This window comes from Barnesiella sp. An22 (assembly GCF_963931395.1).
Taxonomy (GTDB): domain Bacteria; phylum Bacteroidota; class Bacteroidia; order Bacteroidales; family Barnesiellaceae; genus Barnesiella; species Barnesiella merdigallinarum.
This window is the reverse complement of record NZ_OZ007014.1, coordinates 2,352,501-2,583,186: the sequence shown is the minus strand read 5'-3', so window position 1 is coordinate 2,583,186 and position 230,686 is coordinate 2,352,501. Positions and strand designations below refer to the sequence as shown.

The 230,686-nt window shown below is 53.0% G+C and carries 179 protein-coding genes, 6 tRNA genes, 2 rRNA genes, 1 other RNA gene and 1 pseudogene (2 of these 189 only partly in view); 105 read left to right on the top strand and 84 right to left on the bottom strand.

Annotated elements, in window-relative coordinates; all coding sequences use genetic code 11:
* The 4 genes in view from ABGT88_RS10715 to ABGT88_RS10700 are tightly spaced (at most 16 nt apart) and all read right to left on the bottom strand, a layout consistent with a single transcriptional unit that may run on beyond the window.
* Window positions 1-111, bottom strand: the start of a protein-coding gene (locus tag ABGT88_RS10715; RefSeq protein WP_298663755.1) for a hypothetical protein. Its footprint begins 621 nt before the window's first position; only the first 111 of its 732 coding nucleotides appear in the window; its start codon is at window positions 109-111; its stop codon lies beyond the left edge, outside the window.
* On the bottom strand, window positions 104-2,212 hold the full coding sequence (locus ABGT88_RS10710) for a PCMD domain-containing protein (protein ID WP_346702050.1): 2,109 nt from the start codon (window positions 2,210-2,212) through the stop codon (window positions 104-106). The genes ABGT88_RS10715 and ABGT88_RS10710 overlap by 8 nt, the downstream gene beginning before the upstream one ends.
* Before the next feature lies 1 nt (window position 2,213).
* Window positions 2,214-3,482 carry a DUF4493 domain-containing protein gene (locus ABGT88_RS10705; protein ID WP_346702049.1) on the bottom strand — a complete coding sequence of 423 codons (1,269 nt, stop codon included), beginning with the start codon at window positions 3,480-3,482 and terminating at the stop codon, window positions 2,214-2,216.
* 16 nt (window positions 3,483-3,498) lie between these two features.
* Window positions 3,499-6,096: a DUF4493 domain-containing protein gene (locus ABGT88_RS10700; protein ID WP_346702047.1), complete on the bottom strand. Its 2,598-nt coding sequence runs from the start codon at window positions 6,094-6,096 to the stop codon at window positions 3,499-3,501.
* Window positions 6,097-6,504: 408 nt separating this feature from the next.
* On the opposite strand from ABGT88_RS10700, the gene ABGT88_RS10695 reads away from it, so the two are divergent.
* The 3 genes from ABGT88_RS10695 (at window position 6,505) to ABGT88_RS10685 (ending at window position 9,478) form a co-directional block, all read left to right on the top strand.
* The gene (locus tag ABGT88_RS10695) at window positions 6,505-7,827 is read left to right on the top strand and encodes a UDP-glucose/GDP-mannose dehydrogenase family protein (protein WP_087408597.1); all 1,323 of its coding nucleotides are present in this window, start codon (window positions 6,505-6,507) and stop codon (window positions 7,825-7,827) included.
* Between the two features lie 377 nt (window positions 7,828-8,204).
* A complete protein-coding gene (locus ABGT88_RS10690) occupies window positions 8,205-8,825 on the top strand; it encodes a DUF4923 family protein (RefSeq protein ID WP_087408596.1) in 621 nt (206 codons plus the stop codon).
* 155 nt (window positions 8,826-8,980) lie between these two features.
* Window positions 8,981-9,478, top strand: a complete 498-nt coding sequence (locus ABGT88_RS10685; protein WP_298663560.1) for an outer membrane beta-barrel protein — start codon at window positions 8,981-8,983, stop codon at window positions 9,476-9,478.
* Window positions 9,479-9,732: 254 nt separating this feature from the next.
* Here the strand turns inward: ABGT88_RS10685 and ABGT88_RS10680 are convergent, their stop codons facing one another.
* The 4 genes from ABGT88_RS10680 to ABGT88_RS10665 all read right to left on the bottom strand — a co-directional run bounded on the left by ABGT88_RS10680 (window position 9,733) and on the right by ABGT88_RS10665 (window position 15,402).
* Entirely contained in the window at window positions 9,733-12,357 is a 2,625-nt protein-coding gene (locus tag ABGT88_RS10680; RefSeq protein WP_346702044.1) for a valine--tRNA ligase, read from the bottom strand.
* A 136-nt stretch (window positions 12,358-12,493) separates the two neighbouring features.
* Window positions 12,494-13,678 (bottom strand): MalY/PatB family protein, encoded by a 1,185-nt coding sequence (locus tag ABGT88_RS10675; protein WP_087408593.1) that lies wholly within the window; start codon window positions 13,676-13,678, stop codon window positions 12,494-12,496.
* Window positions 13,679-13,725: 47 nt separating this feature from the next.
* Window positions 13,726-15,003 carry an OprO/OprP family phosphate-selective porin gene (locus ABGT88_RS10670; protein ID WP_258327345.1) on the bottom strand — a complete coding sequence of 426 codons (1,278 nt, stop codon included), beginning with the start codon at window positions 15,001-15,003 and terminating at the stop codon, window positions 13,726-13,728.
* 309 nt (window positions 15,004-15,312) lie between these two features.
* Window positions 15,313-15,402 (bottom strand) — tRNA-Ser (locus tag ABGT88_RS10665).
* A gap of 158 nt (window positions 15,403-15,560) precedes the next feature.
* On the opposite strand from ABGT88_RS10665, the gene mltG reads away from it, so the two are divergent.
* Window positions 15,561-16,607 (top strand): endolytic transglycosylase MltG, encoded by a 1,047-nt coding sequence (gene mltG, locus ABGT88_RS10660; protein ID WP_346702041.1) that lies wholly within the window; start codon window positions 15,561-15,563, stop codon window positions 16,605-16,607.
* Window positions 16,608-16,948: 341 nt separating this feature from the next.
* On the opposite strand, the gene ABGT88_RS10655 is transcribed toward mltG, so the two are convergent.
* From ABGT88_RS10655 to ABGT88_RS10645, 3 genes are all read right to left on the bottom strand, one after another.
* The gene (locus ABGT88_RS10655; protein ID WP_321584308.1) at window positions 16,949-17,107 is read right to left on the bottom strand and encodes a hypothetical protein; all 159 of its coding nucleotides are present in this window, start codon (window positions 17,105-17,107) and stop codon (window positions 16,949-16,951) included.
* Between the two features lie 63 nt (window positions 17,108-17,170).
* On the bottom strand, window positions 17,171-18,754 hold the full coding sequence (dnaB, locus tag ABGT88_RS10650) for a replicative DNA helicase (protein WP_346702038.1): 1,584 nt from the start codon (window positions 18,752-18,754) through the stop codon (window positions 17,171-17,173).
* A gap of 190 nt (window positions 18,755-18,944) precedes the next feature.
* A complete protein-coding gene (locus ABGT88_RS10645; protein ID WP_346702037.1) occupies window positions 18,945-20,246 on the bottom strand; it encodes a histidine phosphatase family protein in 1,302 nt (433 codons plus the stop codon).
* Window positions 20,247-20,538: 292 nt separating this feature from the next.
* Between ABGT88_RS10645 and ABGT88_RS10640 the strand changes: the two genes are divergently transcribed.
* From ABGT88_RS10640 to dnaJ, 9 genes are all read left to right on the top strand, one after another.
* On the top strand, window positions 20,539-21,006 hold the full coding sequence (locus ABGT88_RS10640; protein ID WP_346702035.1) for a hypothetical protein: 468 nt from the start codon (window positions 20,539-20,541) through the stop codon (window positions 21,004-21,006).
* Window positions 21,007-21,268: 262 nt separating this feature from the next.
* Entirely contained in the window at window positions 21,269-22,168 is a 900-nt protein-coding gene (locus tag ABGT88_RS10635) for a DUF4279 domain-containing protein (RefSeq protein ID WP_346702033.1), read from the top strand.
* 116 nt (window positions 22,169-22,284) lie between these two features.
* Window positions 22,285-23,184 (top strand): DUF4279 domain-containing protein, encoded by a 900-nt coding sequence (locus tag ABGT88_RS10630; protein ID WP_346702031.1) that lies wholly within the window; start codon window positions 22,285-22,287, stop codon window positions 23,182-23,184.
* Between the two features lie 138 nt (window positions 23,185-23,322).
* Window positions 23,323-24,141 (top strand): 4-(cytidine 5'-diphospho)-2-C-methyl-D-erythritol kinase, encoded by an 819-nt coding sequence (ispE, locus tag ABGT88_RS10625; RefSeq protein ID WP_258327351.1) that lies wholly within the window; start codon window positions 23,323-23,325, stop codon window positions 24,139-24,141.
* Between the two features lie 31 nt (window positions 24,142-24,172).
* Window positions 24,173-24,739: a Crp/Fnr family transcriptional regulator gene (locus ABGT88_RS10620; protein WP_206422484.1), complete on the top strand. Its 567-nt coding sequence runs from the start codon at window positions 24,173-24,175 to the stop codon at window positions 24,737-24,739.
* Between the two features lie 122 nt (window positions 24,740-24,861).
* Window positions 24,862-26,016 (top strand): acyltransferase, encoded by a 1,155-nt coding sequence (locus tag ABGT88_RS10615; RefSeq protein ID WP_258327352.1) that lies wholly within the window; start codon window positions 24,862-24,864, stop codon window positions 26,014-26,016.
* An 83-nt stretch (window positions 26,017-26,099) separates the two neighbouring features.
* Window positions 26,100-28,670: a beta-N-acetylglucosaminidase domain-containing protein gene (locus ABGT88_RS10610; protein ID WP_346702029.1), complete on the top strand. Its 2,571-nt coding sequence runs from the start codon at window positions 26,100-26,102 to the stop codon at window positions 28,668-28,670.
* 222 nt (window positions 28,671-28,892) lie between these two features.
* On the top strand, window positions 28,893-29,504 hold the full coding sequence (locus ABGT88_RS10605) for a nucleotide exchange factor GrpE (RefSeq protein WP_087408582.1): 612 nt from the start codon (window positions 28,893-28,895) through the stop codon (window positions 29,502-29,504).
* Between the two features lie 22 nt (window positions 29,505-29,526).
* Window positions 29,527-30,684 carry a molecular chaperone DnaJ gene (gene dnaJ, locus ABGT88_RS10600; protein ID WP_346702026.1) on the top strand — a complete coding sequence of 386 codons (1,158 nt, stop codon included), beginning with the start codon at window positions 29,527-29,529 and terminating at the stop codon, window positions 30,682-30,684.
* Window positions 30,685-30,784: 100 nt separating this feature from the next.
* On the opposite strand, the gene ABGT88_RS10595 is transcribed toward dnaJ, so the two are convergent.
* Window positions 30,785-33,478 (bottom strand): glycoside hydrolase family 2 TIM barrel-domain containing protein, encoded by a 2,694-nt coding sequence (locus ABGT88_RS10595; protein ID WP_346702024.1) that lies wholly within the window; start codon window positions 33,476-33,478, stop codon window positions 30,785-30,787.
* 225 nt (window positions 33,479-33,703) lie between these two features.
* Between ABGT88_RS10595 and ung the strand changes: the two genes are divergently transcribed.
* Window positions 33,704-34,366, top strand: coding sequence for a uracil-DNA glycosylase (gene ung / locus ABGT88_RS10590; RefSeq protein WP_346702022.1), 663 nt, complete (start codon window positions 33,704-33,706; stop codon window positions 34,364-34,366).
* A gap of 65 nt (window positions 34,367-34,431) precedes the next feature.
* Here the strand turns inward: ung and ABGT88_RS10585 are convergent, their stop codons facing one another.
* The 10 genes from ABGT88_RS10585 to ABGT88_RS10540 all read right to left on the bottom strand — a co-directional run bounded on the left by ABGT88_RS10585 (window position 34,432) and on the right by ABGT88_RS10540 (window position 49,487).
* Window positions 34,432-35,607 carry a LamG-like jellyroll fold domain-containing protein gene (locus ABGT88_RS10585; RefSeq protein ID WP_346702020.1) on the bottom strand — a complete coding sequence of 392 codons (1,176 nt, stop codon included), beginning with the start codon at window positions 35,605-35,607 and terminating at the stop codon, window positions 34,432-34,434.
* Window positions 35,608-35,633: 26 nt separating this feature from the next.
* Window positions 35,634-37,142 carry a DUF4091 domain-containing protein gene (locus tag ABGT88_RS10580; protein WP_087408578.1) on the bottom strand — a complete coding sequence of 503 codons (1,509 nt, stop codon included), beginning with the start codon at window positions 37,140-37,142 and terminating at the stop codon, window positions 35,634-35,636.
* 14 nt (window positions 37,143-37,156) lie between these two features.
* Window positions 37,157-38,701, bottom strand: a complete 1,545-nt coding sequence (locus ABGT88_RS10575; RefSeq protein WP_346702018.1) for a glycoside hydrolase domain-containing protein — start codon at window positions 38,699-38,701, stop codon at window positions 37,157-37,159.
* Between the two features lie 7 nt (window positions 38,702-38,708).
* Entirely contained in the window at window positions 38,709-40,076 is a 1,368-nt protein-coding gene (locus tag ABGT88_RS10570; protein WP_346702016.1) for a glycoside hydrolase family 27 protein, read from the bottom strand.
* A 75-nt stretch (window positions 40,077-40,151) separates the two neighbouring features.
* On the bottom strand, window positions 40,152-41,249 hold the full coding sequence (locus tag ABGT88_RS10565; RefSeq protein ID WP_346702014.1) for an FISUMP domain-containing protein: 1,098 nt from the start codon (window positions 41,247-41,249) through the stop codon (window positions 40,152-40,154).
* Window positions 41,250-41,275: 26 nt separating this feature from the next.
* A complete protein-coding gene (locus ABGT88_RS10560) occupies window positions 41,276-42,784 on the bottom strand; it encodes a hypothetical protein (RefSeq protein ID WP_346702012.1) in 1,509 nt (502 codons plus the stop codon).
* A gap of 2 nt (window positions 42,785-42,786) precedes the next feature.
* On the bottom strand, window positions 42,787-44,316 hold the full coding sequence (locus tag ABGT88_RS10555) for a RagB/SusD family nutrient uptake outer membrane protein (protein ID WP_087408574.1): 1,530 nt from the start codon (window positions 44,314-44,316) through the stop codon (window positions 42,787-42,789).
* A gap of 13 nt (window positions 44,317-44,329) precedes the next feature.
* Window positions 44,330-47,620 (bottom strand): TonB-dependent receptor, encoded by a 3,291-nt coding sequence (locus ABGT88_RS10550; protein WP_346702010.1) that lies wholly within the window; start codon window positions 47,618-47,620, stop codon window positions 44,330-44,332.
* A gap of 166 nt (window positions 47,621-47,786) precedes the next feature.
* Window positions 47,787-48,806, bottom strand: a complete 1,020-nt coding sequence (locus ABGT88_RS10545) for a FecR family protein (RefSeq protein WP_087408572.1) — start codon at window positions 48,804-48,806, stop codon at window positions 47,787-47,789.
* Between the two features lie 114 nt (window positions 48,807-48,920).
* Window positions 48,921-49,487: an RNA polymerase sigma-70 factor gene (locus ABGT88_RS10540; RefSeq protein ID WP_346702007.1), complete on the bottom strand. Its 567-nt coding sequence runs from the start codon at window positions 49,485-49,487 to the stop codon at window positions 48,921-48,923.
* A gap of 487 nt (window positions 49,488-49,974) precedes the next feature.
* Between ABGT88_RS10540 and ABGT88_RS10535 the strand changes: the two genes are divergently transcribed.
* On the top strand, window positions 49,975-52,080 hold the full coding sequence (locus tag ABGT88_RS10535) for a TonB-dependent receptor (RefSeq protein WP_346702005.1): 2,106 nt from the start codon (window positions 49,975-49,977) through the stop codon (window positions 52,078-52,080).
* Here ABGT88_RS10535 and lpxK read toward each other — a convergent pair whose 3' ends face one another.
* The 3 genes from lpxK to ABGT88_RS10520 form a co-directional block, all read right to left on the bottom strand.
* Window positions 52,081-53,199 (bottom strand): tetraacyldisaccharide 4'-kinase, encoded by a 1,119-nt coding sequence (gene lpxK / locus ABGT88_RS10530; RefSeq protein ID WP_346702003.1) that lies wholly within the window; start codon window positions 53,197-53,199, stop codon window positions 52,081-52,083.
* Entirely contained in the window at window positions 53,196-54,941 is a 1,746-nt protein-coding gene (sppA, locus tag ABGT88_RS10525) for a signal peptide peptidase SppA (protein ID WP_346702001.1), read from the bottom strand. The genes lpxK and sppA overlap by 4 nt, the downstream gene beginning before the upstream one ends.
* A 281-nt stretch (window positions 54,942-55,222) precedes the next feature.
* Window positions 55,223-58,105: a PD-(D/E)XK nuclease family protein gene (locus tag ABGT88_RS10520; RefSeq protein WP_346701999.1), complete on the bottom strand. Its 2,883-nt coding sequence runs from the start codon at window positions 58,103-58,105 to the stop codon at window positions 55,223-55,225.
* Between the two features lie 189 nt (window positions 58,106-58,294).
* Here ABGT88_RS10520 and ABGT88_RS10515 point away from each other — a divergent pair, with 189 nt between their 5' ends.
* Window positions 58,295-60,274 carry an ABC-F family ATP-binding cassette domain-containing protein gene (locus tag ABGT88_RS10515; RefSeq protein ID WP_346701997.1) on the top strand — a complete coding sequence of 660 codons (1,980 nt, stop codon included), beginning with the start codon at window positions 58,295-58,297 and terminating at the stop codon, window positions 60,272-60,274.
* A gap of 23 nt (window positions 60,275-60,297) precedes the next feature.
* Window positions 60,298-62,328 carry a M13 family metallopeptidase gene (locus tag ABGT88_RS10510; RefSeq protein WP_346701995.1) on the top strand — a complete coding sequence of 677 codons (2,031 nt, stop codon included), beginning with the start codon at window positions 60,298-60,300 and terminating at the stop codon, window positions 62,326-62,328.
* A 71-nt stretch (window positions 62,329-62,399) separates the two neighbouring features.
* Here the strand turns inward: ABGT88_RS10510 and bla are convergent, their stop codons facing one another.
* Window positions 62,400-63,317, bottom strand: coding sequence for a class A beta-lactamase (gene bla / locus ABGT88_RS10505; RefSeq protein ID WP_346701993.1), 918 nt, complete (start codon window positions 63,315-63,317; stop codon window positions 62,400-62,402).
* A 612-nt stretch (window positions 63,318-63,929) separates the two neighbouring features.
* Here bla and ABGT88_RS10500 point away from each other — a divergent pair.
* From ABGT88_RS10500 to ABGT88_RS10475, 6 genes are all read left to right on the top strand, one after another.
* Complete coding sequence (locus ABGT88_RS10500; RefSeq protein ID WP_346701991.1) at window positions 63,930-67,070, top strand: SusC/RagA family TonB-linked outer membrane protein; 3,141 nt, start codon at window positions 63,930-63,932, stop codon at window positions 67,068-67,070.
* A gap of 26 nt (window positions 67,071-67,096) precedes the next feature.
* Window positions 67,097-68,854, top strand: a complete 1,758-nt coding sequence (locus ABGT88_RS10495) for a SusD/RagB family nutrient-binding outer membrane lipoprotein (protein ID WP_346701989.1) — start codon at window positions 67,097-67,099, stop codon at window positions 68,852-68,854.
* Window positions 68,855-68,874: 20 nt separating this feature from the next.
* The gene (locus ABGT88_RS10490; protein ID WP_346701987.1) at window positions 68,875-70,800 is read left to right on the top strand and encodes an Ig-like domain-containing protein; all 1,926 of its coding nucleotides are present in this window, start codon (window positions 68,875-68,877) and stop codon (window positions 70,798-70,800) included.
* 123 nt (window positions 70,801-70,923) lie between these two features.
* Window positions 70,924-74,685, top strand: a complete 3,762-nt coding sequence (locus ABGT88_RS10485; protein ID WP_300131104.1) for an endo-beta-N-acetylglucosaminidase — start codon at window positions 70,924-70,926, stop codon at window positions 74,683-74,685.
* A 215-nt stretch (window positions 74,686-74,900) separates the two neighbouring features.
* Complete coding sequence (locus ABGT88_RS10480; protein WP_346701985.1) at window positions 74,901-75,845, top strand: tRNA-dihydrouridine synthase family protein; 945 nt, start codon at window positions 74,901-74,903, stop codon at window positions 75,843-75,845.
* Window positions 75,846-76,041: 196 nt separating this feature from the next.
* The gene (locus ABGT88_RS10475) at window positions 76,042-76,278 is read left to right on the top strand and encodes a DUF2007 domain-containing protein (protein WP_087408559.1); all 237 of its coding nucleotides are present in this window, start codon (window positions 76,042-76,044) and stop codon (window positions 76,276-76,278) included.
* Window positions 76,279-76,323: 45 nt separating this feature from the next.
* Here ABGT88_RS10475 and ABGT88_RS10470 read toward each other — a convergent pair whose 3' ends face one another.
* The 7 genes from ABGT88_RS10470 to ABGT88_RS10440 form a co-directional block, all read right to left on the bottom strand.
* Complete coding sequence (locus ABGT88_RS10470) at window positions 76,324-77,862, bottom strand: Na+/H+ antiporter NhaC family protein (RefSeq protein ID WP_346702870.1); 1,539 nt, start codon at window positions 77,860-77,862, stop codon at window positions 76,324-76,326.
* 166 nt (window positions 77,863-78,028) lie between these two features.
* Complete coding sequence (locus ABGT88_RS10465) at window positions 78,029-78,937, bottom strand: hypothetical protein (RefSeq protein WP_346701982.1); 909 nt, start codon at window positions 78,935-78,937, stop codon at window positions 78,029-78,031.
* 15 nt (window positions 78,938-78,952) lie between these two features.
* On the bottom strand, window positions 78,953-79,405 hold the full coding sequence (locus ABGT88_RS10460; RefSeq protein ID WP_346701980.1) for a DUF6108 family protein: 453 nt from the start codon (window positions 79,403-79,405) through the stop codon (window positions 78,953-78,955).
* Between the two features lie 11 nt (window positions 79,406-79,416).
* The gene (locus tag ABGT88_RS10455; protein ID WP_087408556.1) at window positions 79,417-79,881 is read right to left on the bottom strand and encodes a hypothetical protein; all 465 of its coding nucleotides are present in this window, start codon (window positions 79,879-79,881) and stop codon (window positions 79,417-79,419) included.
* Complete coding sequence (locus ABGT88_RS10450) at window positions 79,871-80,380, bottom strand: sigma-70 family RNA polymerase sigma factor (RefSeq protein ID WP_346701978.1); 510 nt, start codon at window positions 80,378-80,380, stop codon at window positions 79,871-79,873. Before ABGT88_RS10450 ends, ABGT88_RS10455 begins: the two co-directional genes overlap by 11 nt.
* Before the next feature lie 174 nt (window positions 80,381-80,554).
* Window positions 80,555-81,898, bottom strand: coding sequence for an outer membrane beta-barrel protein (locus ABGT88_RS10445; RefSeq protein WP_300131112.1), 1,344 nt, complete (start codon window positions 81,896-81,898; stop codon window positions 80,555-80,557).
* Window positions 81,885-82,442 (bottom strand): sigma-70 family RNA polymerase sigma factor, encoded by a 558-nt coding sequence (locus ABGT88_RS10440; protein ID WP_346701976.1) that lies wholly within the window; start codon window positions 82,440-82,442, stop codon window positions 81,885-81,887. The genes ABGT88_RS10445 and ABGT88_RS10440 overlap by 14 nt, the downstream gene beginning before the upstream one ends.
* 158 nt (window positions 82,443-82,600) lie before the next feature.
* Here ABGT88_RS10440 and ABGT88_RS10435 point away from each other — a divergent pair, with 158 nt between their 5' ends.
* Window positions 82,601-83,359, top strand: a complete 759-nt coding sequence (locus tag ABGT88_RS10435) for a NigD-like protein (RefSeq protein ID WP_258327373.1) — start codon at window positions 82,601-82,603, stop codon at window positions 83,357-83,359.
* 129 nt (window positions 83,360-83,488) lie between these two features.
* Here the strand turns inward: ABGT88_RS10435 and pncB are convergent, their stop codons facing one another.
* The 8 genes from pncB to ABGT88_RS10395 form a co-directional block, all read right to left on the bottom strand.
* On the bottom strand, window positions 83,489-84,691 hold the full coding sequence (pncB, locus tag ABGT88_RS10430) for a nicotinate phosphoribosyltransferase (RefSeq protein ID WP_258327374.1): 1,203 nt from the start codon (window positions 84,689-84,691) through the stop codon (window positions 83,489-83,491).
* A 269-nt stretch (window positions 84,692-84,960) separates the two neighbouring features.
* Window positions 84,961-85,137 (bottom strand): type II toxin-antitoxin system YoeB family toxin, encoded by a 177-nt coding sequence (locus ABGT88_RS10425; RefSeq protein WP_346701973.1) that lies wholly within the window; start codon window positions 85,135-85,137, stop codon window positions 84,961-84,963.
* Window positions 85,134-85,427, bottom strand: a complete 294-nt coding sequence (locus ABGT88_RS10420; protein ID WP_346701971.1) for a hypothetical protein — start codon at window positions 85,425-85,427, stop codon at window positions 85,134-85,136. The genes ABGT88_RS10425 and ABGT88_RS10420 overlap by 4 nt, the downstream gene beginning before the upstream one ends.
* Window positions 85,428-85,535: 108 nt before the next feature.
* Window positions 85,536-85,606: transfer RNA gene (locus ABGT88_RS10415), tRNA-Gln, on the bottom strand.
* Window positions 85,607-85,705: 99 nt separating this feature from the next.
* Window positions 85,706-86,434 carry a 1-acyl-sn-glycerol-3-phosphate acyltransferase gene (locus ABGT88_RS10410; RefSeq protein ID WP_087408548.1) on the bottom strand — a complete coding sequence of 243 codons (729 nt, stop codon included), beginning with the start codon at window positions 86,432-86,434 and terminating at the stop codon, window positions 85,706-85,708.
* A 183-nt stretch (window positions 86,435-86,617) separates the two neighbouring features.
* A complete protein-coding gene (locus ABGT88_RS10405; protein ID WP_087408547.1) occupies window positions 86,618-87,328 on the bottom strand; it encodes a response regulator transcription factor in 711 nt (236 codons plus the stop codon).
* Between the two features lie 2 nt (window positions 87,329-87,330).
* A complete protein-coding gene (locus tag ABGT88_RS10400; RefSeq protein WP_087408546.1) occupies window positions 87,331-88,872 on the bottom strand; it encodes a sensor histidine kinase KdpD in 1,542 nt (513 codons plus the stop codon).
* A gap of 234 nt (window positions 88,873-89,106) precedes the next feature.
* Window positions 89,107-91,266 (bottom strand): translation factor GTPase family protein, encoded by a 2,160-nt coding sequence (locus ABGT88_RS10395; protein WP_087408545.1) that lies wholly within the window; start codon window positions 91,264-91,266, stop codon window positions 89,107-89,109.
* A 151-nt stretch (window positions 91,267-91,417) separates the two neighbouring features.
* On the opposite strand from ABGT88_RS10395, the gene hemW reads away from it, so the two are divergent.
* Window positions 91,418-92,548 carry a radical SAM family heme chaperone HemW gene (gene hemW, locus ABGT88_RS10390; protein WP_346701967.1) on the top strand — a complete coding sequence of 377 codons (1,131 nt, stop codon included), beginning with the start codon at window positions 91,418-91,420 and terminating at the stop codon, window positions 92,546-92,548.
* 24 nt (window positions 92,549-92,572) lie between these two features.
* Here hemW and ABGT88_RS10385 read toward each other — a convergent pair whose 3' ends face one another.
* Together ABGT88_RS10385 and rlmH are read right to left on the bottom strand one after the other, a co-directional pair.
* Complete coding sequence (locus tag ABGT88_RS10385) at window positions 92,573-93,244, bottom strand: DUF2490 domain-containing protein (protein WP_346701965.1); 672 nt, start codon at window positions 93,242-93,244, stop codon at window positions 92,573-92,575.
* A 2-nt stretch (window positions 93,245-93,246) separates the two neighbouring features.
* On the bottom strand, window positions 93,247-93,720 hold the full coding sequence (gene rlmH / locus ABGT88_RS10380; RefSeq protein ID WP_087408543.1) for a 23S rRNA (pseudouridine(1915)-N(3))-methyltransferase RlmH: 474 nt from the start codon (window positions 93,718-93,720) through the stop codon (window positions 93,247-93,249).
* 116 nt (window positions 93,721-93,836) lie between these two features.
* Between rlmH and nadC the strand changes: the two genes are divergently transcribed.
* The 4 genes from nadC to ABGT88_RS10360 all read left to right on the top strand — a co-directional run bounded on the left by nadC (window position 93,837) and on the right by ABGT88_RS10360 (window position 97,060).
* The gene (gene nadC / locus ABGT88_RS10375; protein WP_087408542.1) at window positions 93,837-94,685 is read left to right on the top strand and encodes a carboxylating nicotinate-nucleotide diphosphorylase; all 849 of its coding nucleotides are present in this window, start codon (window positions 93,837-93,839) and stop codon (window positions 94,683-94,685) included.
* Between the two features lie 296 nt (window positions 94,686-94,981).
* A complete protein-coding gene (locus ABGT88_RS10370; protein WP_087408541.1) occupies window positions 94,982-95,290 on the top strand; it encodes a TM2 domain-containing protein in 309 nt (102 codons plus the stop codon).
* A 145-nt stretch (window positions 95,291-95,435) separates the two neighbouring features.
* Window positions 95,436-96,254: a DUF6591 domain-containing protein gene (locus ABGT88_RS10365; RefSeq protein ID WP_346701962.1), complete on the top strand. Its 819-nt coding sequence runs from the start codon at window positions 95,436-95,438 to the stop codon at window positions 96,252-96,254.
* A gap of 551 nt (window positions 96,255-96,805) precedes the next feature.
* The gene (locus ABGT88_RS10360; RefSeq protein WP_143240927.1) at window positions 96,806-97,060 is read left to right on the top strand and encodes a hypothetical protein; all 255 of its coding nucleotides are present in this window, start codon (window positions 96,806-96,808) and stop codon (window positions 97,058-97,060) included.
* Between the two features lie 174 nt (window positions 97,061-97,234).
* Here the strand turns inward: ABGT88_RS10360 and ABGT88_RS10355 are convergent, their stop codons facing one another.
* From ABGT88_RS10355 to ABGT88_RS10345, 3 genes are all read right to left on the bottom strand, one after another.
* Window positions 97,235-98,563, bottom strand: a complete 1,329-nt coding sequence (locus ABGT88_RS10355; RefSeq protein WP_346701960.1) for a protein kinase domain-containing protein — start codon at window positions 98,561-98,563, stop codon at window positions 97,235-97,237.
* Between the two features lie 134 nt (window positions 98,564-98,697).
* Window positions 98,698-99,276, bottom strand: a complete 579-nt coding sequence (locus tag ABGT88_RS10350; RefSeq protein WP_346701958.1) for a hypothetical protein — start codon at window positions 99,274-99,276, stop codon at window positions 98,698-98,700.
* A gap of 384 nt (window positions 99,277-99,660) precedes the next feature.
* On the bottom strand, window positions 99,661-100,128 hold the full coding sequence (locus ABGT88_RS10345; RefSeq protein ID WP_258327380.1) for a hypothetical protein: 468 nt from the start codon (window positions 100,126-100,128) through the stop codon (window positions 99,661-99,663).
* A gap of 418 nt (window positions 100,129-100,546) precedes the next feature.
* On the opposite strand from ABGT88_RS10345, the gene ABGT88_RS10340 reads away from it, so the two are divergent.
* Complete coding sequence (locus ABGT88_RS10340; protein ID WP_087408535.1) at window positions 100,547-101,911, top strand: MATE family efflux transporter; 1,365 nt, start codon at window positions 100,547-100,549, stop codon at window positions 101,909-101,911.
* Between the two features lie 12 nt (window positions 101,912-101,923).
* Complete coding sequence (locus tag ABGT88_RS10335; protein WP_346701955.1) at window positions 101,924-102,367, top strand: methylglyoxal synthase; 444 nt, start codon at window positions 101,924-101,926, stop codon at window positions 102,365-102,367.
* Between the two features lie 135 nt (window positions 102,368-102,502).
* On the opposite strand, the pseudogene ABGT88_RS10330 reads toward ABGT88_RS10335, so the two are convergent.
* A pseudogene (locus ABGT88_RS10330) lies at window positions 102,503-102,640 on the bottom strand (IS982 family transposase); the annotation flags it as partial.
* A gap of 85 nt (window positions 102,641-102,725) precedes the next feature.
* On the opposite strand from ABGT88_RS10330, the gene ABGT88_RS10325 reads away from it, so the two are divergent.
* Window positions 102,726-103,541, top strand: a complete 816-nt coding sequence (locus ABGT88_RS10325; protein ID WP_346701953.1) for a hypothetical protein — start codon at window positions 102,726-102,728, stop codon at window positions 103,539-103,541.
* Window positions 103,542-103,729: 188 nt separating this feature from the next.
* Here ABGT88_RS10325 and ABGT88_RS10320 read toward each other — a convergent pair whose 3' ends face one another.
* A complete protein-coding gene (locus ABGT88_RS10320) occupies window positions 103,730-105,619 on the bottom strand; it encodes an ABC-F family ATP-binding cassette domain-containing protein (protein ID WP_346701951.1) in 1,890 nt (629 codons plus the stop codon).
* Between the two features lie 179 nt (window positions 105,620-105,798).
* On the opposite strand from ABGT88_RS10320, the gene ABGT88_RS10315 reads away from it, so the two are divergent.
* The 6 genes from ABGT88_RS10315 to ABGT88_RS10290 all read left to right on the top strand — a co-directional run bounded on the left by ABGT88_RS10315 (window position 105,799) and on the right by ABGT88_RS10290 (window position 115,076).
* Window positions 105,799-106,062: a hypothetical protein gene (locus tag ABGT88_RS10315; protein WP_346701949.1), complete on the top strand. Its 264-nt coding sequence runs from the start codon at window positions 105,799-105,801 to the stop codon at window positions 106,060-106,062.
* Window positions 106,063-106,536: 474 nt separating this feature from the next.
* Window positions 106,537-109,296, top strand: a complete 2,760-nt coding sequence (locus ABGT88_RS10310; RefSeq protein ID WP_346701947.1) for a carbohydrate binding domain-containing protein — start codon at window positions 106,537-106,539, stop codon at window positions 109,294-109,296.
* Between the two features lie 10 nt (window positions 109,297-109,306).
* Entirely contained in the window at window positions 109,307-112,117 is a 2,811-nt protein-coding gene (locus ABGT88_RS10305; protein WP_346701945.1) for a M6 family metalloprotease domain-containing protein, read from the top strand.
* Complete coding sequence (locus tag ABGT88_RS10300) at window positions 112,114-114,156, top strand: fibronectin type III domain-containing protein (RefSeq protein WP_346701943.1); 2,043 nt, start codon at window positions 112,114-112,116, stop codon at window positions 114,154-114,156. Before ABGT88_RS10305 ends, ABGT88_RS10300 begins: the two co-directional genes overlap by 4 nt.
* 259 nt (window positions 114,157-114,415) lie before the next feature.
* Entirely contained in the window at window positions 114,416-114,886 is a 471-nt protein-coding gene (locus ABGT88_RS10295) for a hypothetical protein (protein WP_087408531.1), read from the top strand.
* The gene (locus ABGT88_RS10290; protein WP_087408530.1) at window positions 114,876-115,076 is read left to right on the top strand and encodes a helix-turn-helix transcriptional regulator; all 201 of its coding nucleotides are present in this window, start codon (window positions 114,876-114,878) and stop codon (window positions 115,074-115,076) included. The genes ABGT88_RS10295 and ABGT88_RS10290 overlap by 11 nt, the downstream gene beginning before the upstream one ends.
* 134 nt (window positions 115,077-115,210) lie before the next feature.
* On the opposite strand, the gene bioB is transcribed toward ABGT88_RS10290, so the two are convergent.
* On the bottom strand, window positions 115,211-116,170 hold the full coding sequence (bioB, locus tag ABGT88_RS10285) for a biotin synthase BioB (protein WP_346701940.1): 960 nt from the start codon (window positions 116,168-116,170) through the stop codon (window positions 115,211-115,213).
* 326 nt (window positions 116,171-116,496) lie between these two features.
* On the opposite strand from bioB, the gene ABGT88_RS10280 reads away from it, so the two are divergent.
* The 4 genes from ABGT88_RS10280 (at window position 116,497) to ABGT88_RS10265 (ending at window position 118,339) form a co-directional block, all read left to right on the top strand.
* Window positions 116,497-116,570: transfer RNA gene (locus ABGT88_RS10280), tRNA-Thr, on the top strand.
* Between the two features lie 68 nt (window positions 116,571-116,638).
* Complete coding sequence (locus ABGT88_RS10275) at window positions 116,639-117,547, top strand: AEC family transporter (protein WP_087408527.1); 909 nt, start codon at window positions 116,639-116,641, stop codon at window positions 117,545-117,547.
* Between the two features lie 57 nt (window positions 117,548-117,604).
* Window positions 117,605-118,063, top strand: coding sequence for a TspO/MBR family protein (locus ABGT88_RS10270; protein ID WP_258327386.1), 459 nt, complete (start codon window positions 117,605-117,607; stop codon window positions 118,061-118,063).
* A gap of 12 nt (window positions 118,064-118,075) precedes the next feature.
* Window positions 118,076-118,339 (top strand): GNAT family N-acetyltransferase, encoded by a 264-nt coding sequence (locus ABGT88_RS10265; protein WP_087409214.1) that lies wholly within the window; start codon window positions 118,076-118,078, stop codon window positions 118,337-118,339.
* 9 nt (window positions 118,340-118,348) lie between these two features.
* Here ABGT88_RS10265 and ABGT88_RS10260 read toward each other — a convergent pair whose 3' ends face one another.
* Both ABGT88_RS10260 and ABGT88_RS10255 read right to left on the bottom strand, forming a co-directional pair.
* A complete protein-coding gene (locus tag ABGT88_RS10260) occupies window positions 118,349-121,048 on the bottom strand; it encodes an AAA family ATPase (RefSeq protein ID WP_346701937.1) in 2,700 nt (899 codons plus the stop codon).
* A 78-nt stretch (window positions 121,049-121,126) separates the two neighbouring features.
* Window positions 121,127-122,338, bottom strand: a complete 1,212-nt coding sequence (locus tag ABGT88_RS10255; protein ID WP_258327389.1) for an ROK family transcriptional regulator — start codon at window positions 122,336-122,338, stop codon at window positions 121,127-121,129.
* Window positions 122,339-122,557: 219 nt separating this feature from the next.
* Between ABGT88_RS10255 and ABGT88_RS10250 the strand changes: the two genes are divergently transcribed.
* The 8 genes from ABGT88_RS10250 (at window position 122,558) to ABGT88_RS10215 (ending at window position 129,573) form a co-directional block, all read left to right on the top strand.
* Entirely contained in the window at window positions 122,558-123,724 is a 1,167-nt protein-coding gene (locus tag ABGT88_RS10250) for a cyclically-permuted mutarotase family protein (RefSeq protein WP_346701935.1), read from the top strand.
* 94 nt (window positions 123,725-123,818) lie between these two features.
* Window positions 123,819-124,736, top strand: a complete 918-nt coding sequence (locus ABGT88_RS10245; RefSeq protein ID WP_087409210.1) for a dihydrodipicolinate synthase family protein — start codon at window positions 123,819-123,821, stop codon at window positions 124,734-124,736.
* A gap of 15 nt (window positions 124,737-124,751) precedes the next feature.
* Window positions 124,752-125,933, top strand: a complete 1,182-nt coding sequence (locus tag ABGT88_RS10240; RefSeq protein WP_346701933.1) for an AGE family epimerase/isomerase — start codon at window positions 124,752-124,754, stop codon at window positions 125,931-125,933.
* An 86-nt stretch (window positions 125,934-126,019) separates the two neighbouring features.
* Window positions 126,020-127,258 carry an MFS transporter gene (locus ABGT88_RS10235; RefSeq protein ID WP_087409208.1) on the top strand — a complete coding sequence of 413 codons (1,239 nt, stop codon included), beginning with the start codon at window positions 126,020-126,022 and terminating at the stop codon, window positions 127,256-127,258.
* Window positions 127,259-127,298: 40 nt separating this feature from the next.
* Complete coding sequence (locus tag ABGT88_RS10230; RefSeq protein WP_087409207.1) at window positions 127,299-127,751, top strand: YhcH/YjgK/YiaL family protein; 453 nt, start codon at window positions 127,299-127,301, stop codon at window positions 127,749-127,751.
* 28 nt (window positions 127,752-127,779) lie between these two features.
* On the top strand, window positions 127,780-128,397 hold the full coding sequence (locus ABGT88_RS10225; RefSeq protein WP_300131569.1) for a class I SAM-dependent methyltransferase: 618 nt from the start codon (window positions 127,780-127,782) through the stop codon (window positions 128,395-128,397).
* Between the two features lie 51 nt (window positions 128,398-128,448).
* Window positions 128,449-129,009 (top strand): GNAT family N-acetyltransferase, encoded by a 561-nt coding sequence (locus ABGT88_RS10220; RefSeq protein WP_346701930.1) that lies wholly within the window; start codon window positions 128,449-128,451, stop codon window positions 129,007-129,009.
* Between the two features lie 12 nt (window positions 129,010-129,021).
* Window positions 129,022-129,573: a helix-hairpin-helix domain-containing protein gene (locus tag ABGT88_RS10215; RefSeq protein WP_346701928.1), complete on the top strand. Its 552-nt coding sequence runs from the start codon at window positions 129,022-129,024 to the stop codon at window positions 129,571-129,573.
* Between the two features lie 91 nt (window positions 129,574-129,664).
* On the opposite strand, the gene ABGT88_RS10210 is transcribed toward ABGT88_RS10215, so the two are convergent.
* Together ABGT88_RS10210 and ABGT88_RS10205 are read right to left on the bottom strand one after the other, a co-directional pair.
* Window positions 129,665-130,360, bottom strand: coding sequence for a hypothetical protein (locus ABGT88_RS10210; RefSeq protein ID WP_346701926.1), 696 nt, complete (start codon window positions 130,358-130,360; stop codon window positions 129,665-129,667).
* Between the two features lie 18 nt (window positions 130,361-130,378).
* Window positions 130,379-131,776: an endonuclease gene (locus tag ABGT88_RS10205; RefSeq protein WP_346701924.1), complete on the bottom strand. Its 1,398-nt coding sequence runs from the start codon at window positions 131,774-131,776 to the stop codon at window positions 130,379-130,381.
* 210 nt (window positions 131,777-131,986) lie between these two features.
* Here ABGT88_RS10205 and ABGT88_RS10200 point away from each other — a divergent pair, with 210 nt between their 5' ends.
* From ABGT88_RS10200 to ABGT88_RS10160, 9 genes are all read left to right on the top strand, one after another.
* Complete coding sequence (locus ABGT88_RS10200; RefSeq protein ID WP_298663834.1) at window positions 131,987-132,538, top strand: DUF4199 domain-containing protein; 552 nt, start codon at window positions 131,987-131,989, stop codon at window positions 132,536-132,538.
* Between the two features lie 4 nt (window positions 132,539-132,542).
* Window positions 132,543-133,496 carry a glycosyltransferase family 2 protein gene (locus ABGT88_RS10195; protein WP_298663832.1) on the top strand — a complete coding sequence of 318 codons (954 nt, stop codon included), beginning with the start codon at window positions 132,543-132,545 and terminating at the stop codon, window positions 133,494-133,496.
* A gap of 30 nt (window positions 133,497-133,526) precedes the next feature.
* Window positions 133,527-134,060: a nitroreductase family protein gene (locus ABGT88_RS10190; protein ID WP_346701921.1), complete on the top strand. Its 534-nt coding sequence runs from the start codon at window positions 133,527-133,529 to the stop codon at window positions 134,058-134,060.
* Window positions 134,045-134,578: a DUF6452 family protein gene (locus tag ABGT88_RS10185; protein WP_087409200.1), complete on the top strand. Its 534-nt coding sequence runs from the start codon at window positions 134,045-134,047 to the stop codon at window positions 134,576-134,578. Before ABGT88_RS10190 ends, ABGT88_RS10185 begins: the two co-directional genes overlap by 16 nt.
* Window positions 134,568-135,362 (top strand): DUF6048 family protein, encoded by a 795-nt coding sequence (locus tag ABGT88_RS10180; RefSeq protein WP_298663830.1) that lies wholly within the window; start codon window positions 134,568-134,570, stop codon window positions 135,360-135,362. Before ABGT88_RS10185 ends, ABGT88_RS10180 begins: the two co-directional genes overlap by 11 nt.
* A gap of 13 nt (window positions 135,363-135,375) precedes the next feature.
* Window positions 135,376-136,623, top strand: a complete 1,248-nt coding sequence (locus ABGT88_RS10175) for a mechanosensitive ion channel family protein (RefSeq protein WP_087409198.1) — start codon at window positions 135,376-135,378, stop codon at window positions 136,621-136,623.
* Window positions 136,624-137,027: 404 nt separating this feature from the next.
* A complete protein-coding gene (locus ABGT88_RS10170; protein ID WP_346701918.1) occupies window positions 137,028-137,327 on the top strand; it encodes a hypothetical protein in 300 nt (99 codons plus the stop codon).
* A gap of 35 nt (window positions 137,328-137,362) precedes the next feature.
* The gene (locus ABGT88_RS10165; protein ID WP_346701916.1) at window positions 137,363-138,667 is read left to right on the top strand and encodes a toll/interleukin-1 receptor domain-containing protein; all 1,305 of its coding nucleotides are present in this window, start codon (window positions 137,363-137,365) and stop codon (window positions 138,665-138,667) included.
* A 95-nt stretch (window positions 138,668-138,762) separates the two neighbouring features.
* Complete coding sequence (locus ABGT88_RS10160; RefSeq protein WP_346701914.1) at window positions 138,763-139,173, top strand: secondary thiamine-phosphate synthase enzyme YjbQ; 411 nt, start codon at window positions 138,763-138,765, stop codon at window positions 139,171-139,173.
* Window positions 139,174-139,286: 113 nt separating this feature from the next.
* Here ABGT88_RS10160 and ABGT88_RS10155 read toward each other — a convergent pair whose 3' ends face one another.
* The 6 genes from ABGT88_RS10155 to ABGT88_RS10130 all read right to left on the bottom strand — a co-directional run bounded on the left by ABGT88_RS10155 (window position 139,287) and on the right by ABGT88_RS10130 (window position 148,585).
* Window positions 139,287-139,838, bottom strand: a complete 552-nt coding sequence (locus tag ABGT88_RS10155; RefSeq protein ID WP_087409194.1) for an IS1096 element passenger TnpR family protein — start codon at window positions 139,836-139,838, stop codon at window positions 139,287-139,289.
* Between the two features lie 216 nt (window positions 139,839-140,054).
* The gene (locus ABGT88_RS10150) at window positions 140,055-140,738 is read right to left on the bottom strand and encodes an outer membrane beta-barrel protein (RefSeq protein WP_289541280.1); all 684 of its coding nucleotides are present in this window, start codon (window positions 140,736-140,738) and stop codon (window positions 140,055-140,057) included.
* A gap of 399 nt (window positions 140,739-141,137) precedes the next feature.
* Window positions 141,138-141,914, bottom strand: a complete 777-nt coding sequence (lpxA, locus tag ABGT88_RS10145) for an acyl-ACP--UDP-N-acetylglucosamine O-acyltransferase (protein ID WP_087409192.1) — start codon at window positions 141,912-141,914, stop codon at window positions 141,138-141,140.
* An 18-nt stretch (window positions 141,915-141,932) separates the two neighbouring features.
* A complete protein-coding gene (locus tag ABGT88_RS10140) occupies window positions 141,933-143,315 on the bottom strand; it encodes a bifunctional UDP-3-O-[3-hydroxymyristoyl] N-acetylglucosamine deacetylase/3-hydroxyacyl-ACP dehydratase (RefSeq protein ID WP_087409191.1) in 1,383 nt (460 codons plus the stop codon).
* Window positions 143,316-143,327: 12 nt separating this feature from the next.
* Entirely contained in the window at window positions 143,328-144,374 is a 1,047-nt protein-coding gene (gene lpxD, locus ABGT88_RS10135; RefSeq protein ID WP_346701911.1) for a UDP-3-O-(3-hydroxymyristoyl)glucosamine N-acyltransferase, read from the bottom strand.
* 236 nt (window positions 144,375-144,610) lie between these two features.
* A complete protein-coding gene (locus ABGT88_RS10130) occupies window positions 144,611-148,585 on the bottom strand; it encodes a DUF4062 domain-containing protein (protein WP_346701909.1) in 3,975 nt (1,324 codons plus the stop codon).
* 298 nt (window positions 148,586-148,883) lie between these two features.
* On the opposite strand from ABGT88_RS10130, the gene ABGT88_RS10125 reads away from it, so the two are divergent.
* Entirely contained in the window at window positions 148,884-150,071 is a 1,188-nt protein-coding gene (locus tag ABGT88_RS10125) for a serine palmitoyltransferase (RefSeq protein ID WP_087409188.1), read from the top strand.
* Window positions 150,072-150,245: 174 nt separating this feature from the next.
* Here the strand turns inward: ABGT88_RS10125 and ABGT88_RS10120 are convergent, their stop codons facing one another.
* The 4 genes from ABGT88_RS10120 to rd all read right to left on the bottom strand — a co-directional run bounded on the left by ABGT88_RS10120 (window position 150,246) and on the right by rd (window position 153,149).
* The gene (locus ABGT88_RS10120) at window positions 150,246-150,686 is read right to left on the bottom strand and encodes a PepSY-like domain-containing protein (RefSeq protein WP_087409221.1); all 441 of its coding nucleotides are present in this window, start codon (window positions 150,684-150,686) and stop codon (window positions 150,246-150,248) included.
* 117 nt (window positions 150,687-150,803) lie between these two features.
* Window positions 150,804-152,081, bottom strand: a complete 1,278-nt coding sequence (locus ABGT88_RS10115) for a HAMP domain-containing sensor histidine kinase (RefSeq protein ID WP_346701906.1) — start codon at window positions 152,079-152,081, stop codon at window positions 150,804-150,806.
* Between the two features lie 15 nt (window positions 152,082-152,096).
* Window positions 152,097-152,780, bottom strand: a complete 684-nt coding sequence (locus tag ABGT88_RS10110) for a response regulator transcription factor (protein ID WP_346701904.1) — start codon at window positions 152,778-152,780, stop codon at window positions 152,097-152,099.
* 204 nt (window positions 152,781-152,984) lie between these two features.
* Window positions 152,985-153,149, bottom strand: coding sequence for a rubredoxin (rd, locus tag ABGT88_RS10105; RefSeq protein WP_087409185.1), 165 nt, complete (start codon window positions 153,147-153,149; stop codon window positions 152,985-152,987).
* A 537-nt stretch (window positions 153,150-153,686) separates the two neighbouring features.
* On the opposite strand from rd, the gene metF reads away from it, so the two are divergent.
* The 4 genes from metF (at window position 153,687) to ABGT88_RS10085 (ending at window position 157,477) form a co-directional block, all read left to right on the top strand.
* Window positions 153,687-154,643 carry a methylenetetrahydrofolate reductase [NAD(P)H] gene (gene metF / locus ABGT88_RS10100; protein WP_258327404.1) on the top strand — a complete coding sequence of 319 codons (957 nt, stop codon included), beginning with the start codon at window positions 153,687-153,689 and terminating at the stop codon, window positions 154,641-154,643.
* 25 nt (window positions 154,644-154,668) lie between these two features.
* Window positions 154,669-155,790 (top strand): DNA polymerase III subunit, encoded by a 1,122-nt coding sequence (locus tag ABGT88_RS10095; RefSeq protein WP_087409183.1) that lies wholly within the window; start codon window positions 154,669-154,671, stop codon window positions 155,788-155,790.
* Between the two features lie 110 nt (window positions 155,791-155,900).
* Window positions 155,901-156,299, top strand: a transfer-messenger RNA (tmRNA) gene (gene ssrA, locus ABGT88_RS10090).
* Window positions 156,300-156,412: 113 nt separating this feature from the next.
* The gene (locus tag ABGT88_RS10085) at window positions 156,413-157,477 is read left to right on the top strand and encodes a hypothetical protein (protein WP_346701901.1); all 1,065 of its coding nucleotides are present in this window, start codon (window positions 156,413-156,415) and stop codon (window positions 157,475-157,477) included.
* Window positions 157,478-157,828: 351 nt separating this feature from the next.
* On the opposite strand, the gene ABGT88_RS10080 is transcribed toward ABGT88_RS10085, so the two are convergent.
* From ABGT88_RS10080 to ABGT88_RS10050, 7 genes are all read right to left on the bottom strand, one after another.
* Entirely contained in the window at window positions 157,829-161,254 is a 3,426-nt protein-coding gene (locus ABGT88_RS10080) for a LamG-like jellyroll fold domain-containing protein (protein WP_346701899.1), read from the bottom strand.
* Between the two features lie 375 nt (window positions 161,255-161,629).
* Window positions 161,630-162,202, bottom strand: a complete 573-nt coding sequence (locus tag ABGT88_RS10075) for a 30S ribosomal protein S16 (RefSeq protein WP_087409180.1) — start codon at window positions 162,200-162,202, stop codon at window positions 161,630-161,632.
* Between the two features lie 135 nt (window positions 162,203-162,337).
* Window positions 162,338-162,706, bottom strand: coding sequence for an arsenate reductase family protein (locus tag ABGT88_RS10070; protein ID WP_346701897.1), 369 nt, complete (start codon window positions 162,704-162,706; stop codon window positions 162,338-162,340).
* Window positions 162,707-162,736: 30 nt separating this feature from the next.
* Window positions 162,737-163,621, bottom strand: a complete 885-nt coding sequence (locus tag ABGT88_RS10065; RefSeq protein WP_241147849.1) for an AraC family transcriptional regulator — start codon at window positions 163,619-163,621, stop codon at window positions 162,737-162,739.
* Between the two features lie 56 nt (window positions 163,622-163,677).
* Window positions 163,678-165,354 carry an MFS transporter gene (locus ABGT88_RS10060; protein ID WP_346701895.1) on the bottom strand — a complete coding sequence of 559 codons (1,677 nt, stop codon included), beginning with the start codon at window positions 165,352-165,354 and terminating at the stop codon, window positions 163,678-163,680.
* Between the two features lie 43 nt (window positions 165,355-165,397).
* A complete protein-coding gene (locus ABGT88_RS10055) occupies window positions 165,398-166,495 on the bottom strand; it encodes an HlyD family secretion protein (protein WP_087409177.1) in 1,098 nt (365 codons plus the stop codon).
* 68 nt (window positions 166,496-166,563) lie between these two features.
* Window positions 166,564-167,886 (bottom strand): TolC family protein, encoded by a 1,323-nt coding sequence (locus ABGT88_RS10050; protein WP_258327945.1) that lies wholly within the window; start codon window positions 167,884-167,886, stop codon window positions 166,564-166,566.
* A 463-nt stretch (window positions 167,887-168,349) separates the two neighbouring features.
* On the opposite strand from ABGT88_RS10050, the gene ABGT88_RS10045 reads away from it, so the two are divergent.
* The 20 genes from ABGT88_RS10045 to ABGT88_RS09950 all read left to right on the top strand — a co-directional run bounded on the left by ABGT88_RS10045 (window position 168,350) and on the right by ABGT88_RS09950 (window position 191,472).
* Window positions 168,350-170,806, top strand: coding sequence for an ATP-binding protein (locus tag ABGT88_RS10045; RefSeq protein WP_346701892.1), 2,457 nt, complete (start codon window positions 168,350-168,352; stop codon window positions 170,804-170,806).
* A complete protein-coding gene (locus ABGT88_RS10040) occupies window positions 170,803-172,128 on the top strand; it encodes a sigma-54 dependent transcriptional regulator (RefSeq protein ID WP_346701890.1) in 1,326 nt (441 codons plus the stop codon). Before ABGT88_RS10045 ends, ABGT88_RS10040 begins: the two co-directional genes overlap by 4 nt.
* Before the next feature lie 289 nt (window positions 172,129-172,417).
* Complete coding sequence (locus tag ABGT88_RS10035) at window positions 172,418-173,050, top strand: hypothetical protein (protein WP_346701888.1); 633 nt, start codon at window positions 172,418-172,420, stop codon at window positions 173,048-173,050.
* 351 nt (window positions 173,051-173,401) lie between these two features.
* Window positions 173,402-173,923, top strand: a complete 522-nt coding sequence (locus tag ABGT88_RS10030) for a UpxY family transcription antiterminator (protein ID WP_346701886.1) — start codon at window positions 173,402-173,404, stop codon at window positions 173,921-173,923.
* Between the two features lie 30 nt (window positions 173,924-173,953).
* The gene (locus ABGT88_RS10025) at window positions 173,954-175,318 is read left to right on the top strand and encodes an MATE family efflux transporter (protein WP_346701884.1); all 1,365 of its coding nucleotides are present in this window, start codon (window positions 173,954-173,956) and stop codon (window positions 175,316-175,318) included.
* On the top strand, window positions 175,311-176,573 hold the full coding sequence (locus tag ABGT88_RS10020) for a glycosyltransferase (protein WP_346701882.1): 1,263 nt from the start codon (window positions 175,311-175,313) through the stop codon (window positions 176,571-176,573). The genes ABGT88_RS10025 and ABGT88_RS10020 overlap by 8 nt, the downstream gene beginning before the upstream one ends.
* Window positions 176,570-177,658, top strand: coding sequence for an EpsG family protein (locus ABGT88_RS10015; protein WP_300131653.1), 1,089 nt, complete (start codon window positions 176,570-176,572; stop codon window positions 177,656-177,658). The genes ABGT88_RS10020 and ABGT88_RS10015 overlap by 4 nt, the downstream gene beginning before the upstream one ends.
* 37 nt (window positions 177,659-177,695) lie before the next feature.
* The gene (locus tag ABGT88_RS10010; RefSeq protein ID WP_346701880.1) at window positions 177,696-178,931 is read left to right on the top strand and encodes a glycosyltransferase; all 1,236 of its coding nucleotides are present in this window, start codon (window positions 177,696-177,698) and stop codon (window positions 178,929-178,931) included.
* Window positions 178,932-178,948: 17 nt separating this feature from the next.
* Window positions 178,949-179,974 carry a polysaccharide biosynthesis protein gene (locus ABGT88_RS10005; RefSeq protein ID WP_346701878.1) on the top strand — a complete coding sequence of 342 codons (1,026 nt, stop codon included), beginning with the start codon at window positions 178,949-178,951 and terminating at the stop codon, window positions 179,972-179,974.
* 8 nt (window positions 179,975-179,982) lie between these two features.
* The gene (locus tag ABGT88_RS10000) at window positions 179,983-181,128 is read left to right on the top strand and encodes an NAD-dependent epimerase/dehydratase family protein (protein WP_346701876.1); all 1,146 of its coding nucleotides are present in this window, start codon (window positions 179,983-179,985) and stop codon (window positions 181,126-181,128) included.
* A gap of 19 nt (window positions 181,129-181,147) precedes the next feature.
* Window positions 181,148-182,281: a non-hydrolyzing UDP-N-acetylglucosamine 2-epimerase gene (gene wecB / locus ABGT88_RS09995; RefSeq protein WP_346701874.1), complete on the top strand. Its 1,134-nt coding sequence runs from the start codon at window positions 181,148-181,150 to the stop codon at window positions 182,279-182,281.
* Between the two features lie 13 nt (window positions 182,282-182,294).
* Window positions 182,295-183,509: a glycosyltransferase family 4 protein gene (locus ABGT88_RS09990; RefSeq protein WP_158096871.1), complete on the top strand. Its 1,215-nt coding sequence runs from the start codon at window positions 182,295-182,297 to the stop codon at window positions 183,507-183,509.
* Window positions 183,506-183,898 carry a WbuC family cupin fold metalloprotein gene (locus ABGT88_RS09985; protein ID WP_346701872.1) on the top strand — a complete coding sequence of 131 codons (393 nt, stop codon included), beginning with the start codon at window positions 183,506-183,508 and terminating at the stop codon, window positions 183,896-183,898. Before ABGT88_RS09990 ends, ABGT88_RS09985 begins: the two co-directional genes overlap by 4 nt.
* A 193-nt stretch (window positions 183,899-184,091) precedes the next feature.
* Entirely contained in the window at window positions 184,092-186,173 is a 2,082-nt protein-coding gene (locus ABGT88_RS09980; protein WP_346701870.1) for an ATP-binding protein, read from the top strand.
* A gap of 62 nt (window positions 186,174-186,235) precedes the next feature.
* Complete coding sequence (locus ABGT88_RS09975) at window positions 186,236-187,195, top strand: WYL domain-containing protein (RefSeq protein ID WP_346701868.1); 960 nt, start codon at window positions 186,236-186,238, stop codon at window positions 187,193-187,195.
* 103 nt (window positions 187,196-187,298) lie between these two features.
* Window positions 187,299-187,520 (top strand): DUF6140 family protein, encoded by a 222-nt coding sequence (locus ABGT88_RS09970; RefSeq protein WP_258327955.1) that lies wholly within the window; start codon window positions 187,299-187,301, stop codon window positions 187,518-187,520.
* Between the two features lie 596 nt (window positions 187,521-188,116).
* On the top strand, window positions 188,117-188,341 hold the full coding sequence (locus ABGT88_RS09965) for a helix-turn-helix domain-containing protein (RefSeq protein WP_346701866.1): 225 nt from the start codon (window positions 188,117-188,119) through the stop codon (window positions 188,339-188,341).
* 1 nt (window position 188,342) lies between these two features.
* Window positions 188,343-189,071 carry a hypothetical protein gene (locus tag ABGT88_RS09960; protein ID WP_346701864.1) on the top strand — a complete coding sequence of 243 codons (729 nt, stop codon included), beginning with the start codon at window positions 188,343-188,345 and terminating at the stop codon, window positions 189,069-189,071.
* Window positions 189,065-189,670 (top strand): hypothetical protein, encoded by a 606-nt coding sequence (locus ABGT88_RS09955; RefSeq protein ID WP_346701862.1) that lies wholly within the window; start codon window positions 189,065-189,067, stop codon window positions 189,668-189,670. Before ABGT88_RS09960 ends, ABGT88_RS09955 begins: the two co-directional genes overlap by 7 nt.
* 272 nt (window positions 189,671-189,942) lie before the next feature.
* Window positions 189,943-191,472, top strand: coding sequence for a mobilization protein (locus tag ABGT88_RS09950; protein ID WP_346701860.1), 1,530 nt, complete (start codon window positions 189,943-189,945; stop codon window positions 191,470-191,472).
* 109 nt (window positions 191,473-191,581) lie between these two features.
* Here the strand turns inward: ABGT88_RS09950 and ABGT88_RS09945 are convergent, their stop codons facing one another.
* From ABGT88_RS09945 to ABGT88_RS09885, 13 genes are all read right to left on the bottom strand, one after another.
* Window positions 191,582-192,223, bottom strand: coding sequence for a dual OB domain-containing protein (locus tag ABGT88_RS09945; RefSeq protein WP_346701858.1), 642 nt, complete (start codon window positions 192,221-192,223; stop codon window positions 191,582-191,584).
* A complete protein-coding gene (locus ABGT88_RS09940; protein ID WP_346701856.1) occupies window positions 192,223-192,687 on the bottom strand; it encodes a DUF488 domain-containing protein in 465 nt (154 codons plus the stop codon). The genes ABGT88_RS09945 and ABGT88_RS09940 overlap by 1 nt, the downstream gene beginning before the upstream one ends.
* Window positions 192,680-193,459: a DUF488 domain-containing protein gene (locus ABGT88_RS09935; RefSeq protein WP_346701854.1), complete on the bottom strand. Its 780-nt coding sequence runs from the start codon at window positions 193,457-193,459 to the stop codon at window positions 192,680-192,682. The genes ABGT88_RS09940 and ABGT88_RS09935 overlap by 8 nt, the downstream gene beginning before the upstream one ends.
* The gene (locus tag ABGT88_RS09930) at window positions 193,452-194,858 is read right to left on the bottom strand and encodes an HAD-IIIC family phosphatase (protein WP_346701852.1); all 1,407 of its coding nucleotides are present in this window, start codon (window positions 194,856-194,858) and stop codon (window positions 193,452-193,454) included. Before ABGT88_RS09930 ends, ABGT88_RS09935 begins: the two co-directional genes overlap by 8 nt.
* Before the next feature lie 596 nt (window positions 194,859-195,454).
* Complete coding sequence (locus ABGT88_RS09925) at window positions 195,455-196,630, bottom strand: site-specific integrase (RefSeq protein WP_346701850.1); 1,176 nt, start codon at window positions 196,628-196,630, stop codon at window positions 195,455-195,457.
* A gap of 217 nt (window positions 196,631-196,847) precedes the next feature.
* Window positions 196,848-196,920, bottom strand: a tRNA-Lys gene (locus tag ABGT88_RS09920).
* Window positions 196,921-197,051: 131 nt separating this feature from the next.
* On the bottom strand, window positions 197,052-197,744 hold the full coding sequence (locus ABGT88_RS09915; protein WP_298663074.1) for an LrgB family protein: 693 nt from the start codon (window positions 197,742-197,744) through the stop codon (window positions 197,052-197,054).
* Window positions 197,741-198,106 carry a CidA/LrgA family protein gene (locus ABGT88_RS09910; RefSeq protein WP_346701848.1) on the bottom strand — a complete coding sequence of 122 codons (366 nt, stop codon included), beginning with the start codon at window positions 198,104-198,106 and terminating at the stop codon, window positions 197,741-197,743. Before ABGT88_RS09910 ends, ABGT88_RS09915 begins: the two co-directional genes overlap by 4 nt.
* Window positions 198,107-198,163: 57 nt before the next feature.
* Window positions 198,164-200,071, bottom strand: a complete 1,908-nt coding sequence (locus ABGT88_RS09905; RefSeq protein WP_346701846.1) for an ATP-dependent DNA helicase RecQ — start codon at window positions 200,069-200,071, stop codon at window positions 198,164-198,166.
* Window positions 200,072-200,266: 195 nt separating this feature from the next.
* Window positions 200,267-201,988 carry a single-stranded-DNA-specific exonuclease RecJ gene (gene recJ / locus ABGT88_RS09900; protein WP_087409154.1) on the bottom strand — a complete coding sequence of 574 codons (1,722 nt, stop codon included), beginning with the start codon at window positions 201,986-201,988 and terminating at the stop codon, window positions 200,267-200,269.
* A 268-nt stretch (window positions 201,989-202,256) separates the two neighbouring features.
* Entirely contained in the window at window positions 202,257-202,769 is a 513-nt protein-coding gene (locus ABGT88_RS09895) for an N-acetyltransferase family protein (RefSeq protein ID WP_346701844.1), read from the bottom strand.
* A gap of 143 nt (window positions 202,770-202,912) precedes the next feature.
* Window positions 202,913-203,833, bottom strand: coding sequence for a mechanosensitive ion channel family protein (locus ABGT88_RS09890; protein WP_087409152.1), 921 nt, complete (start codon window positions 203,831-203,833; stop codon window positions 202,913-202,915).
* A 36-nt stretch (window positions 203,834-203,869) separates the two neighbouring features.
* A complete protein-coding gene (locus ABGT88_RS09885) occupies window positions 203,870-205,057 on the bottom strand; it encodes a clostripain-related cysteine peptidase (protein ID WP_346701842.1) in 1,188 nt (395 codons plus the stop codon).
* A gap of 116 nt (window positions 205,058-205,173) precedes the next feature.
* Here ABGT88_RS09885 and ABGT88_RS09880 point away from each other — a divergent pair, with 116 nt between their 5' ends.
* The 14 genes from ABGT88_RS09880 (at window position 205,174) to ABGT88_RS09815 (ending at window position 220,636) form a co-directional block, all read left to right on the top strand.
* Window positions 205,174-205,995 (top strand): lipopolysaccharide assembly protein LapB, encoded by an 822-nt coding sequence (locus ABGT88_RS09880; RefSeq protein ID WP_087409150.1) that lies wholly within the window; start codon window positions 205,174-205,176, stop codon window positions 205,993-205,995.
* 113 nt (window positions 205,996-206,108) lie between these two features.
* Window positions 206,109-207,092, top strand: coding sequence for a hypothetical protein (locus tag ABGT88_RS09875; protein ID WP_346701840.1), 984 nt, complete (start codon window positions 206,109-206,111; stop codon window positions 207,090-207,092).
* 64 nt (window positions 207,093-207,156) lie between these two features.
* Entirely contained in the window at window positions 207,157-207,915 is a 759-nt protein-coding gene (locus ABGT88_RS09870) for an RNA methyltransferase (RefSeq protein ID WP_346701838.1), read from the top strand.
* A gap of 3 nt (window positions 207,916-207,918) precedes the next feature.
* The gene (radA, locus tag ABGT88_RS09865) at window positions 207,919-209,292 is read left to right on the top strand and encodes a DNA repair protein RadA (RefSeq protein ID WP_087409147.1); all 1,374 of its coding nucleotides are present in this window, start codon (window positions 207,919-207,921) and stop codon (window positions 209,290-209,292) included.
* A 15-nt stretch (window positions 209,293-209,307) separates the two neighbouring features.
* Window positions 209,308-210,879, top strand: coding sequence for an FAD-dependent protein (locus ABGT88_RS09860; RefSeq protein WP_346701836.1), 1,572 nt, complete (start codon window positions 209,308-209,310; stop codon window positions 210,877-210,879).
* Window positions 210,880-210,924: 45 nt separating this feature from the next.
* Window positions 210,925-211,635, top strand: a complete 711-nt coding sequence (locus tag ABGT88_RS09855) for an MBL fold metallo-hydrolase (RefSeq protein WP_087409145.1) — start codon at window positions 210,925-210,927, stop codon at window positions 211,633-211,635.
* 36 nt (window positions 211,636-211,671) lie between these two features.
* The gene (locus tag ABGT88_RS09850) at window positions 211,672-212,052 is read left to right on the top strand and encodes a VOC family protein (protein ID WP_346701833.1); all 381 of its coding nucleotides are present in this window, start codon (window positions 211,672-211,674) and stop codon (window positions 212,050-212,052) included.
* Between the two features lie 219 nt (window positions 212,053-212,271).
* Window positions 212,272-213,708, top strand: a complete 1,437-nt coding sequence (locus ABGT88_RS09845) for a carbon starvation CstA family protein (protein ID WP_346701831.1) — start codon at window positions 212,272-212,274, stop codon at window positions 213,706-213,708.
* A 1-nt stretch (window position 213,709) separates the two neighbouring features.
* Window positions 213,710-214,552: a histidinol-phosphatase gene (locus ABGT88_RS09840; protein WP_298663084.1), complete on the top strand. Its 843-nt coding sequence runs from the start codon at window positions 213,710-213,712 to the stop codon at window positions 214,550-214,552.
* A gap of 114 nt (window positions 214,553-214,666) precedes the next feature.
* Window positions 214,667-218,101 carry an isoleucine--tRNA ligase gene (ileS, locus tag ABGT88_RS09835; protein ID WP_346701829.1) on the top strand — a complete coding sequence of 1,145 codons (3,435 nt, stop codon included), beginning with the start codon at window positions 214,667-214,669 and terminating at the stop codon, window positions 218,099-218,101.
* 100 nt (window positions 218,102-218,201) lie between these two features.
* Complete coding sequence (locus ABGT88_RS09830) at window positions 218,202-218,585, top strand: TraR/DksA C4-type zinc finger protein (protein ID WP_025277464.1); 384 nt, start codon at window positions 218,202-218,204, stop codon at window positions 218,583-218,585.
* Between the two features lie 168 nt (window positions 218,586-218,753).
* Window positions 218,754-219,383: a lipoprotein signal peptidase gene (locus ABGT88_RS09825; RefSeq protein ID WP_289542780.1), complete on the top strand. Its 630-nt coding sequence runs from the start codon at window positions 218,754-218,756 to the stop codon at window positions 219,381-219,383.
* A gap of 4 nt (window positions 219,384-219,387) precedes the next feature.
* Entirely contained in the window at window positions 219,388-220,236 is an 849-nt protein-coding gene (locus ABGT88_RS09820; RefSeq protein WP_087409139.1) for a DUF4296 domain-containing protein, read from the top strand.
* Window positions 220,237-220,252: 16 nt separating this feature from the next.
* Window positions 220,253-220,636, top strand: a complete 384-nt coding sequence (locus tag ABGT88_RS09815; RefSeq protein ID WP_346701826.1) for a hypothetical protein — start codon at window positions 220,253-220,255, stop codon at window positions 220,634-220,636.
* 227 nt (window positions 220,637-220,863) lie between these two features.
* On the opposite strand, the gene gdhA is transcribed toward ABGT88_RS09815, so the two are convergent.
* Complete coding sequence (gdhA, locus tag ABGT88_RS09810) at window positions 220,864-222,198, bottom strand: NADP-specific glutamate dehydrogenase (protein WP_258327969.1); 1,335 nt, start codon at window positions 222,196-222,198, stop codon at window positions 220,864-220,866.
* A 178-nt stretch (window positions 222,199-222,376) separates the two neighbouring features.
* On the opposite strand from gdhA, the gene ABGT88_RS09805 reads away from it, so the two are divergent.
* The 7 genes from ABGT88_RS09805 to ABGT88_RS09775 all read left to right on the top strand — a co-directional run.
* Window positions 222,377-225,361 (top strand): PEP/pyruvate-binding domain-containing protein, encoded by a 2,985-nt coding sequence (locus ABGT88_RS09805; protein ID WP_346701824.1) that lies wholly within the window; start codon window positions 222,377-222,379, stop codon window positions 225,359-225,361.
* 3 nt (window positions 225,362-225,364) lie between these two features.
* Window positions 225,365-227,239 (top strand): hypothetical protein, encoded by a 1,875-nt coding sequence (locus tag ABGT88_RS09800; protein ID WP_346701822.1) that lies wholly within the window; start codon window positions 225,365-225,367, stop codon window positions 227,237-227,239.
* A gap of 15 nt (window positions 227,240-227,254) precedes the next feature.
* Entirely contained in the window at window positions 227,255-227,740 is a 486-nt protein-coding gene (locus ABGT88_RS09795) for a pyridoxamine 5'-phosphate oxidase family protein (RefSeq protein ID WP_346701820.1), read from the top strand.
* 365 nt (window positions 227,741-228,105) lie between these two features.
* Window positions 228,106-229,637: ribosomal RNA gene (locus ABGT88_RS09790) — 16S ribosomal RNA — on the top strand.
* A gap of 119 nt (window positions 229,638-229,756) precedes the next feature.
* Window positions 229,757-229,830 (top strand) — tRNA-Ile (locus tag ABGT88_RS09785).
* A 67-nt stretch (window positions 229,831-229,897) separates the two neighbouring features.
* Window positions 229,898-229,971, top strand: a tRNA-Ala gene (locus tag ABGT88_RS09780).
* A 98-nt stretch (window positions 229,972-230,069) separates the two neighbouring features.
* Window positions 230,070-230,686 (top strand): 23S ribosomal RNA (locus ABGT88_RS09775); it runs 2,250 nt beyond the window's last position.
* The 16S and 23S rRNA genes sit together here with 2 tRNA genes alongside, the layout of an rRNA operon.

Here is a 230,686-nt window from a genome sequence, read left to right as displayed (position 1 = left end):
TCCCTTGGGTATGAAGGTGTTCAGCACGATGCCCCGGTCGAATTCCTCGGCCCGCGAGAGGCCGGGAATCAACAGGAACAGCGCGAGTATGGGATAGATAAGTTTATTCATAAATCAATTCTAAGTCGTCGATCCACATGGTGCTGCCGGTACTTCCGGTGAAGTAGTCGCCATATTTGCTGGCCGAGGCCACGAGCACGATATAGCTGGGTATACGGTCGAGCGAACGGTAGTCGAGCGGTATTTCAAATTCGAGCAGGCCGCCGTCGGTTCCTTGGGTCTCGCCGGTGAGGTCCCATTCGCCGTAGGCGATAATCTTCTCGTCGTTTTTATTGAATAGGTTCTTGTCTTTGGTGGTGATGCGCACCGGGGCATCCCAGTCGCCGACTGCGATATAGATGTTGCCGATGTCGGTCGAGCCTTTGGGCAAATCGTTGGTCTCGGAGTAGTCGACGCTTCCCGGGGTGTACTTGATATGGCCTTTCAGCTTGGCCGGACGTGAGGTAAAGGGGCGCCCGAAATCGAGGATGCCGTTGGTTCCGTCGGTTCCCACATATTGCCCGGCAAAGAGATTGCCGGCTGCAAATTTGCCTATGCCCAGGAAACTTACAAATTGCGATTTCAGTTTCACCGAATATTTACCGCTGTTTTTGTAGGTCTCGTCGGGAGTGGTTACATTTACATTCAGGGTAGCCGACCCGTGGTTTCCGCTGTCCCAGAACATCTCTTCATTGGGCCCGTATAATACCATGACCTTCGAGAGGGTTTGCCAGTTCTCGAAACTGCTGTTGGGCAGGGGAGTAGCCGCTTCGGTGGTAAAGGTGGCAGTCTTGACCGATGCTTGTGCCCCGGCGACAGCCTGGTATTCATAGGTCGTACCCGGTGTAAGGCCGGTTACCTCGGCCGACAGGGCCGAGCCCGAACGGTTGGCGGCCACCGATGTCCAGTCGTTGGTCCCTGTCCGGCGGTACTGGAAGGTGAGCGGCTCGGCAGTCTCTTTCACCACGTTGCCTCGCAGGGTAGCCCGGCATGCCCAAATGTCGGCCCGTTCGGGGTCGACGGTCACGACAACGGCGTCCGACACGATAATCGACAGAGTGGCGGTATTGTCCTTGCCGGCAGCATCGAGGGCCTTGATGGTGAAGGTATATTCGTCGCTCGGGAGTGACTTGACGAAACTCTCCGAGAGGGTAATCTTGGCGTTGGAGAGGTCCTTCTCCTCCTGATAGGTGTGCTTGCACGAGATGCCCCGCGATTCGAATTCGGTAGCCGGCGAGCCGTCGGCTGCCAGGAAATCGACCGAGTCGGTGGGGAATCCCAAAGCGGTGAGTTTGTCGCACGAAAACCATACCCGTTGCAGCCGGGTAGCGGCATTGACCCATACGGCTGTTTGGCTGCCGCCGTTGGTCTCGTAGTAGAGCGTCTCGGTCAGGTCGAACTTGTCGCCGACAATTTGCGGCCGCTGTGTGATGACCACGTTGTGGGTCGAGTCGACCGTCGACTCGTTTACCTTCACGTCGAGGAAAGTACCGCCCGTAGCTGCACTCTCGGCGTTGTAGCTGAAGGAGAAGGCATATTTGGTGGCCGGCAGCACATCTTCGACCACACCCGACAGGGTGTAGCTGCTGCCGTCGGTCTTCTTGCCTTCGAAGCTCCAGGCCAGGTCACGCTCCTTGCCGTTGAAGAGGTAGTAGCCTACCGAGTCGGCGGTAGCTTCGGTAAAGTAGAGTTCGCCGTTGATGGTAAATATCTTGACCTTGCAGTCGGTCACCACCTCGTTCAGGCCCGGGTCGAAAGCTACGGTAGCCAAGGTGTTGGCCACGGTGCAGGTGACGCTGGCCGTGGTGGTCTCGCCGCTTCGCACGTCGAAGTCGGTCGAGCCCGTGTAGTAGGGGGTGTTGAATGCCGCAGGCACCGAGTCGCCGGCCAGTACGAACACATGGTATTGACCGCTGGCGAGGTTGAGGGTTTCGGGGATAGGTGTCGTGGCATCGTAGTAGCGGACGAGTCCTTTGCTGCTGTAAATGCGCGTTTGCATGGAGTTGTAGATGCCTGCGTCGACCGACCGCGTGACAACGGCCACGTCGTCCGAGACACGCACGCTCAGTCGCACCGAGCCTTCGCCCAGTGCCATATCCTCCTCTTTACAGGCGGTAAAGAGGAGCAGGAAGAGGAGCGTACCAGCCAAATATCTCTTTATATTGTATCTCATATCATTCGGTTACAAGGATTAACGATTCGGTTGTGGTGCCTTGTGCATCGGTCGCCTTGATGATGAAGTTGTGTGTACCGGCACCCAGCAGACCGAGCAGCGGCATGAAGTCGCTGATGTCGAAGGTTACTTTCGCTTGGTTCAGCACATTGCCTTCGGTGGGGAATCCCAGTCCTTCGATGGGCTCTTTCAGGTTGCCCGGGTTCACCAGGTCGAGGTGCGCCGAGAGGCCCATGCCCGAGAGCTCCTCGGGAGTAAGTGTGGGCGAATCGATGTCGACGGTGAGTCCCGTGAGACCGGCCGGGTCGCTGCTGGTGATGTCGACCACCACTTTCAACCCTTCGGTGATAGTGACAGGGGTACCCAGTTGTATGGTTTCACTCGTAATTTGGGGAGCCTCGCCCGGTGTGGGTTCGGGGTCAGGATCGGGGTCGGTGCCCGGGTCTACGGGATTGGGGTCGGGGATAATCTCCTCTTCGATGGTCACGTTGCCCTCGTGGTCAATGGTCTCGCACGAGGCGTCGAGGGTCACCGAGGGAGTTACGCCGCCCGTCTCGCTGCCCGGTTCGGGTCGCTTGATGTCGTAGTGAATCTTGCGCCAGTCGCCGGCCTTGACGTTGTCGACCTGGATGCGGTTTACCTCTTCATACCCGTCGATGGTGCCGGTGAAGGTGGCGATGAGCAGGTTGCTCTCACCGTCGGAGCGGAAGTATCCGGCGCGGGTTTCGGTCTGCGAGAAGTCGAGCGAGCCGGAGCCGATGTCGACCGTCACCTTGCAGTCGTCGCCCATGAACGATTTCAGGTCTTCGGAGTAGGTTACCGTCACCTTGATGTTTTGCAGCGTGCACACTACCGTGTCGAGTTGGGTCACCCGGTTCTCTTCGATGGTGAAGGCCTTGTCGGCATAGTAGTAGGGGTGTTCCCATTCGGCCGGCTGCACGCGGTGCGAGAATACGGCCACGTTGTAGTCGCCCACGTTGAGGGTGACAATCTCGGGCATCTCGTTATATTTCCATTCGAGGGTGTCGGTTCCCTGCGAGGGGTATATTTGCACGGTGAAGTCGCCCGTATCGACGGCCCGGCTCACCGGTGCTTTTTCTATCACTTGTGTGTCGTTGTTGGGTATGGCTCCGAAGGTCGAGAGGTCGAGTGTCCCGGTTTTTCTCGACGGGGTTTCTATACCCAGGTCGTAGGTGAATTTCTCCCGGTCGCACGAGGAGGCGGCCACGGCCAGAACTACGGCCAGAGAGATGCCTAATATATTTCTCATAGGGTTATGCTTTATCTTATTCATAGGTGAAAGTTAAGTTGTCGATGGTAAGGGTTGCACCTCGCGAGGCCGATTCGTACTGGCCGTTCGAGACCGAAGTCTTTATGGCCGCACCCTCTTCGCTCTGGTTGTAAGAGGCGTGGTTCGACGAGGTAATCATGATGCGCAGCGTGGTAGCCTTCTGATTGGTTACCGAATAGGTGACGGGCACCGAGAACTCGGTGTAGTCGGCAGCGGCCGAGAGACGAGCCGTGCCGGTGGCAATCACCTTCTGCCCGTTGAGCAGGGTCACGGTCACTACGCCCGTTTCGGTGGGGTCGTTGCCGTCGTTGGCATATTTGTACCACCCTTTCAAGGCCGAGGGGCGCGAGGCGAAGCTCACCCCTTCGGTGTAGGTTTCGCTGCCACCCGAGTAGGAGTAGCTGCCCAGGAACAGCTTGCCGGCCGAGCGGTTGGCTATGTTGGGCACGTTGGTGTTGTAGTAGGTGGTATTGAAGGCACCGCCCGATGTGGCGGGGGTGGTACCGTTGGCATCCCAGGCTACGTTGCGTACCACCATGGCGTTGCTCCCGCTCTGGGCCGTGAGGTCGCGATAGAGGTCGGGCGTTACGGTGCTCGGAGCAAAGCTGCGGTAGGCGTCCCACGTGAGGGTGGTGTTGTAGGTCGAGGGGATGACAAACCACGAGTTCTGGTTGGCGGCCGAGAGGTTGCAGGTCTTGGCGTTGACGCTGGCCCAGCCCGTAGGCTCCTGTATGGTGAAGCTGCAGGTATTCTGGTAGTTAACGGGCCATACCGAGTATTTGCCGCCCTGGTTCATATCGGTTACCGAGATGGTTTGGGCTATCTCTTCGAAGTCGCCGTTGGGCACGGCGGCTGCCGACTCGGTGCGCAGGGTGAGGTCGCCGCTGTAATTGACGTTGTCCTGGCCGCTGTTGCACGAACCTCGCAACTGGTAGCGGGTGTCGGGGTTGAGGCCGGTGATGACGCGGCGGCCCTGGCTCAAGGTCGAGGCGACGGTTTCCCACTGGCCGGTACTGTTGGCAAAGAGCACGGCATAGCGGTCTACGGCCTCTTGATACTGCGAATCTTCGGCAGTGAGTTTGACGGTGGCGCGGCGGGCCCAGATGTCATACTCCTCGGCGGTGATGGTGAAGGCCGGGGTCTTGACCGGTATCGAGATGGTCGAGGTCTTGGCTCCGTTGGCATACGAGCCCTCGACTACGACGGGCTTGTCGGTAGCTTCGATCGAAATCTTTATCTGGTAGAGGCTGCCTTCGCTCGAGACCACGGTCGAGTTGCTGTTTACCTTCGCACCTTCGGCGTTGAGGTAGCTGAATTTCACCTGGTCGATGTAGGCTCCATCGAACTCGACGGGAATCGTAACCGATTTGCTGCCCACGAATACCGGTTCGGGGGTCTGCAAGGCAAAGGTGATGGGTATGCTCTTGACCGACAAGGTGATGGGCGATTCGCTCACCTTGCCATACATGTCTTTGGCCGAGAGGGTGAAGGTGTGCATATCGCTCCCGTCGAGGGTGTGCAGGTGGGCAAAAAGTTCGGCAAAGTCGATGAATCCCATCTTGCTGCCCATCTCGGTAAAGCCTTTCAACTTCAGTCCCAGACGGGAGAGCAGGGCGCGGTTTTCGCTGCTCAGGTTCACCAGGTCTATTTCGCGGGGCCACCCTTCGCTTTCGAGGCAGGCCGACGAGGTGGTGAGTGTGCAGGCGGAGAGGCCGGCCTTGGCTGTGAGCGAGATATTTGCCTGCCGGTTGTCGGGGTAGCTGTTCTCTTTCACTTCGAGGGGCGTGCCCGGCTCGAATCCGGCCGGGAGGAACGAGGGGGCCGGGGCTACCATCACCTCGTCGGAGATGTCGATGGCGATAGGCTGTGTCTCGGTTGTTTCGTCAAAGCTGATGCTGAGTTGAGCTTCGCCCGCGGCATTGTCGGCAATATCGAGTTTGATGCGGTAGTGCTGACGCGGTTGCGCATTCTCGATGGCGGCCGGTTCGAAGGTCGACTCGATGCCGTTTTGTTTCTTCAGATAGGTCTGTATGGTTATCTTGCCGGGTTTCACATAGGCGGCACGGGTCTCCTCTTTCTCAAATTTTATATAGTCACCCTCGGCCGCATGTATGGTGGTGGCATAGTCGGCAAAGTATTTCTTGAAGGCATCGGAGTATTCGACCGTCACCTTCACGTTGGCCAGGGTGCAGAGTATCTCGACCGGCGTATTCTCGCGATAGCGTACGGCTACGTCGGACTGCCCCAGGTAGTAGGGCTTGTCGAACCCCTCCTCCTCGAGGTTGCCGTAGTAGGCGCTCATGGTGTAGGTGCCTACGGGAATTTTTTCGGCCGGGTCGAAGTCGGCCAGACTGTCCCAGGCGCGGGAAAAACTGCCGTCGGCAGATACCAACTTTAAGGCAAATTCACTGACATCGGGATTGGTGGTTTCGGTAATTTCGGTGGTCGAGCGAGTGACAGGTACTACTTGGTAATCGGCTGAAACTTTTACGTTTATGGAACCGTATCCCGAATCGACCTGATTCTCCTCGTTTGCGCAAGATACTAACAATAGCACGGTTGCGCCACATAAGAAAAGATTCTTTACATTCATGTTTCTCTTTTTTAATTTCCGTCTATTCGCAGATGGATTAAGTGCGTGGGGAATCCCCAGGAATCGCCCTCATACACTTTGAGTATAAGTCGAAAATCGGCTCAAAGATAGTAAAAATTTTGTAGATAGAACAGCCGAACCGAGGTTTTTGTTAGCTTTCGTGGTGTAAATAGGAGAAGTAATGACCTTGAAATGAATGCTTTTTGTGTGTCTCTTGGCTCGAGTGGAGTGCGTTTTGGAGCTCTTTTCTCGACGAAATCGACAGAAAAGAGCGCATAGCTCGAAAAATGTCACTATCTTTACCCCACGAAGATAGGGCGGGGATTGTTCAAAGGCTGAAAACCGAGGGTTTACGCCTCTTTCTGCTCTCGTCTTTTCGTATTTTTTACGGTACAAAAAAAGATATATATGAAAATAGCGGTAGTAGGTACAGGCTATGTAGGCCTCGTTACCGGAACATGTTTTGCCGAAATCGGTGTCGATGTGGTGTGTGTAGACATCGACGCCGAGAAGATAGCCCGCATCGAGCGGGGCGATATTCCCATTTATGAACCTGGACTCGACGAGATGGTTCTCCGCAATATGAAGGCGGGGCGGTTGCGCTTTACCACCGATTTGTCGACTTGTCTCGACGGGGTAGAGATTCTCTTCAGTGCTGTGGGCACGCCGCCCGACGAAGACGGTTCGGCCGACTTGCACTATGTGCTCGACGTGGCCCACACCGTGGGTCGCTACATGAACGACTATCTGGTGGTGGTTACCAAGAGCACCGTGCCGGTGGGTACGGCCCGCAAGGTGAAGGCGGCCATCCAGAGCGAGCTCGACAAGCGGGGCGTGTCGATTGAGTTCGATGTGGCTTCGAACCCCGAGTTCCTCAAGGAGGGGAGTGCCATTGCCGACTTCATGCGCCCCGACCGTGTAGTCGTAGGCGTGGAGAGCAAACGGGCCGAAGCTTTGATGCAGAAGCTCTACAAGCCGTTTATGATTAACAAATACCGCATTATCATCACCGATATACCTTCGGCCGAGATGATTAAGTATGCTGCCAATGCCATGCTGGCAACCCGTATCAGCTTCATGAACGAAATTGCCTTGTTGTGCGATGAAGTGGGTGCCGATGTGGTTGCGGTGCGCAAAGGCATCGGTGCCGACGACCGCATAGGCAGCCGTTTCCTCTATGCCGGGTGTGGCTACGGGGGCTCGTGTTTCCCCAAGGATGTGAAGGCTCTCATCAGGACCGCCGAAGAGAATGGCTGCCACATGCAGATACTGGAGGCCGTGGAGCGGGTGAACGAGTCGCAGAAGGAGCTGCTCTACCATCGGTTGCACGACTACTTCGGGGGCGATCTGGCGGGCCGCAAGTTTGCCGTGTGGGGGCTCTCGTTCAAACCCGAGACCGACGACATGCGCGAGGCTCCGGCCCTGATTCTGATCGATAGGTTGTGTGCCGCCGGGGCCAGCGTGCGGGTGTACGACCCGGTAGCCATGCCCGAGTGCCGTCGTCGCATAGGCGACCGGGTAGAGTATGCCGAAAATATTTACGGGGCGGTAGCCGACGTCGACGCCTTGCTTATCGTTACCGAGTGGAAAGAGTTCCGCATGCCCGACTGGACTGCCGTGCTTCGTGCCATGAAGTCGCCCGTCATATTCGACGGTCGTAATATTTACGACCCGGCCGAGATGAAGGAGTTGGGTTTTGTCTATCGCAGCATAGGCCGCCCCTTGCATTGAGTTTTTTGTCGATAGCAGAAGTGTAAAAAAAGGTAAGGCAGACATGCGTCCTATCCCGGGACGGATGTCTGCCTTTTTGGTAGTGAAAGGGGCTGGAGCGATATTCGTCCACTCGCAATGGCTGCTCCTCCTTTTACCGTTACGTTGTGGAGAACCTCCCTCCCGGGCGCCCTTTCTGTCTATAATAACATCGTTTGCCGATTTTGGTTCAAAGCCGATGCTTTTTTATAGAGAAAAAGAGACGAGGAGACTATCTGCTCACACCCTTTCGCCTCGAGAAGGTGTAGGGCATACGGTTCATATTTCCCGATAAAATTGTATATTTGCAGAAGTAATACCATATAAAAGAAACAAATAACAGAAAATAGGATTGGATTATGAAAAGATGGATTTTGGCCCTGTGCGGACTATGTTTATTCGGGAGCAGTGCCCACGCGCAATTTTCGCTGGGCGATTTGTTAAATTCGTCGACGGTCAACAAAGTGGTAGGAGCACTGACCGACAAAGATGCTACACTCACGGTAGCCGATTTGGCCGGTACGTGGCGTTATTCGGCTCCGGCCTGCAAGTTTGAGAGCGACGATCTGTTGAAGTCGGCCGGAGGCGAGGTAGTAGCTTCGAGCCTGAAAGACAAACTGGCTACCTATTACGAGAAGGCCGGCATTACCTCGTCGCGCGTCTCCTTCTCGTTTGCCGATACGACTATGGTGATGAACTACGGCAGTGCCAAACTGAACGGCTATATCGTGAAGGATGAGCCGAGCGGCAAGTTTGTGGTGACCTTTACGCTGGTAGGCGGGCATATCCCGGTGATGGTAATGGATGCCGATATTACCAAGAGCGGCAATACGATGGAGATACTTTTCAATGTCGACAAACTGGTCGATGTGCTGGTTTCGATTGCCTCGAAGACACAGAGCTCTACACTGCAGACCATCAGTAACCTGTTGTCGGAATACGATGGCGTGTTGATGGGATTTGAACTGACAAAGCAGTAGCGCATCCGGCATATCGGTCGGCAGGAACCGTTATCGATTTGACTCTGCGGTTTATCTATTTTAACAGCTCTGTGAAAAAAGAGAGGTTAAAAATAGGATTGTTGGAAACAAATTCTTATATTTGTTCTTACAATTTAAACTAAAAAACACGTAAAATGAAAAAATTAGTTTTAACCTTAGCGCTTGTGTTTGGCATGTTGACAGCCAATGCACAATTTTTTGTGGGTGGTCAATTTGGTTTGACTTACGACGGTGATACCGAAAACACGACATTCCGTATTGCCCCCGAGTTTGGCTATGCGTTTAACGATGCGTGGACCGTTGCCGGATCTATCGGCTATACACACATGGACAACTACAATTCGTTTTACATTGCTCCTTATGCTCGTTGGACCTTCTTCAACCAAGGTATCATAGGGCTGTTGGTCGATGGTGGATTTGGTATCTCTACCGGGAAACACAAAGGTTTCGATTCGGAGACTGGTTTTGAAATCGGTTTTAAACCGGGCTTGGCCTTCAACCTGACCGAGAACTTCTCGTTGGTAGCTCACTATGGCTTCCTGGGTTATCGCGACAAATACAACGGCAACAGCGTTTCGGGTCTGTCGCTGAGCGGCAACGACTTGAGTTTCAGTCTCTACTATAAATTCTGATATTCTATTTCGTGAATCATATGGAGTGCCCGGTTGTGCCGGGCACTTTTTTTGTGTCTGCCGGTCTGGAAACTTCCCTCGGTCTCTGGGTTGCGGAGTAGTGGCCGGGGCAGGCCGAGCCGGTCTTGTTTGGATAAGGAGTATCTCATTAGATTACGGATCTCTATCATCGAGGAATATAAAAAGAAGAGTGTGGTTCCCGATGGAGAGGAACCACACTCTTCTGTATGGTGTGCGACCGATTACGGTCCCGGTTATTTCTTGAGGGCGGCGATGCTCTCTTCGAGCGATTTTATCTTCTCTTCGGCGTCGGCTTTTTTCTTGCGTTCCAGAGCTACGACAGCCTCGGGGGCGTTTTGTACGAAACGTTCGTTGTTGAGTTTGCCCATGACGGTTTTGAGGAATCCTTGGGCGTGTTGCAACTCGCCTTCGAGTTTCTTCAGCTCGGCCTCTACGTCGATGTTGTTGCCCAGCGGTATGGCATACTCGGTGGCGTGTACGCGGAACGAAGCGGCGGCGGGGTCTTTCTCGTCGATGGCTTCGATGGCCTCGAGGTTGGTCATCTTGGTGAGTATGCAATCGTTGGCGTGGTCGTGGGCTCCGATGATTTGCAGCGTGAGGGGCTCTTTGTTGGCGATACCCTTTTGCAGACGTATGGTGCGCACACCGGCCACAATCTGCTTGGTGGTTTCGAAGCGGTCGATGATGGTGTCGTCGACGGGGTGAGCCTCGGGCATGCGGGCATACATGATGCTCTCGCCCTCTTTACGCTCGTAGAGGTGTTGCCACAACTCTTCGGTAATGAAGGGCATGAAGGGGTGCAGCATGCGCAGCAGGGCATCGAAGTAGGTGAGCGTGGCGTCGTAGGTGGCGCGGTCGATAGGCTGCTGGTAGCCGGGTTTGATCATCTCGAGGTACCACGACGAGAACTCGTCCCAGAAGAGGCGGTATACAGCCATGAGGGCCTCGGAGAGGCGGTATTTGCCGAAGAGGTCTTTTACCTCGGCCAGCGTGCGGCTGAGCTGGGCGTCGAACCACTTGACGGCGATTTGTGCCGTTTGCGGCTGCTCCAGACTCTCGTCGACGTTCCATCCTTTCACCAGACGGAAGGCGTTCCAGATTTTGTTGTTGAAGTTACGGCCTTGCTCGCACAGGGCATCGTCGTAGAGAATGTCGTTACCTGCAGGTGCGGCCAGCATGAGGCCCATGCGCACACCGTCGGCGCCGTAGGTCTTTATCAGTTCGAGGGCGTCGGGCGAGTTGCCGAGCGACTTCGACATCTTCCGGCCTATCTTGTCGCGCACGATACCCGTGAAGTATACGTTCTTGAACGGTTTTTCGCCGGTGTATTCGTAGCCGGCCATAATCATGCGGGCTACCCAGAAGAAGATGATGTCGGGGCCCGTAACCAGGTCGCTCGTGGGATAGTAGTAGTTTATCTCTTCGTTGCCGGGGTTGTTGATACCGTCGAAGAGCGAGATGGGCCACAGCCACGACGAGAACCAGGTGTCGAGGCAATCCTCGTCCTGACGCAGGTCGCTCAGTTGCAGCGAATCGTCGCCGCTCTTTTCGCGGGCCAGTTTCAAGGCCTCTTCGGGAGTCTCGGCTACGACAAATCCGCCCTGGGGCAGGTAGTAGGCCGGGATGCGGTGTCCCCACCACAACTGGCGCGAGATACACCAGTCTTTGATATTTTCCATCCAGTGGCGGTAGGTGTTCTTGAACTTGTCGGGGTGGAACTTGATGTCGTCGTTCATCACGGCTTTGAGGGCCGGCTCGGCGAGTTTGTTCATCTTGACGAACCACTGCATCGAGAGTTTCGGCTCAATGACTACGTTGGTACGCTCCGAGAAACCTACCTTGTTGTTATAGTCCTCGACCTTTTCGAGCAGCCCGGCAGCCTGCAGGTCTTTGGCAATCTGCTTGCGCACGTCGAAGCGGTCCATGCCGATATAGAGGCCGCCGGCCTCGCTGATGGTACCGTTGTCGTTGAAGATGTCGATGGTGGGGAGGTTGTATTTCTCGCCCAGCATATAGTCGTTTACGTCGTGAGCCGGAGTCACTTTCAGACAGCCGGTACCGAACTCGATGTCTACGTAGTCGTCCATGATGATGGGCACGGCCCGGTTGACCAGCGGCACGATTACCTTCTTGCCTTTGAGGTAGGTGTAGCGGGGGTCGTTGGGGTTTACGCACACGGCCGTATCGCCCAGAATGGTTTCGGGACGGGTGGTGGCCACGACAATATATTTGTCCTCACCCTCGATGTAGTAGCGCAGGTAGTAGAGTTTGCTGTGCTCCTCCTTGTAGATAACCTCTTCGTCGGAGAGGGCGGTGAGGGCCTTGGGGTCCCAGTTGACCATGCGCACGCCGCGGTAGATGAGCCCCTTGTTGTAGAGGTCGACAAATACCTTCAGCACGCTCTTGGAGCGAACCTCGTCCATGGTGAAGGCGGTGCGGTCCCAGTCGCACGAGGCACCCAGCTTCTGCAGCTGCTTGAGGATGATGCCGCCGTGCTCCTCTTTCCACTCCCAGGCATATTTGAGGAACTCCTCGCGGGTGAGGTCGCTCTTCTTGATACCCTGGGCGGCGAGTTTGTTCACCACTTTGGCTTCGGTGGCAATCGAGGCGTGGTCGGTGCCGGGTACCCAGCAGGCGTTCTTGCCCTCCATGCGGGCCCGGCGTACGAGAATGTCTTGTATCGTGTTGTTCAACATGTGCCCCATGTGCAGAATACCGGTGACGTTGGGGGGCGGGATGACTACGGTGTAGGGTTCGCGACCATCGGGCTTCGACTTGAAGAGCCCGTTTTTCAACCAGTAAGCATACCATTTCTCCTCTACGTCGGCGGGATTGTACTTTGTGGCAAGTTCGTTCATAAAGCGATTCTTTCAGATTTTCTTATTATTGTGGTGAGGTACAGAGGTATCGGTCTCTTGTACCAATTGGGTGCAAAAGTATAAAATATTTTCCGAAAACGATACTTCTTTGGCGGCAAAGTGGCCCGTAACCTCTCTATCGGTCGAGATGGTTCACGGCCTCCTCCAGTTGCTCGAGTGCTTTTTGCAGTACGGCCCGCGGTGTACCCACGTTGAGCCGCATGTGGCCTTTGCCTTCGGGACCGAACATCTCGCCGTCGTTGAGGGCGAGCCGAGCCTTGTCGACGAAGAGGTCGATGAGGGCGTCGTGGTCGAGCCCCAGCCGGGTGCAGTCGAGCCAGACGATAAACGAGGCCTGCGGTCTGATGGCCTTGATCTGGGGGATATGTTGCTGGAGGAACTCCTCGACAAAGAGGATGTTCTGCTCGACATAGGCGAGCATCTGCTCGCGCCAGTCGCGGCAGTGGTTATAGGCGGCTTCGGTGGCGATGGTGGCCATGAAGGTGGGTTCGTTCAGCTCGTTGGCCGTGAGCCAGTCGAAGAACCGCTTGCGGATGGTCTCGTTGGGCACGATGGCATAGGAACTCACCAGCCCGGCGATGTTGAAGGTCTTGGAGGGGGCGCCGAACGAGATGCTGTTCTGGGCGGCCGTCTCCGATACCGAGGCGAAGGGGTGATGCTTGGAGCCGAAGATGGGCATGTCGGCATGGATTTCGTCGGCAATGATGAGGATATGGTGGCGGGCACAGATGTCGGCCACACGTTGCAGCGTGGCGAGCGGCCACACCACACCGCCCGGGTTGTGGGGATTGCAGAGTATCAGTATCTTGCACTGCGGGTCGATAATCGACTCGAGGTGGTCGAAGTCCATCTCGTAGTGGGTGCCGTTCCACTTGAGGGGGTTGTGCACCACTTGCCGGCCGTTGCCCTCGGGCACGGCCATAAAGGGAGTATAGACGGGAGTCTGTATGATGATTTTGTCGCCGGGGTTGCTGAATACGTTCACGGCCAGGCCGATGCCTTTGACAATGCCGGGAATGTAGGTAATCCACTCGCGTTTCACCTCCCAGCCGTGCAGGTATTTGAGCCAGTCGATAATCGACTGCCAGTAGCTGGCTGGAGCTTCGGCATAGCCGTAGACAGGGTGTTGCAGACGTCGCACGAGGGCTTCGGTAATCGGGGGAGCTACGGCGAAGTCCATGTCGGCAATCCACAGGGGAATGAGGTCTTCGCGACCGTATCGTTCGCCCAGCACATCGGTCTTCATTGCGCCGGTGTGGTGGCGGTCGATAATTGTGTCAAAATCGTACTGAATGGCCATGATCTATATTGTTTAGGTATTAGGTTTCGTCGAATGGACAGAGCGGGTCAGAATCCCAGCTCTACCTGGAACCGCAACTGCCAGCGGCTGTAATCCGAGGCGGTGAACTCGTCCTTGTAGTTGTAGGAGAGGTCGGCCTGTACTTTGAGCCGGTGGTCGATGAGGTATTTGGTTACGCCCAGGGTCGACTGGTTGTAACAGCGGTAATTGGTGTAGGGCTGTACCTCTTTGTCGGGCTTGATGGTCGAGTTGCGCAGAGCTATTTCCCAGTTGGAGGGGAACAGGTAGCTGGCCTGCACGTTGAGACCCATGCCGGTGAGGATATATTGCTCGACGGTTTCGCCCGATTTGATGAGGGGCGATGAGGTGCATGTGCGTCCCATGAAATCGGTATAGAAGGCAAAGCCTCGGTATTTGAAGATGAAATCGACGAAATAGGACGAGAGGTTGCGTGCCTGGTCGAAGCGGAGCAGGTCGCCGTTGGAACCTTGGGCTCGCAAGGCCCGGTCGTTGTAGCTGTATGCTCCGGCCAGGAGTATCTTGGGCGTCTGCTCGCGTTCATAGTCGCCCTCCATGGCATCGCCTTTGCCGGTAAAGCGGCCCAGGGGGAAGAACTCTATGCGGCCCGTATAGGCGAGTCCGCTGCCCTTGTTGTTGCCCCAGTTGCGCCCTTCGCCCGTAGTAATCGAGGCTTTGGCTGCCAAATCGAATGAGCCGAACAGGTGCTGGTTGTACTCGCCGAAGACACCGAAATCACGGTCGAGGTTGAACTCGGAGTTGACAATCGATCGGTCTACAAACTGCAGGGCGCTCGACGAGTTGACGCGTGCCCGGTTGGCCCGGATTTTGGTCTGTCCGAAACCGATGTTCCATGTCGCATTGGGCACATAGTAAATCATGGCGTCGCGCACGATGTTGCTGTTGCCGTTGGGCAGGGTTTTCGTGTCGTATGGCGAGAATCCCAGTTGTACGAGATAAGTGAGCTTGGGAGTATAGATATATCCGTCGAATCGCAGACGCAACCGTTTCACGCGCGCGTCGAGTTCCTGAGCTTCGAATTTTTCGTTGAAATCGACGTCGACCATGTTTTGCATTCGTATCCGCATGGTGAGCTTGTAGCTTTTGTTTTTGGGCTGGAACGAGATACCGTTGCCGACCTCGATGTCGGGCATGTGCATGCGTATCAGTCTCAGCTCGTCGGAGTAGTCGGTATCGGGGAGAGTGATATTGAGCGAGTCGTTTTTGAAAGCCGGAGTTTTGGCGGCCGCCGACCACGAAAGAAGCATGAAAACCAATACCGATAAAAAGAATTTTCGATGAGTCATAATGTTTTGAATTTTTTTCATGAGTAAATTTTCATGCAGCAAAAATGAGGTCTAATTTTGAATTTAAATTGAAATGTTACAAAATTTTGTTCGGGATAGAGTGGCGCATAAATTCACCCCGATTCCTGTTGTGGGGTCTCTCGGGGAGTTCGTTTTGTGCAAGACTCTATACTCCTTTGTCTCCTGTCTTTTATTCGGGTCAAAAATACAACCAAAGCGGCAATATTCCAAAGTTGCGGGGCTAATTTTGCGGGATGGAAGAAAGAAAAAAGCCTGCTTCGCTTCGACGATGCAGGCTTTTTGAAGCGTTGGCGGAAGGAGGGGGATTCGAACCCCCGGTACCCATTCGAGTACGTCAGTTTAGCAAACTGGTGGTTTCAGCCACTCACCCATCCTTCCAGAGATGGTGCCGTTGTTGAACGGCGTTTTTCCAAACGCAGCGCAAAGATAAGGCGAATATTTGAATCTGCAAATTTTTTTGGCCTATTTTATTTCGCGAATATTCGCTATTTTTGTCGTCCCGATATAAAATGTTCATGTAGTATTACCGATTGTTTATGACAAATGTAAAGAAAAAGAGAAGGATAGGAATATTGCTTGGGTCATTGGCGGCTGTGGTGTTTGTGGTGGCATGTGTTGCCTTGTGGGTGGCCAAAGGTTATCTTTACGACCCTGTCGTGAGTAACCGTTCGATGGTGTATGTGCACCGGCAGTGGAGTGCGGCACAGCTCGACAGTGCCCTGTATGCCGCCTTGGGCGACGACCGGGCGGTGGCTCGGGTGGGGCGTATGCTTTCGCTGTGCGGCTTCGATGCGGCCGAGCGCGAAGGGGCCTATGCCGTAGAGCCCGGCATGAGTGCCTGGCGGGTGGCTCTGAAGCTGTCGCGGGGCAGTCAGACACCGGTGCGGGTGACCTTCAACAATGTGCGTACCCTCGACCAGCTGACCGGGAAGATTGCCGACCAGCTCTGTTTCTCGAAAGAGGAGCTGTCGGCTCTGTTGCAAAGCGACAGCGTGTGTGCCGAGCTGGGGTTCACGCAGGCTACGCTGCCGGCCCTCTTCCTGCCCGACACCTATGAGTTTTACTGGACCGTCTCTCCCGAAGATTTCTTGAAGAAGATGGCGCGGGAGTATCGACGCTACTGGAACGGCGAGCGCGAGAAGCAGGCCGAGGCCTGGGGCTTGACCCCCGTCGAGGTGGCTACGCTGGCCTCGATTGTCGAGGAAGAGACCAACAAACCCGACGAGATGGGTACGGTGACCGGTCTCTATATGAACCGTCTGCACAAGAATATGCCGTTGCAGGCCGACCCCACGGTGAAGTTTGCCTGCGGCGACTTTGCCTTGCGGCGTATCCTCAAGAAGCATCTGGCCATCGACTCGCCCTACAATACCTATCGGGTGACGGGGCTGCCGCCGGGTCCCATACGCATCGCCTCGAAGCAGGCTATCGACGCCGTGCTGAACCACCGGCCCAACGACTATCTGTATATGTGTGCCCGGGAGGATTTTTCGGGGTATCACAATTTTGCCACGACGCTGGCCGAGCACCAGCGCAACGCCGTGCGCTATCAGCGCGAGTTGAACCGGCGGGGCATACGCTGACCGCCGGGTTGCTTCTGGGTACGTATGGATTGGAATCGGCAAGGATTTAAAATAGCAAAGCCTCGTCTCACGACGGGGCTTTACTACTTGAAATATATCAAAAACAAGAAAGAGGATAATGTTTATACAGGATAAACAAAGGATAATATAATACCAATGAAACACACAAAAAACAAGAATATTATCGTATAAATCAAACTCTTTTGAATCGGGCTCCCGGCCTGTCTCCGGCGGGGCGACGCTTCGCTTCCCGAGTGGGAGGGGCTCTGTGGGGGCCGTTTTCGATAATAAAACAACGCTGGGGGGAGAAAGGTTTCGGCGGTTGTCGATTTTAACGTGCGTTAACTATCGGCAATCTGTTCGGTATGAGGTACGATGGCTGCTTCGGGCTCATCGTCTATCCAGATAGCCAGGGTGAGCCAGAACAATAGCAGGACAATGGCCAGGGCTACGCCGATGGCCATCCAGATTTTTTGTCGTTTTTGTCGTTTGTTTTCCATACGTCGATGTTACTTCGATTGTTTTGGTAGAGTAACATCGTCGAGGAAATAAAGTTCGGACCCTTAGAAGGGTAATTTTTCGTCTTTCCCGGGATTCAGAAAGTCGGTGTTCCCCGGCAGGGGTGCGCTACCGGGCAGCGGGTCGCCGGGCAGACCGCCTGCCATCTGTCCGACAGGTGCGGCGTTGAATTTCGAGGTGACCGGCGCGCTGAGGTCGGAGAGGCGGGTATCCTCGTCGTAGTTCTGGAAGCGGGCCAGGTAGGAGATGAACTTGAGGTTGACGATGTCGGTGGCACCGTTACGGTGCTTGGCGATGATGAACTCGGCCAAACCCTCGATGTTGTTGCCGTTGCCGTCTTCCTTGGAGCGGGTGTAGTATTCGGGACGGTGGATGAAGCAGACCATATCGGCATCTTGCTCGATGGCTCCCGACTCACGCAGGTCGGAGAGCTGCGGCCGCTTGGCTTCCTTGCTGTCCTTGTCGTTGCCACGCGACTCGACGCTACGGTTCAGCTGCGACAGGGCGATGATGGGTATCTGCAACTCCTTGGCCAGCTGCTTGAGCGACCGCGATATGGTACTCACCTCCTGCTCACGGCTGCCGAACGACATGCCACTGGCGTTCATCAGCTGCAGGTAGTCGATGATGATGATTTTGATGCCGTGCTCGCGTACCAGCCGGCGGGCTTTGGTTCGCAGTTCGAATACCGACAGACTGGGGGTCTCGTCGATGTAGATGGGGGCATTTTGCAGAATCTCGATGCGCGACATGAGGCGCTCCCATTCAAAGGGGCTCAACTGTCCGCTCTTGATTTTGTCGCCCGGAATATCGCAGGTGTTGATGATAAGACGGTTCACCAGCTGGATGTTCGACATCTCGAGCGAGAAGATGGCCACCGGGGTGTTGTAGTTGACCGCCATGTTCTTGGCCATGGAGAGGACGAAGGCGGTCTTACCCATGGCGGGGCGGGCGGCGATGATAATCAGGTCGGAGTTCTGCCACCCCGAGGTGATTTTGTCGATGTCGTGGAATCCGGTTTGCAGACCGCTTAAACCGTCGGTACGGTTGGCTGCCACCTGTATCTGTTTGATGGCTTCGCTCACGACGGGGGCAATTTGCACCACATCCTTTTTCAGGTTGCGTTGCGAAATCTCGAAGAGTTTCCCCTCGGCCTCTTGCATGAGGTCGTCGACGTCGTTGGTCTCGTCGAATGCCTTGTTCAGGATTTCGCTCGAAAACTCGATCAGCTCGCGGGCCAGGTATTTCTGGGCCACGATGCGGGCGTGATACTCGATGTGTGCCGCCGAGGCCACCCGGCCGGTCAGCTCCGAGATGCGCAGGGCACCGCCTACCTCGTCGAGTTTGCCGTCGAGGCGCAATTGCTCGGTGACGGTGAGCATGTCGATAGGGCGTTGCTGGGCACCCAGTTTGGCAATGGCGCTGTAAATGGTCTGGTTGTTGGGGTCGTAGAAGCACTCGGGTTTCAGGATGTCGCACACGGTGGTGTAGGCATCCTTCTCGAGCATGAGGGCTCCCAACACGGCCTCTTCGAGCTCGGTGTCCTGGGGTTGTATCTTGCCCTGTTCCGAGACTTTCGGGGCATAGGTTTTCTTCTGACGGGGGGTATAGTTTCTTCGAGTTTCCATATATCGCTTTCTTTCGAGATGCAAAGGTATATAATCTTTGTGTGCCGAGGTACAGGGCGAGCCAAATCTTATGAAGAAGTTTTCAACAAGAGGGAGTGACAGGCTTGGGCCTGAAGGGGACGATTCGTCTCGCATTCAGGCCCAAGTAGGTATATCGGCAGTGAAATAGTGAGGTTGCAGGTCTCGGCTTTTAGGGCAGGGCGGGGGCTACGTTGGGGAAGCTCTCCATCCGGTCGGCACAGTAGGCTTTGAACGCCTCCCAGTCGTAGTAGGGAGCGTGGCCCGAAGCGATGGGCAACTTCACCTCCTGCTCGTTGAAGAGTACCTTGACCAGCACCCGGCCGGCCGGGTTGCGGTAGAGAATCCACTGGATGTTGGTGGCCATGGGGTTGTATTTGAAATCCTGCCAGCAGTCGGCCACCTTCTCGGGGTCAGACTCGGCCACGGCGGCATTCTCGATGCCGAGCAGAGCCAGCAGCGGGATGGTGTTTTCGCCGTGGGCAAATCGCAGGTTGGCCTCGATGCCGTTGCCGTCGACAGCCGCCTGCGAGGTGGCCAGCATGTCGGCCAGCAGAGGTTTGGCTATGGCCACGGGCAGTCCTTGGCCGTCGGGGTAGTTGGCCTTGCGCAGGTATTGCGAGAGGTTGTTCACACTCCACAGGTCGTACTTCTCATCCTCGGTAAACCAGGGGAAGAGGTCGATGCCGTAGTCGGTATTGGGCAGAATCATGGCCAGGGCATAGAGGTGCGTCATAAAGGTGACGGGGTTGGGAATCAGCTCTTCCCACCCTTTTTTGAAGGTCTGGTCGATGAGCCGGGTGGGGGTGTGCCGCGTTTGATACTCCTTGAGTACCGATTTCCACGACCCTTTGGCCAGGTATTGCTTGTAGTCCTTGCTGTTGAAAGGTCGCAGGGTGTTGTCGTAGCCGTTGCTGGGGTCCATGGAGAAATCGGCCTCCGGGGTGTAGCCCCGCATCTCGGCCACGAAGGCCGCCATGCTGGCCATGGAGCGGGGTACGGTAGTCGATTGGGCGATGAGGTTCACACGGCCGTCTTGCGGGGTAAATGCCGGGCGGAAGCGGTTGTACATGCGGCGGGCCATATCACGGTGTTGTTGGGCCCCGAGGGGAGTGAGGTCGCCCCAGCGGTGATTCATGCGCTGGTATATCGAGTCGATTTGACTTTTCAGCAGTTTGCCCTGCGAGGTGAGCATGCCGAGCGAGTCGGCCCGGTTCATGAGTTTGTAAAGGTTGGGCACCAGTGTTTTCGAGTCGTGTGTGCGGGAACCGTGCCGGGCTATGTGGTCGACATGGAAGGGGACGAACCCTTCGGGAGCCGGCGTGTCGGTGGTGTCGTTGCAGTAGTAGGGGGTACCCGTACTGCCGAAGAACTGCGGGTTGCGATGCAGGAAATCGCGGGTCGAGGTTTGCCCGTATGCGAATGACGATAGGGCGAGCAGGAGAGCGCCTGCCGTGAGAATTCTTTTGTTCATCTAAGCACTTTTTGAGTTATGCGGGTAAATTTAGAATAAATTCTGCAGATACTAAAATTTTTATTCATTTTTAGAATGTGGAAACGGTTCCATTTCCTTTTCGGTTTCAGGCCAAAATGTATTTTTTTGTCTCTTTTCCTGAGAAAAACTTCAGTTTGATTGTCTTGTAAGAGTATTTTTTGCTTCTTTGCATTTATAGCTGCATTGGTGACTTTAATCCATGTCCCGTAAAAATCCGATATACGAAGAAGCTATAAAAGTGGAAAATAGTTATATTAAAAATTTATAGTTTATGACAAGGAAAAAGATTGAAATCGGGGATATTTTTGAAGTCCCTACGGCAATAGGAAATGCATATATCCAATACATGGCCGAAGTGAATCAAGTGACATTGATACGCTTGCTTCCGGGGGTATATCATGAACCTGTCGATTTGGAAAAATTAGTCCAGCAGAAAGAACGATATATCTGTTTCGTTCCGTTGGGAATAGCTTTACGAAGAAAATACATTCGCAAAGTTGGTTTTTCCGAAGTCAAAAAGTTCAAAGTCCCTAAATATTTCAAAGAAGTAGAAAAAGTTTGCGGAGAGTTCAAAGGGTGGGAAATTACCAATATTCAAAATAATGAATGGAGATTAGTAAAAAAACTGACAAAAAAGCAAAAAAAATATCCGCCCAGCGGAATCTGGGGTATAGAATTTTTAATAGACCGTATTGAAAAAAACTGGAACCCGGAAACTTGGGAAGACGAAGGTGTATAAATATATACGTTTACAGGCGATTAACTTTAATGAAGTAATCGCCTTTCATTTCTTTGAGAATATTTTGTTTTTTTATAAATATTCCCTTTCTTTGAGAAAAGAAACACCCCAACTTGCGTACCATGAAATTCTATCGAAATACCCTGCTGATATTTTATGCTTTCATTGCACAATCAATGCCGTTTGAAGACGATAAGTAGTCCTGCCTTCAAATATAAATGATATAATTATTATGGGCTTATTAAAAAATAGAATAATTAAAATGGGATGCGATTTTTGGATCGATACCGAAGAAGATGCTCCCTCGGTCGTAACCCGTATGACCGGTGTACAACCCTCGTGGGCCACAACAAAAGGCGAAATATTCAGAACAAGACCCCACAATGCAATACCCGGTAAGGTAATACCCGGAAAGTTCTTTAAACAAAACCTGTGGGAATTATCCGGTACTGCCTATTTTGAAAAAGACGACCATCTGATACCTTTCAAATCGATCGATATGCTCGAAATGATCGAGAAACAGAAAAGTTCTTTCCAAAAGATTTTTAGGAACTACAAATACAAATGCCTCCTTCATTTCTGCTATACCAACCGGCATAAACTTCAATTCCGCATTCCGCCTGAACTGTGGAAGCGTATCGCTCCGTACGGATTGTTGGTCGACTTCGACCTGTACCTGCTCAGTAAAAGCAAGAAAAATAACATTAACCGAATCAAGACCGGAACCGAGATGGGCTGCACGCTCTATATCGAGACCGGGAAGAATGACCCGGGTATCGTTACCGAGATGACCGGAGTATCTCCCACCCGTATCAAACGGAAAGGATACCCCGACATACCCTACACCGAGCTCGGCACTCACCCGGTCTTCGATGAGAAAAACGTCTGGTTTTACGATACGTTCGACAACCGAAAAGCATCGAAATATTTCGATCTGGTATATCAATCCACCGAAATATTGGACTTGGTAGAAAGCCGTTTAGAGTCGTTCCGAAAAGTTTTCCGCCGTTTCAAAAACAGCGGATTGATACTCCATTGCAGTATGGGACATTATAACTTCCAGTTCAGAATACGGCCCGACATGTGGCAAAGAATCGCCAAGCTGAATATCCCGGTAGATTTTTATCTATACTACATAAGTACACCTTATTTCGACGACTGAACCATTATCAATCGAGAGTGAATAGACCATTTTCATATCGAAACAAACATTCCCATAACTCATAGAATAAAGGAAGATTAAAAGTAATGATTACATTCGACGATAAAATAATAGAAATGGGATGCGATTTTTGGATCGATACCGAAGAAGATGCTCCCTCGGTCGTAACCCGTATGACCGGTATACAACCCTCGTGGGCTACAACAAAAGGCGAAATATTCAGAACAAGACCCCACAATACAATACCCAGTAAGGAAATACCCGGGAAGTTCTTTAAACAAAACCTGTGGGAATTATCCGGTACTACCTATTTTGAAAAAGACGACCATCTGATACCTTTCAAATCGATCGATATGCTCGAAATGATAGAGAAACAGAAAAGCTCTTTCCAAAAGATTTTTAGAAACTACAAATACAAATGCCTCCTTCATTTCTGTTATGTCAACCGGCATAAACTTCAATTCCGCATTCCACCGGAACTGTGGAAGCGTATCGCACCGTACGGATTGTTGGTCGACTTCGACCTGTACCTGTTCAGTAAAAGCAAGAAAAATAACATTAACCGAATCAAGACCGGAACCGAGATGGGCTGCACACTCTATATCGAGACCGGGAAGAATGACCCGGGCATCGTTACCGAGATGACCGGAGTATCCCCCACCCGTATCAAGCGGAAAGGATACCCCGACATACCCTACACCGAGCTCGGCACTCACCCGGTCTTCGATGAGAAAAACGTCTGGTTTTACGATACGTTCGACAACCGAAAAGCATCGAAATATTTCGATCTGGTATATCAATCCACCGAAATATTGGACTTGGTAGAAAGCCGTTTAGAGTCGTTCCGAAAAGTTTTCCGCCGTTTCAAAAACAGCGGATTGATACTCCATTGCAGTATGGGACATTATAACTTCCAGTTCAGAATACGGCCCGACATGTGGCAAAGAATCGCCAAGCTGAATATCCCGGTAGATTTTTATCTATACTACATAAGTACACCTTATTTCGACGACTAAACCATTGGACTCATGAGAACACAGAAGATTGAAATCGGGGATATACAAATGCCTTCTTCATTTCTTTTTTAGGAGAAGGTTGGCTATGTGGGGGAGAATGGTTAATTTCGCCGAGAAACTCGAAAAACAGACAAAACCATGATACGGTTTCCCAATGCAAAAATCAACCTGGGGCTGCGAATCGTTTCGCGTCGCCCCGACGGGTATCACAATCTCGAAACGGTGTTTTATCCCATACAGCTGCAGGATGCGCTGGAGTTGGTGCCGACGTCCGACCCGGCTACGAGCCTTACGCTGTCGGGGATAGTCATCGACGGCGACAGCCGCGACAATCTGGTGATGAAGGCGTGGCGGCGGTTGAGCGAGCGATTCGACCTGCCGCCGGTGTCGATACACCTGCACAAGGCGATACCCTTCGGGGCCGGACTGGGCGGTGGGTCGGCCGATGCTGCCTTTCTGCTGGCGATGGCGTGCGACTATTTCCACCTGCCGCTGAGCGACGAGGAGCTCGACCGCGAGGCGGCCGCTTTGGGTGCCGACTGTCCTTTCTTCCTGCACAACAAGCCGTTGCTGGCCAAGGGGATAGGCGACGAGTTCGAACCGGTAGCTCTCTCGCTGAAGGGGTACCGTCTGGTACTGGTGAAGCCGGCCGTGGCGGTGCCTACGGCGGTGGCCTATTCGCTGGTGACTCCTGCCGAGCCCGATGAACCGGTGAGCGTGACCATTGCGCGGCCGGTGGCCGAGTGGCGCGACCGGCTGGTCAACGATTTCGAGAAGAGTGTCTTTGCCCGCTTCCCCGAGGTGGGGGCTATCAAGGAGAGCCTCTACGAGGCCGGTGCGGTCTACGCCTCGATGTCGGGGTCGGGGTCGTCGGTCTTCGGACTGTTCGACCGGGAGGTCGACCTGGCCGATTGCTATCGCAACTGCTTCGTATGGAGCGGTATGTGCGAGGTGTAGAGCCTTGATGGGAGAGGAGAACAAGTCTATGATGGATGTAGTGATTGAAACGATAAATGCGTTGTATCCGCTCTCGCCCGAGACGGTGCAGGCCTTGAAGGAGAGCGTGACCGAGTGCCGCTTCCCCCGGCGGTATCAGTTGGTGCGGGCCGGCATCTACTGCAAGTATGCCTACTTTATCGAGCAGGGCATGACGCGCTCGTTCTGGCTGGTCAACGGCGAGGAGATAACCACCTCGTTTTCGTGCGAGGGGGGCATCGTTTTCAGCATGGACGAACTCTATTACGACAAGGTGAGCGAGGAGTATGTCGAGACCCTCGAGGAGGTGGTGGCCTATCGCATTGCGCTATCGCGGCTGCGCGAACTGTTTGAGACCAATCTCGAGCTGGCCAACTGGGGGCGCATCATTCACCAGAACGAATACCGGCGGTTGCACCGTTCGCACAAGGAGCGACTCACCCTCTCGGCCCGCGAGCGGTACGAGGCGTTTCAGCAACAGTTTCCGCAGGTGTGCCAACGGGCCCAACTGGGTTACATCGCCTCGTATCTGGGCATCACGCTCTCGACACTCAGCCGGTTGCGCCGGGCCAAAAAATAGTGGGGGAGTCCCGGCCGTTTTTGATGTAGGTCAAATTTCAAGTGCGGCAACTGCTGTAATTTTGCAGTCGTAGCACGCTGCTACGAAAAACAGAAATTCATCCAGTAGAAAAATTCATCATCATGCAAAACATCTCTTCTGCCGCCTTCTCCGATACCAAACCCCATTACGAACTGCTCGACGGGTTGCGGGGCGTGGCGGCCCTCCTGGTCGTGTGGTACCACGTGTTCGAAGGCTATGCCTTTGCCGGGGGAACCCTTATCGAAGGTATCAATCACGGATACCTGGCTGTCGACTTCTTTTTTATCCTGTCGGGATTCGTCATCGGGTATGCCTACGACGACCGTTGGGGCCGGAGCCTGACGCTGAAAAACTTTTTCAAACGCCGGCTTATCCGCCTGCACCCCATGGTGGTGATGGGGGCGGTGCTGGGAGCCATCACCTTTTGCCTGCAGGGGCGGGTGCAGTGGGACGGTACCCATGTGGCCACCTCGATGGTGATGCTGGCCCTGCTATGTGCCATGTTTTTCATCCCGGCCGTCCCCGGTGCCGGTTACGAGGTGCGGGGCAATGGCGAGATGTTCCCGTTGAACGGCCCCAGCTGGTCGCTCTTCTTCGAATATATCGGTAACCTGCTCTATGCGCTGGTGCTTCACCGGCTCTCGACCCGGGTCCTGACCGGCGTCGTGGTGGTGCTGGGGCTGGCGTTGGCCGGCTTTGCCACCTTCGACGTGTCGGGTTACGGCAACATCGGGGTAGGGTGGACGCTCGACACGGTCAACTTCGTGGGCGGTCTGTTGCGCATGCTCTTCCCCTTCTCGATGGGGCTGCTGCTCTCGCGTCGCTTCAAACCGGTGCGGGTGCGGGGTGCCTTTTGGATTTGCTCACTCGTCTTGCTGGTGCTGTTTCATGTGCCCTATCTGCCCGGGACCGAAAGCTTCAGCCTGAACGGACTGTTCGAGACCGTTTGCATCGTCGCCGTATTCCCGGTATTGATTGTTCTGGGGGCTTCGGGGGCTACTACCGATGCCTTTTCGACCCGGGTGTGCAAGTTTCTGGGCGACATCTCCTATCCGCTCTATATCACCCACTATGCCTTCATGTATCTGTTTTATGCCTGGCTCATCGAGAAGGGTTACTTCACCTTTGGCGAAACTTGGCAGGTGGCCCTGTGCGTGTATGTGTGGAATGTGGCGGTGGCCTACCTTTGCCTGAAACTCTATGACGAACCGGTGCGTCGTTGGTTGAGTCGGAAATTTTTGAAGAAAGGCAAATAATTGCTATTTTTGAACCCGGAAGAGGGGAGCGGTCTCGTGCTGGTGCCGTCTTGACCAATGGAAAACAACAGAAACCAAAAAATATGATGAAGTGTAGCAAAGTATTGACCGCATGGGCTGTCGCGATGTTGGCCTGCGGTAGTGTGTGGGCTCAGGAGGCCGAATTCGATTTGTCGAGTCAGCGTTCCGAGTCGCAAGATGTGTTGGCCGTTCCGGGCAAGAAGCTCGATCACGGCGGTATTGTGGTGAACCCTACGCCGCAGCAGATGACCCTCGACCGGGCGCATGTGCTGGATTTGTCGAAGGGGGTGAACCTCAAGGACCGTCAGGGCCGTTTCTCGGCCGATGTGCCGTTCCTGACCCAGAACAAGAAGGGGGTGAAACTCACCGTCGACTATGGCGAGAAACAGGCCGAACGTAAAGGCGTGAAAGCCATATCGGGAGCCTACTGGCTGTGTGTGAATCAGAAGGGTATCGATATTGTGGGTTACGACGAACGGGGTGCCTTCTACGGCTTGCAGACGTTGCGGCAGTTGCTCGAGAGTCCGGCGGCAGCCGACGGCCGTTTGCCCTATGTCGAGGTTAACGATTACCCCGATTTGAAATATCGTGGTGTGGTCGAGGGCTTTTACGGCACTCCCTGGTCGCACGAGGTACGCATGTCGCTCATCGACTTCTACGGCAAGTTCAAGATGAACAGCTACCTCTACGGTCCCAAAGACGACCCCTATCACAGCTGCCCCAACTGGCGGTTGCCCTATCCCGAGAAGGAGGCCGAGCAGATTAAGGAGCTCATCGAGGCCTGCCGCCGCAACCGGGTCGATTTCGTGTGGGCCATTCACCCGGGGCAGGATATTAAATGGAACGAGGAGGATTATCAGAATCTGGTGAATAAGTTTAACTGGATGTACGACCTGGGCGTGCGTGCCTTTGCCCTCTTCTTCGACGACATATCGGGCGAGGGTACCAACCCCGTGAAACAGACCGAACTGCTCAACCGCCTGACGGCCGACTTTGTCAAGGCCAAGGGCGACGTGGCTTACCTCACGGTTTGTCCTACCGACTACTCCAAGCTGTGGGCCAACCCCACACCGCAGGGACCTCTGGCCATTTATGGCAACACGCTCGACCCCTCGGTCGAGGTATTCTGGACCGGCGACGTGGTGTGCAGCGACCTCACGCCCGAGACGATGGCGTGGGTCAACAGCCGCATCAAACGGCCGGCTTACTTCTGGTGGAACTATCCCGTGAACGACTATGTGCGTCACGTCATTCTGCAAGGCCCGGTTTACGGGCTCGATACCACCTTGACGTCCGACGACCTCTGCGGTATCGCCAGCAATCCCATGGAGCATGGCGAGGCTTCGAAGCTGGCCCTTTACGGCGTGGCCGATTATACCTGGAACGTGGCCGACTACAACCCCATCGACAACTGGGAGCGGGGTTTGGGCGAACTGATGCCCGAGGCTCGCGAGGCATACCGCACTTTTGCCATTCACTCGTGCGATACCGAGAACGGCTATCGCCGCGACGAGTCGTGGGAGACCCGTACCTTCCGCCTGGCCGATTGGGACGACGCTGCGGCCGATGCCCTCTGGCAGGAGTTCGACCGGGTAGAGAAAGCCCCCGCTACCATAGAGCGCAACTGTGCCAACCGGGGCTTGGTCAAAGAGTTGACCCCCTGGCTCGTCGAGTTTGAAAAGCTGGGTGCGCGCGGCAAACGGACCATCGAGCTGGCCCGCCTCTATCTCACGGATGGCGACCATGCCGTCTTCTGGAACCTCTATGTGCAAAACCTGATGAGTAGCGACGACCGCGCCGCCTACGAGGCTCACAAGAGCGGAACCATGAAGTTGCAACCCTTCTACGAAAATACCATGGACGATATGGCCCACGGTTTCCTGGCTCGCGTGTGGGGCGAGACGCCCATCTATTACAAGGGCATCGGTACCTTCAGCACAATCAAGACTCCGCAGGCGAAACTGATGCTGGACCACGACACGGCAACCTATTACACGTCGGGTATCGCTCAGAAGGCCGGCGACTGGATGGGCCTCGACCTGGGCAAGATTGAGCCGGTGACCGAACTCTCGATTCGTCAGGGCCGCAATTCGGTCGACGATGTCGACTACTTCGACCACGCCGTGGTAGAATATTCGGCCGACGGAAAGACGTGGACGCCCCTCACCGGCGAGTTGAAGCAGCAGTATGTCATCGACTGGCAGGGCGAGCCGGTACAGGCCCGATACATTCGTTTGAAACGGCTCGAGTCGGCCCGCACCAACTATGCCTCGATACGTTCGTTCGAGGTGAATCCGCCTCGTCTCGAGCGGTTGGGCTTTGACCTGAAGGCCGACGACATGCAGCAGGCTCTCTACCTGTTCGACGGCCAGCTGGGCACGAGCTATCGCAACGAGGGTACCATCACCTTCGGGGTGAAACCCGGTGTGGAGGCTTATGCTCTGTTGATGAACAGCCGGAAGGATGGCAAGCCGCTGGCCGTAACGGTGAAGCAGTTGGCCGCCGACGGTTCTACACTGGCCGAGGTGACGGCAACCGAACCCTTCTGTCAAGTGGTTTTGCAGCCCGGTGTTGCGTCCGTACAGCTCACGGGCGATGCCGAGATATTCGAAATCGTACCGACCCGGAAATAGGCCGACGACACGCTGTCGCAGATATACGAGGGGCGGCCCGGTGGGGCTGCCCCTTGGTGTTTTATCGGGCACGAGCGTGAGGCTGACAGTCGGGTAGGCCGGGCGTGACAAAAATACAGTCGCTATCGGTTTGGCAGTGTTTTTGATACTATATAAATGCTTGTTGAAGATAATTCTTCGAGGAGGCAGAATATGAATCGTAAAAAAAGAAAAACTAAAAATATGGCTGAAGAGAAAGACCGCGAAAAATCGCAAGTAATTGAGGACGAGGTTCCTGAAAAGAACAAAGAGGAGGCTTGTGAGCAACAGCCCCAGGATGCGGAGAAGGGCGAAACCGAAGCCGCTGCCGAAGAGGGCGAGGTAGATGAGGCTGCCAAATTGTCAGCCGAGCTGGACACGTTGAAAGCGACCATCGAAAAGATGCAGAAAGATTATCTGCTGTTGATGGCCGAGTTTGATAATTTCCGTAAACGGACCTTGCGCGAGAAAGCCGATTTGATTAAGAATGGCGGCGAGAACTGCATGAAGGCTATCCTGCCCGTAATCGACGACTTCGAACGTGGATTGGCCGCTGTGGAAAACAGTAACGATCTGGAAGCCGTGAAAGAGGGTATGAATTTGATATACAACAAATTCAAAACCTATCTCGAACAAAACGGCGTGAAAGAGATTCCCACTCAAGGTGCCGATTTCGATACCGAGTATCACGAGGCCGTGACTACATTCCCGGCTCCCGACCCTGCCCAGAAAGGCAAGGTAATCGATACCGTGCAGAAAGGCTATACGCTTAACGACAAGGTAATTCGTTTTGCCAAGGTAGTAGTGGGTGAATAACGATTTGGAGGGATAGAGAGCAATGGAAAAAAGAGATTATTATGAAGTGCTGGGAGTCGCCAAAAGTGCGACGCCCGAAGAGATAAAGAAGGCATATCGTAAGAAAGCTATTCAATATCACCCCGACAAGAACCCCGGTAACAAGGAGGCCGAAGAGAAATTCAAGGAGGCCGCCGAAGCCTACGAGGTGTTGAGCGATCCCGACAAGCGGGCTCGTTACGACCAGTTCGGGCATCAGGGTGTGGGCGGTGCTGCCGGTGGTGGATTCAGTGGCGGCGGTATGTCCATGGAGGATATATTCTCGCACTTCGGCGATATATTCGGCGGAGGTTTCGGCGGATTCGAAGGCTTTGGCGGCGGCAGCAGTTCACGTGGCGGCCGTCGGCATGTGAACAAAGGGTCGGACCTGCGTGTGAAGGTAAAACTCACCCTCAAGGAGATTGCCACCGGTGTCGAGAAGAAAATCAAGGTGCCCAAATATGTAAGCTGTACCTACTGTAAGGGAACGGGTGCCGAGAACGGAACCGCCTATACCACGTGTACGAAATGTAACGGTTCGGGTGTAGTGACTCGGGTTCAGCAGACTTTCCTCGGGGCCATGCAGTCGACGACGACCTGTCCCGATTGCGGTGGCGAGGGACGCATCATCACCAAGAAGTGTCCCCACTGCGTCGGCGAAGGCATCGTGCGAGAGGAGGAGGTCATCACCCTCAACATCCCCGCCGGTGTTTCCGAAGGCATGCAGCTCTCGATGGCCGGCAAGGGTAACGCTGCCCGTCATGGCGGTGTGAACGGCGACCTGCTTATCCTCATTGAAGAGGAGCCGCACCCCGATTTGGTTCGTGACGAGAACGACCTGATATACAACCTGCTGCTCGACCTGCCTACGGCTGTGCTGGGTGGTTCGGTCGATGTACCTACGCTCGACGGCAAAGCCCGTATCAAGGTAGAGCCGGGTACGCAACCGGGCAAGATATTCCGCTTGCGGGGCAAAGGTCTGCCCTCGGTCAACCGTTACGGCGTGGGCGATTTGATAGTGAACGTATCGGTCTACATCCCTGAGAACCTGAATGCGGCCGAGAAGAAACAATTCGAAGAGATGAAAAACTCGTCCAACATGCAACCTACGCTCACGACCAAGCAGCGTATATTCAGCAAGTTGCGCCACATGTTTGAATAATACACATAGGATATGATAAACGAACCGCGCGATACGTCGTCGAGATGTGCCGCGCGGTTTTTTTTGTGCCATGGAGAGACTTGTCTATGCAGGGCGATGGCTATTCAAAGTCGCTTTGCTGTTGTTCCACCTCTTTCAGTTTCAGTCGGTTGAGCTCTTGTTGCAACTCTTCGATGCGCCTTTCGCAGTCGGTCGAGGTCGATTGTCGGGCCTGACGGGTATCGCCCGACTGGTTTTGTAGCTGTTTCAGCTCCTCGCTGTCGGCAATTATCGGGAGAGCGGGGCGGTGGGAGACAAGGGTCAGTTCGGCCGATACGGGGGTATGTTTGCCCGACCACACGACCGAAGCCCGCACTTTGATTTCGCCCGGCGTCGTCGTAGCTCTTACCAGTACGGGAGCCGTACCCCACAAGACCGGTCGGGGATTGGTGAAGGTCTCTTCGTTGGCTACCAGTTCGCCGGGGCCCTCGATTTCGAATTTTATCTCGTAGTTGTTCAACCGCTTGATGTTGCCGTTGTCATCGGCTACGGCGGCTACCACGGTCAGCAGGTCCGAGCCGTCGGCCGTCAGCTCTACCCGTTCGTCATCGGCCCAGAGCAGCAGACGTGAGGGGCGGCGGCTTGGCATTACCTTGTGGGTGGCCACCACTTTGCCGTCCATCACTCCTTCGGCCAGCAGATACGAGTCGGCATGTTTTCCGTTTCGCGCCAGCTCCTTGTCCTGCATCACGTCGAATGCCACTTTGAATGTAATCACGGGCGAGGGCATCCCCTCGTGATTCTGGGGTTTGTGGTAAATCCGGGTATTGCCGTTGCCGCCATAGGTGAGCCGCACCTCGTCGCAGTTGCTGTAGACCGTTACATCTTCGGGCGAGAAGGGTGTCATGGCATTGGCAATATAGACCATGGGACCCGTCTCGGCCGGCAGGTCGGGGTTGATTTTGGCCGGGCGCTGGGCACAGAACATGTAGTACGACAGTTTGGGTTGTCTGAAGGCATCCATGATGCCCCCGTAGAAGGGGTCGGGATGGTAGCCCCGCTGGTGGTCGAACGAGTGCCACAGGCAGCCCCCCACATGTTGTCGGGGATTGCGGTAGAGCACGTCGTAGCAGGTATACTGATAGTCGGTTTTGGCATAGCCTTGAGCCTGTTTGAGCATGGGAGCCTCGCCCCAGGCCCGGTTGACTCGGCTGGGCGAGTTGTGCGAGTTCCAGTCGTCGACGTTGTCGCCCCATTCGCGTGTGAAATAGCTGATTTTGGGGTCCAGCGTATCGGTGTTGAAGGCCCCGCCCTTGCCGTTCAGCGGGTGAGTGAAGTGTACGGGGAAATATTGATGGCCGAGAGCCGTCACGTCGCATCCGGCATAACAGTAGGGATAGGGATACTCTTCGTGCAGGATGTTCACGACATTCAGGGCAAAGTCGTCGGGGTACCAGGTTTCGTTGAGGATAGGTTCCCACAGCCATACCGACGGGTGGTTGCGGTCACGCCGCACCATGTTGCGAACGTCGCTGTACACGCGTTGTGCAAAGACCGGCTCCTGATTCCAGAATTGCCATCCCGGCGTGTTGACAATCACGAAGAGCCCCAGCTCGTCGCAGGCATCCATAAAGGCGGGGTCTTGCGGATAGTGGGCGTTGCGGATGACCCGCAGGCCGGCATCGCGCAGCTTCTTGGCGTCGCGCCAGTGCAGGCTGTTGGAGAGGGCGTTGCCGATGACGGCAAAATCCTGGTGGCGGTTGGCGCCGATTAAGGGTTCGGGGTAGGGCTTGCCGTTCAGCCAGAAGCCATCCTCTCCCTTGAACTCGATACTGCGGATACCTATGCGGCGATAGTAGCCGTCGACAGTCTTGCCGTTGGTATCCTGTACATACACGTGCAGTTTGTAGAGGTGGGGCGAGTCGGGCGACCACAGGCGGGGCTGCAGAACTTGACTTTGGCCCGATACCCGGTGGGCTTTCCCTGCGGCCAACGACAGCTTTTTCTCAAGGTTGAAGATGAGTTTGTCGTCGTGGTCATACAACTGCCATACGACCCTCCCGCGGAATATCCGGTTCGACGCGTTGCGTATGTGCGTATCGATATGGACCACGGCCGATTGCTCCGATACCCGATCGTACGAGACAAACAGTCCGCCCGAAGCCTTCTCGTCTTCGTAGTTGGGGTCGGTGATGAATACGGGGTTGTGCACGACGAGCCAGCAATCGCGGTAGATGCCGCCGAAGTAGGCAAAGTCGAGCATCGCCTGTTCTTTGCCGGGAGGATAGGCGGGGTCGTCGCTATTGTCGGCCCACACGGCAATCACGTTGTCTTGACCATATTTCAGATAAGGTGTAATATCGACGATGACCGGCAGGTATCCGCCGTAGTGACTTTGCAGCAGCACGCCGTTGAGCCACACTTTCGATTTGCCCATGATAGCCTCGAAGTGGAGAAACTGCCGTCTCCCTCTCCAGGCCTCGTCGGGAGTAAAGTGCTTGCGATACCACACCTCGCCCTGATAGTTGATGCAGCCGCTGGCCTCGGTAGGCAGATATTCCATTCCATCGGGGAGCGAGACCAGTCGCCAGGAGCGGTCGTCGAAGTCGTTGCGTTCGGCACCTTCGACCGGCCCTTTGTAAAATCGCCAGGCCGGGTTCATGTTGTAGACCTCGCGTCCCGTTTCGGGCAGCGCAAAGAACCCGGCCGTAGAGAACAGCGGTTGGTAGCTTTCGTTACTCCAGGAGGGTAGAATCGAGAAGAGTGCGGCGGCACAAAGCAGCAGAAGTGCAGGGCGTTTTACATGGTGTTTCATGGTCGTGACAAATGAACGGGAGAGCCAGAATACTCGGCGGAGGGTCGGAACATGCCGGCCTTCCCGGTTGAAAATCCAAAAATACACAGAAAGATTGTGACATGAAACGGTTGGGCTGTTATTCTCGGGTAAGGAACAAATTTTTTGCCTGTACCAGAATAGGACAGAAGTTCGGTTTCTGTTTTCTCCCCGATTTGTTATCTTTGCTGTTACATAGTTGAAGCCATGAAAGTAAAGATAGAGGAGAGTTGGCGACGTCGATTGCAAGAAGAATTTGACAAACCCTATTTCGAGCAGTTGGTCGCCTTTGTGCGGAGCGAGTATGCTCGGGTGCAGGTATTGCCGCCGGGGCATCAGATTTTTCAGGTATTCAATGCCTGCCCTTTCGAGTCCGTGAAAGTCGTTATTCTGGGGCAAGATCCCTATCCCAATCCCGGGCAATATTACGGAGTTTGTTTTTCGGTTCCCGAAGGTGTGGCGATTCCCGGTTCGCTCTGCAATATCTTCCGGGAAATCGAGAGCGACATAGGCAACCCCATGCCGGTATCGGGCAATCTGGACCGCTGGGTACGGCAGGGCGTATTCCCGATGAACTCGGTACTCACGGTGCGGGCACACGAAACCGGTTCGCACCGAAACCGGGGGTGGGAGACTTTTACCGATGCCGTAATCCGCAAATTGAGCGACGAACGGGAGCATCTGGTCTTTATGCTGTGGGGCAGCTATGCTCGGGCCAAGGCTTCGCTTATCGATACTAGCAAGCACCTGGTGCTCGAGGCGGCACACCCTTCACCCCGTTCGGCCGACCATGGCTTTTTCGGTTGTAGGCACTTCAGTCGTGCCAATGCCTATTTGCAGAGCCAGGGTATCGCCCCTATCGACTGGTAGTTTTTTTGTAACAAAGGCGGAAACAACAGATCGATGTTCCCGCCTTTTCTATGAAAAGAGTTGATTTAGAGAGTTACTTTATAAGATTTGTTCACTCCTTCTATTTGTACGATGTATATGCCGTGGGCGAAGCCGCTTGTTTCGATAACAGCCGATTGGTCGCCGGCAGTAGTCTGGACGCACAGAATGCCTTGGCTGGAGTAGAGAGCTACTCGAGTACCGTTCGGTATGCCCGTGATATGAAGAGATTTACTTTGCCGGATGATGGAAACCGACGAAGCGATTTGCTCGATTGAAGATACAGGCGACAGGTCTACAGCGAGAGGTTCGGAAAAGTCGGTCTCCATGAAGGAGTGAGCTTTTACACGTGCGGTATAGACCTTTTGGTCGAGGTTCGTAAAACTGGCTCTCGGCTCAGTGAGGTTTGTACGGCTCTCGACGGTCTGGTCGCCGTCGAGCAATTCTACACTCCAGGTATTACCTTCGGTCCCGTCCCATAAGAGGTCGAACGAGTGGTCGGCTTTATTTTCTATCCGTAAGTTGGCAGGAGTTGCGGCAACCGTTTCCCAACTGTAATCGGTATCTATGGTTCCCATGCACCAGGCCTGGTTGCCTTCGGGGTCGGCCAGGTTGACCGTATGGTCTCCACTGCCTTCGGCAAAATTGAAGTTTTTAATTAGTCCTTCGGTCGAAGGGTCTATCTGTTTTTGATAGTTGTCTTTGATTTCATCTGGTGTGCGGGCTACGCTCCACAGTCTGAAATCGGCCATCTTGCAGATGCAGGGATTTCCCCAAGGGGCACGACCCAAGTATAGCGGATAGCCGTCGGCGGCTGTGTCGTAACCGGCGATATTGCTTTGTGAGCCGACAACCTCGCCGTTGACATAAACAATGATTTGACTGCCGTCGGCCACGCAGGCTATATGGGTCCAATTCCCTTTCCACGAAGTAGGGTCGATCCATAGCGACTCGCCGTCGAGCTGGAATTTGAACCATCCGTCAAATCCCAATACAAAACCTTTGTCGTTGTGCATGTTACTGGCAAAGAACCCCGTATTGTCGTCGATATAAAGCCAGGTTTCTATGGTTATTTGATTGGACCCGATAGTGGTCTCCAGCGCATTGAGGCCGGCTGCCGAAGTCTTTAACGAAATAGATCCGACGTCGGCATGAGCAGACAGAATGGTAAGGATACAGGCTGTCGCAAGTGTCGCAACTTTTGGTAATGTGTTTGTTTTCATAGATGTAAAATTTAATATTAGACAAGTTATTGGCAGAGAATTTCCAATACGGATTCTCGGAATTTTTCTATCTCGTGGCTGTTTTGCGTGAATTCATTCGGATTGCTGTAGATGGACTGAACGAGCGTTTCGCTTTTGGCGCGTCCGATTTTCTTCTCGAGAAGAGCCAGATATTCGTAATCCTCCATACTGTCTCTCCAACGCTCCATGCGAATCGATACGACAGGATGCTCGCAATGGAAATACCGGCCGGGATAGATGAGAATGCCGTCGCCCTCGGGCAGGTCTTTGCGGAAGGCTAGGGTATCGGTTTCGGCATAGGCATTGACTGCCCAGTAGAGAAATCCGGTCGTACGCTCTTTCCAACTGCGCCACAGCACGGCCCGGTGTTGGTATCCCGTCATCGAGAGCAGCAGGTTGGGCTGGTTTTCGCCAGGCCCCATGCACACATAGGTCCACCACTCTTCGTTTTCCTTGAGCAGAGAGCGGCACGTATCGGCATTGGCTTCGTTCCCTTGCAATGCCCAGGCACTCATGGCAAATATCTGGGTGTCGCCTTGCCACAAGTCGAAGACCGAAAAAAGTTTATCTTTATAGGGCCCGTCTTTCGGGCCGCAATAGAAGGTGGTGAGCACTTTGGCTTCAGGCTTGAGCGAGTGTATCTCCCGGGCATATTGGCCGATGAGCCGGTATTCGTTCATGTATGCCGGTTCGTCCCACAGGTAGAAATATGCCCGGTCGAGCAAGTGGTGCTTTTCGAGCGATTGCAGCATGCCGTCCAGTTCGTCGTGCGAGAGCGAGTGATAGGGAATGGCAAAACGGTTAAAACGGGGATCGGCAAGAAATGCCAGAGTGCGGGAATCGTCCCATTTCCAGGGCGACGACGAAGCCTCGTGTCGCATGCTGTTGGCCAACCAGGTCGAGAAATAGGGATTCATGCGGTAGTCCAGACACAGTTCAGCCCATTCCAGCTTGTTTTTTAAAGTCTGTTCTTCGGATGTCGAGTCGATGAGGTTTTTCTCGATAATACCGAATGTAGCCGGGATCGATGGGGTAGTGGGCAGAGTGACATCGTATACATGCAGGTCGAGCTTTATTTTCTGTTGTTTTCCATTCCCGGCAATAATCAGTTGCTCATTGTATTTCCCGGGTACCGTTTTATCGGTCGTGCGGTAGGTAATCCACAGTTTGGCAATGGTATCGGTCAGTAGTATTTTGTCATCTTCGACCGGTACCAGCGCATCGTCGAATCCGTATACGGGAGTAATCTGTCGGCATGAGTATTGAATACCGTTGTCTTTGGTTGTCCGGTGTATGGTATAAGTCTCACCGATTTGGCCCTTGAAAACGAGTTGAATGTGTTCGGCTTCGTTTCGGGCAAGCATGAGAGCGGCTGAATTGTGGGGCTGGAGTTCGTGAAAGTCGGATGCTTTGTCGACCGAAGGTACCAGATAGCATTCGATTGATTGCTGACATGACCCCAATAAGAGGATACCGCCTGTCAGAAGCAGGTGTTTGAGAAAGGTAGATTGCATAGTAGTGTCTTGTTTTATTCGGAGATGCCTTCAATTAAATTTTTTCGCAGGGCCAAAGCATATTTGCTTTGACTGGTGTAGTTGGTCGGACCTTTGTATACGTTGTTCAAAAGCGAGAGTGTGGCTTCGCGTCCCACTTTCTTCTCGTACATCATCAGCATGTCGTACTCTTCGGCACCGTCGCGCCACCGTTCCAGCCTGATCGAGGTGCATAGCTTGTCCGAGTCGAACGATTCGCCCGGGTAGATGAGTACGCCGTCTCCTTCTGGCAAATCGGAACGAGGCCGTAGCGGATAGACACTGGCAAAACCGTTGACAACCCAGTACAGGAATCCCGAAGTTTGTTCCTTGTAGCAACGCCACATGGTGGCCCGGTTTTCAATGGCGGTGGAGTTGGACGCAAGACCGGGGGTGATTGACATGCACACATAGCTCCACCACTCCTGGTCCGGGCGTAGTTTGTCTTTGCACCGGTCGGCCCAGGTTTCGCTGCCCTGCAAGGCCCATACACTGGTGCAGAAGAGCGAGGTGGCTCCGTTCAGCAGGTCGAACGTGGCCAACAAATCGTCTTTATACTCTCCATCGGTCGGGCCGCAATAGAAGGTGGTGAGCACTTTGGCTTCGGGGGCATATTGGTGAATGCGGTCGGCCATGCTCCTGATCTCTTCATACTCGGCTGTTTTGGTCGGCTCGTCCCATAGATAGAAGTAGGCTTTTTCGAGGAGCCCGTTTTCGCGAGCCTTGTTTAGCATGGCTTGTAATTCTTCGTCCGAAAGGCCATGAGAGGGGAGAGCAATGCGGTTGAACCGTTTGTCGGCCAGGTAGCTCCACGTACGGTCGTCGTTCCAGTCGTAGGGCGATGAGAAGCACTCGGTCTTCATCGTACCGCTCAGCCAGGTGGAGAAGTAGGGCGAAATTCGATATTCGAGCAACAGGTCCGAAGCCTCTTTTCTCTTCTCGATTTTTCCCTCTTCAGACAACCCCGAGAAAATAAAGTTCTGGGGGTTAATGCCAAATACCGAAGCGATAGAGGGGGTCTCGGGCAGCGAAGCATCGACTACATTGAGCGATATGGCCACGGCATACTCCTGGCGGCCCTCTTTGAAACGAATGACCTCTTTGTATCGTTTGGTCTCGGCATTGGGCTTTATCTTGAACGTAAGCCAGGCCCGCACGATTTTACCTTCGGGTTCTATCTCGTTGTCGCAGGGGACCAGCACATCGTATTTCCCGTTGAAGGAGGCAACTTTGCGGCACTGAAATTCGATAGCATCGGCATCGCCGCTACGCTCTATGGTCAGGCTCTTTTTGGAGTCGGTTTGTATGACGAGCTGTACACTCTCGTATTCGTTGCGCACCACATCCATGTCGTATCGGTTTTCGGGGGTTGTGGTGGTGTAGTTTTCCATGTTGTCGAGGCTGTTGAACAGCCACGTATTGGTTGCGATTGCCGGTATATCGTCGCCCGAGTTGCCCGGTGTTTCCGGTTCTTTGTCTTTGCAGGCGGTCGATAGAAGGGTAATCAGGAGGATAATATACAGTAAATGTGATGATTTCATAAATATTCTATTTGGTCAGTTTCATAAGTTTTACGCCATGAGCCGGGATATTGAACGTAACGGCATTGTTATGTATCTCTACCGGTATGTTTTTCCACAGGTCGGTGATGTGTCCGTCGCCTATGTAGTTGATGGCCTGTAGCGGGAAAGTGTAGTCTTCTATCGCCGTATCGGTTGTGTTGAATACCGCTATGTAATGGGCCGTTTCATCTTCGCTTTGAGCATACCAGGCGATTATCCCGTCAGTCTCGAACAATTCACGGTTCCCCTTTGAGCGTTGGTTGATGTCGATTACTTCCTGGTTGGTGATAAGGCTCAGCGTGAAGTCGTCGATTTCGGGCAGGTTGCATCCCACCATCAGAGGAGAGCGGAACATGGCCCACAAGGTAAACATGGTGTATTGCTCGTCGGGTGTGAAGTGGCTCATGCGTGGAGCACCTCGCATGGCTCGTTGGGCCATCGGACCGACAGGGAGCATGTCGGCATCGGGCCAGTGACCTTTGACAATATACTTTTGCCACTTGCGGCAGAGGGGGAATTGGGCTTTCAATGCTTCCCAGTTGTCCCAGAAATCCTCGGATATGCGCCAGAGTTGTGCCACGCTTTGCAGATGCCTTACGTTTTCGACAGGAGCCGGACCGGGAGAGAGACTCAGGACAATCGGGCGTTTTACCTTTCGGGCAGCTTGGGCAATGGCATCTATTTCGTCGCAAGCATAGACGGGCGACAGCAGATCGTCGGCTTTGACATAATCGACGCCCCACGATTCATAGAGTTCGAAAATCGAGTTGTAATACTCCTGAGCTCCGGGTTTGCTCATGTCTATCCCGTAGAAACCGAAATACCATTTGCACTGCGAGTCGATGTTGGCGATGTCGCGGGCCTTGTACGAAGTCCCTTTGATGGGCGTGTTGGCCTCGACTGCCTGAATGGGGATACCCCGCATGATGTGGATACCCAGTTTCAGCCCTTTGCCGTGCAGATAGTCGGCTATGGGTTTCAACCCTTCGCCGTTTCGGGATGAGGGGAATTTCTCGGGATCGACGATGAGCCGTCCGAATGAATCGATAAGCTGGTGTGGAGCCTTCGATTCGTAATCTTCCAGAGTCAGCATGCCGGGGGCATACCAACCGGCATCAATTACGATATATTCCCAGCCGAGTGGCTTCAAGTGTTCGGCCATGAAGTCGGCGTTGGCTTTGACCTCATTTTCGGTGACCGAGGTCCCGAAACAGATCCAACTGTTCCATCCCATCGGCGGCCGTTCGGCCAGTATGGGCGAGGTCTCGGGCTGTTTGGTCTGTGGGGTGTCGGTACAGCCCGTACCCAGTAGAGGTATAAATAGGCATGTGATAGCCAAAGTTTTGATGTTCATGATATTGTTTTCGAGGTTAATGGTAAAGAGTGCCTGTTATTGCCGGAGACCCCGGCAATAACAGGGATAAAAAGTTTAGTCGAGGACACAGCGTACGCAGTATCCACGAGTACGGTCGTAGGGGTAGAGGGCTGCCCCCGAGTCGTTGCTTGTGAAGCCGTAGGTCACGCCTTGATTGGGGAAGTTGGCGGGATCGGGATTCCACGGATAAACATCACCCTCTTTGGGGGCAGTAGCTGTCCAGTAGTAAGATGTGGCGAAAGCCTCGATAATATCGTTCTCGGGAATGCTCCAGATGTAGCCGGTCCCGGCCAGATTGAATCCGATGGAATTGAGTCCAACATCGCCGGCATTGGGATCCCAATAGTTTTTCTCTTTGAGTATGGTTCCCGGCATGGTGGGGTCGCCACAAGCGTTGATGAGGAAATCCCATTCGGCTTTGGTCGGGATGTGCCAACCTTCGGGAGCCAGGCCTTGAATCTTTTCGCCCTCTTCGGCACCACGAGTCCCGCGCATGGTAGCTGTCCACGTGTAGTATCCGCCGAAGATTCTGGTCCACGATTCGTCTTCACCTTCTTGCGGAGTGTAGAACTTCACGTCGTTCTCGGTGAGGGGGGTACCATCGGAGTAGGTGGTAGCCCGCAGGTTGTCGGCCAACCATACGGCATAGTCTTCGGTGAGGGGATCGTAAACGCGGCAAACCCGGTATTCCTGGTTGTCGCGTGGGTCGATAAACGGTTTGTAGAAGCGGAAGAGTTTCATGCTACGCACTTCGCTGCGCGACAAGGCGCCGTTGTTGTTGCTTTCGATCGCCCAATACAATTCGCCCCGTTTATATTCACCTACACCCAGTTCGGCCAGCAGGTCGTCAAGATCCTGATGGGTGAGGGTATATTCCATTTCGGTTCCCACTTCGATGCGTTTGAGTTCGTTCATCTCTTCGTCGAGGCTGAAAATGAGCGAATACGAAGCACCGGCTTGGTCACCTTCCCATTCGAAGTCGAGTTTCTTGGTAGGGTTCTCATACAGGAGGTCAAACTCTTCCAAGTCGTCGGGTGCATAAAGCACGATGTTGCTTTCTTGGTTTTTACCTCCGCCTTCGTCGTCTTTTTCCGAGCAAGAGGTGCCTGCTACGAGCAGGATGGATGCCAGATAAAAAAGTGTCTTTTTCATTGTGTTGTGTTTTTAGGGTTGATGAATTATTGGGTTACATGTAAGGTGCCTATCTTCAACCAGCCGTTTGTGAACGAACCGTTTTTTACGGCCAGGTTGAGACCCGGTTTTTTCTCTTGGGTGTCGTCGGTGATGGCCACGGCCAAAATGTATTTGCCGGCGGGCAGGGACACGATTTCGCTTGTCCTGTAGGTTTTGTCTTTTCCCTTGATCCAGGCCGAAGGCTCGGCGTTGTCGTCGGTAATCATCTGTTCGATTTCCTGGCTCTCGGAATCGAGCAGGGCAAACGAGACTTTGTACTTATAGTTCCAGCGACGATTGTTGTTGGGACATACTCCCACACCGCTGTTTCGCCAGGTATGTTTTATCGTCAGCGATTGTCCGCTCTGGACCGACGGAGGAAACTCTATCTGTACCGGAGTGAGGCGATAGCCGCCGTAGCTGATAAAATCTTTTACCAACTCCTTGGCATGAGTTACCCAGCCGCGGGTTTCGGTGGCTTCTCGCAAATCGAGGGTATTGGCATGGCCGCGGATAGCGTCTTTGTAGGCCTGAGCATAAAAATCGGCCCAGGACTTGAATTTGTCGGCGTACAGAGGGTCGGTGCTCCAAGGCTGATAGCTGTTTGAATTGCCTCCCCAGTAACAACCTTCGGCGATGAAGGCTTTTTGCGGGAATAGCGAATTGATGATTTCGACCTCGGTATCTTGGAACCAGTAGCTGCCGATTCCGTCGCGGCGGGTCAGGAAGTCGTGCTTGTCGATAGCCAGTTGTTTTTCATAGGCAAAGCCTATTTCGGTACCGAAGTTGACCACGAGCAGTACGTTCTTGAAATTCTCGGCATACAGGTCGGTAATCCATTGATACACGCTGTACTTGTTGCTGTTGTTGAGATATTGCACATGATGGCCTTCGCCCCACCAGCCCAGGTTGTAGGCGTCGATGAAGTCTACTCGTGCGGGGTCGTCGAACTCCTGGGCAAAGGCCCGGATAAAGTTACCGAACTTCTCCTGGAATACAGGGTCATCGGCATAGGGGGTCCAGTTGTTGTTCTCGTCGGCCGGATCCCACAACCGATGCACCGCATACCCCTGAGCTCCTGCTTCTCTTACAAAGTCGGGGGTACCGTTGTAGATATTGTCTTGCCCGTCGACATAGACTCGGAAGGCCAGTTTCAGCCCCCGGTCGAGAGCCCCTTGAATGAGGGCCTTGAAATTTTCGTCGTGCTCCCAGGCATATTTTCCCTCTTCGGGTTCGAGTTCCGACCATCGGGAGCGCCAGTAAAAAATCGAGGCATACTTTTCGGCGGCTGCATCTTGTTGCGACCAGTAGGTTTTGGCGTTGGATACGTAGTCGTTGGCATCGTCGTAGAGAGTCCAACCCGAGGCCGGATTCCGTATGAGCGAGGTCAAATCGGGGTCGAAAGAGACCGTTTGGTCTCCCGACTGTATTCCATCGTTGTCTTTGTCGGTGCATGCGACAAAAAGAGCGAGGGCGACGGGCAGTATCCAAGTGAGGTTTTTGTAGTGTGACATAGTTAGAAACCTTCGTTGTTTTTAAGATTAGGATTTTCGTAGATAACCGATTGAGGTATCGCATACAGAATGTGTTTGGGTTCGGCCATGAGTTTGCCGCGGGCGTGAGCGTTGGAAATGAGTTCGCCATGGCGAATCAGATCGGGACGACGCATGCCTTCCCAGCAGAACTCCCAACCCCTCTCTTTCAAGAGATGGCTGCGGAACGCATCTCTGTCGGTAATGTCGTTTATCTCTTTTTCGTATTTGCTCCCTTCGTAGTTGTCGAATGCCCGGCTCCTGATTTGGTGTACCAGGTCTTTGGCCTCCTGCGTGGGGCCGTGAAGCTCGTTCAAGGCTTCGGCCCGGGCCAGAATCACCTCGGCGTAGCGGTTTATTACATATTCGCTGGCATCCCATTGTCCGGTCGTATTGGGGTTTTCTTGATACTTCATGGGGATGGCTCCCGGTTTGCCGGTGTATTCGGTACGGCGGTCGACCATCTTTTTGCCGTTCCAGTAGGTTGCCAGTAGGGCATTACGGCGTTTGTCGTTGGGGTCGTAGGTGTCGTAGAAATCCCAAGGTACGAGGAATCCGCCCCATTTGGTCAGAGAGATGCCGTTCCGCGATACATAATCGGCGGGCAGGGCATGAGCCAGGAAGCAGTTGCCCAATCCGCCTTGCGGGAAATTGGGAATCGGGAAAATGACCTCTTTGTTTTGTTGGTTCGACGGCGACCATATCGACATGTAGTCTTTCTGCAACATGTATTCGCCGTCGTTGATTATTACGTTGGTAATCGAGTCGACCCGGCTCCACCACATCATGGCCTTGCCTTCGTTGTTGCGGTAATGACGCTCTTGACCGGCTTCGTGCATGTACAGTTTCAGCATGTACATTTGGGCAATGCCTTTGGTCATGCGGCCGTAGTCGCTGGCACTCAGTTCACTGGCGGTCTGCAGGTTCTCTTCGGCGGTCTTCAGTTCGGTATCGATGAAGTTGACATACCACTCGACCGAGGGTCGCTCGGGCATATAGTCCTGTGCCCTTTCGGGATCGAGCGCAATATCGGGGTCGGTAATCAGGGGAACGGTGCCGTACAAATCGTAGAGGTCGTATGCCCACATGGCCCGGAGGCAACGTACTTCGGCCATGTAACGGCGTTTTACCGGTGCCGAAATCGAGATGGGGCGCATGCGTTCGAGCAGGGCGGTTGCTTTGGTGACAGCCGGAACCATGCCTAAGTAGAATGCACTGAGGTCGGTCGTCTCGGCAGTCCACAGAAAGTCGAGCTGTTTGTCCCAAACCCAGTTGCAGTCGCACTCGTCAGTACATCCTACTTGCATGGTCAGTAGAGATCCCCAAGCGCAGTTATAGCGATCCCAACCGCCACCGCGCAGTTCGTGGTAGATGCCTGTGACAGCAGCTTTTACATCGCTTTCGGTTGTCATTACGTTATCGGCGCTGAGTTGGTCGAAAGTTTCGTTCTCCAGTGAGCACGAACAAGTTGCTATGAGCAGCAACGATGAGAAAAATATATTCCTGGTTTTCATGATTCAAATAGTATTAAAAGGTTATGTCAACACCAAAAGAGTAGGTTCGTTGGTTGGGATACCCGGCTTTGAAATCGGTTTCGGGGTCGTTGCCCGAATAAGGTGTGATGACAAAGGGGTTGGATATGTCGGCAAAGATTCGTGCGCGGGAGAATACCTTGTGTATCCATTTCGAGGGGAGGGTGTATCCCAGCGTGATGTTCTTGCAGCGGATAAACCAGGCATCTTCCCACAGGTAATCCGAGGGTTGAGGATATTGGCTTACGAATCCCGAAGGGTATTTGCTGTGCGGGTTTTCGCTCGACCAGCGTTCCGAAATCTCTTTCATCATGTTTTGCCCGTTCAGGATGAAGCGGATATTGGGAATCGAGAATTTTCCGCGGGTGGCGTTGTTGACGATACGGTCGAACATGCCATAGAAGAAAATATTCAAGTCGAAACCCTTGTATTCGAAGGTATTGCCGAATCCAATCGAGAAGCCCGGGTCGTAGGTGCCCAGCAGCACGATGTCGGCTTCGTCGATAATACCGTCGGGCCCTCCGGTGTATTGTACGTTACCGTTTGCATCGGGAATCAGATTTCCGAACTCGTCGCGCAGATAACCGTTCACATCTTTGATCTTGTACTCGCCGGGCAGGAGGTTCGGCATGGAGGCAGGGGCGGCCTCGTCGATACCCAGCACACCGTCGGAGAGGTAGCCATAATGAGCCCGTATGGGGTCGTCGGCTTTTTGCCAGGGACTCAGTTCGTCTTCGGGATTTCGTTCTTTCCACCTATCGACATAGCGCGTGAAGTTAAACTCGGTATCCCATTTGAACTCGCCGGTGAAGTTGCGGCTCTTCAACGAAATTTCTATACCGGTACTTTGCGTCTTGCCGATATTGGCGGCTACGGTCGATACCTCCATAAACGATTTCAGGGTACGGTATCCCAAAAGGTCTTTTACCTCTTTCTTGAAGAACTCGAAAGTTCCGCTCAACCGTTGGTCGAAGAAGCCGAAATCCAAACCGAGGTTAAACTCGGTTGTCGTTTCCCATTTCAAGTCGGGATTGGCTATTTGCGACTTGGCCGTACCTGTGCTTACCGAGTTGCCGAAGACATATTGTTGCCAGGCTGCCGTATAGTATTCAAAGGCATTGTTGCCTATTTCGCTGTTACCGGTTTGCCCTAAGCTCAATCGCAATTTCAGGTCCGAGAGGAAGGTGACATCTTTCAGGAAATCTTCCTGCTTGATACGCCAGGCAACTGCCCCCGATGGGAATATACCATATCGGTTATTGGCACCGAAACGATTCGAACCGTCGACACGGGCCGTGAGGGTGAACAGGTATTTGTCGAACAAGTTGTAGTTGATACGTCCGAAGTAGGAGATGAACATGGTCTTCGACTTGTTGGAGGCAACCGTGGGACGAGCTGCTTCGCCCGAGGCCAGGGAGTTGTATTTGAATATGTCGGTGAAGAATTGCGAGTTGGCTGCCGAGAATCCTTCGTTGGTAAAGTCCTGATAAGAGTAGCCGGCCAGGATATTGAATTTGTGAGCCTTGGCTATCGAGAAATCGTAGTTGACCGTGGCTTCGAGCAATCGGTCGAATTGTTGAGCCATACTTTTGCTGGCTTTGCCTCCCTCTTGTTTCCCATACAGGGTAGTCGTGGGGATATAGGAGTTGCGCACACCGGTTTGGTCGTCGAATCCGATATTGACTTTGGCCACCAGCCCTTTGATGATTTCGGCCTGGAGATAGGCATTTACCAGTAAGCGTTTGGTTTGAGTGTAGTCGTCGATTTCGAGCATGGAGACGGGGTTGGGTACGGTTGTCATGCGCTCGCTTTGGGCATAGCTCCCGTCTTTGTTGTATACCGGAGTCGTGGGGTCGTACGACATGGCCGAGTTGATGAGGCCCGAGTTTTCGAAATCTTCGGTCCCCAGAGGTACGTTGGTCGATTTGATGTAACTCTGTGTGGCGTTGACACCGTATTTGAAGATTTTGTTGATTTGGTGTTCTACATTCAGACGGCCGGTATAGCGGGTGAAATCGCTGTTGCGTACCACACCGTTTTGGTCGAAGAAGTTGAACGAAGCCATGTATCTCAGGTTGGAGGTTCCGCCCGATACCGAGAGGTTGTGCTGATGGATCATTCCTTCGCGGGTGATGAGGTCGTACCAGTCGGTACCCTCACCGGCGTTGCGAATGGCAGAGTCGGTATAGGGATAGACAATGGGGTCTGTGATGGTCGAAGGGTCGGTATTCCCATAGGGATATATGCGGTTGTTGTAGAGCCATTGCTCTTTGGCAAACTTGTTGGCCTCGGTCATAAATTCCTGGGCATTCATCATTTCGGTCTTGTTGGCAATTTGCTGAACGCCGTAATTGGCACTGTAATTGACTACCGGTTTACCTTCTCGCCCTTTCTTGGTCGTGATGATAATGACACCGTTGGCAGCTCGTGCTCCATAGATAGCCGTCGAAGAGGCATCTTTCAGAATTTCGATAGACTCGATGTCGTTGGGGTTGATCGAGTTCAGCGGGTTACGCGAACCGAAGTCGGTATATCGGTTATCGGCCGCCGGTTCCACCTGAGAGCCGCCGATGGGAAATCCGTCGATAATGTACAGCGGCTCGTTGCCGGCACCGGTAGAGGCTTCGCCACGTATCCGCAGAGTTACGCCGCCTCCCGGTTGGGCGCTGTTTTGGACCGAAGTGATACCGGCGGCTCTACCCGAGAGCATGTGCGAAATCGAAGTGTTTGCCGACATGGGCAGGTCTTCGGTTTTTACGGTAGAGACAGCGCCGGTCAGGTCGCTCTTTTTCATACTGCCGTATCCGATGACTACTACCTCGTCGAGGTCGTTTATCTTTTCTTGCAGCGTGGCGTTGAGAATATCGCTTTTCCCGACTTTCAGTTCTTGCGTGTCGTAGCCGATATACGAGAATTGCAAAATCGATTTGTCGGGTACGCTCAACGAGTAGTATCCGTCGATATTGGTCATGGTACCTTTCTCGTTGGAACCTTTGGCGATAATGCTTACGCCGATAAGCGGTTCGCCCTGACGGTCGGTTACCCGTCCCGATATTTTCCGATTCTCGGTAGCGGTTTGCGATGCTTTCGTATCTCTATCCGATCCTTTGATGATTCGGACCATTTTGCCGTCGATTTCAAAAGATACGGGTTGTCCTTGAAATATGGTACTTAATACTTTTTCGATAGGTTGATTTTGGAGATTGGCATTTACTTTTTTCTGCAAGTTCACATCGTTTGTCTTGACCGAAAACGAGTAGCCTTCTTGATTGCGAAGAATTTCCAAAGCTCTTTCAACCGTTATGTTCGGGAAGTTGACCGAGATGTTTTGTCCATATCCTGTAAAGACAAAGCACAATAAAAACAGCATAATACATTTTTTACATTTCTTGGATATACCGATGAAATGCGGACTTTTGTGTTTTTCCATGGTAAGTGTGTTAGTTTGTTTGTCAATAAATTTCTATGATTTTACCATCGCGCTTGATTGTCAGGTAGCCGTCCAGGTTCATGGCTTGCAAAATATCGTCGAGTGTCTCGTTGTTGACGAAGGCCATGTGATAAGGAATGTTTTTGAGTGAGTCGTTCTTGATGACAATGTTGACGTTGAAGTTGCGTTCGAGTTGTTTCGCAATATCTGCCAAGGTCTCGTTCTTGAAATAGTATTTTCCGTCTTTCCACGACGAGTAGTCCGACAGGATAAAACGGCTCTTTTCCAGTTCGTGAGTCGTGCGGTTGTATTGTATCTGTTCGCCGGGAACCATGTTGCAGCGGTTTTCTCCGTCGGTTTTCCTAGGATAATAGAAAGCTACCGAACCGTCGAGCAATGTTATGTCTATGCGATTGTCGTTGCTGTATGATTTCAGGTTGAACTGGGTACCGAGTACCTCGATACTGCTTTCGTGTGACTTGATGATAAAGGGCTTTTCTTTGTTCCTGGCTACGGTGAAATGCCCCTCTCCGGTGAAAAATATCTGGCGGGTGTTCCCTATGAATTCTTCGGGATAGATAATCGTACTACCTGCATTTAGCCATACGGTGGTCTTGTCGGGGAGGGTAATCCGCTTGATGTCTCCGTAGGGAGTACTTTTTTCTATCCATACCATATTGGCCTCTTTCTGACTTTGGTAGAAGAGGTACCCCGAAACGAGGATGAGCGGCAGTATGAGAATGGCGGCAATACGTTGAACCCGGAAGAGCAATCGACTGGCCCAACTTTCCGATTCGTTCTCTTCCGGTTCGTTGTCGAGGAGCAGTTGCTCTTTGAACCGGATAAATGCCTGTTCGGTTTCCTCGGGCGATATCGTTGTAGTCTCCTCCAGCTCTTCCCATAAGGAGAATAACAGCTCTCGGGCTTCTTGGCTTTTGCCGTGAGCCAGGAACCATTGTTCTATTTTATGGCCCACTTCGGGGGTGCATCGGTTGAAGAAGTAGCCGGACAGTTCTTGTTGGGTAGGAATAGAGTTTTCCATGGGTTTGATTTTATATGGTTAATACGGATAAGCATAGATGTACACGTAATGGCCGGGTATATTTTTCTTAAAAAATACCGGAAACCGACTCTCGGAATAATTGATTGCGTGTGTTTATTGAATGAAAAACAGGAACAACCAGAAGAGAAAATCACCTAAATTTTTCTTGATGGTAGCCAATGCCAGACCGATGTGTTTTTCGACGGTTCGTTTCGACAGTCCCAGGGCCTGGGCAATCTCTTCGTTGCTGAGAAATTGTTCTCGGCTCATTTTGAAGATAGTCCTGCGCTGGGGAGGCATCTCTTCCAATGTACGGTTGACGATAGCCTTGATTTCCTTGATATTGTACTCCGAGTCTATTTCGTACTGCAGATTGGGAATATTCGATAGTATGTTTTGTCGGTATCCGAGCAAGTAGTGTTTCTCTCGAAAGAAGTCATATACTTCGTTGTGGACTATGGTGAAGATATAGCTGCTCAGAGAGTATGTCGATTTCAGCTTTTCCCGGTTAGTCCACACTTTCAGAAATACGTTTTGGGCTATCTCCTCGGCTTCGTATGGGTTTTTGATCATGCCCAAGGCGAAACTTTTGACCCGGGGATAGAAGGCTTTGAACAAAATCTCGAAGGCTTTGATTTTCCCAGCTCGAATCTCTTCTATTTGTAGATTGGTAATTTGCATGGAGTAATACTGTCGAGGAACTGCTTGTTTTTTCGACATCAAATTACGGTAAAAAATGATAGAAAAACAATACTTACGAAATGAAAAGATGAGGCTTCGGCAATCTGTAGAGGATTGTAAGTCTTCCCCGGCAAGTTTCGGGAGAAGTATTTCCTTTTGATAGTGTTGGGACTATCTCTTGCGGGCTATATCGGGGACGGATATAGTCTTTTTTATCACTTTTGAATGGCTCGATGGAATATTCTTGGGCGATATTGTTTTTGCAAAGGGAGTTTCGTTCGTCTGCATTCCATTCGAAAAGGTTGGATAGGGCTATAGTGGCTGGCTGTTTCATGGCATTGTCTTTTGTTTAATACGGACAAGAATGCCGTATTACGTAATCGTGACATGCGATTTTTTCTATTCTGAACAAAATCGGAGAGCCGGTTGTATATAGCCTGTGGCTCTCTGTATTTGGATCGAGGGCTTTGGAAAGGAATTGAAAAGTATGTGGCAACGGTATCTATTGTTGGGTTGTAGTCTGTGTGTCGTGGTGTGTGCCTGGTGTGCACAGACCTATTCGGTAAAGGGTCGAGTGGTTTCGCGCGAAACGGGTGAGGGGGTACCCTTCGTGAGTGTGGGTATCTGGAACTCCTCGCGGGGGACGACGACCGACTCGGTGGGCGGCTATCGCATCGGCAATCTGCCGCCGGGGGCTTATCGGGTGCAGGTGTCGTCGGTGGGGTACAAGACCTATGTGTCGCCCGAGTTCCGTATTACTTCGTATGACTATACGCTCGACATTGGGCTGGAGGAGTCGCAGGGGGCTTCGGGCGGACCGGTGGGGATTATCGATGCCGACCTCATTCGCGAGGTCAATTTCTATACGGGGGCTTTCCCGGTGAACCGGGGTAATGCGCTGAGCTCGGTCTTCGACTTCAAGTTGCTCGACGGTACGCCCGACCGTTATACCTTCAAGGGTACGGTGGGGGCGTCGGAGCTGGCGGTGGGCTCGAAGGGGCACATCGGCAGCCGCACTACCTATGTGGTGTCGGTGCGGCAATCTTATCTGCAACTGCTCTTCTCGTTGCTCGACATGCCGTTTTTGCCCCGGTATACCGATGCGCAGTTCAAGATAAAGACCCGTTTCTCGCAGGCGCACGAGCTCACCGTGCTGGGGCTGGGGGCCATTGACGACATGAAGCTGAATACCGAGACCGACCCGGCCGACGAGTCGAAACAGTACCTGCTCAACTACCTGCCGACCATCAAGCAGAACACTTATACGCTGGGGGCAGTCTACAAGCACTATGCGGGAAACCACACTCAGACGGTGGTGTTGAGCCGCAGCTACATGAGCAACAGCAACGTGAAGTATCGCGACAACGACGAGTCGACCGACGAGAACCTGACCTTGCGCCTGAAGTCGGTCGAGACCGAGAACCACCTGCGGCTCGAGAATCGCTCGTTGCTGGGCCCGTTCGACGTGACGGCCGGTCTCAACGCCGACTATGCCGTCTATACCAACCGCACTTTTCAGCGGGCTTTTGCCGAGGTGCCTCGCGAGATTCGCTACTCGACCGACCTGGGGTTGTTCCGCTGGGGGCTTTTTGCCACGGCGGGCTACAAGTCGGCCAACGAGCGGTTCACGGCTTCGCTCGGCTTTCGTCTCGATGCCTGCGACTACTCGTCGTCGATGTCCAATCCTCTTAACCAGTTTTCGCCCCGGCTGGCTCTCTCCTACAATGTGGCGGGTAACATTTACCTGAACGGCAGCATAGGGCGCTACTATCAGTTGCCGGCCTATACGACCATGGGCTATCAGGAGGACGATGTGCTGGTGAACCGCTTGCGGCTCACCTACATCCGTTCCGACCAGGCGGTCGTGGGACTGGAGTATTATATCAACCGGTGGGCCCGCCTTACGGTCGAGGGCTTTTACAAGAAGTATACCCACTCGCCGCTTTCGCTCACCGACAGCATCCCGCTGGCCTGCAAGGGTACCGACTACGGTGTTTCGGGCAACGAGGCGGCCGCCTCGACCGCTCGGGGGCGGGCCTATGGCGTGGAGGTGATGCTTCGCTGGTTGGGGCTGGGACGCTTCACGGCCCTGGCTTCGTACACCTGGTACCGCAGCCAGTTTCAGAATCCCGCTACGGGGCGTTACCTGCCCTCGGCCTGGGACTACCGGCACCTCTTCACGCTATCGGGTACCTATAAACTGCCCAAGAACTGGGATATTGGCATGAAGGTGAGGCTGATGGGCGGAGCTCCCTATACACCTTACGACGAATATGTCTCGTCGCTCATCCCGGCCTGGGATGCCACGGCCCGGCCCTATTACGATTACAGCCGCTACAATACGGGGCGGCTCAAGACCTTCTACGAGGTAGACCTGCGGGTAGACAAGTCGTTCTATTTCAAAGGGGTGATGCTGGGATTCTATATCGATTTGCAGAATGTACTCAACTTCAAGTACGACAATCAGCCGCTCCTGATCAGTACGGGCGAAACCTATGTCGACGACAACGGCACGGAGCGTTACCGCACGAAGTATATCGCCCAGCAGAGCGGAACCATATTGCCTACCTTGGGCATTACGGTGGAGTTCTGACTATTTGCGGGGACGCTTGATGCGGCGGTTTTTGTAGATGGTATCGGTTATCTTCTCGTCGAACGAGATGCCGGCATACTGCATGAACCGTACCCGGATGGGCAGGTAGTAGAGGGCCTGTTTCACGGAGTCGTCGAGAGCGGCCGAGCGTAATCGGGCGGCATCCTTTTCGGTTGTAACGATGTATTTTTTCGTTCCTTTCATCGACTCGAACCGTTGGGCTATATGAGCCAGGTCGCTGCTCGAGAAGTCGTGGTGGTCGGGGTATTGCAGCTCCTCTTGCGGGGCATGGTATCGAGCCAGATATTGCAGCATGGGCCGCGGGTTGGCTATGCCGGTGAGGACCATCAGTCCGGCCGTAGCGGGCAGATCTTTCAGAGTCAGTTCGCGAGCCGGGGCCTTCTCGGGGAATACCGCCTGCAACTTGCCGTAGTCGAGTGTGGTGAAGTAGAGGTGCTGATAGGGGAAGAGGTGCAGCCACCGCGAGATGATGTTGTATTCGATGGGCTTCATGTCGGCGGGGCATTTGGTCACAATCACGATGTCGGCCCGCGAAAGTTCGTGGCGCGACTCGCGCAGCCGACCGGCCGGCAACAGTTTGTCGAGGTGTAGGGCCCGGTTGTAGTCGGTGAGCACAATCGAGGCCAGCGGCGATACATAGCGGTGCTGGAAAGCATCGTCGAGCAGAATCACGTCGAGGTCGGGTTGCAGCTCTTTCAGTCGCTTGATACCGCGTCGGCGATTGGCATCGACGGCTACCGCGATGCCGGGGAATTTCCGTTTTATCTGGTAAGGCTCGTCGCCTATTTCGCGGGCGGTCGACGAGGCGTCGGCCAGTACGAAGCCCCGGCTCTTGCGTTTGTAGCCCCGGCTGAGTACGGCCACCCGGTATTTGGGTTGCAGCAATTCGATTAAATACTCGATATGGGGAGTCTTGCCGGTGCCACCCACCGCCAGATTCCCCACGGATATGACAGGAATGTCGAACTCTTCGACCGGGAGAATACCCCAGTCGAAGAGTTTGTTCCTGAGACCGACCCCGAAGCCGTACAACCAGCTGAGCGGGATGAGCCAACGATTTATTTTAATCGATTTGCCATACATGAGAATCGGTATCAATAGAGTTCAATATCTTCCATACGATACTGTATGGGGTCGATATTCTTGCATTGTTCCAGAGCTTGTATATACTTGTAGTTTTCACCCAGGTACGAGGCGGCTATGCGCGTCCGCACGTTGGAGTTGAGTTCCGAGAGCAACTGCTCCATGGCCGTCTTTTGAGCCGGGTAGGCGTTGGTCTTGTATTTGTCGAGGTTGGCCTTTTGGGCAGCCCAGGCAATGGCTGCATCGAGGTCGCCCAACTCGTCGACCAATCCTATCTTGAGGGCCGTCTGTCCGTCCCAAACCCGACCTTCGGCAATCTTCTTGATGGCCTCGAGATTCATGCCGCGGCCCTCGGCACAACGCGAGGTGAAGAGTTCGTAGCCTCGTTCGATGTAGCGTTGCATCTGGTTGCGCTCGTCGGGGGTCATGGCACGGTTGAAGGCACCGAAGTTGCCGTAGCGGTTGGTCTGCACACCGTCGAAGGTGACACCCAGTTTACCGGTAACCAGTCCGCCGAAGTTGGGAATCATGCCGTAGATGCCAATCGAGCCGGTGAGGGTCGTGGGGTTGGCAAAGATGCGGTCGGCGTTGCACGAGATGTAGTATCCGCCCGAGGCAGCCAGGTCGCCCATCGATACGACAACCGGTTTGCCGGCAGCCTTGATCTCTTCGATGGCGGCCCATATCTGTTCCGATCCGTAGGCGCTACCGCCCGGCGAGTTCACCCGCAGTACCACGGCCTTTATGTTTTCGTCCTTTTGTATCTTGGTGAGCTCCTCTACCAGTTCATCCGAGTGGATGCCGGTAGTCGGGTCGAGGTCGATACCGCCCTCGGCATAAACGATGGCGATTTCGTCTTTGGCCTTGTTCTTTTTCTGTTTGATTGTGGCTACCTCGTTGGCCGAAGCAAAGATGAGGTCGTCGTCGGCATCTATCCCCACTTTGTTCTTGAGGAAGCTGTCCATCTGGGGGCGATACATGAGGGTGTCGACCAGTCCTTTGGCCACCAGCGTTTTGGCGTCGACCGTAATCAGCAGCGTGTCGGCCAGGTTGTTCAGTTGCTCGACGGTGAGGTTGCGGTCTTTCGACAGGTTCTCGAGCAGGTGGTTCCAGATGGGGGTCATGTAGGCCATGGTCTGCTCGCGGTTGGCGTCGCTCATCTGGGTGTTGATGTAGGGTTCTACGGCCGATTTGTAGGTACCTACTTTCAATACCTGCATCTCAATGCCCAGTTTGTCGTAGAGACCTTTCAGGAACATCACCTGGCTGGCCAGACCTCTGAAGTCGATGGCTCCCACGGGGTTCAGCATCACGCTGTCGGCAGCGGCGCTCAACAGGTATTCGCGTTGCGAGTAGGTGTCGGCATAGGCATAGACAAACTTGCCGCTCTCTTTGAAGTCGACCAGTGCACGGTGTATGCGGTCGAGGGTAGCGATGCCTACGTTCAAGCCGCCGGCATCGATGTAGATACCGTCGATATTCTTGTTCTCCTTGGCCGTTTCGATGGCTTTGAGTATGTTGTCGAGACCGTTGCTCTTCTGTTGGTTGCCCAGCAAAAGACCCATGATGTCTTCCTGGCTGCGTTCGGTCACGCTCCCCAGGTCGAGCTTCAGGATGGTATGCGGTTGGGGAGTATATGTCGTTTCGGTCGTAGCCACCATACCGGTGAGTGCTGCAATCGAAAGGAACATCAGCAAGATGCCTGCAATCAATACGCCCAGCACACAGGCGAAGGTTGTAGTGAAAAATTTTTTCATTGTCTTATCGCTTTGTTTAATGTTTTTGTTTCATTCGATTTGACAAAGATAAACTCTTTTTCGGAAGAAAAAGCTCATGAGTCGTTTATCTTCGTCGTTTATTCTATGCAAACATAGATATAAAAATTGAATTTGCAAAGAAAATCAATAAAAAATTATCGTTTTTCGATAAAAATAAATTCTCTTTTTACTCTTCCGGTTGGGTAAAGAATTATTTTTCGGTTCTGTAATGCTTATATATTAGTTTGATAATCAATGTTATGAGCCTGCTTCCTTCCGGCTTATCGCTTGCACAGCAACTTGAAGTCGCAATATTGGCAGTGCGACTCTTCGGTCGTCTGGGTGAAGGGGCGGTCGAGGTCGAAGATTTCGTCGAGGCAGGCCGTGAGGCACCGGTCGAACTCCTCTTCTACGCGAGCGAAGTCGGTGAACAGATCCTTCTCGTAGCGGATGTTCCATTCGAATTTGTCGAACAGGTTGCGTATGATGTAGATGGCCGGGTAGATGGGCGAGGCCGGCCGATAGTTCATCTTGTACAGTTTGCAGTAGAGCAGCACCTGCAGGATGGCTTTACGGCGTTCGGTGGCCGAGCTGTCGAAGAGCTCTTCGACCGATTTGAAGTCGAGCCGCTCCTTGCCGGTCTTGTAGTCGACGATGCGGATGCGGCCGTTGCACTCGTCCACCCGGTCGATGAACCCCTTCAGTTGCACGGCGCGTTGGCCGCTGATGGGAGCTTCGCCCGTGATGCGCAACTCGGAAGCCCGGTAGACAAACGGGGTGAGCGAGCGGTCCTTCTCGAGGGTCTTGTCGATGAGCTTGAGAATGATTTCGCCCGTGAGGTAGTCGTATCCGGTGAGCGGCCGGGGGTGTTGCGGTGTTTTGTAGTAGTCGCGGGCAAAGCACTCCTCGAGGTAGTGGGTGAGCAGCGGCTTGTCTTTGCGGATGGCGTCGATGTGGTCGGCCGTGACGGTCACCTGCTCGCGGTCGCCCTCGATGCGTTCGTAGATGCGTTGCATCATGCCGTGGTAGATGCTGCCGAAGGTACCGCTGTCGACACTCTCGGCCACCTCGTCGGGACGTTCGAGTCCCTCGATATATTGCAGGTAGAACTGCAAGGGGCAGTTCAGGTAGCGGTTGATGGCACTGGCCGAGAGGGCACTGTCGCCGCCCGATAGGAAGGCCGCCAGCTTGCGGTCGATGCCGTAGCGGTGCTTGTCGACCGTGATGGTCGTGGGTGAGAAGGTGGCGATGTCGCAGTTGATCTGAATCTCCTGGATGGGCAGGCGATAGTGGTATTTCAGCTGATAGACATAGCGGCTCACCTCGCCGCTCTTGAGGCCGTCGGTACGGCTGTCGTAGAGCAGGAATACCCGTTTGGCCCGGCTTATCATGCGGTAGAAGTAGTAGGCATAGATGCTGTCCTGATGCTCGGTGGTTGCCATGCCGAATCCCCGCCGCAGGTTATAGGGGATGAAAGAGGGGGCCACCTTCTTTACGGGGAAGATGCCTTCGTTCATCGACAGGATGATGAGGTTCTCGAAGTCGAGAGCTCGTGTCTCGAGCACACCCATCACCTGCAATCCCGAGAGCGGTTCGCCCCGGAAGGGAATCGAAATCGAGGCCGCCATCTTGCCCAGCAGGCGGAAGAAGGTGTCGACCCCCATGGCGATACGTTGCTCGGTCATCACGTCGCGCAACCGCTTGATGGTGATGTAGTAGTGATACATGAACTCCCGCTCCACGGCCGAAAATCCTACGGGCGAGTTCTCCTCGTCGGTCGCCTCGGCCGGTTCGTCGGCAGCGGTATCCTGTTGCAGATATTCGAGCAGGCGGGTCAGGTAGTCGGCTGCCTCGTCGGCCGTAGCCGGGATGCGGAACAGCAGCTCGACCAACGGGTGACGGCCCAGCTCGTCGGGCGAAACGAAAGCCCGGTTGTTGCCGTTGATGAAGGCGGTGATGCGTTGCCCTTCGTCGCCCAGACGGGCGGCGATGAAGCGGTGCCCCAGCAGTTGCTTCACGTCGATGTGGTAGAAACGCGGTTCGCCCTTCGAGAAGCGCACGTGCCGCTGCATCTGGAATATCGAATCCATGAGAGCCGCCACGGTCGTGTGTTGCAACGTGTATCCCATGGTGATGTTGACCGTCGAGATTTCGGGCGGTATGGAGTAGAGCATGGGTAGCAGCAACTCCTCGTCGGGGAGGACGATGGCCGTGTCGATGGCCCGCTCGGGCGACAGCTGCTTTTCGTCGATGAGCCGTTGCAGAATGTCGGTCGCCTGCTTGGCTTGCCCCACGGCCGACGGCACCGAGATGAGCTCGATGCGGGGCACCTGCTCGATGCGCTCGTCGAGGTCGATTTTCGAGGGGAATCGCCGTTTGTTGTCGTTGAGGAAGAAGGCCGCCTTGTTGTACGGGTCGTGCAGGGTAGGGGCATAGTAGTCCCAATAGAAATCGCCCAGCCCCGTGTCGCGCAGATACTCCATGAATACCCGTTCGGCCTCGGTGATGGCGTTGAATCCCACGAAAACCACCTGCGTATAGGGCAGGTCGAGCGTCTCCTTGCGGCGGCAACGCTCGGCCACGTCGCGGAAAATCATCCCCTCGTAGGCCTTGTTCTGGCTGGCCAGGTCGTCTCGCAGTCGGGTGTAGAGGTCGAAAAGAATCTGCCACAACTGGATGAACTGCTGCTTGTTCTCGCTTTCGGTCGAGGGGAAGAAGAGGTGCCCCCAGAAGCGTTTGATGATGGCAATCTGTTCGTCGGTGAGGTAAAACTCGTCGATTTCTTTCAGGTCGTGGATGTTGGTATAGAGCTGTCGGGCATCGACCATGTACTTGTCCACGTCGTCGAAGTCGCCCAGCAGCATGTCGCCCCAAAAGACAAAGTTGTCGAAGGTCTCGTCGCTCTGCCGCAGCTCGATGTACCGTTTGTAGAGCATCACCAGCAGGCTGATGCGGTCGATGGTCGTGTAGGGCGAGAGCTCGGCCATGAGGTCGTTGATGGTCGTTACCCGGGGCGAGAATAGCGGTTTGCCTGCCACCTCGGCCAGATACTTCTGGAAGAAGATGCCGCTCCGCCGGTTGGGAAAGACGAAGGCCAGTTGCGAAATGTCGTGCCCGTAACGCTCGTAGAAGGCTTGGGCTATGCGGTATAGAAAAGGAGTCATAAGGGAAAGTGCGATTTACGCTTACAAGTTTACGGCTTTTTATCCAGATTCCGAAATCTGGGCGGGAAAATGAGATTGATTTCGGCATTTTCATCGTATCCGATGGATGGTGATGTTAAAGGATTAACAAAAAAACTCAAGTAAGCTGGGCTTTTTTGCTTATATTTGCCGACCGATAAAACGAGAAATATGATATCGATAGAAGGACTTTCGGTTGCATTTGGTGGAAATACGCTGTTCGACAACATTACTTATGTCATCAACAAGAGGGACCGCATTGCTCTGGTTGGGAAGAACGGGGCGGGCAAATCGACTATGCTGAAAATCATAGCCGGGTTGCAGGCGCCTACCTCGGGCAGCGTGAATATGCCGAAGGACCTCACCATAGGTTATCTGCCCCAGCAGATGAACCTGACCGATACCCGCACGGTGATGCAGGAGGCCGAGCAGGCTTTCTCGCACATCTTTGAGCTGCAGGCGCGCATCGAGCGCATGAACAACGAGCTGGCCGAGCGTACCGACTACGAGTCGGCCGACTATCAGGAGCTCATCGAGCGGGTCTCCAATGCCAACGAGCAACTCTCGCTCATCGGGGCTTCCAACTATCAGGCCGAGATTGAGAAGACTTTGATCGGTCTGGGCTTTACCCGCGACGATTTCAATCGCGACACGTCGGAGTTCAGCGGCGGCTGGCGCATGCGTATCGAGCTGGCCAAACTGCTGTTGCAGCGTCCCGACGTGCTGCTGCTCGACGAGCCCACCAACCACCTCGACATCGAGTCGATACAGTGGCTCGAGAACTTTCTGGCCACGCGGGCCAATGCCGTGGTGCTGGTCTCGCACGACCGCGCCTTTATCGACAACGTGACGACCCGTACCATCGAGATTTCGATGGGCCGCATCTACGACTATCAGGTCAACTACTCGCACTATGTGGTGCTGCGGCAAGAGCGTCTGGAGCAACAGCGGCGGGCCTATGAAAACCAGCAGAAACAGATACAGGATACCGAGGCCTTCATCGAGCGGTTCCGCTACAAGGCCACTAAGTCGGTGCAGGTGCAGTCGCGCATCAAGCAACTGGCCAAGCTCGAGCGGGTCGAGGTCGACGAGGTGGATACCTCGCACCTGAACCTGAAGTTCCCGCCGGCTCCCCGGTCGGGCGACTATCCCGTCATTGCCGAGGGGGTGGGCAAGAGTTATGGCGACCACCTGGTATTTGCCGACGCTACCTTTACCATCAAGCGGGGCGAGAAGGTGGCCTTTGTGGGAAAGAACGGCGAGGGTAAGTCGACCATGGTCAAGTGTATCATGGGCGAGATTTCCCACACCGGTACCCTCAAGATAGGGCACAATGTGAAGATCGGCTACTTTGCCCAGAACCAGGCGAGCCTGCTCGACGAGTCGCTCACCGTGTTCGAGACGATAGACCGCGTGGCGGTGGGCGATATCCGCACCAAGATACGCGACATCCTGGGTGCCTTCATGTTTGGCGGCGAAGCGTCTGACAAGAAGGTGAAGGTGCTCTCGGGTGGCGAGCGCACGCGGTTGGCCATGATACGGCTGTTGCTCGAGCCTGTCAATCTGCTCATCCTCGACGAGCCTACCAACCACCTCGACATGCGCACCAAGGATGTACTGAAACAGGCCATCCGCGACTTCAACGGTACGGTCATCGTCGTGTCGCACGACCGCGAGTTTCTCGACGGGCTGGTGTCGAAGGTTTACGAGTTCGGTGGCGGACGGGTGCGCGAGCATCTGGGCGGCATCTACGACTTCCTCGAGAGCCGCAAGCTCGAATCGCTGCGGGAGCTCGAGCAGCGCAACCCGGCTACGGCGGTGACCGATAAGAAGGTAGCTTCGCCGAAGGCCGAGTCCGCACCTGCCATTTCGGCCGCCCCCGAAGGGTCGAAACTCTCGTATGAGGAGCAAAAGGAATTGGCACGGCGTTTGCGGAAAGCAGAGAAGGAGGTGGCCGACACCGAAAAGCGGGTGGCCGACCTCGAGGCGCAGATTGCTTCGCTCGAGGAGAAACTCTCTACTCCCGAAGGGGCTGCCGATACCTCGCTCTACGAGCAGCACGGGCAGTTGAAAAAGCAGCTCGACGATGCCATGTGGCAGTGGTCCGAGGCTTCGGAGACGCTGGAGCATTTGCAGAAACAGGGTAAATGAAACACATAAATATATATTGTAAAATGAAAAGAGTAATGATTTTATCGTTTGCAGCAGCTTTGATAGCCACAGGCTGTACAAACAAATCGGTCACCAAGACTCCGGGTATCGACCTGACCAACCTCGATACGACGGTGGCTTGCGGCGACGATTTCTATGAGTATGCGTGCGGCGGATGGATGCAGAAAAATCCGTTGAAACCCGAGTATGCCCGCTATGGCTCTTTCGACCAACTGCGGGAGAACAACCAGGAGCAAATCCGTCTGCTCTTCGATGAGTTGGGCAAACAGAAAGCCGAGCCGGGCAGCGTAGCCCAGAAGATTGGCGACCTCTACAACATGGGGCTCGACAGCGTGCGCCTGAACCAAGAGGGGGCCGCTCCTATTGCCGACGAGCTCAAACGCATCCAGTCGCTTTCGGGCAAAGAGGCCGTGAGTGCCATGATCGGTGAGATGCACCGTACCATGTCGGCTCCGTTCTTCGCCATCTATGTCGATGCCGATGCCAAGAACAGTTCGATGAATATCGCCGGTTGGTACCAGGCCGGTATGAACATGGGCGACCGCGACTACTACGTATCCGACGACGAGAACAGCCGCAAGATTCGCGACAGTTACACCAACTATATCAAGACCCTCTTCACCCTTTCGGGTTATACGCAAGAGGCTGCCGAGCAGGCTGCCGCTACGGTGCTGAAGGTAGAGACGGCTATTGCCAAGGCCGCTTTCACGCGTGAAGAGCTGCGCGACCCGCAAGCCGGTTACAACGTGATGACGGTTGCCGACCTGAAGAAACAGTACGACGGTCTCGACTGGGATGTTTACTTCAAGACCGTAGGTCTCGACAGCATCCAGAAAATCAACATCGGCCAGCCCCGTACGCTCAAGGCCGTGAACGAACTGCTCAAGACGCTGAGCGAGCAGGAGATGCGCGACTATCTGGCCTTCAACTGCATCGACGGTGCCGCTCCCTACCTGAGCGACGATTTCGTAAACGCCCGCTTCGACTTCTATTCCAAGACGCTGTCGGGTAAAGAGCAGATCGAACCCCGCTGGAAACGGGCTCTCAACGTGCCCAACAGCCTGCTCTCCGAAGCCGTCGGCGAAATGTATGTAGCCAAATACTTCCCCCCCGAAGCCAAAGAGCGCATGGTACAGCTCGTAGCCAACTTGCAGACGGCTCTGGGCCAGCACATCGACAGCCTCGAATGGATGAGCGATGTCACCAAAGCCAAGGCTCACGAGAAACTGAATACCTTCTACGTAAAAATCGGTTACCCCGACAAATGGCGCGATTACAGCGGCCTGACCATCGACCCGAAAGAGAGCTACTACGCCAACGTGCGTCGTGCTGCCGAGTTTGAAACGCTCTACTCGCTCAAAGACGAGGGCAAACCTGTCGACAAGACCAAGTGGTACATGAGCCCGCAAACGGTGAATGCCTACTACAACCCCACCTCGAACGAGATTTGCTTCCCCGCCGGTATTCTGCAACCGCCCTTCTTTAACTTCGATGCCGACGATGCCGTGAACTACGGTGCTATCGGTGTGGTTATCGGTCACGAGATGACTCACGGATTCGACGACCAGGGCCGTCAATACGACAAGGATGGTAACCTGAACGACTGGTGGACGCCCGAAGATGCCGAGCAGTTCAACCAACGGGCCGAGATTCTGGCCAAACAGTACGACAATATCATCGTGCTCGATACGGTTCATGCCAACGGTCACTTCACGCTGGGCGAGAATATCGCCGACCACGGTGGTCTGCGTGTAGCCTACACGGCATTCCGCAATTCGCTCAACGGGGTAGAGCCTGCCTTGATCGATGGCTTCACTGCCGACCAACGCTTCTACCTGTCGTATGCCAACCTGTGGGCCGGCAACATTCGCGATGCCGAGATTCTGCGTCTGACCAAAATCGACCCCCACTCGCTGGGCCGCTGGCGTGTAAACGCTGCCCTGCGTAATATCGATACCTTCTTCAAGGCATTCAATATCAAAGAGGGCGATCCCATGTATCTGGCTCCTGCCGATCGGGTAATCATCTGGTAATCATCCGAGATTGAGATATGGCAAAGGGCCTGCCGATTGTCGGCAGGCCCTTTGTGTTTTGTGATGGGGCTTTATCGGGAGAGTTGATTCGCGGTGGCGGTGTCGTAGACGATGCGGGCAATTCGGGCAATGAGGGCGGCGTTGGTGGTTTCGCTTTCGCGGGAGTCCTTCACCAAGACGACCAGAAAACAGAGGCGGCCGTCGGGCAGGCAGAAGAAGCTGGCGTCGTTGTCGGCAATCGTCAGGCCATTGGGCAACTGTCCCGAGCTGCCGGTCTTGTGCCCCAGAACAATCTCCGGGGGAAGGCCTGCCCTGATTTTATTGAGCCCTGTCGAGGTCTCGACGAGGGTCGTGCGCATGAAGCGGGTATGCTCCTCGTTCAGCAACGAGCCGTCGAGAATCTTTTGCAGCAGTTGTACCACCGACGAGGGGTGGGCCCAGTTGCGATAGCAGGCGGGTATATCGGCGTGCATCGAGGCCTCGGTCTCGGCGAGGTCGTACCCTGTGATGCCCGCCCGGTCGATGCAATGCTTTATCGCCCCGATGCCGCCGGCATAGTCGATGAGGATGTCGCAGGCATTGTTGTCGCTCAAGGCTAGGGCATAGTGCAACAGGTCGGCATACGAGATGCGAAAGTTGCCCGAGGGATAGAGTCCGAGCAGCGGGCTGTAGGTGTCGCGGTGCATTTGAGTAGAGTCGACGGTCAAAGCTTCGTCGAGCCGGGTCCCCTCGGTCTCCATGCGTTGCAGGGCAGCCACGGCCACATGCAGTTTGAATACACTCATGAGCGGGTAGCGCACCGTGTCGTTGAGGGCAAAGTCGTCTCCGTCGATTGAGCAGGCTACACCCACCGTCGCCTTTTTGTCTTGCAAGAGCGTTTCTATTTGTTGCCGGGCAGCCGTAGCCGCCTCGGGCGAGAAGGTTCGGGCCGATACTCCGGCACTCCAGAGGGCTGCTGTTGTGATGAGAATTACAGTTTTTTTGAACATGAAGCGGTATCGATTATTGAGAGGCATAAAGATAGGTCAAACTCGCCTGTCACTGGGGGTGGGTTAGCCATATTTAACAAAAGCAGGCGATGGAATTTTTAATACCACAGCGGCGGTTGAGGCCGAACTTTTTGCCTGTCGTCGGGCAAACGGGTGTCGCGGGAGGAAGAGCGGGGGTGTCTGTATTATGGGAGTTCTGTCTTTTTTGAAGATGAAAAGCAAATTTTTTTTTAGATATTTTCAATAGTATAAATTATATGAATATCAGTAAATTATTCTTGCTTTTACTACCTGTAAAATTGATGAATATTAAAAGTACGGAAGGAAATTAAACAAATAACACTAGGGAAAAGAGTCTGTTTAGGGTTGATAATATAGTGTAGTATGTGAAAAACTATACTGGAAATAACCTTTTGCATAATGATACTATGGAAAAGCAAATACCATGAACAAAGAAACCCAGAAAAGAAGAAAATAGTGGAATATAGAATCAATTAAGTATTTAAATCTAAAAAACATGAAAAAAATCACAAGTGTAAATTTGGGCTTTTGGTGCTCTTCTTGTCTCTTTTTTTCCCGGTTGTTGCCAGTGTGATGACCCAGGGGGCAGGAGTGGCAACAGCGAAGACAACTCAGTCGGGCAAGCATCAGATCAAGGGTGTAGTCTCCGATGAGTCGGGCGAACCTTTAATAGGCGTGAGCGTATTGGTGAGAGGAACGTCAACAGGTGCCTCTACGAATATCGACGGTGTCTATACAATCGAGGTCCCGAACGACAACGCTGTTCTCGATTTTAGTTATGTGGGTTATCAGAAAACATCACTCTCGTTGGCGGGAGCTTCTTCGTACAATGTAGTTATGAAGGAGGAGAATCGCGTATTGGACGAGGTGGTTGTAACCGCCATGGGTATATCGAGAGAGTCCAAGACCCTGACGTATGCCACTCAAACGATCAAAAGCGAAGAGGTGACTCGTATCAAGGAGACGAACTTCATCAATTCACTCAAAGGTAAGAGTGCCGGTCTGACTATCGTTCCTAATAATACCGGTGCGGGTGGTGGTGCTTCTAAGATTGTACTGCGTGGTTCCACCTCGATTCTGGGTACCAACCAGCCGTTGATTGTGATCGACGGTGTGCCTATGCAAGACGGTATGGGTACGCAGGCTACCGACAACATGATTCTGGGTGGTAACCGCAGCGGCGACGACCTGCTGTCGACCATCAACCCCGAGGATGTGGAGAGCATGACCATTCTGAAAGGCCCGAATGCTGCCGCCCTTTACGGTAGTGCCGCCAACAACGGTGTAATCGTGATTACCACCAAGTCGGGTGCTGCGGGTGCCGTGAAGATAAATATCTCGAGTTCCACTTCGGTCGAGACCATCGCCATGTATCCCAAGGTACAACAGATCTATGGTATCAGCGACAACAATCAATGGTCGGCTTGGGGCCCGAAAATCGGAACCCGTTCGGCCGATGAAATCGCCTCGGCTCCCTATCTGATGAATACGGCTCGCAGTGCCGTGAAGGACTTCTTCAACATGGGTCTGACGACCAATAACGGTTTGACGTTGAGTGGTGGTACCGAAAACTTCCGTACTTACTTCTCGTACAACAATACCTATCAAACCGGTCTGCTCCCCGGAAACAAGTTCAGCCGTCACAATGTGATGTTCAAGGAGACTTTCTCCCTGTTCGACAAGCGAATCAACATCAATACCAGCTTGAACTGGATTCACCAGAAAACCGATAACGGCCCGGTTGTAGGTAAGGCGTTGAGTGCCCTCTATGCTCTGTATCGTACGCCGGCCGACATCGATATGCGCTATTTCAAACACAATTACCAACACACGGGTACGGCCGCCGATGATATCGTGAGCAATCCCCAGACCGGTAACCCCAAACTGGCCGGACAGCCGGTGCAAACCTGGTACTGGTACGACCAGTATCTGAATAACCCCTATTGGGTGACCAACATGAATAACGATGTGGCTAAACGGGATCGTTTGCTGGCCAATGTCACTTTGGATGCCAAGATTTGGCAAAACATTAAATATCAGACCCGTTTCAGTGTCGACTATGTGATAAACAACAACTTGAACGAAGAGTATGCCGGTATGTTCCGAACCGCATTTGACTATGTGGGCGGTAAATATTACTCCAGCAATTCTCGCTCGAGCGATATCTATAACGATCACATGCTTACCTGGAACGACCGTTTCGCCGATAAGATCGACATCAATGCTGCCGTGGGTACCAGCTTTACCCGTCATTATAATCGGAATACGAACATTACTACCGCTATCGATACGTGCGGTATCCCCAATGCCTTCGTTCCTCAGAACAGCAAGCACAGCCGTCCCAACAACCCCAACGGTAGTGCCACTTCGGCCTACGACAGCTGGAACAACAACGATTGGAGTACGGCCGTTTTCGCTACGGCATCTCTCGGTTTGTTCGACAAGGTTTACCTCGATGGTAGCTATCGTTTGGAGTGGGCCCAGTCGTTCCAGCAATTTACGCAAGGCAGCGGTTACAAATCGTTCGACTACTATTCGGCCGGTGTCAACGTGCTTCTCGACAAGTTCTTGCCTCGCCGAGACTGGCTCAACCAGTTGAAATGGCGTGGCAGCTGGTCGGTTGTGGGTAACCCCATTCCCAATACCCTGTTTGCCCGTCAGTCTATTGACTTCGGTACGGGAACCGTAGGTACTCGTCCGCCGTTGTTCGACAATCCTCTGCCCGAAACGACCACTTCGTTCGAGACGGGTTTCGATGTATGGATGTTTGAAAACAAATTCAATTTCGACCTGACCTATTACAACTCTACACTTCGCAATCAGTTCCTGTATGTGACTACGGCCAATGGCGAGTCCAAGCCTGTCAATACGGGTGTGATTCGCAACTACGGTTTGGAATTCCAGGCCGCTTACCGGTGGAACATCAACCGCGACTGGCGTTGGGAAACCGGATTCAACATCGCTTGGAACGATAACCGCATCCTGGAAACTTACAAAACGGAAACGGGTGCTCCCTATGAAGTACAGATGGGCCCCAATGCCTTCAAGATTAAATATGTAGAAGGCGGCCGTTATGGCGATATTTATGTAAACTCTTTCGCTCGTGACGAAAACGGTTATATCAAGGTCAACGACGAAGGCGACTATGCCAATGCCGTTCCCGTGATGACCTCGGGCAAATATGAAACCTATGTAGGTAACATGACTTCGCCCATCAACTTCGGTTGGAACAACACCTTCACCTGGAAGAACCTGAGCCTCTATTTCTTGCTCGAGGGACGTATCGGAGGTAAGGTGATGTCGCTGACCGAGGCCGATTACGACTTGTACGGCCTCTCCGAGCGTTCGGCGCAAGATCGTCTGAATGGCGAGCGCGTGATGCAAAACGGCAAGGAGTATGTCCTCAAGGAGTTGCCCGACGGTTCGGGTCGCAAAGTGTCGGTAGAGAACTACTACATGACTATCGGTGCATTCCCCATGGAAGACCACGTTTACGATGCAACCAGCGTGCGCATGCGCGATATCTCGTTGAGCTACGACATGCCTAACCTCTTCGGCAAGCGACAAGGCATGACGGTGCAATTCTCGGTAAAGAACGCCTTCTTTATCTATAAGAATTCGCCCGTCGATCCCGACATATCGGTATCGGCTGCCAACGGTTACTCGGGTATCGACTGCTACACGTTGCCTACGACGCGCAGTTTCGCTTTGACTTTGAAGTTTGATTTATAATGAATTTGGGTTTAAATAATATCAAGATGAGAAAAACAATATATGCAATCGGATTCTTCGTGTTTGAATCCGTATTTTCAGTCGGTCTTTTCACTTCTTGCGGCGACCGCTTTCAGGAGGAGTATCCCTGGATGATCGGACGTCAGGAAGACATGGACAACACTAATGAAGAGGGTGCGGGTGCCACCGATATTACCGTGCTCGAACAAGAGCTTCGTGGAGCCATCCCCTATATGATCAGCTACACCAAGGGCGGTAGCTGGCAACCTCATGCCTATCAATACCAACGGTCCAACAATATCGACAACTACGCCGGATATTGGACGACGACCAAAGGTACCTTCGCCTTCGGTGGCGCTCTGCCTACGCTTTACACCTATCCCAACGACTATCTGGGTGGCCCGATGGATAACTCGATTTTTACACAGTCGTACAATGCCATTCACCATGCCACCGAGTTGGGCAAACCCGAATGGCGTGCCGTTGCCCTGATTATTCAAGCCTATCAAGGTCATGAAATCGTCGATTTCTATGGTGCCGCACCGTTTAACGATTGGCGTAACCTGCAACGTAATCCGCCGTTGACCTATGAAAAAGGTGAGGATATTTACGCACAAATCTTCAACGACCTCGACGAGGCTATCCGTATTTTGAAGGAGCGTCAGCCCTCGCGTGATGAGATTGCCAAGATCGAAGACTTGACCATCAGAACCCTGTCTAATGGCGACTGGCGCATGTGGGTGAAGTTTGCCAACAGCATCAAGATGCGTATGGCCATGAACATCGTGAAATACGATGCCGGTACGGCACAGCAGAAATTTGAACAGGCTGTAACCGACGATATCGGAGTCCTCAGCGAGACCGATGCCCGTGACATCGCCTACTATCAAGAGCAAAATGCCTGTTCGTGGTATGTACTTGGCAACTCGTGGAACGATATTCGCCTGGGAGCCTCGTTGGAGAACATTCTCAAACGCTGCAATCACCCCTTGCTTACCCGCTGGTTCGATACCAACGCCTATACGATTAAAGACAAGTCGTCGGGTATTGCCGCTCCCATCGATGTGTATGGAGTTCGTGCCGGCATCAACATGCGTAACAACAATACCACCGGTAAGGACAAGGGCGGTTACGGTCCTTTTGCCACTCTTACGGGTGAGTTCCAATATATGCACCAGCCCTTCTTCAAACGTACTGAGAGCCTGTTCCTGATGGCCGAGGGCGCTCTGAGAGGTTGGAATACGAGAGGCCGTACGGCTCAGGAACTTTACGAAGCCGGTATACGCCTTTGCTTCCAGGAAAACGGCATCACCGACGAGTCGGTAATCACCCAGTATCTGGAGCAAACCGAAGTGAACGATGTGGATTACGTCGATCCCTATAATGGAGAGAACAATATCGCCGGTCGTGTGAACGTGTGCGTAAAGTGGAACGAAAGCGATGACAATGAGGTGAAACTCGAAAAAATCATTACGCAAAAATATATCGCCAACTTCCCCATGAGTGCCGAGGCGTGGACGACCTTCCGCCGTACGGGTTATCCCCGTCTGTTCCCGGTCAAGGTGAACAACTTGAAAGACCAGAATGTCGATACCGAGTTGCAGTTGCGTCGTATCCCTATTGTAGAAACTACGAACAATACGTTGGAAATCGCTTCGCTCGTACAGGCTCTTGGTCAGCCTAACTGGGGTGGTTCACGTGTCTTCTGGGATATTGCTAACGAAACTCGTGGCGATCAGAGTCCCGATAACGAATATTTATTGGTAGTACCGCACAACTTTTAATCTATAAATCTTTAGGAACAATGAAACGATATAGCATTATATTATTTTTGGCTCTCTTCTTTGGCGTTACCATTTTCTCTGCCTGTGAAGAGGAGGCCACGCTCGATGGTGCGACCGAGGTGTATATCACCCTCAATCCCACGGACATCTCTTTGCGGGTAGGCGATACGGTGAAGATTTCGGCCAAGGTTACCAATGTGAGCGGAAAAATCATCAATACCCCCATCGCTTGGTCGCTTGCCGACGAGACTGTAGCCAAGCTGTTGGGCGATAGCGCTATTGTAGCCGTTAATGGTGGACAGGAGAGAGAGACGACTCTGAAAGCTACGTTGGAAAATGGCAAGTATGCCATTACCTCGGTTACCGTCTTGCGCAACCTGCCCGAAGGGGTGACTTGTGTCGCCAACGACAGCACTATGCCCGAGATGACCACTAAACAAAGTTACAACATGCTGCACGACTCGGTTATGTTTGCCGTTTCGCCCAAGACCTTGCTGTATGATTATGAGCCCCAGGTTACACTCGAGGGTGTTACGGCTTATGACCCCATGACTACCATCAATTACGAGAAAGGTATTGTAACGGTTCACTTCGTTTCGCCTCGTGAGTCGGGTGAGGGAAAAGTAACCGTCACGCTGGGTGACGCCTCGACGGCGAAGTCGGGCTCTTGTACAATTACGATAGCTCCTCAAATATTCGCCACATTCTACGGCGAAGCCTATGCCAATATGCCTTACCTGGAGACTCGTCCCGGTAAGGAAATCCTGCCGATGTATTTTGCCTATACCTACGAGAAGGAGATGGATATAAATACGTCTGACACGATTCGCATTGCCATGAACGTGCAGTCGGGTTTGAAGGAAGACATCGAGAATGCCTACAGTGCCTACCGTTGGGAAATCGCTTCGGGCAGCTCGGTTGTGATTACCAGCAAGACCAACGAATATGTGGAAAACGAAGGTTTCGATGCCGTGCTTTCGGTGCGTGCCGGTGTAGAAGAGGGTGATACCGAGATTCATTGCATAACTCCCGATACGGTATTCGTTGCCACCTTCCGGGTGAAAGATTTCAAGACCCGTTATCCGGTCGACGAAATTACCGTCGACAAAGATCCCATCTCCATGCCTGTGGGGGGTACCGTGCTGTTGACAACGGGTGTAATACCGGCTACTTCTTATGCCTATCATAAACCGGTGGTCAAGGCTGCCGATCCTACCAAAGTTTCCGTAGGGGCATACGATGGCAATATGATTACCTTGCGAGGCCTTGCCCTGGGTGAAACCGAACTGATTCTTACCTCCAACGGTAAAGAAAAACGAGTTCCGGTAACCGTTACCGAGGGCATCCACTCGGTACTGTGGGTTTCGGGTAATGCCCGTACTATCTTTGCCGGCCAATCGGTACAATGGGCTATCGACGCGAAGACTCTCTCGGGTGGCGACAACCCCTATGATGTCACGTGGAAATCGACGAATCCCGAAGTAGTTAAGGCCGAACAGACCGGCAGCGATAACAAGCATGGTACGATTACGGGTCTTGCCGTTGGTTCGTCCGATGTGACGGCCGAGGTTGCCGGAGTAACGTCTGATGTCGCTACGGTACAGGTGATTGCATTGCCGGTAGATCTGAATCTGACGGCTGCCGATATCGATCAACAGAACTCGGCTATCTATGACGAATCGGGTAATCTGGTAGTGCTTGTAGCTCCTACATCGGGATACAGCCTGATTACGCTGACCCTTCCTTATAATGGAGGAAGCTACGATGGTCAATACTCGCTTGCCGGTGCTACCCTTAACATCGATGGCGCTGAAGTTGAAGTGACGTCGGGTAGTTTGACTGTTGCCACGTCGGCCGGACAGACGACCGTATCCTACAACCTTTCGGGTAATGTAGGCGGTAAGGTGTTCTCGATCGAGGTCGTTGATATACCGGTATTGCTCTAAGTAAAAAAGGTTTGGGAGGGAAGGGAGTATGAACTTATACTCTCCTCCTTCTCAAATCGCTTGATAGTAAGGAAAAAGAAAACTGAGATTACATAATTCATTATTAACCTAAAAACAATTTCCATGAAAAGAAATCTATTTTTGTTTTCCGGAATCTTGGCTCTTTCGCTCACGGCCAATGCACAAGAGTTGAAAGAGGAGTACATGACATGGCCCAATAGCCAAGGTCTTGGAGAGTATGCTTCCCAATGGACTCCGGGAGAATACCTGTTTGAAGATGAAAACTTTTACATCTCGCGTGTGAAACCCAAAGCTCGTTTCCGCAATGCCAACACGCAGATTAACGAAACATTGACCGAAGAGACCGACAAGAACCTGGTGTTCTGGGTTCCCATAGGTACCGCTTCGGGAGGTAACCCGAATGCACGGCCTAACGGCAAGTTCGATTCCGAAGTATTCAGTATGTGGTCGTATGTTACCCACTATGGCAACTGGACCGCTCCGCAAGGCTGGGTGCCCGGTGGTTTTGCCGATGCCGCCCATAAAAACGGTGTAGGAGTATCGGGTGTGGCCTCTATTCCCTGGGGCAGTTTGTCTTCCGATTGGGCTACCGCTTTGGATAACATGTCCAAGAATGCGACCATTCGTGAGAAGGTAGCCAAATTCCTTCACTATCACGGTGTAGATGGTCTCGGTTATAACTCGGAGTTCAACACTTCGAATACGACGATGCTGTCTAATGTGCGCGCTCTGAACGAAGAGGTACACAAATATTTGACCGAACAAGGAAACCCCGTAGCCGAGAACTTCTGGTATGATGGTACGAACGATAATGGTCAGATCAATTTTGACCAGGGTCTCGGTTCTCACAACAACGAAACCTTTGGCGATGGAGAGCACATCCGTACGTCACTGTTCTTGAACTACAACTGGTGGGGAACTCCGTTGAGCACGTTCAATACGGGTACGATCAATAGCCAGGCTCCCGGCCGTAGCTTGCTCGACTTGTATGCCGGTTTCAACATGCAAGGTGGTGACCCCTCGACTTGGACGTTGCTCGAGGACTACAATGTCTCTATCGGTTTGTGGGGAGCTCACGATTTCAACATGTTGTGGGCCGACCGTGCCAACTATGGCAGTACCGATATGTCGAAACAGTTGGGTTATCAAAATGTAATCGAGCAGTTCTTCTCGAACGGCCGTCGTAACCCGATTGACAAGATTGCGGTATTCGATCGTGGCAGCCACCACCCCAACGAAGGCTGGTTCGGTATGTCGGCCTTTATGACCGCTCGCAGCTCGCTCAGCTGGGATTTGGCCACCGAGCCGTTCATCACCTATTTCAATCTGGGTAACGGTCAGTTCTTCAACTGGATGGGCGAACGTCAGAACGACAACGAGTGGTACAACATTGGTGTACAAGACTATCTGCCTACCTGGCGTTTCTGGTTTGCTTCCGAGTTCTTGGGCAAAACGGCCGACAAGGTGGTTGCCAATGGTCTGGATGCCAAGTTTACCTTCGACGATGCTTATGTAGGCGGTTCGTGTCTGCGCATCTTCGGTTCGGCAGCCGATGAATATCTGCACCTCTTCAAGACGGCTTTCACGCTGGCTTCGGGCGATAAGATTACGGTTCGTTACAAATTGATCCGTGGTCAGGCCGACATCAATCTGGCTCTCTCTGCCGTTGGTGACGAGACCACAATTCTGCGTGAGTCTGGTTTCAAGGTATTGACGGTTGCCGATAGCGAGGCCGACGACGAAATGTGGGTAGAGAAGACCTTTACAATCAGTGGTACTTTGGCTTCGCTGGCCAACCGGAATATTGCCATGGTTGCTCTCCACTTTGAGAACGCCGAGAATCTGGAACTCTACTTGGGCGAATTCTCGATTACGCGTAACGAGATGACTACTCCTGCCGCTCCTGTCATCAAGATAGCCAAAGTGCTGGCTTCTCACTACAAGGGCGTAGATGCCAAGGTCATCTTCGAAATGAACAATACCAAGCCTCTGGGCGAGCCGGTTTACAACCTCGATGTAAACGCTTCGATGTTCAAGCTCTATGCTCAACAAGAGAATGAAGAGCCTATCTTTATGGGTATCACTACGTCGTGGGCCGGTATGTACTATTCGATTCCTACCAACTTGCAGGGTTCTGACCGCATCCGTCTGGGTGTTGCTGCCGTTTCGGTCGACATGAAGAGCGATTCCGAAATCTCCTGGAGCGAGTATATGGATATGGGTGAGTACACGACGACCGACGACATTCAAATCGACAAGACGACAATCAAACCGAACGAGAGCTTCGAAATCTCTTACGTCGATCCTCGTCACGATCCTGCCGACTGGAAACTGCTCAACAGCGACGGCGAGACTGTAAAACAAGCTACCAATACGACGGTATTCTCGGTAGAAGACGGTATCTCTGAGATTGGTGGTTATGACCTGCAGGTAACTTGCAACGGTCAAACATCTACTTTCGGCTACTATGTACAGATTACGAGCGAGTCCGTAGGTGCTCTGCCCGAAATCTATACGCTGACGGTTGACGGCGAAGAGACTTCGGCCGCCGAAGTGAAGGTAGACCTCGACCAAACGCTCACACTGGGTTATACCGGTAGAAAAGCCGATGGTGCCTCGTCGCGCGGTATCGAAATCAACGACAGCTGGATTGGCGGTAACCTGAATGAAGCAGGTATCGTAGGTGGTAAATCCTTCTCGGTATCGGCTTGGGTTCGCTTTACTACGTTGCCCGAGTCTTCTGCCTTCTTCAGCATCGAGAACCGTGCGGGTGGATGGCCTGTAAACAACTGGGGCTGGATGTGGTCTAACATTACCAGCGAAGGCCGGGTTACCGCCTATACGGTTCGTGGCGACGGTAATGCTTCTCCGGTTGCCGTGAACTATACCTTCCCCAATACGATTGTATCGCCCAATGCTTGGAACCATGTAGTTCTTACCTTCGAGTATAACGATCAAGGTCAATTCCGCTCGCTCTTCTACCTGAATGGTGTTCTGCAAGAGTCTACCTGGACCTACGGTTCTTCTGCAAGTGGAAAAACCGAGGATTGGGTTCCCAAGGCAAGTTACGATGTTTCGGCTTCCGACTGGTTCTGCTTCGCCGGTGGTCGTGGTGAACAACCGGTTACCAACAACGGTATCGTTGACGACCTGTTGATTTGGGACGGTGGCATGACTCAAGAAGAGGTGAATCAAGTGAAAGCCGGTCTCGATGCTTCTGACCTGCCCGACAAGGTAATCGCTTACTGGGATTTTGAAACCGATGCCAACGACCAGAATTATTTCTTGTCGAAAGGTTCGAAAGAGGGTGCAAAAGCCTGCTCGTTCAAACTGGTAGCTTCGACGGCTCAAGGTTCGGGTGTGCAAACTCCGCAAAGACCGCTCTACATCTCGGGTTGTCCGTTTATTGCCGGTACTGCTTTCCAGGTAGAAACTCTCCCGACGTGGACTGCCAAACGTGGCGAGCTCTCCGAATCGACCGGTACCGATACCGAAGGTTCTACGAAGCTGACTTACAGCAAGAGCGGTGATTATACCGTTACCTTGACGCTTGAGAATACGCTCGGCTCAGACACGAAGTCCTATCCGGTATTCCTGGTTGATCAGAAAGATGCCGTAGAAGATGGCGTAGCCGATGAGATGCGCACCTATACGGTTGAAGATCTCCTCTTTGTAGAGTTTGCCGAAGCCGGTGCTTATCAAGTAGGCGTATACAATGTTTCGGGTATGCTTGTGGCTCAGGAAGAGGCTACGGTAGCTGCCGGCCAGCACATGAGCATTACGCTCGGGGCCAAGGGCGTTTACGTGGTTAAGGTGATGAAAGAGGGTAAAGTGGTTCGCACGGTTAAGGTGCTGAATCGCTAAGCCGATAATGCCTTTTCCCCGACGGGTGTCCTGGCTTCGGAGCCGGGTTGCCGCGGGATAAGGCCATAAAGTCCAAGCGGGGGCTGTGTCGTCGTAGACGATGCAGCCCTCTCTTTTTGTATCCGGGTGCATGGGGCGGGAGATGTGAGCGGGCCGCTCGATAAGTGTGCCGTATAATTTTGATTTCTATTCGGCTTGTACTACTTTTGTCCATCATGTCATTGCCCGTCTGTTTTGCCCCGTTGCAAGGGTATACCGATGCGGTGTACCGTTGTGCCCACGCCTCGCTTTTCGGTGGGGTGGCTGCCTTTTACACGCCGTTTGTCCGCATCGAGAAAGATGATTTTCGCCGGAAGGATTTGCGCGATATTGCTCCCGAAAATAACCGGGGTATGACGGTGGTGCCGCAGTTGATAGCCTCGCAGCCCGACGAGTTGTGCCGGTTGGTCGACGGTATAGCGGCCTGCGGGTATCGGCGTATTGACCTCAATCTGGGGTGCCCGTTTCCCATCCTGGCGAAGCGGCACAAAGGGTCGGGCATCTTGCCTTTCCCCGACGAGGTGGAGCGGCTGTTGCGCCCGCTCGAGGGGTATGGCGGGATAGATTTCTCGGTGAAGATGCGGCTGGGGTGGGAGAGCCCCGACGAGTCGTTGCGCCTGTTGCCGCTGCTCGAGAGCTCGCCGGTGCGACAGATTACGCTCCACGCCCGGGTGGGGCGGCAGCAGTATAAGGGCGAGCCCGACCTCGACGGCTTTGCCCGGTTCTACGAGGCGTGTCACCTTCCGCTGGTCTATAATGGCGACTTGACTACGGTCGAGGCGATGAGGAGCATCGAGCAGCGCTTCCCCCGGCTCTCTGGCCTGATGGTGGGGCGGGGATTGCTGGCTCGTCCCTGGTTGGCCGAGGCCTATGCCGGCGACGGAGCGATGCCGCCCGATGGTTACGCCCGGGTGGCCCGGCTGCACGACCAGGTGTTCACCCGCTATGCCGGGGTGTTGCAGGGGGTGCATCAGTTGCTCGCCCGCATGGCTACGTTTTGGGAGTATCTGTTGCCCGACGTGGACCGGCGGTTGAAGAAGCGGGTGTTGAAGGCGCGGTCGGTCGAGGAGTATACCGGGGCGGTGCAGAATCTGTGGCACTCGTTGGAAGAAAACCGGTAGGCGGGTAGGGATTTTTGTGCGGAGGGGCGTTATATCTTCAAAATCATCAGGCAGGTGTCGAGGCGTTGTTCCGGCGAAATTCCCGGCTTTTATTTGCTTTTGCGTTTTTCTTTCACTATCTTAGCCAAAAAGGAAGCCGTTTGGGCTTGTCGCTTTGTATGCCGCCTATTTGTAACACTACCTAAAACGCTCCATTATGGAAAAAGAGATTGTGTTGTATCGTACGTTCGACTCGTCGGTCGAAGCGAATATCGTGAAAGATGTGTTGGAGACAAACGGTGTGCCCTGTTTCCTGTCGAACGAGATTTTCTCGAGTGTGCTGCCGCTGACCAATTCGTCGGTGGGGGCCATCCGGCTCAATGTCTTTGCCGAAGATGTGGACAAGGCCGACATGATTTTGAGCAGCACGACACTCCCCGAGAGTAAAGAGTAACTGTTTTTTCCCGAATTCTTTCTGCTTGTTTTGGACGCCGCGTGCTTACCCCACGAGCACATGGCCGGCATCGGGTGCACCCTTGACCGTTTCGCTCGCTTTGGGGGCGAATTGGGCCGCAATACCCTGTTTTATCTTGAAGCCGGTGATTGCTACGAGTATCGACATGAGGGGGCTCAGCAGGTTGAAGAAACAGTAGGGCAGGTAGGTGAGCGTGCCTACACCCAGCACGGTAGCTTGGGTCATGCCGCACGAGTTCCAGGGGATGAGCACCGAGGTGACCGTCACCGAGTCTTCCACCGTGCGGCTGAGCAGCCGGCTCTCCAGCCCGCGGTTGTGATACAGATCCTTGAACAGATTGCCCGTGAGGATAATCGACAGATACTGGTCGGCCGTGCAGGCGTTGAAGAAGAGGCCGGCCCCAACGGTCGAGCATACGGCGCTCTTGGGCTTGTGTACGAACCGCACGAAGAGGTTGGTGATGCTGCTTATCATGTGGCTGGCCGACATCACTCCCCCGAAGCACATGGCGCAGATGATGAGCCAGATGGTGTCCATCATGCCCCGCATGCCCCGGGTAGCCACTAGCGCGTCGATTTCGGGGTGGCCCGTCGAGAGGGCGGTGCTGCCGAAGACCGACGTCATCAGGGCCTTGAAGCCGGTGGCGAAGTCGAGGGTATCGCTCTGGGCGATTTGCAGCAGAACGTGGGGCTGGAAAATGAGTATGCAGATACCGGCCACAACCGACGAGATGAAGAGGGTGATGATGGTCGGCAGCTTGACGGCAATCAGGATTCCGGTGATGAGAGGCACCAGCAACAGCCAGGGCGAGAGGTTGAACTTCTGGGCCAGTGTGTCGGCAAAGAGGGCACTCTGGGCGCTGTCGGTGTGGCTCATCGTCAGTCCGGCCACCGTGAAGATAACGAGGGTAATGACTATCGACGGCACGGTGGTAACCAGCATGTAGCGTATGTGGGTGAAGAGTTTGGTTCCCGTGGTCGACGAGGCGAGCACGGTGGTGTCGGAGAGCGGCGAAATCTTGTCGCCGAAGTAGGCCCCCGAGATGATGGCGCCGGCAATCCATCCGGTGTCGAATCCCATGGCCTTGCCTATGCCCAGCAGAGCCACACCTATGGTGGCGATGGTGGTCCAGGAGCTGCCCGTGATGACCGAGACTATGGCGCAGATGATGCAGCACGAAGCCAGGAAGAAGCGCGGCGAGAGGATGTGCAGGCCGTAGGAGATGAGCGTAGGCACCACGCCGCTGAGCATCCAGGTGCCCGAGATGGCCCCGATGAGCAGCAGGATGATGATGGCCGGGGTCACCTTCTTGATGTTTTTGGCCATGCCCTCCTCGAGTACGCTCCATTTGTAGTTATACAGTCCCATGGCCAGGGCCACGCATACGGCCGAGGCGACGAGCAGCGACACTTGGCTGCCGCCCATCAGGGCATCGCTCCCGAAGATGGGGATGACCATGGCCAGCAGGGCCACCAGTACGACCAGCGGGATGATAGCGATGAGGGGCGCAGGTATTTTGGTTTTCTCGTTCATGTCGGTTTTATTCTGATTTCGTTTGCAAATGTAATAATAATGCAAATATTAGCGGCTGTTTTTCGGGAATATTTGAATATATACACGTATTTTTATCGTATTATATAATAAATATACATTTATATGTAGAAAAAAGACCGAACAGAAACTGACGGTTTCTATCCGGTCGGGGTCGTATGAGTATGAATGTCGTGTATCAGAAGTGGAGCATCACGCCGGCTGAGAAGCTGCGCATCTGAGGACCACGGCTCTGCTGCAAGACGTTGAAGGGCGAGAGCTTCACGTAGAAGCCGAAGGTACCGTATCCGCCCTGGGCCATGATGTCGAGGTTGATGGGGTTGGGCTTGATGCCCTTTTCGAAGAGTTGTATCTTCTGGCCGTCGGCGGTGGTATATTTGGTTTTGGTGCTGCTGTAAGTCTTGATGCCGATGACGGGGCCCAGCGAGAAGAAGATGGGGCCGTGCAGGAATTTGTGGGTTTGCCACTCGAAGAGCAGAGGCACGGTGAGGTCGACGGTCTTCAATCGCGAGAAGTCGAGGTCGGCACCCTCGGGGCAGGGCACGACGCTTATTTTCCCCTCCTGTTTGACGAAGTAGCGGTTTTCGTTCATGACGTAGTTGCGCCAGTCGATACCCAAGCCGGTGACGAATCCCCAGTTGTTGCCGCTGATGGGAGTATAGACGGTGATGAAGTTCCAGAAAATTTCGAACGAACCCGAGAAGTCGAGCGAGATGCCGTTGGGGTTGTTGAGGAAACGCATGCCGTTACCCATGCCGTTGCAGAAGCCGAAGCCTACGCCCGACCAGTGCGGGTCGAAGCGCTTGCATTTCTTCGCCTTGTTGCCTGTGATGAGGTCGGAGAAGGGGAACGCTACCGACTCGGAGAGTTCCCACGAGGTTTGCCGTTTGCCGTCGGCGTAGCGCGACTCGTAGAATTTCTGGTAGGGTGTATCCCCTTCGAAAACCTTGACCGATACGATGTCGGCCGAGTCTTTGATTTGAATCTCTTTTTGGTTGAAGTAGACGGTGGTGTCGCGTTCGATGTCGACCGCCACGACAGGCAGGGCGAGCAGGAGCGCAGGCAAGAGCGTAAGAATAGGTTTCATATCGATATTGTTTTTTTATTGTTTCTTGTTGATAAAGAGTTTGATGAGCCGGTCGAGCTGCGTGTGGCCCTCGAGGTAGATGAGGGTGGCATCGTCGGGCGACAGCTTGCGGAAGAGGATAAACCGGTTCTCTCCGCCCGGTGAGGCCGGGGGCAGTTGGTAGTAGCCGGCTATGGTGTTGTTGCCCGATTTCACCGTTTCGCTGTTGTTGGCCTTGGAGCTGTCGGTTCGCACGGCCGCTTCGAAGAGGGCCACGTCGTCGGGGCGGTCGGTAATGGCGATGCTGCGGAAGAGCGAGAGGTGGTACTCCTTCAGTTTATCCCCCTTGATGAGGACGACGACCGCCTGCTTGTCGTGGTTGTACTGCCCCGCGAAGAGGGGGGCGATGGCCAGACTTTCCTGAGCCTGTGCGACCGATGTGCCGACGAGCAGCAGACAAGTGATGAGTATTTTGTATAACCGTTTCATAACGAGCATGTTTAAGGTATAGATTCGAGGGGTGAGAAGATGGCGTCGAGCTGACTTTCTACGGCGACATCGGTCGAGGCAAACTGCGATACCGATTGCTGCATCTGCGAGATTACCGCTTCGGGGTCGGTCTGTTTTTCGCCATAGACATAGGCTACACAGGTATCGCGTGGTGCCGTGGTGTAGTAGACGATTCCGCCTCCCAGCATCAGGGCTATGCAGGCGGCAGCCGCCCAGACCCGCAGCGCGTGGTGCCGGGTGGCATGCACGCGGGGAGCCGTCTGACGCCGGCCCATCTGGGTGTAGGCGAGTACGGCCCGGGTGTCGTCGTAGCGGTCGTCGGCCTCTCCCGAGAAGAGGAACTTTCGCAACTCCTCCTCTTCGTGCAGCGAGGTTTCGCCGGCGTAGTATCGCTCGATGAGCTGCTCCCAGTCGTGAGGGGTGCGGGTGCTGTGTGTCGATGATTTACCGGTCATGGTCGTATTGTTTTTTATATTGTTCGCGTATGGTCTTGCGGGCTCTCGACAGATTCATGCGTACGGCTGTCGGCTGCATCTGCAGCTCTTGGGCAATCTCTTCGATTTCGAGTCCGCGGAAGTCGCGCATCTCGAGTATGGTCCGCTGGTTCTCGGTCAGGGTACTGTCGATGAGTTGCCGTACCGCCTTGAACCGCTCGGATACGGCGTCGCTCTCGGCAGTCGTTTCGTCGTCGCAGCTATCGCACTGGTCGGGGTCGTACTCGGTGAAACGGGACTTTTGCCGGGCCCGGTCGATGCAGAGGTTGCGGGTGGTGGTGACCGTCAGGGCCGAGGCTTCCCGTTCGTCCCGAATCTTGCCCCGCAGGGGCCACAGGCGGCAAAAGGCATCCTGTATGGCATCGGAGGCGTCGTCTTCGTCTTGAAGAATGCGGCGCGACATCGACAGCAGATTGTCTCGCAAACGCGTGAAAGCCGATAGCAGCGGTTCCTGTTTCATTGTCGGGGTTTGAACGACTTGGGTTTCTCTTTTTGTTTTCTGTAAATGTAACGAACGGCAATCGGCTTTGTAACAGAAAAAGCGGAAAAATTTTTATCGGTCGGGCGATGACAGGGCACAACGGGGTCGGGCGCTATGACGCCGGATAGAGGTTCGCCGTTGACGAACAGTTGGTTAGAAGTCGAATCGTAAACCGGCTTGCAGATTGAGGTTGAAGGGCTTTTCCTTGCGGATGGTCGAGACCTGCGACCCGTCGTCGAAGTAGTAGGCCACGCCCGGTTCGGCGTAGAGGTTGACGTGAGGCGCCAGCTTGAGGGTGATGCCGACGGCTGCCGATACCGACCATTGCAGCGGGTCAATGCTCAGCCGCTCGTCCTGATTGAGCGACGGGCGGTCGTTGGCTTCGTAGTGCGACGACAGGCTGCCATAGATGCACTTCTCGGCCATGCCGCCCCCGATGACATAGAGGTTGAAATAGCGCTTGCGCAGAAAATTCCATTGCAGCTTCAGGGGGATACCCAGGTAGTGCAACTGCTGTTTCTGGGTGTAGTAGGCGGCATCGCCGGCCATGAGGTCGGAGGCGAGGTAGGTATATACCAGTCCCGTTTCGAGAGCGAGAGCCGGGTTGAGCGACTTTTGCACCGTGACGCCTACCGAGATGGGGAAGTGGTGCTTCACGTCGGTGGTAGGTTGGGCGTTGATATTTTGCAGCATGATTTGCTGGTAGGGTGATGCCGATGCCTCCTTGCCGTTGGGCGTCACGCCCGTTTCGGGCGAAGGAAGGCTGGCCATCTCGGCCGTAGCGTAGGGGGCCAGGTTACCGAATCCGCTGCGGTTGTCGGCGGCGGTAATAAGGCTGTTGCCCAGCGAGAGCCCCACGGTCCAGCTTCCGCTTGTGCGGGTCTGTGTGCGGGCCGGGCGGTAGGCTGCCTGTTCGCTCTCGCCCGAGCGGGGGTAGAGCGAGTAGCCTTTGCGCGTACGCGGCGATGGTGTTGCCGGTTGTGCCGGTTGTTCATGGGCTTCTGCCTCGTAGCCCGGTTGGCCGGTTGTGGAGGTGGTGTCGGGTATGACCCGTTGTAATTCGGCTATCGGTTCGCTCTCCGCTGTCGGCAGGGAAGCGGCGGGAGTGACAGGCCGACGGGCTGCCCGAGCCGTGTGGCCGTTTGCCGGCGATTGGGCTTGGGTATAGAGCGGTGTTGCCGGGTTGGAGGCAGAGGGCTCGTTGGAGAGGGCGGGGGTGGGTTGGCCCGTTGTTGGACGGTCGGCTTGAGCCGTTTGCAGCGGAGTCTCGTGGGCGGGTATTCCCGGCGAGAGATATTGCAGCCCGACGAAGCATCCTATCAGAATGGCTGCACAGGCCGCGGCAGCCCACAGCACGGCCCGCCGGCCCACGCGCACCCGGGGGGCCAGCTCTTCGCTCAGCCCCTCCCACACCTCGGGCGGGGGCGTGACCGAATAGTGGTCGAGCTGTTTTTGCCAGCTCTTTCGCCAGTCGTTACTGTTTTTATTCGTCTCCATGTTGTGCCAAATATCTTTTTATTCGACTCATCAATAAGGTGCGTGCCCGGTATAGCTGCGACGAGGAGCTTTTCTCGTTGATATGCAGCAGGCGGGCAATCTCCTTGTGCGACTTGTTCTCGAACGTGTAGAGGTTGAATACCGTGCGGTACCCCTCGGGCAGCTCGGCAATGAAGCGGAGCAAGACCTCGGGGGCGATTTGTTGCACCAGGCCGTCGTCGGTCGAGTCGGGATCGGCCACCTCGGGAGCCTCGTCGAGGTCGACATCGAAATGCTGCGCCTGTTTCCGCGCCTCTTCCAGCGCCGTGTTTACCATGATGCGGCTCAACCACGCTTTCAAAGAACCCTCGCCCCGGTAGTCGAACTTGTCGAGCGAGGTGAACGCCTTGAGGAATCCGTCGTGAAGCAGGTCTTTGGCCGTCTCGCGGTTGCCGGCGTATCGGATACAGAGGGCAAACAACTCGCCGGCATACCGTCGGTAGAGTTCGGCTTGCGCCGAGGGCTCCTTCTGCTTGCAACGCGCTACCAGCTCTGCTTCGTTCATGGGGTGAATCCTGTTATTGAATAAATGCAACGATGTAAAAATACTGCATGGCAGGCGATAGAAAAATTGTTTTTCACTTTTTAACAGTAGCCAGTGCAGTATTTGGAGGTCGTGCCCGTTTATCCCATAAAAGCGAATAAAATTAAATACAAGAAGATATGAAAATGAAACACATGCTGTGGACCGGATTGCTGGGTGTAATCCTGTCGTGCGGGTTGACCTCCTGCGGCGATGACGAAGATGGTTATTACGTGCCCTATTCCTATGCCGTGGGCGATATGGTGGTCGAGGAGGGACACTCGCCCTATATCCTGCTCGATGATAAAAAGACCATGTTCCCCTCGAACGGCGACCGGTTGCCGAGTTACCTGACCAAGAACGGCAAGCGGGTGATTGTCAACTTCACCTTTCTCGACGGGCAGCGCGAGGGGTACGACTACTACATTGTGGTTAACGACATCGACTCGGTATTGGTGAAGAATGTGATACCTATTACTCCCGAAACGACCGACAGCATAGGCAACGACCCGATGAACATATTGAGCATGTGGACGAGCGAAAAGTACCTGACGGTACAGTTCGAAACGCGCGGTCTCGGTAGGGAGAAGCACATGATCAATCTGGTGCGCGACTATTCCGAAGCCGCCGCGCTCGACGAGGAGGGCTACCTGCACCTCAACTTGCGGCACAACCGCATGGACGATCCCGACCTGGACCATTTCCTGTGGGGGGTAGCTTCGTTCCGCATGGACGATATAAAGCGTGAGTTCCCCGACATAAAGGGGTTGAAAATCGAGGTCCGCACGCTGCATGACGGTACCCGCGACTACACCTGCGACTTCGACTATACCGTAGGTTCCGGCTCTACAACCACCGGGACCAGCGAGCGAAGTCTGACCGCCACCTCGGTACGATAGACAGAGAGTAAGTAAGAAGATAGTGTGGCACGAGGGGTTGTGACGGAACGCAAGTTCACGTACACAACCCCTCGTTGTATCTATTCTGCGCTATCTGGGATAACAGGGGGGAATCCGATTCTCCCCAAATTATTTCATATGCAGCGCCTCCATGAACCGGGCAATCACCTCGGCATTACCCGTGTGCTTGCCGTCGTCTTCGCTTATCTTGCAGGTGTCGTTGTAGAACGACCACGATTCGGTGATTTTGGCCGCAATGAGCTTGATGACGATGTTCATCGGTTTTATGCCGTCGAAGTCATTGGTAAAGTGGGTGCCTATCCCGAACGAGGGTTGGCAGTAGTCCCGGGCATACTGTTGTATCTCGATGGCCTGCTGGGTATTCAGGGCGTTGCTGAAGATGATTTGCTTGCTCTTGGGGTCGATGCCCAGCGAGCGGTATTTCTCCACAATCTTCATCAGCTGCTCGTAGTTGTCGCCGCTGTCGATGCGCAGTCCTTTGAAGAGGTTGGCAAAGTCTTCCGAGAAGTTCATGCTGAATATGTTCCACCCGAAGCTGTCGTAGAGGAAGGTACCCAACGCACCGCGGAAGGTGTTGCGCCAGTAGTCCATGGCCATGTGGTTGGCCATCTGCGGGCCGAACATGCCCCCTATGGCACAGATAAATTCGTGAGCCATGGTGCCCACCGGCAGCAGGTCGTGCTTCATGGCCAGGTATACGTTGCTGGTGCCGACAAACCGGCCGGGCCATTGCTGGCTGTGATCGCACGCTTTCAAGGCACGCACCACGGTATCTTCGCTCTCGAACGAGGCCCGGCGGCGGGTACCGAAGTCGCTGAATACGCACCCGGCCTCCAATAGCCGTTTGCCTTTTTCGCTGGTTTTCGTGTAGTACGCGTCGTAGTCGAAGTGTTGGTTCTGGCCGGTCATGGCGTAGTAGAGTTCCGAGATGATGGCCAGCAGTTTCACCTCCAGCAGAATGGTGTTGGCCCAACTGCCTTCGATGTCGACATGCAGGTGCCCCTCCTCGTCCTGACGCACCTTCACCCACTCGTGGTTGTAGCGGAAGCCCTTCAGGTAGGTGTAGAACCAGGTGGGGATATAGCGGCACTGCCGTTTCATAAACTCGATTTCTTCGTCGGTGATGATGACCGAGTCGAGCATCTCTATCTGTTCGCTCAGAGCCTGGGCAAATCCGGCCGGATAGACGGTATTGTCGCGGTCGGTAAAGGTATATTTCACCTGTGCTCGCGGGAAGTTGTCGATTACGGCACAGCACATGGTAAACTTATACAGGTCATCGTCGGTAAAGTGGGTGATGATTTGTCGCATGACGAAAAGATTTTAGCGTTGTATTCAACCAATGTCTGTTACAAATATAGTGAAAGATGAGAGCAGAGGCAAATGGAAAACGCAGTTTTCAACATTTGACCATGCGGAGCCGCCTCCTGTATTCTGTAAATATAGTGAAAGGCGAGGAACGAATAAGATAGGAAACCTTATTTTTCTCCGTAATGCCCTTTAAGCGAAACCACAAATACGGTAACGATGTCGTCGTCGATTCGATAAATGAGTCGGGAACCTTTGTCGATGCGTCTGCTCTAAAACCCTTGCAGGTTACCTTTCAGAGCCTCGTCCTGCCCGGTACCGGTTGTGGGGTGCTGTTGCAACTCTTCGAAGAGGGAGACTATTTTCTGGAGTGTTTTCTTTTGCCCCGATTTTTTCCACGCAAGCAAATGTTGTTCGGCTTCGGGAGTAAGTATCAATCGGTAATTCATAACTCTAGGAGTTTCTTTATCTCCTCTGTCGTGCAGGTTCTACCTTTGCCGGCTTTCATTTCGTTTATTCCTCGCTGTACCGATTCCATGTTTTCGGGGTTGTCGAACCACGTGTCGCCCGAGGGTGATGGGTTTTCGCTCACCTCTATGTTTATGCTGTTGGCTTTTGAAATGAGCAGTTGTTCGATATAGGCTTTCAAACTCTTCCCTTGAGCTACGGCCATTATCGACAATTTTTTCAATGTATCCACGGGGAGGTCTATGTTTTTTCTCTTTAATGTAGTCTCCATGTCTTTTCTCCTTTCTGTATGTAGCAAAGATATATAATATATATCATATATACAATATATCGTAGTGTATACAAAAAAACCACCTTCGAGAAAGAAGGTGGTTTTTTGTTGTCCGGGAAGGATTCGAACCCTCACAGGCGGAACCAGAATCCGAAGTGCTACCATTACACCACCGGACAAGCTTTGTTTTTGTTTTGCGACTGCAAAGTTGCAATTTTATTTTTATATGGCCATCATTAGAGGCACAAATTTTCTCGTGTTTAATATTTTTTTACACTTCATCCTCTCAACGGGAGAGCCGATTCGATTACCTGATACGACTCTTTCATCAGCCGGTCGAGGTCATGTCCTTGATTCTTATCGGGATAGATGGGCGGATGTATGGTGAGGATGATTTTTCCCGGTTTGAAGTTGTAGGTGGTGCGGGGCATCACGGCGAAGGCTCCGTCGATGGTGAGGGGTACCACGGGGAGCGAAAACTCTACGGCCAGCTGGAAGGCTCCGCGTTTGAAGGGACGCATGGCACCGGTCCAGGTGCGGGCTCCCTCGGGGAATACGACGAGCGACATGCCGCCCTGCAGGGTGGCTTCGGCCTGTTGCAGGGTCTCTTTCACACCGCTGGGGGTGGAGTTGTCGACAAAGATATGGCCGGCGGCGGCGCAGGCGCTCCCCACGAAGGGGATGTGGCGCAGGCTCTTTTTCATCATCCACTTGAAATTGTGGTTGAGGTAGCCGTAGATGAGAAATATGTCGTAGGCTCCCTGGTGGTTGGCCACGAATACATAGGAGGTATTTTTGTCGATGTTTTCGCGCCCGCGTACTTCGATACGTACCAGCGAGAAGATGCAGAAGAGCCGCGACCAGATGTGGGCGGGGTAGTAGCCCCAGACGTTGCCTTTGCCCAGGCGGCACCCGATGAGGGTGATGATGGCGGTGAGCAGGGTGAGTACGAGCAGGATAGGCATGGCGATGAGCCACTGGTATAGGAATGTAAGGATACGTAACATGGACTGTTTTTTTTTCGTTTGATGTGGTTTGGTTGCAAAGATAGTGTACCCCCGAGGTAGAAACAAATTTTAAGACGATGAATTGATGGCCGGGGTGTGTCGTGTCGGCTCCGGACCAGGCTGTCGGACATAAGAAAAGGCGGCTTTGCGGGCCGCCTTTTCAGGAGTTTGTGCAGACGAGGTTTATTTCGTTTTGGCTTCTACATCGGGGGCAATGAGTTTGTAGCCCTTGCCGTGGATGTTGATGATTTCGATCGACGGGTCGTCTTTGAGGTGTTTACGCAGTTTGGTGATGTAAACATCCATGCTTCGTGCGTTGAAGTAGTTGTCGTCGATCCAGATGGTCTTGAGGGCGAAGTTCCGCTCGAGAATCTCGTTGACGTGAGCGCACAGGAGGCTGAGCAGCTCCGACTCCTTGGTGGTGAGTTTGGTGCTTTTGTCGTCGATGGCGAGAACCTGTTTCTGGGTATCGAAGGTGAAGCGTCCGATCTTGTACATGGTCACCTCTTTGCCCTTCTTGCCCTTTACGCGGCGCAGGATGGCTTCGATACGGAACACGAGCTCTTCCATGCTGAAGGGCTTGGTGATATAGTCGTCGGCACCGATTTTGAAACCTTCGAGGATGTCTTCTTTAAGCGACTTGGCAGTCAAGAATATGATGGGGACTTCGCTGTTTACGGTACGAATCTCTTGGGCCAGTGTGAATCCGTCTTTTTTAGGCATCATCACGTCGAGCACGCACAGGTCATATTTGCCTTTGAGGAATGCCTTGTATCCGCTTTCACCGTCGGAGAAGAGGTCGGCGGCATAGCCTTTGGCTTGCAGATACTCTCTTAACAGCATGCCCAGATTCTCATCATCTTCGCAGAGTAGAATACGCAATCTTTCTTCCATAATCATTTGTTTTTTATTAGTGGTAGTGTAATTATAAATGTCGAACCTTGGTTAATCTCGCTCTCTACGCGGATGTCGCCCTTGAGGTCGGTGATGATTTTGTGGACGTAGGCGAGGCCCAGTCCGAAACCTTTCACGTCGTGGCGGTTGCCGGTAGATACGCGATAGAACTTGTCGAATATCTTTTTCAGGTCTTCCCGTTTGATGCCTATACCGTTGTCGCGAATCGAAATCTCGACCTTGTCGCCGATGGTGCGGGTGCGGATGAAGAGCGAGAGGGGCTCCTCTTCGCGGCGGTATTTCACGGCGTTGTCGAGCAGGTTGAAGATGACGTTGGTAAAGTGCATCTCATCGACCGATACGATGGCATCTTCGGCTTCGAGGTCGGCGTCGATTACGCCGCCATACTTCTCGACCTTCAGTTTGAAGGTGCTCATTACGCTGGTCACGATGTCGTTCACGTCGACGTTGTGCAGTTTCATCAGCGTCTTCTGCCGGTCAAACATCGACATCTGCAGCACCTTCTCGACCTGGAAGCGCAGCCGCTTGGTCTCGTCGTTGATGACGCCCGAGATGTGCTGGAACAGGGCCGGGCTCTTGGCCACCGAGGGGTCGTTGAGCATCTGGGCCGCCAGCGATATGGTCGAGATAGGGGTCTTGAACTCGTGGGTCATGTTGTTGATAAAGTCGTTTTTCATCTCGGTGAGCTTCTTCTGGCGGAAGGCTACGATGATGGTAAACAGGAAGGTTACCAACAGGATGAAGGTGAAGGCAAACGAGGGTATCATGAACTTGACCGAGCTCGATATGTAGTTCCGCTTGGTGGGGAAGTAGACCTTCAGGTAGTTGATACGGGCCGGCGGATCGTTGGGGAAGATGGCCTGGGTGAAGAGGTTCCCTTCGATCTTGGGATCGTACTGGTTGGAACTGTAAAGAATCTTTTCGTTCTTGTTGTAGATGGCAAACTGGAACGGCAGGTTGAGCCCGTTGTTCTCAAACTCCGATTTCAGGTAGGTCTCGAGTTTCTTGATGTCGATACGCTCCATCACGGGCCGCGTGCTGGCCTTGCTGAGCATGTTGAGTATCACCTCGTTGAGCAGCCCCTTCTGGTAGAGGTATTGTCCCTTGCGGGCCTCTTGCATGTTGCGGTAGGTGCTGATGAGGGTGTTGTGGTCCTTGGGCTGCGGAGCTGCCGGGGTGATGATGGTGCTCGTCTGCTCGCGGAAAGAGAAGCTCGCCACCGAACCGTCGGGCGACACGATGGAGAACTGATGGTGCGTAGTGATGTCTTGCTGGTCGTTTCTCTGTTCGTAAGAGGAGAGCATTTTCTTTTCCTCTTCTTCCAGGTACTCGTCCAGATAGCGTTGCGTTTCGTCCAGTTCGAGGCTTGTCGATACCGCATACAGGCTCCGTTTAACGGCTTCGGTAAATTGCTCGTTCCTCATTTTTATCATGTTCTCCATATACATGATTTGTATATAGAGCAACCCGATAAACGTGAGTGCCATAATGATGGCCAGTAGCCAGATTGTTGACTTTTTCATTGCGTTTGCCTCTTTGTTTTTTCCGGTTGAACGGGTGCGGTGCTTGTGTTTTTTACATCATTTGCACAAATTTATTACATAAACACCGAATCCGCTATTTTTGTTTTATTTTATGAAAACCTATAAAAGCTTATTGTTTAACACTTTCCCGCAAATTTAACAAATAAGTGTTTATATGCAAAAAAGCCACTGGGAAAAACCAGTGGCTTTTTAATTATTTAACAAAACGGGGCTTTATTCGTCGGTTTGTTCAGCTTCGTAGGCCTTGAGCAGCTTCTCTTGAACGTCGGAAGGAACGAGTTCGTACGAGGCGAATTTCATCGAGAACGACGAGCGGCCGCCGGTAATCGAGCTGAGTGCGGTCGAGTAGGACGACATCTCTTTCAAGGGTACCTTGGCGGTAATCTTTTCGAAACCCTTTTCGCTGGCCATACCCATGATGATGGCGCGGCGCCCTTGCAGGTCGCTCATCACATCGCCCATGACATCCGACGGGGTGAGCACCTCTACGTCGTAAACGGGCTCGAGAATCTTGGGCCCGGCGTTGCGGAAGGCTTCGCTGAAGGCGTTGCGGCCGGCCAGGCGGAAGGAGATTTCGTTCGAGTCTACCGGGTGCATCTTACCGTCGTAGATACATACACGCACGTCGCGGGCATACGAGCCGGTGAGGGGGCCTTGCTCCATGCGGTCCATCAATCCCTTGACGATGGCCGGGATAAAGCGGGCATCGATGGCACCACCCACGATACAGTTGCAAACCACCAGCTTGCCGCCCCACTCGAGGTCGATGGTCTGGGTGTCGCGCACGTTCATGCGGTACTCCTGGTTGTTGAACTTGTAGGTGTCGGGTGCCGGCATGCCTTCGTAGTAGGGCTCGACGATGAGGTGAACCTCGCCGAACTGTCCGGCACCACCCGACTGTTTCTTGTGGCGGTAGTCGGCACGGGCAGCCTTGGTAATGGTTTCGCGATAGGGGATGCGCGGCTCGATGAATTCGACAGCGAGTTTGTCGTTGTTTTCGATACGCCATTTGAGGGTGCGCAGGTGGAATTCGCCCTGTCCCGAGACGATGGTCTGTTTCAGCTCTTTCGATTGCTCGATTTGCCAGGTGGGGTCCTCTTCGTGCATGCGGGTGAGGATTTCGCTCAGCTTCTCGGCATCGGCCTCGTTGACCGGCTTGATGGCCCGCTGGTATTTGGGAGCCGGGTATTTGATGAAGTCGAAGTGATATTCACAGCCTTTGGCATTGAGGGTGTTGCCCGTGCGCACGTCTTTGAGCTTGACCGAAGCGCCGATGTCGCCTGCCTGGAGTTCTTCGACCGGGGTGCGTATCTGGCCGCACACGCAGAAGAGCTGGGCCAACCGCTCGCGGCCGTCGCCACGATCTACGTTCACGAGGTCGTCGCCCTGATGTACCGTACCCGACATGACTTTGAAGTAGGAGACCTCGCCGATGTGGGGCTCGACTGTTGTCTTGAAGCAGAAGAGGCTCGTGGGGCCGTTGGCGTCGGGGGCTACCTCTTCGCCTGCAGTGTTCACGGGTTTGGGCATCTCCGATACGAAGGGAACCACGTTGCCGAGGAACTCCATCATACGACGCACACCCATGTCGCGCAGGGCGCTCACGCAGAATACGGGGTAGATGCTGCGCGTTACCAATCCCTTGCGGATACCTTCGCGCATCTCGTCTTCGGTCAAGGAGCCTTGCTCGAAGAATTTCTCCATCAGGGTCTCGTCGTTTTCGGCAGCGGCTTCGACCAGTTTTTGATTCAGTTCCCGAGCTTTTTCCATTTCGCTTTCGGGAATGTCCGATATGGTGGGCTTGCCGCCTTCGGGCGACCAGCTATACATTTTCATAAGCAGTACGTCGATCATGGCGTTGAACGACGGTCCGCAACTGAGCGGGTATTGCACTTGAACGATTCGGTTGCCGAATGTCTCGCGCATCTGGTGGATTACGTTTTCGTAATCGGCCTTTTCGCCGTCGAGTTGGTTCATGGCGAAAAGAATGGGTTTATTCAGGCTTTCGGCTGTACGGAAGATGTTTTGAGTTCCTACCTCGACACCGTATTGCGAGTCGATGACGATGACTCCCGTATCCGTTACATTGAGGGCGGTGATGGCGCTACCCACGAAGTCGTCGGCTCCCGGGCAGTCGATCACGTTTAGTTTCTTTCCTAAAAATTCGGCATAAAAAACTGTGGAAAATACCGAGTATCCATACTCTTTTTCCACAGGGAAATAGTCCGATACGGTGTTCTTACCTTCGACGGTCCCGCGGCGTTTTATTACACCACACTCGTAGAGCATAGCTTCTGCGAGGGTGGTCTTACCCGAGCCTTTACTTCCCAAGAGGGAGATGTTTTTGATTTCGTGAGATTGGTAAACTTTCATGATATTAAAGTTTTTTGATAAAACAAGAACGCTTGTAGCGCGTTTGAAACAAAGCGTTCGCAAATTAGAAATTATATTCCGAAAAAGCAACGGTGCAAACTATGTTACAAAACATTGTTTGTGAATCGAAGTTTTGTACTTTTGCACCTTGATGGCTGGTATCTATATACATATTCCGTTTTGTACGAGTCGCTGTGTCTATTGCGACTTCTTTTCGTCGACCGACTCGTCGTGGCGCGGGCGCTATGTCGAGGCGGTGTGCCGCGAACTGCAGTTGCGTCGCGACGAGCTGGGGGGAGAGCCGGTGTCGACCGTCTATCTGGGCGGGGGGACACCCTCGACGCTCACGGTGGCCGAGCGGGCCCGACTGTTCGACGCCCTCTCGACGGTGGTCGACTGGGGGGCGTGCAGCGAGGTGACCCTCGAGGCGAATCCCGATGATGTGACTCCCGAGTTTGTCGCGTCGCTGGCCGATACGCCGGTCAACCGCTTGAGTATGGGTGTGCAGAGTTTCTCCGATGCCGACCTGGCCTTCCTGCGCCGGCGCCATACGGCCCGGGGGGCTGTCGAGGCGGTGGAGCTTTGCCAGGCGACCGGCTACGACAACCTCAGCATCGACCTCATCTATGGACTGCCGGGCCAGACCCTCGAGGGATGGCAGGCCAATCTGCAACAGGCGGTATCGCTGGGCGTGCCGCATATCTCGGCTTACAGTCTTATTTATGAGGTGGGCACGGCCCTGTGGCGCATGCGCGAGCGGGGCGAGGTGAAGGAGTGTGACGAGGAGTTGTCGCTGCGGATGTTCGACGAACTGATAGACCGGCTGGCCGCTGCCGGATATGAGCACTACGAGATTTCCAATTTTGCCCGCGACCGGCGGTATGCCCGGCACAATACCTCGTACTGGACCGGGGTGCCCTACCTGGGGCTTGGTGCGGCGGCTCACAGCTACGACGGTCGGGTGCGGCGCATCAATCCCGCTTCGTTGCGCAGGTATGTCGAGGCTGTCGAGTCGGGGCGAACGGCCTGCGACGAGGAGCGCGAGAGCCGCGACAGCCTCTACAACGAGCGTATCCTTACCTCGCTGCGCACCTGCTGGGGTCTCGATTTGGAACGGTTGCGGGCCGACTTCGGCGAGGAGCGTCTGCAATATTGTCTCGAGCAGGCACAGCCGCACTTGCGGGGCGGACGGCTCGCTATCGACAACGGTGTGATGCGTATTACCCGCCAGGGTATCTTCACCTCCGACGATGTGATGAGCGACCTCTTCTGGGTCGATTAAGGGGTGATGTCTCTTCCTCTCTGCTTACAGCTTCAGCTTATAGCCAAATGAAATAAAGGTGTTGAGTTGCTGGGGAGCCGTGCTGATGAGGTGCTCCTCACGCACCTTGCACTCGATGGCGTTTTTGCTGTCGATGCGGTATTCGACTCCGGCGTCGTACCATACCCGGTCGAACTCACCGGCGTGGCTGCCGTTGAGCATGAGGAATATGTCGGCGTGGAAGAAGGGGGTCCAGCGACTGTCGGGGATGGCGTAGCTGAAGAGCAACTTGTTCCGCCACTTGTTCACCGGTTTGCTGGTGCCCACCGTGTAGGTCGACTCAAATCGCGAGCTGAGCGACATGGACCACCGGTTCACCGGGTAGGAGAAGGTAGCCCCCAGGTGGTACCGGTTGCGGTTCTTGTAGGTGCCCGGGGGAGTCTGCTGGTTCATGTAATAGTAGAGCACGTTCAATTTCAAATACTTGGGTATGGCGGTATACGATACCGTGAAGATGGGCATGTAGCGCTCGTAGTATTTGCCCAGAGTCCATACGTTTTGCTGCAGTTGCAGGTTCACCCGGCCGAACTGTTTCGACACGGTGAAGTTCCACAACGAGCCCACCTGACTGCTGTATTCCCGGGCATGGGCCTCCGGGGCGGTGCAGGCCAGCAACAGGGCTGCGGTGAGGATTGATTGGTAGAAAAACCGTTTCATGCTTATTCGTGATGATAAGGTTCGTTGTTGAGAATAGTCATGGCCCGGTAGAGTTGTTCGGTGAAGATGAGGCGAATCATCTGGTGCGAATAGGTCATCTTCGAGAGCGAAATCTTTTCGTGAGCCGTCTGGTAGATGCGGTCGGAAAATCCGTAGGGGCCCCCCACGACGAAGACCAGCCGTCTGGCCACGTTGGCCATCTTCTTTTCGAGATAGGCGGCAAACTGCATCGAGGTGAACTCCTTGCCGTGCTCGTCGAGCAGCACGATGTAGTCGCCGGGCTGCAGCGCCTTCAGGATGAGGTCGGCCTCCCGTTCCTTTTGCTGGTCGGTGCTGAGGCTTTTGGTGTTGCGCAGTTCGGGGATGACAATCGTCTCGAACGGCACATAGTGCGCGAGCCGTTTGCTGTACTCCTCGATGCCAGCGACAAAGTACGGTTCCACCGTTTTTCCTACGACCAGTAGCGATATTTTCATGCTGTTTTGTAAATTTTCTGCAAAATTACTATAAACAAAGAGTAAAATCAAACTTGTTTTGCTCTTTCCCTTGTGTTATCTTTGCGGTTGTTTAAAAAATATAAAAAGAGAAAGATATGAAAACTACCGAGCAGTTGGTCGACGAGTTGATCGACCTGGCATTTGCCGAGGATATAGGCGACGGTGACCACACGACCTTGTGTTGTATACCCGCAACGGCCATGGGAAAATCGAAATTGCTGATTAAGGAGCCCGGCGTATTGGCCGGTGTAGAGGTAGCCCGCGAGATATTCCACCGCTTCGACCCCGAGTTGAAGATGACCGTCTATATCGAAGACGGTGCCGAGGTAAAACCCGGCGATGTGGCTTTTGTAGTCGAGGGGCGCATCCAGTCGCTGTTGCAGACCGAGCGCCTCATGCTCAACGTGATGCAGCGCATGAGTGGTATCGCCACCATGACCCGCCGCTATGTGAAGCGGCTCGAGGGACTGCACACCCGCATACTCGACACCCGCAAGACTACCCCGGGCATGCGCATGCTCGAGAAGGCTGCCGTGAAGATAGGCGGCGGGGTGAACCACCGCATCGGACTCTTCGACATGATTCTGTTGAAAGACAATCACGTCGACTTTGCCGGCGGTATCGAGAATGCCATCACCCGCTGTCACCACTATCTGAAAGAGAAAGGCAAAGACCTGAAAATCGAAATCGAGGTGCGCAATCTCGACGAGTTGCGCGAAGTGATGCGCGTGGGCGGCGTCGACCGCATCATGCTCGACAACTTCTCGCCCGAGCTCACTCGCGAGGCGGTGAAAATTGTCGGCGGCAAATATGAAACCGAGTCGTCGGGCGGTATCACCTACGACACCATCCGCGACTATGCCGAGTGTGGCGTCGACTTCATCTCGGTGGGTGCGCTCACCCACTCGGTGAAAGGGCTCGACATGAGCTTCAAGGCTTGTTAAGCAAATAATCGTTTTATCAATAGGCAGCGCCCTGAAAGTTACAATACTTTCAGGGCGCTTTTGTTTTCTGCCTTGTGCCGCGCGGTAGGGGATGCGTGGCTCTGCACCCGGGGGGAGGTCCTGCATGTTCCCGGGATAGGACTATGTATTTAGGTATATTTATTATTGAAAATGAGGTAGATATGATTCGTAGCCCTAAAAGTAGGCCCAAAAAGGGCTATGGTATTTTAAGGGTGAATATGGATATTTGCAGAAAAATCAACATTTATTAGTATTCACCTTAAATATTAAAAACTATGTATTGTCAAAAATGTGGAGCTAACCTTGAAGAAGGTTCGGTAGCTTGCCCCAAATGTGGAACACCTACAGGAATCAATAGCGATGTAAAGTCGGGAGCCAGTGAGAAGAGCCGTTTGGTTGCTTTCCTCTTCTGTTTCTTTTTAGGTAGTCTGGGTGCACACCGTTTCTATGTAGGGAAAACGGGAACGGCCATAGCGATGTTGTTCACGCTCGGTGGATTGGGCATTTGGACCTTCATCGACTGGATTATGATCTTGGCCGGTAAGTTCACCGACAAAGAGGGGCGTACCTTGCTGAATTGGTAAGACGAACAGAAATCTGCTTGAACCGTGAGATGTTTGATGGCGTGTCACGGGTAATTTATCCCCAATCTGTAATATAAAGGCAGTAAAGACAAAATCTAAATAACTATCTGTATTAAACAAAATTATCAAATTAAACAAAACTATTATGAAAAAGACTCTTTTTGTATTTGGACTTGCCGCTATTGTGGCTATGATGGCATCTTGTTCGGAATCTGATGGTTCCAAAATTAAACCCACAGATACTAAATTCCTTTCGGGAACCGTGTCAAAATGTTTGGTCGTAGCAGATAAACCTGCCGAGCTGAGCATCGTAGAAGATGAAGATAGTACTAAGAGTATCTATCTCAAGGTTACCTTGCAGATGGTAAGAAGTGGCCTTAAGAATGTAGATCCCAATGATATTGACTTTGAGGATGTTTATAATGGAGCTGAGATTAATCTTGTAGATAAAAATGGGAACGAACTTTTCGACTTGGAAGTAAGAGACGAAGATGAACTTAAACTGAAAAACCTCCTTACAGGAGATGAGGGGAGTACAGCCGATATAATTTTTGAATGTTCATATAACGAAGCTAAGAAGGCTAAAGTCTTTGAAAAAGTTACTCAGTTTACTCCTTATGAAGCTGCCAATATAGTTATAGAAAACGAAGATGGCGAGTATATTGAATGGGATGGCAGTTCTGACTTTTCCAGCGATGCAGCAGTTTCCAGCGATAGCGGTTCAGAAGATTGGGATTCCCTGCTGGATTCGTATGAAGAGTATGTCGATATGTACATCTCGTTACTGAAAAAGGCTAGTGCCGGCGATTTGAGTGCCGTGTCGGAGTATACGAGTTATATGAGCAAGGCTCAGGAGGTCAGCCAGAAAATGGCGGATGCTACGAGCAAATTGTCTCCTGCTCAGTTAAGCCGATTCAATGAGATTAACCAAAAGATGCTTCAGGCGGTACAGGAGATGAACTAACCTTTTTTCATCGCATCTCGAGGAGTGAGCCCCGGCAGACAATTCCGTGGATGCCGGGTGTTCACGCCTCGGCGGGCGATGGGGTGCCGGAGAGTTATGCAGATTGATATACACACATTAAATATTCGGTTATGAAAAAAATTTTGTTTTTGCTGGTGGGGCTGTTAACTTCGGTAAGCCTGTTTGCATACGACGATTTTGATATTATTGAAGGGACAACTCCTATCAGTTTGCCCATAGAAGCTCTTATCGTTAACAACCAACCGATACTCTGCGATAGAATGACTTGGGAAATCGATGATTTTGGCGAGTTGGGTAAGACGGTGCGGCTGATACCTACTTTCTCGGGGGAGACCTTGCAATATTTGAAATCACAGGATATGCTCCAGTCTTTTAATTTTTTTGTCTCGGGGAAAATCTTTTTGCTTCATATGAAGGAGATGGATATATATGCTATTTGTCGGGGAAGTGTGGAAAAGCCCATTATATGTGCCGTGTTGGCTACGAAGGACGGTAAAACCAGATGTTCCATTTACAAAACAGCGGAGTCTATGGTTTTCAACGACTTCTATAAGGGTATGCCGAAATCGGCCGTGGAAGAGTATGCCTCCAAAATCGGTACGAGCCGGTTCGTCTTTATGGGTAATAAAGGTGGACTCAAATGCTACTCCTTGAAGTTCCTGGACATGAAGAAAGAGTATAACATCTTTGGCGATTACCACTATGAGGTCAATAACAACAAAGATTATTGCTACTTCTATTTCGATGCCAATAACAAGCTGGTGAAGTGGATACAATTCATGTAATAGCGCGTTGATTGTCACATTGCTGAAGAGATGAAAATTTACAGGTGTTAATGTTTTGTTTTTTGTATATTTTACTGCTACTCACAGGGGATTGTTGTATAATTTAATATCAACGTCGTGAAAAGAGGAACGGGCTCCGATTGTAAAGTCGGGGCTCGTTTTGTTTGCGAGTGGTCAGAACCCCAGCTTCTTGCCCAATTGGACCATTACGCGTACGAGCGAGTCGTGCTGTGTGGGTGGGAGGGTGTTGACGGAGGGCAGCGAGTAGCACAGCGAGTCGAGGGTGCTATGTTGGCGGGTGTATACCGCAAATGCCACGTCGGTCTCTTCCGATACCGTGCCGTCGGGGTGTGGCGGATATTTCTGCACAATCGATTTCAGGTAGGGCATCGTGAATCTGTAATAGGGACCGGCGTACATGATAGCCATTTCCTTGTATTTCTGTTTTTTTATCTGGGCAATTGCCGGTTCGTAATAGGGGGCGAATTCTTTTTCGAAACGCTTGCGGAGCACTTCCCGGCGTTGCAGCTTTTGGGCGAGTCGGGCCTGCTCGGTCTCCTGGGTATAGGAGGCTACTTTTTCGACAATCTGCTTTTCGGTTTGGATAGAGTCCTGCAGGGTCTGTGCCTTGATTTTATTGGCCGTTTTCTGATATACCGAGTCGATGCCTTGGGTAATGCGTTGCTCGATTTGCATCGTTTCGTTGTGCCGATGGATAAGGGATGCCGTGACCGATGCGGCCACGATGAGCACGGCGGCGACCGATGCAATGATGAGCGGCTGGCGGTCCCGGCGTTTGATCAGGGCACGCAGGGCCTGTATGTTCCGGGGCCGTTCCGACGGGTCTGTCTGGCTGCACCGGCGGGCTATATGCACATATTTGCGGCCTCCGAAAATCAGGTTTATCAGGCGGCCGAGCGTGAAGATGTCGGAGGTCGTCCCGGCCGACCCGGTGCCGTTGAGAATCTCGGGGGCGGTGTATCCGTCGGAGCCGCCGATGTAGCCTTTGTAGGCGCTGTCGGCGCTGGCCGAGAACCCGAAATCGATGATGCGGGCCGCCTTGTTGCCGTTGACAATGATGTTGTCGGGCTTCAGGTCGTTGTGTATGATGCCGCGGTGGTGCAGGTAGTCCATCCCATCGAGAATGTCGTTGAGCACCGACTTGCGCTCATCCAGAGTGGGATTGGTCGCCACAAATTCGTCGAGCGTCAGGCCGTCGATATATTCCATGACAATGGCCGGCCCCACGGGGGTGCTGGGGTTGAACTCCAGGGTGTTGACAATGCAGGGGTGATTCAGGTTACAGGACAGCTCGTATTCCCGGCGAAGAATCTCGAGCAGCATCGAATCGTCGGCAATCGGTGTCTTGAGGATAATATACTTGGTCCCTTTCTGCGCCTTGTAGATGCGGAACATGCGCCCTTCGCTGATTGTCCCCAGAATGGTGATGGACGTATCGGACGGCGCCGTTTCCAGGTATGTGGGCTTGGAATATATCCTCATGATTCGCTATTTGTAGTTCGGGGAGTAAATATAGCGATTATAATGAGAGTCTGAAAAAAATATGGTAATAGAAATTGGCGGACAGGCAATAATCGGTGAGCGGTGCGATGCCGTTACCGGGTGGTAAACCCGGATTACAGTTTCTCGAGAATGGTCAGCCCGTTGTCGAGGCCCATGGCATATCGCTGGCACAGTTCGCCCCCATGTACCAGATTGTCGACAAAGAGCGGATAGTGTTTCATCAGTATGCTGCACTCGAAGCTGTCGCCGTTTTGCAAGGTAGAGTTTTTGCAGTCGATGGCCTTGAAGGTGCGACCGCCCTGAAATTCGATGATGCACACGCGGTCGGGCAGCCACCCGATGCGTAGCCGGTCGCCCGGGGCGAGTTCCTCGACCCGGATGGAGTGATGGCTTTGCAGAATGTCCGATTCGGTTTTGGAGTCCTGTTTCAGATGGCTGCAGAATGCCTCCCAGTGGTTGAACCCGATGTAACGGCATAGCACGTCGAGCGTGCGGGTATAGGTGGTGCTATACCCTTTGATGCACCCCCAGAGGCGGCGCAGGGTGTTGTCGGCCAGATGTTCGTTGGTGACACGTTCAATCTCTGCACCGAAAAGGGTAAAGTCGGATCGGCTCTCTATCTTGTGACCGAAACGCTTTTCTGCAGCTATCTTCAGGGCTGCTATTTGGGGTAAATCTGTTTGTACTGCCATATCAATAGCGAAGATAGATAATAATCTTTACAGAAACCAAACAGATGCAAACAAAGAACCAAAAAGGACCGCGAATTTGCAAAGTTTCTCAAAATGTGGTGGCTGCAGCCGTTTTATTGGGGTGGATGTTTATTGTCTTGGTTATCTGGGTTATCCGTTTGGTCGTATGGCCGGATGGGAGTGGATATTCCCCTTTTTATTGGCCGGTGTGGGTCCTTCTATGTCCGGCTTCGATAGCCGGCCAAAAACGAGAGACTGATTTTGAATTGAGCCGGGGAGGAAGTAATATAAGGAGCGGCAGGGCCCATATACACTTCGAGGCCGCACTCGTTTGCCGGGTACAGCCTCGAAATGAGATTTATTTGTCTTTGTTTTACAGGATTCCTAATTGTTGAGCACCAGGCGGAATACCATATCCTCGGGGCGCTGTTGGGCAAAGTCGCTGTATTGCACATAGAAGGCCACGCTGCCCGGCATGTAGTCGTAGGTATAGGTCTCGGTCCAGAGCATCTCCTGGCCGCTCTGGGCGTCGGTGCTGCCCCGGTGTATGGTGTAGGGCAGGGGGGTGATGACCTCGTCGTTGGTGCCCGGCGATTGTACCAGGTAGCCCAGCACGTAGCCGTTGAGGTAGAGGTCGTCGGTGATGTCGGCATTTTGGAACACATACATGTAGTAGGTGTTGAGCCCGTCTTCGGTGGTGACGAGTTCCCAGTCTTGCGACTTCACGGTGTAGGTGTAGTATTTCCAGTACATGCCTTCGCCCGGTACTCCCTGCGGACCTTGCGGACCCATGGGACCCTCGCAGGAGAACAGAGCTAAACTTATGATAACCAATAATAAAAGCTTTTTCATTGTTTTCTGAATTAACGGTTTGGATAACAGATTGGAACGGAGGCTCTTGCGGGTTGTCGCCGCGTGCCGTACGTGACCGAGACTCCCTGTTCCTTTCGCAAATATAACAAGGAGTTGCAAAAAACAGTTCTGTTTTCGGAGAATTTAATTTTTTTAATGAACCGCGATGGTGCGTGGGGTGTATGCGAGAGGGATAATGTCGTAGACGAGTGTGTCATGTGCGGTTTGCGAACAACTGTTGCACTCTGTGTGTTTTATTAAAAATACCGATTTGTTATAAAATACTTATGTTCATGCCAAGGGTGCCGAATAATTTGTACCTTTGTCGCGGAGAGACAAAGATAGAACGGGGCCTGCAACAGGGCTTTGCTCATCGGGTTCTGTTTTTGTTGGCATAATTGCGAAATTAGGAAAAACTATGACAGATCGTACTTCCCCATTGATTCTCGGTTCCGAGCCTATCGGTAAACTGTTGGTACAGTATTCGGTGCCGGCTATTATCGCGATGACTGTTACATCGCTCTACAACATCATCGACAGTATCTTTATCGGCCATGGAGTAGGGGCGTTGGCTATCGCCGGTCTGGCCATTACTTTCCCGTTGATGAACCTGGTGGTTGCCTTCTGTACGCTGGTGGGTATAGGCGGTGCCACCATCAGCTCCATCTTCCTGGGGCAGGGCGACCAGGTGCGGGCTACCGAGGTAGTGCACAATGTGTTGTTCATGTGCATTGTCAATGCCATCTGCTTCGGTGGGTTGACCTTCCTGTTTCTCGATCCCATTCTGCTCTTCTTCGGTGCCAGTCACGACACGTTGCCCTACGCCCGCGACTTCATGCAGGTGATTCTGCTGGGTACCCCCATTACCTATGTCTTTATCGGTCTCAACAACGTGATGCGGGCCACGGGTTATCCCCGCAAGGCCATGCTCTCGTCGCTGCTTACGGTGGGGTGCAACGTGATATTGGCCCCTATCTTCATCTTCTCGCTGGGTTGGGGCATCCGGGGGGCTGCACTGGCCACGGTAGCTTCGCAAACGGTAGCCATGGTGTGGGTGCTGGTGCACTTTTCCAATAAAAACAGTTTCGTTCACTTCGACCGCCGTTATGCCCGGCTGAAGGCCCGGGTGGTAGGCAAGATTTTCTCGATAGGCATGTCGCCCTTCCTGATGAACGTGTGTGCCTGCGTGGTGGTGATCTTCATCAACAACGCGTTGCAGCGTACGGGCGGCGACCTGGCCATCGGTGCCTACGGTATCGTGAACCGCACGCTCATGCTCTTTGTGATGATTGTGATGGGTATTACTCAGGGCATGCAGCCTATCGTGGGTTACAACTTCGGTGCCAAGCAGTACGACCGGGTGCGCAAGGTGTTGCGCTACGGCATCACGGCTGGAGTGTCGGTAATGACCGTGGGCTTTATCTTGAGCGAGTTGTTTCCCCATGCCATCGTGGCCCTCTTTACTACGAGCGAAGAGTTGGTAGACTTGTCGGTGGTGGGGTTGCGCATCTGTTGTGCCATGTTCCCCTTTGTGGGTTGTCAAATTGTGATTTCCAACTTCTTCCAGTCGATAGGGCGGGCGCCGGTGTCGATATTCCTCTCCCTGTCGCGGCAGTTGCTTTTCCTGCTGCCGTTGCTGCTGATATTGCCCGATTACTGGTCGACCAACGGGGTGTGGTGGAGCATGCCCATATCCGATTTCATTGCATTCGTGATAGCCGTCGTGGTGCTGATGATACACCAGCGGTCTATCCACAGAAAATATCAAAGTGTTCAATCTTAAAAGTAAGGAGCTATGAAAAAGAGATTAACCATTGCGCTGGTTGCGCATGATAACCGTAAAGCCGATATGGTGGAATGGGTGAAACACAATGCCGAGTTGCTGTCACATCATCATCTGGTGTGTACGGGTACGACTGGTCGGCTGGTTAAGGAGGCTTTTGAGGAGTTGAATATCCCCGCCGATGTTACCTGCATGAACTCGGGCCCGTTGGGTGGCGATGCCGAGATTGCCGCACTGGTGGTACGCCATCAGGTCGACTTGGCCATCTTCCTTATCGACGATCTCAACCCGCAACCGCACGAGGCCGATATACAGATGCTGTTGCGTCAGTGTCGGGTGCACAATGTGCCTATTGCCTGCAACCGGTACAGCGCCGATTTGATGATTACGAGTACCCTGTGGGATGACGAATCCTATGAGCCCAGTGAGCCGAAATATATCTATTTCAAACGTTGATGTTTGCCCCGTCGCTCCCCGGGGAGAGGCGGACGTGTAGTTTACGCGAGCGCGGTCTGTACCGGTGGTGTACGGGCCGCGCTCGTGGCGTTGTAGAATGCGGGGCGTGCTGAATTAACGTGAGTTCGAAATAATTTAGAAGAGTACCAACTGTCCGTCATCAACAAAATCGATCTCCACCGATGGCTTTTTAGGGAAGAAACAGTAAGCAGCGATAGCCGAGAGAATGTTGACAATGAAGTTGTTGAAAGAGCGGAGCCTGGAATGTTCTATCATTTTATATAGAGCGAAATTATTATGAATTATACAATTGTTAATCATAATATGTTATCTTTGCTACAAACCAAAAGAACCTGTCATGAAGCTGGATAGAATAAAGCAAGCACCACCAACCCGCACTTGGATAATCGTACAATATATATCTGTCATTATAGTATCGGCAGCAATTATCTTGTTGTGGGTTGACAAATTAGTAGGAATTCTGATTGTTGCATTTGCTTTCCTGCTTGTCATACCGGCATTTGTTGTCTCTGTTATATCCGTTTTCAAATCATTGAGGTTCAATACCAGGCACAAAAGAATATTCCTGGCATGGCATGTCGCCAACATTCTGGCAATACTGCTATGGATTTTTAACCCCAACGACCGATGCGATGCCCATATAATGGAAAGGCACTATGTCAAATACCATGCACAAATGGAAGACCTCTATCACAAAATCCGTCAACAACTGGAACCGGGACGCAGCATCTATATCGAATTTGAGAAAGGAAAAGTATCTGCTTTCAGTGTATTTACTGATGACAAACAGGGCTGCAACAACTGGGACCCGAGCGAAGAAAAGATTGATTCTTTACTCATGATATCGGGTCTTGACAGAACGGATCTGAATGATATAAAGAACACCTTGGATGACATTCATAGCATTTCAATAGCAGTTTCAACATCTTCTGACGAGCCTTACGAAATCGGCTTCCGGCGCATCCTTCTGGATAAATACGATTTCATTATCTATCCCTATGCCCTGTCACAAGAAGAGCAGGAACGTGTAGAGTCTGACCCGGGTAACATTCGGTACTCTCCGCGCGTTGTATTTAGATACAACACAGGCGCTATCGGCAATTGGAACTTTCCGGGTAAGGAAGAATATTTGCAGTCAAGAAAAATCAGGTAAGTTGAAAAGCAATCTTTGAAAGTCATTAAAAGAGTAAAATGGATAAGTCTCAATAGTGGGAGCAATCTCATTTGCTTTGCAAATTGTTTTGACCATAACACTTATATTATCAAGATAATATATATTAGGCAGGACTTTCTTTAATAATAAGATAAATATATTAATTCTGATTTCGAACTCACGTTGAATTATCCCTCGATTTCGCTCAGTTCGAGCCAGCGCAGGGTCTTCTCGTCGAGCAGGTCGTTGACCTCGGGCAGCCGTTTCGATTTTTCGGTCAGCTCGTCTACCCCGAGGGTACCGCTGCAGAGGGCGGTCTCGATGCTCTTCTTCTCTTCCTCGAGTGCGGCAATCTCTGTTTCGAGTTGCTCGAGCTCCTTCTTCTCCTTGAACGAGAGGCGCCGGCGGCTGTTCTCGGCAGAGGTCCGTTTTTCGGGGGCCGCCTTTTTGCTCTCCTGGCGGGTGCGTTCGGCCTGTTCGTTGCGGGCCTTCTGCTCCTGAGCCTCGCGCCATTCGCGATAGTCGGTATAGTTGCCGGGAAAATCCTTTAGTACGCCATTTCCCCGGAATACCAGCAGGTGGTCGACCACCTTGTCCATGAAATAGCGGTCGTGCGAGACGACAATCACACACCCCTTGAAGTTGCGCAGATAGTCTTCGAGCACGTTGAGGGTGACGATGTCGAGGTCGTTGGTGGGCTCGTCGAGCACCAGAAAGTTGGGGTTGCTGATGAGTACCGTGCAGAGGTAGAGTCGCCGCCGCTCGCCGCCGCTCAGTTTGTAGATGTAGTTGTGCTGGGTCTCGGGGGTGAAGAGGAAGTGTTGCAGGAACTGCGAGGCCGAGAGCTTGCGGCCGTCGCCCAGTGAAATCTCCTCGGCGATGTCGCGCACGGCGTCGATGACCTTCATCTGGTCGTTGAACTGCATGCCCTCCTGGCTGTAATAGCCGAACTTGACCGTCTCGCCGATGTCGAACCGGCCCCGGTCGGGCTGTACCTGGCCTATAAGCATCTTGATAAAGGTCGACTTGCCCGTACCGTTATTGCCCACGATACCCATCTTTTCGTAACGGGTGAAGGTGTAGTCGAAGTCCTCGATAATCTTCAGGTCGCCGAAGCTCTTGGTGATACCCTTGGCCTCGAAAATCTTGGAGCCGATATACGACGATTTCACTTCGAGCCGCACCTGACCGGCTGCCTTCTCGCGTCGCGCTTTCTCCTGCAACTCGGCAAAGGCGTCGATGCGGTATTTGGCTTTGGTGCCCCGGGCCTGAGGCTGGCGGCGAATCCATTCCAGCTCGGTGCGCATGAGGTTGCGTGCCCGGTCTATCTCGGCATTGTGTATCTCGATGCGCTCCTCGCGCTTTTCGAGGTAGTAGCTGTAATTGCCCTTGTAGCTGTACAGGGTGTGGTCGTCGATTTCGACAATCTGGTTGCACACCCGGTCGAGGAAGTAGCGGTCGTGGGTGACCATGAGCAGTGTGGTGTTGGAGCGTCGCAGAAACTCCTCGAGCCACTCGGTCATATCGATGTCGAGGTGGTTGGTAGGCTCGTCGAGAATCAGCAGGTCGGGTTCGGTAATAAGCACGTTGGCCAGCGCCAGGCGCTTCAACTGTCCGCCCGAAAGTTCCCGTATCGGTTGGTCGAAGTGGGTAATCTTGAGTTGCGAGAGTATCTGTTTGGCCCGTTGTTCATAGTCCCAGGCCTTGGCATGCTCCATGCGGTCGAGCAGCTCTTGCAGCCGGTCGGGGTCGTTGGCCTGCAGGGCCCGTTCGTAGTCGGCGATGAGGCGCACCGTTTCGTTATCGGATTGGAAGCAGGCTTCGATGACTGTCAGCTCGGGAGCGTACGAGGGCGACTGTTCCAGATAGCCTACCCGCAATCCGTTGCGGCAGGTGATTTGCCCGTTGTCGTAATCCTCCTTCCCGGCCAGTATATTGAGCAGAGTGGTTTTGCCCGCTCCGTTTTTGGCAATGAGTCCCACGCGGTCGCCCTCGCCGATACCCAACGATATGTTTTCGAACAAGATGCGGTCGCCAAACGATTTGGTAAGATTCTCTATCTGTAAGTAACTGATCATAGTCTGATGTTAAACGGACTCAAATTTACGACAAAAGTAGCGATTGGGCAAATGACTCTGTCGGTCGGTGGTGAAAATGGGGAGGGTGGGGCATGGTCTCGTGTGTTTGGGTTGTGCGGTATGTTTGGTAAAATCGTCATGGAATCCATTCTGTCATTGAGTCTGAAGATAAAAACCGAATGAAAAATCTTTTTTTTGCAAAAAAAATAACGATAAAAATAGTTGCAATTAAGAATAAAGTCCTATCTTTGCAAAGTTTGATTGTGCTCAGTGACGCAATCGTCGTGAGTGCTACCAATCTTGTTATCCTATCTATCTACCTGAAACACAAAAAAACACACACAACGCCGACATTATCCGTTATTGCAAGACTGTTAAGCATTTGGTCGGAAGTGCAAGGTCTTGCGGGAAAAAGCTCCTCCTTTTTTATTTATCCTATATGATTGCCCAGCCATTGCGGCGGCTTGTCGTACTGTCGTTGCCTTTGCCGGGTTGCTGATTTGGTCGACTAGGCCCTGATTTTTTATCCCCGCTGATATTCTACTGCTTCATTTTTTTTGCTTGTCGCTTGGGGGTGAATTGGCGAGGAAGCCCCGGTTTGCTCTTGTCTTCACCTGCTGAGAATTGGCAGGACGAGATAAGCCCGTTTGTATTCAAGAGCCATTGACAAGGTTTTCTCTATTGAACAATGTAACCTGTCATAATGTTAGCTTTTGAGATAAATTTTAACTTCAATAATCATTTTTTGCTTAATAATAAAATATTGTTTTATTTTTCTATATTTGTAGTGGAAGACTTATGAATTTTCGATAATCATTATAAAATAGTCAGTATGAGAAAACCTTTACTTGTTTTGAAACGGATAGGCTGCTACGTTGGTTGCAGGCCTGATAGGCTTGCCTCTGTAAGCACAAGAGATGGAGCTCCTTTATGAGGAGACCTTCGACGATGCTACACACTATGTCGATAGTGTCATATCTGGTTTGCCCAAGGGTTGGGTGGCTCTGGGTGGAACCTCCTTTTCGACCGTGACTGCCGTCAGTTATGGTCGGGTTGCCGATACGGGCGACAAGGTAATCGTGTCGGGGTATCCGCAGATGAGCAACCGGCAGGATGTGGCTTTCTCGCCTATGCTCGAGTTGAAGGCCGGGACCGATTATAGAATCCGTGTGAAATACATGATGCCCGGTTTGACGCCCCGCACGTCGGAGATGAAGATTACCGTGGGCATGGGGCAGGATTATGATAGCCATCTCTCCTACATGTATAGCGATCGGGATAAGGCAATCAGTGAATGGACGCAGGCCGAATTCATCTATACCCCGTCGCAGGACGGTCAGTATTGCGTAGGGTTGTGGAACAGCTCCACCTTGTCGTCGGCCGGTGATGTGTTTTACGATACCTTTTCGATTGAAGAGATTGTTGCCGAGCCCGAACAGGCCTGGGAGGCTACGTTGCCCTACACCGAGACCTTCGACGATTCCACTCACTACACCGGCGATGCCGTATTGCCCAACGGATGGGTATCGAATACCGACAATGCATTCCAGACCCTCAACGGCGACGAGTGGGGATATGTTCCCATCTCGGGCGAAAATCTGCTTGGAGCCAATCCCAGCTATTCGGTGGGACGTCAGGATGTCACCTTCACCCCGATGCTGGAGATGGAGGCCGGGGTTACCTACAATGTATCGTTCCATGTAAACCTGATGGCCATGACCCGCAATCCGAGCTTCAAGTTTACCGTGGGTAACGGCCAGACCGTAGAGGCACAGACTACCGTATTGAAGAGTTACGAAAATACCACTACGTCGGGTTGGGAAAAGGTAGAGGTTACCTTTACCCCCACCGAAACGGCCGAATACTGTTTTGCCTTCTGGGCTTGCTCGGCTCTCTCGATGGACGGCTTCATGTTGGTCGACGACTTCGTAATCGAATCGGACGAACCGGCCGGTTCCGAATGGCTTCCTTCTATTCCCTATCTGGAGACCTTCGACGACAAGACTCACTACGACGGTGTGTCGTATCTGCCTGTCGGCTGGCTGGCAACCGGCGACGAGCCTTTTATCACAGCAGCCCTGCGCTCTAAACCGGCCCTTTCGGGAGCCTACTATCTGGTGGCTTCGCCGTCGGTTCCCGGAAACCGTCGCGATATTGCCTACACCCCCATGTTGGAGATGGAGGGCGGTGTCGAATATACCGTTTCGTTCTACCTCTACTTGCCGGGCGGTGACAACCCGGCCACCTTCCGGTTTACAGTTGGGCGTGAACAGGCTTACGACATGCAGGACGAGTTGATGGCTGTGACCGACAGCGTGATGACCGACTGGGAGTTGATAACCTTGACCTATACCCCCGAGACCACCGGCGAATATTGCTTTGCCTTCTGGGCAAACTCCGAGGTGGCGAGCGACGGATACTATTGTATCGAGGACTTCTCGTTGAGAAAATCGAGCGATGTGCTTCCTCCTTCGGGAACCATCTATATGCCCAATACGCTGAACTCGCTCTTCAACGGCCAGCCGTTGTTGTTCCCCGACATGCCTTACAAGATGATCAATCAGGTCGAGGGTGCCGACAGCTACGAATGGTCGGTATCGGGCACGGCCGAGATTTCCGACCCCACGGCTCGTGAACCCTATATTTCGTTCTCGCAATCGGGTAGCTACACGATTAAGCTGGTAGCTACCAACAAAGGCGGCAGCAGTGAGTTTACAATCAATACGAACTGTTATGTCATCGACGACGGCGGATTCCCCACCGAGGCCGTGTCGACGGTCAACGACCAAATAGACCTGATTTATCAGCAAGCCGACCTCCCGGCCTATCGCGAAGACGGTACCATACAGACGCGCGATACCTACGAAGTGCTGTTCCACTATGTAGTCGGAGTCAACCGGTACTACCGCTCCATAGCCGAGCGTTTCGAAATGCCGGCCAACCAGAAGGTCGAGGTTTCGTCGATTACCTTCAATCTGATGGCCTATGGCCTGTATATCAATACGGGACAAGAGGACGATGCCGAAAAGCATGTGAAAGTGGTATTCTATCCCGAGAAGGATGGCCGCCCCGATTTGGAACACCCCTTCTACGAAGAGTCGGCTCTCCTGTCCGACAAGTTCGGCGATTCGGGCATTTACCTGTCGAAGCGAATCGGTTGGACTCTGGCCGAAGTGGCCGAGGTTACCGGTACCTTCTACGTAGCCCTGGAGTTTGACGAGCTGATGATGGACCTGGACAAAGAGTGGACCGTAGGTTCGTTCTTCGGAGCTGATACCCGGATACATGCCAATGGACAGACTACCTTCTATGTGAAGCCCGAGCAGGCTGTCGAGGGTTCCGATTTTGTGCCCAATGGCGAATATTGCCGGGCCGACGAGTTCTTGCCCGAGCTGAAGGGTTACAGTTTTACCGTCATGCCGTGGATCGAGATGAAGGAGATTTCGGCCGTTTCTCAGGTCGAGTCGGTCGTACGCTTCTATGTGGCAGTCGATGGCTCGACCCTGAAAGTCGACGGCGTGAATGCCGGCGATGTGGTCAACGTCTACTCGATGTCGGGCCGGCTGATGACCTCGGTAAAAGCCGATGACTCGGTTGTATATCTGCCGATAGCCGATTGGAGCAAGGGCGTTTATATTGTCAGTGCAAATGGAAATAGTGTAAAGTTTGTAAAATAATTTTGTGTAGATGAATATGCGTATAAAATGGTTATGCGTAGTTTGTCTGATGAGTATCTTCTGGAATACGCCGGCATTTTCGATGCCGGCATTTCCGGGAGATATTTCCTATATTCAGCCAGACGGTACGATTGTGAAGTATAAGTTGAAAGGCGATGAGCACTTTCATTGGATGGAGTCGCTCGACGGACATGTTTTGAAAAGATCCGATAACGGGTATCTGGTTTATGCCGAGGCGGTAGACGACCAGGTAGTAGCCTCGTCGGTGCCCTATACGGGTAACGACCATCGGGCCTCCAGTCGGGTCAGGTTGCTCGATCGGCGCGGATTGATGAAGATGCAGCAGGCTACAAACCCGAGTTTGCAGTTGGCAAGTACCTTCCCCCCGACCGGGCAACGCAAGCTGCTGATGTTGCTGGTGAACTTTGCCGATACTCAGACCACGTTCGGTCGCGACGATTTCGATGCGATGATGAATACTGCAAATTATCAGAATACGGGTAGTTTCAGGGACTTCTATCTCGAAAATTCGTACGGACAGCTCGATATTCAGACTACGGTCGTGGGCTGGATTCAACTGTCGAAAAACAAAAACATGTACAGTACCGAGAATATGACCGAACTCATCAGCGAGGCATTGACCCTGGTACAGGACGAGATTGACTTCTCGCAGTTCGACAACAACGGCGACGGCGAGCTCGACGGTCTCTCCATCATCCATCAGGGTACCGGCCAGGAGGTGACCGGCAGTACCCAGGACATCTGGTCGCATAGCGGCGAGTTGTACGATACCTGGGTCGACGGCATACGGGTACGCACCTATACCATTCAGCCCGAGCTGCTCTACAATGTGCCCATGCTGTCGATGATGACCGTGGGGGTGTTTTGCCACGAGTTCGGCCACAATCTGGGGGCTCCCGACTTCTACGATGTAGACTATGAGCAGAACGGCTCGTATGTGGGTACCGGCGAATGGGACCTGATGGGTGGCGGTGCCTGGGGTACCTACGGCCGCTCGGGCGACTCGCCCTGTCACTATACCATGTGGCAGAAGATTCAGTTCGGATGGGTGACCCCGACCGTACTCTCCGAGTCGCAGACCATCGACAATATGCAGGCCGTGACCGACGGACCGGTGGCTTATGTGATAAACACGATGCGCGATGGCGACTACTTCGTGCTGGAAAACCGGCAAAAGAGTGGCTTCGACCGCTCTTTGCCGGGGCATGGTCTTGTAATTTACCACGCCGATGAGAGCCGCATTGCCCCGCGGGTGAATCTGAACAAGGTCAACTCCAGCAGCGAGCAGGGGCTCTATACCGTATGTGCATCGGCCAACACGCTGCCGGGTACTACCCTCGAATCGTATGGCAATATCAACTCGGGAGGGGCACCTTTCCCGGGTACGTCGAATGTTACGACCTTGTCCGATGTCACGGTACCCGCCCTGCACTCCAACGACGGCAAGTATTCCTATGCCGCCTTGAACGATATAGCCGAGAACAACGGACGTATCTCCTTCTCGTTTGTCAAGGGTGACGAACCCGAAGGGGTGGGCAATCTGGTCGCTGCGGCCAAGCAGGGAGTCGTGACCTTGACGTGGGAGCGACCAACCACCGGCTCGGTGCGAAATTACCGGGTGTTCCGTAACAACGAACTGGTAGCACAGCCTACGACCGAATCGTATGTAGACCGCTCGTTGACGGCCACGCAGGCCGAGTATAAGGTCGATGTGGTATACTCCGACGGCCTGTACTCGTCGTTTGTTCATAAAACGGTGCGTGTGCCCGAGAACCGAATCGAAGAGCTCGAGGGCAACTCGCTCTATGGCGAAACGGTGTTGCAGTGGAGCCTGAACCCTTTGTTGACCCGCTCGAGCATCACCATAGGTAACGAGAACGTGTCGTTCCATACGCTGGACGGGGCCGAAGTCGACGTGGCTCAGCGGTTCAATGCGGCCGACCTGAAGACCTACGTGGGCTATCGTTTCGACCGGTTGGGATTCCTCCCCTTTACCAGCTATAAGCAGACGGTGTATGAGTTGCGCGTGTGGCGTGCCGTGGCCGGGACCGACGATTTCGAAGTGGTCGCTACGCGCGATGCCTCGGAGTATGCCACCGGTTCGTGGCGCGACATGCTCCTCAAGGACCCGGTCGAGATCGAGGCTGGTTACGATTACCTCATCGGGTATCATGCCTCGTCGAATGTCAATTCGTTCCAAGTAGTTTACGATCCGACATCGGTCGATACGGGATTGGGCAATCTGGTGCAGGTCGATGGCGTATGGCGCGACGATTTGTTGCCGGCCAATGTCTACTTCAGGGCCAACCTGGCCGAGCCGGACCCGACTACCGATTTTGTGGCGGGCGAAGAGCCTGTTTTCAAAGACGATTACGACCCGTTGAAAGATGCCTATTATCCCATTGGGTTCAACGTCTATCGCGACGACGAGCTCATCGGGTATACCTCGACCCGCTGCTTCATCGACAAGGGGGCCTCTGTGGGCAATCACCGCTATGGCATCGCCTGCCTGTACGAGGGGAACAACGAGTCGCGCATCCTCGAAAAGACCTTCTGGGCCTCGAGTGTGGACCGGGTGGAGGCTGACCGCCGCGTAGAGCTGTCGGTGGCCGGACGTGTGGTGACGGTGACGGCCGACGAACCGATTGCCGTGAGTCTGTATACGGTCGACGGTCGTCGGGTTGCTTCGTATGCTCTGCCGGCTGGCGAGTCGACTTTCGCCGTCGAGTCTGCCGGAGTCTATCTGGTGAATCTGGAGAATAGCAATTTAGTACAAACCGAAAAAATAATAATCCGATGAAACATAATCTGTTGAAAAGTTTTGCCGTCTGTCTTATAGGTACGTTGGCCGTTTCGATGTCGGCGTCGCCGGTTGCCACCTCGAAGTGGAGCAACAGACCCGTGGTGAAGAGAGAGCACAAGGAGTTGTTGACGAAGGATACCAATCGCCATCTGTGGCGATACAATAGCGCCGGGGTGCAGTCGCTCCCGTCGGTCAATCGCCTGGCCGCCCCTGCGGTGCAGGCCGAAGAGAGCGAGTGGCAAACGGTGGTAGAGGAGGATTTCAGCCTCTTCACGGCCGGTTCCGAAGCCGAGCCCGACATGACCAATATTCTCTCGTCCGAGGGATATATCCTGTATGACTATGTGCATACCTATGGCTGGACGGCTGTCTCGGTCTATCAGGCCGGTGGTTGCGCCTATGTGGTGGGCGACGGCATTTCGATGCTGATGACCCCGGTGCTCGACCTGTCGGGCGACAACGGTCATTTCAAAATTACCTTTTCGTATCGCACCTCGTCAGAGTCGACCTCGGTTTATGTGATGTGGGGCTCGGGTTCGTCACTGATCGACGGCCGCAAGGCTACGGCCACGACCACCTGGAAAACCGGTACCATCGAGACCGATGGCGGGGTGGAGAATATGGCCATTCAGTTTTATGCCGATGCCGACATCTTCCTCGACGATATTAAGGTCGAGCAGATGGGAGTCGTTGAGCCGGTCGAGCCGGTGGAACCCACGCTGGATGCCCCTTCGGCCCTGGCTGCCTCCGATATTACGTCGACCGGTTTTGTGGCCAACTGGGAGGTTACCTCGGGGGCTACGGGTTATCTGCTCGACGTCTACTACTACGAGAACAACGAGCCGCAATATCTGCTGAAAGATGAGGCGGTGGCCGCCACCAGCTATGCCGTAACCGGTGCTCAGGAGGGTAAGGTCTACTACTATACGGTGCGGGCTACCGACGGCACGCTGGTCTCCGAGCCCTCGAACGAGGTACTGGCCAAAGCGGCTTCTACCTCGATTGGTTCGGTCACGGCATTGCCGGCAACCGAGGTGAGCGATGCCGGTTTCCGGGCCAACTGGACGGCTGCCGAGAATGCCGCCTTCTACGAATTGACGACCCTGTCGCTCTATACGGTGCCGGCGAGTGGTACTTTCACGCACGACAACGAGACCTTCGACCGGGTGACCGAGGGTACCGAGTCGTCGCCCGTCTACGGGGCTATCCAGGGCGCTCTCAACGATTATACCGAATATGCCGACTGGTATGCCATTACTCCCGTCATGGCCAATGGAAAGATTGGATTGAAAAACTATTACATGATTATGGGCTATTACAGCATGCTCTATACCCCAATCTATTTCGTCGAGTCGAATACGGCTTCGACCGTAACCATCAGCATGGATGTGAAGCGGGTAGACTGTTCGGCGGCTACCGAGGTGGGTGTCTGCCTGGTCAATGCTGCTACCGAAGAGGCCGGTGAATGGCAGTTCCAGACGTTGACCGATGCCGAGATGACCCTCTCGTTCGAGTTTGAACCTACCGAAAGCTACTACCTGGCCATCGGATTCGATGACCCCAGCAATGCCGATTACGGAAGTACGGGAATCGTTTTCTTAGACCGGGTAACCGTCGAGCAGGCCAACCTGTCGGCCGGCGACCAGGTGATTCGTGTCTATGCCTACGACATGCCCTACAACGAAACGTACTGCGTAGAGACATCCAACAAGCGGGATACCGAACAGTTCTCGTACTATGTGATGGCCGTTACCAACGGGGAGTCGGAGTATCTCTATTCTGACCCGTCGAACGAAATCGTCGTGGGTACGACCGGTTCGGTCGATGCCGTTACGACAGACTCGAGCCGGATGTATGGAGCCGACGGTGAGCTCTGTGTCGAGACCGATGCGGCCGGTGTGGTCGAGGTCTACGATGCGGCCGGTATCTGCGTGGCCCGTCAGGCGGTGGCCGAGGGCACGACCGGTATCGCTCTGCCAGCCGGCTTCTATGTGGTCCGGCTTGGCGGGTCGGTGGCCAAGGTGCTGGTGAAATAAGTGTGTATGTGTCTGGCCCCTCGGGGTTGTACAGATAGTGATGCCGGGAGCTCCGCAGGGGCTCCCGGCGCTGTATGGTACCGTGGCCATGCGGCAGGCGTGTGAGTCGGGAGACGGGTAGGGGATGGCGACCTTCGATAGGGATTAACCTTTTTTAGGAACTAAAAATGTCGTGTTTGCTTGTCAAAATGTAAAATAAACTTTACATTTGTAGCGAGAGAGAAATCCATCTATTTACAAACCGAAATCAGTCATGCTTATGAAAAAGATTTTTCTGTTGCCCCACAGCTTTAAGAAAGTCGGTTGGGCTATTCTCATTCCCACCTTTATTATCGGGCTTATGATGTTTGTCGACGGTTGCAACGGTTTCCCCACCTATTTGCTGAAGGGGATAGACCCCGCCAGCGGGTTGTATCGGGTGTTGACATCGAATGTGATGATCGGTCTCCTCAACAACATAGCCATCATAGGCATCAGCGTGGGCAGTCTGTTTGTGGTCTGTTCGCGCGAGCCTATTGAGGACGAGCTCATCACTCAGGTGCGGCTCAACTCGTTGCTGGTTGCGCTTTATTTGAATACGGCCTTTGTGGTCGTGTCGGCTCTCTGTTTCTATGAACTCGACTATCTGTATGTCATGATCGGGAATATATTCACGGTCTTGCTGGTCTTTTTGGTAGTGTATGAGGTGAAGTTGTGGCGCCTTAAAAAATCGTTGAGCCATGAAGAATAGGATACGGGCCGAACGGGCCGAGCTTCGCATGACCCAGCAGGCACTGGCCGAAGCTACCGGTGTGAGCCGGCAGACCATCAATGCCATCGAGACGGGGCGGTTTGTCCCCTCGACCATCTTGGCTTTGAAGATTGCCCAGGTATTCCAGAAACCGGTCGAGCAGATTTTCCAGCTGGAACCGGGCGACTGAACGGCGGGGGAATACCCCGAGAGATTGAATTTGAATAAACGGCAAAAGGCTGCTGCCTCGCGAGGGGCAACAGCCTTTTTATGCAGTGTGGGGCAGAGTGGGGAGCCCCGGTTGTTGTTACCGTCTGTCGCTTTTTACAGCGGGTCGTATCCGGCCTCGGCAATCAGGGCCTTGTCGTCGTTGACGCCCGACCCCAGAGTGGTGAGCATGTCGCCCATGAGCAGACCGTTGAGTCCGGCCAGCAGGGCCTGTTTCTGAGTGTCGCGCGAGAGGCGTGCCCGGCCACCGGCAAAGCGGATGAAGGCGCGGGGCAGCACGAAGCGGAAGATGGCGATGGTCACCAGTATATCTTCGTCGCTGATGGGGGCCGTGTGTTCGAGCGGGGTGCCCGGTATGGGGCTGAGGATGTTCATGGGTACGGAGCAGACGCCCAGCTCCTTCAGTTCGAAGGCCAGCTCGATGCGTTGCTGCAGAGTCTCGCCCATGCCGATGATACCGCCCGAGCAGATTTCGAGCCCCACCTCCTGGGCTGCGCGGATGGTCTCCTTTTTCTGTTCCGAGGTGTGCGTGGTGCAGAGTTCGGGGAAGTAGGACGAGGCGGTCTCGAGGTTGCAGTGGTAGCGCTTCACGCCGGCCTCTTTCAGCTTTTGCAGCTCCTCCCGCTTGAGCAGACCCATCGAGGCACACAGCTGCAGGTGGGTTTCGCGACCCATGCGGCGGTACAGGTTGCAGAAGTAGTCGAGGTCGGAGCCCTGCACGCTGCGGCCGCTGGTCACGAGCGAGAGCCGCTTGATGCCCTGCGACTCGTGGAGCCGGGCCATCGTCATGGCCTCCTCTTCGGGTATGGCGTCGTAGGTTTCGATGTGGGTGTTGTAGTGAGCCGACTGGGCACACCACTTGCAGTTTTCGGGGCAGTGACCCGAGCGGGCATTGATAATGGAGCAACTGTCGAGAGTGCGGTTGCAGAACTTCCGGCGGATTTCGTCGGCCGCGGCGTAGAGTTCGGTGCGGTCGGCATGCAGAGCCAGGTCGATGGCCTCGTCGGGAGTAATCTCCCCACCGGCCAATATGCGGTTTTTAATCTCTTGTAGCATGGTTTTTCGGTTTTATGTCCCGAACCATCGTCGGGTTTCGGGAGTACAAATGTAGATTTTTTTGTTGAACAATCGGAGTAAATGTCCTCGATAAAATGGACTGTGGAAAAATGTGAGAGACTTAGGCCTAAGTTAAATGTTTTGTTCTTAGGAAGATACGAGAAAGTGGTAAATTTTTTTGTACAATACTATTGCTATCTGCGAAAAAATATCTACTTTTGTGCCCGGGTAAGTCCTATACGGCCAGCTCCTTGTGAATCCCCCAGGGCTTGACCGCAGCAAGGGTAGCCGGTTGTAGCGGCGCGATGTAGATAGCTTACCCACCTGCCTCTTTAGCTCAGTTGGCCAGAGCACGTGATTTGTAATCTCGGGGTCGTTGGTTCGAATCCGACAAGAGGCTCAAAAGATAAGGCACCAGAAACGGGTGCCTTTTTCTTTTATAGGGTATTTTTTAAGGTAGAGTATACGATGGAGGCTATAATCACACAGATGATTATCCTGTTCATTCTGGTAATCGTCGGTTATGCTTTGAGCAAGATGAATATGATGGATGCGGATTTTGACCGCAAGTTGTCCAACTTGGTAATCAATGTCACTTGTCCCTGTCTGATACTCTCGTCGGTGATGGGCGACACGCTTCCCGACAAGACCCTGATTCTGCCTCTGCTCGTTGTCGGTTTTGCCACCTATATTCTCTTGATTGGGGCGGCGTTTCTGTTGCCGCACTATATGCCGGTCAAGCCTATGGAACGGGGCATATACAGTTTCATGCTGGCCTTTGGCAATGTGGGTTTCATCGGGTACCCCATCGTGGCCTCGATTTTTGGTCCCAGTGCCGTATTTTATGCCTGTATACTCAATTTCCCCAGTACGTTGCTGATTTTTGTTTTCGGAACCCTTTTCATTTCGGGCGACCAGGGAAAGATGCGCTTCGACTGGAGTACGCTGTACAGTCCGGCCATGATTGCGTCGTATCTTTCGATTCTGATAGTGGTGACCGGCTGGATTCCTTCGCGGGTCATTACCACACCTTGTCTTCTGTTGGGCAATATCACGGTCCCGGCTGCGCTGCTCATTATCGGTTCGTCGATTGCGCAAGTCCCCATCCGCCGGATGTTCGGCAACCCCTCGATTTATCTGATGTCGGCTTTGCGTCTGATGTTGATACCGTTGCTCATCCTGTGCCTCTCGCGTGTATTCCGTGTCGATGAAACCATAGCCGACATCAATGTGGTACTGTCGGCTATGCCTGTAGCCTCGTATGGCACGCTGTTCTGCATCAAATACAAGCGGGGCGAGGTGATTATGGCCGAAGGCACCTTCATCACCACGCTGCTCTCGGTGGTGAGCATTCCGCTGCTGACGATGTTTCTGTAACCAAACTTTACGCCCGCCGGTTTGTTGAAGAGATAAACTCTTTAACAACAAGCAAAGATGAAAAGAATCGTCTATTATCTGCTCCCGGTACTGGTGTGTCTGGGGGTAGGATTTGCGGGCAGTCTGTTTCAGGCCCGGTCGATGGTCGAGTGGTATCCGTGGCTCGACAAGTCGGTGCTTACCCCTCCTGGTGTGGCCTTTCCCATAGCCTGGACGTTGCTGTATGTGTGTATGGGCGTCTCGTTGGGACGCTTGATCGATCGGGCCCGCGACCGCATGCTCTTCACGATATGGGGTGTGCAGTTGGTGCTCAACTTCTTGTGGAGTCTCTGTTTCTTTACCTTCAGGTATCCGTTGCTGGGGCTGGTCGATATTCTGCTGCTCGATGTGCTCGCGCTAATCTATATCGTGGGGGCCTATCCGCGCGACAAGGCGGCATCGTGGCTCTTTGTCCCCTATTTTTTGTGGCTCTTGTTTGCGACTTATCTCAACGGGTATATATATTTGTATAACTAAACAGACAGAGCTATGGAGATTGTACATGATGTACCGAAATGTCTTTTCGAGACTACGGTCGACGGCGTCAGAGCCTATGTGTCGTATGTGATTACCGACGGTTGCCTCGATATAGAGCACACCATCGTTCCCCCCGAGATTGGAGGCAGAGGCATTGCTGCTGTCCTGGTAAAGGCAGCGTATGACTATGCCCTGTCGCAAAACCTCACACCGCGGGCCTCGTGCGAGTATGCCGCCATGTGGCTGAAGCGTAACCCCTCGTATCTGAACCGATAGCTCTGCCCGTCAACAGAATCCTATGGTGTGGCGGGGAGGCACTCCGTCGATGTCGAAGCAAGCCACGTCGACAGGCAGAACGGTGGCCCGGGCCGGAGCCTCGTGCATGTTGCTGAGTCGAAGGTAGGTATTCTGTATGATGGTGCGCGATATGATTTTCATCGTGCGGGCGTTGGCATAGCACGAGCGGCGATCGGCTGCCAGATGCTTGATGTAGCGTCGCATGACGGCCTCGGCCTCCGGGTCGATGGCAAATTCCTTGTCGGAGAGCATCTGCTTCAGAATCTCGAACAGTTCGTCCTGGGTGTAATCCTCGAAGATGAGGGTGTGGTCGACCTCGGGAGCTCCGTTGTCAATCAGTTGCTCTACAAGCTCTTGGCGGGGTGCCCGATTTTCGGCAATGATGAGGGCGTGGGCACCGGGCAGGGTCGAGGTATACTCGGCCAGTTTGATGCGCAACTGTTCGCTGTCGAAGGTGTTGGCGGCATTTTTGAATTTGGGAGAGTCGCCGTCGATGAATAGCAGCCCCTGTTGCGATCGTTTCATGGCCTCTTGCAGCACTTCGTCGACCTTGTAGTCGGGCACGTTGTAGAGCTGTTCGCCCTTGATTTCGGTAAAATTGCCGTTGTCGAGGATATTCATCGCTTTCAGCAAATCGGTCATAATCTGGGCCACGGTACTCTTTCCGGTGCCGGTATTGCCGGCAAAACTCCATTTGAGCGGAATCTCTCCGAAGAAGTTCTTTCCGTTCCGGTGCAACAGCCGCGCTACCGTAACAAAGTTGTGAATGGCAGCCTTGACCTGGGTGAGCCCGATCATGCGGTCGAGCCGGGCCAGAGCCTCGTCGATGGCCGTTTCGTCGAACGGTTCGGTGACGACGAGCGATTTCTCGTCGACATGTTTGGGTATATCGTCTCGCTCGATGGTGATGAGTGCCTGCCGGTTGTCGCCGGGAGAATCGTAAATTCCGCTTTTGTTGAGCCGGGTAGCCATGGCCGGCAAAATCTCCGACTGGATAATCCGATTGACGAAACGGGCATTGCCGAAGTGGCGGTCGCGTTTCTTGCTTTCGGCTTTGATGAGCTGGGAGAGGGCTTCGCGAGCTTCGTCGGTGAGGGTGTATCCCTCGCGGCGTATGGTGAGCTCGGCAATCTCGAGCAGCTCTTTGGGCGAATAATCTTCGAAATGGAAGGTGAAGGGGAATCGCGATTTCAGGCCGGGATTCGATTCCATCAACTGCTCCATCTCGGCCGGATAGCCGGCCAGAATGACGATGGTGCCGAAGTTGCTGTCCGAGAGTTTGGGCAGCAGCGTTTCGATTACCCGGTTACCATAGTCTCGCCGGTCGCCATCCTTGTCGTTGGTGTAGAGGCTGTAAGCCTCGTCGATGAAGAGCACGCCGCCCTTGGCCGCTTCGATGGCCGCCTCGGTCTTCTGCTCGGTGTCGCCAATCCATTTTCCTACCAGTTTGCTGCGGTTGGTGCAGACGACATGCCCCTTCTCGAGCAGCCCCATCTTGTGGAATATCTCGCCCATAAAGTCGGCCACGGTCGTTTTGCCGGTACCCGGGTTCCCGGTAAAAATCATGTGCAGGGGCGGGATGGTCGCTTTCAGTCCCGCCTTTTTGCGGGCGGTCAGCAGCTTCACGTAGTTGATGTGGTCGGCTATGCTCTGCTTGAGCGAGCGGAGGCCGACCATCTCTTGGAGGGCATCCATTGCATCGCGTTCTCCCGGTTTGGATTCCGACGCCTCTTTGATATTGCCCACAGGGGGGCGGGTCTGTATGGTGTAGAGGTTGTATTCGCCGGTCTGCTCCTTGCCTATATGCAGAGGGGCATCGATGATTTTGTCGCCGAAAGCCCAAATCTCCACGGTATAGTCGCCCGGTTCGTACTGGACGAAGTCGACCGACTCTTGCATGATGTAGAGCAGGTTGTTTTCGTTGTCGGGCTGACTGGTAAAGAATCCGGTCGTATAGTAGGTGGTGATGCCCGTGGAGTTCTTGATTTTCAGTTCATACTCGTAGGAGGCGGGTTCCTTGTCCTTCCCTATGCAACACAGCCCTATGGTGTAGCTTTCGTCCTCTTTCGGGGCGATGCCGATGTAGTTGGCAGGGGGTGTACTCTCCGGGTCGACTATCTCGCTTGGTTTGAAAACCAGGTAGTTGTTTATCTCGAAAACTTCGTCGTATTGGTGGGGCAGATTTACAAACGAGAGCGACAACTCCTCTTCGCAGGTGGGCGAAAAGGCTCTGATTTTCCACTCTCCGGTAGGGTCGTCGTTCAGTTCTACGGAGAATCGAGAGAGGAGCGGGGTATCCAATTCGGTCCAGAAGGTGCACGACAGGTGGTTCTTGGCATAGGTTCTTCCCTCGGGCGAGAGCAGCTCGAACGTGATGGTGTCGTCCCACCTGATTTCCTCGTCATCGTCGTAGTTGATGGCAACGACGTTGGTCGAGATATTTATCACTTTCACCCGGTCTATGGCATATTGGGTACGTTGCGTTTCGAACGAAACGGGGGTGTCCAGCGAGTCGCATATCTGTACATGCAACGGGCTGACGTGAGTCTCCTTTCCCTTTTTGGGATCCCAATCGAAGTCGAAAAAATCGTCCAATGCCGACTCTATGGGTTCTTTGTCTTCATCTCCCTTGAATACGATAGTCTCTTTCTGGTGAGGGGTATCCGAGGTAGTCCTCTTCTTTTTCATGGTATCGGGTACAGTAATAATATTCTTATCACGAAGATAGGAATTTATTACCGAAGCGACAAATAAAAAGGGTAGAGATTACTCCTTGCCGAAGTCGAACATTTTGCTGCGGGCCAGCATGCAGGCTCCCACGACACCCGCCTTCTCCTGCAGTTTGGAGAGGACGATGGCCGAGTCTTTGTTGACCAGGTTGAGCGAGTATTTGCGTACTGCGCTTTTGATGGGTTGCAATATGTAGTCGCCGGTCTGGGCGAGTACGCCTCCGATAACCACGAGCTCGGGGTTGAGCAGGTTGATGAGCCCGGCCAGGTACCGGCCCAGTTTCTGACCTATCTCTTCGGTGAGCTCGATGCACAGCAGGTCTTCCCGGTTGGTTGCCTCGACAATGTCGGGCAGAGTGAGCGACGCCTCGTCGTGCTCGATTCGTTCGGAGAGAATCGACTGTTTGCCTTCGTGCACGCAGTGCAGCAACTCCCGATACAGCGCTTCGCCCGAGACTTCGGTCTCGAGGCATCCCCGTTTGCCACAGTGGCACAGCCGTTCGTTGTCGAAGACTCCGAAGTGGCCGAACTCGCCGCTGAATCCCGATTTGCCTTTGTACAGCTTGCCGTCGAATACGAGTCCGCTGCCCAGTCCCCAACTGAGGTTGATGAAGATGATGTCTTTCTCACCTTTGACTACCCCTTTGACCATCTCGCCATAAGTCATGGCTCGGGTATCGTTGTCGATGCTTACGGCCACACCTACTCGTTCGGTCATAATCTCGGCCAGGGGACGCTCCTCGAAATTGAATTGCGAGAAGCTGTATCCCGACTCGGGATTGACCCGGCCCGAGATGTTGATGCCAATGTTGAGTATCTTTTTCTGGTCTATGTTGATGGCTTGCAAAAAGTCGCGTATATGGTCGCATAGGAGTTCAAGTCCTTCGGGGGTATTCTCCAACTGACATTTCACATCCATGCGGGTTTCGATAATTCCGCCGATGAGGTTCATCAGCGCAAAGTTGATAGAGAACTTTTTGATGTCGACACCGATGAAATAACCCGAATCGGGGTTCAGTCCGTAGAGCGTAGGAGGACGCCCCTCGGCAGTCTCCATCTTGCCGTAGCTGATGATGTAGCCGTCGTCGAGCATATCGGAGACAAACTTGGTAGCCGTGGGTACGCTTATGTTCAACTCCTTGGCCAGGTCGGGCAGGGTAGACGACTGGTTATAAAGATAGTATCCTATGATTTTTTTCTTCATGGCGGCACTGCGGGTGCCTTTTTCGATTTCGGAGAGCAGGTTCATGGTTTCAACAAAGGGATTATCATTTATGCAAATGTAGGATTTAAATCTTAAGTAACTAAACTTTTTTTAGGAATAAGTGGCAAAAATTGATGCTTAAGTGTATATTTGGGAAAATATAAGATACGGCCGACAGGGTCGAAGGGTGGGAGGATGGAGTTTCCGGTTGTTCCTTTCCTTTGATTATAGATGAGAGTAATCGGTCGAAAATTTGGCTTGTTTATGAAAACGATACAATGTGGAGTAGTGCTGGGATTGTGGCTCGTATTGGCGAGCTGCGGCGGCTCGACTGGCGGCAGTCGTGAATCTGTAGGTTTGCCTGACTATCCTGTGCCGGGAGGCGTTTCGGCCCCCTTTGCCGGGATGGTGGGCAACTATATGGTGGTAGGTGGCGGCTGCAATTTCCCCGATGTGCCGGCGGCCGATGGGGGTGTGAAACGGTTTTACAGCAGCCTCTATGCCTTGGATATGGCTCGGCCCGACAGCGGTTGGCGGGTGTTGCCCGATTTGCCTCAGGCATTGGCCTACGGGGCCACGGCCGAGACCGACGAGGGGTTGGTATGCGTAGGTGGTATGGATGCCGACTCGGCGGTGACGCGGGCTTTCCTTATCGAGTCACAACCGGGGCCCGATAGCGTGGCCGCGTGGGGCTTTCGTGATTTGCCGCCGTTGCCTGTGGCTATCGACAACGGAGCTGCCGCATCGGTCGACGGGGTAGTCTATGTAACGGGCGGAAACCAGTTCGATGGCGGTCGTGCCCTCTATGCCCTCGACCTGAAGAGTCGGGTCTGGACCCGGCTTCCCGACTATCCGGCTCCGAATCGGGTACAACCCGTTCTGCTGGCTGCGGGCGGCAAGCTCTATCTGGCCGGAGGTTTCAGTTACGACCCGTCGACGCGCACCTGTACGATTCCTGCCGATATGGTGCCCTACGATGTGGCGACCCGGCAGTGGGGCAATCCTGTGCCTTTCCCTGTCGCGCCCGACGGTGGACGGTATGCCATCTCGGGAGGGAGCGGGGCTGTTGTCGGTAATTGCCTGCTGTTGACGGGAGGCGTAGATTATAAAATATTTAAAGAAGCCATGGAAGGCAGGGCTCCCGCCGACTACATGAAGAAACCAATTGAATGGTATCGATTTAATAACGAGGTACTTATCTATAATACGACCCGTGGCGACTGGTCGGTCTCGCCCTCAGTCGAGGGGCTGAACCGAGCCGGAGGGGTGCTGTTGCTTGACGATTCACTCTTGATAATGGTATGTGGCGAGGTGAAACCTGGTGTAAGGAGTTCACAAATAGGCGCTTTTGAGTGGCGCGATACCGATGGCGCTACGTCTGTCGTACCGGTGGGAAAGGTATACTCCTCTGAGCAGAAGGAGCAAATTTGAAATGAAAGATATTTTTTCTTCGTTCTACTTGTTTTAATAAATATAAAATCCTAAATTTGCCAGTAGTTAATAAAATAATTTACTAATAAAAGATATGGAAAAGATAGTAGGATTGATCGATGCTCCGTTTACGCCGTTTGACGAACAAGGAGAGGTGAATTTAGAGCCCATCGAGGCTTATGCCCGCATGTTGGTGAAGAACGGCCTGAAAGGTGTATTTATCAACGGTTCGTCGGGCGAAGGCTACATGCTCACCGAAGAGGAGCGCATGCGACTGGCCGAAGAGTGGGTGAGAGTCGCCCCCGCCGGATTCAAGGTGATTGTACATGTAGGCAGTTGCTGTGTGAAAGAGAGTAAACGGTTGGCCGAGCATGCCCAGAAACTTGGGGCTTGGGGTATTGGAGCCATGGCGCCTCCCTTCCCGAAAATCGGTCGCATCGAAGAGTTGGTGAAATATTGCGAGGAGATTGCTGCCGGAGCACCTCAACTTCCCTTCTACTATTACCACATACCGGCCTTTAACGGTGCTTATCTGCCCATGACCTCGTTTCTCGAGGCCGTTGACGGCCGCATTCCCAACTTCGCCGGTATCAAATATACCTACGAAAGTATCTACGAATACAACCAGTGCCGCCTCTACAAAAACGGCAAATACGACATGCTGCACGGGCAGGACGAAACCATACTCCCCTCGCTGGCTATGGGCGGCGCACAGGGCGGTATAGGTGGTACGACCAACTACAACGGTATCAATCTGGTAGGGATTATCGACGCCTGGAACGCCGGCGACATCGAGAAAGCCCGCGAGCTCCAGAACTTTGCACAGGACGTCATCAACGTGATTTGTCACTACCGGGGCAACATCGTGGCCGGTAAGCGCATTATGAAACTGATCGGGCTCGACCTGGGCAAGAACCGCACGCCGTTCCAGAATATGACCGACGAAGAAGAGGCTCGCATGAAGTCCGAACTGGAGGCTATCGGATTCTTCGAGCGTTGCAACAAGTTTTGATAGGAGGCGATGACAATGGATACTCGAATTTATCTGAGCTATTGGGCCGAGCGGTATAAAAACGACATGTTGAACAACATCATGCCGTTCTGGCTCAAGTATGGCCTCGACCGGAAAAACGGCGGGGTGTACACTTGTGTCGACCGCGACGGCAGCCTCATCGACACCACCAAGTCGGTGTGGTTTCAAGGTCGCTTTGCCTTTACGTGCAGTTATGCCTACAATCATATAGAGAAACGCCAGGAGTGGCTCGATGCCGCCAAGAGTACGCTCGACTTTATCGAGGCCCACTGTTTCGACAGCGACGGCCGCATGTACTTCGAGGTGGCCGCCGACGGTACTCCGTTGCGGAAACGCCGCTACGTCTTCAGCGAAAGTTTCGCCGCCATAGCCATGGCCGAGTATGCCCTGGCTACCGGTAACCGGGAGTATGCCGAGAAGGCTCTCGCCCTCTTCAAGGCCATGCGCCGTTTCCTTTCGACTCCCGGCATACTCGAGCCCAAATACCTGCCCACGGTCGAGGCGCAAGGGCACTCTATCACGATGATTATGATCAACGTGGCTTCGCGCATCAAGAAGGTAATCGACGATCCCGAACTCGACGAGCAGATTGCCACCTCGCTTTATGCGCTGGAGCACTACTTCATGCACCCCGAGTTCAAGGCTCTGCTCGAGACGGTAGGTCCCCGTGGCGAATTTATCGATACCATCAACGGCCGGGTAATCAATCCCGGGCACTGCATAGAGACCTCGTGGTTCCTGCTCGACGTGGCAGCCGACCGGGGTGGCGACGAGGTAATCGCCCGTCTGGCCCTCACCATACTCGAATGGTCGTGGGAGTGGGGTTGGGACAAGCAGTTCGGCGGTATCATCAACTTCCGCGACTGCAAGAACTATCCGCCGCAAGATTACTCGCAGGACATGAAGTTCTGGTGGCCCCAGACCGAGGCTATCATCGCCACGCTCTATGCCTACAAGGTGACCGGCGATGAAAAATATTTGAAGTTACACACGCAGATAAGCGACTGGACATACGCCCATTTCCCCGACGCGCTGTATGGTGAGTGGTTTGGATACCTGCATCGCGATGGCAGTGTGGCCCAGCCCGCTAAGGGGAATCTCTTCAAAGGCCCGTTCCATATCCCCCGCATGATGACCAAGGGGTATGAACTGTGCCAGGAAATGCTGAATAGATAATTGAGCACGACCGGGAGCACAAGAGGGGACTACTTGTCCTTCCCGGTCGTAGCTTTTTTTTAATAGTTTGTTTATAAATCTTTATCGTGAAGACCTCAAAAATTTATCCTTGGATTGTTGTTGCTCTTTTGTGGGGTGTCGCTCTGCTTAACTATATGGACCGGCAGATGCTGAGTACCATGAAAGATGCCATGCAGGTCGATATTGTCGAGCTGCAGTCGGCCACCAACTTCGGTTGGCTTATGGCCATCTTCCTCTATATTTACGGATTCATGAGCCCCGTGTCGGGCATTATCGCCGACCGGCTGAACCGCAAATGGCTCATTGTGGGCAGCCTGTTCGTGTGGTCGGCAGTGACCTACCTCATGGGTATTGCCACTACCTTCAATCAGATTTTCTGGCTTCGGGCCCTCATGGGGGTGAGCGAGGCTCTCTATATTCCGGCGGGGCTTTCGCTCATAGCCGATTATCACACGGGTAAATCGCGCTCGCTGGCAGTGGGCATTCACATGACGGGTCTCTATACCGGCCAGGCTATCGGCGGTTTCGGTGCTACGGTGGCCGCAGCCTATTCGTGGCACACGACTTTCCACTGGTTCGGTATCATCGGCATCGCCTATGCCGTGGTGTTGACCCTCTTTCTGCGGGATAAAAAGCCCGATGTGAATCTGGAGAAGCCGGTGCCCGAGACGGCAGCACCGGCCAAAGAACCGGTGTGGGTGAGTCTGAAGTCGCTCTTCAGCAGCGTCGCCTTTTGGGTGATTCTGCTCTATTTCGCCGCTCCCAGTCTCCCGGGATGGGCTACCAAGAACTGGCTGCCCACGCTCTTCGAGGAGAATCTCGATATGCCCATGTCGCAGGCCGGTCCGCTCTCGACCATCACCATAGCCGTGTCGTCGTTTCTGGGTGTCATTATCGGTGGAACACTCTCCGACCGCTGGGTACAGAAGAATCTGCGGGGTCGGGTCTACACCGGAGCCATCGGTTTGGGCCTCACCATACCGTCGCTGCTCCTGCTGGGCTATGGCCACAGCATCGTGGCCGTGGTGGGCGCCGGACTCCTCTTCGGCATCGGGTATGGCATGTTCGATACCAACAACATGCCCATCCTCTGCCAGTTCGTCTCGGCCAAGCAGAAGGCCACGGCCTACGGTATTATGAATATGGTGGGCGTTTTTGCCGGAGCCTTCATTACCAGCCTGCTGGGCCGATGGACCGACGGCGGTAACCTGGGTAGCGGCTTTGCCATGTTGGCCATTGTGGTAGCCGTGGCACTGGCCTTGCAGCTCTACTTCCTCCGGCCCAAGACCGACAACATGGAGTAGCCGGTCTCGAAACTTGAAATTCAAATTAAAACAAAAAGCTATGATACTTACCAATTTACAGAATACCGCCCGTATCGAGGCGCTTCATCCGCGGTTCAAGATGCTGTTCGACTACGTCAAGAGCCACGACATCCTGCACACACCGTGCGGCCGCATCGAACTCGACGGCGACAACCTCTTCATCAACAACGTCAACCCCGAGTGCATGCCGGCCGAAAAGCAGGTGCTGGAGGTACACCGCGACTACATCGATGTGCAGATTCTGCTCGAGGGTCGTGAAACCATGGGGTGGAAGGCGCTCGAAGATGTGATCGACGAGGTGAAACCCTACGACCCCGAGGGCGATTGCGCACTCTATGCCGACCGCCCCACCTCGTGGCTGCACCTCGTGCCCGGACAGGTGGCCGTCTTCTTTCCCGAAGATGCTCATGCCCCGGTTATCGGCGAGGGTAAGATTCGCAAGATGATTGCCAAGGTGAAGATTGAGAAGTAACGGGGGAAATCCTGTCGATGATAATCTAATGAACGCTAAGGAAAATTCCCGAATTTCGTTTAACCATCAGGCTGCCGTTTACGATACGACTCGATATGGAGCCCATGCGAGGAGACTGTATCGCTCGATATTGGAACGAGTAGTCTCGTTACAGGGAATAAGTAGTTTGTTGGATGTAGGGTGTGGAACTGGAGAGATGCTCTATTTGATTCGCTCCAGATGTCCGGCCATGAATTTGTATGGTATTGATATATCGGAAAAGATGCTCGATACAGCCCGTTCGAATTTGGGAGAAAAGGCCAGCTTGTTTTGGGGCGATGCTGAATATCTTCCATTTGATGATGGCGTTTTTGACCTGTTGATATGCAACGATTCATTTCATCACTATCCTGCTCCGGCAAAAGCCCTTTCGGAGTTCCGTCGGGTGCTGAGGCCTGAAGGCCGTCTGTTGATAAGCGACTATCACGTCGGTTTCCCATTGAGGCAGTTGATGAACCTGTTTATTCGCTTTGGACGTGATGGAGACGTTCGCATATATTCCAGAAAAGAGATTGTTCATCTGTTGAGCGAAGCTTCGTTTGGCGACATATCGTACGAATCGGTCCATACGACGGGTTGTATTGTCATGGGGAGGAAGACGGAATAGCAAGTTTCACGCGCCTGTACCATTGTGTAACTATACTACATGCCTGGAATAATGTTGGACAGTAATCTATATTTCGAAACCATGCGGCTGGTGCTTCGCCGTTGGAGCGAAGCCGACGCACCGTCGCTCTATCGCTATGCCTGCGATCCGGCGGTGGGGCCTGTGGCCGGATGGCCTCCTCATACCTCGGTAGAAAACAGTCGGGAGATTATCCGCAGTGTGCTCTCGGCTCCAGAGACCTATGCCGTAGTGCTCAAGGCTACAGGTGAGCCGGTGGGGAGTGTGGGCATCATGTTTGGCGATGGAGTGCACAGTGCCGCCATGGAGGCTGCTGATGCCGAAATCGGCTACTGGATAGGTCGTCCCTATTGGGGACAGGGACTTATCCCCGAGGCAGTGCGCTTTCTGTTGCACCGCTGTTTCGAGACCCTGGGGATACGGCGGGTGTGGTGTGGCTATTACGAGGGTAATATGAAATCGCGCCGGGTGATGGAGAAGTGTGGGTTTACTTACCACCATACCGAGACGGGAAAAGTCTCTCCGTTGGGCGATGTGCGTACCGAGCATTTTATGCAAATCACTGCGGAAGAGTGGTATAGACGGATAGAATAGAAACAGATAGTTATGACCGAATTGCGCCAGATACCCAATGTAGGGAAACGGACCGAGCAAGACCTCTTGGCCATGGGATATACCTCGATAGAGTCGTTGCGCGGGAAGAGCGGAGAGGAGTTGTATGTCGAGGAGTGCCGCTTGCGAGGTTGCACCATCGACCGTTGTCAGCTTTATCTCTACCGGGCCGTATCTTATTTTGTCAATACCGAGCACCCCGACAGGAACAAATGCAAATGGTGGCTGTGGAAAGATGAGGTGGCCAACCCTTCGCCTTGTGGCGCGGTATGTGCCGAGTGCGGTAATTATCCGGCATCGTGCCGGGGATGTCGGGCCATCGAGGGGCAGGTCTTTTGGTTGTCGTATACCGGCGACGACGAGTGCCCCGTCTACCGCTGTTGCCGGGAGCAGGGGCGGGCAAATTGCGGGGGTTGTCCCGAATTGCCTTGCCGGCGTTTCACCAAAGACCCCACGATTAGCGACGAAGAGAACGAAGCCCACCTGAAGCGTATGGTCGAACGGTTGAACAGGACGGTACGGAACGACCGGCCGGTTTTGAAATAGCATTTGCTTTGAGAGAGGCAGTTATATAAAGGGGAACGGCCCCGACGCACGATTGGCGTCGGGGCCGTTTGTTTAGGGTTATAGTTGAAATTTAGAATACCTCGGTGACGATGCGGATGTCGCTGCGATCGGCAAATTGCAGGGTGAACCAGATTTTGCCCTCGCTGTTCACCTTTTCGATGGTGGCGGTGCAGCTCTCGTACTGTACCGGGTCGTTGTGGCTTTCGCGGGTGGCCACAATGGCGTTGCTCAGGGAGCCCTTTTGGGTGAAGTCGCCCTCGGCCGAGAAGCGCAGCAGTTTGCCCGTCTCGGGGTAGAGGAAGGCGTAGGAGCGAGTGGTGGCGCTGGCTGTCGAGCCGGTGATGTCGAGACCCGGTTCGCAGCTCACCTGCAGACCGGCAGTCTTTTCGGTCTCGAGCGAGGAGCCCGTCCACGACTCCACGCGAGGGGTAGAGTTGATGGTGAAGCCTATCTGGTAGGCATTGGCCGTGATGGTAAAGGTGTAGTTGCGGCTTTCGCCCGAGTCGAGTACCACCGTGAGCAGGGCCTTGCCCTCCTTGAGTGCGGTGACCGTGAGCACATTGCTCGACCGGGTGTAGTCGATAATGGGGTTGTCGGTCGTCAGGGTATAGGTGGTCGACTTGGGCAGTTTGAAGGCTACCGACTCATCTACCCGCAGGTTGAACGCGGTTTGTTGACTCTCTTCTTTCTCCTCCTTGCAGCCGCAGAGCAGCGACAGGGCTATCAGGGAGGCTACGATATAACGGATATATTGCTCTATTTTCATAATCGGTTCCATTTAGGGTTATTCGACAATTTGTACACGCATCTTGCCTCGCGAGGCCGAGGTGGTGAACTGGACCGTATGGAGCCCCGGCGTAAGGTTGGCGGGGTTGAATTGGGTGGCCTTTTGTCCGTCGATGGTCCATTCGACCGCCACATCGGTGTTCAGTTGCAGGGTCACGGGGCTGTCGCTCTTTTTGTAGGACGATTTCAACCCCACAATCTCGAGATAGGTGATTTGCGACGAGAGTACCGAGCCCGAAAGGGCGATGTCGGTAGCCGACTCGAGGTCGTCGCTCGTGAGGCGCAGCGTGGCGTTGTGTGCCCCGGTAGTCTGGGGCGAGAAGGTGACGGTGAGGTTGATGCCCGTCGTGTTGAGCGCATCGGCTGCAAACGAGGTCGAGGCTATGGTAAATTCGCCGCGATCGTCGTTGAGAATCTGGGCTGTGACGGGCGAGGTAAGGTTGCGCCCCTTGAGGTAAACCTCGGCATGTTTCGAGGTGCCGTCGGCAATGTAGCCAAAGTCGATGCGGTTGCTCGATACGGTGATGGCCGGGGTTGAGGTCTGTCCGCCCGAGAAGCTGAACTCATAGTCGATCGAGTCGCCCCAGATGTACTCCACCAGATTGGGGTAGTCGATGTAGGGGTTGCGGTTGCCCTGGAAACTGTAGACGGCATTGTTGCGGTCGATCTCCTTCTGGCTCACGGGGTCCTGTCGGTGCCACTTCAGCAGCAGGGTCTGGCCGTAGGCATTGAGGGTGGGGTAGGCGTTCTGGGCAAACATGGTGTTGGCCAGGGATTGCCAGGTGTAGTTTTGGTAGCAGGTGACAAAGTAGAGATACATGCGGGCGAAATCGCCTTTGTACTCGTCGGCCGGCTCGAACAGGTTGGTGGCCTTGCCGTTGGCGTAGCCGGTGCCTATCTTGCTCACGCCGTTGTCGAACGAGGGGGTAACCACCTCGCCCAGTGCGTAGTTGCTCTTGGCCGAGTTGGCGCTGGCATCGGCCGGAACCAGGTGGTGCAGGTCGTAGCTGGCATCGTACTGGTAGGGATAGCCCGGCGTTGTATCGTCGTAGTTGCTGTCGCCCCACCAGCTTTTGGGCACACTGTGCTCGATGTTCATCCCTTTGGCGGCTCCGCTCGAGAAGCTGTAGGTGTTGTTGGAATACATGTCCCACACTTTACCGTTGGGCCTTACGTCGCTCTGCTTGAATACGGTCCAGGTGCAGGCCCCGTCGTAGTTGCGCGAGCCATAGGCGATGCGGGTGTGGTTCTTGAGCAGGTTGTACAGCTCGGTCTTCAGTTCGGCACCGCTCTTCCCCTCGAGGGTATTGGGGTAGTAGTCCCGGGGCATGTCGGCCATCAGCGAGAAGCAGGCGGCGCATAGGGCGGTGATAATCATTACATATCGTCTCTTCATACTCTCTTTATAAAAGGGCCACAAAGGTAGTGAGAATGACTCGATTTGCCAAGTCATTCGCCGCTTTTAGGTTTTCTTATGGTTTCGGGGGAGCGGTCGGGGCCGGCTATTTTGAATGCGGTGCAACGATTTTTGGCACTGTCGTCTATGAATATTGTCGCAAAAGTGATACCTTTGTACGCTAACGAATATTCGAAAAAAGAGTTTCTGATGGTAAAAAACGAAGAGTCGAAAAGTATCGTGCAGTTTGCCATGGAGTGGGGCGTGTATATGGGGCTCTACTTTGTGGTCAAGTTTGTTTTCGAGGTGTGTAGCATGGACTCCTTTTTCTGTAATGCAGTCTCTCTGCTCATGCTGTTGTGTATCCCCGTAGTGGTTTATTATGCCATGCGCAAGTACGACGTGATGAGCGGGACGAAGGCTTATTTCGCCCAACTGTGGATGATGGGTATCATGCTCTTTTTCTTCACGTCGCTCATCAGCAGTCTGGCCCAGTATATCTATTATGTCTATATCAACCCCGAGTACATCAAGATTCAGTTCCAGTCGGCTGTCGAGCTGATGGAGGCTCTGAATCTGATGGCCAAGGACCCCTCGTTGCTCGATGCAATGAAGGAGGGGCTCGAGAAGGGCAACGTGCCCACGCCGATGTCGGTGGTGGTAGAGCGCATGTGGGTGAATCTGTTTTTCGGGTCGTTGCTGTCGGCTGCGATAGCGTGGCTCGTGAAACTGCGTGCAAAGTCAAATCATACAAAACAATAGGAATATGGATATTTCGGTAATCGTACCTTTGTATAACGAGGCCGAATCGCTGCCCGAGCTGACAGCGTGGATCGAGCGGGTAATGGCCGCCAACAAGTTTTCATACGAAATCTGGTTTATCAACGACGGCAGTACCGACAACTCGTGGCAGGTCATCGAGTCGCTGCGCGAGAAGAACCCCTGCATCAAGGGGGTGAAGTTCCGTCGCAACTATGGCAAGTCGCCGGCGCTCTATACCGGTTTCCTGCGGGCCGAGGGCGATGTGGTCATCACCATGGATGCCGATTTGCAGGACAGCCCCGACGAGATACCCGAACTCTACCGCATGATTACGGTCGACGGTTACGACCTGGTGTCGGGGTGGAAAAAGAAACGCTACGACCCGCTCTCCAAAACCATACCCACCAAACTCTTCAACGCCACGGCCCGCAAGGTGTCGGGCATCAGGAATCTGCACGACTTCAACTGCGGATTGAAGGCCTACAAGAAGGAGGTGGTGAAGAATATCGAGGTCTACGGCGACATGCACCGCTATATACCCTACCTAGCCAAGAATGCCGGGTATGACAAGATAGGCGAGAAGGTGGTCCATCACCAGGCCCGCAAATATGGCAAGACCAAGTTCGGGATCGACCGGTTTGTAAACGGTTATCTCGACCTCATTACCCTGTGGTTCTTCTCTCGCTTCGGGGTGAAACCCATGCACTTCTTCGGGTTGCTGGGCAGCCTGATGTTTGTGTTGGGCTTTATCGCCGTGATTGTGGTGGGGGCCAACAAGCTCTATTGCCTGTACAGCGGGTTGCCCTATCGGTTGGTGACCGACTCGCCCTATTTCTATCTGGCTCTCACGGCCATGATTCTGGGCACCCAGTTGTTCCTGGCCGGTTTTGTGGGCGAATTGATTTCGCGCAACTCGAGTGAACGCAACAACTACCAGATAGAGAGCGAGCTGAAATAAAATCGAATCTGTCGAAACTCTTTGAATAGTATGAACGAAAATAAATATCCCGATTTGCTTGCGTTGGTGAAGGCCCGCAAGTCGGTGCGCGCCTTTGCTCCGGCCAAGGTCGAACGTGCCAAACTCGAATATATGCTCGAAGCCGCCCGGCTGGCACCGTCGGCCGTGAATTTTCAACCGTGGTGCTTTGTGGTGGTGCGCGAGGCCGAGCAGCTGAAGGCGCTGTACGAGTGCTACCCGCGCGAATGGTTTGCGGCGGCTCCGGCCTGCATCGTGGTGTGCGGCAATCACGAGGCTTCGTGGAAACGGGCCTCCGACGGCAAGGACTTCTGCGATGTCGACGTCGCCATTGCTACCGAGCATCTGGCCCTGGCTGCCGTTGAGCAGGGGCTGGGCACCTGCTGGGTGTGCAACTTCGACGTAGCCCGTTGTCGCGAGGTGTTGAATCTGCCCCCCTCGTGGGAACCCGTTGTCCTCCTGCCCGTAGGCTATCCGGCCGATACCACCGAGACGGAGCGGAAGCGTAAACCGTTTAACGATGTGGTGAAATGGGAGCGCTTCTGAGAAGATCCCGGGCCGCCTGGTGGCTGTGGCTGTGTGGCTGCGCGCTGCTGTTGGGCAGTTGCGGCAGCGACGGTTGTGTGGAAAACCGCAACAGCATACCGCGGGCTCAGTTCTATGCCTACAATATCAACGAGCAGGCCCTGGCCATCGACTCGATTTCGATATACGGGATTGGGCAGCCCAACGATTCGATGCTGCTCGACTCGGCCGTCGCGGTCAGTCAGGTCTATCTGCCGTTGCGCTTTACCCAGGACTCCACGCAATATGTCATTCGCTATTTGCAACAGTCGCTCGCGTCGCCCCGCAACAACGACACGCTCACGTTTGTCTATCGGGCCTATCCCTATTTTGCTTCGATCGACTGCGGTGCCATGTATAACTTCAGCATCGAGACTTGTCGCTATACCCGCCATGTGCTCGATTCGGTAGCCGTAATCGTGCACGAGATAACCAACGACGACGTAGAGAGCGTGCGCCTGTATTATACCGTTCAAACCCCCGAACCCGATGAGGAGTAAACTGTTCATATTGTTCCTGCTGGTGGCCCTGACGTCGGTGGCCCAACGTCGCATTACGCCGGTCGACCCTACGGCCCGGCGCGATACGGTTGCGACTACGCAACCCGACAGTGTGGTGGCCCCCGAGCCCGAGGAGCCCAAAATCAAGGGGTATATCTATCCTCTCTTCAACGGCTTGACGGTGAATGTAAATATACTCGACGGGGTGACCAAACTCTTCGGTCAGAGTTACGGCAACTACGAGATAGCGGCCGAGCTCGACCTGCATAATCGATTCTTCCCGGTGTGGGAGATTGGGTTGGGCTATGCCGACAATACCCCCGAGGAGCTGAATTTCACCTATCGCACCAAGCCATCGCTCTACAACCGCATAGGCATGAACTACAACTTCGGTTACAACAAGGAGGAGATGAGCTTCTTCTACATCGGTGTGCGATATGGATTTTCGTTCTTTACCTACGACATCGACAACATCACGATGGAGTCGTCGTACTGGGAAGAGACCGAGCAACTGAGCATGACCGGGCAGAAGTCGTGGGCCCATTGGGGCGAACTGTTGGGCGGTTTGCGTGTTCAGGTCTATAAGAACTTCTATATGGGTTGGACCGTGCGCTACCGCATGATGTTCAGCTACAAGAAGAATGCCGATTCTCAGCCTTGGTTTATCCCGGGCTTCGGTCCCGAGGGTTCGCCCTTTGGGTTTACCTATACGGTAGGGTATCGCTTCTCGTTCGGTAAGAAGGATAAGAGCAAGAAGAGTGAAGCCCAGCCGGTTGTAGAATGAAAAAGTGATTGTTATGTTGGAGTCTGTCGAAAATTCGTTGCATGCCGTAGCCGGTCTCATGTTCGATACCACCGAGATAGGGTATACCTTGATTTATGTGATTTTGATCGTACTCATTGCCGTGGTGTGCGATGTGGTTTGCAAGCTGCTCATCAACAAACTGTTGTTGCCGGTTATTCGCCGTACCAAGTTCGAATGGGACGACCATCTGTACGACAAGAAGGTGGTGGCCCGGTTGGCAGCCTTGGCGCCGGCCTTTATCCTCTATGCCTTTTTGCCTTCGGCATTCGAGCCGGAGGGTAGCTGGTATGTATTGACCGAACGCATCTGCAAGGTCTATATCATTGCGCTGATACTCCGTTTCCTGAACGGCATGCTCAATGCCTTTCTCGACATCTTCAACGAGAAGGAGGAGCTGCGCCACTACCCCATCAAGGGCGGTATTCAGACGTTGCAAGTGATACTCTTCTCAATTGGATTTATCAGTATCGTGGGTACCATCATCGACGAGTCGCCTGCCCGGTTGTTTGCCGGATTGGGAGCCTCGGCAGCCGTACTCATGTTGATATTCAAAGATACGATTCTGGGCTTTGTGGCCGGTATACAGCTGTCGGCCAACAACATGCTGCACAAGGGCGACTGGATTACCGCCCCGGCGCATAATGCCAACGGTATCGTGCAGGACGTTACCCTCAACACGGTGAAGGTGAGAAACTTCGACAACACGACCACGACCATACCCCCTTATGCGTTGGTTTCGGGTTCGTTCACCAACTGGCGCAGCATGTTCGAGAGTGGCGGCCGCCGCATCACGCGGCAGATTCTGCTCGATGTGAACAGTATTACCTTTCTCGATGAGGAGGAGCTTCACCAGTTCGAGTCCAATTTCCTCATTGGCGAGTTCGTATCGCAGCGGTTGCAGGCCATTGCCGATGCCCGTGCGGCCGGTAACCGGTTTCTGGTCGAGGAGTTGCGAGTCACCAATACCCTGCTCTTCAGGGTCTATCTCGAGAACTATATCCGGCAGATGGGAAAGTCGAACCCCGATATGCTCTACATGGTGCGCTATCTGCCCATGGCCGAGAAGGGATTGCCCGTAGAGCTCTATCTCTTTTCGTCGGAAAAGGTGTGGAAAATCTACGAAGGCATAGCCGCCGACCTTATGGACCATACCCTGGGCATCACTCGTGAGTTCGGGCTGCGTATCTATCAGTCGCCCGGCAGTTACGATTTTCAGTCGCTCAAAGATCGGTTGTCGTGACCGAATATTTTTGCTCTTCGTTTTGGGTGCGGAATAAATAGTCATCCGCACGCTTCCTTTTTTGTCGATCGAAAGGTGTACGATCAACTGTGACCAATCTGTTTTCGTAGTGCAGGTCCTATTTATTTGGTCTTGTGCTGGTGCTATGCCGCTTGGCGAGTCAAGAAGTGAAGGGAGAATGAGCATTTATTAACGCTTGAATGGCTAATATTTGTTTTGTTATGTATCTATATGTTAATTAGAGGAAGAATTCTTAATGGGAATTAGGGCGTATACCTATTCTTTCTTATATTTATCCAAGGAAAAAGTGCTTATATTCATATTCTTGTGGTGCTATGATTTCTAAACGTGTCATTAAGGCTTTGTATAAGAAGTATTCGAGCCCGCCTAAAACCTTATCCGATTTGAATCTCGATGAGTTTATGACTCTTTGCGGGACGCTGTATGGCGTTACGTTGACCGACGATTCCCTTACGTTTGCACAGATGAGCGACGACAACCCCTTTCGCACGATTCTGTTGCGAAACATTTACGGGATCGAAAAGTTTGAATATCATGTAGCATTGGTGTCGTCGACCTATATTCTGTTTTTCAATCGCGACGAGGTAGATGTAACGGTTCATTTCAAACCCGAGCCTTCGAACGTATTCAAGCGTTTCTACTATTGGATTAAGTATCGGTTTTTCCACGAGACGGGCCGCTGAGGGGACTTGTTCTATTATTGTATGTATTGCTAAAAATGATGGTATTACAATATAAGTATTTAGCGTTTATAACCTATAGTCGTACTGATATTAAATGGGCTAAGTGGTTACAAAAGCGATTGGAAACCTATAAATTGCCAAACTATATTAAGCGAGGTAATCCTGGGGCTACATTAACACCTATTTTTACGGATGTAAATGAGTTGTCTTCGGGACTCTTGTCTGATACACTTCAAAAATCATTAGAGAAGTCAAAATTTTTAATTGTAATTTGTTCTCCTAATTCTGCGAAATCACATTGGGTAAATTGTGAAGTACAGAAATTTATAGATTTAGGCCGTTCTAATCATATTATACCTTTTATAGTAGATTATGGCGCAGATAAAGAGTATCTTCCTGAAGCTCTGCGTTATAATGAAATACTCGGAATTGATGCCAAGATGGAAGGTCGTGAAGCAGCCTTTATAAGAGTGTTAGCAAGACTTCTTGATATTGATTTTAATGTGCTGTGGAAGAGACAGAGATTGAGTTCCCCATTCAAAATTATTTCTTCCCCTTTTATATATTTAGGTAATTTAATTAGAAAAATCTTAGAAACGCCGTTGGAAATTGACGCATTAGATAGATATGTACCACAAAGGGATAATACCGATATTTTTATTAGTTATAGGAGAATTGATGGACGTGATGTAGCGAGGACAATAGAACAAGCATTACAAAAAGACCATTATCCAAATGTATTCTTTGATTATACATCCATTCAAGATGGAAAGTTTAATCTGAAAATTATTGATGCGATTTTTTCTTGTAAGGATTTTATTTTGGTTTTGAGTCCTCAGTCTATGAAGAAGTGTCACAAAAAAGGGGATTGGGTAGCCAGGGAAATTAGAACTGCATTGAAATATAAATCGCATATAATTCCTGTTGTTATTGAAAACGGAGAGGGAAATACAGTATGGCGTTGGCCCAAAAACTTTCCTGAAGATTTGAGTGAAATTAAAGATTTAGAGCAATTGCCATTTCAAATGGGAACTTATTTCCGGGCTGCAATGGAAAGGTTGACTAACCGGCTAAGAACTTTAAAATATAATGCCCCTCAGAAACGTACAGATGAAAATTTAGTTTTGGATAGCGCCAATCTTAAAATTAAGTATACAAGGGCTTGTAATGTGTATATAGATGAAGAACTATGTATGAGTATAGAAGAAAATAAATTTACCAAGATTCTTCTAAAAAAGGGAGAATATTTACTCAAGATAACGACATTAGATGATAAAAAAATTTTATTAGAGGAAAAATTGGATCTGTCGAAAGACCGATTGTATACTGATTTTAATTAGATGTGTCTATATAAGTATTTCTAACCTGGGAGAGAGGATTTTCAGTTTGTTTCTGTGTCCCCTTTTTCACTACCTTTGTATAAAATAACTGTATTATGGTTCGAACGATAGAGATTACATTGCCTCACTACGGGCGAGGCTATCACCTGGTAACGCGAGAGATTTTTACCCGCTTGCCCGAGTTGCCGCAAGCCGGTGTGCTCCATCTGTTTATCAAGCATACTTCGGCGGCATTGACCATCAACGAGAATGCCGACCCCGACGTGCGTCGCGATTTCGCTTCGTTTTTCGACAGGGCAGTCCCCGACGGTGCTCCTTACTTCCGCCACATTTGTGAGGGCGACGACGACATGTCGGCCCATATCAAGGCCTCGCTGTTGGGTCCGTCGCTGACGATACCCATTCGCAACGGCCGCCCCGACCTGGGTACCTGGCAGGGTATCTATCTGTGTGAGTTCCGTAACGACGGCGGGGTGTGCCACATTGCCGCCACTATCGTCGAGTAACGGGAGCCGAGCAGGATGTCTCGCCTCTCTTGTGTATAAGAAAAGGGCCGCCTCGCGCGATAGCGAAGCAGCCCTGCAATGCGTTTATACGGTTGCCCTCGGGGGCGAATCGGTTACAGCGTGTAATCGTCGTCCATGTTCAGGTCGGCAAAGCCTTCGTCGTCGAGTTCCGACGGGTCGTAGGTTTCGTCTCCATAGAAATCTTCGTCGAGGTCCGATGTGTTGTTGGCGGAATTCTTCTTCTCCAGTTCCTCGAAGTCCATGGTCTGTTGCGGGGGATTTCCCTCTTTGCGGGTGCAGATGGGGGCATCGAGGTCTTTGCCCGGCTCAATCTCTTTCAACTCCATGAAGAACATGCGGTCGGTCATGTAGTCGAATACGAAAACCAGACGTTGGCCCTCGTCTTCGATCAGCTCGCTCAGCCGGGTCGAGGACATAATCCAGGTATCTTCGTCGGAATCTTTGCCCATGTCTACGAGCGTGATTTCGGTCTTTTTCTCCCAATCGTCGTCACAAATGAAAAACGAGGTCATTTGATCTTTGGTGAAGCCCACCGAGTCGAGTATGGCATCGTGCAAATCGAGAAAGGTGGCATCGGAGTCTATGCAGATTTCCCGTCTGAAATTGTCAACTTCGTCCGAAACAATTCTGAATTTATAGATCATGATGTTGTGTAATTAGGTTCTTTTTTTGGATATGTAAAAGTAGTAAAAAACTTTCGCTTACCAAATAATGCCTGTAAAAATATGGAGGCGACATCTATATTTCGGCAGCTGTCGGCCGTCGAGGGTAGGGCGATACCTATATTTAAAAGAGGCGAGGCATACCGTGTTGATATGCCTCGCTGTTGATATACAAGTCGATAAGCTCTTTCTGGTCGATTAGAAGCACCAGCCTACGCGCAGCGACGGGGTGGCGTGGAAGCCGAAAGAGCTAACCAAATCGGCGGTCGTACCTTTGTCTTCGTTGGTAGTCGAGCCGGTAACTGTGGTGGTAGAACCTCTCTTGGTGTTGAGCGAGTTATAGCCCAAACCGAGTTCGAAGCCCAGGTAGAGACCCTTGCACAGATACACGTCTACACCGGTGAATACATTTACTCCGAATCCCAACCCGGGACGTGAGGTCTCTGTGTAGTTATCGTTTTCGGTATTGTCGGTTTTACTTTTCGAAGCAGAAGCCAACAGCCCTATTTCACCACCTACATAAGGAGAGATTCTCTCGTATTTGGTAAAATGGTACTCAAAACCGGGCATAATCGAGAATGTGGTACGAGTCGTTCTGTCGTATGACTCTTGTTCTTTTTGATTGGCATCATCGTAGAATGTGGTCGTTTTATCGGTAGTCGTGTTCAGTCCCAAGCTCAGGCGGACGGCCATCTTCTCGTTCAAGTGCAGACGCACTTTGGCTCCATACTCGGGCAGAGTAAAGCCCCCATCGGTAGCACCGCCGGGCGAATAGTTCAATTCGGTCGAGACTGTCATGGCTTCGGGCTTGTACTTTTCCTGTGCATTCACACTTGTCAGTACCAGGGCTGCCAAAGCTGCCGCTAAGAAAATCTTTTTCATGGTTTCTTTTTTTCGTTTTTCCTACTCTTTCAATGGTTTTCGGATACCCCATCATATTATTCTACAATATGCAAATGTATTTAAAAGTTTCGAACTGTAAAATTATTTCATTAAAATATTATCGAATTTTAAAATTTTATTCGGAAGATATTGTCGATTTGCAGACGGGCGAAGTGATGTTTATGAGTAGCGGTACGGGAAAAACACTATCAATAAGCGGAATAGCTATGATTGCTGTTTGAGTCTGGTCGATCCTCAAACCGGTGATTTGGGAGTACGATTGACCTTTTAAGGTGAGATAAGAGCCGTTTGCCGATAGACGACAGGGCTGAAAAAACAGAGGCCGACCCCAACATTTTTATGAGGTCGGCCTCTGCCATTGCTTTATCGTGCAGGCTGTTAAAGATAGCCTTTGATGATACCCCGTTTGGAGTTGCGCACGAACATGACGATTTCGTCACGCTCTTTGGTGGCAGGCAGTTCGGCCTCGATGCGTTCGATAGCGTCGCTGTTGTTCATGTCCGACAGGTAGAGGTACCGGTAAATCTCCTGGATGTTGCAGATGGTCTCGTTGCTGAAGTTGCGACGGCGCAGACCGATGGAGTTGATGCCGGCGTAGGAGATGGGGTTGCGTCCTACCTTGATGTAGGGGGGGATGTCTTTGTTGACATGCGAGCCGCCCTGTATCATCACGTGTGCACCGATGTGGCTGAACTGGTGGATGAGGGTGCCCCCGCCGATGACGGCATAGTTGTCGATAACCACTTCGCCGGCTACCTGGGTAGCGTTCGAGATGATGACGTTGTCGCCTACGACGCAGTCGTGGGCGATGTGCGAATAGGCCATGATGAGGCAGTTGCTGCCGACTACGGTTTTGCCTTTGGCGGCGGTACCGCGGTTTACCGTCACACATTCACGCAGGGTAGTGTTGTCGCCAATCTCTACAATGGTATCTTCGCCGTTGAATTTCAGGTCTTGGGGAATGGCCGCAATGACTGCTCCCGGGAATATCTTGCAGTTCTTGCCGATACGTGCGCCTTCCAGAATGGTTACATTGGAGCCTATCTGAGTCCCTTCGCCGATGACTACGTTTTTATCGATCGTAACAAACGGCTCGATTACCACATTATTGGCAATCTTGGCATCGGGATGGACGTATGCTAACGGTTGTTTCATGTTTTTTCGTTTTAGTATTTATTTGTTCTTGATAATCTGTGCCATAAATTCGGCCTCGGTTACAATGCGTTCACCTACGAAGGCATAGCCTTTCATGTAGGCACATCCCCGGCGTATCTCCGACATGAGCGACAGGTGGAAGATGATGGTGTCGCCCGGAACTACTTTTTGACGGAATTTGACATTGTCGATTTTCATAAAGTAGGTCGAGTAGCGCTCGGGCTCTTCGACGGTACTCAATACCAGCAGACCACCGGTCTGAGCCATGGCCTCGACTTGCAGAACGCCCGGCATGATGGGCTCGGCGGGGAAGTGGCCCTGGAAGAAGGGTTCGTTGCCCGATACGTTTTTCACACCTACGATGTGGCGCGTTCCCATCTCGATAATCTTGTCGACGAGCAGGAAGGGGTAGCGGTGGGGGAGCAACTGGCGGATGCGGTTGATGTCCATGAGCGGAGCCTTGTTGGGGTTGTAGACCGGGCATTGGATGTCCTGGCGGCGAACCTCCTTGCGGATGAGGCGGGCAAACTGGTTGTTGATTTTATGCCCCGGACGGGTAGCGATGATGCGGCCCTTGATGGGTTTGCCCACCAGAGCGATGTCGCCCAGGATGTCGAGCAGTTTGTGGCGGGCCGGCTCGTTGTCAAACTCGAGCGGCTTGTTGTTGATGTAGCCGAGTTCGTCTACATGCTTGTGGGGCACGCCCAGCAGGTCGGCCAGACGGTCGAGCTCGGTCTGCGAGGTCTTTTGGTCGTAGATGACGATGGCGTTGTCGAGGTCTCCACCCTTGATGAGGTTGTGCTTTACGAGGGGCTCTACCTCTCTCACAAAGACAAAGGTGCGTGCACCGGCAATCTCTTTCTTGAAGTCGTGCAGGTCGTCGAGGCTGGCAAACTGGTTGCTCAGTATGGGCGAGTCGAACGAGATGAGGGTATTGATGCTGAACTCATCGTCGGGCAGAACGACAATCGACGAACCGCTCTCTTCGTCGTGCAACTCGATTTTCGATTTAATCAGGTAGTATTCCCGTTCGGCATTCTGCTCTACGAGGCCACAGCGTTCTATCTCTTCGGCATACACGGCGGCACTGCCGTCGAGAATAGGCAGCTCGGGGGCATTTACCTGAATGAGGCAGTTGTCAATTTCGGCGGCATACAGGGCAGCCATAGCGTGTTCGATAGTGCCTACACGGGCATCGCCTTCGGCAATCACCGTGCCCCGGCTGGTCTCTACTACGTTTTCGGCCAGCGCTTCGATAATGGGTTGCCCTTCGAGGTCGATACGCTGTATCTTATATCCATGATGTTCGGGGGCGGGGAGGAAGGTTGCGGTGATTTCCAAACCGGTGTGTAATCCTTTTCCGCTCACCGAGAAACTGTTTTTGAGGGTTTTTTGTTTCATCGATATTGAGTTTTATTTGTTTTTCAGTTGTTCTTTCAACGACTCTATCTCTTTGGAGAGCTCCTTGACCGTGCGAGTCAGTTCGGGCAGACGCTTGATGTAGACCACCTGCCGGGCAAACTCTTTGGAGGGGACGGCGGGGTAACCCATGATGACGGCATCGTCGTCGACGTGGTTGGGGATACCCGACTGAGCTCCCACCTGAATGCGGTCGCCCAGTCTGATGTGGCCGGCCACACCCACCTGGCCGCCTATCATGGCGTGGCTGCCCACCTTGGCCGACCCTGCGATACCGGCCTGGGCGGCAATAACGGTGTGTTCGCCCACCTCTACGTTGTGGGCAATCTGTATGAGGTTGTCGAGTTTCACCCCTTTGCGGATGATGGTCGAGCCCATGGTGGCGCGGTCGATGGTGGTGTTGGCACCTACCTCGACATTATCTTCGAGAGTCACGTTGCCTATCTGGGCAATCTTGGCATATTCGCCGTTGGCCTGCGGAGCGAACCCGAAACCGTCGGCTCCGATGACAACGCCTGCGTGCAGGGTGCAGTTGTTGCCGATTACGCAGCTGTGATAGATTTTCACACCCGGGTAGAGGGTGACGTTGTCGCCGATGGTGACGTCGTTGCCCACATATACCTGCGGGTATATCTTGACATTCTTTCCCAGTTTTACCCGCTCGCCAATGTAGGCAAAGGCTCCCAGATAAATGTCGTCGGGGAGTGTGACCGATGCGGCTACGTAGTTGGGTTGTTCGATACCTTGCTTGGCCGTGAGCGAAGCGTTCACCAGATTGAGCAGCATGGCCAGGCAGGCATAGGGGTCGTCGACCTTGATGAGCGTGGCCTCGATGGGATGCTCGGGCTCGAACTCGCGATGTACCAACACAATGCTGGCATGAGTCTGGTAGATATAATGCGTGTATTTGGGATTGGCCAGGAAGGTGAGTGTCCCCGGGGTGCCTTCTTCGATTTTGGAGAGGTTGCTCACCTCGACCGAGGCATCGCCCACCAGCTCACCATGCAGAAAATCTGCTATTTGTTGTGCTGAGAATTTCATATTTGTTCTCTGTCATAAGGGTTATACAATCGGCAAATTTCGCAATTTTTTTCAAATTCTGGGTAATAACCCGACGAATTTATTACAAAACAATTACAAGCAGGGGTTGCGGTTGGGTATATTCACCTGATATCCCTGATTCCATAATAGATGGAGCAGGAAGTTGTAACCGATTGTAATATATTGGATATTATCTTTTTACATAGGTTTTGCTCTGCGGGTTGCAGTTTGTCGGTTTATATCTTTTCCCAACCGTAAGGTTTGGGCAAAGACAAGGGGGGACGGTTTGTAGTTGGTCGTGACCCTAACCAGCGTTTGTACCAGGGGCGATTGTCTTCGAGAGAGGAGGCATATAGGCGATAAGCATGGAGCAGCAGTTGCGCCTGTTCCCGTTGTTTCTCGACCTCGGTGAGCTCTTTGAACAGCGTTTGAAACTCATCCATTTTGCCGTTCAACAAGAGGCATGTGCCTAAATTGAGGGTAGCCAGCAACCGGACATCCCGCTCGGTGGCCTGTTGGCGGATGTCGTTGAATATGAGCTCGGCCTTCTTTTTCAGGTTGGCTCTCAACAGGCAGAGGGCATAGACCATTTGCTCGTGGACAGACGGGTTTTGTATCTCGTCATAGCGGGCAATCGCTTCGGCATAGTCGCCTTTTTCGTAGGCCGAGGAGAAGAGTGATTGCAAGGGTGTTGCCTTTTTTTTCTGCAACATGGAGAGCATTCGTTCGATTCTTGTAACGATTGTTTGTCCCAATGGAATGTCGGCAGATACCTCCGGGCTTTGATAGGTATAATAGGAGTTGATCAACAGCTCGAGTACCTCTTTCTGGTCAAAGCCGTATTTGACGGCAATCTCCAACCGGTAGTACAGGCAGAAGAGGCCGAGCACGATGAAGCGGGGTATCTGGGTTTGGATAAAAGATTTTTCGAGAAGGGCCCAACCGTCCAGCAGGGCGGTGAACATATCCTGCGGGGTATACAGTTGCTCTTCGGGCGATTGTTTTTCCCAGATCTGGTATAAGAAGAAATAGGCCTGGCCTACGTGTTGCAGTTCATAGGGCTCCCATATCGTAGAGTCGGTGGTGATACCTAATTGTACGAGGGTGTTGTTCAGCTCTTCCCACTTTTCGTTGGACTCGTCCGATACCTCTTTATGTATATCCCACAAGTGGCAGGCGGCAATCAACAAGAAGTGCCGGCATTCCATGTTTTGAGGGTCTGCAATCAGAACTTTCTGGAACAGGTCGAATTGTTTTTGGTAGCAGGTCAAGGCCCGATTGTTTTCGTTGCGGTCTTCGTAGTAGGTGCCCAATGTTTCATAGGCAATGCCCAATTCGATGGTGTAGTGGTCGTTTTGCAAGTTCTGTTCGTGCAGGGCGGTACGCATCTCGATGGCTTGGGTAAGGAATGGCAAAGCTTTTTTGCTGTCGTCCATATCGACGTAGGCTTGTCCGGCCAGGTGACAGAAAGCGGCTATGGTGTCAAGGAACTCGGTGCGGGCCGAAATCTGAGGTATATAGGTTTGAGCCTCTTCAATCAGTCTCCGTTGCTTGTCCCGGTTGGACGTGCGGCGATACAGGTCGAGCAAGTGCAGGCAACTGGAGAATATATTGTATGCGAGTTGAATGTCGTGGGGTGAGGCTTGGTAATTCTGCTTGTCTTTCGAGTAGGAACGTGTAAACAGTTTTTCGGCGAGTGCGTAGTCTTTTTCGTTCAGGGCCGCCCGGCCTTTCATTTGGTCGCCTATACTGTCCAGTATCTCTTTTTTATCAGCCTCCAGCGAATCGATAAGCTGGGCGTACTTTTTGGTCGTTTGGAAATCTCCCATGGCTTCGGCCGAATCGAGTATCTTGTAATAAAGCTCTTTGAGCAGTTTCCAGGCATCGCTGTTTTCGGGGTGGCGGTCTGCATACGCTTTGACGCTGCTCTCGATGCCTTGGGCAAACTGCAAGGCAATCTCCTTTCTCCACCAGTTCAGTTGCGGATACAGGTACTCTATGGCTATCTGGTATAATCGGGTGTAACCGTACGATTCCATCATTTCCCAAAAATCATTGTTGTTAACCCGTTCTCGATTGTATTGATGGGCTTGATCCCGTGATAGGCAGAACATGTTGATAACCCAGGGCAGCATTGTTTGGTCATCTGATTTGATGTTTTCGGTTATTTCGGTAACCGTCGTTTCCAGATTTTCGTTACTCAGGTCGGGGTCGATGCAAGTGTATGCGGCGGTTAAGGGCAGATCGGCCATCAGACAGTAATAGACCTCTTTTTGAGATGCGTGGGGGCGGTTCTTGCCCGGGCCGAGGTAGTATAGGGACAGATTGAAAAACAGGGCTTGCTTGGTCCTTTGAGAGGGCAGTTTGCTGAGCATTTGTGATATGTGCTGGTAGGTGAAATACCAGGTTCCCGACTCGTAGTCTTGGACAAGTATGTCTTTGAGATAGTGGTGTATGTTGGAGAATGCGAGCGGGTTCCACGATGGCCCCAGCAGCACTTTGAGGTCGGTTTCGCTCAGGCCCCGGTAGGAGAATGCGAGCAGAAACAGGATGTTCCATAAGAAATTTTTGTCCACGTCGTGCAGCAGGCGGGGAATGATGGATTGGACGACGAGGTGGGAGGGGAAGACCGGGGCTTCCTGCACACACTGGAGCAGATAGTTCTCCAGCCTTTTTTCGTTGTCGGTCTCGCTGCCGGAGTATCGGGCCTTGGCATAGTCGGCCTCGTCGAGCGAAACCAGATACCAGACCAGGAGCTTTATCCACAGGGGATTGTAATAGGCGTAATATTCGTCGGGACTCCATTCGAGAGGTTTGTCTCCGGTGTATTTTTTGGATAGAATCAGGTCGATTAAGGAGTCGGGTATGCTCTTGTGATACAACCGGCATTGTTCCTGAAGAAGCAATAGCGCCTCTTGCCGGGTTAAAAAGGGAAGAGAAAGCACTTGAGCCTCTGGTTTATAGATTGTAATCTCCTTTTCGTATCCCTCTTCGGCTGTTTTTTTGCAAGTGAGTATGCAGCAGGCTTCGTCGGGGAGCCAACTGTAATTGGATGCGTCGTCCGATGGGCGGAATGCGTCGGTCGAATCGATGAGAAGTATAACCTTACGCTTGTTTACCGTAGCCTGATGTACCAAATCCAGAAAATATAAACGGGCTTTGTTCCCGACTTTGTCGGGTTCGGCATACGGGATGTTCAGTTCGGTACATAGCCGTGATGCGAATCGGCAAAACATACGGTAGGTATAGTCGGCATAGAGCGAAACCTTGGTGCAGTGCAGCAGCACGATGAACTCCGGTCGTTTCACCAGCCGGGTGTACAGTTGACACAGCAGGGCGCTTTTCCCCATCAGGGGGTAGCTTGGGATGACTATGACCCCTTGTCGGGTGAGGGCAAAATGTTCCAACGTGTCGAGCTCTTTCTGCCGCCCGACAAACAGGCGAGTCTGTGTATGCCGGAAAATCTCTTGTTGGAGCTCTTCTGCCTCAATCCAGGTTTGGGGTGCGGTGTTGGCCGTGTCGGCCAGTTCGGTCTCTATCTCGTGGCGTAACTGCCGTTTCAGCTGTTCGCCCCATTCTTCCAGTCGGGTGAAGCGGTCGTCTTTCCATTCCAAACGATAGGTGTGTACGTTGTCTAACCGCTCGGCTTCGCAGCGTGAACGGATATGCTGTTTGAGGTGTTCCAGTTTGTCGGAATTTACCGGGTCGATGTACTGCGGTAGTTTTTCGGCAGGCATATTGTCGTAAGACTCTTTGTCGCGGAAGTAGAACAGACTGTGGGGCAGAAGGTCCTTGCGTCCCAGAGCCCCGAACAGAATTTCCATGGCCGTAACGCTGTACCCTTCGGCTCCTTGCAGCAGAGAACGGTCTTCGTCGTCCATCTGGTTGAGAATCCGTTGGAAGCACTCTTGAGAGGGTACCCATCCATAGCGATGGCCGAGCAGGGCCACAAAGAAGGGGCGGCTTCTCTTTATCTCTTCCATACATACATTGAGAACCGAGAGTTCTCGCTCGTCTTGTCGTTTCTCCTTATCGGTGTGCACCCCCCAGCGCAGGTCGACAAAGGTCAGCGACACACGCCGTTTCTCAAATTCGCGTTCTAAATCACGGGCGATGATGTTGTTCAGGTAGTCCCGCTCGGCGTCCATGTCGGTAAATGTGCTGCTTATGAAGATGGTAAACAATTGCCAGGGCCTTGAATTTGTGGTCATGTTTCGGGTCTTTTGGTTGGATAACTGTCGTTTTTTGTGAGTAATCGAGACGTGTAACTCTACATCCTTTATGAAAGAATGAGAAAAATAACAAAAAGCATATTTACAAATATAATGATTTGTTCGATAACAGGGGAGTATGAAATACGAATTTAGAGATAAAGCGGAGTTTTTTTTAGTAAAAATGGTTTTTATTCGGATATTTGTGTTACCTTTGCACCCTGTATTTTCAAAGGCACTTTACGAAACGTCGTGGTTGTGCAAATAGTTTATAACAAAATAGATACAGCAATAAACTATGAAATTGATGCAAGAGAAACTGTCGAAGTATGATGCTCCGCAGAAAGCCAAGGCACTGGGTGTTTATCCTTATTTCCGCAAGATAGAAAGCGATCAGGACACCGAGGTCTTAATCAATGGTAAAAAAGTTTTGATGTTCGGTTCGAACAGCTATTTAGGCCTTACCAATCACCCCAAAATCAAGGAAGCCGCTATCGCTGCCATCCGTAAATATGGTACGGGTTGTGCCGGTTCGCGATTCCTGAACGGTACACTCGATATTCACGAAGAGTTGGAACATCGGTTGGCCAAGTTTGTGGGTAAGGAAGAGGCTATCATTTACTCAACTGGATTTCAGGTCAATCTGGGTGTCGTATCCTGTGTGACCGGCCGTGGCGATTATATTTTGTGGGACGAGCTCGACCATGCTTCGATTATCGAAGGCCGCCGTTTGTCTTTCTCGACTCCGGTAAAATATCGTCACAACGATATGGAATCGCTCGAAGAGCAACTGCGTAACTGCGACCCCGACAAGGTGAAGCTGATTGTGACCGACGGTGTTTTCTCGATGGAGGGCGACGTAGCCAACCTGCCCGAGATTGTGCGTCTGGCCAAGAAATACAATGCCGCCGTGATGGTCGACGAGGCTCACGGTATCGGTGTCTTCGGCCGCAACGGTCGTGGTACCTGCGACCACTTCGGGGTAGCCGACGATGTAGACCTGATTATGGGTACCTTCAGCAAGTCGCTGGCTTCGCTGGGCGGATTCATCGCTACCGACAAGGTGACGGCCAACTACCTGCGTCACAACTCTCGCTCCTATATCTTCAGCGCCAGCATCACGCCGGCTTCGACGGCTGCCGTAGGTGCCGCCCTCGACATTATGGAGAGTGAGCCCGAGCGTATCGCCAACCTGTGGGATGTGACCAACTACGCTCTCGAAGGTTTCCGTCGCATCGGTTGCGAGATAGGCAACACCTGCACGCCTATTATCCCGCTCTTTATCCGCGACAACGAGAAGACCTTCCGGGTAACCCGCGACCTCTTCGACGAGGGTATCTTCGTCAACCCGGTTGTGGCTCCGGCCGTAGCTCCCAAAGATACGCTGATTCGCTTCTCGCTGATGGCTACGCACACACGTGCTCAAGTAGACATTGCTCTCGATAAGATCGAGAAGTGTTTCAAACGCCTCGAAATTATCAAGTAAGATATAAGTATAGGTTGAAAAAATACCGCCGGAGACTCTTCTCTTCGGCGGTATTTTTTTTGCCGGTACGCGGGGATTGTTGCGGTGCCGTGTGGATGCAGACCGGGTAAAAGGAAAAACCCGTTCTCGCAATCTCTGCGAGAACGGGCCCCATAAACCAACGATGTGGTGCGGTTAATCGTCTATGTCTATCAGATTAAATTGTTTGTCGAATGTCAGTTCCAGACCGTTGGTGATCTTTACCTCGTAGTCCCGTTTGTCCCGGTCGATTTTTACGATTTGGGTGTCGGGATAGTTCTGCGATACATATTGAGCGATTTGGGTGGGGATGAGTTTCGTGGGAACGACCGAGTATTTGCAGTCGATCTCTTTCCACTCGCCATCTTTCCAGAACTCTACCTTCGAGCTGTTGGTGAATACCACTTCGTAGCGGGTCTCCAGGAATTCCCGCTCGACTTTGGCCAGAGCCACTTTTTCGTTGGGGAAATAGCTCTTGATGAATTGTTGGGCCTTGGCGGGCAACTGGGTTACGGCAATGGGTTTGTCGTTGTCGGCGCAAGCGGTGGTAATGCCGAAGATCATCAGAATGGTCGAGAGAATCAATAACTTTTTCATAATGTTCAAAATTTTATGGGTTATACATTTGTTTTCTTTTGATGGTACAAAGATTGAGTACAATTTTGAAGTGAATTTGAAATTTTGGGAAATTTCTCGAAAAAAATCACTTTTTTCTCACTTTTGGGGCCAGGTGACGGCAAAACAGTGTCGCCCGTCGGTGTATCGGTACTCGATGTCGAGGTTGTAGTAGCGGCATACGGCCTTGACCAGCGCCAGCCCCAGACCGGTAGAGCCCTCTTTTTTGTTCCCCTGATAGAAGCGGTCGAATATGTGGTCGGCATCGAGCGGAGTGTCGCCGTCGTTGGTTACGGTGAGCGTGCGGTTATGCAGCGCGATGTCGATGCCGTGGCCGGGCTCGGTGTGCACATAGGCATTCTTGAGCAGGTTGGTGATGAGGGTCGAGGCCAGCGAGTCGTTCATCGAGACGACGAAGCGGTCGGGGAGGTCGATGCGGCAATCGATGTGCCGTGACTCGTAAATCTCGTTGTAGAGCGGGGCCTGCTCCCGGATGAGGGCGGCCACATCTACCTCGGTGCTCTCGGGGAATTGCCCGTTCTCTATCTTGGTGAGCAACAGCAATGTCTTGTTAAGGCGGACGATGTGACCGAGCGAGCGTTGCATCTTGAAGAGCTCTTCGACCTGTTTCTCGTTCAACTCGGTGTTGTCGAGCAGCCACTCGATGCGGTTGCCCAGGATGGCCAGTGGGGTTTGCAGTTCGTGCGAGGCGTTGCCGATGAACTGTTTCTGCCGTTCGAAAAGCATTGCCGAGCGGTTGGCTGCCTCTTGGGCTGCTACGTTGAGCTTGTGAAATTCGGTGATGTGTGTGTCGTCGGGGACCGGTGTATTGGTTTTTCCCAGCGTAAAGTTGTCGAGCCAGTGCAGCAAGGCGTATAGCGGGCGCATGCTGCGGTGGAATATCCAGGTGGTTACCCCGATGAGGGTAAGGAGTAGAACCAGGTAGAGCAGGACAATCCAGAAGAGGATGGTGCGCACGAGGTCCTCCTTTTCGAAGGTAGGCATGGACACCTTCAGTTCGTAGTAGTTGTCGTCGTTGTCGCAAAAGATGGTCGAGAGGATACGGGCCGGCTCGGTCTCCTCCTTTTCGGGGATGTAGACCTCGGCGTCGTAGTATTCGATATGCGATTTCGAGTCGGCATATTCGCGCGTGACCGGGGTAATCGAGTAGCTGTTGTTCGAGCCGCTGTTCAGCGGGGGAAGCTCCCGACCGGCCAGCATGCGCACGATAATCAGTTCGGAGTAGTCGGCGAGGGCGTCGTCGGCCTCGTCGTTGATTTCGTCGACCGTCATGAAATAGAACAGCGTGGCCCACAAAGCCATGAGCGGGATGAGTACGGCCGAGAGGCGCAACGCTATGCGATAGATCAGTTTCATGCGGCGATAGAGGTTTTATTCGGTCGGGGGGATAAGTTTGTAGCCGAACCCGTAGACCGATTTTATCTCGATGTCGGCACCGGCATCGGCCAGCTTGCGGCGTAGGTTCTTCATCTGGGCATAAACGAAGTGGAAGTTATCGGCCTGGTCGGCGTGGTCGCCCCACACGGCTTCGGCCAGGACCGACTTGTCGACCAGGTGGTTGGGGCGTTGCATGAAGTAGAATAGGATGTCAAACTCTTTCTTCAACAGCGGCAGTTCGTGGCCGGCCACCAGCACCCGCGAACTCTCAGGCTCGAGCGATACGTTGCCCAGGCACAGCGCCATTTCGCCGCCACTCTTGCCCCGCCGCAGCACGCTCTTGATGCGGGCCAGCAGTTCGGCCGTGTGGAAGGGTTTGGGCAGGTAGTCGTCGGCCCCCATGTCGAGCCCCAGAATCTTGTCGTCGAGCGAGTCGCGGGCCGAGATGATAATCACGTTTTCGCGCTTGCGCTGCTGCTTCAGATGCTCGAGCAGTTGCAGCCCGTTGCCGTCGGGCAGCATGATGTCGAGCAGAATGCAGTCGTAGGTATAGGCCGCCAGTTTGGCATCGGCCTCGGCATAGTTCGTAGCCGTCTCGACCACATAGCGCTCCTGTGCCAATGCCCGTTGCATAATCTCCCGCAGGGAGGGTTCGTCTTCTATAATCAGTATTTTCATGTTTCAAATTTATACATTTGATTTTGTAGAGAATCTGAAATGGACGAAAATTTTTTGTGGATCTTGTCATTCCGTGCTGTTTCTGTCATTCTGCACCCCGATGCGGAATCCAGGAATACCAGGGGCAGGTTGCGCCGAAATAAAAAAAGTCTGCACCGCCGGGTGGGCGATACAGACTCTCTATGGTGTGAGGTGTGTTGCGAATTATTCGCTTACCTCTTCGAATGCGTCTTTACCAAGGCCGCAAACCGGGCAAACCCAATCTTCCGGAATATCTTCAAACGGAGTGCCGGGAGCGATGCCACCATCGGGATCACCTACTGCGGGGTCGTAAACCCATTCACATGCTGTGCAAATGTACTTTTTCATATCAGTCTTTTTTTATAAAAATAGGTTTTTATTAGGTTTTGTCCTGAATAAGGACTTATCTCGGGGATAAAAATACAATCTTTGGGTATACAAACCAAATTACCTCCCTCTTTTTGGGTATTGTTTGGATATTCTAACATTTGGGTGGGAGGTGTGCAAGTTGACTTTATCTATTGGGAGCGTACGGTTGCCCCCTTCGAGTAGGCACAAAAAAAAATTGATTGTCTCACGACAACCAATCTTTGTTAACCTTAAATCTAATACCATGAAAAACACAGTGCAAATATAGGGGTAAATATGTTTTCAAACATAATATTTGAGCAGAAATTTTCTTGCGTTTAATCTATTTTAATCAATGTGAATCGAAAATGGCTGTTTTATATATAGTCTTTAACAGTTGAAGCAGAAAGGAGTAGGCGGTTTTCTCTTTTTCGGGATTTTATTGTACATTTGTCTTTCGTAAAAAAGATGTGTCAACAGGAGGTGACCTGTCGGGGTGAGACAATTCCCGGCGAGGACCTCGCAGAAAAAAGAGTTATGAAGGTTGCCGATTTACTGAAGAATAACGGGAGTACCGGTTTTTCGTTTGAAATATTACCCCCGCTGAAGGGGAGCAGTATCGAGAAGTCGTTCAAGACTATCGACACGCTGCGTGAATTTGATCCTCTCTATATCAATATTACGACACATCGCAGCGAGTTGGTCTACAAGGATACGCCCGACGGATTGTTCCGCCGGGTATCGGAGCGCAGCCGTCCCGGTACGGTAGCGGTGGCCGCCGCCATCAAGAACAAATACCAGATACCTACGGTGCCTCACATGATATGCAGCGGCTTCTCGGCCCACGAGACCGAGTATGCTTTGATCGACCTCAACTTTCTGGGGATATGTGACCTGCTTATCCTGCGGGGCGACAAGGCCAAACACGAGAGCCGCTACACGGCGGTGCCGGGCGGGTATGAGCATGCCATCGAGCTGGAGCAGCAGGTGAACCGTTTCAACGAGGGTTTCTTCATCGACGGCACCCCCATGGATGTAGTCAGCTCGCGCCCCTTCTCCTATGGGGTGGCCGGCTATCCTGAGAAGCACGACGAGTCGCCCAACCCCGACGAGGACATGAAGTGGTTGAAGGCGAAGGTCGACATGGGGGCCGACTACATCGTGACGCAGATGTTTTTCGACAACAGCAAGTTCTTCAACTTCGTGGACCGCTGCCGGGCTGCCGGTATCACCGTGCCTATCGTGCCGGGGCTGAAACCCATCTCGAAGGCTTCGCAGCTCACCCTGTTGCCGCGGGTATTCCATGTAGACATACCCGATGCGCTGGTGCGCGAGGTGGTCAAGTGCAAGGACGACTCGCAGGTGAAGCAGGTGGGCATCGAGTGGTGCACGGCCCAGTCGCGCGAGTTGAAGGCGAGGGGAGTGCCCAGCATACACTTCTATTCGCTCATGGCTGTCGACAGTGTCTACCAGATAGCCAAGCAGGTTTATTAAAAGAGAAGAGGGGAGAGAACGCGATATGTTTTTCAAAGATGTAATCGGGCAAGACGAGGTGAAACAGCGGTTGCTGCGTTCGGTCGACAGCGGCCACATAGCCCATGCCCAACTGTTGTGCGGTCCCGAGGGGATAGGCAAGTTTGCCATGGCCATGGCCTATGCCCGCTATATACACTGTACCAACCGTCAGCAGGGCGATGCCTGCGGGGTGTGCCCGTCGTGCAAGCAGTATGCGGCCTTCACGCATCCCGACTTGCATTTTGTCTTTCCCATTGTCAAGGTCGAGAAGAAGAAACGCATCTGCGACGACTATCTGCCCGAGTGGTGCGAGTTCTTGAAAGAACATACCTATTTCGGCATCGACTCGTGGCTGAGCTACATCAATGCCGAGAACAAGCAGGCCATGATTTATGGTGAGGAGAGCGAGAGCATCTTGCGCAAGATGTCGCTGAAGAGCTACGAGTCGCCCTATAAAATCATGATTATCTGGTTGCCCGAGCGCATGAACGATACCTGTGCCAACAAGCTGCTCAAGCTGCTCGAGGAGCCCTATCCCGGCAGTGTCTTCCTGCTGGTGAGCAACAACCCCGAGCGGGTGCTGGGTACCATACGGTCGCGGTCGCAACTCATCGAGATGCGTTCGCTCCCCACGCCGGTCATTGCCGAGGCGTTGCAGAGCCGTTACGGCATTGCCGCGCAGGATGCCCTGGCTGTAGCCCATGTGGCCGAGGGCAGCTATCTGCGGGCGTGCGAGTCGCTCCAGTTGAACGAGGAGAGTCGCCTGTTCTTCAACTACTTTGTGCAGGTGATGCGCCTGGCCTACGGGCGCAAGATAAAAGACCTGAAGGCGTGGAGCGAAGAGGTGGCCGACCTGGGTCGCGAGCGCCTGCGCCGTTTCCTGGCCTATGCCCAGCGCATGGTGCGCGAGAACTATATCTACAACCTGCACATGCCCGAACTGTCGTATATGAATCGCGAGGAGGAGCAGTTCTCGACCCGCTTTGCCCCCTTCATTCACGAGCGCAACGTACAGGCCATAATGAAGCACCTGAGCGATGCCCAGAACGACATCGGGCAGAACGCCAATGCCAAAATCGTGCTCTTCGACCTGGCCATCAAACTCATTCTGCTGTTGAAGAGTTGAGACCTGTAATTCATTTTTTTTTCGGGGAAGCCGGTAGAATCTGCCGGAAAAGCATTATCTTTGTTGTCCCTCATCGAAAGCGTTCGAGGGGGAGAACGAAGTTTACCACTGGGGCTGACCGGTTTTGACAGCGGGTAGAAGTGGTGGGTAAGCATGCAGAGCGTTTGTTGCCCCGCTCTATAATCTCAGACAGCAAAAATTTAACTGGCGAAAATAACTACGCTCTTGCTGCTTAATCGAAGTACAGTAGATTAGCTTAATCTCTGCAACAGTTGCGGAGACAAGACATCACCCGGTTGCTGTGGTTCCGAAGCGTACCGAATCGGTGGTGCAATAATATCGGAAATAGTCGGAGGCAGGTTTCGGGCCGACGATGAAATTTTAGAAACTAAGGTACAGATTGGTGGCTTCGGTCTTGTCTGTACCCGACAATCAAAGCGAAGATAAGCATGTAGAAAGCTCATTAGTTCCTCGTTTGGACGAGGGTTCGAATCCCTCCAGCTCCACAAGAATTTAATTATCCGGGATTGCGTCTGAAAACAAGATGTGACCCCGTTTCCGTAATTGTGCCATACCCTCTTTCCGTCACGTGGTTGGCTGTGGCCTAAAAGTTAGGACAGATATGAAAAACAGGATTGTTTCCCTATGTGCCGTTTTGCTGTTGAGCATTCCTTCGGTCGGGGCGCAGAAGTATTACGATGCCGTTGTCGAGGATGCCTATGGCCATGTGAAAATGATAAAAAGTGGAGACGAGGTATATACTTATGATTTCGACGGCCGCTTGATCTCGGTCAACAATCAAGCCGTACAGGATACAGGCAAATACAGTCCCGACGGCTATCTTCTGGAGCGTTGTAATCAGTTTTGTACAGAGTATCAATATGATGAGTTAAACGGGCTGCTCGTTTTTGAAAACGATGTGGCTTTGCTGGGCGAAATGACCACCATGTATGAATACAACTCGGCCGCTGAGCGTATCGAGAAGTCGGTGTTCTATAATAATTCCACCCTGCTGAGCGTGGATAACTACCGGATACTCCGCTATGACGATAAGGGCAACTGGGTTGAGCGGGAGGTGCGGCATCGCAGCGTGAACAGTAAAACCGGCCTGCTGGAAGAGGACGGTGTGGAGAAGGAGACCCGGGTGATTCTGTATTATGGCGAGTCGGATGACCGTGAGGCTTTGGTTGTGGACTATACGAAATACATCGATAAGTCTTTCCCGCTCACCGTGGCGATGATGCTGGAGCGTCCTTTGGGGGTGGTGAATACTCGCCAGATTTCCTTCTCTGTATTGCAAGGCGTGGCTCTGACGACCCCGTCTTTATTTACCAACGTCCGTACCGATAAGGACTTTTCTGGCCAGCCGACCCTGTTTGCCAACGTGCAGTTCCCTTACGCGGATTATGTGGTAGACTATGTATCGGTTAGCTGCGTAGATGAGAAGAGCGACTCTGTCAAGTCGGTTCAGTTTCATGTGAAGACCGAGGCGAAAAACGTGAAAAACGTAGCCGAACAGATGTGCCGCGAATTGAATATGTTGGGTATAGAAATGAAGAAGCACAAATGGGGTATGTCTGCCGGATACCAGGGCTACTGGGAAGGCCATACAATCGGCATCATGTACTCCAAAAAAGAGGCCAGTGGCGTGATGCTGCTTGTTACGTTCGATGCACATTTGAAATAGCTTTGCCTTTGTATGAGGTGGAGTCGGGCGTTTTGTCGAGACCGCTGGCAGGTATGAGCAGAAAAGCGGTTGTGGCAGTGTTGTCAAGGGGATAAGACTTTCTCCAAAGGGTGCTGCGAGAAATGATTTGATAGAATTTCGATTTCCGATTTTATGATATACAACAGGGACTATATCGCGACGAAGATATGGCCCTTGTTTTTTCTTCCCCCCGTTGTATCGTTTTCGGGGACTATCGATGCCGGCAGGAAGGGGTGTAAAGAATCGGGGCCGCTTCGCGATGCGAGGCGGCCCCGATTGGTTGGCTATTGACCGCAACGGATTACTGTCGGTCGGTCGAAATGCAAAGGCTTATCGTTTGATAAATTTTACCACCTTCTCGGCGTTGTTCATCGCTACCTTCACGATGTAGCAGCCGTTGTACAGGTCGCTTACATTGACGGGAGCTTCGTGAGCTACTTTCACCAGTTTGCCGGTGATGTCGTAGATTTCAATCGTAGCGTTCTCGCCCAGGCCGTTTACATAGAGCATGCCGGCGTTGCAGTAGATCGAGAGGGCGTCGATGGTTTCTTCGATGCCGCTGATGGCACTGAACTTCACGTTGTAGATGTGGTTGCCGGTGAGGCGGCCGATATTGTATACATTCGATTGAATCTGAGTCAGCAACGAAGTGGTTTCGCCTTCGGCATCGGTTTCGTAGAAGTCAACGATTTCGTATCCTTCGGCCGGCTCGAATTCCAGTCTCATGTCTACATTCGACGGAATCTGGCTGTAACCGCTGGGGTATTGCGTGCCCTCTTCGTCGTAGATGGTAACCGTACCGTTACCTTCAACCATGCAGGTGATTTGCCAGTAGAGAACCTTTTCGCTGAAGGCAGCTTCGACGGTCACATCGTCGTCGAGCGAAGCGATGGTGTAGGTGTTGTCGGATACTTCGTCAATCTTCTCTTCGCCGTTGATCAGGAGCGAGGTCAGTTCATAGCCTTCGTCGGGGGTAGCTTTCAAGGTTACTTTCGAACCCAGGGTAACTTCGCCGAATGCGGTGGCCTCGGTAGCATCGTCGATAAACATCTCTACCTGACCATGAGCAGCGGTCGTGTAGCTTACGGTAGCTTGGTTGGTGAAGACTACGGTTACTTCGGTATCGTCTTCGATTACGAAGGTCGTGCCGCTGTTCTCTTCGCCGTTAACCAATACTTTGTCCAGACGGTATCCTTCGGCCGGTTCGGCAACAACGGTCAGAGCCGTGAATTGGTCGATGGGGCCGTCGGTTACCTCTTCATTTTGGGCGTTTACTACTTTGAACGTACCGCCTTCGGTCGGTTGGGTAATGGTGAGGTTGTTGGTCGGGAAGGTGTGACCTTCTACAATTTGTACCGAGATAAAGTCGCAGGTATATACATCGGTCCAATAGGTCGAACTGTATTGAGTTGTCCCTTCAACCACGCCGGCCGGGCAAGCACCATAGGTACCCTTGTTCTCCAACTCGGCTTCCGAGTCATTCTCTATCTTGTAGTAGGCTACCAGTTCCTGAGGCATGTTCTCTTGCGTGTAGCCACCACGAATCGACTCTTTCAACTCTTTTTCGTCCAGAGCCTTCGTCCATACCTGTACTTCGTCAACATAGCAGGAGAAACCGCCGTTACCTACGAAGAATACGCACTCGTCTTGAAGCAGACCGATACCGTGGCCTTCGCGTACGCCGTTTTCAACGATGGTTGCCAAGTCGCCCGTACCGGCCAGTTTGCCGTTCTTGTAGAGTTTGATGGTCTTGTTTACATCATCTACTACTACCGAGATGAAGGCCCATTCGTCGGTGGTGAGGGTAGCATTGGTAGCTACTTCGGCAATACCGGGGCAGCTGCCGCCATCTTCCCAGGAACGAGCTTTCAAGGTGAGACGACCGTTGTTGAGGAATACACCGAATGTGCCCGTGGCGTTGTAGAAGAGCGATTGTCCGTGACCGAGAATCTGACCGTCGCCACCGGTGCTGACAGCCTTAATCCAGGCCGACATGGTGAAGTTGCGGGCGCGGTGGTCGGTACCGGTTACATTGCCGTTGTTCCACGAGTTGTTCACGCCATTTTCGTGTTCGCCCAATACTTTGTCGTCGAAGCGGAACTGATATTTGTATTGACCGCTGATTTCAGGAACCAGTACGGCTTTGGGGCCTTCGAACTGGAAGGAGGCCGTAATCGTTACGTTCTGGTTCACTACGTAGGTGTTGCCGCTGGTGAAATCTTCGCCGTTGACTTGCAGCGAGAGTATTTCATAACCCGAGTTGGGGGTAGCGGTGATGGTCAGGGTAGTACCCTCTTCGATTTGGGTATTCTCGCCGGGGTTGAGGGCTACGTCGCCCTTCATAACGGTAAGTGTACCGTTCTCTACGGTTTCGGGCAAGGTTACGGTATAGTAGGCAATGTCGGCCAGTGTAACGGTGAGGGTAGCGTCGTCAGTTACCGTGAAGGTGTAGGTGCCGTCTTCGTTAGCCTCGAGGGGCTCGTCGCCGAGGGTTACCGATGCGAGTTTCTTGCCTTGGGGCAGAGCGTTGATGGTCAGCGTCAGTTTGCTGCCGGCAACTATCGAAGTGAGGTCTTCGACCGGTTCGCCGTCCATGGTGATTTGATAGTCTACGCTCTCGTCGATGGCAACCGATACGCTGTGCATTTCGATTTCGGCAAACGAAACGGCGATGGTGGCATTTTCGTTCACTACATAAGTGCCGCCGTTTTCAACGGGAGTACCGTTTACGGTAAGCGACTCTACGAAATAGTTTTCGCTCGGCGTAGCCGTGATGGTCAATTCGGTGCCGGCCTCTACCTGGTTTTCACCGGCGTTGAGGGCCGTTTTGCCGCTCATGACCGAGAGGGTTCCGTTCTCTACGGTCTCGGGTACGGTTACGGTGTACATCGTGGTGGTCTCAATCGTGCGGCCTTCGGCCAAGGTAGGAGCAGTTTCGGTAAAGGCCTTAATAGAGGTATAGCCACCGTCGCTGCTCAGCGTGGCGTTGGTGAGGTTATAGAATACAGCCTTGGTGTCGGCATGAGCCGAGCCGGTAGCCTTGTTGGCAAACGTACCGGTTGTTCCGCTCTCGATTTCGTTGAAGTCGTACCAGGCAGTCAGACCCGAGACGCCCTGAGGATTGTTGTTGTAGGCTTGGGCTACTTCGTCGGCCGTAAGAGCTTTGTTATAGAACTGCATTTCGTCGCAGAGGCCCGAGAAACCGGCACCACCCACGAAGAAGATACAGGGGTCGTCGTCAAAGAGAGTCAATTGCGAGCCGTTGTTGCGAGAGTCGACCAGTGTACCGTCTTTGTAGACCTTTACCGAAAAGTCGCTGTTGTCGTAGACCAGCGTCAGGTAGGTCCAGGTATTCAAGTCGATGGTTGCATTGATATTGCCCGACACGGTGTTGCCACCTCCCGAAATGATTTTGAGGGTACCGTTGGTTGTCGTAGCCAATACCAGACTACCGTTGTAGTTGATGTGAGCACGGGCGCCGTGACCCATAATCACGTTGCCTTGATTTTTATAGCCTCCGTTGGTAAATTGATTCATGTTTATCCAAGCGGCCACGGTGAACGATTTTCCCGTACGGTCGGTAGCTCCGCCGCTGCGGTCGCCCAGAATGGTTTCGGGTACTTCCAGTCGGTAGGCCGAGGTGCTCCAGTTGATGTTGAGTTGTGGAATGTTGATTGCTTTATTCTCCTGTGCCTGTGTCGTGAAGAATGGCAAGAGAACAAACAATAGAGAGAATAGTAAAAAATGTTTTCTCATGATATAAAAGTTTAGTGAAAAAAATGTGTTCTTATTGGATGTTTCTCGATTATCTGTTTTTTTTCGATCATCTGTTTTTCATGGTTACCCCCCCGTAAAATAGGCTTGCAAATCTGTTTTTTGCAAAAAAAATTTTTATCATATATAATAATAACTCTATATCGAGTAGGGTCCCTAGTAGGGAAAGGAATTTATTTTATCCTTTTTTATAAAAAAAGTCGTGAATGGGCTTTAATGGAATCAATCGATGTGTTAAATTCTCCTTGGCGGCAGGGGTGCGAGAGGGTAGGGTGCGGAGTAGAAAGGTGTTTATAAAAAGAGAACGGAGTATCCTGGTGTGGATACTCCGTCTCGATATGCTGTCTAAGTTTTGGATTATTCAGCATTTTCGGCAGCGGGAGCTGCTTCTTCGGCGGGAGCTTCTGCAGCAGCGGCAGCTTCGGCTTCTGCTTTGGCAGCGGCTTCAGCCTCGGCCTTGGCGGCAGCTTCGGCAGCTTTCTTAGCAGCAACAGCTTCGGCTTTCACTTTGTTCTTCTCTACTTCGTCTTCGAGACGTTTCTTGGCAGCAGCGTCTTTAGCGGCAGAGATTTTAGCCTTTTCAGCATCGGTAGCCGATTTCTTGTTTTTCAACCAGGCTTCGAAGCGTTGTTCTGCAACTTCTTCGGTAAAAGCACCTTTCTTTACACCGCCCAGCAAGTGTTTTTTCAGCAATACACCTTCACGAGAGAGGATGTTGCGCACGGTGTCGGTGGGTTGAGCACCCGTTGTCAGCCAATACAAAGCCCGTTCGAAATTCAAATTTATTGTAGCAGGATTAGTGTTCGGATTATAAGAACCTATCCTTTCAATAAACTTACCATCACGTGGTGCCCTGCTATCGGCGATTACAATTTGATAGAACGCATAGTCTTTGTGACCAAAGCGCTGTAATCTGATTTTTGTTGCCATTTGAAATTTTTTAATTGGTTAGTATTTGCATTAGCGGCGCAAAGGTAGTGTTTCTTTGCGAATCGTGCAAGTAAAACTCTTTAATTTTCTTTTTGTTTGCTTCGGTTTGTCCGCTTCGGGGGTGGCGGTGTACCGTTATTTCGACTGGGGGCATAGAGCCTCTTCCCATTGGGTGGGGGCGAAACCCACGAGCACCCGGTCGCCGGTGACCAGCAACGGGCGTTTGATGAGCATGCCGTCCGAGGCCAGCAGCTCGATCAGCTCCTGGGGCTGGGCGGTGGGGATGCGCTCCTTCACCCGCAGCTCGCGGTATCGCTGGCCGCTGGTGTTGAAAAACTTTTGCAGAGGCAACCCGCTGCGGGCAATCCATTGGACGAGCTCTTGAGCCGTGGGCGGAGTCTCTACGATGTGCCGGGTTGTTACCTCGATGTGATGGTCGCGCAGCCATTGGGCCGCTTTGCGGCAGGTGCTGCATGGAGGGTATTGGTAAAACAAAATTTCCATAGGTGTCGGTAATGATTGTTGTACTTCGGTTTATGCTTGGTTGCGATATTTTTGAGGCGATAAGCCTGTTTGCTTGCGGAAAAATGTGCCGAAACTCGATGGGGTAGGGAAATTGAGTTCGTCGGAAATTTCGGCTACGGTCTTGTGGGTGCTGTCGAGCAGCGACATGGCTTTGCGTGTTATGTTTTTGAATACCAGTTCTTGAACGGTATATCCGCAAACCGATTTTGATAGTTCTGACAGATATTTGGGCGAGAGGCATAGCTTGTCGGCATAGAATGCCACACCCCGCTCGTGCATGAAGTGGCGGTCGATGAGTCGTATCAGTTTCAGAAATATCTCGGTGCGCCGGGCATGGGTCGGGCTGTTCGACAGGAATTTCTGGCTGAACACGGAGCAAAGCCGGTAGGTGAGTGATAGCAGCAGCAACTTGTGCTCGTTGATCGAAAAGAAATCTTCGGACGAAATATCTTTGGCCTTTATCAGGGAGATGTACCGGGCGATGTCGTTTTCGCAGCCGGTACTCCACACACAGGGTATGTTGGACGACATGAGGGTATAGAGGTGTACCGATTGTACCATGGCCCCCATGATGTCGCGGATGGATTCGGTGTGGTAGATGATGAGGCTCAGGAGCACGTCGGCCGATTGCCGTGTAACGCGGAAGAGACCCCCCTCGGGCATAAAGACGGTTTCGTTGCGGCTGGCCTTGTAGGAGCGGCCCGACAAGGTGAACTCGAACTCGCCTTCGTGGCACACGATGAGGCCTATACCGAAACTGATAAACCCCTCTTTCATACATGCCGGGAAATCAGAAACGGTACCCCCCGACGAGCACACATCGGCCTGGCCCGACATCATTTCTTGCAGCGTGTCAAGCCGGGCCGTAGCCTTTTCATAAAGTGTTTTTTCCATAGGGGCAAATATTTATCGCCACTAAGGTAATAAAAATTATCTGACTTGGCGGGTTGTTATTCCCGCCAAGCAGATAATTCCCTCTTCTTGTATGGATAAATGAGTACGAAGAGCATTGAAATGATACAACCGTAGAAGGTCCACCCCGACATCTCCTTGACGGCCGAGAGGGTGGCCTGCACTTGTATTTTGCCTTTAGTAGACGTGGCAGCCATGTGTTCGGCCTCGGTCTCGCTGCGGCCTTGCCAGCGCATCCCGTTTACCGTCTGGTCGTAGTCGGCGGCCGACTGGGGGTTGATGCGGTCTACATCTTGAGCAAACATTGTGATGTAGTGCTGCTGGCGGTGCTGGAGCACGTTGGAATAGAGGGTCGAACCGATACCCGGGCCAATAACCATACGCACACTGAGCATGATACATATCCAGGTCGACAGATACTTGTAGGGCATGCGTTGGTTGGCATACACGGCCGTGAGGGAGTAGATGAGCATCATGCCGGTCGAGCGTATGATTACCGGGTACTTCATCCTCTCGTACAGACCGTCGGTCTGCACTTCGAAATACATGAACAGGGACGACAGGCCGATGAGCAAGAAACCTAAAGCGAAAAGATATTTCAGCTTTACGTTGCGGGAGCCCAGGAAGATGGCTATCACGGCCCCGATGAAATAGCCCAGCATGCTCCAGTTGCCCAAGGCGGCATTCTGCCAGTTGTCTATTTTCATGCTCATGCCGGTAAACACGTTGACAAACATCGAACTGGTATTGAACACCATGAGCAGGAGGAACAGGACGATACCCATGTTGATGGTGCGCAGGCGGAATACCCCCATGAGGAAGTAGGGCGACTGGTGAGACCACTCCATGTAGAAGAACACGAGGGCAAAGACTACCGTAAGTATCGTGGAGCGTACGATGGTGGGGTCGGAGAACCAGTCGAGCGTTTTGCCATACACGAGAACGTAGATGCCGCAGGTCATCATGGCGCTGAAAACGGCCACATTGCCAAACTTGCGGAACGTAATGGGGAAACGCCGGTTGTTGTAGGTGTGGTAAGGCATGGTGACGAGGACGATGAGTATAGCTACGAGCGTCATACACATCATGTAGTAGTACACGTCTTGCCACTGGTATTCATAAGCCAGCCATGCCGTGAGCGATGTACCCAACTGTCCCAGGATCATGAAGAACAGATATATTATCGGCATGCTCTTGCTCTTCTCCGAGTCGAGTCGGTCCCATCCCTCTTCATCGACAGGTTCGTTGCCCGGTGTGATGTTTTGCGTAGCTTCCATGCCGAAAGCGTAGCGTATGAGCGAGAACAGATTGACCATCATGAGTACCATGCGCAAGAACCCCATGATGAGGCTGCACAGGGCCAGCACAAATATGCTGTCGGTGATGGCGCAGATATGGCTGAGAAGATACATCAGGGAGAACCCTACGACACACATCATCTTTTCGCGGCGTATGCACACCAACTGGTAGAAGAAGGGCGAGAAGGCCGCCATGCCCACGGAGGTGACGAACCCCACGAACTGTATGTGTTCCGACTGTATGCCCAGTCCGCTTGTCATTTCGCCGCTGTTGGCTGTATAAACGCCACCTACGGTGAGGATGGGGATAAACAGCAGTATCAGCAGTATGATGCCCAGCGGCTTGGGTACCCAGTTGTAGAACGGGTAGTTCTTATATTTTGCCCCATAGGTGAGGCTTATCGTATTTTGTTTCATGACTCTAAGCTTTTTGTGAGAGATGCTTCACGAGCCAGCTTGCTTAATCGATTTTAGCTTTTACGATTACCATCATGCCGGCAGCCAGGCGTTCGTTGTCGGCTTCGGACAGATCGGTGAAGTCGATTCTGACCGGGATTCGCTGGCGTATTTTCACGAAGTTACCGGCCGAATTGTCGGTAGGAACGAGCGAGTATTTGGAACCGGTGGCTCCCGAGATGGCCGAGATGCGTCCCTTGAACTCATGTCCGTCAAGAGCATCTACCGTAATGGCTACCTCCTGACCTACATACAGGTTTTCGACCTGGGTCTCCTTGTAGTTGGCAATCACCCACTTCTGGGTGTCGGGTATGATGTAGGTGAGAGTCTGTCCGGCCGAAACATACTGCCCGTCCTCGACGGCACGGCGTCCGAGTTTGCCGTCGCAAGGAGCCACGACTACGGTGTAGGAGAGGTTGAGGCGGGCCATCTCGAGTGCGGCGCGGGCTCTTTCGACAGCAGCCTCGGTGCTTTGGCGGCGGGTAGATACCTCGTTCACGCCCGATATGGCAGCCTTTTGCTGGCTTATCAGTCCGGCCAGTTTTTTCTGGGTAGCCTCGTATTCGGTCTCGATTTGCTCCAGTTGTATCGGTGTTGTGGCATTGCGTTCAAGCAGGTTCTGGTAGCGGGTGCGGTCTTTCTCGAGTTTGGCCAGGCGTATCTTAACCTCGGCAATCGATGACTCGTAGACCGAGGCCGAAGCCTGTGTCGTCTGCAGTGTCTGTCCTATGACCGATGCGCCGGCTAAAGCATCCTTCAGCGCAGCTTCGGCTTCCATCACGCGAATGCGGTATTCGCGGTCGTCGAGGATCAAGAGGGTGTCACCCTTTCTTACGTTCTGGTGTTCAGTGAAACATACTCGCTTGATGTAGCCCGAGGCACGAAGGTTGACCGGCGAGATATATTGTTCTATCTGGGCATCGTTGCTGGTTTCGGTATTTTTGTAGTCGAGAAAAATCATCGATATTTTCACAATGCCGCATACGAGGATTATAATGCCGAAGATGCTGGCTACGATTTGGCGGGAGCGCTGTTTCCGTAATCTTTTGGCTTGTTGTTCCAGGGTGTTGGTTTTCTGTATGTTGTTGTTCGGAGTTTTCATTGAAGTAAATTCTAAAATGGTTGATTATGAGTGTGTTTGTGCGCTGTTCGGTTGCTCTGTGAAAAGGTCTATTTCAGCAGAGAGTCGAGTTTGCCGGTCAGTTTCAAGAGCGACAAGGCCGTCACGCGATAGTTGTAGTGGGCGGTCACATAGCTGTTTTGAGCTTCGCTCATCTGCATCTCGTCTTGGAGCACTTCGGTCATCGAGGCTATGCCTTCGCGGTAGCGGTCGGCCGTAACGGCGTAGACCTCCTCGGCAAGCCGGTAGTTGTCGAGTTGCTTGGTGAAGTTGCGCCTGCTGTTCATGAGGTCGCAGGTTGCATTGAGGTATTGGGTGTGCAACCCTTTGAGGGCGTCGTTGTAGGCCAGGCGGGCGTTCTCGGCATCGAGTTTGGCCTTGCGTATCTTGGAGCGTTTCTCGAGTCCGTCGAATATTGGGATACGCAGCGTGATGCCCAGACCCGATGAGTTGTACCAGTGGTTGGAGGGGCCGGAGTGAAACCAGTTGCAGAACTTGTCGGTGAAAGCCGAGTAGGTGAAGTTGCCTGTGAGCGAGAGTGAAGGCAGGTAGCCTTGCCGAATCATCGTCTCTTGCTTGTTGGCCAGTTCGCTCTGTTGTTGCAACAGCTGTAGCTCGGGCAACGACTCGTAAAGTCCGGTGAGTTCAATATCCTCGACGCTTGCCGCATTGACTGCGGTAAGGGCTATGGGCTTTTCGGCCGGATAGTCGATTACATACTTCAGCATGTTGGTCTGTTGCGTGAGCATGGCCTCGGCGTTGTCGCATTGTACTTGCAGATTTTCCAGGTTGATGTTCACTCGCTTCACGTCGACATCCATGGCCATACCGTTGTCAAAAAAGGCTACGGTAATATCTCGCAGCTCTTCCAGTCGGGCGATGTTGTCCTTGATGATGGCAATCTGCTCTGCCGTGCTCTGGGCGAGATAGTACATGCGGGTTATCTGCTCTATGAGGTCGTTGCGGGCCTTGTCGTAAGAGAGGCGGTTGATGCGGTCCATCATCTTCGTGATGTCGAGCGCTGTGAGCAGTGTCTGGTTATAGAGCGGCATCTGCAACTGGAGCCCGGCCGAAGCATTGTACTGCAAGGTCTTGGTCACGTTGTAGGGGTTGCCGTAGGCCGAGCCGTCGGTTACGGATACGGGCGGATTGAAGTTGTCGTTGAACGACCCTACGGCGTTGATTTGAGGCAGCAGTTTGGCACGGTTTTCGGTAACATTGTGTTTGCCTTTCGTGATGTCGTTGCGCCTCGTCTGTAGCTGGAGGTTGTTTTCGATGCCCATGAGCAGACACTGCTCGAGCGTGAGTGTCTCCTGCGCTTTAAGAGGAAAAAGCGTAGAGAGAACAGCAAATGTAAATAAAAGTCTCTTCATAACGTTTGTTTCATTTATCCACTGCAAAAATAGGTAGTTATATATGCTTTATCGCGATGAGATTTCCCTACTGTATGTTCATATTTTCCGTTTCTGTATGAGTGGGGTATAAAAAACGGGATATATCGCTGTAAAGCTGTGAAACGGATCCGGTCCGGACCGTTTTTGAGGAGGGGGATGGGTAGGGTAAGCAGGCGGCAGAAGTGAACGGGAAACCTGTGGCAGGCCGTGGTGCGTTTTGATCCGTGGACAGGGGCTGTTTTTCGTCCCTCTTTATTAAAAAGGTGTGATGCCCCCGAGTGTATGTCATGAATGGCGGCCGATGCTGATGGCCGGCATGTAGTTGGGGGGCAGGCGTGGGGCCGTTTCGGGCAGGGAGGAAGAGGTGGAATGAAAAATAGCGGGGGGAGGAGGGGATGGTTTTTGTGGAAATTTTTTTATCTTCACCGCCAAATCGTGAACTATGGCTTCCTATTCCCGAAAAGCTACCCGCAACAAGGCGTTGTGGGGATATTTGCTGCTCGTTGTCGTGCTGCTCTCCTCCTCGTGGTTTGTCTATCACGAGATAGGGCTGTTGGTATCGGTGCGTGAGGTTGAGGAGGATATGACGGCCAAGCGCCATCGAGTATCCGATGCGCTGTCGCTGCTCTATCGTACCGAGACGCTGGGGCAATCGCTGGTGTGGGGACGCTATTCCGATTATCCGGTGTACCGGCGTTTGATGAACGATGCCGTGTCGTGCGTCGATTCGTTGTGTAACATCACTGCCGACTCGGTGCAGTTGTCGCGTATCGACAGCATTGTCTATCTGTTGAACCGGAAAAATTCGGTCATCCGTCGGTTGATGAGTACGTCGATCGATGTGGCCGAGGAACAAAATCGCAAGTTCGACGACATCATGCGTCAGCAAGACTCCTTGCTCCTTATTCATGCCCATCAGCAAAAATTGGCCCAGAAGAGCGATTCGCTCATGGAGAAGCGCAAGCGGCGCAATCTGTTCGGTCGCATAGCCGATGCCATATCGGGCAAGTCGCCGGGCGGACTCGACAGCATTCGGTCGGAGTCGCGGCGGATTGGGGCTTTGAGCGATTCGCTGGCTCTGGACCTGAAGGCCATGGAGAGCGGTTTTCACGAGAGTCGCGAGCTCTCGAAGCAGGCCCTCGAGCGGGAACGCTGGCGACTGCGGTTTGACAACCAGCGGTTGAGCGGGCAGATAGGCCGGCTGATGAGTAGCTTCGAGCAGGAGCAACTGTTGGTCTCGGAGCGGATTCTCGATCGCAACGAGGCTATCCGCCAGGAGTCGATGAATGCTCTGGTGGGGGTGGCCTCGGGGGCTATCGTGCTGGCGTTGATATTCGGCATCATGGTGTGGCGGGGCTGGATGCGCGACGACCGCTGGCGTCGCGAACTGGAGGAGGCCCGCCGTCGGGCCGAAGAGCTGCTGGAGGCTCGCGAGAAGCTGATGCTGACAATTACGCACGACTTCAAGGCTCCGCTCAGTTCGATTATCGGATATGTAGAACTGATGATGAGGCTCGACAACAGCGAGCGGCAGCGGTTCTATCTGCAAAATATGAAGGCGTCGTCCGACCATCTGCTGTCGCTGGTGAGCGACCTGCTCGACTTTTATCGGCTGGAGTCGCATAAACTCGATGTCAATCACCTTACCTTCAATCCGCGGGTGTTGTTCGAGAAGATTGTCTCGGCCATGCAGCCGGTGGCCGAGAAGAAGCAGTTGACGCTGGAGTTGAAGGCCGAACCGTCGGCCAATGCCACCTTTGCGGGCGACCCGTTGCGCATCCAGCAGATTGTCGACAACCTGCTCTCCAATGCGTTGAAGTTTACCGCCCGGGGACGGGTCACCGTGCATCTATTCGTGCGGGGACAATACCTGGTCTTCTCGGTGAGCGATACGGGGCGGGGCATTGCCCGTGACGATTTGGAACAGATATTCCAGGCCTTTACCCGCTTGTCGTCGGCCCAGGGTATCGAAGGCTTCGGGTTGGGCTTGACGATTACCCGGCAGTTGGTCGACCTGCTCGGCGGCCGGCTCGATGTGCGCAGCCAGGAGGGGGTGGGCAGTACCTTCACCGTAGAGATTCCGCTCGACAAGGTCGACGGCGAGGCCGAGCCCGAAGCTCCCGCCTTTGCCGGGCGCCGCTGCCTGTTGCTCGACGACGACAAGATACAATTGACCCTCTTTGAAAACCAGTTGAAACAACTCGGCGTGGAGGCGGTCGCCTGTGTGCGGCCCGAAGAGGTGGTCAGCTATCTGGAACACGAACCCTTCGACGCCGTCTTTACCGATATGCAGATGCCCGAGATGGATGGTGTGCAGTTCTTGAAATCGTTGCGCGATTCGTCGGTGCCCCGGGCCCGGGATATTCCCGTGGTCGTGGTCACGGCCCGCAGCGATTCGGAGCGTCTGTTGTCCGAAGGCTTTTCGCGTGTGTTACGCAAACCCTTCTCGTTGGCACAGCTGTCCGACTGCCTGTCGGCCATTTGGCACGAGGTACCTCGGGCCGTAGCCGAGCCGCAGCCTGTGACCGCCGAAGGTGAAGAGTCGCAGGGGCGATATGACTTTTCGCCGCTCACCGTGTTTGCCGGTGACGACCGGGCCGCCCGTGTGAAGATACTGGAAACCCTCTTGCACGAACTTACGACCCAGATCGAAGAGCTGGAGCAGGCTCGCGAGACGCGCAACGGGGTAGTCGTTACCCGTATGGCTCACAAATGGCAGCCGCTTTTTGCCATGCTGAAGCTCTCGGACATGCTGCCGTTGCTTTCGCGACTGGAAGAGGAGGGGGCTGCCCCGTGGAGCGATAGCCTGTCGGAACACTTGACCCCTCTGCTCGCCTGTGCCGGGCAGATACGGGACGAGTTGCAAGCTATTTTAAGAAAGGAGGAACAACAACCATGAACCATATTCTTATCGTCGAGGACGATACTACATTTGCCCTCATGCTGCAGACGTGGCTTACCAAAAAGGGCTTTGCCATCACCTCGGTTTCGGGGGTGGGAGCGGCCCGGCGTGCACTGCAGGACGAAGCCGTCGACCTGGTGCTGTGCGACTTGCGGCTGCCCGATGGCGAAGGCATCGACCTGCTGGAGTGGCTCAATGCCCGGCGGCAACCGGTGCCGGTTATCGTGATGACCAGTTATGCAGCCATCCCCTCGGCCGTCCAGGCCATGAAACTGGGGGCCAAGGATTATATAGCCAAGCCGGTCAATCCCGAAGATCTGTTGCAAAAAATCAACGAGGTACTCGGGGCCGCCGTCCGTGCCGTCGAACCGAAGCAGCCCAAGCCAAAGGCTGCACCCGAAGAGCCCGGCTATCTCGAGGGGCAGAGCGAAGCTGCCCGGCAGCTCTATTCGTATGTACGGTTGGTAGCCCCTACCAGCATGTCGGTCTTAATCAACGGGGCGAGTGGTACAGGTAAAGAGTATGTGGCCAAGCGGATACACCAGTTGAGCAAGCGAGCCGACCGTCCGTTTGTGGCCATCGATTGCGGAGCCATCCCCAGGGAGTTGGCCGCCTCCGAGTTCTTCGGTCATAAGAAGGGGTCGTTTACGGGGGCTATCGAAGACAAGGTGGGAGCCTTTGTCGAGGCCGACGGCGGTACGATATTTCTCGACGAGATAGGCAACCTCAGTTACGACGTGCAGATACAACTGCTCCGGGTGTTGCAGGAGCGGAGGGTCAAGCCGATAGGTACCACGACCGATATTAAGGTCGATGTGCGGTTGATTGCCGCTACCAACGAAGACTTGAAGGCTGCCATAGCCGCGGGTACCTTCCGCGAAGATTTGTATCACCGCATCAATGAGTTTACCATCCATATGCCTCGCCTGTGTGAGCGGGGCGAAGATATTCCACTCTTTGCCAACTTCTTTCTGGACCAGGCCAATCGCGAGTTGGAGAAGCCCGTCCCGGGATTCCGGCCCGATGCCATGGAGCAGATTTGTCGCTATCGCTGGCCCGGTAACTTGCGCGAGATGCGCAATACCGTAATGCGGGCCGCCCTGCTGTCGCAAGGAGCTCCCGTCGGGGTGGAACATCTGGGGCTGGAGGTTGCCGAGTCTGCGAAACGGACGGCCGCATTGCACGACCCCGAGAGCGAACGCACCAAGATTGTGGCCGCTCTGCAACACTGTGCAGGCAACAAGAGCCGGGCGGCCGAAATGCTGGGCATCGATCGCAAGACACTCTACAACAAACTCAAACTGTATCACATCGAGTGAAGCCGGGCGGGTGGGGGTGATTGTCGCCTTTCGATCTCGGTTCCCGTACATCTATATCGGGGCACTCCAATTGGGGTGTCCCGATGCTTTTTGGGTGTGTGGTGTGGAATTTTTCCACACCTCTCCACATCTGTTCCACACTATTCCACACTATGCTACAAGTGGTATTATTTTTTAATATCTTAATAAATAGAGCTTTATGTGCATATTGGCGCCATTGGCACGGCGATTGTATTTTCATTAGGCGAAGAATGGAATAATAGAGTGTATAACTTAAAAATGTGGAATTATGAAAAAGTTAATGTTATCAGTCGCAGTATTTATGATGTCGGTTAGCGTTTCATCTTTTGTTTCGTATGCACAGAGTCCGAGCGAAGAACCGGCACAAACCGATAGTGTTCCTGCACAGGAACCCCAAGGAGAGGCAAGTCTGTTCGGTCTGAATGAAGAGCCGGCTCCTGCTGACAGTGTCCCCTCTCAAGAACCGCAGAGTGAAAAGTCTCTGTTCTGTCTGAATGAGGAGCCGGCTCCTGCCGACAGCGTTCCCACACAAGAGCCTCAGAAAGACGAGCCTCAAGCCAATCTCTATCTGCTTGGCTTGACTGAGGAGCCTACCGACAGCGTTCCCACTCAAGAGCCTCAGAAAGACGAGCCTCAAGCTAATCTCTATCTGCTTGGCTTGACCGAGGAGCCCACCGACAGTGTTCCCACTCAAGAGCCTCAGAAAGACGAGCCTCAAGCTAATCTCTATCTGCTTGGCTTGACCGAGGAGCCCACCGACAGTGTTCCCACACAAGAGCCGCAGAAAGACGAGCCTCAAGCCAATCTCTATCTGCTCGGCCTGACCGAAGAGCCCACCGACAGCGTTCCTACGCAGGAGCCGCAGAAAGACGAGCCTCAAGCCCAAAACTCTATCGCATAACTTTTGCATCGGATAAGTGAGTTAATCTTTAGAAAAAGCGTTCTTATTTTTATCTGTTTTAGTGAAGATGATGGAGCCGCCATTCTCCTCGGTATGAGGGGGATGGCGGTGTTTTTTGCATCCCCTCTTTAAAAGGCCTTGCAGAAAGGCATTCAAATTCTTTTATCTATTGGGAATAATAGCGTAAATAATATTAAAATGTAACTATTTCTCGTTATATTTGCATAGTTAAATTGTATTTACAACTCTGTTTAAGAGGTTAAAATGCAAGAGATAGCAGGAGTGCCTGATGTAGTCGAGGACGACGTTTTGTCGCCTGGAGGCTTAGGCTTTGTCAAAACCGAACCGAATATGCCGGAGACCGAAGAAGAAGGGTGGTACGTGGCGAAAACCTATCGCCAGGAACGCAAGATCAAAGAGCTGCTTACCCGCATGGGGGTGAAGCACTTTATCCCTTTTCACGAGACGGTCAAAGAGATTGGCGGGAAGCGTAAGAAGGTCGAAGTCCCCTTCATCAGCGGGCTGATATTCGTGCATGGTCGTAAAAAAGAGTGCATTTCGCTCATCAACGACTACGGTTACCCCATGCGGTATGTGCGCGACTTTTCCAGCCGCTCGCTGCTGCGGGTGCCCGACAAGCAGATGGAGGACTTCATCTATCTGGTAGAACACCACGAGAACGAAATCGAGGTGCTGCCTCACGACCTGCGTCGGGGCGACCGCGTGCGGGTTGTCGCCGGCAGTTTTGCCGGCATCGAAGGCGAACTGGTGCGCATAGCCGGCCATCGCCGCGTGGTGGTACGCATAGACAACCTCTTTACCGTAGCCACGGTCTATATACCGGGCAATTATTTGGAGAAGATAGATGGCTGACGGCTTTTTACTGCAGTTGTATAAACCCATATGATAAGCTATAATACCATAAAGCAGAAATATACAGGTAATCGCAATCTGGTCGACAATGTACTGGGTGCATTTGTCGTACGAGGGTTGGGCTTTCTCATCTCGTTTGTACTGTTCCCGCTCTATCTGCGTTATTTCAACAACAATGCGGTTTTGGGTTGTTGGTTTACCATGTATTCGGTTTTGACCTGGATCAATATGTTCGATTTGGGTATCGGTCATGGTCTACGCAACCATTTGACCGCCGATTTGAGTTTGGGAAATTACGAGAGTGCCCGTAGTCATATTTCGTCGGCTTATATCTTGATGGGAGGTATTACCCTGCTGGTTACTCTGATTACACTCGTTGTGAGCCGGTATATCGACTGGAACCGCATCTTTAATATTTCTACCGAAGCACTGTCGGCCGAGGAGTTATATCAGGGGGTAATCGTAACGCTCTGCGGTGTATTCTCCTTTTTCTTTTTCAAGTTGATTCTATCGGTGCTATATGCGTTGCAGAAGTCGGCATGGCCCAATTTGCTCAATCTGATTTCGACGGTGCTGATGTTGCTTTTTTTGTGGGTATATACCCCTACGGGCGAGATAGGGAAAGATTTCATAACCCTGTCGTGGGTACAAGCCATCTCGGGAACTTTGCCCCTATTGGTGGTGACGGCTCTTGTCTTTGGCAAGGAGCTGAAAAGTTGTTTGCCCTCTTTCCACTGCTTCAGATGGAACAAGGCGAACGATGTCTTGTCGCTCGGGTTCCTCTTCCTGTTGGTGCAGGTCGTTTACATGGTCATTACGGTTACCAACGAGTTTATCATCTCCTACTTTTTTGCCCCTGCGTTTGTAGTTGAATATCAAATCTATTTCAAGCTCTTTTCGATTGTAAGCTCATTGGTGGCCTTGGCTTTGATACCGGTATGGTCGGCCGTCACGAAGGCATTTGTAGAGAAACGCTATGGTTGGATACTCAAGTTGATACGTTTTCTGTACGGCATAGCCGCGCTTTCGGTGTTGTTGCAGTTGGCTATTATTCCCTTTCTCGACCCGATATTGAAACTTTGGTTGGGTAGCAAGGCTATTGACGTAGATGTTTCGGTGGCTTTGTTGTTTGCCTTGATGAGTTGCGAGATGATATGGGTCTCGGTGTTGACCAGCATCTCCAACGGGTTGGGCAAGCTCAAATGTCAGTTGTACGGATTTCTGTTTGCAACTGTCTTTAAGATAGGAGCCATTGTTGCTTTGGCTTCGCACGCATCGTGGACGATTGTGGTTACTGCGACCATTATCGGTTTGCTGCCCTACTGTATTGTGCAGCCGATTGTGATGAACCGCCAGTTGAAAGTGTTGAACAAGGAGGTATCCACACATGACTAAGAGATTGTTGATTGTTAATACCTACGGCAACCTGTGGTCTACGGGTCGTATTGCTGCCGAGATAGGCGACATAGCCGAGAAGCACGGCTGGCAATATACCTTTGCCTATGCTTGTGAAGCTCGTCTCGAGGCCGGGAGAGGGATACGGATTACTCGCAGCCGATTGTCCTATTTGCTGCACACCTATCTGTTTTCACGCATCCTCAATCTGAAGGGCTTCGGGTCGTTGGTCGATACCTGGCTTTTTATCAAGAAGATAAAAAAGCTCTCCCCCGACTTGATACACCTGCACAATATTCATCAGAATTATCTGAACTTCCCGTTGTTCTTTTCGTATCTGAAGAGGGCCGGTATCCCGGTTGTGTGGACTCTGCACGACTGTTGGGTGGCTACGGGAGGTTGTACTCACTTTGCCTATTACGGGTGTAAGCAGTGGCACGACGGTTGTCGCCGGTGTCCCCGTTGTGGGAATAGCGATGTGGGCGGAGAGTTGAAGGGAGTTTTCCGCACGATGCCCTGGGTATTGAAGCAGAAAGTTTCGTATTTTACGGCGGTGCCTCGATTGACCTTTGTCGCAGTATCGGAGTGGTTGGCGTCGGTCGTGAGAAATTCGGCTGTGAGTACAGTCCCGGTTCGGGTGATAACAAACGGAATAGACACCTCCGTTTTCTATCCGCGTGAAGACCAACACCGGTTGGGCGAACGCTACGGCTGGGGCAATCGCTTTGTGGTTGTGGGGGTTGCTTCGCATTGGAGCGCTGCCAAGGGATTGTCCGATTACTATAAGTTGAGAGCCGCGTTGCCGGTCGACCGTTTTGCTATTGTGATGGTGGGACTCACCCCTCAACAGATAGCCGAATTGCCCGAGGGGATTATCGGTATCGAACGCACCGGGAGTGTCGACGAACTGGCTTCGATATACTCGGCTGCCGATGTGGTAGTGAGTCTGTCGTATCAGGAGTCGTTTGGGTTGACAATTGCCGAAGGATTTGCCTGTGGAACTCCGGCCGTAGTGTATGCCGATACGGCTTTGCCTGAACTGATAACATCGGCTACAGGGAGGGTTGTGGAGCTTGGAAATATGGAGCAGTTGATTGAGACTGTTATCCAAATGTGTGAAAAGGGAAAAACGTTTTATGCAAAGGCCTGCAGGGCTGAAGCCTGTGCGCGGTATGATAAAAATCGACAGTTCGAGCACTATATCGAGTTGTATGAACAACAGCTCGACTATCGAAAAGAAAATTGTAAGGCATGATTGAAACGATTGTTATAGGACTGTTGTGTGTCGTGTTGGCTTTTCTGGCCCGCTACAAGCGGCTGTCGTGGACCTTCCCCTTGGCGATGGTGATTCTGTTTGTCTTTTTGTCCATACGCTACTATTGGGGAAATGACTATGAACAGTATATCGACAAGTTCACAATATATAATGCGATAGACCGGTTCGACTACTCCGATCCCGACGAGCGTTGGGAGGTGGGATGGATACTCTTGTATCGTCTGTTCAAACCGTTTGGATTTTTCTCGTTGGTGATTGTTCTCTCTGCCTTCGAGATAGGGGTCTATTATTGGTTTATCAAGAAGTATGTACCACGTGAATGGTATTGGTTTGCCATCTTCCTGTATGTGTTCAATCCCTATTTCATGCTGGTGCATGCCTCGATGTTTCGTCAGGCGTTGGCCATGGGCCTGGTATTGCTTTCGGTACCCTATATTTTCAAGAAGCGGTTTATCGTGGCGGCATTGATTATCGTATTTGCTTCGCTGTTTCACAGCAGTGCCAAAATATTGTTGCCCATCGTATTTCTGGGCTATCTCAACTGGAAGATGGGTAACAAGGGGGTGATTATAGGAGGCGTTCTCTTCTTTACCATTCTCTTATTGCAGAATATCGTATTGCACATGGTCGAGGAGACCCTCTCGTCGTTGGGATTGAGTAAATATGCCTATTACCTGGAGGAGGGCAAAGAGACCTCGGAACTGGCGACGGGAATAGGATTTGTCTACCAGATTCTGATGATGTGCATGGTGCTCTATTACGAGAAGAAGCAAGACCGGGAGATCGGGTTGTTGTTTAAGCTGACCGCACTCTCGTTCCTGTTTATCCCGCTGGGATTTGTGGCACAGTTGTTTTCCCGCTTGGGCATGTATCTGCAGGTGCCTATGATAGCTACCTATCCGCACATGGTGCGCAGTATCGACAATAAAATTGTTCGGGTGGGTACCTTGTTGCTGATTATGGCATTTACCGTGTATGATTTTCATGTATTCTTCAACTCCGAGATATATGGCGATTTTTACATCGAGTATCGTACCATTTTCGAATCGTTTGTTTGGCGATGATACCGATGAGTTTTTACGATGAAACAGAAACAGAACGATGAGAGCTGCTTTTTTAATGGGATTGTTCCCCAAGAGTAACCGGGACGAAATCATTCGTAACAGTCGAGGCCCGATTCAGTTTGCAGCCGATGCCTTGCAATGGGGATATGTGTGTGGACTGAGTGCTCGGCATGTCGAGGTTCAGGTGTTCAACGCGCCCTTTATCGGCTCTTATCCGAAACGGTATGCTACTCCATTTTATACGTTGCGGTCGACCGATTCGATGCCGGCGGGGGTGACCTTGACCGATGTCGGGTTCTGTAATCTCACCGGCTATAAGTTGATAAGCCGCTGGTTACACATGAGACGGGCCTTGAAACGATGGGTCGACGAGGCTCCTCGAGAGACAACCGTGCTGATGGTGTATAGCATCCATACGCCTTTCCTAAAAGCGGCCGTCGATGTGAAGCGGAAAAGAAAGAATGTAAGGATTGTTCTTGTCGTTCCCGATTTACCCGAATATATGGACTCCGACAGGTCGGGCATAAAATCGGTATTTCATGCCATCAACCGGCAGGTGCAACAACGGTTGTACCGGCAGGTCGACGGCTACGTGCTTTTGAGCGAATACATGCGGGAGCGGTTACCGGTCGGTGAGAAAGCGTCTACGGTCATCGAGGGTATGTATTATGCCGACGAGTCGTCGACGACTGTCGACGATGTGAATAGTTGTGGAGTAACCGATAGCACGAAGATTGTGCTTTACACGGGTACTTTGGATTCGCGATATGGCATACTGACTTTGTTGAAGAGCTTCATGTCGTTGAAGAATCCCGATTATCGGTTGGTGATTTGTGGCGATGGCAATTCACGGGAGTTTTTGCAAAAGTGTGCTGCCGAGGACCGTCGCATTGTATATCAGGGACAGCTGCCTCGCGAGTCGATTCTGGCCTGGCAGCGCAAGGCGACGTTACTAATCAATCCCCGTACGCCACAAGGGGAATTTACCAAATATTCGTTCCCTTCGAAGACAATCGAGTATTTGGCTTCCGGCACGCCTGCTTTGCTGTATAAGTTGCCGGGTATTCCGCAGGAGTATTACGACTATTGCTTTACCGTCGACGAGCTTTCGGAAGAGGCTTTGGCTCGGAAAATCGACGAGATATTGAGTCGGGACGAAGCGTCGTTGCAGGCATTGGGACAAAAGGCCCGACACTATATATTGACCTATAAGTCGCCCGAGCATCAATGCCGGAGACTGGTCGACCTGATAAACCAAGTGACAAAACAGTAAATCTAATATATAACATTATGTCGATTTTTAAAGATAAAATATTGCTCATTACCGGGGGGACCGGGTCGTTTGGCAATGCGGTTTTGCGCCGTTTCCTCGATAGCGACGTGCGCGAAATACGCATCTTCAGCCGCGACGAGAAGAAACAGGATGATATGCGCCATCGGTTGCAGAACCCGAAGGTGAAATTCTATATCGGTGATGTGCGCGACAAGCGCAGTATCGACGGAGCCATGACGGGTGTCGACTATGTGTTCTCGGCCGCGGCTTTGAAGCAGGTGCCTTCGTGCGAGTTTTTCCCCATGCAGGCGGTGCGTACCAATGTGTTGGGGACCGAGAATGTTCTCGACTCGGCTATCGAACACGGGGTGAAGAATGTGGTGGTGCTCTCGACCGACAAGGCGGCTTATCCCATCAATGCCATGGGCATCAGCAAGGCGATGATGGAGAAGGTGGCTATCGCCAAGGGGCGTCAGTTGGGCGACTCGGCGACGACCACGATTTGCTGCACGCGCTACGGCAACGTGATGGCGAGCCGCGGTTCGGTCATCCCCTTGTGGATTGACCAGATGAAGAATAATGCCGTGATTACGATGACCGACCCCAATATGACACGCTTCATGATGACGCTCGACGATGCGGTAGACTTGGTGGTATATACTTTTGAGCATGGTCACAACGGCGACCTGTTCGTGCAGAAGGCGCCGGCAGCTACGCTGGAGACTCTGGCCACGGCCCTGAAGCAGCTCTATGGCAAGGATACGCCGGTGAAGGTTATCGGCACCCGTCATGGCGAGAAGTTGTACGAGACGCTGGTGACTCGCGAGGAGATGGCGCGTGCCGTGGATATGGGCAACTACTTCCGTATCCCGTGCGACAGCCGCGACTTGAACTACGACAAATATTTTGTCGAGGGCAACAAGGTGATTTCGCAAATCGAAGACTATCATTCTCACAACACGCATCGCCTCGACGTGGAGGAGATGAAGCAATTGCTGCTCAAGCTCGATCTGGTGCGTGACGATTTGAACCTGAAAGCATAGGAGGGGGTATGATACGAGTAGGAATTACCGGGCAGGCTGGTTTCGTGGGTACACATCTGTACCATACGCTGGGGCTCTGGCCCGAAGTGTTCGAGCGGATACCTTTCGAGGATTCCTTTTTTGCCGACCGGGAACGGCTGGAGGCGTTTGTGCGGCAGTGCGATGTCATTGTGCATCTGGCGGCAATGAACCGTCACCCCGATGCGCAGGTGCTGTATGAGACCAACGTGAAGCTGGTGCGCCAGCTCATCGAGGCGATGGAGTCGACCGAGGTGCGCCCCTATGTGCTCTTTTCGTCGAGTACACAGGAGGAGCGCGGCAACGAGTACGGTCGCAGCAAGCGCGAGGGGCGTCGTCTGTTCGAGGAGTGGGCCCGCCGTCAGGGGGCCTCGTTCACCGGGCTGGTGGTACCCAATGTCTTCGGACCCTTCGGCCGCCCCAACTATAACTCGTTTATCGCTACGTTTGCCTATAAGTTGACCCACGGCGAGGAGCCGGTGGTGATGCAGGACAGCGAGGTGCATCTCATCTATGTGGGTTCGTTGTGCGAATACATCTGCAAGCGGATCCGCCGTCAGTCCGAGATTGCCGAGGTGGTGGTCGAACGCGACGAAGTGCCCTTCGACTTTACCATGAAGGTGAGCGAGGTGCTCGACCGCTTCGGCCAGTTCAAGAGCCTCTACCTCGAGCAGGGCATTATCCCGCCGCTCTGTAACCGGCACGAGTGGAATCTGTTCAACACCTTCCGCAGCTACATCGACATGAAGCAGCACTTCCCGGTGCAGCTGGTGCAGCACACCGATGCACGCGGCAGTTTTGTAGAGACGGTGAAGATAGGGGTAGGGGGGCAGGTGAGCTTCTCGACCACGGTGCCCGGCGTCACTCGGGGCAACCACTATCACACGCGCAAGATGGAGCGCTTTGTCGTCATCAAGGGCAAGGCCCGCATACAGCTGCGCCGGGTGGGTACCGACGAGGTGCTCGATTATTACCTCGACGGCGAGCGTCCGGCCTATGTCGATATGCCCGTGTGGTATACGCATAATATATCGAATATCGGCGATGAAATACTGTATGCCCAGTTCTGGATCAACGAGTGGTACGATCCCGACGACGGCGATACCTATTTCGAACCCGTAGAACAAGAACCATGAAACAACTCAATATAAGATTATGAAACCTTTGAAAGTGCTTACTGTGGTGGGCACACGACCCGAAATCATCCGACTTTCGTGCGTGTTGCAGAAACTGGACGCCAGTCCGGCCATAGACCATGTGCTGGTACATACCGGCCAGAACTACGACTATGAGTTGAACGAGATATTTTTCCAGGACCTGGGATTGCGCAAGCCCGACTACTTCCTCAATGCGGCGGGCAACAACGCTACCTCTACGGCCGGGCAGATATTGATCAACATCGACCCCGTGCTCGAGCAGGTCAAGCCCGAGGCCTTCCTGGTGCTGGGCGATACCAATTCGTGCCTCTGTGCCATTGCGGCCAAGAAGCGGCACATCCCCATCTTCCACATGGAGGCCGGTAATCGCTGTTTCGACCAACGGGTCCCCGAGGAGAGTAACCGCAAGATTGTAGACCATATCTCCGACATCAACATGACATACAGCAGCATCGCCCGTGAATACCTGCTGCACGAGGGCATCCCGGCCGACCGCGTAATCAAGACCGGCAGCCCCATGTACGAGGTGCTGAACCGCTACCTGCCCAAGATCGAGGCGTCGACCATACTCGAGACATTGGGGCTCGAGCGCGACCGTTACTTCGTGGTCTCGGCTCATCGCGAGGAGAATATCTCGAGCGACCGCAACTTCGGCAATCTGGTGACGATTCTGAACGGCATTGCCCGGGAGTACGGCTATCCGGTTATCGTGTCGACCCACCCCCGCACCCACAAGCGAATCGAGCAGACCGGGGTCGAATTCGACCCCTTGGTGCGGTTGATGAAACCGATGGGATTGAGCGATTACAACAAGCTGCAACTCAATGCCCGGGCGGTCATCTCCGATAGCGGCACCATCAGCGAAGAGTCGTCGATTCTCAACTTCCGGGCCCTGAATATCCGCGAGGCGCACGAGCGTCCCGAAGCGATGGAGGAGGCCTCGGTGATGATGGTGGGTCTCAATCCCGAGCGGGTGATGCAAGGGTTGGCCGAGTTGCAGGACCAGAATCTCGAGCACCGCAACTTCCGCCCGGTAGCCGATTACTCGATACCCAACGTGAGCGACAAGGTAGTACGAATCATCTTATCCTATACCGATTATGTCAAGCGAGTCGTCTGGAGTGAAAGGTAAGCGCTGTCTGCTTTTGACCAACTATTTTTACCCCGAGACCTTCAGGGGTAACGACGTAGCCTTCGAGATGGTGAAGCGGGGCTACGAGGTTACGGTCATCACCTGTATCCCCAACTACCCGCAGGGCCGTTTCTACGACGGGTATGGCATGTGGCGCCGCCGGCGCGAGGTAGTCAACGGGGTGAACGTGATACGCGTGCCGGTGATACCGCGCGGCAACGGCCGGGCCATACGCATGGTGCTCAACTACGTGTCGAGCCTCTTCTTCACCTTTATCTATACGTTGAGCATCGTGCTCCGCAAGAAGTTCGATTTCATCTTTGTGCAGGAACTCTCGCCGGCCTTTATCGGCATTCCCGCCGTGCTGGCCAAGAAGATACAGCACATACCCATCTACTTCTGGCTGCTCGATGTGTGGCCCGAGAGTCTGGCAGCCGGTGGCATCACCAACAAATACATCATTGGCATCGTCGACAAAATCATGCGCCGCATATATCGCAACTGTCACAAGATCTTTATCGCGGCCCCCGGCGTGCGGTCGCTGTTGCAGCAGCGCGGCGTGCGCAACGACTGCATCGAGGACTTGCCCAACTGGGGCGAAGATGCCTTGCAGGGCGATGAGGTGAGCGAAGATCAGCTGCCCCCGTTGCCCGATGGGTTCCGCATCATGTTTGCCGGGAATCTGGGTGAGGCCCAGAACCTCGAGAACGTGATGCGTGTGGCCGAGCGGTTGAAGGACGACAAACGCATCCAGTGGATTTTCATCGGCGACGGCCGCAAGAAGAAGTGGGTGCAGCAGTTTGTGCAGAGCCGCGAAATGGAAGATACGGTCCATCTCTACAAACGCTATCCGATAGAGTACATGTCGGCCTTTTTCAAGAAAGCCGACATCATGTTGCTCTCGCTCTGCAACAACAACGCATTCAATGTGACCCTGCCGGCCAAGCTGCAGGCCTATATGCTCAATGCCAAGCCCGTGCTGGTGATGGCCAACGGCGAGGCCCAGTCGGTGGTCCGCGAGGCGCGGTGCGGCTATGGTGCCAATGCCGACTCTATCGACAAGATGGTGCGCCTCGTGCTCTCCATTTCGCGGGTCCCCAAGCAGGAGCTCGAGCAGAAGGGGCGCAACGGATACCACTACTACCAGCGCCATTTCAGAAGAGACAAGTGTATGAACGACCTCTTCGGAACCATCGAAAACTACAAAAAGAAAGGAGCTAAAAAATGATTATCGACGAGAAACTGCTCGACCAGGTGACGGCCGAAGCCCAGGCCAGCCCCCGGTTGCGCATGAACTACAACTTTCACGAGACGCTCGACGCCCCTGCGCAACGTCTGCTCAATGCGCTCGAGCCGGGCACGGTGTTGCCCATACACCGCCACATGCACACGGCCGAGACCTATGTCGTGTTGCGGGGCCGGCTCAATGTCGACTTCTACAACGAGGACCGTCAGGTGACGGCCCATTACGAACTCGATCCCACGAAGGGAGCCTATGGCGTGAACATTCCCCGCGGGCAGTGGCACACCATCGAGGTGTTGTGCAGCGGTACCGTCATCTTCGAGGTGAAAGACGGTCCCTACATGCCTCTGGCTCCGGCCGACATACTGGAGTAGGTACCTGGTTACCTATCCCGTTTTCTCCGAGGGCGACTCATCGGTCTATCTGGCCGACGGGTCGCCCTCGGTGCGTACAGGGGTTGCTGGTAGAAGAGTCGTGTGAATATGAAAAATTTTTGCATCTCTCCAAACCTATGCTATATTTTGGCATAGGTCCATATGTAACTTTGTGGCATAAATTTAGAAAAGTATGGAAAGAACGATGATTCAACTGCTTAAACTGACGGCTTCGAAATTGCACAATCGGAAACTTAAGGGACTTACCGGGGAAGAGCTTTCGGGGTTGTTGGGCGAGGTGCAGGCTCGCCTTCATTTGGATAATGTGGATGAGGCTGTTGTCTTTACGGCTCTTTTTGATTGTGGATGCGGAGGGCGGAAGAACGACTTGAACGACCTGGTCGCTTACTTCGGTTGTACGCTGTTGCAGATGATGGAGTATGTAGTGGCTATCCGGTCGTTGGTTCGAAAGCATCTGGTGGTACAGACCAACAGAAGTGAATTTCGAGTGGTAGAACAGATGTTCATAATACCCGATTACGTAATCGAGTCTATCCTGGAAAACAAGATGCCCCATCCGAAAGAGTATATGCCGGGAAATGTGTTTAATCAATATGACTTTTGCGAGGCGGTCGACACGGTGCTGCAAAATCGAAGTTCTTCTGATGTTGATTCTCTGAAATGTATCGAGTTCCTGGAGCGGGAGAATGCCGGGATGTCGCTGGTGAAAGAGTTGAAGGGTGTAGTGCCTCAACTGGATGAGCGAGCAATCTTTTATAAACTGTGTTTCGGTTTTACCGAGAATAGCAGTTCGGATGTGGATGATATTCTGGAAGATATCTATAAGAACTATGGGGCACGCTTACAAGCAAAGCATGCTTTACTCTCCAGAGAACATCCGCTGGTTGTCGCCGGATTGATGGAGCTGGTAGACAAGGAGTATCTGGAACTTACAACCGCAGGGGAGCGCCTTTTCCTGGGTGAAGATTTTGAGCGGCTCAAGACGAAGGTAGAGAGCGATTGTTATGGCTTTGCAAAAATGGTCGAGGAGTATGTCGACCGCTCCAGGCGTGGAACCAAAACCGCGAGGGATACCTATAGAATGGAAGCAAAACTGGTTGCGATGGAAAAGGATAACCATCACATCTCCTGCCTGGCCAAAGTGCAGAACCTGATTGAAGAGCCCGGTTACAGAATTTTGTTCTATCTGGCGTGCGAAGGTTGCATCGATGGATCGGGGGTTGAGCTGCCCATGGTGTTGAATCTTATCTATTCCCCGAAAGATTGCAGTGCCAATTTGAGCCTCTTCAAAAGTGGGTCTCACAAGTTGCAGCGGCTCGATCTGATCGAGATGGTAACCGAGAGCAGTTTCTTCGGGAAACAGACGAAACTGATACTCACCGACCGGGGGAAAGAGCTCTATTTCGGAGAGGATGCCCGGTTTTTTGTGGAGAAGATCGATGACAAGGAGTTGATTCGGGCCTCCGGTATTCGGGAAAAACGGCTCTTCTTTTCGCCTGAAGAGCAGGAGCAACTGTCGCTGGTAGGCAACGTGTTGAACGAAGAGAACTATCGGGCATTGGTCGCCCGGCTCGAGGCCAAATCACTTCCCCGGGGAATCGCCGTTTTGCTGTATGGAGAGCCGGGCACGGGTAAAACCGAGTCGGTCATGCAGTGGGCCCGTCAGTCGGGGCGCGATATTGTGCATGTCGATATAAGCGCCTCCAAGAGCATGTGGTATGGCGAGAGCGAGAAGATAGTCAAGCAGATATTTACCCGTTATCGCAGTATATGCAAGCACTCGGCACAAAAGCCTATCCTGTTGTTCAACGAGGCCGATGCCCTCTTTTCCACCCGCCAGAATTTGACGGGAAGGGGTAGCATCGATCAGACCGAGAATGCCATCCAAAACATTATTCTCGAAGAGATGGAGACGCTCGACGGGATTCTGATTGCGACGACCAATCTGGTCGACAATCTCGACAAGGCTTTTGAGCGGCGCTTCCTCTTCAAGATACGTTTCAACAAGCCTTCGGTCGAGGCCAAGCGAAACATCTGGCTCGACAAACTGCCCGTACTCACCGACGAGCAGGCTACCCGGCTGGCCGCGACCTACAACTTCAGCGGTGGCGAGATAGACAACATCGTGCGCAAGGTGACCCTGACCGAGGTGGTCGACGGCACTGCTCCCTCGTGGGAGTATCTTATCCGAATCTGTAACGAGGAAAAGATAGGCCGGAGCGGGGCGTGCGGAAAGATTGGCTTCAATCAATAAGAGCTATGCTTGATTTTTTCATAACAAAACCGTAACTTCACGAAATATAATTCATTACCTCTATGGCAGCAAACAAATTCGGCCGATATATATGGCTGGTCGATCTCATTAAAAATCACCCCCGCATTACCTTCCGGCAGATAAGCGAAGCCTGGGCCGACTCGGGCCTGGGCGACGGCAAGTGCCTCCCGTGGCGTACCTTTATGAACCACAAGGAGGCCATCGAGACCATCTTCGATGTGATTGTCGAGTGCGACCCCAAGGCCGGCTATGGCTACTACATAGCCGACGACGAGCTGCAGGGCAACAACCTGCGCTCGTGGCTCATCGACTCGTATGCCACCCTCAACCAGGTGCAGGCCGACAGCCATTTGCAGAGCCGCATCTCGTTCGAGCAGATACCCTCGGGCAGCCGTTACCTGCAAACCCTCCTGCAGGCGATGCGCAAGAATCGGGTGGTCGAGCTGGAATATCAGTCCTTCAACAAGCCGACTGCCTATACTTTCGAGGTTGAGCCCTATCACCTCAAGGTGGTTCGTCGTCGCTGGTATCTCATCGGGCGCAGTCCTAAATACAACACTATTTACACCTATGCACTCGACCGCATGCTGAGCGTCAAGGTTACCGACAAGCTCTTCGATCTACCTGCCGATTTCGACATCGACCGCTATTTCGAGGGTTGTGTAGGCATTATGGCCGATGACGATATAGGGATAGAGCGGGTCGTCATCAAGACCTACGACTGGGCCCGCTGGTATATCAAGACTCTGCCGCTGCATGCGTCGCAGCGCGAAATAGCCCGCGACGACAAGTCGATTACCTTCGAGTTGCAGGTACGCCCTACCTTCGACTTCATGCAACTGCTGTTGCAGCAGGCGGGGCAGATAGAGGTGGTCGAGCCCGAGTGGGTCAAAAAGCGAATGTGCGAGTTGGCCCGGGAGGTATGGCAACGATACCACCCGACACTCCCGATGGAGGAGGGGATATCTTTGTTGAAACAAGGAAATAAGCCCTTGGAATAAATTTGGTAAAATGCTTTCGCCTGTGCTTCGTTTCGGCATATCGGTGGGGTTACCTTTGTCATATCGTTAATCAAAAATGTTTCACTTAAAACGAAAAACCGATATGTCAAGGGTATTTAAAGTAACGCCGAAAAAAATCAAACGGGTAAACGGCACCGTATTGACTCCCGAAATGGAGGTAACCGTAACCACTCAGCTACACACCGCCGATCCGTTCTACAACGGGGCCAAAGAGATCAAAGAGGCGTACATGCGTCTCTATGGATTTGACTATCAAAAGGCCTGTTGCAATAAGTCCGATTTCAACTTTCGGGCTTTGGATTGAGACAGAGGGGATACTCTTTTCAAGCTGGGCGGGAGAACTTACTGCCCCGCCTCGGCGAGAATAATAGGGGACTTTTAAAAAGCGACACTCCGGTAATCGGTCGATTATCGGAGTGTCTGGCTTTTCGGTGATCCGCTTGGTATCTGAAAATAGCCCTTTTTATTACCAAATATCAAACGCCATCTTATTCTGTATCAGAGTCTTCCGACATTCAATAACATTGTTCATTTTGAGTGAGTAACACAATGTGGTAACACGGTTAATAAACACTCGCAACGGACTCTCTTCATCCGCTCATTTGCAAATGTACAGCTTTAATTTGAATTTACGGTTCTTTTTATGGGGTTATTTTCACTTGTTTTCATTTGACAGACTCGCACAAAAAAACACAGACCTTTACTTTAAGTGCCTTAAAATGAGCATCAGAGTATGATTTAGAGTATGAAAATGGGGCTGATTGATAAATAGCTCTAAAATCCTTCAGATTTCTGTTGTGTATTTTGTTTTTTACAAGGCCTGCCCTGTACCTTTGTGTCGCTTCACGGTTGAAAAGTACCACAATCGGAGGCAAATTGTCACACTAAAATAACAGAATTATGAAACAGGAACATTATATCAAAGTCGTGAACGATGTGGTTCAACGAATGGAAAGACACGCCGATGTAGTGATGAACGTGAAGCAGGTGGCGGAATATCTCGGCTTGTCAGTCGGAGCTGTCCGCAAGCGTTGCCAGCGTAAACAGTTACCATATCATCTCAATGCCAAGCATCTTTATTTCAGCAAACTTGAAGTGGATGCAGCTTTACTCAACCGAAAATAAAATGAGAGCGCGTTCTTTTGACTATATGGGGCAGTTTTGGCGGGAGAATGAAATACAGATGTTCTCGGCAAAGGAAACGCAACTGTATTTCTTTCTCTTGGCGGAATGTAGACGCCGATGTTGGCAAGTCCCTTTCGGATGCAGTACACAACGAATCACCAACAATCTTGGCATAAGCCGCCAGACACTCTGCCGGTTGAGGAAGAAACTGCAAGACCGTGGACTTATCGCTTACGAAGAGGGAAAAAACAATTCCTCTATTCCCGGCTACACTCTTTTAATAAAGGTGGACACCAACAAAACGGTACAGCGAAATATGACAGCAAATGGAACACTGGATGGAACGGCAGCCGGAACCATTATAAACAGTATAGACAAAATAAATAAATCTATTATTCCTAAAGAGAAACCGCTCCATTTAAACGACTTGCAGGCTCTTTTGTACGCTGACAACAAATGGTTGGGCAACGTGAAGGAATATGCGAACCAGCATGGAATAGAAGTGGACGACATGAAGATACAGGAAATGCTTGGAGAGTTCTTTCTTTATCTCCGGACATGCGGCATCCAGTCTAAATCGCCAGCCGATGCGCAGCAGCATTTTGTAAACTGGTTGATGAAAAAAGGGAATAACAGAGACTACAGGCAGAAGGCTCATCCTGCTTGGCAAGTCGGCGTAAAACTGACTGACGACAATCCGGACAAATTCAAAAACACATCAGAATGGTAGATATTAATTCAGACAACAGAATAGATTTCAGAGCGGCAGTAAATTTCTTTGCCGAGCGAAAAGTGTGCCTGCAACCGCAACGGCTGCATATCCGTTTGCCCAATGCCAAAGAAGTATTGGATGCAGGATTGCGGCATTTCTTGGGCTGTAACTACATGTGGCAGCCCGAATACGATAAGGTTGTAGATTGGTTGACTGACAACAAAGGGCTTGGACTGTTCTGTATGGGCAACTGTGGCAGAGGAAAGACCACCATTTGTTTGCAAATACTTCCCTGCATTATACAGCACTATTTTCACAAAGTATTCTCCATCTGTCTGGCACGCGAAATGAACCGACATTACACCGAAGTGATGCGTAGCCATCTGCTTGTGATTGATGACATAGGGCGTGAAGAACCCTATCAGGAATACGGCAACCACTTCAATGTGTTCCCTGATTTCGTGGACGATTGCGAAAGGAAGGGCAAATTCCTAATCACGAACACCAACTGCACGAAGGAACAGCTTGCAGAGAAATATGGGGAGCGTACCCTTTCCCGACTGAAAGCGACAACACGGTTAGTGGTTTTTGCAGGAGAGGACTTACGGCATGGATAAATGCTGGGCTTGCCCAGATATAGCCCACTATAACTTCTCCGCTACGCTCCGAAGTTGTGGGCTCTCCCGAGGGGCTTATGGCTCTGCCCTAAGAACCCGGCAAGGGCTTTCAGCCCTGTGCAACCCAACCAAAGAGTGACCCTCTCTTTGGAAACTCCGCTTAGTGGCTTCCACCCCTAAGAACCCGGAGCAGGAAGTGACCCTCTCCCTGCACCCTCCGATTAAGGCTCCGCCCTAATAACCCGAAGTGAAACCCAAATACAGACAAGCCTATGGCACAGAAGACATCCATCAACATCAAGCCGTGCAACATCGGCAGCAGCGAAGCGCATAACAAGCGGACAGCGGAATACCTCGCCAATATCCGCAAGGAGAAGTTTTACATCCGTACCGACCTCATGGCAGGAAACGAGGCATGGGTATCACCTGATTTCGGTGAAGCCACGCTCACCGACCGCTACAATCAGATAGCCACTATGGTCAAGGAAAAGACAGGACGGGCGATGCAGACCAAAGACCGGGAAAGGGTGAACAAGAAGACGGACAAGGTGACCATTGTCCGTGGCAGCACTCCGCTCAAGGAGGGCGTGGTCGTCATCAAGGACGACACCACGATGGAACAGCTGCGGCACTTCTGCGAGGTGTGTAAGCAGAGTTGGGGAATCACAGCCCTGCAAGTGTTCATCCACCGTGACGAGGGACATTACGGAATACCCGGCGACAATGCCACATGGAAGCCCAACTTCCATGCTCACATCGTATGGGACTGGATGAACCACGATACGGGAAAGTCCTGCAAACTGGACGAGAAAGCCATGAGTGAGATGCAGACGGTTTTGGCTGAGTGTCTTGATATGGAAAGGGGCACCTCAAAGGAGGTGACGGGCAAGAAACATCTGGAGCGCACGGACTTCATCATCGCCAAGCAGAAACAGGAAGCGGAACAGGCGAAAGCCGCAAGGCAAGCAGCCATCGCCGCCAAGGAGGAAGCCGAAGCGGAACTTTTATTCGTGGAGGGCGAGAACAAGGCGAAAGAGCAGTACCGCCATTCCCTCGACAGCGAGATTGCCGAAAAGGAGAAACAGTTAAAAGACGAGCGAAAGGCAAAAGTGGACAGCATACTGAACAGCTTCGGCAGCCTTGTCGGGGTCGGCAAGTCCGCAGCGGTCGAAAAGGAAAATGCCAAATTGAAAGCCGAGAACGAGCGCATGAAGAAAGCCTTTGCCGAAGCCGTAAAGGAAAAGGCGGAAGAACGGACAAAGGCATTGGTCGCAGAAAAGCAGAAAGCCGAAGCGGAGCGTGACAGGGCTTTGGTGCAAAGCCGCTCTCTTGGCATGGAAAGGGACAAGGCACTGCGGCAGCTTCAGGAACAAAAGGACGGCGAGCGGCAGCGCATCAGCCAAGCGGTAAATCAGGCCACGGCGGAGAAAGACAAGACCATCCGCCTGTTGCAAAGTACGCTCAAAGCGAGTAGGCATATTCTGAACGTGCTTGCCGATATGCTTTACAAGGCAAGCGAGGTATTTAGGCGAGCCATTGATGCGATTATCCATTTCGGCACGGAGCAGCACAAGTCGTTCTTCGCCCCGTCCGAAGCCGCCGACATCAAGAGCGTGATGCAGGAGTACGGAGAAACGACCGAACAGCAGAATATGGTCGGCGCATGGCTTTGTGACTATGCGGAGAGACGACAGCCAGTTGATGGAATAAAACATCGCCATACACTTAAAGAGGTTGGCGATGTGGCAGATGGAAAATATGACTGGAAAATCAATTCTATACAAAATAATATCAGAATGTAAATGAGATGATGTACCTTAAAAGTACACCACCAAACGTACAATATCTGAATAGATGTGAGTTTGCTTCTTCCACTTCAAAAAATGGGTACTTAGTAAAGTTTCAAATTATTTATTTATTGCTTCCAAACACCTTGCTGACAAATTTATATGCCCTTCTTTCACCTGTTTCAGGATGTGTCCAGTCGGCATCCTTGGGAATAGATATGACAATAATGGCATACTTATAACAGACTTCTTCATTATCCAATATATCGTAAAAATCTTGGTCAGTCAAAGACACCCCTCTCATTGGATAACGCAACCCACTCCATGTGAAATCAATCTTAGCCTTGCCATAATCATTTTTATAAAGTCTGACATCTGAAACCAATAATATAGATTCAGACGGTTGAGTTACATTTTCCAGTTCATCCTCTCTCAAATACGAATAACCGTTATTCCAAAAGCCATGATAGCCATATTCCCTGAAAGCTTGCACAACTCTCTTCATTGACTCTGTACCAATCTTTCTACAAGAATGATTGTCAATCACCCAGTTCTCTTTTTGTTTACCCTGTGGCATCGAACGACCGTCAAACTCTATCACATCAAGCGGTTGGGCAAAATCAATCTCATGCCCTTGTACTGCACCAGCTTGACCGTCATCACGTACAATACGAATCCACTCTTTAGGATTATCTAAATCAATGCCACCAGGGCATAATCCTCCGTTCTTGCAACTGACAGCAAGAAGAAAAACTCGCTTTTTCATTATAGGTTTCCTCCGAATTTAATATCGTTTCTAAATTTATTGAGAAGCATCTCGCTAAGAACTCTTCTGTGACACTTTTCGTTTGTCGGCTCAGAGCATAGCAGCACAACATTTTCATACTTTCCAAACTCTTCAACAAAGTTGGAAATATTGGATTTGTATTCAAGCTGTTTCCTATATGCCACCTCAAATAATTTGTAATCCTTACTCATAGGACAAGACTTATCTCTAACCTCTTTCAGTAATTCCTTAGTCGGTGCCAAGTCCACACGGTGTTTATATTTACAGCCATTTGCCAATTCTGAAAGGAAATACGGTAAATCTTGCTCAAATGCAAAGCGTGATAATTGCCCATTAGGATTAAGTCGTACATCCACAAGGCAATCAATCTTGTTTGCCTTGATGATTCCAAAAAACTCTTTTGCAGTTTTTTTTGTAAAGCCAATGTTGAATAAGTTAATCATAGTTCTCGGTATTATTGTAGTTAAACCTTTTCCATCCATGTAATAAATTCCAATATCTATCGCAGAAGTCATAGAGCTTTTCTTGCTCGGTATTTCCGAAATAATTATCAAGGATTTCTTCCTTGAACATCATGTTCAGAACTTTTTTCTTTTCGCAAACGAATATTTCAAGTTGCTTATCCAAATCCGAGTTTGATATAAAGTAGATTCCACCATCAGGCTTTTCGACGATATGCCTCACTTCAAGCCAGTCACCGTATCTTTGTTCAAGTGCTTTGCTCACCAAAAAATATCTATGGCAATCCATCGGTTTCTTTTCGCTGCACATCAAGCACAAGGTGTAATTTTTGTCATACGCATCTTCAATGCGTTTTAATCCGCTTACAAAATGCTCATCATGCCTAAATTTACGAAAATCTACAATCTCATCCGAACCAAGCAATTCTGTTTTCTCTGGACGATAACTTTTTGCTATGGGGAAAACCTCTTGCTCGAAGAAGATGTCCGCTGCCTTAGAAAATACCTCTTGCTGACTACTGGTTTTGGCACCAATTTCCGGCATATTCATGTATGGTATGCCCAATTCCTTTCCTGCAATCTTCATGTTATCTGCATTGCATTGTGGATATTGCTTGGAAAAAGGAACAGAACGCACATCTATCAAAAAATTTACACCATGTTCTCTTAATGTATCAAACAAATGGTTGACATCTATGATATTACCTTTTTGAAATAAGGTGTAACCAACTGTATAAATGTATTTTTTATCCATTGCAATATTCTTTTAGATTGGTATTAAGTTGCATGTCGTTTATCGACTGCCTGTTTGGAACAAAACATATATTTCCATCTTTATCATTCTCTATAAAAATATCTTTATACTTGTCTATCAACTCAATGGCTTTTCCATTAAACCCAGTATCATCGAAAGCTAATGTTATAGTACGATTATTTGCTAAAGCAAAAATGTACATCAAGATGTATTCTTCAAGTCCAATTTCAAAATACCTACAGCTGATAGCCCAGTTTAGTACATGGATATTCTGTTTGTTCTCCGCATAAGTTACCGCAGAACAAACTCCCAAGTTTTCACCGTTACTTCTATATATCTCAAAAATTAGAGACCTGCATTTTTCGTAATGCTTTTTTTCTGAAAACTTGAATTGATTGGACTTTGCATAAAGGCGCATGGCTTCCACATGGTTTATGTCATCACTAACCTTGACAAGTAACTGCGGAAGATAACTTTTCTCACGTTCTTGCTGTAAGACCGCATATAATCGTTTACGATTTCTTGACTTCAACGAAAGCTCAAATCTATCAAAGACACCACAAGTTAAAAGTAAAGTTAGAAGTTCATCATGATTATCCCAATCAGGAACAAACACCTCTGGCAAGTTTTGTCTTACCTCGTCACGAACTATTTTGTTATCATCGATAAAAACGCAAGCACTTGTTAATATTGATAACTTTTGTGCTATGGCTTTTATGTTTTTGCTCTTATCGTTATAATTGGCGACAATACAGTCTATTTGACCTTTAAGAGGAAATTCATTCTCATCAAGCCTATCAATGGCAGACAGAACTTTTTCATTGTCATTGCGTGAGCATATTGCAATGTACAACCCAAGCTCTTTCGCTAAGGCTTGTATGAAACGCATAAACCCAATAAACGGAATTGCATCATTTGAAAGGAGATTTTGTTTGATTGCATCGATACCATCTTCTGCAAGAGTCCCTTTCCATATCGTATCGTCAAGGTCAAGAATGACAGCCTTATACACAATCTTGGACTTGCACATAATCTGTGAAATGATTTGCATAACCAGTATTCCGACAATGGAAATTCCCGTTTTACTTGACAAATATATTGTCGATACAAAGTTTTCTATCTTGTATCCAAAAAATTCATCATTTGCGTTCCCTCTAATAGTATATTCTACTTGTATTTCATCTATGGTATCTTGCCCGTTGGATATTGTCACTTCAAAACCATACGTTTGCAATTTGCGAAGAAGAAAGGACAAATCATGGTCGTCTGCAGCAATAAAACCTGCAACACCACCTATATTAACTATGTAATTGCTTGTGATGAAGTTGCGAAATTGCCTTACATAGTTGTTGATGTAAACATCTATGTATTTGTTAACTGGTGACTCTATTTCTGTCATAATCAAAACATTGTCTCCCAGTCCCCGAAGACCTCATATTATTTTACACCAAAGCGTGGAACTGCGATGCCACGTCTGATTGGAGGTCGTAGGAAAAACCTGTGCACGGATATGGAAATAGCAGCCCACGCTATAGCGTGAGAACCACTATGCCATCTCTTGTGCACAATTGAAAATTTCCTACGTTTCCAATCACAAGACAAGCATAACGCTTCTTTGATTTATCGTATGTCTGGCAAGAGTCGCCTCCAGCCAAATACAAAGGTAGTAAAATTCTAAGATAAACCATTTTATTCTGGGAAAAATCAACTATTTAAGCCTTATTTTATCACACAGTGGGATTTTACTACTCATTTCACCTCATATTCACAATTCACTTGTTTTTATAGTCAGCCAATAATTCCTCAAAATCTTTGTTATCCCAGATTCAATCAAAGTGATTGATATCCAAGGGGGTGTCCATTTTGGTCACCCCCTATTAGAAAATAAGAATCATCTATTAAAATGCGAATGGAGAATTACAAGAAGGGGGGGCGTCATTTCAACGACCCCCTATCAATATCAGCACTTTAGACTTTTATGTGGAATGGTCATCTTTATTTCCATGCCCTGAACATCTTATCCCCAATGTTCTGCGAAACATATTGCATGGGCAGCTTTGCATAAATTTCAGTCGTCCTTATGGAAGTGTGCCCCATCATAATTTGTAGAACTTCTTTGGAAATGCCTTGCCCAAGAGCCACCGTACAGGCGAATGTATGACGGGCTATATGTGTGGTTAAAGGAAAAGAACAACTGAGAGCCAAGCCTATGCCTTTAAGAAATTGGTTGTACTTCTGATTGGAGGTTATCTCCATCTTGTAGTTGTTTCGTTCCAATATCTTCCGCGTGATGGGTAGAATGGGCGTAACAAATTCATTCCCTGTCTTTATGCGATGCCCATCAATGTAGTCTTTGCCGTCAATAGAAACGACATGCTGGTCGTAATCAAACGATTTAGCATCGCTGTATGCCATGCCTGTGAACGTCTGGAAAAGGAAAAAGTCAAGATACCTGTTCATTACTGCATCTGTGCTTTCCTCCCGCATACGGATTAACTTTTTCAGTTGTGTTTCTGTGAGATGAGGGCGGTCGCTTTTCTCACCACGCTTGTCTTGAAAACGCTCGTAGGGGTTTTCTTTGATAAGCCCAAGACGGAAAGCCTCGGACACATACGACTTGAACCGCTTGTGGTAATTGTGGATGGCAGCCTGACTTCTGATGATTGGTTTCCCTTTGGTTGTGTAGGTCTGTTCTTCCCTTATGAAAAGGTCGAACTGATAGATGTGTTGCAGGGTTACATCGTCAAAGGTCTTAAACTTACCGAACCGTTCAAGAGCCTTATAGGTGGTGAAATGCCCTTTACGAGTACCTTCACGAAGCGGACGGTTATTGATACGCTCCCTAAGCCAAGCCATGAAGTTACGTCGGTTGCCGCCGTCCGCACTCAAATAAGTTTTGAATTGAGAGATGGTCATGTCGTCCTTATTCACCTGCATGGCGATAAGGATATGCTCAAATTCGGTTACTTTCTTTTGGATGTCCTCGTTGATGACAACAGCACGAGGATGATTTACCACAGTTCCATTCTCCCATTGGGCAATGGTAACGCTATGTCCTGAATGGAAATAACAGCGTTCACGCTGTAAACAAACCACGATTTCGATAGCTCCTGCCACTGTTGCCGTGGCTTTCTTCTTCCGGTTGAAGAACAGTCTTACGTACTTACTCATAATGGTAACACATTTGTGAGATTGGTAACACAGCTATGGTAACACAAAACCCGTCCAAAAGGGGATTTTTACGTCCAAGTGTGTCGCTTTTTCTCGTTTTTTTTGATGGTGTTACCACCTTGTATGCTGCTCAAAAAGAGAATGCAAAGAATTGAATGCCAGCAGCTTTGTGCAAATTAAAAAGAAAAGGTCTTCACCATTGAAGACCTCTCTTCCGTGATCCGCCTGGGGCTCGAACCCAGGACCCCAACATTAAAAGTGTTGTGCTCTACCAGCTGAGCTAGCGAATCTAACCTTGGTGCTTTTTGTAAAAGCGTTGCAAAGATAGTGCCTTTTATTGGAATATACAAGGGTTAGCCCCAAAATATTCTATTTATTTTTCGCTCTGGAGCCCACGGCTCACGGTCGTGGGGAGTGATTGTCAGCGCATGAGGGTTTCGAACACCGGGATGAGGAGCGAGGTGATGACCCCCATCAGACCGATGGCCAGGCCACTGATGGCACCTTCGACGGCTCCCAGCTCGATGGCGCGGGCGGTACCCAGTCCGTGGGCGGCCGAACCCAGGGCCAGACCGCGGGCTACGCGGCTGTTGACGTGGCAGCGGTCGAGTACGGCCGGGCCGATGATGCCGCCCAGCAATCCGCAACCAAATACGATGACGGCCGTGAGCGAGGGGATGCCGTGCGAATGCTCCGAGAGAGAGATGGCGATGGGTATCGTAACCGACTTGGGTTGCAGCGACGAGGTGATGGCTTCGTCGACTCCCATTATGCGGCAGATGGCGATGACACTCACGATGCCCACGATACCTCCGGCAAAGACGGCCGTGAGCACGGGAATCTCTTTGCCCCGTATCTGCTCGATCTGTTCGTAGAGGGCGTATCCCAGGGCAACGACCGAGGGGCCCAGCAGGAAGCTGATGAAGCTGCTGCCGGCGCAGAAGGTGTCGTAGTCGATGTCGAGCAGCGAGAGTAGCGCGATGATGAGCACCATAGCTACCAGCAGGGGGTGAAAGAGGGCGATATGTTTTTTCTGATGCAGTTTGCAACCGGCCAGATAGCTGCCCAGAACCAGCAGCAGGATGAAGGGCGTGGAGGAGAATATGGCGTTCATTGTTCAATCCCTCCTTTCTTGTGCGACAGTTTGCGGTCGAGATGCTCTTCGGTGACTCCCACCACGATGATGACCAGCAGTGTAGTCACTACCGAGACGGTGAGCAGGACCACCCAGTTGCTCATGAGTATCTTGTACTCGTGCATGAGTCCGATGCTGGCGGGGACGAAGAAGAGGGCCATGTTGCGGGTGAGGGCCGAGGCGGCCTTGTCGACGTCGCGCGGACGTACCCACTTGAGGGTGAGTGCCAGGAACAGCAGTATCATGCCGCACACGCTGCCGGGAATGAGTTTCCCGATGAGCAGGCTTACCATCTCTCCCAGTACATAGAAGAGCATGATGTAGCAAAAACCTTTAATCATTTTCTTAAAACCTTACTTGTTAATACCTAAATACCTAAATCTTTTTTTTATCTCTTTTTATTCCTTGTTTTTATAATGAATTTCGTCTTCGCAGACGACGAATCCTTCATCTCGCAGGAAGCGCAGGGCTTCGATCACTTCGTCCTCGGGATAGGGGAGCGAGTCGACTATCCGGTTGCGGCTTACGGTGCCGGTGCCGATTACCTGCTGCACGGCCCGGGCTATCTGTGCAGGGCGCTGTATCGAGGGGCGCTCGTGTTTGCGCCGTTCGATGCAGTTGTCGCAACAGCCACACTCGTAGTCGCTTTTCACTCCGAAGTATTCGAGCAGCATCTGTTGCCGGCAGCGGGTCGAGGTGGCATAGGTAATCATGCTCTCGATGCGGTCGGCCATGCGTTTGCGTCGCTCTTCGTAGGCCTCGCGGGTGATGTGCACGTAGCGGGGTTCCATGCGTTCGCGGGTGTAGACGATGTAGGGGGTGCGCCGCCGGGGCACGTAGTGGAGCACATGCAGACGGTTCAGCTTGAGCAGTGCTTCGTAGACGGCATGCTGGTCGATGCCGAGCCGCTGGGCCAGCGGATCTTCGTGAATGTATATGTAGTCGGCAAAGAGCCCGGTGTAGGAGCGCAACAGACATTGCAGCACGCGGTCGGTCTGCGGGTCGCAGTCGCGCAGGTTGTAGAGCTCCTCCCGGTGCACCAGAATCATCACGCGTGAGAGGGTGTCGGTCTCTTCGATAAACTCGATGTAGCCCGATATGGTGAGTATTTTCAAGGCATTGAGCACCGGCGTGGCGGTGTAGTTGAAGGTGGTGCAGAAGCGCTTCAGGTTGAACTCGAATATCGAATCCATGCCGCAACCGAGGGCAATCTCGAGGAAGTTGCTCACTCGCTCGTAGACCTTCAGCACAAACTCCTTGTCGGGAAACTCCTCGGTGAGCCGCTTGTGCAGGTTGGCCTTGTCGCGCCGGGCATAGAGCAGCACGGCGTAGGCGCGGGCCCCGTCACGACCGGCCCGGCCTGCCTCCTGAAAATACTCTTCGGGAGCGTTGGGCATGTCGAGATGCACCACCACCCGCACATCGGGCTTGTCTATACCCATGCCGAAGGCGTTGGTCGATACCATTACCCGCGTTTCGTTCTCTTTCCACCGGCGCTGCTTCTCGTTCTTCTCCTCCTGTCCCAGACCGGCGTGGTAGTAGTCGGCCGAGATGCCGGCCCGCGTCAACCCCTCGGCCACCTCTTTGGTGCGCTTGCGGTTGCGCACATAGACGATGGCGCTGCCGGGCACCCGGGTGAGGATGCGCAGCAGTTGCTGCATCTTGTCCTCGCCCTGCCGCACGACATACGAGATGTTGGGGCGGGTGAAGGGGGTGCGGAATACGCGCCCGTCGTGAAAGTCGAGTTTCTGTTGTATATCCTCGGCCACGCGCGGGGTTGCCGTGGCGGTGAGTGCCAGCACGGGAACGTGAGGCAGGGTGTGGCGTATCTGGGCAATCTTCAGGTAGGCGGGGCGGAAGTCGTAGCCCCATTGCGAAATGCAGTGTGCCTCGTCAACGACGATAAACGAGACCGGCAACCCCTTGATGCGGGCCGTGAAGAGCTCGGTGTCGATGCGTTCGGGTGAGATGTAGAGAAACTTGAATCGTCCGTAGAGGCAGTTGTCGAAGGTGACCACCATCTCGCGGCGCGACATGCCCGCGTGGATACAGGCGGCTCGTATGCCCCGGGCGCGCAGGTTGTCGACCTGGTCTTTCATCAGGGCCACGAGGGGAGTGATGACAAGGCAGAGCCCTTCGCGACAGAGGGTGGGTACCTGGAAGGTGAGCGACTTGCCCCCGCCGGTAGGCATGAGTCCCAGCGTGTCGTGTCCGTCGAGCAGCGAGGTGATAATCTCCTCTTGCATAGGGCGGAAACGGTCGTATCCCCAATACTTCTTCAATATTTCGTAGATAAGCTCTTGCATGCCTTTCCTTGAAAATCGACTGCAAAAATACAATTTTATCTATTACGATATAGAAATCGGGTGACGAAAATTGGAGCAAAGCCGCAAATCGGTAGGGGGCCTGGCATGATAGCGGAAGCCGATAAAAACAGCAGAGGCACGGTATCCGGGTCGGTTGCCGTGCCTCTGCCGTGATGCGGTTTAGCCTCCGCTCGGTTATTCCGAGGGGCGTATATCTTTGATAAAGAGTTGTATCGATCCGCTGTTGTGGGTATTCTCTTCGATGGTGTAGCAGATGTCGAACGGTTTGCCTGCCTTGATGTGGTCGAAGTGACGGCTCATGTTGAAGGCGATGCCGTTCATGATATTCTTGGACTTGCTATCGACCAACTCCAGTTTCACGTGTTCGTTTTTCTTGCCCACGAGCCGGCTCGTGCCATAGTCGGTCACGTGCCGGGTGCTGAAAATGGGCTTCTGGTTACCGGGTCCGAAGGGGTTGAATTGCTTGAGCAGCGCGAAGAACTCGGGGGTGATTTCGTTGAAGTCGATTTCGGTGTCGATGTCGATTTGCGGCTCCATCTGTTCGGGCAGGATGTGTTTGGCCACATGCTCCTCGAAGCGGGCGGTAAACTCCTTGATGTGCTCCTCCTTCATCGAGAGCCCCACGGCGTAGGTGTGGCCGCCGAAGTTCTCGAGCAGGTCGCGGCACGACTCCACCGCCTTGTAGATGTCGAATCCCTGTACCGAGCGGGCCGAGCCGGTAGCCAGTCCGTCGGAGAGGGTGAGCACCACGGCCGGGCGGTAGTAGAGTTCGGTCAGGCGCGAGGCCACGATGCCGATGATGCCTTTGTGCCAATCCTTGTTGTAGATGACAATCGATTTGCGGTGGTTGATGTCGACATGCTCTTCGAGTATCTTGCTGGCCTCTTCGGTGATGCGCTTGTCGAGCTCCTTGCGGTTCTCGTTGTACTGGTCTATGTTCTGGCTCTTTTCGAGGGCGCCGGCCATATCTTTGGCCACCAGCAGGTCTACCGCCTCTTTGCCCGACTGCATGCGACCCGAGGCGTTGATGCGGGGCCCGATTTTGAAGACGATGTCGCTGATGGTGATGTTTTTGTTGTTCAGTCCGCACACCTTCAGGATGCCGCGCAGTCCCATGCTGGGGTTGGAGTTGAGCCGCTTGAGGCCGTGATAGGCCAGGATGCGGTTCTCGCCGGTGATGGGCACGATGTCTGAGGCGATGCTCACGGCCACCAGGTCGAGCAGCGGTTCCAGGTCGGCGGCTATGTCGATGCCGTTGTTCAGGGCAAAACCCTGCATGAACTTGTACCCCACGCCGCAGCCCGACAGATGTTTGTAGGGGTAAGTCTCTCCCTCGAGTTTGGGGTTGAGGATAGCCACGGCGTCGGGCAACTGGTCGTCGGGCATGTGGTGGTCGCAGATGATGAAGTCGATGCCTTTGCTCTTGGCGTATGCAATCTTCTCCACGGCCTTGATGCCGCAATCGAGGGCGATGATGAGCGTGATGCCGTTCTGGGCGGCATAGTCGATACTCTTGTCGGAGATGCCGTAACCCTCGTCGTAGCGGTCGGGGATGTAGTAGTCGAGCCCCGAGTAGAAATTCTGCAAAAACTTGTATACCAGCGATACGGCCGTCGTTCCGTCCACGTCGTAATCGCCATAAATCATAATTTTTTCTTTACTCCCTAATGCGCGGTTGAGCCGAACTACCGCTTTCTCCATATCTCGCATGAGGAACGGGTCATGCAGATCGGACAGTTGGGGTTTGAAAAACTTCTCCGCTTCGGCGACAGAAGTTACCCCTCGTTGAGTCAGTAGTTTACAGAGCGCAGGGACCCGTGGGTATCGGGCCTCTAATCTCTGGGCTATCTGTTGTTGGTTGGATGTTAGGGGTAAGTAATTCCATTTACTTATCATTTATATTTTTTTTATTTTTTATCGCTCTCGGTTCCCGCAGCGACCGGCTGTTAAAAGTCCGACAGCCCGATGGTGTCCAGCGGGAAAAATGGACCTCGGCCAAGCTATTATCTGCCTTGTCCACATTTATATAGCAATGAGCAGGAGATGTAATTGCTTACAGACAGTCCTTTTTCACCTCATTATTGGCGTAAAGTTATAAAAAGACATTCAATGTTGAACCGCTTTTGCGTATTAAAATTGTAAATCTTCAAAATTTTAACGTCCTTTATTCGGTTCGGTCGGGGGCGGCTTGTGGAGCCAGCAGCAACTCGTAGTCGACTACGTCGAGCCACTGCCCGAATTTATGGCCTACCTCTTTGAAGAGCGATACCTGTTCGAACCCGAGCCGGGCATGGAAGGCGCGGCTGGCCTCGTTGTTGCCGGTGATGCAGGCAATCAGGGCCCGATAGCCCTGCCGGCGACACTCCTCGATAAGACGGAGCATGAGTTCCCGGCCCAATCCCTTGTTTTGGCCGAGCGGCGACAGGTATACGGTAGTTTCGAGCGTGTGGCCGTAGGCGGCCCGCTCTTTCCAGGGGTGGGCATAACAGTATCCGACTACGGTGCCCGCCTCTTCGGCTACGAAGTAGGGGTAGTGGTCGGCGATGTGGACGATGCGGTCGCGCATGGCTTCGGGGGTGAGCGGTTCGGTCTCGAACGAGATGGTGCTGTGCAGTATATATTCGTTGTAGATGGCCGTAATGGCGTCGGCATCGTGTGGGGTAACCTCGCGTATCATCGTATCGTCTCTTTTTTAGGGCACGAATATACGAATAAACGGCCGACCGTTGTATACGAGTGGGGGCTATTTCCTTGAAAAAAAACGGGAGGCAACCATCTTGCAGGTTGCCTCCCGGGGATAATGTGTTTGTGTCGTACCGGTTACTGGTCGATCATGTGCACATCGACTTGCGGGTAGGGGAAGTGCAGGTTGTACTTCTCGAACTGTTTGTATACCTGCTCGTTGAAATCGTAATAGACACCCCAGTAATCGCTGGCGGCAGCCCAGGCGCGAACGGTCACCTCGACGGCGCTGTCGGCCAGGCTGCTCAGAGCCACGAACGGGGCCGGTTCGGTCAGTACCCGTTTGTCGGCCGCGAGCAGTTGCAGGATGACCGTGCGGGCCGTGTCGAAGTCGTCGCCATAGGCGATGCCTATCTTCCAGTCTACGCGGCGGCGCCCCTCTTTCGAGTAGTTGTTGAGGCTGCCGGTCGAGAGCCCGCCGTTGGGTATGATGATGGTTTTGTTGTCGGGTGTGTTGAGTATGGTGTTGAATATCTGTATCTCCTTGACGGTACCCGAGTAGCCTTGCGCCTCGATGAAGTCGCCCACCTTGTAGGGCTTGAAGAGGAGAATCATCACCCCGCCGGCAAAGTTTTGCAGCGTGCCGCTCAGTGCCATACCTACGGCAAGACCGGCCGAGGCAAAGATGGCCAGGAACGAGCTGGTGTTGATGCCCAGGATACCGATGACGATGACGATGAGGATAAGCATGAGTATGATGCGGATGAGGCTCAGCAGGAAGGTGCGCAGCGAGAGCTCCACGTTGCGGCGGACGAAGGCTTTGGCCACGAAGCTGTGGATGCGGTTGATAATCCACTTGCCGATAAAGAAGACGGCCAGAGCGATGGCTACCTTCACCAGACCGTGCAAAATGGCCGAGATGGCTTGCTCCATGAATTGCTCGAACGAAAGCGACGAAAGCGACGAGAGCTTTTGTTGCCAGGTTTGGGCTACCTCTTCGGGAGCCGGCAGGTCGGGCGTTTGTGCCCACAAGGTCAATAGCGAATTGAGAATAGACATACGTAAAATATAGAGTTAATGGTTTTTATTGGTTTCTTAATTGGCAATCGGGTAGACCTGTTGGTACCAGTCGAGGGTGGTGTAGTAGCTGTCGAGGGTTGCGTCGCCGCTTCCCAAGGCATAGGTGCTCAAGCCACAGTGCGTGTTGACGGGCACTGTTCCCAGAATCGAGGGGGTGGCCGCCCGGTAGATTACGGTAGCGGCCAGGGCCTGGTCGAGCAGGCTCATCTCGTCGGCCGTAGCAATTTTCGACAGGTAGTCGCGCAGGTCGAAACAGATGTAGGGCCGTTGGCGGTCGAAGTGCTGCACCTGGGTGAGGTCGGGGGCGGCCTCCTCGCTGTGGGCTGCGAAGATGGTGCGTGTGGCGTCGGCCAGCACCTCGAGTTTGCTGCAGTCAATCAGGCTGGTGGTAGCTGTCCGATAGGCCCCCGAGAGTCCGTCGTAGTAGGTATAGATGGCGTGGCACACGCTGCTCAGGTCGAGCCGGTAGTCAAAGAGCAGGGGGATGGTGAGCGTATAGGGCATGCCGGTCCCCATCACCTCGGCAGCCGAGCCTATGTAGTAGTCGGTCTTGTTGCGCAACTGGTAGGCGCACTCGACGCTACCCATGAAGCAGACGTCGGTGAGGATGAACCGGAACCGATGGTCGGGCAGGGCCCTGGCCAGTTCGTCGAGCTCCATGTAGTTTGAACCGTCTTGCCCGAACGAGCGGGTAAGGGGGCCCGTCCACCGTTTGCGCGAGAGGGCCAACGATGAGTTGCCCGGCACCCATCCGGTGCTGTGCGACCAGAGTATCAGGCCATACTCCGAGGCGGGGAACAGCTCGATGGTCTCGTCGACGATTGCACTCAACACTTCGCCGGTGGCCGAGTTGCGGTTGGGGTACTCCCTCACAATCACCTTTTGGGCCTGCCCCGAGGCATCGCGCTTTATCTGAATCAGTTGCGGATTGGCGTCGCCACCGTCGCGATAGATAATCAGATTGCCGCCGTTCAGTTCGCCGGCCTGGGCCACCTGCAGCATTTCTTTGATGTTTTGCGTGTCATACCCGTAGTAGCCCAGGCTGTTGTCGGAGAGCATGTAGACCAGCACCGTGCGGTCTACGGGGACAGGCTCGGGCTCGTCGTCTTTGCAGCATGCGGTCAGAAGCGAGGCGACGGCTACCAGCAAAAACAGATCCCAAAGGCTCGGGCGGAAAAGGAATATTGTATCGAATCTCTTCATAATTCGCAAAAATAACAGAAATTTTTTCAAGGACTGTTTTTTTTGAGTACTTTTTAGAATCCCGGAGTGGGAGAATAAGGTCTAAACCTGTACCTTTGTTAGGTAAAATATCGGGTATGAAAAAACTTGGATTTTTGTTTTTGATTCTACTCTTGCCTTTGGGGCTGTGGGCGCAAAGCTATTACCAGTGGGTCGAGAAGGCCGACAGTTGCATCAAGGCCAAGGATTGGGCCGGGGCCGAGCATGCCCTGCTGAGTGCGTTGCGTACCGAACCGGCCAACGGCCAGAACTCGCTGCTGATGTCGAATCTGGGCACCGTGCAGCGCTATGCCGGCAAATACGACGAGGCGCTCAGAAGCTACTCCAACGGTCTGCTGATGACCCCCAACTCGGTCACGCTGCTGCGCAACCGGGCGGCCCTATACTCCGAAATCGACAGCATCGACTTGGCCTATAACGACTACAGCCAGATATTGATGATCGACGACTCCGACGAGGATGCCCTCTACCAGCGGGGACTTATCGAGCTGGGGCGGGGCGATACGATTTCGAGCCGGGCCGACTTCGAGCGGTTGCTCAAAATCAATCCCGCCAGTGCCAACGGTCGCATCGGCTTTGCTTCGCTGCTGAAGGTGATGGGCTACTACCCCGAGGCCATCGAGGTCTATTCGCAGGTCATCAAGTTCAACCCCGAGAAGGAGATTCTCTATGTGGGGCGGGCCGAAGCCTACCTCTTTGCCGGGCAGTATGCCAAGGCCGACAAGGATATAGAGAAGGCCATGGAGCTCGACCCCGACGACCCGGTGGTCTATGTGTTGCGGGCGTTGGGCAAGTTGGCCCGGTATGAACGGGAGTCGGCCAAGGCCGATTTGAAGCGGGCTGTCGAGCTGGGGTACGACCGGGAGTCGGCCGAGCAGTTGCTCCGGCAAGAGGAGTAGCGGGTAGGTTCGTCTGTTCCGTGCAGGAGGCAGACCCTGATTGCCGCCGAAAGAATGTAAAGATTTTTTCCCCACCTATTGCGCCGACGAAAGAAAATGCGTACCTTTGTTGTATGATTGAACTGGCGCGTCATATTGAATATTTGTTGCTGCACAACGACCGGGTTTCGGTGCCCGGGTTGGGTGTGTTTACGGTTACTTACCGCGAAGCTCGACTGCTGCCCGACGGGAGTTCGTTTTTGCCCCCGGTGCGGAGTATCGGGTTTCTCCCCGGCGAGACAGGCGACGACGAGCGGTTGCTCCGCTCGGTGATGCGTGCCGGTTTTCTGTCGTACGACGAGGCTCGCGAAGCCCTCGACGGCGAGGTCGGCTCCATTCGCCGGGCCATCGAGGCCGATGGCGAATATCGGTTGGGTCGGCTGGGCCGTTTCGTACAGCGCGACGGCGGGTTGAGTTTCTGTGCCGATGAGGCCAATTTTGTCGAATATCCCCGGTTCGGGTTTGCCCCGGTCGAGGTGAATCTGCTGGAAGAGCCCGAGGTCGAAAACGAAGTGGCCGTGGTCGAAGAGGCGAAGACTCCCGACCGCATCTACATTTCGTTCCCGCGTCGCACGTTGCGGGCCGTGGCTGTAGCTGCGGCGGTCATCGTCTTTCTGCTGATGCTGTCGAAGCCCGTCCATACCCCCGATACCACCGTCAACTACGCCGGTTTGCTCTCGGCCGAACTCTTCGGTACGGCCGGCGATACGGCCCAACTTCTCGACGAAGGCGACGTGCCCGACACTCGGGCCGAGTCGCAGCAAACTGCTCCTGCCGCCGAGGAGACGACGGCCATCACAGCCGATGCACCCGCTACTGCCGATACCTATTACATCATAGTTTCGTCGCTTCCCTCCAAACGATTGGCCGAGAAACAGATTGAGTGTTTCCGCCAGCAGGGCGTTGCGTGCGACCTGCACATCTATGAGACGGCGCGGAAGGCGCGGCTCTATGTGGCCTCGTTCAACGATTTCGAAGAGGCCCGTCAATACCTCTCGCAACTGGTCAAGGAGCAGCCCCTTTTTGAAAATGCCTGGATTATGAACGCCCGGGATTGAGGGGCGTGACGCGTGGGCTGGTCTCGGTCGGGGGCTCTATTGTTATCGAATTATCGGATAAGCGATGCTTAGTAAAAATCAAATCAAACGCATACAATCGCTCGCCCGTAAGAAAGGACGGCGCGACGAAGGCTGTTTCATAGCCGAGGGTCACAAACTGGTCGAGGATACCTGGGCGGCCTTCGAGTGTGACACGCTGCTGGCTACCCGCCGGTGGATCGATGCGCATGCCCGCGCGTTCGACCGGCCAGTGCAGGAGGTGACCGAGCAGGAGATGGCGAAGGTGTCGCAACTCACGACCCCCACCGACGTGATGGCCATCTACCGCATACCCCGCTATCGGCTCGATGTGGAGGCCCTGCGCCAGGAGCTGGTGCTGGCTCTCGACACCGTGCAGGACCCTGGCAATCTGGGTACAATTGTGCGCCTGGCCGACTGGTTCGGCATCCGGCACATCGTCTGCTCGCCCGAGACGGCCGACCTCTACAACCCCAAGGTGGTACAGGCCACGATGGGGGCCTTGGCCCGGGTGCGCCTTTACTATACCCCGTTGGCCGATTTTCTCGGTTCAATGGACCGCACCAGGGTCTACGGCACCTTTCTCGACGGGGTCGACCTCTATCGTTCAACCCTGACTCCCCGGGGTGTCATCGTCATGGGCAACGAGGGCAACGGCATATCGCCCGAGCTCGAGCCCTACATCGGGAGCCGTCTCTATATCCCCAGCTATCCGGCTGGACAACCTACCTCCGAATCGCTCAACGTCGCCATGGCGGCAGCCATTACCTGTGCCGAGTTTCGCCGGAGGCAAATCGTATCGTAAAATATGGCAAAGACAAAATCGGTTTACTATTGCAATAATTGCGGGGCCGAGTCGGCCAAATGGATAGGCCGTTGTCCCGTGTGTGGCGAATGGAATACCTACGTCGAGGAGGTGGTGAGCACGAAGCCTGCCGCCTCGTCGGGCAGCGGATACAGCCTCTCGGGTGAGAATCGGGTGCGTCCGCAACGCATCGACGACATACAGGTGACCGAGGAGTCGCGCATCGACCTGGGAAACGGCGAACTCAACCGGGTGCTGGGCGGCGGTCTCGTGCGCGGGTCGCTGGTGCTTATCGGCGGCGAGCCGGGCATAGGCAAGTCGACCCTTATCCTGCAAACCGTCCTGGGGCTGAAAGGCTATAAAATATTATATGTATCGGGCGAGGAGAGTGCCCGCCAGTTGAAGCTGCGCGCCGAGCGCATTGGCGGCAGTGCTCCCGACTGCTATATCGTGTGCGAGACTTCGCTCGAAGATATTTTCGTACACATCCGCAACGTCGACCCCGACATCGTGGTCATCGACTCGATACAGACCATCGCCACCACGGCCATGGAGTCGTCGCCCGGCAGTGTAGGGCAGGTGCGCGAGTGTGCCGCCTCGCTGCTGAAGTTTGCCAAGCAGACCAACACGCCGGTGCTGCTCGTGGGGCATATCAACAAAGAGGGGAGCATTGCCGGCCCCAAGGTGCTCGAGCACATAGTCGACACGGTGCTGCAGTTCGAGGGCGACCGGCATTACATGTACCGCATATTGCGCTCGATCAAAAACCGTTTCGGCAGCACGTCGGAACTGGGCATCTACGAGATGCGGCAGAACGGTTTGCGCGAAGTCTCGAACCCCTCGGAGATGCTGCTTACGCAAGACCACGAGGGGCTGAGCGGTGTAGCCATCGCCGTCACCATCGAGGGGGTGCGCCCCTTCCTGATCGAGACGCAGGCTCTGGTGAGCACCGCTGCATACGGCACGCCCCAGCGGTCGGCCACGGGTTTCGACCTGCGGCGCATGAACATGCTGTTGGCCGTGCTCGAGAAGCGGGTGGGGTTCAAACTGGCTCAGAAAGATGTATTCCTCAATATCGCGGGCGGCATCAAGGTGAACGACCCGGCCATGGACCTGGGGGTCATCAGTGCCATCCTCTCGTCGAACATGGATATGGCCATCGAGACCGGCACCTGCATGACCGGCGAGGTGGGCCTCTCGGGCGAGATACGTCCCGTCAACCGCATCGAGCAGCGCATCCTCGAGGCCGAGAAGCTGGGATTCAAACGCATGCTTATCCCGCAGAACAACATCAAGGGTTTCGACACCTCGAAGCTCTCCATCGAGTTGATTCCGGTGCGCAAGGTCGAGGAGGCCTTCCGTCAACTCTTCGGATAAAACAGAAAGAAGATTATGATTCAGGAATTGCAATTACGAATTTTGCCCGAGCAGGCTGCCAACGAACAGAATATAGCGGCCTATGTGGCTCGTGAGCAAGGAATAGATATACGCACGGTAAAGAGCGTGCGGGTGCTGAAGCGCTCGATCGACGCTCGCCAGCGCACCGTTATGGTCAATTTGAAGGTGCGCCTGTACATCAACGAGTTCCCGCAGGACGACGAGTTTCCCCGCATCGACTATGGCGATGTATCGGGTAAGCCGCAGGCAGTGGTGGTAGGAGCCGGCCCGGCCGGATTGTTTGCCGCCCTGCGTCTGATTGAACTGGGGGTGCGCCCTATCGTGGTCGAGCGGGGAAAGAACGTGCACGACCGTCGCAAGGATATTGCCCGCATCAGTCGCGAGCAGCGCATCGACCCCGAGTCGAACTACAGTTTCGGCGAGGGTGGGGCAGGTGCCTTCTCCGACGGCAAGCTCTACACCCGCAGCAAGAAGCGGGGCAACGTAGACCGCATTCTGCAAATCTTTTGCCAGCATGGCGCTTCGGTATCGATTCTCTCCGATGCTCATCCGCATATCGGCACCGACAAACTGCCCGCCGTCATCGAGCGCATGCGCAACCGCATCGTCGAGTCGGGGGGCGAAGTCCACTTCGAGACCCGCATGGATAGCCTCATAATCGAGGGCGACGAGGTGCGGGGCATCGTCACGGCCGACGGGCGGGAGTATACCGGCCCCGTCATTCTGGCCACCGGCCACTCGGCCCGCGATGTCTACTACATGCTGCACGACAAGGGGGTAGAGCTCGAGGCCAAGGGTATCGCCGTGGGTGTGCGTCTGGAACATCCCCAGCAACTCATAGACTCCATACAGTATCACAATCCACACGGCCGGGGCAAGTACCTGCCGGCTGCCGAATACAGTTTTGTCACCCAGGTGAACGGGCGGGGGGTCTACTCCTTCTGCATGTGTCCCGGCGGCTTTGTGGTGCCGGCCGCCAGCGGGCCCGAACAGATTGTGGTCAATGGCATGTCGCCTTCGACCCGCGGTTCGGTCTGGGCCAACTCGGGCATGGTGGTCGAGCTGCAGCCCGAAGATTTTGCCGACCGCTTCTCGGCCTATGGCGTGCTGGCCGGTATCAAGTTTCAGGAAGACCTCGAGCGCCAGTGCTATCTCAACGGCAACTGCAAACAGACGGCTCCCGCCCAGCGTATGACCGATTTCGTGAACCGCCGCAACTCCTACGACTTGCCTCGCTCTTCCTATTCGCCGGGGCTTATCGCCTCGCCGTTGCACTTCTGGATGCCCCCCTTCATCGTCACCCGTTTGCAGGAGGGATTCAAGTACTTCGGCAAGGTATCACACGGGTTCCTCACCCGCGAGGCGGTGATGATTGGGGTAGAGACCCGCACCTCGTCGCCGGTACGAATACCTCGCGACCGCGAGTCGATGACCCATATTCGCCTGCAAGGGCTCTATCCCTGTGGCGAAGGGGCCGGATATGCCGGCGGCATCGTGTCGGCCGCCATCGACGGCGAGCGTTGTGCCGAGGCGTTGGCCAGTAAACTTATCGGTAAACCTGCGTAACCCGCAGCGTGTTGTATATACGTTTTTCATGAAAAGTGTAAGACGATGAAACTGACCTATCTTTTTCACAGTGGCTTTTTGCTCGAGGCCGATGGCTTTGCCGTCGTTTTCGACTACTATCGCGGGGGCGAGGCCATCCTCGACGAGGTGCTTCGCCGTGGCGAGCCGCTCTATGTGCTGGTGTCGCACGAGCATCGCGACCACTACAACCCCGAGATATTGACCTGGAGCCGGCTGAACAGCCGCATCTGCTACCTGTTTCCCCGCGAGATGGACAGCCGCAGCGAGTTGGTCCATCTGCCCAACGCGGCATTTTTGAGCCGGGGCGAGTCGTTTGCCGACGAGCGGGTGCGGGTGACCGCCTTCGGGTCGACCGACCTGGGCGCCTCTTTCGAGGTCGAGACCGGCGGCCGTGTGATATTTCATGCCGGTGACCTGAACAACTGGCACTGGACGGACGAGTCGACCGAGGAGGAGGTGCGCGAAGCCGAGGCCGCCTATCGGGCCGAGCTAGACTACCTGGGGCAGACGGTGGCCCGGTTCGACGTGGCCATGTTTCCCGTCGATGCCCGGCTGGGCAGCGACTACATGCGGGGCGCCCGGCAGTTTGTCGAGCGGTTCGAGGTAGGGCTCTTCGTGCCCATGCACTTCTATCCCGCAGTCGCCAAGGCCGAAGCCTTTGCACCCATAGCCCGGCAGCACGGGGCCGACTTCGTGCTGTTGAGCCATACGGGCGACAGTGTGACTATTCAATAACTATTCTATAATCATTCTATAATTTATACTACGACTATGGAGATAAAATCGAAATTCGACCACTTCAATGTAAATGTGACCGACCTCGACCGTAGCATTGCCTTCTATCACAAGGCGTTGGGCTTTTATGAGGTAAGCCGTAAAGAGGCTGCCGACGGCTCGTTCGTGCTGGTCTATCTCTCCGACGGCGTGTCGCCCTTCCTGCTCGAACTCACCTGGTTGCGCGACCACGACCAGCCCTATGAACTGGGCGAGAACGAGAGCCACCTGTGTGTGCGGGTCGAGGGCGACTACGACCAGGTGCGGGCCTTCCACAAGGAGATGGGCTGCGTCTGCTTCGAAAACGAGGCGATGGGGCTCTACTTCATTCACGACCCCGACGACTATTGGATCGAGGTGCTCCCGGTGAAGGAGTGAATAGCGTCATAAAAACTTAGGAAGCTGTCATTCTCGCAGGAATGGCGGCTTTTTTCTTTTGAATAGGTTGTCGGAATGATAAAAAGGTTTTACCTTTGTACGATTCCATGAAAAAGAGGCGATAAAGATTTCGTTCGATTTGTATCAATGGCATTTTGAAAGAGTGCGAGATTCTTCTTTCGTGAAAGAGTATTTGACAAGCAGAAGTATATTTGTAGTATGATAACCTTTTGTATTGCCCTGTTGCTGCTGGTTGCAGGCTATTTTGTGTATGGTGCCTGGGTCGAGAAGGTGTTTGGCGTAGAGCCGAGCCGGACGACCCCCGCCTATGCTTCGACCGACGGGATTGACTATATCCCCATGCCCACGTGGAAAGTTTTCCTCATACAGTTCCTCAACATCGCCGGGCTGGGCCCTATCTTCGGGGCTATCATGGGAATCCTCTACGGTCCTTCGGCCTACCTGTGGATTGTCTTCGGTACCATCTTCGGTGGAGCCGTGCACGACTATCTGTCGGGTATGCTCTCGGTGCGGCGCAACGGCGCCAGCCTTCCCGAACTCGTAGGAGACGAACTGGGAGTGGGCATCAAGCAGGTGATGCGGGTATTCTCGCTGCTCCTGATGGTGCTTGTGGGGGCTGTCTTTGTCATCAATCCTGCCAATCTGCTCGACCTGCTCACGGGCGAAGGTACCACCACGACCCTGTGGGTTGCCATCATCTTTGGCTACTATATACTGGCTACGCTGCTGCCTATCGACAAGCTCATCGGGCGGCTCTACCCGATTTTCGGGTTTGCCCTGCTCTTTATGGCCATCGGCATCATGGTGTCGCTTTTCCTGCGCCCTGACAGTCTGCCCGAGTTTACCGAAGCCATGGCCTACACCCGGCCCGATGCCGACGTGAATCCCATATTCCCCATGATGTTCATCTCGATAGCGTGTGGAGCCATATCGGGCTTTCACGCTACCCAGTCGCCCATGATGGCCCGCTGCCTGAAAAACGAGAAGATGGGCCGCCGGGTATTCTATGGCGCCATGGTGGTCGAGGGTATCGTGGCCCTCATCTGGGCGGCTGCCGCCATCGCCTTCTTCGACGGGTCGTTTGCCGCGCTCTCCGGCTATCTGACGGGTAAGACCCCGGCCATTCTGGTCAACGACATATCGGTAGGGTGGTTGGGTACCTTCGGCGGTATTCTGGCCATGCTCGGTGTGATTGCCGCTCCCATTACTTCGGGCGATACGGCTCTGCGGTCGGCCCGGTTGATTGCGGCCGATTTCCTGCACATCTCCCAGAAGAAGATACGCAACCGGGTGCTGGTGTCGCTCCCCATCTTTGCCCTGGCCTGGCTGGTGATGATGATCGACTTCGAGGTGCTGTGGCGTTACTTCGCCTGGTGCAACCAGACGCTGGCCGTCTTCACCCTGTGGGCCCTCACCGTGTGGTTGGCCCGCGAACGCAAATGCTATTGGATTACCTTTGTCCCGGCCCTGTTTATGACCCTGGTGACGGTTACCTATATACTCTTTGCCCGCGAAGGGCTCCGGCTTCCCTACGGTGTTTCGCTGGGTGCAGCCTTTGTCGTCACGCTGGCGATAACCGTTTTGTTCGTTCGGTTCAAACGCTCGCTGCCGGGCCGTGAATCTTTAAGAAGATGATATGAATCTGTTGACCAATTATCATTCGCATTGTGAGTTTTGTGACGGGCACGCCCCCATGGCTGACTTTGTCGAGGAGGCCGTTGCCGAGGGCTTTGCCTCGTACGGCATATCGTCGCACGCCCCCTTCCCGGTGGCCAACAACTGCAACATGCACCGGGAGCGGCTGGCCGACTATCTCGATGAGTTTCATCGGCTTAAATCGCTCTATGCGTCGAAGATAGAGCTTTATGTGGGGCTCGAAATCGACTTTCTCGACGACACCTTCAACCCCTCGATTCCCTACTTTCAGGAGCTGCCGCTCGACTACCGCATCGGGTCGGTGCACTACATCGTCACCCCCGACGGAACTCCTATCGACACCGACGGCTCTCCCGACCGCTTCAGAGGCTACGTCGATACCTATTTCGGGGGCGATGTCGACGAGGCGGTGCGTCGCTTCTACCGCAGTTCGTTCCGCCTGATCGAGTTGGGCGGGTTCGACTTTCTGGGGCACCTCGACAAGATAGGGCTCAATGCCTCGCTCTATCGGCCCGGACTTGACCGTGAGGCGTGGTACCGGCAGCTGGTGAACGACTACCTCGAGGCAATCGCTTCGCGCCACCTGCTGGTCGAGGTCAACACCAAGGCCTTTGCCACGCGCGGCCGCTTCTTCCCCAACGAAGACTATTTCGAGCAGATGCACCGGATGGGCATCCGGGTAGTTGTCAACTCCGATGCACACTATCCGGCCAAAATCAATGCCGGCCGCCCCGAAGCCCTGCACGCCTTGGCCCGTGCCGGCTACACCGCCGTGTGGCAGTTGAGCCGGGGCGAGTGGGTAGAGGCTCCGCTCGACTTGTAACGGGGTCGTATGATTTTCTTTCGGAAAAGAATATAAAGCTGTTTCTTTCATGGTTACAGCTTTTTTTTGTATCTTCGTGCCGATTTTTTTAAGTAAATATTATTTCAGAAATATATGGGCAAGAAATTCACCGAATATTCTCACTTCGACCTCTCCGAAATCAACAAGGAGGTTCTGAATCAGTGGGATAAGCAAGATCTTTTTCATCAGAGTTTGGAAACCCGCGAAGGTTGTCCTTCGTTTGTATTCTACGAGGGTCCCCCCTCGGCCAACGGTATGCCGGGTATTCACCACGTAATGGCTCGCTCCATCAAGGATATTTTCTGCCGTTACAAGACCATGAAGGGATTTCAGGTGATGCGTAAGGCCGGTTGGGATACCCACGGTCTGCCCGTAGAGTTGGGTGTGGAAAAGGCGCTGGGCATTACCAAGGAAGACATCGGTAAGACCATTTCGGTGGCCGACTACAACGCTACCTGCCGCAAAGATGTGATGAAGTTTACCCGCGAGTGGGAAGACCTCACGCACCGTATGGGTTACTGGGTAGATATGAAGAACCCCTACATCACCTACGACAACCGTTATATCGAGACGCTGTGGTGGCTGCTCAAGCAACTCTACAACAAACACTACCTCTACAAGGGATACACCATTCAGCCCTATTCGCCTGCTGCCGGTACCGGCCTCAGCTCGCACGAGCTCAACCAGCCCGGTTGCTACCGCGATGTGAAGGATACAACCTGTATCGCACAATTCAAGATTCGCAATCCGCGTCCCGAGATGGCGGCTTTCGGTGAGCCCTATTTCCTGGCATGGACCACGACGCCTTGGACTTTGCCCTCCAACACGGCGCTGTGCGTAGGTCCCAATATCGACTATAATCTGGTACAGACATACAATCCCTATACCGGTGCGCCCATCAGCGTGATTGTGGCAAAGGTACTCGTGCCCACGCTCTTCAACGCCAAGGCTGCCGACCTGGAGCTCGACGCCTACAAGCCGGGCGACAAACTCATCCCCTGGAAAGTCGTAGCCGAATACAAGGGCAGCGACCTGGCCGGCATGGAGTATGAGCAACTGTTGCCGTGGGTAAATCCCGGCAAGGGCGCTTTCCGTGTAATCACGGGCGACTTTGTGACTACTGAAGACGGTACCGGTATCGTGCACATTGCACCTACGTTCGGTGCCGACGACGACCGGGTGGCTAAAGCCAGCGGCGTGCCCCCGTTGATGATGCTCGACAAGGACGGCAACCGCCGGCCTATGGTCGACATGACCGGTAAGTTCTACCTGCTCGAAGACCTCGATCCCGAGTTTGTGAAGGAGAATGTCAACGTAGAGGCTTATCGCGAGTATGCCGGCCGTTTCGTGAAGAACGCCTACGACCCGGCACTGACCGAGGACGACGCTACGCTCGACATCGACATCTGTGTGATGTTGAAGCAGACCAACAAGGTGTTCAAAATCGAGAAGCACGTACACAGCTATCCCCACTGCTGGCGTACCGACAAACCGGTGCTCTACTATCCCCTTGACAGCTGGTTCATCCGCACCACGGCTTGCCGCGACCGCATGATTGAGCTCAACAACACCATCAACTGGAAACCGCAGTCGACCGGTTCGGGCCGGTTCGGCAAATGGCTCGAGAATCTGCAGGACTGGAACCTCTCGCGCAGCCGCTACTGGGGTACCCCGTTGCCCATCTGGCGCACCGAGGACGGCAGCGAAGAGATTTGCATCGGTTCGGTCGAGGAGCTCTACAACGAAATCGAAAAGGCTATCGCCGCCGGTGTGATGACCGAGAATCCCTACAAGAAACAGGGTTTCGTACCGGGCGAATATACGGCCGAAAACTACAACAAGATAGATTTGCACCGTCCCTACGTCGACGACATCGTGCTCGTTTCGCCTTCGGGCAAACCCATGAAGCGCGAGAGCGACCTTATCGACGTGTGGTTCGACTCGGGTGCCATGCCCTATGCCCAGATACACTATCCGTTTGAGAACAAGGAGGCCTTTGACAAACGCGAGGTTTATCCCGCCGACTTCATTGCCGAGGGTGTGGACCAGACGCGTGGCTGGTTCTTCACGCTGCACGCCATCGCCGCGATGGTATTCGACAGCGTGGCCTACAAGGCCGTAGTCTCCAACGGTCTCGTGCTCGACAAGAACGGCAACAAGATGTCGAAGCGGTTGGGCAATGCCGTCGACCCCTTCAGCACCATCGAAAAATATGGTTCCGACCCGCTGCGCTGGTACATGATTACCAACTCGTCGCCGTGGGATAACCTCAAGTTCGACTTCGACGGCATCGAAGAGGTGCGCCGCAAATTCTTCGGCACCCTGTACAACACCTATTCGTTCTTTGCCCTCTATGCCAATGTCGACGGCTTCACCTTTGCCGAGCCCGAGATTCCCGTAGAGAAGCGTCCCGAGATTGACCGCTGGATTATCTCGCTGCTCAACTCGCTCATCAAGGAGGTAGACGAGCAGCTCTCGGCCTACGAGCCCACCCGTGCCGGACGTGCCATCTCCGACTTTGTAAACGACAACCTCAGCAACTGGTATGTGCGCCTGAACCGGAAACGCTTCTGGGGCGGTGCCATGACCGACGACAAGCTCTCGGCTTACCAGACCCTCTATACCTGCCTCGAGACGGTAGCCAAACTGATGGCGCCTATTGCCCCCTTCTATGCCGACCGCCTCTACACCGACCTCACTACGGCCACCGGCCGCGACAACCGTTCGGTACATCTGGCCAACTTCCCCGTAAGTTGCGACCGCTATATCGACTCGGCACTCGAGGAGCGCATGCAGATTGCCCAGAGCATGACCTCGATGGTACTGGCTTTGCGTCGTAAAGTCAACATCAAGGTGCGCCAGCCGCTCACGACCCTCATGGTGCCGGTTCTCAATCAGGACCAGCAGGCTCACATCGAGGCCGTGAAAGACCTGGTATTGAGCGAGGTGAACGTGAAGGAGATGAAGTTTGTCGACAACGCCGCCGGCATACTGGTGAAACGCGTGAAACCCGACTTCAAGAAACTGGGCCCGCGCTACGGCAAAATCATGAAGCTGCTGGCTGCTGCCATCGCCGCCATGTCGCAACCCGATATTGCCGAGTTCGAGAAGAACGGTTCGTTTACCTTCGACATCGACGGCCAGCAGGCCACCATCGAGAAGGGCGACGTAGAGGTGATTTCGGAAGATATTCCCGGCTGGCTGGTAGCCAACGAGGGGAACCTCACCGTGGCACTCGACATTACGGTGACCGACGAGTTGCGTCGCGAGGGTGTGGCCCGCGAACTGGTGAACCGCATCCAGAACATCCGCAAGACCTCGGGCTTCGATATTACCGACAAGATCGACGTCTACATCGCATCGAACGAAGAGACCGACCAGGCTGTGAAGGAGTATCGCGACTACATGTCGCGCCAGGTGCTGGCCAATACCTTCGAGATTGTCGACACGCTCTCGGGCGAGGGTGTCAGCGAGTTGGATTTCGACACCTTCAAGGTAAATATCAAAATTGTTAAATCCGTGAAATAATAGAGAGCCATAGTAATATTTCTGTTATATTTGACCTGACGTAAGGCACCCCCGGAGGGGGATGAACCGATGGAATGTGTAACTTTAACCAATAATAATTATGAGTGAAAAAACACGCTATTCCGATGCTGAGTTGGAAGAGTTTAGACAGATTATCAACGAGAAGCTCGAGAAGGCTTATCGGGATTATGATTTGCTGAAAGCCTCGATTATGAATACTGACGGTAACGATGTGACCGACACGTCGCCCACATTCAAGGTGCTGGAGGAGGGTGCAAGTACGCTTTCCAAGGAAGAGGCCGGACAGTTGGCTCAACGTCAGATGAAATTTATACAACATTTGCAGGCTGCACTCGTGCGCATCGAGAACAAGACCTATGGTATCTGCCGCGAAACCGGCAAGCTGATTCCCAAAGAGAGACTCCGGGCTGTTCCTCATGCCACGCTGGGCATAGATGCGAAGGTAGATGGACGCAAAAAATAAGTGGGCCGCGCTTTTGCCTGTCGGCTCCCTGCGGGAAGCCGCGGGACGGTATGCCCGTTTTACGAAACTTATCGAAGCGATATGCTGATACAATTCGACCTTCGGTCGCTCTTCTCGCCGTAGAAAAGCACGAAGGTCGAATCTGTTTTTTTGAAAAAGAGAGAAAAGATGAAGAAATTGACCAAAGGCCAGATTGCCCTCGTGGTGATTGTGCTTGTACTCATTATCGACCAGGTCGTGAAGATATGGGTGAAAACCCATATGTATATAGGCCAGGCCATTCATGTGACCGACTGGTTCTACATTGCCTTTATCGAGAACAACGGTATGGCGTTCGGTATGGAGGTGGGTAGCAAACTGTTCCTTACGCTGTTCCGCATCGTAGCTGTCGTGTTGCTGGTGTGGGTCTTGTGGCGGGTGAAGAACAAGCCGCAGATGCCCACGGGCTTTATTGTCTGTCTGGCCCTGATTATCGCCGGAGCGGCCGGCAACATATTCGACTGTCTGTTCTACGGGCTGTTGTTCGACAATCCCATACCGCCGATGGTGGCCTCGTTTGTCCCGGGCGAGGGGTATGCCGGGCTCTTCTACGGGCGTGTGGTCGATATGCTCTATTTCCCGCTCTTCAGTTTCTACTGGCCCGACTGGATGCCCTGGATCGGCGGGGAGCGTTTCGAGTTCTTCCGCCCGGTCTTCAACATAGCCGACTCGGCCATCTCGGTCGGTGTCGTATGTCTCATTCTGTTTTATCACCGCTATCTCTCTACCGACCACAAGAAGGAGGCCAAACCGCAGTAACGATATGAGAAAGCTGGTATATCTCGTCATGGCGCTTTTCGTGCTGGCTGCCTGCAGTCACGACCCCGACTATGTAATCGGAAAAAAGAAGATGGTCGATGTGCTGGTCGACGTGCACAAGGCCGAGGCCGTAATCGAATCGAACTACAACCTGTACAGCAGCAATGCCGACAAGAAGAAGTTGCGCGAGGCGGTTTTCTTGAAGCACGGCATCACGCAGGAGCAGTTCGATACCAACCTGGTGTGGTACGGGCATCATATCGAAGATTACATGGCGATATACGAGCAGGTGATAGAACGGCTCCAGACCGAGAACGACGAGGCCAAGAAACTGCTGGCCGAGGAGAACTCGCAGACCATGTCGCAACCCGGCGACAGTGTGGATGTGTGGAAACAGAAGCGGGCTCATGTATTCGATACGCGACAGGCCTCCAATCTGCTCGCTTTCGAAATCGTGCCCGACGAGAACTTCCGCATTCGCGACTACTTCGAGTTGCGGTTCAAGGTGCTTTTCATGCCCCGTTTGGCGGTGAAGCCGCAGGTCTACATGGCCATACGGCACAGCAACAACGATATTGTCTACAATCAGGTCGATGTCGATCGGGAGGGGTGGTGCACGCTGCCGTTGCAGTCCGACTCCGTGGCCTCGTTGCAGCGCCTCTTCGGATATGTCGTGTTACCCGTTCAGCCGGTACCGTCGGCTATGTATGTCGACAGTCTGTCGCTCATCCGGCGCCACTACAACAACCGCATTCCGGCGGTAAGCGGGCAGAAGTCGCTGCCCGAACGACCCGTCGAAAACAAGTCGGGGAATCGTGCACCGATAAGAAAATTAGGAAACTTGAAAAAATAGCTCCAGATTAGCAATTATGAAAAAAGGATTCTTCTCACATCAGTTATGTTACAGACGCTCTCTGTTGAACAAGCATATTCTCTACCTGACCATAGACAATAGGGTAGACAACATATTGCCATTTCAGCGCGAGGTGTCGTTGACCACTTTTTGTGAAGGAGTGCTTTTTGTCGTTTCGCTCGATTTTGAATCTGAGAAGGATGAGTTTTGCCGCACCATACGCGAGCAGTTGGAGGCTAACCGGTTGCTTACCGTGGGCGAAGCCATCATTCAGAATCCCGTCTATTTGCGCCACATGGCCGACGATGTGCGGCCGTGCAGTCTCTATACCATCACCTCCATCAGTTGGGCTACGGCTCGGTTGCGCGACGACCGTCTCGATTTGGTGAAGGTGCTCTGAGCGAACTGCGGCTTCGATGTGTCGGCTTTCACTGGTCGATGGAGCAGGAGGGGTACCCCCGTTTCACGGGCGTGGTCTCCAAGGCTTCTGTTCGGTGCGGATTATCTGCAGGTGGCGATACCATTGTGCGCAATACAAGTACAGAAACAAAAATAGGAAGATAAAAAGAGAGCGGCCCCCGTGTGGGGTCGCTCTCTCTGTATAGATAGGTTTGTCGGTTTCCTTGATTAGATGACACCTTGAGCCATCATGGCTTTGGCCACCTTCATAAAGCCGGCGATGTTGGCGCCCTTCATGTAGTTGATGTAGCCGTCGGGTTCGGTACCGTATTTCACGCATTGGGCGTGGATGTCGCTCATGATCGTGTGCAGGCGTTGGTCAACCTCCTCGGCCGTCCACGAAATGTGCATGGCGTTTTGAGTCATCTCCAGACCCGAGGTAGCTACGCCGCCGGCGTTGACAGCCTTGCCCGGACCGTACATGATACGGTGTTTGATGAAGAGGTCGATAGCCTCGGGACGGCAACCCATGTTCGAAATTTCGCCCACGCAGATGACGCCGTTCTCGATCAGTTTCTTGGCATCCTCTTCGTCAAGTTCGTTCTGGGTAGCGCAAGGCAAAGCGATGTCGACCTTCTGTTCCCAGGGACGTTTGCCGGGGAAGAATTGCACGCCGTATTTCTCGGCATAGGGAGCTACGATGTCTTCGCCCGAAGCACGCAACTCGAGCATGTAGTCGATCTTCTCGCCCGAGATTCCGTCGGGGTCATATACATAACCGTCGGGGCCCGATATGGTAACCACCTTGGCGCCCAGTTGGGTAGCTTTCGAAGCAGCACCCCAGGCCACGTTGCCGAAGCCGCTGATGGCGATGCGTTTGCCGGCGATGTCGATACCCTTGGTAGCCAACATCTGTTTTACGAAGTAGAGACCTCCGTAACCGGTAGCCTCGGGACGGATGAGCGAACCGCCGAATTCGAGGCCCTTGCCCGTGAATGTACCGGTGTGCTCGTGGGTGAGTTTCTTGTACATGCCGAACATGTAGCCCACCTCGCGGCCGCCTACGCCTATATCGCCGGCCGGTACGTCGGTGTCGGGGCCCAGATGGCGCCACAACTCCAGCATGAAGGCCTGGCAGAAGCGCATGACCTCAGCGTCGGATTTGCCGCGCGGACTGAAGTCCGAACCACCTTTGGCACCGCCCATGGGCAGCGTGGTAAGTGCATTTTTGAAAGTTTGCTCGAATCCGAGGAATTTCAATATAGAGAGGTTTACCGATGCGTGGAATCGAATGCCGCCTTTGTACGGGCCGATGGCATTGTTGAATTGTACGCGGTAGCCCAGGTTTACCTGTATGTCGCCGTTATCGTCTACCCAGGGTACTTTGAAGGTAACGATTCGGTCGGGTTCGACAAGCCGCTCGATCAGTTTGGCTTTTTCGAACTCGGGGTGTTGGTTGTATACCTCTTCGATAGAGAGTAACACCTCGTGTACCGCTTGTAAATACTCCGACTCACCGGGGTGCTTTGCCTCCAATGATGTCATGATGTGCTCGATGTTCATAGTCGCGATATTGTTAAGTTAAATTCTTGGTTGGGTACCTCCTTGGGAGAGATACTCGTTTCTCTTATTGCAAATGTACATAATTCTATGGATAAAAAAATTTTTTTTACTACTTTTGAACAATTAAATCGTAAAAAAGTGGAATGGCATTTTGTAAGCCAAAATCGACAATAGAACAATGAATCGGCCAAATATAAATCAATTATACTTGAAAGATACCTCTTTTGCTAACTTAATGCAAAAAAGGGTCTTCAATGTCTTACTTGTTGCGAGCCGTTACGACGCCTTTATCATGGAGGAAGACGGGCGGGTCGAAGAGCAGATTTACTTCGAATATGTGTCGCTGAACCTGAGTTCTCCCCCGCGGGTGAAGCAGGTGACGACCAACGAAGAGGCCTTCGAAGAGCTGGCCATGAAGCGCTACGACCTCATCATTACCATGCCGGGGGTCGACTGTTCCGAGACCTTCACCCAGGCCAAGGCCATGAAGCGCCTCTATCCTTATATACCTATTGTGGTGCTCACCCCCTTCTCGCACGAGGTGTCGAGGCGCATTGCCAAGGAAGACCTGAGCGGTGTTGACTACGTGTTCAGCTGGTTGGGCAACGTAGACCTGCTGGTGGCTATCATCAAGCTCATCGAAGACAAGATGAATGCCGAGGTCGACATCACCTCGGTGGGGGTGCAGCTCATTCTGCTGGTCGAGGACTCCATCCGGTTCTACTCCTCCATATTGCCCCACCTCTATAACTTTGTGCTGAAGCAGTCGCAGATATTCTCGACCGAGGCGCTGAACGAGCACGAGCGCATGTTGCGCATGCGGGGGCGCCCCAAGGTGATGCTGGCCCGTACCTACGAGGAGGCCATGCAGATTTACGAGAAATACTCGGGCAATATGCTGGGCATCATCTCCGACGTGTCGTTTATCCGGGCCGGGGTGAAAGACAAGAAGGCCGGCATCAAGTTCTGCTCCTATGTACGCTCGTGCGACCCCTATCTGCCGCTTATCATCGAGTCGTCGGAGTGGGAGAACCACAAGGATGCCATTCGGCTGAACGCCTCGTTCCTCGACAAGAACTCCAAGAAACTGCCGGTCGATTTGCGGAAGACGATTCTGAAAAATTTCGGTTTTGGCGACTTCACCTTTATCAACCCCCACACGGGCGAACCGATTGTCACCATCAAGAATCTCAAGGACCTGCAGGACAATATCGACATCATCCCCGACGAGTCGCTCTACTACCACGCGTCGCGCAACCACATATCGCGCTGGCTCTATTCGCGGGCCATATTCCCTATGGCCGAGGCGTTGCAGCCGCGCCGCATTACCGACCTGAGCGAGATTTCCGAAATCAGGCAGCTCATCTTCGACGCCATCGTGCAGTACCGCAAGATGAAGAACCGGGGGGTCGTGGCCATCTTCAAGCGCGACCGTTTCGACAAGTACTCCAACTTTGCCCGCATCGGCGAAGGATCGTTGGGTGGTAAGGGGCGTGGTCTGGCCTTTATCGACGCCATGATCAAGCGAAACCCCATCTTCGACGACATCGAGGGGGTGAATGTGACGGTGCCCAAGACCGTGGTGCTCTGTACCGATATATTCGACACTTTTATGGAGAGCAACAACCTCTATCAGGTGGCGCTCTCCGATATACCCGACGAAGAGATTCTGGAGCAGTTTCTCAAGGCCAAACTCTCCGATGAGTTGAAGCCCGACCTGCTGGCCTTCTTCGACGTGGTGGGCAAACCTATTGCCGTGCGTTCGTCGAGCCTGCTCGAAGATTCGCACTATCAACCCTTCGCCGGCATCTATTCGACCTACATGATTCCGGCTCTCGACGACAAGGAGGAGATGCTGCGGCTGGTGCTCGACGCCGTGAAAGCCGTCTACGCCTCGGTATTCTATGCCGACAGCAAGGCCTATATGACGGCCACCTCCAACGTCATCGACCAGGAGAAGATGGCCATCATTTTGCAAGAGGTGGTGGGCAACCAGTATGGCGACCGCTATTACCCGTCGTTTGCCGGGGTAGGGCGCTCGATCAACTACTATCCCATCAACGACGAGAAGGCCGAGGATGGCGTGGTCGATTTGGCTGTCGGTCTGGGCAAATACATTGTCGACGGCGGCCGCAGTCTGCGCTTCTCGCCCCGGCACCCTAACAAGATATTGCAAACCAGCACCCTCGACCTGGCGCTGCGCGATACACAGACTCGCTTTTATGCGCTGGACATGAAGCGGAGCGAAAAGAATTTCTCGATTGACGACGGCTTCAATCTGCTCAAACTCTCGGTGCGCGATGCTGAGAAGGATAACTCGCTGCGGCTGATGGTTTCGACTTACGACCCGATGGACCAGATTATTCGCGACGGCTATTACGAGGGTGGCCGCAAGGTGGTTACCTTCGCCAATATACTCAAGCACAATGCTTTTCCTCTGGCAACCATTCTCGATACGATGCTCACGGTGGGCAGTCGCGAGATGGGACGCCCGGTCGAAATCGAGTTTGCCGGACTGCTCGGTACGAGCGGGAATCCGGGTACGGTCTATTGGTTGCAGATACGGCCTATTGTCGACATGAAGGAGATGCTCAACGATAACGTGATGGATGTACCCGACGAAAAGACCATTTTGAAGAGCAATACCGCTCTGGGGCACGGCATCATGGACAACGTGCGTCATATCGTGTATGTGAAGTCGCAAAACTTCAAGGCTTCAAATAATGTCAATATAGCAAGAGAAATCGAGAAAATAAATCGTACCTTTACCGAGCGGGAAGAGTATTACATCTTGATAGGTCCTGGCCGGTGGGGCTCGAGCGACTCGTCGCTGGGTATTCCGGTCAAGTGGCCCCACATCTCGTCGGCACGGCTCATTGTCGAGTCGGCGCTCGATAACTATCGGATAGAACCGAGTCAAGGCACTCACTTCTTCCAGAATCTCACCTCGTTTGGGGTGGGCTATTTCACAGTCAACTCGTTTGCCGGCGATGGCTATTACGACGAGGCCTATCTCGACAGTCTGCCGGCGGTGTACGAATCGGCATCTTTGAGAATAGTGGAGTTTGAGAAACCTGTATTGATAGAGATTAACGGACGAAAGGGCAAGGGGCTGGTCACGAAACCGGGTCTGGACCTGAATGAAAATAAAAAAGAAGAATAAGTTATGTCGATATTTAAGAAAATGGGGAGAGCCTTGGGCTTCTCTGGCGAAGACGATGAAATGGAGTCGCAGCCCTATACGGCCGAAAACATTACGAATGCTTGTGTTCGTGAGCGGGAGTCGCAAGGTGAGCACGCCGAGTCGGCCGCTCCGGCAGAGCCGTCGCATAATACCGAGGTGCCCCGGTCCGAAGAGTCGGGCGAAATACAGTTGCCCGATACCATGCTCGAGGTGATGGTCGAGATGCTCAACCGCTCGTTGCCCGAGTATGTCGTGGCCGCTCTCGATAAGGATGCCGAGAAAAAATACCTCTTCGAGCAGCTCGACGAGCCGTTCAAAAAGTTCGTGGCCGATGTCAATGCCCGTTCTCGCGAGTGGGTTGTCCGCAAGTGGGAGAACAAGCACAAGGCGTTGATGAAGGAGGTCGAGGAGGCTCGGGTCAAGGTGAAGGAGCTCGAGGAGCAGCGCAATGCCATGCAGAGCGCTCAGTTGAGTGCCGAGCGGCAGAAACGCGCCGTGACCGACAAGGTGCACGAGCTGGAGGCCCGTATCGCCACACTCGAAGCCGAGCGCGAGCAGTTCGATCTCGAGAACAAGAGTCTGGTCAATAAGCTGAAGGTCTCGACCGTCCATCAGGAAGAGGTCGACGCTGCCTATGCCGAGGTGGCCCAGTTGAGAGAAGAGCTGAAGAAACAGACCGGCAATTCGGCCGAAGCCGAGCAGCTCCGCAACGATTTGCAGCAGGCTCAGGTCGATTTGGCCGAAGCCCGAGAAAAGGAGCAGGAGGCGACGGTTCAGCTCGAGAAGGCTCGCGAAGAATTGGCCCGTCAGGAAGAGAAGATGGCTCAGTTGGTCAAACAGATAGAGACGCTCGAAGCCGACCTGGCCGAAGCCCGAGAAAAGGAACAGGAGGCGAAGGCTCAACTCGAGACGGTTCGCAAAGAGTTGGCCCGGCAAGACGAGATGATAGCTCAACAGACCAAACAGATAGAGGTCCTCGAAGCCGATTTAACCGAAGCGCGCAATGGCCTGAAGGTGGTCGACGAAGTCGAGGCCAAGCTCAAGCAGTTTGAGCAGGTCAAAGCCTCGAAAGACGACCGTATAGCGCAACTCTCCAAAACCGTACAGGAGTTGGGCGAGGCAAATGCCCGGTTGCAAACCCGGCTGGGCGAGATGGCGCAGCGCAACGAGCGGCTGGAGAGTCGGGCCCAGGAGGCTGCAACTCGACAGAGCGAACTCGATACCTTGAAAGCCGATTTGGAGAGTGCCAATGCTCTGGTAGCAGCCTTGCGCAACCAGCGTCAGGAGCTGTTGTCGCAGATGGAGGCCCTTCAGGCGGCAAAGCTCCTCGAGGAAAAGCCAGTGCCGACAGTCGATGTACCGCCTGTTGTGGAGAAACCAGAGCCTACGGTAATCAGTTTCGATACTCCGCAAAGCGATGAGCCCGAGGTTGAACCTGTCCCCGCAGTAGAACCGGTTTCCGAGCAGCCGGCCGAGTCTGTACCCGAATCGTTGCTGGAGACGGCTCCGCAATCCGATACACCTGTGCAACCGGAACAGCCCGAAGCTCCCCGGCAAGAGTCGGAACCCGAGCCCGAGGAGGAGCCTGCACAGCCGGTCGAGAAGCCGAAACCTGCCAGGAAATCCCGGCGCAAGCCCAAAGCGCCCGAGAAGGTCGAGGTCGACTCTGTCGACGACGATTTTCCGGGGCTCGACAGCTTTGGCGATAATTGGCTGATACCTACTCGGCCCGATACCCCCGAGATGATTGCCAAGCGCAAGGAAGAAGAGAAGAAGAGACGCGAAGCCGAAGAGCAGGCTGCGATGGAGCAAAAGAAGTCGCATCAGGTCGACCCTTCGCAAATGACCCTTTGGTAATAATACGGCAAACAGATGATTTACGACAACACCATGGTCCGTCGGCAAGATCGCTTGCTCGACGAACCTCGTGCCTGTGAGCTCTTGCAGAAAGGCGAGTATGGGCTCCTTTCTCTGGTCGATCTCCAGGGTAACCCCTATGGCATCCCCATCAATTATGTGTGGGATGGGCACGACCACATCTATTTGCACTGTGCTCCCGAAGGGAAAAAACTCAACTGCATCAAGCTGCATCGCGAGGCTTCGTTTTGTGTCGTAGGCCGCACGCATGTCGTGTCCGACAAGTTTACGACCGGCTACGAGAGTATAGTTGTCAAGTGTCGGGCACAAATCGGACTCTCGGCCGATGAGCGTCGACATGCCCTCCGGCTTTTCTTGGATAAGTATTCGCCCGACGATAAGGAAGTTGGGTTGAAGTATGCCGAGAAATCGTTTCATCGGACCGAAATCATCCGCCTCGACATCCAGGAGTTTAGCGGTAAACAGAAAAAAGTCGACTGACTCTTGCACTCTATACTCTATAAGTAGAGGAAAAAGGGTAGGGATATGTCCGGCTGTTTGCCGGGAGCTGGCAAAAACCTTCAAAAAAAAAAATTTTTGTAAGGTGCAGATCAATAGGTGATTGATGGCATCCTTGAAAAAATTTTGAAAAAAAGTTGCTGAAAAATTTGGAAGGGAAAAGAAAAAGGGTGTATCTTTGCATCACTTTCGCCGCGAGAAAGGGCCGAAAAGACCTGACTCGGAAAGACGAAATAAAGTTCATTGACAAGACTGAAAAGAAGCAAGTGTAGTACAAGAGAAAAGAGAGAACGAAGTCAATTCGGCCGGGAGTCCTTCGAAGGTATAAAATAAGAAAAACAAGATATACAACGAAGAGTTTGATCCTGGCTCAGGATGAACGCTAGCGACAGGCCTAACACATGCAAGTCGAGGGGCAGCGCGGAGGTAGCAATACTTCTGGCGGCGACCGGCGCACGGGTGAGTAACACGTATGCAATCTGCCTGTAACAGGGGGATAACCCGGAGAAATCCGGCCTAATACCCCATAACGACGAGATCTCGCATGGGGATTCGTCTAAAGAGAGCAATCTTGGTTACAGATGAGCATGCGGTCCATTAGCCAGTTGGCGGGGTAACGGCCCACCAAAGCGACGATGGATAGGGGTTCTGAGAGGAAGGTCCCCCACATTGGAACTGAGACACGGTCCAAACTCCTACGGGAGGCAGCAGTGAGGAATATTGGTCAATGGTCGGCAGACTGAACCAGCCAAGTCGCGTGAAGGAAGACGGCCCTAAGGGTTGTAAACTTCTTTTGTCGGAGAGTAAAGGTCTTCACGAGTGGAGATTTGCAAGTATCCGAAGAAAAAGCATCGGCTAACTCCGTGCCAGCAGCCGCGGTAATACGGAGGATGCGAGCGTTATCCGGATTTATTGGGTTTAAAGGGTGCGTAGGCGGCATGACAAGTCAGCGGTGAAATGCCCGGGCTTAACCCGGGAGCTGCCGTTGAAACTGTCGAGCTAGCGTGCACAAGAGGTAGGCGGAATGCGTGGTGTAGCGGTGAAATGCATAGATATCACGCAGAACCCCGATTGCGAAGGCAGCCTACTAGGGTGCAACGGACGCTGAAGCACGAAAGCGTGGGTATCGAACAGGATTAGATACCCTGGTAGTCCACGCAGTAAACGATGAATACTAACTGTTTGCGATATAATGTAAGTGGTACAGCGAAAGCGTTAAGTATTCCACCTGGGGAGTACGCCGGCAACGGTGAAACTCAAAGGAATTGACGGGGGCCCGCACAAGCGGAGGAACATGTGGTTTAATTCGATGATACGCGAGGAACCTTACCCGGGCTCAAACGCAGGGGGAATATGGGTGAAAGCCCATAGTCGGCAACGGCCGCCTGCGAGGTGCTGCATGGTTGTCGTCAGCTCGTGCCGTGAGGTGTCGGCTTAAGTGCCATAACGAGCGCAACCCCTATTGACAGTTACTAACGGGTCAGGCCGAGGACTCTGTCGAGACTGCCGGCGCAAGCCGCGAGGAAGGTGGGGATGACGTCAAATCAGCACGGCCCTTACGTCCGGGGCGACACACGTGTTACAATGGCAGGTACAGAAGGCAGCCAACCAGCAATGGTGAGCGAATCCCAAAAACCTGTCTCAGTTCGGATTGGAGTCTGCAACTCGACTCCATGAAGCTGGATTCGCTAGTAATCGCGCATCAGCCATGGCGCGGTGAATACGTTCCCGGGCCTTGTACACACCGCCCGTCAAGCCATGGAAGCCGGGAGTACCTGAAGCATGCAACCGCAAGGAGCGTACGAAGGTAATACCGGTAACTGGGGCTAAGTCGTAACAAGGTAGCCGTACCGGAAGGTGCGGCTGGAACACCTCCTTTCTGGAGAAGAGACACCAAAAAGAGGCCGAAGAGAAAGGTTCTCGACTCTTGAACGCACTGCTTCTTTTCATTCATATATAAAAGGAAACAGAGACACCCGCCAGGGCACGATTTGAGACAGTCCTATAGCTCAGTTGGTTAGAGCGCTACACTGATAATGTAGAGGTCGGCAGTTCAAATCTGCCTGGGACTACACCGACTCTCAAGCGAAAGCAACCGAAAAGGAAGCTGAACAGAAAGAAGAGAGTAAAGTGGTAGCGGGGGGATTAGCTCAGCTGGCTAGAGCACCTGCTTTGCAAGCAGGGGGTCAACGGTTCGAATCCGTTATTCTCCACAGAAGATCCTTGACATGTTGGAAAAAAAGAGAACAAGAGCACGAAGCAAACCATATCAACCCAAAACGACAGCTCTTCATTAGTGAAGAGAAGCCGCAAGAAAGTAAGAAAGGGCGCATGGGGGATGCCTAGGCTCTCGGAGGCGAAGAAGGACGTGATAAGCTGCGAAAAGTTACGGAGAGGCGCAAATAGCCCGTGACCCGTAAATCTCCGAATGGGGCAACCCAGTCAGCAATGACTATACCGCATGGCGGTAGGCAAACGCGGGGAACTGAAACATCTAAGTACCCGCAGGAAGAGAAAATAACAATGATTCCGCAAGTAGTGGCGAGCGAACGCGGAAGAGCCCAAACCGACGATGTTACGGCACCGTCGGGGTAGAAGGATCCATGACAAAGACAAGACCGAGCATAGCAGAATACGATGGAAATCGTAGCCATAGAGGGTGACAGTCCCGTAAGCGAAATGCGAAGGAAGTCGAATGGACACCTGAGTAACCCAGGACACGAGAAATCCGGGGCGAATCTGCGGGGACCATCCCGTAAGGCTAAATACTCCCGAGAGACCGATAGCGAACCAGTACTGTGAAGGAAAGGTGAAAAGAACCTCGAACAGAGGAGTGAAAAAGACCCTGAAACCATGCGCCTACAAGCGGTCGGAGCACGAAAGTGTGACGGCGTGCCTTTTGCATAATGAACCTACGAGTTACTGTTG

Coding starts and splice junctions, on each gene's coding strand:
- ABGT88_RS10710 (WP_346702050.1), bottom strand. CDS start 2,212: ATGAGATACAATATAAAGAGATATTTGGCTGGTACGCTCCTCTTCCTG.
- ABGT88_RS10705 (WP_346702049.1), bottom strand. CDS start 3,482: ATGAGAAATATATTAGGCATCTCTCTGGCCGTAGTTCTGGCCGTGGCC.
- ABGT88_RS10700 (WP_346702047.1), bottom strand. CDS start 6,096: ATGAATGTAAAGAATCTTTTCTTATGTGGCGCAACCGTGCTATTGTTA.
- ABGT88_RS10695 (WP_087408597.1), top strand. CDS start 6,505: ATGAAAATAGCGGTAGTAGGTACAGGCTATGTAGGCCTCGTTACCGGA.
- ABGT88_RS10690 (WP_087408596.1), top strand. CDS start 8,205: ATGAAAAGATGGATTTTGGCCCTGTGCGGACTATGTTTATTCGGGAGC.
- ABGT88_RS10685 (WP_298663560.1), top strand. CDS start 8,981: ATGAAAAAATTAGTTTTAACCTTAGCGCTTGTGTTTGGCATGTTGACA.
- ABGT88_RS10680 (WP_346702044.1), bottom strand. CDS start 12,357: ATGAACGAACTTGCCACAAAGTACAATCCCGCCGACGTAGAGGAGAAA.
- ABGT88_RS10675 (WP_087408593.1), bottom strand. CDS start 13,678: ATGGCCATTCAGTACGATTTTGACACAATTATCGACCGCCACCACACC.
- ABGT88_RS10670 (WP_258327345.1), bottom strand. CDS start 15,003: ATGACTCATCGAAAATTCTTTTTATCGGTATTGGTTTTCATGCTTCTT.
- mltG (WP_346702041.1), top strand. CDS start 15,561: ATGACAAATGTAAAGAAAAAGAGAAGGATAGGAATATTGCTTGGGTCA.
- ABGT88_RS10655 (WP_321584308.1), bottom strand. CDS start 17,107: ATGGAAAACAAACGACAAAAACGACAAAAAATCTGGATGGCCATCGGC.
- dnaB (WP_346702038.1), bottom strand. CDS start 18,754: ATGGAAACTCGAAGAAACTATACCCCCCGTCAGAAGAAAACCTATGCC.
- ABGT88_RS10645 (WP_346702037.1), bottom strand. CDS start 20,246: ATGAACAAAAGAATTCTCACGGCAGGCGCTCTCCTGCTCGCCCTATCG.
- ABGT88_RS10640 (WP_346702035.1), top strand. CDS start 20,539: ATGACAAGGAAAAAGATTGAAATCGGGGATATTTTTGAAGTCCCTACG.
- ABGT88_RS10635 (WP_346702033.1), top strand. CDS start 21,269: ATGGGATGCGATTTTTGGATCGATACCGAAGAAGATGCTCCCTCGGTC.
- ABGT88_RS10630 (WP_346702031.1), top strand. CDS start 22,285: ATGGGATGCGATTTTTGGATCGATACCGAAGAAGATGCTCCCTCGGTC.
- ispE (WP_258327351.1), top strand. CDS start 23,323: ATGATACGGTTTCCCAATGCAAAAATCAACCTGGGGCTGCGAATCGTT.
- ABGT88_RS10620 (WP_206422484.1), top strand. CDS start 24,173: ATGGATGTAGTGATTGAAACGATAAATGCGTTGTATCCGCTCTCGCCC.
- ABGT88_RS10615 (WP_258327352.1), top strand. CDS start 24,862: ATGCAAAACATCTCTTCTGCCGCCTTCTCCGATACCAAACCCCATTAC.
- ABGT88_RS10610 (WP_346702029.1), top strand. CDS start 26,100: ATGATGAAGTGTAGCAAAGTATTGACCGCATGGGCTGTCGCGATGTTG.
- ABGT88_RS10605 (WP_087408582.1), top strand. CDS start 28,893: ATGGCTGAAGAGAAAGACCGCGAAAAATCGCAAGTAATTGAGGACGAG.
- dnaJ (WP_346702026.1), top strand. CDS start 29,527: ATGGAAAAAAGAGATTATTATGAAGTGCTGGGAGTCGCCAAAAGTGCG.
- ABGT88_RS10595 (WP_346702024.1), bottom strand. CDS start 33,478: ATGAAACACCATGTAAAACGCCCTGCACTTCTGCTGCTTTGTGCCGCC.
- ung (WP_346702022.1), top strand. CDS start 33,704: ATGAAAGTAAAGATAGAGGAGAGTTGGCGACGTCGATTGCAAGAAGAA.
- ABGT88_RS10585 (WP_346702020.1), bottom strand. CDS start 35,607: ATGAAAACAAACACATTACCAAAAGTTGCGACACTTGCGACAGCCTGT.
- ABGT88_RS10580 (WP_087408578.1), bottom strand. CDS start 37,142: ATGCAATCTACCTTTCTCAAACACCTGCTTCTGACAGGCGGTATCCTC.
- ABGT88_RS10575 (WP_346702018.1), bottom strand. CDS start 38,701: ATGAAATCATCACATTTACTGTATATTATCCTCCTGATTACCCTTCTA.
- ABGT88_RS10570 (WP_346702016.1), bottom strand. CDS start 40,076: ATGAACATCAAAACTTTGGCTATCACATGCCTATTTATACCTCTACTG.
- ABGT88_RS10565 (WP_346702014.1), bottom strand. CDS start 41,249: ATGAAAAAGACACTTTTTTATCTGGCATCCATCCTGCTCGTAGCAGGC.
- ABGT88_RS10560 (WP_346702012.1), bottom strand. CDS start 42,784: ATGTCACACTACAAAAACCTCACTTGGATACTGCCCGTCGCCCTCGCT.
- ABGT88_RS10555 (WP_087408574.1), bottom strand. CDS start 44,316: ATGAAAACCAGGAATATATTTTTCTCATCGTTGCTGCTCATAGCAACT.
- ABGT88_RS10545 (WP_087408572.1), bottom strand. CDS start 48,806: ATGGAAAACTCTATTCCTACCCAACAAGAACTGTCCGGCTACTTCTTC.
- ABGT88_RS10540 (WP_346702007.1), bottom strand. CDS start 49,487: ATGCAAATTACCAATCTACAAATAGAAGAGATTCGAGCTGGGAAAATC.
- ABGT88_RS10535 (WP_346702005.1), top strand. CDS start 49,975: ATGTGGCAACGGTATCTATTGTTGGGTTGTAGTCTGTGTGTCGTGGTG.
- sppA (WP_346702001.1), bottom strand. CDS start 54,941: ATGAAAAAATTTTTCACTACAACCTTCGCCTGTGTGCTGGGCGTATTG.
- ABGT88_RS10520 (WP_346701999.1), bottom strand. CDS start 58,105: ATGACTCCTTTTCTATACCGCATAGCCCAAGCCTTCTACGAGCGTTAC.
- ABGT88_RS10515 (WP_346701997.1), top strand. CDS start 58,295: ATGATATCGATAGAAGGACTTTCGGTTGCATTTGGTGGAAATACGCTG.
- ABGT88_RS10510 (WP_346701995.1), top strand. CDS start 60,298: ATGAAAAGAGTAATGATTTTATCGTTTGCAGCAGCTTTGATAGCCACA.
- bla (WP_346701993.1), bottom strand. CDS start 63,317: ATGTTCAAAAAAACTGTAATTCTCATCACAACAGCAGCCCTCTGGAGT.
- ABGT88_RS10495 (WP_346701989.1), top strand. CDS start 67,097: ATGAGAAAAACAATATATGCAATCGGATTCTTCGTGTTTGAATCCGTA.
- ABGT88_RS10490 (WP_346701987.1), top strand. CDS start 68,875: ATGAAACGATATAGCATTATATTATTTTTGGCTCTCTTCTTTGGCGTT.
- ABGT88_RS10485 (WP_300131104.1), top strand. CDS start 70,924: ATGAAAAGAAATCTATTTTTGTTTTCCGGAATCTTGGCTCTTTCGCTC.
- ABGT88_RS10480 (WP_346701985.1), top strand. CDS start 74,901: ATGTCATTGCCCGTCTGTTTTGCCCCGTTGCAAGGGTATACCGATGCG.
- ABGT88_RS10475 (WP_087408559.1), top strand. CDS start 76,042: ATGGAAAAAGAGATTGTGTTGTATCGTACGTTCGACTCGTCGGTCGAA.
- ABGT88_RS10465 (WP_346701982.1), bottom strand. CDS start 78,937: ATGAAACCTATTCTTACGCTCTTGCCTGCGCTCCTGCTCGCCCTGCCT.
- ABGT88_RS10460 (WP_346701980.1), bottom strand. CDS start 79,405: ATGAAACGGTTATACAAAATACTCATCACTTGTCTGCTGCTCGTCGGC.
- ABGT88_RS10455 (WP_087408556.1), bottom strand. CDS start 79,881: ATGACCGGTAAATCATCGACACACAGCACCCGCACCCCTCACGACTGG.
- ABGT88_RS10450 (WP_346701978.1), bottom strand. CDS start 80,380: ATGAAACAGGAACCGCTGCTATCGGCTTTCACGCGTTTGCGAGACAAT.
- ABGT88_RS10445 (WP_300131112.1), bottom strand. CDS start 81,898: ATGGAGACGAATAAAAACAGTAACGACTGGCGAAAGAGCTGGCAAAAA.
- ABGT88_RS10440 (WP_346701976.1), bottom strand. CDS start 82,442: ATGAACGAAGCAGAGCTGGTAGCGCGTTGCAAGCAGAAGGAGCCCTCG.
- ABGT88_RS10435 (WP_258327373.1), top strand. CDS start 82,601: ATGAAAATGAAACACATGCTGTGGACCGGATTGCTGGGTGTAATCCTG.
- pncB (WP_258327374.1), bottom strand. CDS start 84,691: ATGCGACAAATCATCACCCACTTTACCGACGATGACCTGTATAAGTTT.
- ABGT88_RS10425 (WP_346701973.1), bottom strand. CDS start 85,137: ATGAATTACCGATTGATACTTACTCCCGAAGCCGAACAACATTTGCTT.
- ABGT88_RS10420 (WP_346701971.1), bottom strand. CDS start 85,427: ATGGAGACTACATTAAAGAGAAAAAACATAGACCTCCCCGTGGATACA.
- ABGT88_RS10410 (WP_087408548.1), bottom strand. CDS start 86,434: ATGTTACGTATCCTTACATTCCTATACCAGTGGCTCATCGCCATGCCT.
- ABGT88_RS10405 (WP_087408547.1), bottom strand. CDS start 87,328: ATGGAAGAAAGATTGCGTATTCTACTCTGCGAAGATGATGAGAATCTG.
- ABGT88_RS10400 (WP_087408546.1), bottom strand. CDS start 88,872: ATGAAAAAGTCAACAATCTGGCTACTGGCCATCATTATGGCACTCACG.
- ABGT88_RS10395 (WP_087408545.1), bottom strand. CDS start 91,266: ATGAAAGTTTACCAATCTCACGAAATCAAAAACATCTCCCTCTTGGGA.
- hemW (WP_346701967.1), top strand. CDS start 91,418: ATGGCTGGTATCTATATACATATTCCGTTTTGTACGAGTCGCTGTGTC.
- ABGT88_RS10385 (WP_346701965.1), bottom strand. CDS start 93,244: ATGAAACGGTTTTTCTACCAATCAATCCTCACCGCAGCCCTGTTGCTG.
- rlmH (WP_087408543.1), bottom strand. CDS start 93,720: ATGAAAATATCGCTACTGGTCGTAGGAAAAACGGTGGAACCGTACTTT.
- nadC (WP_087408542.1), top strand. CDS start 93,837: ATGAAAACTACCGAGCAGTTGGTCGACGAGTTGATCGACCTGGCATTT.
- ABGT88_RS10370 (WP_087408541.1), top strand. CDS start 94,982: ATGTATTGTCAAAAATGTGGAGCTAACCTTGAAGAAGGTTCGGTAGCT.
- ABGT88_RS10365 (WP_346701962.1), top strand. CDS start 95,436: ATGAAAAAGACTCTTTTTGTATTTGGACTTGCCGCTATTGTGGCTATG.
- ABGT88_RS10360 (WP_143240927.1), top strand. CDS start 96,806: ATGGTTTTCAACGACTTCTATAAGGGTATGCCGAAATCGGCCGTGGAA.
- ABGT88_RS10355 (WP_346701960.1), bottom strand. CDS start 98,563: ATGAGGATATATTCCAAGCCCACATACCTGGAAACGGCGCCGTCCGAT.
- ABGT88_RS10350 (WP_346701958.1), bottom strand. CDS start 99,276: ATGGCAGTACAAACAGATTTACCCCAAATAGCAGCCCTGAAGATAGCT.
- ABGT88_RS10345 (WP_258327380.1), bottom strand. CDS start 100,128: ATGAAAAAGCTTTTATTATTGGTTATCATAAGTTTAGCTCTGTTCTCC.
- ABGT88_RS10340 (WP_087408535.1), top strand. CDS start 100,547: ATGACAGATCGTACTTCCCCATTGATTCTCGGTTCCGAGCCTATCGGT.
- ABGT88_RS10335 (WP_346701955.1), top strand. CDS start 101,924: ATGAAAAAGAGATTAACCATTGCGCTGGTTGCGCATGATAACCGTAAA.
- ABGT88_RS10325 (WP_346701953.1), top strand. CDS start 102,726: ATGAAGCTGGATAGAATAAAGCAAGCACCACCAACCCGCACTTGGATA.
- ABGT88_RS10320 (WP_346701951.1), bottom strand. CDS start 105,619: ATGATCAGTTACTTACAGATAGAGAATCTTACCAAATCGTTTGGCGAC.
- ABGT88_RS10315 (WP_346701949.1), top strand. CDS start 105,799: ATGAAAAATCTTTTTTTTGCAAAAAAAATAACGATAAAAATAGTTGCA.
- ABGT88_RS10310 (WP_346701947.1), top strand. CDS start 106,537: ATGGAGCTCCTTTATGAGGAGACCTTCGACGATGCTACACACTATGTC.
- ABGT88_RS10305 (WP_346701945.1), top strand. CDS start 109,307: ATGAATATGCGTATAAAATGGTTATGCGTAGTTTGTCTGATGAGTATC.
- ABGT88_RS10300 (WP_346701943.1), top strand. CDS start 112,114: ATGAAACATAATCTGTTGAAAAGTTTTGCCGTCTGTCTTATAGGTACG.
- ABGT88_RS10295 (WP_087408531.1), top strand. CDS start 114,416: ATGAAAAAGATTTTTCTGTTGCCCCACAGCTTTAAGAAAGTCGGTTGG.
- ABGT88_RS10290 (WP_087408530.1), top strand. CDS start 114,876: ATGAAGAATAGGATACGGGCCGAACGGGCCGAGCTTCGCATGACCCAG.
- bioB (WP_346701940.1), bottom strand. CDS start 116,170: ATGCTACAAGAGATTAAAAACCGCATATTGGCCGGTGGGGAGATTACT.
- ABGT88_RS10275 (WP_087408527.1), top strand. CDS start 116,639: ATGGAGGCTATAATCACACAGATGATTATCCTGTTCATTCTGGTAATC.
- ABGT88_RS10270 (WP_258327386.1), top strand. CDS start 117,605: ATGAAAAGAATCGTCTATTATCTGCTCCCGGTACTGGTGTGTCTGGGG.
- ABGT88_RS10265 (WP_087409214.1), top strand. CDS start 118,076: ATGGAGATTGTACATGATGTACCGAAATGTCTTTTCGAGACTACGGTC.
- ABGT88_RS10260 (WP_346701937.1), bottom strand. CDS start 121,048: ATGAAAAAGAAGAGGACTACCTCGGATACCCCTCACCAGAAAGAGACT.
- ABGT88_RS10255 (WP_258327389.1), bottom strand. CDS start 122,338: ATGAACCTGCTCTCCGAAATCGAAAAAGGCACCCGCAGTGCCGCCATG.
- ABGT88_RS10250 (WP_346701935.1), top strand. CDS start 122,558: ATGAAAACGATACAATGTGGAGTAGTGCTGGGATTGTGGCTCGTATTG.
- ABGT88_RS10245 (WP_087409210.1), top strand. CDS start 123,819: ATGGAAAAGATAGTAGGATTGATCGATGCTCCGTTTACGCCGTTTGAC.
- ABGT88_RS10240 (WP_346701933.1), top strand. CDS start 124,752: ATGGATACTCGAATTTATCTGAGCTATTGGGCCGAGCGGTATAAAAAC.
- ABGT88_RS10230 (WP_087409207.1), top strand. CDS start 127,299: ATGATACTTACCAATTTACAGAATACCGCCCGTATCGAGGCGCTTCAT.
- ABGT88_RS10225 (WP_300131569.1), top strand. CDS start 127,780: ATGAACGCTAAGGAAAATTCCCGAATTTCGTTTAACCATCAGGCTGCC.
- ABGT88_RS10220 (WP_346701930.1), top strand. CDS start 128,449: ATGTTGGACAGTAATCTATATTTCGAAACCATGCGGCTGGTGCTTCGC.
- ABGT88_RS10215 (WP_346701928.1), top strand. CDS start 129,022: ATGACCGAATTGCGCCAGATACCCAATGTAGGGAAACGGACCGAGCAA.
- ABGT88_RS10210 (WP_346701926.1), bottom strand. CDS start 130,360: ATGAAAATAGAGCAATATATCCGTTATATCGTAGCCTCCCTGATAGCC.
- ABGT88_RS10205 (WP_346701924.1), bottom strand. CDS start 131,776: ATGAAGAGACGATATGTAATGATTATCACCGCCCTATGCGCCGCCTGC.
- ABGT88_RS10200 (WP_298663834.1), top strand. CDS start 131,987: ATGGTAAAAAACGAAGAGTCGAAAAGTATCGTGCAGTTTGCCATGGAG.
- ABGT88_RS10195 (WP_298663832.1), top strand. CDS start 132,543: ATGGATATTTCGGTAATCGTACCTTTGTATAACGAGGCCGAATCGCTG.
- ABGT88_RS10190 (WP_346701921.1), top strand. CDS start 133,527: ATGAACGAAAATAAATATCCCGATTTGCTTGCGTTGGTGAAGGCCCGC.
- ABGT88_RS10185 (WP_087409200.1), top strand. CDS start 134,045: ATGGGAGCGCTTCTGAGAAGATCCCGGGCCGCCTGGTGGCTGTGGCTG.
- ABGT88_RS10180 (WP_298663830.1), top strand. CDS start 134,568: ATGAGGAGTAAACTGTTCATATTGTTCCTGCTGGTGGCCCTGACGTCG.
- ABGT88_RS10175 (WP_087409198.1), top strand. CDS start 135,376: ATGTTGGAGTCTGTCGAAAATTCGTTGCATGCCGTAGCCGGTCTCATG.
- ABGT88_RS10165 (WP_346701916.1), top strand. CDS start 137,363: ATGATGGTATTACAATATAAGTATTTAGCGTTTATAACCTATAGTCGT.
- ABGT88_RS10160 (WP_346701914.1), top strand. CDS start 138,763: ATGGTTCGAACGATAGAGATTACATTGCCTCACTACGGGCGAGGCTAT.
- ABGT88_RS10155 (WP_087409194.1), bottom strand. CDS start 139,838: ATGATCTATAAATTCAGAATTGTTTCGGACGAAGTTGACAATTTCAGA.
- ABGT88_RS10150 (WP_289541280.1), bottom strand. CDS start 140,738: ATGAAAAAGATTTTCTTAGCGGCAGCTTTGGCAGCCCTGGTACTGACA.
- lpxA (WP_087409192.1), bottom strand. CDS start 141,914: ATGAAACAACCGTTAGCATACGTCCATCCCGATGCCAAGATTGCCAAT.
- ABGT88_RS10140 (WP_087409191.1), bottom strand. CDS start 143,315: ATGAAACAAAAAACCCTCAAAAACAGTTTCTCGGTGAGCGGAAAAGGA.
- lpxD (WP_346701911.1), bottom strand. CDS start 144,374: ATGAAATTCTCAGCACAACAAATAGCAGATTTTCTGCATGGTGAGCTG.
- ABGT88_RS10130 (WP_346701909.1), bottom strand. CDS start 148,585: ATGACCACAAATTCAAGGCCCTGGCAATTGTTTACCATCTTCATAAGC.
- ABGT88_RS10125 (WP_087409188.1), top strand. CDS start 148,884: ATGAAATTGATGCAAGAGAAACTGTCGAAGTATGATGCTCCGCAGAAA.
- ABGT88_RS10120 (WP_087409221.1), bottom strand. CDS start 150,686: ATGAAAAAGTTATTGATTCTCTCGACCATTCTGATGATCTTCGGCATT.
- ABGT88_RS10115 (WP_346701906.1), bottom strand. CDS start 152,081: ATGAAACTGATCTATCGCATAGCGTTGCGCCTCTCGGCCGTACTCATC.
- ABGT88_RS10110 (WP_346701904.1), bottom strand. CDS start 152,780: ATGAAAATACTGATTATAGAAGACGAACCCTCCCTGCGGGAGATTATG.
- rd (WP_087409185.1), bottom strand. CDS start 153,149: ATGAAAAAGTACATTTGCACAGCATGTGAATGGGTTTACGACCCCGCA.
- metF (WP_258327404.1), top strand. CDS start 153,687: ATGAAGGTTGCCGATTTACTGAAGAATAACGGGAGTACCGGTTTTTCG.
- ABGT88_RS10095 (WP_087409183.1), top strand. CDS start 154,669: ATGTTTTTCAAAGATGTAATCGGGCAAGACGAGGTGAAACAGCGGTTG.
- ABGT88_RS10085 (WP_346701901.1), top strand. CDS start 156,413: ATGAAAAACAGGATTGTTTCCCTATGTGCCGTTTTGCTGTTGAGCATT.
- ABGT88_RS10080 (WP_346701899.1), bottom strand. CDS start 161,254: ATGAGAAAACATTTTTTACTATTCTCTCTATTGTTTGTTCTCTTGCCA.
- ABGT88_RS10075 (WP_087409180.1), bottom strand. CDS start 162,202: ATGGCAACAAAAATCAGATTACAGCGCTTTGGTCACAAAGACTATGCG.
- ABGT88_RS10070 (WP_346701897.1), bottom strand. CDS start 162,706: ATGGAAATTTTGTTTTACCAATACCCTCCATGCAGCACCTGCCGCAAA.
- ABGT88_RS10065 (WP_241147849.1), bottom strand. CDS start 163,621: ATGGAAAAAACACTTTATGAAAAGGCTACGGCCCGGCTTGACACGCTG.
- ABGT88_RS10060 (WP_346701895.1), bottom strand. CDS start 165,354: ATGAAACAAAATACGATAAGCCTCACCTATGGGGCAAAATATAAGAAC.
- ABGT88_RS10055 (WP_087409177.1), bottom strand. CDS start 166,495: ATGAAAACTCCGAACAACAACATACAGAAAACCAACACCCTGGAACAA.
- ABGT88_RS10050 (WP_258327945.1), bottom strand. CDS start 167,886: ATGAAGAGACTTTTATTTACATTTGCTGTTCTCTCTACGCTTTTTCCT.
- ABGT88_RS10045 (WP_346701892.1), top strand. CDS start 168,350: ATGGCTTCCTATTCCCGAAAAGCTACCCGCAACAAGGCGTTGTGGGGA.
- ABGT88_RS10040 (WP_346701890.1), top strand. CDS start 170,803: ATGAACCATATTCTTATCGTCGAGGACGATACTACATTTGCCCTCATG.
- ABGT88_RS10035 (WP_346701888.1), top strand. CDS start 172,418: ATGAAAAAGTTAATGTTATCAGTCGCAGTATTTATGATGTCGGTTAGC.
- ABGT88_RS10030 (WP_346701886.1), top strand. CDS start 173,402: ATGCCGGAGACCGAAGAAGAAGGGTGGTACGTGGCGAAAACCTATCGC.
- ABGT88_RS10025 (WP_346701884.1), top strand. CDS start 173,954: ATGATAAGCTATAATACCATAAAGCAGAAATATACAGGTAATCGCAAT.
- ABGT88_RS10020 (WP_346701882.1), top strand. CDS start 175,311: ATGACTAAGAGATTGTTGATTGTTAATACCTACGGCAACCTGTGGTCT.
- ABGT88_RS10015 (WP_300131653.1), top strand. CDS start 176,570: ATGATTGAAACGATTGTTATAGGACTGTTGTGTGTCGTGTTGGCTTTT.
- ABGT88_RS10010 (WP_346701880.1), top strand. CDS start 177,696: ATGAGAGCTGCTTTTTTAATGGGATTGTTCCCCAAGAGTAACCGGGAC.
- ABGT88_RS10005 (WP_346701878.1), top strand. CDS start 178,949: ATGTCGATTTTTAAAGATAAAATATTGCTCATTACCGGGGGGACCGGG.
- ABGT88_RS10000 (WP_346701876.1), top strand. CDS start 179,983: ATGATACGAGTAGGAATTACCGGGCAGGCTGGTTTCGTGGGTACACAT.
- wecB (WP_346701874.1), top strand. CDS start 181,148: ATGAAACCTTTGAAAGTGCTTACTGTGGTGGGCACACGACCCGAAATC.
- ABGT88_RS09985 (WP_346701872.1), top strand. CDS start 183,506: ATGATTATCGACGAGAAACTGCTCGACCAGGTGACGGCCGAAGCCCAG.
- ABGT88_RS09980 (WP_346701870.1), top strand. CDS start 184,092: ATGGAAAGAACGATGATTCAACTGCTTAAACTGACGGCTTCGAAATTG.
- ABGT88_RS09975 (WP_346701868.1), top strand. CDS start 186,236: ATGGCAGCAAACAAATTCGGCCGATATATATGGCTGGTCGATCTCATT.
- ABGT88_RS09970 (WP_258327955.1), top strand. CDS start 187,299: ATGTCAAGGGTATTTAAAGTAACGCCGAAAAAAATCAAACGGGTAAAC.
- ABGT88_RS09965 (WP_346701866.1), top strand. CDS start 188,117: ATGAAACAGGAACATTATATCAAAGTCGTGAACGATGTGGTTCAACGA.
- ABGT88_RS09960 (WP_346701864.1), top strand. CDS start 188,343: ATGAGAGCGCGTTCTTTTGACTATATGGGGCAGTTTTGGCGGGAGAAT.
- ABGT88_RS09955 (WP_346701862.1), top strand. CDS start 189,065: ATGGTAGATATTAATTCAGACAACAGAATAGATTTCAGAGCGGCAGTA.
- ABGT88_RS09950 (WP_346701860.1), top strand. CDS start 189,943: ATGGCACAGAAGACATCCATCAACATCAAGCCGTGCAACATCGGCAGC.
- ABGT88_RS09945 (WP_346701858.1), bottom strand. CDS start 192,223: ATGAAAAAGCGAGTTTTTCTTCTTGCTGTCAGTTGCAAGAACGGAGGA.
- ABGT88_RS09940 (WP_346701856.1), bottom strand. CDS start 192,687: ATGATTAACTTATTCAACATTGGCTTTACAAAAAAAACTGCAAAAGAG.
- ABGT88_RS09935 (WP_346701854.1), bottom strand. CDS start 193,459: ATGGATAAAAAATACATTTATACAGTTGGTTACACCTTATTTCAAAAA.
- ABGT88_RS09930 (WP_346701852.1), bottom strand. CDS start 194,858: ATGACAGAAATAGAGTCACCAGTTAACAAATACATAGATGTTTACATC.
- ABGT88_RS09925 (WP_346701850.1), bottom strand. CDS start 196,630: ATGAGTAAGTACGTAAGACTGTTCTTCAACCGGAAGAAGAAAGCCACG.
- ABGT88_RS09915 (WP_298663074.1), bottom strand. CDS start 197,744: ATGAACGCCATATTCTCCTCCACGCCCTTCATCCTGCTGCTGGTTCTG.
- ABGT88_RS09910 (WP_346701848.1), bottom strand. CDS start 198,106: ATGATTAAAGGTTTTTGCTACATCATGCTCTTCTATGTACTGGGAGAG.
- ABGT88_RS09905 (WP_346701846.1), bottom strand. CDS start 200,071: ATGCAAGAGCTTATCTACGAAATATTGAAGAAGTATTGGGGATACGAC.
- recJ (WP_087409154.1), bottom strand. CDS start 201,988: ATGATAAGTAAATGGAATTACTTACCCCTAACATCCAACCAACAACAG.
- ABGT88_RS09895 (WP_346701844.1), bottom strand. CDS start 202,769: ATGATACGCGAGGTTACCCCACACGATGCCGACGCCATTACGGCCATC.
- ABGT88_RS09890 (WP_087409152.1), bottom strand. CDS start 203,833: ATGTCTATTCTCAATTCGCTATTGACCTTGTGGGCACAAACGCCCGAC.
- ABGT88_RS09885 (WP_346701842.1), bottom strand. CDS start 205,057: ATGAAGAGATTCGATACAATATTCCTTTTCCGCCCGAGCCTTTGGGAT.
- ABGT88_RS09880 (WP_087409150.1), top strand. CDS start 205,174: ATGAAAAAACTTGGATTTTTGTTTTTGATTCTACTCTTGCCTTTGGGG.
- ABGT88_RS09875 (WP_346701840.1), top strand. CDS start 206,109: ATGATTGAACTGGCGCGTCATATTGAATATTTGTTGCTGCACAACGAC.
- ABGT88_RS09870 (WP_346701838.1), top strand. CDS start 207,157: ATGCTTAGTAAAAATCAAATCAAACGCATACAATCGCTCGCCCGTAAG.
- radA (WP_087409147.1), top strand. CDS start 207,919: ATGGCAAAGACAAAATCGGTTTACTATTGCAATAATTGCGGGGCCGAG.
- ABGT88_RS09860 (WP_346701836.1), top strand. CDS start 209,308: ATGATTCAGGAATTGCAATTACGAATTTTGCCCGAGCAGGCTGCCAAC.
- ABGT88_RS09855 (WP_087409145.1), top strand. CDS start 210,925: ATGAAACTGACCTATCTTTTTCACAGTGGCTTTTTGCTCGAGGCCGAT.
- ABGT88_RS09850 (WP_346701833.1), top strand. CDS start 211,672: ATGGAGATAAAATCGAAATTCGACCACTTCAATGTAAATGTGACCGAC.
- ABGT88_RS09845 (WP_346701831.1), top strand. CDS start 212,272: ATGATAACCTTTTGTATTGCCCTGTTGCTGCTGGTTGCAGGCTATTTT.
- ABGT88_RS09840 (WP_298663084.1), top strand. CDS start 213,710: ATGAATCTGTTGACCAATTATCATTCGCATTGTGAGTTTTGTGACGGG.
- ileS (WP_346701829.1), top strand. CDS start 214,667: ATGGGCAAGAAATTCACCGAATATTCTCACTTCGACCTCTCCGAAATC.
- ABGT88_RS09830 (WP_025277464.1), top strand. CDS start 218,202: ATGAGTGAAAAAACACGCTATTCCGATGCTGAGTTGGAAGAGTTTAGA.
- ABGT88_RS09825 (WP_289542780.1), top strand. CDS start 218,754: ATGAAGAAATTGACCAAAGGCCAGATTGCCCTCGTGGTGATTGTGCTT.
- ABGT88_RS09820 (WP_087409139.1), top strand. CDS start 219,388: ATGAGAAAGCTGGTATATCTCGTCATGGCGCTTTTCGTGCTGGCTGCC.
- ABGT88_RS09815 (WP_346701826.1), top strand. CDS start 220,253: ATGAAAAAAGGATTCTTCTCACATCAGTTATGTTACAGACGCTCTCTG.
- gdhA (WP_258327969.1), bottom strand. CDS start 222,198: ATGAACATCGAGCACATCATGACATCATTGGAGGCAAAGCACCCCGGT.
- ABGT88_RS09805 (WP_346701824.1), top strand. CDS start 222,377: ATGAATCGGCCAAATATAAATCAATTATACTTGAAAGATACCTCTTTT.
- ABGT88_RS09800 (WP_346701822.1), top strand. CDS start 225,365: ATGTCGATATTTAAGAAAATGGGGAGAGCCTTGGGCTTCTCTGGCGAA.
- ABGT88_RS09795 (WP_346701820.1), top strand. CDS start 227,255: ATGATTTACGACAACACCATGGTCCGTCGGCAAGATCGCTTGCTCGAC.